General features: G+C 33.7%; 225 protein-coding genes and 2 riboswitches (2 of these 227 only partly in view). Of the genes, 81 read left to right on the forward strand and 144 right to left on the reverse strand.

The window, feature by feature from the left end:
- The 9 genes from JOC75_RS10135 to yjfP form a co-directional block, all read right to left on the reverse strand.
- Window positions 1-1,567, reverse strand: the 5' portion of a protein-coding gene (locus JOC75_RS10135) for a carbamoyl phosphate synthase large subunit (RefSeq protein ID WP_204953932.1). Its footprint begins 1,523 nt before the window's first position; 1,567 of the gene's 3,090 nt are visible here — the first part of the coding sequence; its start codon is at window positions 1,565-1,567; its stop codon lies off the left edge, out of view.
- Window positions 1,560-2,630 (reverse strand): carbamoyl phosphate synthase small subunit, encoded by a 1,071-nt coding sequence (locus JOC75_RS10140; RefSeq protein WP_204953933.1) that lies wholly within the window; start codon window positions 2,628-2,630, stop codon window positions 1,560-1,562. The genes JOC75_RS10135 and JOC75_RS10140 overlap by 8 nt, the downstream gene beginning before the upstream one ends.
- Window positions 2,631-2,753: 123 nt before the next feature.
- Window positions 2,754-3,914, reverse strand: coding sequence for an acetylornithine transaminase (locus JOC75_RS10145; protein WP_204953934.1), 1,161 nt, complete (start codon window positions 3,912-3,914; stop codon window positions 2,754-2,756).
- Window positions 3,911-4,693 carry an acetylglutamate kinase gene (gene argB, locus JOC75_RS10150; RefSeq protein WP_204953935.1) on the reverse strand — a complete coding sequence of 261 codons (783 nt, stop codon included), beginning with the start codon at window positions 4,691-4,693 and terminating at the stop codon, window positions 3,911-3,913. Before argB ends, JOC75_RS10145 begins: the two co-directional genes overlap by 4 nt.
- A 10-nt stretch (window positions 4,694-4,703) precedes the next feature.
- Window positions 4,704-5,936 carry a bifunctional ornithine acetyltransferase/N-acetylglutamate synthase gene (gene argJ / locus JOC75_RS10155; RefSeq protein WP_338036572.1) on the reverse strand — a complete coding sequence of 411 codons (1,233 nt, stop codon included), beginning with the start codon at window positions 5,934-5,936 and terminating at the stop codon, window positions 4,704-4,706.
- A gap of 107 nt (window positions 5,937-6,043) precedes the next feature.
- Complete coding sequence (gene argC / locus JOC75_RS10160) at window positions 6,044-7,081, reverse strand: N-acetyl-gamma-glutamyl-phosphate reductase (RefSeq protein WP_204954223.1); 1,038 nt, start codon at window positions 7,079-7,081, stop codon at window positions 6,044-6,046.
- Between the two features lie 501 nt (window positions 7,082-7,582).
- Entirely contained in the window at window positions 7,583-7,828 is a 246-nt protein-coding gene (locus JOC75_RS10165; protein WP_204953936.1) for a spore coat protein, read from the reverse strand.
- Window positions 7,829-8,317: 489 nt separating this feature from the next.
- Window positions 8,318-8,626, reverse strand: coding sequence for a metal-sulfur cluster assembly factor (locus tag JOC75_RS10170; RefSeq protein WP_204953937.1), 309 nt, complete (start codon window positions 8,624-8,626; stop codon window positions 8,318-8,320).
- A 132-nt stretch (window positions 8,627-8,758) separates the two neighbouring features.
- Window positions 8,759-9,526 carry an esterase gene (yjfP, locus tag JOC75_RS10175; protein ID WP_204953938.1) on the reverse strand — a complete coding sequence of 256 codons (768 nt, stop codon included), beginning with the start codon at window positions 9,524-9,526 and terminating at the stop codon, window positions 8,759-8,761.
- 181 nt (window positions 9,527-9,707) lie between these two features.
- Here yjfP and JOC75_RS10180 point away from each other — a divergent pair, with 181 nt between their 5' ends.
- From JOC75_RS10180 to JOC75_RS10190, 3 genes are all read left to right on the forward strand, one after another.
- Window positions 9,708-10,520 carry a Cof-type HAD-IIB family hydrolase gene (locus tag JOC75_RS10180; RefSeq protein WP_204953939.1) on the forward strand — a complete coding sequence of 271 codons (813 nt, stop codon included), beginning with the start codon at window positions 9,708-9,710 and terminating at the stop codon, window positions 10,518-10,520.
- Window positions 10,521-10,633: 113 nt separating this feature from the next.
- On the forward strand, window positions 10,634-10,780 hold the full coding sequence (locus JOC75_RS10185) for a hypothetical protein (RefSeq protein ID WP_204953940.1): 147 nt from the start codon (window positions 10,634-10,636) through the stop codon (window positions 10,778-10,780).
- On the forward strand, window positions 10,781-10,975 hold the full coding sequence (locus JOC75_RS10190) for a DUF3813 family protein (protein ID WP_204953941.1): 195 nt from the start codon (window positions 10,781-10,783) through the stop codon (window positions 10,973-10,975).
- A 168-nt stretch (window positions 10,976-11,143) separates the two neighbouring features.
- Here the strand turns inward: JOC75_RS10190 and JOC75_RS10195 are convergent, their stop codons facing one another.
- Window positions 11,144-11,983, reverse strand: coding sequence for a YitT family protein (locus JOC75_RS10195; protein WP_420828023.1), 840 nt, complete (start codon window positions 11,981-11,983; stop codon window positions 11,144-11,146).
- A gap of 150 nt (window positions 11,984-12,133) precedes the next feature.
- Here JOC75_RS10195 and JOC75_RS10200 point away from each other — a divergent pair, with 150 nt between their 5' ends.
- Window positions 12,134-12,991, forward strand: a complete 858-nt coding sequence (locus JOC75_RS10200; protein WP_204953943.1) for a DegV family protein — start codon at window positions 12,134-12,136, stop codon at window positions 12,989-12,991.
- 74 nt (window positions 12,992-13,065) lie between these two features.
- Window positions 13,066-13,197 (forward strand): DUF3941 domain-containing protein, encoded by a 132-nt coding sequence (locus JOC75_RS10205; protein WP_146948986.1) that lies wholly within the window; start codon window positions 13,066-13,068, stop codon window positions 13,195-13,197.
- Between the two features lie 76 nt (window positions 13,198-13,273).
- Here JOC75_RS10205 and JOC75_RS10210 read toward each other — a convergent pair whose 3' ends face one another.
- The 3 genes from JOC75_RS10210 to JOC75_RS10220 form a co-directional block, all read right to left on the reverse strand.
- Window positions 13,274-14,926 carry a methyl-accepting chemotaxis protein gene (locus JOC75_RS10210; protein WP_204953944.1) on the reverse strand — a complete coding sequence of 551 codons (1,653 nt, stop codon included), beginning with the start codon at window positions 14,924-14,926 and terminating at the stop codon, window positions 13,274-13,276.
- Window positions 14,927-14,935: 9 nt separating this feature from the next.
- The gene (locus tag JOC75_RS10215) at window positions 14,936-15,904 is read right to left on the reverse strand and encodes a BMP family lipoprotein (protein ID WP_239589397.1); all 969 of its coding nucleotides are present in this window, start codon (window positions 15,902-15,904) and stop codon (window positions 14,936-14,938) included.
- 171 nt (window positions 15,905-16,075) lie between these two features.
- Window positions 16,076-16,933, reverse strand: coding sequence for a CvfB family protein (locus JOC75_RS10220; protein ID WP_204953945.1), 858 nt, complete (start codon window positions 16,931-16,933; stop codon window positions 16,076-16,078).
- A gap of 455 nt (window positions 16,934-17,388) precedes the next feature.
- On the opposite strand from JOC75_RS10220, the gene JOC75_RS10225 reads away from it, so the two are divergent.
- The 4 genes from JOC75_RS10225 to JOC75_RS10240 all read left to right on the forward strand — a co-directional run bounded on the left by JOC75_RS10225 (window position 17,389) and on the right by JOC75_RS10240 (window position 24,786).
- On the forward strand, window positions 17,389-17,880 hold the full coding sequence (locus JOC75_RS10225) for a YajQ family cyclic di-GMP-binding protein (protein ID WP_204953946.1): 492 nt from the start codon (window positions 17,389-17,391) through the stop codon (window positions 17,878-17,880).
- A 186-nt stretch (window positions 17,881-18,066) separates the two neighbouring features.
- Window positions 18,067-18,277: riboswitch (SAM riboswitch) on the forward strand.
- 195 nt (window positions 18,278-18,472) lie between these two features.
- Entirely contained in the window at window positions 18,473-20,272 is a 1,800-nt protein-coding gene (locus JOC75_RS10230) for a bifunctional homocysteine S-methyltransferase/methylenetetrahydrofolate reductase (RefSeq protein WP_239589426.1), read from the forward strand.
- Window positions 20,265-23,690 carry a methionine synthase gene (gene metH / locus JOC75_RS10235; protein ID WP_204953948.1) on the forward strand — a complete coding sequence of 1,142 codons (3,426 nt, stop codon included), beginning with the start codon at window positions 20,265-20,267 and terminating at the stop codon, window positions 23,688-23,690. Before JOC75_RS10230 ends, metH begins: the two co-directional genes overlap by 8 nt.
- Before the next feature lie 226 nt (window positions 23,691-23,916).
- Window positions 23,917-24,786 (forward strand): SDR family oxidoreductase, encoded by an 870-nt coding sequence (locus JOC75_RS10240; RefSeq protein ID WP_204953949.1) that lies wholly within the window; start codon window positions 23,917-23,919, stop codon window positions 24,784-24,786.
- A gap of 75 nt (window positions 24,787-24,861) precedes the next feature.
- Here the strand turns inward: JOC75_RS10240 and JOC75_RS10245 are convergent, their stop codons facing one another.
- Window positions 24,862-26,220, reverse strand: coding sequence for an alpha-amylase family glycosyl hydrolase (locus tag JOC75_RS10245; RefSeq protein WP_204953950.1), 1,359 nt, complete (start codon window positions 26,218-26,220; stop codon window positions 24,862-24,864).
- Window positions 26,221-26,429: 209 nt separating this feature from the next.
- Between JOC75_RS10245 and JOC75_RS10250 the strand changes: the two genes are divergently transcribed.
- Window positions 26,430-28,196, forward strand: coding sequence for an alpha-glycosidase (locus JOC75_RS10250; protein ID WP_204953951.1), 1,767 nt, complete (start codon window positions 26,430-26,432; stop codon window positions 28,194-28,196).
- 339 nt (window positions 28,197-28,535) lie between these two features.
- Here JOC75_RS10250 and JOC75_RS10255 read toward each other — a convergent pair whose 3' ends face one another.
- Window positions 28,536-29,408 (reverse strand): AraC family transcriptional regulator, encoded by an 873-nt coding sequence (locus JOC75_RS10255; protein WP_204953952.1) that lies wholly within the window; start codon window positions 29,406-29,408, stop codon window positions 28,536-28,538.
- A gap of 122 nt (window positions 29,409-29,530) precedes the next feature.
- Here JOC75_RS10255 and JOC75_RS10260 point away from each other — a divergent pair, with 122 nt between their 5' ends.
- The 4 genes from JOC75_RS10260 to JOC75_RS10275 all read left to right on the forward strand — a co-directional run bounded on the left by JOC75_RS10260 (window position 29,531) and on the right by JOC75_RS10275 (window position 34,364).
- Entirely contained in the window at window positions 29,531-30,889 is a 1,359-nt protein-coding gene (locus tag JOC75_RS10260) for an MATE family efflux transporter (protein ID WP_204953953.1), read from the forward strand.
- A gap of 546 nt (window positions 30,890-31,435) precedes the next feature.
- Window positions 31,436-32,194: a carotenoid biosynthesis protein gene (locus JOC75_RS10265; RefSeq protein WP_204953954.1), complete on the forward strand. Its 759-nt coding sequence runs from the start codon at window positions 31,436-31,438 to the stop codon at window positions 32,192-32,194.
- A gap of 19 nt (window positions 32,195-32,213) precedes the next feature.
- Window positions 32,214-32,873: a lysophospholipid acyltransferase family protein gene (locus JOC75_RS10270; protein WP_204953955.1), complete on the forward strand. Its 660-nt coding sequence runs from the start codon at window positions 32,214-32,216 to the stop codon at window positions 32,871-32,873.
- An 18-nt stretch (window positions 32,874-32,891) separates the two neighbouring features.
- Window positions 32,892-34,364 carry a phytoene desaturase family protein gene (locus JOC75_RS10275; RefSeq protein WP_204953956.1) on the forward strand — a complete coding sequence of 491 codons (1,473 nt, stop codon included), beginning with the start codon at window positions 32,892-32,894 and terminating at the stop codon, window positions 34,362-34,364.
- Between the two features lie 74 nt (window positions 34,365-34,438).
- On the opposite strand, the gene JOC75_RS10280 is transcribed toward JOC75_RS10275, so the two are convergent.
- The 4 genes from JOC75_RS10280 to asnB all read right to left on the reverse strand — a co-directional run bounded on the left by JOC75_RS10280 (window position 34,439) and on the right by asnB (window position 40,356).
- The gene (locus JOC75_RS10280; RefSeq protein ID WP_204953957.1) at window positions 34,439-35,284 is read right to left on the reverse strand and encodes a phytoene/squalene synthase family protein; all 846 of its coding nucleotides are present in this window, start codon (window positions 35,282-35,284) and stop codon (window positions 34,439-34,441) included.
- Window positions 35,272-36,738: a phytoene desaturase family protein gene (locus tag JOC75_RS10285; protein ID WP_204953958.1), complete on the reverse strand. Its 1,467-nt coding sequence runs from the start codon at window positions 36,736-36,738 to the stop codon at window positions 35,272-35,274. The genes JOC75_RS10280 and JOC75_RS10285 overlap by 13 nt, the downstream gene beginning before the upstream one ends.
- The gene (locus tag JOC75_RS10290) at window positions 36,735-38,258 is read right to left on the reverse strand and encodes a phytoene desaturase family protein (protein ID WP_204953959.1); all 1,524 of its coding nucleotides are present in this window, start codon (window positions 38,256-38,258) and stop codon (window positions 36,735-36,737) included. Before JOC75_RS10290 ends, JOC75_RS10285 begins: the two co-directional genes overlap by 4 nt.
- Before the next feature lie 247 nt (window positions 38,259-38,505).
- Window positions 38,506-40,356 carry an asparagine synthase (glutamine-hydrolyzing) gene (gene asnB / locus JOC75_RS10295; RefSeq protein WP_204953960.1) on the reverse strand — a complete coding sequence of 617 codons (1,851 nt, stop codon included), beginning with the start codon at window positions 40,354-40,356 and terminating at the stop codon, window positions 38,506-38,508.
- Window positions 40,357-40,565: 209 nt separating this feature from the next.
- Between asnB and JOC75_RS10300 the strand changes: the two genes are divergently transcribed.
- Complete coding sequence (locus JOC75_RS10300; RefSeq protein WP_204953961.1) at window positions 40,566-41,126, forward strand: DUF2777 family protein; 561 nt, start codon at window positions 40,566-40,568, stop codon at window positions 41,124-41,126.
- A gap of 513 nt (window positions 41,127-41,639) precedes the next feature.
- On the opposite strand, the gene JOC75_RS10305 is transcribed toward JOC75_RS10300, so the two are convergent.
- From JOC75_RS10305 to JOC75_RS10325, 5 genes are all read right to left on the reverse strand, one after another.
- Complete coding sequence (locus tag JOC75_RS10305; RefSeq protein WP_204953962.1) at window positions 41,640-41,996, reverse strand: YisL family protein; 357 nt, start codon at window positions 41,994-41,996, stop codon at window positions 41,640-41,642.
- Between the two features lie 234 nt (window positions 41,997-42,230).
- Window positions 42,231-43,589, reverse strand: a complete 1,359-nt coding sequence (locus JOC75_RS10310) for an ABC transporter permease (RefSeq protein WP_204953963.1) — start codon at window positions 43,587-43,589, stop codon at window positions 42,231-42,233.
- Between the two features lie 39 nt (window positions 43,590-43,628).
- A complete protein-coding gene (locus JOC75_RS10315; RefSeq protein ID WP_204953964.1) occupies window positions 43,629-44,567 on the reverse strand; it encodes an ABC transporter ATP-binding protein in 939 nt (312 codons plus the stop codon).
- Window positions 44,568-44,982: 415 nt separating this feature from the next.
- Window positions 44,983-45,882: a fumarylacetoacetate hydrolase family protein gene (locus JOC75_RS10320; protein ID WP_204953965.1), complete on the reverse strand. Its 900-nt coding sequence runs from the start codon at window positions 45,880-45,882 to the stop codon at window positions 44,983-44,985.
- Window positions 45,883-45,990: 108 nt separating this feature from the next.
- A complete protein-coding gene (locus JOC75_RS10325; RefSeq protein WP_239589398.1) occupies window positions 45,991-46,767 on the reverse strand; it encodes a TatD family hydrolase in 777 nt (258 codons plus the stop codon).
- Between the two features lie 575 nt (window positions 46,768-47,342).
- On the opposite strand from JOC75_RS10325, the gene JOC75_RS10330 reads away from it, so the two are divergent.
- The 7 genes from JOC75_RS10330 (at window position 47,343) to JOC75_RS10360 (ending at window position 49,902) form a co-directional block, all read left to right on the forward strand.
- Window positions 47,343-47,492, forward strand: a complete 150-nt coding sequence (locus JOC75_RS10330) for an aspartyl-phosphate phosphatase Spo0E family protein (RefSeq protein WP_204953966.1) — start codon at window positions 47,343-47,345, stop codon at window positions 47,490-47,492.
- Window positions 47,493-47,696: 204 nt separating this feature from the next.
- Window positions 47,697-47,918 (forward strand): spore germination protein, encoded by a 222-nt coding sequence (locus JOC75_RS10335; RefSeq protein WP_121664681.1) that lies wholly within the window; start codon window positions 47,697-47,699, stop codon window positions 47,916-47,918.
- 172 nt (window positions 47,919-48,090) lie between these two features.
- Window positions 48,091-48,324, forward strand: coding sequence for a spore germination protein GerPB (locus JOC75_RS10340; RefSeq protein WP_204953967.1), 234 nt, complete (start codon window positions 48,091-48,093; stop codon window positions 48,322-48,324).
- 82 nt (window positions 48,325-48,406) lie between these two features.
- Window positions 48,407-49,012 carry a spore germination protein GerPC gene (gene gerPC / locus JOC75_RS10345; RefSeq protein ID WP_204953968.1) on the forward strand — a complete coding sequence of 202 codons (606 nt, stop codon included), beginning with the start codon at window positions 48,407-48,409 and terminating at the stop codon, window positions 49,010-49,012.
- A gap of 24 nt (window positions 49,013-49,036) precedes the next feature.
- On the forward strand, window positions 49,037-49,213 hold the full coding sequence (locus JOC75_RS10350; protein ID WP_204953969.1) for a spore gernimation protein GerPD: 177 nt from the start codon (window positions 49,037-49,039) through the stop codon (window positions 49,211-49,213).
- Window positions 49,210-49,575, forward strand: coding sequence for a spore germination protein GerPE (locus JOC75_RS10355; protein WP_204953970.1), 366 nt, complete (start codon window positions 49,210-49,212; stop codon window positions 49,573-49,575). Before JOC75_RS10350 ends, JOC75_RS10355 begins: the two co-directional genes overlap by 4 nt.
- Window positions 49,576-49,683: 108 nt before the next feature.
- Entirely contained in the window at window positions 49,684-49,902 is a 219-nt protein-coding gene (locus JOC75_RS10360) for a spore germination protein (protein WP_204953971.1), read from the forward strand.
- A 543-nt stretch (window positions 49,903-50,445) separates the two neighbouring features.
- Here JOC75_RS10360 and JOC75_RS10365 read toward each other — a convergent pair.
- From JOC75_RS10365 to addB, 5 genes are all read right to left on the reverse strand, one after another.
- Window positions 50,446-50,751 (reverse strand): HNH endonuclease, encoded by a 306-nt coding sequence (locus JOC75_RS10365; protein ID WP_204953972.1) that lies wholly within the window; start codon window positions 50,749-50,751, stop codon window positions 50,446-50,448.
- Window positions 50,752-50,837: 86 nt separating this feature from the next.
- Entirely contained in the window at window positions 50,838-54,245 is a 3,408-nt protein-coding gene (locus JOC75_RS10370) for an AAA family ATPase (protein ID WP_204953973.1), read from the reverse strand.
- A complete protein-coding gene (locus JOC75_RS10375) occupies window positions 54,242-55,423 on the reverse strand; it encodes an exonuclease SbcCD subunit D (protein ID WP_204953974.1) in 1,182 nt (393 codons plus the stop codon). The genes JOC75_RS10370 and JOC75_RS10375 overlap by 4 nt, the downstream gene beginning before the upstream one ends.
- 164 nt (window positions 55,424-55,587) lie before the next feature.
- On the reverse strand, window positions 55,588-59,310 hold the full coding sequence (gene addA / locus JOC75_RS10380) for a helicase-exonuclease AddAB subunit AddA (RefSeq protein ID WP_204953975.1): 3,723 nt from the start codon (window positions 59,308-59,310) through the stop codon (window positions 55,588-55,590).
- Entirely contained in the window at window positions 59,303-62,791 is a 3,489-nt protein-coding gene (gene addB / locus JOC75_RS10385) for a helicase-exonuclease AddAB subunit AddB (protein ID WP_204953976.1), read from the reverse strand. Before addB ends, addA begins: the two co-directional genes overlap by 8 nt.
- Before the next feature lie 364 nt (window positions 62,792-63,155).
- Here addB and JOC75_RS10390 point away from each other — a divergent pair, with 364 nt between their 5' ends.
- Together JOC75_RS10390 and JOC75_RS24490 are read left to right on the forward strand one after the other, a co-directional pair.
- Window positions 63,156-63,893, forward strand: coding sequence for an MFS transporter (locus JOC75_RS10390; RefSeq protein WP_204953977.1), 738 nt, complete (start codon window positions 63,156-63,158; stop codon window positions 63,891-63,893).
- Window positions 63,893-64,288 (forward strand): MFS transporter, encoded by a 396-nt coding sequence (locus tag JOC75_RS24490; RefSeq protein ID WP_420828024.1) that lies wholly within the window; start codon window positions 63,893-63,895, stop codon window positions 64,286-64,288. Before JOC75_RS10390 ends, JOC75_RS24490 begins: the two co-directional genes overlap by 1 nt.
- Before the next feature lie 335 nt (window positions 64,289-64,623).
- Here the strand turns inward: JOC75_RS24490 and JOC75_RS10400 are convergent, their stop codons facing one another.
- From JOC75_RS10400 to JOC75_RS10410, 3 genes are all read right to left on the reverse strand, one after another.
- Window positions 64,624-65,793 carry a thiolase family protein gene (locus tag JOC75_RS10400; RefSeq protein WP_204953978.1) on the reverse strand — a complete coding sequence of 390 codons (1,170 nt, stop codon included), beginning with the start codon at window positions 65,791-65,793 and terminating at the stop codon, window positions 64,624-64,626.
- A gap of 432 nt (window positions 65,794-66,225) precedes the next feature.
- Entirely contained in the window at window positions 66,226-66,729 is a 504-nt protein-coding gene (gene lepB, locus JOC75_RS10405) for a signal peptidase I (RefSeq protein WP_204953979.1), read from the reverse strand.
- A 14-nt stretch (window positions 66,730-66,743) separates the two neighbouring features.
- On the reverse strand, window positions 66,744-67,355 hold the full coding sequence (locus tag JOC75_RS10410) for a TVP38/TMEM64 family protein (protein ID WP_420828025.1): 612 nt from the start codon (window positions 67,353-67,355) through the stop codon (window positions 66,744-66,746).
- A 162-nt stretch (window positions 67,356-67,517) separates the two neighbouring features.
- Between JOC75_RS10410 and JOC75_RS10415 the strand changes: the two genes are divergently transcribed.
- Complete coding sequence (locus JOC75_RS10415; protein ID WP_204953980.1) at window positions 67,518-67,877, forward strand: YhjD family protein; 360 nt, start codon at window positions 67,518-67,520, stop codon at window positions 67,875-67,877.
- 77 nt (window positions 67,878-67,954) lie between these two features.
- On the opposite strand, the gene JOC75_RS10420 is transcribed toward JOC75_RS10415, so the two are convergent.
- The 3 genes from JOC75_RS10420 to JOC75_RS24250 all read right to left on the reverse strand — a co-directional run bounded on the left by JOC75_RS10420 (window position 67,955) and on the right by JOC75_RS24250 (window position 69,457).
- A complete protein-coding gene (locus JOC75_RS10420) occupies window positions 67,955-68,125 on the reverse strand; it encodes a hypothetical protein (RefSeq protein WP_204953981.1) in 171 nt (56 codons plus the stop codon).
- A gap of 507 nt (window positions 68,126-68,632) precedes the next feature.
- A complete protein-coding gene (locus JOC75_RS10425; RefSeq protein WP_338036573.1) occupies window positions 68,633-69,205 on the reverse strand; it encodes a competence protein ComK in 573 nt (190 codons plus the stop codon).
- Between the two features lie 129 nt (window positions 69,206-69,334).
- On the reverse strand, window positions 69,335-69,457 hold the full coding sequence (locus tag JOC75_RS24250; RefSeq protein WP_275580296.1) for a hypothetical protein: 123 nt from the start codon (window positions 69,455-69,457) through the stop codon (window positions 69,335-69,337).
- 155 nt (window positions 69,458-69,612) lie between these two features.
- On the opposite strand from JOC75_RS24250, the gene JOC75_RS10430 reads away from it, so the two are divergent.
- A complete protein-coding gene (locus JOC75_RS10430; protein ID WP_204953983.1) occupies window positions 69,613-69,849 on the forward strand; it encodes an IDEAL domain-containing protein in 237 nt (78 codons plus the stop codon).
- 404 nt (window positions 69,850-70,253) lie between these two features.
- Here JOC75_RS10430 and aceA read toward each other — a convergent pair whose 3' ends face one another.
- From aceA to JOC75_RS10460, 6 genes are all read right to left on the reverse strand, one after another.
- Window positions 70,254-71,534, reverse strand: a complete 1,281-nt coding sequence (gene aceA, locus JOC75_RS10435) for an isocitrate lyase (protein ID WP_204953984.1) — start codon at window positions 71,532-71,534, stop codon at window positions 70,254-70,256.
- A 102-nt stretch (window positions 71,535-71,636) separates the two neighbouring features.
- Window positions 71,637-73,226 carry a malate synthase A gene (gene aceB, locus JOC75_RS10440; RefSeq protein WP_204953985.1) on the reverse strand — a complete coding sequence of 530 codons (1,590 nt, stop codon included), beginning with the start codon at window positions 73,224-73,226 and terminating at the stop codon, window positions 71,637-71,639.
- A 255-nt stretch (window positions 73,227-73,481) separates the two neighbouring features.
- On the reverse strand, window positions 73,482-74,759 hold the full coding sequence (locus JOC75_RS10445) for a M48 family metallopeptidase (RefSeq protein WP_204953986.1): 1,278 nt from the start codon (window positions 74,757-74,759) through the stop codon (window positions 73,482-73,484).
- Window positions 74,760-74,851: 92 nt separating this feature from the next.
- Window positions 74,852-75,157, reverse strand: a complete 306-nt coding sequence (locus JOC75_RS10450; protein WP_204953987.1) for an AzlD domain-containing protein — start codon at window positions 75,155-75,157, stop codon at window positions 74,852-74,854.
- A complete protein-coding gene (locus JOC75_RS10455) occupies window positions 75,150-75,881 on the reverse strand; it encodes an AzlC family ABC transporter permease (protein WP_204953988.1) in 732 nt (243 codons plus the stop codon). Before JOC75_RS10455 ends, JOC75_RS10450 begins: the two co-directional genes overlap by 8 nt.
- Before the next feature lie 51 nt (window positions 75,882-75,932).
- Window positions 75,933-76,484, reverse strand: coding sequence for a helix-turn-helix domain-containing protein (locus JOC75_RS10460; RefSeq protein WP_204953989.1), 552 nt, complete (start codon window positions 76,482-76,484; stop codon window positions 75,933-75,935).
- 150 nt (window positions 76,485-76,634) lie between these two features.
- Between JOC75_RS10460 and JOC75_RS10465 the strand changes: the two genes are divergently transcribed.
- Window positions 76,635-77,387, forward strand: coding sequence for an SIS domain-containing protein (locus JOC75_RS10465; protein ID WP_204953990.1), 753 nt, complete (start codon window positions 76,635-76,637; stop codon window positions 77,385-77,387).
- Window positions 77,388-77,472: 85 nt separating this feature from the next.
- On the opposite strand, the gene JOC75_RS10470 is transcribed toward JOC75_RS10465, so the two are convergent.
- Window positions 77,473-78,198 (reverse strand): UTRA domain-containing protein, encoded by a 726-nt coding sequence (locus tag JOC75_RS10470; RefSeq protein WP_204953991.1) that lies wholly within the window; start codon window positions 78,196-78,198, stop codon window positions 77,473-77,475.
- A gap of 224 nt (window positions 78,199-78,422) precedes the next feature.
- Window positions 78,423-79,874, reverse strand: a complete 1,452-nt coding sequence (gene nagE / locus JOC75_RS10475; RefSeq protein WP_204953992.1) for an N-acetylglucosamine-specific PTS transporter subunit IIBC — start codon at window positions 79,872-79,874, stop codon at window positions 78,423-78,425.
- Window positions 79,875-80,168: 294 nt separating this feature from the next.
- Between nagE and nagA the strand changes: the two genes are divergently transcribed.
- Both nagA and nagB read left to right on the forward strand, forming a co-directional pair.
- Complete coding sequence (gene nagA, locus JOC75_RS10480) at window positions 80,169-81,368, forward strand: N-acetylglucosamine-6-phosphate deacetylase (protein ID WP_204953993.1); 1,200 nt, start codon at window positions 80,169-80,171, stop codon at window positions 81,366-81,368.
- A 62-nt stretch (window positions 81,369-81,430) separates the two neighbouring features.
- Entirely contained in the window at window positions 81,431-82,177 is a 747-nt protein-coding gene (nagB, locus tag JOC75_RS10485; protein WP_204953994.1) for a glucosamine-6-phosphate deaminase, read from the forward strand.
- A gap of 509 nt (window positions 82,178-82,686) precedes the next feature.
- Here the strand turns inward: nagB and JOC75_RS10490 are convergent.
- The 6 genes from JOC75_RS10490 to JOC75_RS10515 form a co-directional block, all read right to left on the reverse strand.
- Entirely contained in the window at window positions 82,687-83,481 is a 795-nt protein-coding gene (locus JOC75_RS10490; RefSeq protein WP_204953995.1) for an ABC transporter ATP-binding protein, read from the reverse strand.
- Window positions 83,456-84,451 carry an ABC transporter permease gene (locus JOC75_RS10495; RefSeq protein WP_204953996.1) on the reverse strand — a complete coding sequence of 332 codons (996 nt, stop codon included), beginning with the start codon at window positions 84,449-84,451 and terminating at the stop codon, window positions 83,456-83,458. The genes JOC75_RS10490 and JOC75_RS10495 overlap by 26 nt, the downstream gene beginning before the upstream one ends.
- 12 nt (window positions 84,452-84,463) lie before the next feature.
- A complete protein-coding gene (locus JOC75_RS10500; RefSeq protein WP_204953997.1) occupies window positions 84,464-85,474 on the reverse strand; it encodes an ABC transporter substrate-binding protein in 1,011 nt (336 codons plus the stop codon).
- Window positions 85,475-85,769: 295 nt separating this feature from the next.
- Window positions 85,770-87,326 carry a fatty acid--CoA ligase family protein gene (locus tag JOC75_RS10505; protein WP_204953998.1) on the reverse strand — a complete coding sequence of 519 codons (1,557 nt, stop codon included), beginning with the start codon at window positions 87,324-87,326 and terminating at the stop codon, window positions 85,770-85,772.
- A gap of 599 nt (window positions 87,327-87,925) precedes the next feature.
- Complete coding sequence (locus JOC75_RS10510) at window positions 87,926-88,918, reverse strand: lipoate--protein ligase (protein ID WP_204953999.1); 993 nt, start codon at window positions 88,916-88,918, stop codon at window positions 87,926-87,928.
- Between the two features lie 13 nt (window positions 88,919-88,931).
- Window positions 88,932-89,669, reverse strand: a complete 738-nt coding sequence (locus JOC75_RS10515) for an MBL fold metallo-hydrolase (protein ID WP_204954000.1) — start codon at window positions 89,667-89,669, stop codon at window positions 88,932-88,934.
- A 240-nt stretch (window positions 89,670-89,909) separates the two neighbouring features.
- Here JOC75_RS10515 and yhfH point away from each other — a divergent pair, with 240 nt between their 5' ends.
- A complete protein-coding gene (gene yhfH / locus JOC75_RS10520) occupies window positions 89,910-90,044 on the forward strand; it encodes a protein YhfH (protein ID WP_204954001.1) in 135 nt (44 codons plus the stop codon).
- Between the two features lie 247 nt (window positions 90,045-90,291).
- Here the strand turns inward: yhfH and JOC75_RS10525 are convergent, their stop codons facing one another.
- The 4 genes from JOC75_RS10525 to JOC75_RS10540 form a co-directional block, all read right to left on the reverse strand.
- Complete coding sequence (locus JOC75_RS10525) at window positions 90,292-91,311, reverse strand: LacI family DNA-binding transcriptional regulator (RefSeq protein ID WP_204954002.1); 1,020 nt, start codon at window positions 91,309-91,311, stop codon at window positions 90,292-90,294.
- A gap of 631 nt (window positions 91,312-91,942) precedes the next feature.
- Window positions 91,943-92,926, reverse strand: coding sequence for a GMP reductase (guaC, locus tag JOC75_RS10530; RefSeq protein WP_204954003.1), 984 nt, complete (start codon window positions 92,924-92,926; stop codon window positions 91,943-91,945).
- A gap of 365 nt (window positions 92,927-93,291) precedes the next feature.
- Window positions 93,292-94,041: a DeoR/GlpR family DNA-binding transcription regulator gene (locus tag JOC75_RS10535; RefSeq protein WP_204954004.1), complete on the reverse strand. Its 750-nt coding sequence runs from the start codon at window positions 94,039-94,041 to the stop codon at window positions 93,292-93,294.
- A gap of 291 nt (window positions 94,042-94,332) precedes the next feature.
- On the reverse strand, window positions 94,333-95,799 hold the full coding sequence (locus JOC75_RS10540) for an amidase (protein ID WP_204954005.1): 1,467 nt from the start codon (window positions 95,797-95,799) through the stop codon (window positions 94,333-94,335).
- Window positions 95,800-96,143: 344 nt separating this feature from the next.
- Between JOC75_RS10540 and JOC75_RS10545 the strand changes: the two genes are divergently transcribed.
- Both JOC75_RS10545 and JOC75_RS10550 read left to right on the forward strand, forming a co-directional pair.
- Window positions 96,144-96,932, forward strand: a complete 789-nt coding sequence (locus JOC75_RS10545; protein WP_204954006.1) for a hypothetical protein — start codon at window positions 96,144-96,146, stop codon at window positions 96,930-96,932.
- A gap of 7 nt (window positions 96,933-96,939) precedes the next feature.
- Complete coding sequence (locus tag JOC75_RS10550; protein ID WP_204954007.1) at window positions 96,940-97,398, forward strand: hypothetical protein; 459 nt, start codon at window positions 96,940-96,942, stop codon at window positions 97,396-97,398.
- A 101-nt stretch (window positions 97,399-97,499) separates the two neighbouring features.
- Here the strand turns inward: JOC75_RS10550 and hemH are convergent, their stop codons facing one another.
- From hemH to JOC75_RS10565, 3 genes are all read right to left on the reverse strand, one after another.
- Window positions 97,500-98,435, reverse strand: a complete 936-nt coding sequence (hemH, locus tag JOC75_RS10555) for a ferrochelatase (RefSeq protein WP_204954008.1) — start codon at window positions 98,433-98,435, stop codon at window positions 97,500-97,502.
- A gap of 86 nt (window positions 98,436-98,521) precedes the next feature.
- Window positions 98,522-99,571, reverse strand: a complete 1,050-nt coding sequence (gene hemE / locus JOC75_RS10560; protein ID WP_146949492.1) for a uroporphyrinogen decarboxylase — start codon at window positions 99,569-99,571, stop codon at window positions 98,522-98,524.
- 190 nt (window positions 99,572-99,761) lie between these two features.
- Window positions 99,762-101,906: a transglycosylase domain-containing protein gene (locus tag JOC75_RS10565; protein ID WP_204954009.1), complete on the reverse strand. Its 2,145-nt coding sequence runs from the start codon at window positions 101,904-101,906 to the stop codon at window positions 99,762-99,764.
- Between the two features lie 145 nt (window positions 101,907-102,051).
- On the opposite strand from JOC75_RS10565, the gene JOC75_RS10570 reads away from it, so the two are divergent.
- Window positions 102,052-102,561: an antibiotic biosynthesis monooxygenase family protein gene (locus JOC75_RS10570; RefSeq protein ID WP_204954010.1), complete on the forward strand. Its 510-nt coding sequence runs from the start codon at window positions 102,052-102,054 to the stop codon at window positions 102,559-102,561.
- Between the two features lie 828 nt (window positions 102,562-103,389).
- Here the strand turns inward: JOC75_RS10570 and JOC75_RS10575 are convergent.
- From JOC75_RS10575 to JOC75_RS10610, 8 genes are all read right to left on the reverse strand, one after another.
- Complete coding sequence (locus JOC75_RS10575; protein ID WP_204954011.1) at window positions 103,390-104,466, reverse strand: family 16 glycosylhydrolase; 1,077 nt, start codon at window positions 104,464-104,466, stop codon at window positions 103,390-103,392.
- Window positions 104,467-104,889: 423 nt separating this feature from the next.
- Entirely contained in the window at window positions 104,890-105,879 is a 990-nt protein-coding gene (mgrA, locus tag JOC75_RS10580; RefSeq protein ID WP_204954012.1) for an L-glyceraldehyde 3-phosphate reductase, read from the reverse strand.
- A 35-nt stretch (window positions 105,880-105,914) separates the two neighbouring features.
- On the reverse strand, window positions 105,915-107,432 hold the full coding sequence (locus JOC75_RS10585) for a response regulator transcription factor (protein WP_204954013.1): 1,518 nt from the start codon (window positions 107,430-107,432) through the stop codon (window positions 105,915-105,917).
- 2 nt (window positions 107,433-107,434) lie between these two features.
- Window positions 107,435-109,297, reverse strand: a complete 1,863-nt coding sequence (locus JOC75_RS10590; protein ID WP_204954014.1) for a sensor histidine kinase — start codon at window positions 109,295-109,297, stop codon at window positions 107,435-107,437.
- Between the two features lie 101 nt (window positions 109,298-109,398).
- Entirely contained in the window at window positions 109,399-111,060 is a 1,662-nt protein-coding gene (locus JOC75_RS10595; RefSeq protein ID WP_204954015.1) for a type 2 periplasmic-binding domain-containing protein, read from the reverse strand.
- A gap of 208 nt (window positions 111,061-111,268) precedes the next feature.
- Complete coding sequence (locus JOC75_RS10600; protein WP_204954016.1) at window positions 111,269-112,168, reverse strand: carbohydrate ABC transporter permease; 900 nt, start codon at window positions 112,166-112,168, stop codon at window positions 111,269-111,271.
- Window positions 112,169-112,182: 14 nt separating this feature from the next.
- Complete coding sequence (locus JOC75_RS10605) at window positions 112,183-113,154, reverse strand: ABC transporter permease (protein ID WP_204954017.1); 972 nt, start codon at window positions 113,152-113,154, stop codon at window positions 112,183-112,185.
- 173 nt (window positions 113,155-113,327) lie between these two features.
- Window positions 113,328-114,311, reverse strand: coding sequence for an aldo/keto reductase (locus JOC75_RS10610; RefSeq protein WP_204954018.1), 984 nt, complete (start codon window positions 114,309-114,311; stop codon window positions 113,328-113,330).
- Between the two features lie 168 nt (window positions 114,312-114,479).
- Here JOC75_RS10610 and JOC75_RS10615 point away from each other — a divergent pair, with 168 nt between their 5' ends.
- Window positions 114,480-115,043 carry a DUF3231 family protein gene (locus JOC75_RS10615; protein WP_204954019.1) on the forward strand — a complete coding sequence of 188 codons (564 nt, stop codon included), beginning with the start codon at window positions 114,480-114,482 and terminating at the stop codon, window positions 115,041-115,043.
- A 329-nt stretch (window positions 115,044-115,372) separates the two neighbouring features.
- Here the strand turns inward: JOC75_RS10615 and JOC75_RS10620 are convergent, their stop codons facing one another.
- The 6 genes from JOC75_RS10620 to JOC75_RS10645 form a co-directional block, all read right to left on the reverse strand.
- Window positions 115,373-116,098, reverse strand: coding sequence for a hypothetical protein (locus JOC75_RS10620; RefSeq protein ID WP_204954020.1), 726 nt, complete (start codon window positions 116,096-116,098; stop codon window positions 115,373-115,375).
- Window positions 116,095-116,841, reverse strand: a complete 747-nt coding sequence (locus JOC75_RS10625; protein ID WP_204954021.1) for a hypothetical protein — start codon at window positions 116,839-116,841, stop codon at window positions 116,095-116,097. The genes JOC75_RS10620 and JOC75_RS10625 overlap by 4 nt, the downstream gene beginning before the upstream one ends.
- Window positions 116,822-117,724, reverse strand: coding sequence for an ABC transporter ATP-binding protein (locus JOC75_RS10630; protein ID WP_204954022.1), 903 nt, complete (start codon window positions 117,722-117,724; stop codon window positions 116,822-116,824). The genes JOC75_RS10625 and JOC75_RS10630 overlap by 20 nt, the downstream gene beginning before the upstream one ends.
- Window positions 117,721-118,107 carry a GntR family transcriptional regulator gene (locus JOC75_RS10635; protein WP_204954023.1) on the reverse strand — a complete coding sequence of 129 codons (387 nt, stop codon included), beginning with the start codon at window positions 118,105-118,107 and terminating at the stop codon, window positions 117,721-117,723. Before JOC75_RS10635 ends, JOC75_RS10630 begins: the two co-directional genes overlap by 4 nt.
- Window positions 118,108-118,241: 134 nt before the next feature.
- A complete protein-coding gene (locus JOC75_RS10640; protein WP_204954024.1) occupies window positions 118,242-119,102 on the reverse strand; it encodes a hypothetical protein in 861 nt (286 codons plus the stop codon).
- Window positions 119,103-119,170: 68 nt separating this feature from the next.
- The gene (locus tag JOC75_RS10645; protein ID WP_239589431.1) at window positions 119,171-119,818 is read right to left on the reverse strand and encodes a phosphatase PAP2 family protein; all 648 of its coding nucleotides are present in this window, start codon (window positions 119,816-119,818) and stop codon (window positions 119,171-119,173) included.
- Window positions 119,819-120,025: 207 nt separating this feature from the next.
- On the opposite strand from JOC75_RS10645, the gene JOC75_RS10650 reads away from it, so the two are divergent.
- Window positions 120,026-121,234, forward strand: coding sequence for an amidohydrolase (locus JOC75_RS10650; protein WP_204954026.1), 1,209 nt, complete (start codon window positions 120,026-120,028; stop codon window positions 121,232-121,234).
- 44 nt (window positions 121,235-121,278) lie between these two features.
- On the opposite strand, the gene JOC75_RS10655 is transcribed toward JOC75_RS10650, so the two are convergent.
- Genes JOC75_RS10655 through JOC75_RS10665 form a run of 3 tightly spaced genes read right to left on the reverse strand, consistent with a single transcriptional unit; the run spans window position 121,279 to window position 123,951 of the window.
- Window positions 121,279-121,992, reverse strand: coding sequence for an EcsC family protein (locus JOC75_RS10655; protein ID WP_204954027.1), 714 nt, complete (start codon window positions 121,990-121,992; stop codon window positions 121,279-121,281).
- Window positions 121,989-123,218: an ABC transporter permease gene (locus JOC75_RS10660; RefSeq protein ID WP_204954028.1), complete on the reverse strand. Its 1,230-nt coding sequence runs from the start codon at window positions 123,216-123,218 to the stop codon at window positions 121,989-121,991. The genes JOC75_RS10655 and JOC75_RS10660 overlap by 4 nt, the downstream gene beginning before the upstream one ends.
- A complete protein-coding gene (locus JOC75_RS10665; protein WP_204954029.1) occupies window positions 123,205-123,951 on the reverse strand; it encodes an ABC transporter ATP-binding protein in 747 nt (248 codons plus the stop codon). Before JOC75_RS10665 ends, JOC75_RS10660 begins: the two co-directional genes overlap by 14 nt.
- Window positions 123,952-125,005: 1,054 nt before the next feature.
- Between JOC75_RS10665 and JOC75_RS10670 the strand changes: the two genes are divergently transcribed.
- The 3 genes from JOC75_RS10670 (at window position 125,006) to JOC75_RS10680 (ending at window position 127,849) form a co-directional block, all read left to right on the forward strand.
- Window positions 125,006-125,428 carry an HIT family protein gene (locus JOC75_RS10670; protein ID WP_204954030.1) on the forward strand — a complete coding sequence of 141 codons (423 nt, stop codon included), beginning with the start codon at window positions 125,006-125,008 and terminating at the stop codon, window positions 125,426-125,428.
- Between the two features lie 360 nt (window positions 125,429-125,788).
- Entirely contained in the window at window positions 125,789-126,868 is a 1,080-nt protein-coding gene (gene serC / locus JOC75_RS10675; protein ID WP_204954031.1) for a 3-phosphoserine/phosphohydroxythreonine transaminase, read from the forward strand.
- 459 nt (window positions 126,869-127,327) lie between these two features.
- Entirely contained in the window at window positions 127,328-127,849 is a 522-nt protein-coding gene (locus JOC75_RS10680; protein ID WP_204954032.1) for a tryptophan transporter, read from the forward strand.
- A 162-nt stretch (window positions 127,850-128,011) separates the two neighbouring features.
- Here JOC75_RS10680 and yhzF read toward each other — a convergent pair whose 3' ends face one another.
- The gene (gene yhzF / locus JOC75_RS10685) at window positions 128,012-128,203 is read right to left on the reverse strand and encodes a membrane protein YhzF (protein ID WP_204954033.1); all 192 of its coding nucleotides are present in this window, start codon (window positions 128,201-128,203) and stop codon (window positions 128,012-128,014) included.
- Between the two features lie 299 nt (window positions 128,204-128,502).
- Here yhzF and JOC75_RS10690 point away from each other — a divergent pair, with 299 nt between their 5' ends.
- On the forward strand, window positions 128,503-128,856 hold the full coding sequence (locus JOC75_RS10690; protein ID WP_204954034.1) for a YtxH domain-containing protein: 354 nt from the start codon (window positions 128,503-128,505) through the stop codon (window positions 128,854-128,856).
- 251 nt (window positions 128,857-129,107) lie between these two features.
- Window positions 129,108-129,695 carry an HTH-type transcriptional regulator Hpr gene (locus tag JOC75_RS10695; RefSeq protein ID WP_146949512.1) on the forward strand — a complete coding sequence of 196 codons (588 nt, stop codon included), beginning with the start codon at window positions 129,108-129,110 and terminating at the stop codon, window positions 129,693-129,695.
- 4 nt (window positions 129,696-129,699) lie between these two features.
- On the opposite strand, the gene JOC75_RS10700 is transcribed toward JOC75_RS10695, so the two are convergent.
- Entirely contained in the window at window positions 129,700-130,041 is a 342-nt protein-coding gene (locus JOC75_RS10700; RefSeq protein ID WP_204954035.1) for a DUF1878 family protein, read from the reverse strand.
- Window positions 130,042-130,310: 269 nt separating this feature from the next.
- Here JOC75_RS10700 and JOC75_RS10705 point away from each other — a divergent pair, with 269 nt between their 5' ends.
- Together JOC75_RS10705 and JOC75_RS23970 are read left to right on the forward strand one after the other, a co-directional pair.
- Complete coding sequence (locus tag JOC75_RS10705) at window positions 130,311-130,847, forward strand: DUF3267 domain-containing protein (protein WP_204954036.1); 537 nt, start codon at window positions 130,311-130,313, stop codon at window positions 130,845-130,847.
- A gap of 196 nt (window positions 130,848-131,043) precedes the next feature.
- On the forward strand, window positions 131,044-131,223 hold the full coding sequence (locus JOC75_RS23970) for a hypothetical protein (protein ID WP_146949515.1): 180 nt from the start codon (window positions 131,044-131,046) through the stop codon (window positions 131,221-131,223).
- Between the two features lie 189 nt (window positions 131,224-131,412).
- Here the strand turns inward: JOC75_RS23970 and JOC75_RS10710 are convergent, their stop codons facing one another.
- The 4 genes from JOC75_RS10710 to JOC75_RS10725 all read right to left on the reverse strand — a co-directional run bounded on the left by JOC75_RS10710 (window position 131,413) and on the right by JOC75_RS10725 (window position 132,120).
- Window positions 131,413-131,496, reverse strand: a complete 84-nt coding sequence (locus JOC75_RS10710) for a YjcZ family sporulation protein (RefSeq protein WP_146949682.1) — start codon at window positions 131,494-131,496, stop codon at window positions 131,413-131,415.
- A gap of 88 nt (window positions 131,497-131,584) precedes the next feature.
- Window positions 131,585-131,668 carry a YjcZ family sporulation protein gene (locus JOC75_RS10715; RefSeq protein WP_204954227.1) on the reverse strand — a complete coding sequence of 28 codons (84 nt, stop codon included), beginning with the start codon at window positions 131,666-131,668 and terminating at the stop codon, window positions 131,585-131,587.
- A gap of 175 nt (window positions 131,669-131,843) precedes the next feature.
- Complete coding sequence (locus JOC75_RS10720; protein ID WP_146949684.1) at window positions 131,844-131,927, reverse strand: YjcZ family sporulation protein; 84 nt, start codon at window positions 131,925-131,927, stop codon at window positions 131,844-131,846.
- 109 nt (window positions 131,928-132,036) lie between these two features.
- Window positions 132,037-132,120: a YjcZ family sporulation protein gene (locus tag JOC75_RS10725; protein WP_146949685.1), complete on the reverse strand. Its 84-nt coding sequence runs from the start codon at window positions 132,118-132,120 to the stop codon at window positions 132,037-132,039.
- Between the two features lie 533 nt (window positions 132,121-132,653).
- Between JOC75_RS10725 and JOC75_RS10730 the strand changes: the two genes are divergently transcribed.
- Window positions 132,654-133,505 (forward strand): peptidylprolyl isomerase, encoded by an 852-nt coding sequence (locus JOC75_RS10730; RefSeq protein WP_204954037.1) that lies wholly within the window; start codon window positions 132,654-132,656, stop codon window positions 133,503-133,505.
- A gap of 52 nt (window positions 133,506-133,557) precedes the next feature.
- Here JOC75_RS10730 and JOC75_RS10735 read toward each other — a convergent pair whose 3' ends face one another.
- The 6 genes from JOC75_RS10735 to JOC75_RS10760 all read right to left on the reverse strand — a co-directional run bounded on the left by JOC75_RS10735 (window position 133,558) and on the right by JOC75_RS10760 (window position 141,833).
- A complete protein-coding gene (locus JOC75_RS10735) occupies window positions 133,558-133,776 on the reverse strand; it encodes a sporulation YhaL family protein (protein ID WP_204954038.1) in 219 nt (72 codons plus the stop codon).
- 129 nt (window positions 133,777-133,905) lie between these two features.
- The gene (yhaM, locus tag JOC75_RS10740; RefSeq protein WP_204954039.1) at window positions 133,906-134,850 is read right to left on the reverse strand and encodes a 3'-5' exoribonuclease YhaM; all 945 of its coding nucleotides are present in this window, start codon (window positions 134,848-134,850) and stop codon (window positions 133,906-133,908) included.
- Window positions 134,851-134,965: 115 nt separating this feature from the next.
- Entirely contained in the window at window positions 134,966-137,944 is a 2,979-nt protein-coding gene (locus tag JOC75_RS10745) for an ATP-binding protein (RefSeq protein WP_204954040.1), read from the reverse strand.
- A gap of 11 nt (window positions 137,945-137,955) precedes the next feature.
- Window positions 137,956-139,194 carry a metallophosphoesterase family protein gene (locus JOC75_RS10750; protein WP_204954041.1) on the reverse strand — a complete coding sequence of 413 codons (1,239 nt, stop codon included), beginning with the start codon at window positions 139,192-139,194 and terminating at the stop codon, window positions 137,956-137,958.
- Window positions 139,195-139,687: 493 nt separating this feature from the next.
- A complete protein-coding gene (locus tag JOC75_RS10755; RefSeq protein WP_204954042.1) occupies window positions 139,688-140,941 on the reverse strand; it encodes an ABC transporter permease in 1,254 nt (417 codons plus the stop codon).
- Window positions 140,934-141,833, reverse strand: coding sequence for an ABC transporter ATP-binding protein (locus JOC75_RS10760; RefSeq protein WP_204954043.1), 900 nt, complete (start codon window positions 141,831-141,833; stop codon window positions 140,934-140,936). Before JOC75_RS10760 ends, JOC75_RS10755 begins: the two co-directional genes overlap by 8 nt.
- A 128-nt stretch (window positions 141,834-141,961) precedes the next feature.
- Between JOC75_RS10760 and JOC75_RS10765 the strand changes: the two genes are divergently transcribed.
- A complete protein-coding gene (locus JOC75_RS10765) occupies window positions 141,962-142,147 on the forward strand; it encodes a YhzD family protein (RefSeq protein WP_204954044.1) in 186 nt (61 codons plus the stop codon).
- Window positions 142,148-142,333: 186 nt separating this feature from the next.
- Here JOC75_RS10765 and JOC75_RS10770 read toward each other — a convergent pair whose 3' ends face one another.
- The 3 genes from JOC75_RS10770 to JOC75_RS10780 form a co-directional block, all read right to left on the reverse strand.
- Entirely contained in the window at window positions 142,334-143,116 is a 783-nt protein-coding gene (locus JOC75_RS10770) for an enoyl-CoA hydratase (RefSeq protein WP_204954045.1), read from the reverse strand.
- Between the two features lie 389 nt (window positions 143,117-143,505).
- Window positions 143,506-145,011, reverse strand: a complete 1,506-nt coding sequence (locus tag JOC75_RS10775) for a coproporphyrinogen III oxidase (protein ID WP_204954046.1) — start codon at window positions 145,009-145,011, stop codon at window positions 143,506-143,508.
- 98 nt (window positions 145,012-145,109) lie between these two features.
- Window positions 145,110-145,568: an STAS domain-containing protein gene (locus JOC75_RS10780; RefSeq protein ID WP_204954047.1), complete on the reverse strand. Its 459-nt coding sequence runs from the start codon at window positions 145,566-145,568 to the stop codon at window positions 145,110-145,112.
- A gap of 367 nt (window positions 145,569-145,935) precedes the next feature.
- On the opposite strand from JOC75_RS10780, the gene JOC75_RS10785 reads away from it, so the two are divergent.
- A complete protein-coding gene (locus tag JOC75_RS10785) occupies window positions 145,936-146,253 on the forward strand; it encodes a hypothetical protein (protein WP_204954048.1) in 318 nt (105 codons plus the stop codon).
- Between the two features lie 223 nt (window positions 146,254-146,476).
- Here JOC75_RS10785 and JOC75_RS10790 read toward each other — a convergent pair whose 3' ends face one another.
- Entirely contained in the window at window positions 146,477-147,319 is an 843-nt protein-coding gene (locus tag JOC75_RS10790) for a phosphatidate cytidylyltransferase (RefSeq protein WP_420828026.1), read from the reverse strand.
- A 317-nt stretch (window positions 147,320-147,636) separates the two neighbouring features.
- Between JOC75_RS10790 and JOC75_RS10795 the strand changes: the two genes are divergently transcribed.
- The gene (locus JOC75_RS10795) at window positions 147,637-148,185 is read left to right on the forward strand and encodes a C40 family peptidase (RefSeq protein WP_204954050.1); all 549 of its coding nucleotides are present in this window, start codon (window positions 147,637-147,639) and stop codon (window positions 148,183-148,185) included.
- An 86-nt stretch (window positions 148,186-148,271) separates the two neighbouring features.
- Here the strand turns inward: JOC75_RS10795 and JOC75_RS10800 are convergent, their stop codons facing one another.
- The 3 genes from JOC75_RS10800 to JOC75_RS10810 all read right to left on the reverse strand — a co-directional run bounded on the left by JOC75_RS10800 (window position 148,272) and on the right by JOC75_RS10810 (window position 151,220).
- Window positions 148,272-149,141: a Cof-type HAD-IIB family hydrolase gene (locus JOC75_RS10800; RefSeq protein ID WP_204954051.1), complete on the reverse strand. Its 870-nt coding sequence runs from the start codon at window positions 149,139-149,141 to the stop codon at window positions 148,272-148,274.
- A gap of 402 nt (window positions 149,142-149,543) precedes the next feature.
- Window positions 149,544-149,897, reverse strand: coding sequence for a YlbF/YmcA family competence regulator (locus tag JOC75_RS10805; RefSeq protein WP_204954052.1), 354 nt, complete (start codon window positions 149,895-149,897; stop codon window positions 149,544-149,546).
- Window positions 149,898-150,086: 189 nt separating this feature from the next.
- Window positions 150,087-151,220, reverse strand: coding sequence for a DUF445 domain-containing protein (locus JOC75_RS10810; RefSeq protein WP_420828027.1), 1,134 nt, complete (start codon window positions 151,218-151,220; stop codon window positions 150,087-150,089).
- A 119-nt stretch (window positions 151,221-151,339) separates the two neighbouring features.
- Here JOC75_RS10810 and JOC75_RS10815 point away from each other — a divergent pair, with 119 nt between their 5' ends.
- The 6 genes from JOC75_RS10815 to JOC75_RS10840 all read left to right on the forward strand — a co-directional run bounded on the left by JOC75_RS10815 (window position 151,340) and on the right by JOC75_RS10840 (window position 156,744).
- Complete coding sequence (locus JOC75_RS10815; RefSeq protein WP_204954054.1) at window positions 151,340-152,695, forward strand: YheC/YheD family endospore coat-associated protein; 1,356 nt, start codon at window positions 151,340-151,342, stop codon at window positions 152,693-152,695.
- A 50-nt stretch (window positions 152,696-152,745) separates the two neighbouring features.
- The gene (locus tag JOC75_RS10820; RefSeq protein WP_204954055.1) at window positions 152,746-153,843 is read left to right on the forward strand and encodes a YheC/YheD family endospore coat-associated protein; all 1,098 of its coding nucleotides are present in this window, start codon (window positions 152,746-152,748) and stop codon (window positions 153,841-153,843) included.
- Window positions 153,836-155,209: a YheC/YheD family endospore coat-associated protein gene (locus JOC75_RS10825; protein WP_204954056.1), complete on the forward strand. Its 1,374-nt coding sequence runs from the start codon at window positions 153,836-153,838 to the stop codon at window positions 155,207-155,209. The genes JOC75_RS10820 and JOC75_RS10825 overlap by 8 nt, the downstream gene beginning before the upstream one ends.
- Window positions 155,196-156,233: a YheC/YheD family endospore coat-associated protein gene (locus JOC75_RS10830; protein WP_204954057.1), complete on the forward strand. Its 1,038-nt coding sequence runs from the start codon at window positions 155,196-155,198 to the stop codon at window positions 156,231-156,233. Before JOC75_RS10825 ends, JOC75_RS10830 begins: the two co-directional genes overlap by 14 nt.
- 65 nt (window positions 156,234-156,298) lie before the next feature.
- Window positions 156,299-156,508, forward strand: a complete 210-nt coding sequence (locus JOC75_RS10835) for a YheE family protein (RefSeq protein ID WP_204954058.1) — start codon at window positions 156,299-156,301, stop codon at window positions 156,506-156,508.
- A 47-nt stretch (window positions 156,509-156,555) separates the two neighbouring features.
- On the forward strand, window positions 156,556-156,744 hold the full coding sequence (locus JOC75_RS10840) for a hypothetical protein (RefSeq protein WP_146949538.1): 189 nt from the start codon (window positions 156,556-156,558) through the stop codon (window positions 156,742-156,744).
- Between the two features lie 84 nt (window positions 156,745-156,828).
- Here JOC75_RS10840 and JOC75_RS10845 read toward each other — a convergent pair whose 3' ends face one another.
- The 3 genes from JOC75_RS10845 to JOC75_RS10855 form a co-directional block, all read right to left on the reverse strand.
- Window positions 156,829-157,815 carry a class I SAM-dependent methyltransferase gene (locus JOC75_RS10845; protein ID WP_204954059.1) on the reverse strand — a complete coding sequence of 329 codons (987 nt, stop codon included), beginning with the start codon at window positions 157,813-157,815 and terminating at the stop codon, window positions 156,829-156,831.
- Window positions 157,805-159,136: an FAD-dependent oxidoreductase gene (locus tag JOC75_RS10850; RefSeq protein ID WP_204954060.1), complete on the reverse strand. Its 1,332-nt coding sequence runs from the start codon at window positions 159,134-159,136 to the stop codon at window positions 157,805-157,807. The genes JOC75_RS10845 and JOC75_RS10850 overlap by 11 nt, the downstream gene beginning before the upstream one ends.
- A 114-nt stretch (window positions 159,137-159,250) precedes the next feature.
- On the reverse strand, window positions 159,251-159,391 hold the full coding sequence (locus tag JOC75_RS10855) for a hypothetical protein (protein WP_204954061.1): 141 nt from the start codon (window positions 159,389-159,391) through the stop codon (window positions 159,251-159,253).
- Window positions 159,392-159,584: 193 nt separating this feature from the next.
- On the opposite strand from JOC75_RS10855, the gene JOC75_RS10860 reads away from it, so the two are divergent.
- A complete protein-coding gene (locus JOC75_RS10860) occupies window positions 159,585-160,484 on the forward strand; it encodes a PucR family transcriptional regulator (protein WP_204954062.1) in 900 nt (299 codons plus the stop codon).
- A 140-nt stretch (window positions 160,485-160,624) separates the two neighbouring features.
- Complete coding sequence (locus JOC75_RS10865; protein WP_204954063.1) at window positions 160,625-161,737, forward strand: ABC transporter ATP-binding protein; 1,113 nt, start codon at window positions 160,625-160,627, stop codon at window positions 161,735-161,737.
- A gap of 49 nt (window positions 161,738-161,786) precedes the next feature.
- Here the strand turns inward: JOC75_RS10865 and JOC75_RS10870 are convergent, their stop codons facing one another.
- Window positions 161,787-162,029, reverse strand: a complete 243-nt coding sequence (locus JOC75_RS10870; RefSeq protein ID WP_204954064.1) for a hypothetical protein — start codon at window positions 162,027-162,029, stop codon at window positions 161,787-161,789.
- 509 nt (window positions 162,030-162,538) lie between these two features.
- Between JOC75_RS10870 and JOC75_RS10875 the strand changes: the two genes are divergently transcribed.
- From JOC75_RS10875 to JOC75_RS10880, 3 genes are all read left to right on the forward strand, one after another.
- Window positions 162,539-162,760 (forward strand): alpha/beta-type small acid-soluble spore protein, encoded by a 222-nt coding sequence (locus JOC75_RS10875; protein ID WP_146949545.1) that lies wholly within the window; start codon window positions 162,539-162,541, stop codon window positions 162,758-162,760.
- A 182-nt stretch (window positions 162,761-162,942) separates the two neighbouring features.
- A complete protein-coding gene (locus JOC75_RS24255) occupies window positions 162,943-163,065 on the forward strand; it encodes a hypothetical protein (protein WP_275580299.1) in 123 nt (40 codons plus the stop codon).
- A 170-nt stretch (window positions 163,066-163,235) separates the two neighbouring features.
- Window positions 163,236-163,856, forward strand: coding sequence for an NAD(P)-dependent oxidoreductase (locus tag JOC75_RS10880; protein ID WP_204954065.1), 621 nt, complete (start codon window positions 163,236-163,238; stop codon window positions 163,854-163,856).
- Window positions 163,857-164,455: 599 nt separating this feature from the next.
- Here JOC75_RS10880 and JOC75_RS10885 read toward each other — a convergent pair.
- A complete protein-coding gene (locus JOC75_RS10885; protein WP_146949547.1) occupies window positions 164,456-164,773 on the reverse strand; it encodes a YbjQ family protein in 318 nt (105 codons plus the stop codon).
- Window positions 164,754-164,957, reverse strand: coding sequence for a hypothetical protein (locus tag JOC75_RS10890; RefSeq protein ID WP_146949548.1), 204 nt, complete (start codon window positions 164,955-164,957; stop codon window positions 164,754-164,756). The genes JOC75_RS10885 and JOC75_RS10890 overlap by 20 nt, the downstream gene beginning before the upstream one ends.
- 206 nt (window positions 164,958-165,163) lie before the next feature.
- On the opposite strand from JOC75_RS10890, the gene JOC75_RS10895 reads away from it, so the two are divergent.
- From JOC75_RS10895 to JOC75_RS10920, 6 genes are all read left to right on the forward strand, one after another.
- A complete protein-coding gene (locus JOC75_RS10895; RefSeq protein ID WP_204954066.1) occupies window positions 165,164-165,481 on the forward strand; it encodes a hypothetical protein in 318 nt (105 codons plus the stop codon).
- A gap of 185 nt (window positions 165,482-165,666) precedes the next feature.
- Window positions 165,667-166,179 carry a universal stress protein gene (locus JOC75_RS10900; RefSeq protein ID WP_204954067.1) on the forward strand — a complete coding sequence of 171 codons (513 nt, stop codon included), beginning with the start codon at window positions 165,667-165,669 and terminating at the stop codon, window positions 166,177-166,179.
- 196 nt (window positions 166,180-166,375) lie between these two features.
- Window positions 166,376-167,686 (forward strand): globin-coupled sensor protein, encoded by a 1,311-nt coding sequence (locus JOC75_RS10905; protein WP_204954068.1) that lies wholly within the window; start codon window positions 166,376-166,378, stop codon window positions 167,684-167,686.
- 408 nt (window positions 167,687-168,094) lie between these two features.
- A complete protein-coding gene (gene nhaC / locus JOC75_RS10910) occupies window positions 168,095-169,465 on the forward strand; it encodes a Na+/H+ antiporter NhaC (protein WP_204954069.1) in 1,371 nt (456 codons plus the stop codon).
- A gap of 243 nt (window positions 169,466-169,708) precedes the next feature.
- Window positions 169,709-169,884, forward strand: a riboswitch (cobalamin riboswitch).
- 136 nt (window positions 169,885-170,020) lie between these two features.
- Entirely contained in the window at window positions 170,021-172,306 is a 2,286-nt protein-coding gene (locus JOC75_RS10915; RefSeq protein WP_204954070.1) for a ribonucleoside-diphosphate reductase subunit alpha, read from the forward strand.
- Between the two features lie 67 nt (window positions 172,307-172,373).
- A complete protein-coding gene (locus tag JOC75_RS10920) occupies window positions 172,374-173,420 on the forward strand; it encodes a ribonucleotide-diphosphate reductase subunit beta (protein WP_204954071.1) in 1,047 nt (348 codons plus the stop codon).
- A gap of 140 nt (window positions 173,421-173,560) precedes the next feature.
- Here the strand turns inward: JOC75_RS10920 and JOC75_RS10925 are convergent, their stop codons facing one another.
- Complete coding sequence (locus JOC75_RS10925; protein ID WP_204954072.1) at window positions 173,561-173,656, reverse strand: YhdX family protein; 96 nt, start codon at window positions 173,654-173,656, stop codon at window positions 173,561-173,563.
- 244 nt (window positions 173,657-173,900) lie between these two features.
- On the opposite strand from JOC75_RS10925, the gene sda reads away from it, so the two are divergent.
- A complete protein-coding gene (gene sda, locus JOC75_RS10930) occupies window positions 173,901-174,065 on the forward strand; it encodes a sporulation histidine kinase inhibitor Sda (protein WP_204954073.1) in 165 nt (54 codons plus the stop codon).
- 229 nt (window positions 174,066-174,294) lie between these two features.
- On the opposite strand, the gene JOC75_RS10935 is transcribed toward sda, so the two are convergent.
- From JOC75_RS10935 to JOC75_RS10960, 6 genes are all read right to left on the reverse strand, one after another.
- Window positions 174,295-174,714 carry a universal stress protein gene (locus tag JOC75_RS10935; protein WP_204954074.1) on the reverse strand — a complete coding sequence of 140 codons (420 nt, stop codon included), beginning with the start codon at window positions 174,712-174,714 and terminating at the stop codon, window positions 174,295-174,297.
- 228 nt (window positions 174,715-174,942) lie between these two features.
- On the reverse strand, window positions 174,943-175,617 hold the full coding sequence (locus JOC75_RS10940; RefSeq protein WP_204954075.1) for an HAD family hydrolase: 675 nt from the start codon (window positions 175,615-175,617) through the stop codon (window positions 174,943-174,945).
- 103 nt (window positions 175,618-175,720) lie between these two features.
- A complete protein-coding gene (locus tag JOC75_RS10945; RefSeq protein ID WP_204954076.1) occupies window positions 175,721-175,882 on the reverse strand; it encodes a transcriptional regulator SplA domain-containing protein in 162 nt (53 codons plus the stop codon).
- A 771-nt stretch (window positions 175,883-176,653) separates the two neighbouring features.
- Window positions 176,654-178,282, reverse strand: a complete 1,629-nt coding sequence (locus JOC75_RS10950) for an MDR family MFS transporter (protein WP_204954077.1) — start codon at window positions 178,280-178,282, stop codon at window positions 176,654-176,656.
- A gap of 283 nt (window positions 178,283-178,565) precedes the next feature.
- Complete coding sequence (gene uptA / locus JOC75_RS10955) at window positions 178,566-179,159, reverse strand: undecaprenyl phosphate transporter UptA (RefSeq protein ID WP_204954078.1); 594 nt, start codon at window positions 179,157-179,159, stop codon at window positions 178,566-178,568.
- A gap of 259 nt (window positions 179,160-179,418) precedes the next feature.
- Window positions 179,419-180,294 (reverse strand): YitT family protein, encoded by an 876-nt coding sequence (locus JOC75_RS10960; protein ID WP_420828028.1) that lies wholly within the window; start codon window positions 180,292-180,294, stop codon window positions 179,419-179,421.
- Between the two features lie 371 nt (window positions 180,295-180,665).
- Here JOC75_RS10960 and JOC75_RS10965 point away from each other — a divergent pair, with 371 nt between their 5' ends.
- From JOC75_RS10965 to JOC75_RS10975, 3 genes are read left to right on the forward strand one after another with little or no spacing between them, the layout of a single operon-like run.
- Window positions 180,666-181,319, forward strand: a complete 654-nt coding sequence (locus JOC75_RS10965) for a cobalamin B12-binding domain-containing protein (RefSeq protein WP_204954080.1) — start codon at window positions 180,666-180,668, stop codon at window positions 181,317-181,319.
- Window positions 181,320-181,324: 5 nt separating this feature from the next.
- Complete coding sequence (locus JOC75_RS10970; RefSeq protein ID WP_204954081.1) at window positions 181,325-181,597, forward strand: hypothetical protein; 273 nt, start codon at window positions 181,325-181,327, stop codon at window positions 181,595-181,597.
- Window positions 181,584-182,069 carry an STAS domain-containing protein gene (locus JOC75_RS10975; protein ID WP_239589433.1) on the forward strand — a complete coding sequence of 162 codons (486 nt, stop codon included), beginning with the start codon at window positions 181,584-181,586 and terminating at the stop codon, window positions 182,067-182,069. Before JOC75_RS10970 ends, JOC75_RS10975 begins: the two co-directional genes overlap by 14 nt.
- A gap of 124 nt (window positions 182,070-182,193) precedes the next feature.
- On the opposite strand, the gene JOC75_RS10980 is transcribed toward JOC75_RS10975, so the two are convergent.
- The 6 genes from JOC75_RS10980 to JOC75_RS11000 form a co-directional block, all read right to left on the reverse strand.
- Entirely contained in the window at window positions 182,194-183,273 is a 1,080-nt protein-coding gene (locus tag JOC75_RS10980; RefSeq protein WP_204954083.1) for a DUF3231 family protein, read from the reverse strand.
- 247 nt (window positions 183,274-183,520) lie between these two features.
- Complete coding sequence (locus JOC75_RS10985; protein ID WP_204954084.1) at window positions 183,521-184,171, reverse strand: class F sortase; 651 nt, start codon at window positions 184,169-184,171, stop codon at window positions 183,521-183,523.
- A 15-nt stretch (window positions 184,172-184,186) separates the two neighbouring features.
- The gene (locus tag JOC75_RS10990) at window positions 184,187-185,542 is read right to left on the reverse strand and encodes a copper amine oxidase (RefSeq protein WP_204954085.1); all 1,356 of its coding nucleotides are present in this window, start codon (window positions 185,540-185,542) and stop codon (window positions 184,187-184,189) included.
- A gap of 157 nt (window positions 185,543-185,699) precedes the next feature.
- Window positions 185,700-185,828 carry a hypothetical protein gene (locus JOC75_RS24260; protein WP_275580300.1) on the reverse strand — a complete coding sequence of 43 codons (129 nt, stop codon included), beginning with the start codon at window positions 185,826-185,828 and terminating at the stop codon, window positions 185,700-185,702.
- A gap of 86 nt (window positions 185,829-185,914) precedes the next feature.
- The gene (locus JOC75_RS10995) at window positions 185,915-186,667 is read right to left on the reverse strand and encodes an anti-sigma factor (protein ID WP_204954228.1); all 753 of its coding nucleotides are present in this window, start codon (window positions 186,665-186,667) and stop codon (window positions 185,915-185,917) included.
- Complete coding sequence (locus tag JOC75_RS11000; protein ID WP_204954086.1) at window positions 186,660-187,223, reverse strand: RNA polymerase sigma factor; 564 nt, start codon at window positions 187,221-187,223, stop codon at window positions 186,660-186,662. The genes JOC75_RS10995 and JOC75_RS11000 overlap by 8 nt, the downstream gene beginning before the upstream one ends.
- Window positions 187,224-187,468: 245 nt before the next feature.
- On the opposite strand from JOC75_RS11000, the gene JOC75_RS11005 reads away from it, so the two are divergent.
- A complete protein-coding gene (locus JOC75_RS11005) occupies window positions 187,469-189,049 on the forward strand; it encodes a catalase (RefSeq protein ID WP_420828029.1) in 1,581 nt (526 codons plus the stop codon).
- A gap of 52 nt (window positions 189,050-189,101) precedes the next feature.
- Here the strand turns inward: JOC75_RS11005 and JOC75_RS11010 are convergent, their stop codons facing one another.
- Window positions 189,102-190,085, reverse strand: a complete 984-nt coding sequence (locus JOC75_RS11010) for a Gfo/Idh/MocA family protein (protein ID WP_204954087.1) — start codon at window positions 190,083-190,085, stop codon at window positions 189,102-189,104.
- A gap of 377 nt (window positions 190,086-190,462) precedes the next feature.
- Between JOC75_RS11010 and JOC75_RS11015 the strand changes: the two genes are divergently transcribed.
- Entirely contained in the window at window positions 190,463-191,320 is an 858-nt protein-coding gene (locus tag JOC75_RS11015; RefSeq protein WP_204954088.1) for a Cof-type HAD-IIB family hydrolase, read from the forward strand.
- A 63-nt stretch (window positions 191,321-191,383) separates the two neighbouring features.
- Here the strand turns inward: JOC75_RS11015 and JOC75_RS11020 are convergent, their stop codons facing one another.
- The 4 genes from JOC75_RS11020 to wrbA form a co-directional block, all read right to left on the reverse strand.
- Window positions 191,384-192,475 (reverse strand): GGDEF domain-containing protein, encoded by a 1,092-nt coding sequence (locus JOC75_RS11020; RefSeq protein WP_204954089.1) that lies wholly within the window; start codon window positions 192,473-192,475, stop codon window positions 191,384-191,386.
- 230 nt (window positions 192,476-192,705) lie between these two features.
- A complete protein-coding gene (locus tag JOC75_RS11025) occupies window positions 192,706-193,221 on the reverse strand; it encodes a hypothetical protein (protein WP_239589400.1) in 516 nt (171 codons plus the stop codon).
- Window positions 193,222-193,401: 180 nt separating this feature from the next.
- Window positions 193,402-193,902, reverse strand: a complete 501-nt coding sequence (locus JOC75_RS11030) for a PCYCGC motif-containing (lipo)protein (RefSeq protein ID WP_204954090.1) — start codon at window positions 193,900-193,902, stop codon at window positions 193,402-193,404.
- Between the two features lie 183 nt (window positions 193,903-194,085).
- Complete coding sequence (gene wrbA / locus JOC75_RS11035; protein WP_204954091.1) at window positions 194,086-194,685, reverse strand: NAD(P)H:quinone oxidoreductase; 600 nt, start codon at window positions 194,683-194,685, stop codon at window positions 194,086-194,088.
- A gap of 247 nt (window positions 194,686-194,932) precedes the next feature.
- Here wrbA and JOC75_RS11040 point away from each other — a divergent pair, with 247 nt between their 5' ends.
- A complete protein-coding gene (locus JOC75_RS11040; protein ID WP_204954092.1) occupies window positions 194,933-195,358 on the forward strand; it encodes a MarR family winged helix-turn-helix transcriptional regulator in 426 nt (141 codons plus the stop codon).
- A gap of 133 nt (window positions 195,359-195,491) precedes the next feature.
- Window positions 195,492-196,118: an FMN-dependent NADH-azoreductase gene (locus JOC75_RS11045; protein WP_204954093.1), complete on the forward strand. Its 627-nt coding sequence runs from the start codon at window positions 195,492-195,494 to the stop codon at window positions 196,116-196,118.
- 530 nt (window positions 196,119-196,648) lie between these two features.
- On the opposite strand, the gene JOC75_RS11050 is transcribed toward JOC75_RS11045, so the two are convergent.
- The 3 genes from JOC75_RS11050 to JOC75_RS11060 all read right to left on the reverse strand — a co-directional run bounded on the left by JOC75_RS11050 (window position 196,649) and on the right by JOC75_RS11060 (window position 198,893).
- A complete protein-coding gene (locus JOC75_RS11050; RefSeq protein ID WP_204954094.1) occupies window positions 196,649-197,197 on the reverse strand; it encodes an NADPH-dependent FMN reductase in 549 nt (182 codons plus the stop codon).
- A 12-nt stretch (window positions 197,198-197,209) separates the two neighbouring features.
- Window positions 197,210-198,193 (reverse strand): NAD(P)/FAD-dependent oxidoreductase, encoded by a 984-nt coding sequence (locus JOC75_RS11055; RefSeq protein ID WP_204954095.1) that lies wholly within the window; start codon window positions 198,191-198,193, stop codon window positions 197,210-197,212.
- Between the two features lie 82 nt (window positions 198,194-198,275).
- The gene (locus JOC75_RS11060; RefSeq protein WP_204954096.1) at window positions 198,276-198,893 is read right to left on the reverse strand and encodes a superoxide dismutase; all 618 of its coding nucleotides are present in this window, start codon (window positions 198,891-198,893) and stop codon (window positions 198,276-198,278) included.
- A 222-nt stretch (window positions 198,894-199,115) separates the two neighbouring features.
- On the opposite strand from JOC75_RS11060, the gene JOC75_RS11065 reads away from it, so the two are divergent.
- Window positions 199,116-199,748: a helix-turn-helix transcriptional regulator gene (locus JOC75_RS11065; RefSeq protein WP_204954097.1), complete on the forward strand. Its 633-nt coding sequence runs from the start codon at window positions 199,116-199,118 to the stop codon at window positions 199,746-199,748.
- Window positions 199,749-199,984: 236 nt separating this feature from the next.
- Here the strand turns inward: JOC75_RS11065 and JOC75_RS11070 are convergent, their stop codons facing one another.
- The 11 genes from JOC75_RS11070 to JOC75_RS11120 all read right to left on the reverse strand — a co-directional run bounded on the left by JOC75_RS11070 (window position 199,985) and on the right by JOC75_RS11120 (window position 209,201).
- Window positions 199,985-200,572, reverse strand: a complete 588-nt coding sequence (locus JOC75_RS11070; protein WP_204954098.1) for a nitroreductase family protein — start codon at window positions 200,570-200,572, stop codon at window positions 199,985-199,987.
- Window positions 200,573-200,631: 59 nt separating this feature from the next.
- Window positions 200,632-201,507, reverse strand: a complete 876-nt coding sequence (locus tag JOC75_RS11075; RefSeq protein ID WP_204954099.1) for a pirin family protein — start codon at window positions 201,505-201,507, stop codon at window positions 200,632-200,634.
- A gap of 491 nt (window positions 201,508-201,998) precedes the next feature.
- A complete protein-coding gene (locus JOC75_RS11080; RefSeq protein WP_204954100.1) occupies window positions 201,999-202,274 on the reverse strand; it encodes an adhesin in 276 nt (91 codons plus the stop codon).
- A gap of 18 nt (window positions 202,275-202,292) precedes the next feature.
- Complete coding sequence (locus JOC75_RS11085) at window positions 202,293-202,721, reverse strand: protein-tyrosine phosphatase family protein (RefSeq protein WP_204954101.1); 429 nt, start codon at window positions 202,719-202,721, stop codon at window positions 202,293-202,295.
- A 39-nt stretch (window positions 202,722-202,760) separates the two neighbouring features.
- Complete coding sequence (gene arsA, locus JOC75_RS11090) at window positions 202,761-204,533, reverse strand: arsenical pump-driving ATPase (protein WP_204954102.1); 1,773 nt, start codon at window positions 204,531-204,533, stop codon at window positions 202,761-202,763.
- A gap of 48 nt (window positions 204,534-204,581) precedes the next feature.
- Window positions 204,582-204,941 (reverse strand): arsenite efflux transporter metallochaperone ArsD, encoded by a 360-nt coding sequence (arsD, locus tag JOC75_RS11095; protein WP_204954103.1) that lies wholly within the window; start codon window positions 204,939-204,941, stop codon window positions 204,582-204,584.
- A gap of 177 nt (window positions 204,942-205,118) precedes the next feature.
- On the reverse strand, window positions 205,119-205,538 hold the full coding sequence (gene arsC / locus JOC75_RS11100; protein WP_204954104.1) for an arsenate reductase (thioredoxin): 420 nt from the start codon (window positions 205,536-205,538) through the stop codon (window positions 205,119-205,121).
- Between the two features lie 24 nt (window positions 205,539-205,562).
- Window positions 205,563-206,861 (reverse strand): arsenic transporter, encoded by a 1,299-nt coding sequence (locus tag JOC75_RS11105; protein ID WP_204954105.1) that lies wholly within the window; start codon window positions 206,859-206,861, stop codon window positions 205,563-205,565.
- 14 nt (window positions 206,862-206,875) lie between these two features.
- Window positions 206,876-207,220 carry an ArsR/SmtB family transcription factor gene (locus JOC75_RS11110; RefSeq protein WP_204954106.1) on the reverse strand — a complete coding sequence of 115 codons (345 nt, stop codon included), beginning with the start codon at window positions 207,218-207,220 and terminating at the stop codon, window positions 206,876-206,878.
- 133 nt (window positions 207,221-207,353) lie between these two features.
- Window positions 207,354-207,611 (reverse strand): helix-turn-helix domain-containing protein, encoded by a 258-nt coding sequence (locus JOC75_RS11115; protein ID WP_204954107.1) that lies wholly within the window; start codon window positions 207,609-207,611, stop codon window positions 207,354-207,356.
- Window positions 207,612-207,794: 183 nt separating this feature from the next.
- On the reverse strand, window positions 207,795-209,201 hold the full coding sequence (locus JOC75_RS11120) for an FAD-dependent oxidoreductase (protein ID WP_204954108.1): 1,407 nt from the start codon (window positions 209,199-209,201) through the stop codon (window positions 207,795-207,797).
- Window positions 209,202-209,509: 308 nt separating this feature from the next.
- Between JOC75_RS11120 and sigZ the strand changes: the two genes are divergently transcribed.
- From sigZ to JOC75_RS11140, 4 genes are all read left to right on the forward strand, one after another.
- On the forward strand, window positions 209,510-210,082 hold the full coding sequence (gene sigZ / locus JOC75_RS11125; protein ID WP_204954109.1) for an RNA polymerase sigma factor SigZ: 573 nt from the start codon (window positions 209,510-209,512) through the stop codon (window positions 210,080-210,082).
- A gap of 114 nt (window positions 210,083-210,196) precedes the next feature.
- Complete coding sequence (locus JOC75_RS11130) at window positions 210,197-211,453, forward strand: voltage-gated chloride channel family protein (protein ID WP_204954110.1); 1,257 nt, start codon at window positions 210,197-210,199, stop codon at window positions 211,451-211,453.
- 159 nt (window positions 211,454-211,612) lie between these two features.
- Window positions 211,613-212,908, forward strand: a complete 1,296-nt coding sequence (locus tag JOC75_RS11135) for an APC family permease (RefSeq protein WP_204954111.1) — start codon at window positions 211,613-211,615, stop codon at window positions 212,906-212,908.
- A 163-nt stretch (window positions 212,909-213,071) separates the two neighbouring features.
- Window positions 213,072-213,236, forward strand: coding sequence for a YjcZ family sporulation protein (locus tag JOC75_RS11140; RefSeq protein WP_204954112.1), 165 nt, complete (start codon window positions 213,072-213,074; stop codon window positions 213,234-213,236).
- Window positions 213,237-213,360: 124 nt separating this feature from the next.
- On the opposite strand, the gene JOC75_RS11145 is transcribed toward JOC75_RS11140, so the two are convergent.
- Both JOC75_RS11145 and hmpA read right to left on the reverse strand, forming a co-directional pair.
- Window positions 213,361-214,776 (reverse strand): SpoVR family protein, encoded by a 1,416-nt coding sequence (locus tag JOC75_RS11145; RefSeq protein WP_204954113.1) that lies wholly within the window; start codon window positions 214,774-214,776, stop codon window positions 213,361-213,363.
- A gap of 97 nt (window positions 214,777-214,873) precedes the next feature.
- Window positions 214,874-216,091, reverse strand: a complete 1,218-nt coding sequence (gene hmpA / locus JOC75_RS11150) for an NO-inducible flavohemoprotein (RefSeq protein ID WP_204954114.1) — start codon at window positions 216,089-216,091, stop codon at window positions 214,874-214,876.
- 216 nt (window positions 216,092-216,307) lie between these two features.
- Here hmpA and JOC75_RS11155 point away from each other — a divergent pair, with 216 nt between their 5' ends.
- Complete coding sequence (locus JOC75_RS11155) at window positions 216,308-216,760, forward strand: RrF2 family transcriptional regulator (RefSeq protein WP_204954115.1); 453 nt, start codon at window positions 216,308-216,310, stop codon at window positions 216,758-216,760.
- Between the two features lie 173 nt (window positions 216,761-216,933).
- Here JOC75_RS11155 and JOC75_RS11160 read toward each other — a convergent pair whose 3' ends face one another.
- Together JOC75_RS11160 and JOC75_RS11165 are read right to left on the reverse strand one after the other, a co-directional pair.
- Window positions 216,934-217,284, reverse strand: coding sequence for a DUF3889 domain-containing protein (locus tag JOC75_RS11160; RefSeq protein WP_204954116.1), 351 nt, complete (start codon window positions 217,282-217,284; stop codon window positions 216,934-216,936).
- 137 nt (window positions 217,285-217,421) lie between these two features.
- Complete coding sequence (locus tag JOC75_RS11165) at window positions 217,422-218,402, reverse strand: M14 family zinc carboxypeptidase (RefSeq protein WP_204954117.1); 981 nt, start codon at window positions 218,400-218,402, stop codon at window positions 217,422-217,424.
- 160 nt (window positions 218,403-218,562) lie between these two features.
- Here JOC75_RS11165 and JOC75_RS11170 point away from each other — a divergent pair, with 160 nt between their 5' ends.
- Window positions 218,563-218,805 carry a YhdB family protein gene (locus JOC75_RS11170; RefSeq protein ID WP_146949609.1) on the forward strand — a complete coding sequence of 81 codons (243 nt, stop codon included), beginning with the start codon at window positions 218,563-218,565 and terminating at the stop codon, window positions 218,803-218,805.
- Window positions 218,806-218,856: 51 nt separating this feature from the next.
- Here the strand turns inward: JOC75_RS11170 and JOC75_RS11175 are convergent, their stop codons facing one another.
- The 8 genes from JOC75_RS11175 to JOC75_RS11210 form a co-directional block, all read right to left on the reverse strand.
- On the reverse strand, window positions 218,857-219,387 hold the full coding sequence (locus JOC75_RS11175) for an NADPH-dependent FMN reductase (protein WP_204954118.1): 531 nt from the start codon (window positions 219,385-219,387) through the stop codon (window positions 218,857-218,859).
- A 7-nt stretch (window positions 219,388-219,394) separates the two neighbouring features.
- On the reverse strand, window positions 219,395-220,054 hold the full coding sequence (locus JOC75_RS11180; protein ID WP_239589401.1) for a response regulator: 660 nt from the start codon (window positions 220,052-220,054) through the stop codon (window positions 219,395-219,397).
- A 5-nt stretch (window positions 220,055-220,059) separates the two neighbouring features.
- Window positions 220,060-221,193, reverse strand: coding sequence for a GAF domain-containing sensor histidine kinase (locus tag JOC75_RS11185; protein ID WP_420828030.1), 1,134 nt, complete (start codon window positions 221,191-221,193; stop codon window positions 220,060-220,062).
- Between the two features lie 230 nt (window positions 221,194-221,423).
- Window positions 221,424-221,864, reverse strand: a complete 441-nt coding sequence (locus JOC75_RS11190; RefSeq protein ID WP_239589402.1) for a hypothetical protein — start codon at window positions 221,862-221,864, stop codon at window positions 221,424-221,426.
- A gap of 279 nt (window positions 221,865-222,143) precedes the next feature.
- Entirely contained in the window at window positions 222,144-223,889 is a 1,746-nt protein-coding gene (locus JOC75_RS11195; protein ID WP_204954119.1) for a phospho-sugar mutase, read from the reverse strand.
- A gap of 523 nt (window positions 223,890-224,412) precedes the next feature.
- On the reverse strand, window positions 224,413-225,957 hold the full coding sequence (locus JOC75_RS11200) for a bifunctional GNAT family N-acetyltransferase/carbon-nitrogen hydrolase family protein (protein WP_204954120.1): 1,545 nt from the start codon (window positions 225,955-225,957) through the stop codon (window positions 224,413-224,415).
- A gap of 199 nt (window positions 225,958-226,156) precedes the next feature.
- Window positions 226,157-226,813, reverse strand: a complete 657-nt coding sequence (locus JOC75_RS11205; RefSeq protein WP_204954121.1) for an HAD family hydrolase — start codon at window positions 226,811-226,813, stop codon at window positions 226,157-226,159.
- Window positions 226,814-227,068: 255 nt separating this feature from the next.
- A complete protein-coding gene (locus JOC75_RS11210; protein ID WP_204954122.1) occupies window positions 227,069-227,494 on the reverse strand; it encodes a CBS domain-containing protein in 426 nt (141 codons plus the stop codon).
- Between the two features lie 232 nt (window positions 227,495-227,726).
- Here JOC75_RS11210 and JOC75_RS11215 point away from each other — a divergent pair, with 232 nt between their 5' ends.
- On the forward strand, window positions 227,727-228,158 hold the full coding sequence (locus JOC75_RS11215; protein WP_204954123.1) for a disulfide oxidoreductase: 432 nt from the start codon (window positions 227,727-227,729) through the stop codon (window positions 228,156-228,158).
- Between the two features lies 1 nt (window position 228,159).
- Complete coding sequence (locus tag JOC75_RS11220) at window positions 228,160-228,627, forward strand: thioredoxin family protein (protein WP_204954124.1); 468 nt, start codon at window positions 228,160-228,162, stop codon at window positions 228,625-228,627.
- Between the two features lie 56 nt (window positions 228,628-228,683).
- Here JOC75_RS11220 and JOC75_RS11225 read toward each other — a convergent pair whose 3' ends face one another.
- Entirely contained in the window at window positions 228,684-229,139 is a 456-nt protein-coding gene (locus JOC75_RS11225) for a DUF5365 family protein (protein WP_204954125.1), read from the reverse strand.
- A 123-nt stretch (window positions 229,140-229,262) separates the two neighbouring features.
- On the opposite strand from JOC75_RS11225, the gene JOC75_RS11230 reads away from it, so the two are divergent.
- On the forward strand, window positions 229,263-230,156 hold the full coding sequence (locus tag JOC75_RS11230) for an RluA family pseudouridine synthase (protein ID WP_239589403.1): 894 nt from the start codon (window positions 229,263-229,265) through the stop codon (window positions 230,154-230,156).
- 64 nt (window positions 230,157-230,220) lie between these two features.
- On the opposite strand, the gene JOC75_RS11235 is transcribed toward JOC75_RS11230, so the two are convergent.
- On the reverse strand, window positions 230,221-230,686 hold the 3' portion of the coding sequence (locus tag JOC75_RS11235; protein WP_204954126.1) for a class D sortase. The gene runs 113 nt beyond the window's last position; only the last 466 of its 579 coding nucleotides appear in the window; its start codon lies beyond the right edge, outside the window — the gene reads right to left on this strand; it ends in the stop codon at window positions 230,221-230,223.

The following is a 230,686-nucleotide window of genomic DNA, read 5'->3' on the forward strand; positions in this document are numbered from 1 at the left end:
TATAAGACGCTTTAACCCCAACTTCAAGTCGAGCTTTTCGTACATTTTCTTCTGCTGCTTGAAGTAGGAATGCTATAGTTCGATCTGAAAAGCCTTTTTCCTTTGCCGTTACAATTAATTCCTCATCTAATGATGCAACTGATTGTTGCTTTAACTGATTTTCGAGATCAATAATATGTTTAAAACAAGCTAAGAAGTAATAATCCATTTCAGTTATTGCATGAATTTCTTCTATTCCCATACCTCTTCTAATAAGCTCCATAACAGCAAAAAAGCGGCGGTCATCTGTTTTCTTCATTAACTCTATAAGCTCCGCAGAAGTAGAACTTGTTAGCTCTGGTAAGTGTGTTCCTATGTTATCTAACTCTAGTGATTCACAAGCTTTTTGAAGAGCGGCCTCTAAATTACGTTCGATAGCCATAACCTCACCAGTAGCTTTCATTTTTGTACCTAGTTTACGATCTGCTTTATTAAACTTGTCAAAAGGCCATCTAGGAAACTTTACTACAACATAGTCAAGGGCAGGCTCAAAGCTTGCATATGTGCTCATTGTTAATGGATTTTTCAACTCTTCTAATGTATAACCAACAGATAATTTTGCAGCAATTTTAGCAATTGGATAGCCAGTTGCTTTTGATGCTAATGCAGATGATCTACTGACCCGTGGATTTACTTCAATAATATAATATTGTTTGCTTTTTGGATCTAAAGCTAATTGAATGTTACATCCACCGACCACCCCAAGAGCCGAGACAATTTTAACAGCTGCTGTTCTGAGCATATGATACTCTTGATCAGAAAGTGTTTGTGAAGGGGCAACAACAATCGAATCACCTGTATGCACTCCAACTGGATCAATATTTTCCATATTACACACTGAAATACATGTACCTTTATGATCACGAATCATCTCATATTCTATTTCCTTAAAGCCTGCAATATTTTTTTCAATTAAACATTGAGTAATAGGACTTGCTTGTAAACCACTTTTTACAAACTTTTTAAATTCCTCTTCATTAGTAGCAATTCCTCCACCTTTACCACCAAGTGTGTAAGCTGGACGAATAATAATGGGAAAACCAATCTTATTCGAAAATTCGATTGCTTCTTCTAATGTTGTTACTATTGAGCTTTCTGGAATAGGCTCATTTAGGTCGTACATCAATTGACGAAATTCATTCCGATCCTCCCCCTTACGAATCGAATCGATTGATGTTCCTAATATTTGTACTCCATACTTTTCTAATATTCCTGCTTCATGAAGCTCCATCGCAAGGTTTAGTCCTGTTTGACCACCTAATGATGCGAGCAGACCATCAGGCTTTTCCTTTTCGATGATTTTAGCTAAGCTTTCAACTGTTAATGGTTCAAAATACAAAACATCTGAATATTCTTCATCAGTCATAATTGTTGCCGGATTATTGTTTACAAGAACAACTGTATAGCCTTCTTCCTTTAATGCTAAACATCCTTGTGTACCAGCATAATCGAACTCTGCTGCTTGACCTATAACAATAGGACCAGAACCAATCACAACGATTTTTTTTATAGATTCGTTTTTAGACATAAAGCATATCTCCTTTTGCAGCCTTGACTAATTCTAAAAATTCATCAAACATCCATTCACTATCAGATGGTCCTGGATGTGCTTCTGGATGAAATTGTGCTGTTATTAATGGTAATGTTGCATGTGATAATCCCTCGATCGATCCATCGTTGATATGGTAAAAGCGAACACTTAAGTCTGTATCCTTAAGACTATCTCCGATAACAACATAGCTATGATTTTGAGACGTCATAAAAACCTTCTTTGTTTTGTTATCAAAAACAGGCTGATTAGCACCTCTATGTCCGAATAATAGTTTTTTTGTTTTTGCACCAAATGCTAAAGAAATTAATTGGTGACCTAAGCAAATTCCAAATGTCGGATATTTTACAACCAATTGTTTAATTTGTGAGAAATAAGCTGATAATTGTTCAGGATCTCCTGGACCATTTGATAATAATATTCCATCTGGATTCAGTTCATTTACCTGATCCATCATTTTAAAAGGAACAGTTGTTACTTTACAGCCTAATCTTAATAATGCAGTTAAAATTGATTTTTTAAATCCGAAATCAATTAAAGCAATATGTTTATCTCCATCACCAAATGTTTCAACTGATGATGAAGCAACTTCAAATACACCATTCTCAAATATTTCACAAGGCTGTTCTTCTTTATGTTCAATAGGAGAAATCGTTGCAGCCATTGAACCATGATTACGAATTTTCTTAACAACAGCACGTGTATCAATATGATGAATAATAGGAATATTCCACTTCTCTAAATATTCCTTCATGCTGTACTTTGCTTCAAAATGAGAATAATTCGATGTACATTCATATAAAACAACAGCCTTAACCTGTGGCTTCTTGCTTTCATCATCAGTTATATTAATGCCATAGTTTCCAATTAAAGGATACGTAAATACAACAATTTGATTCTTATATGAAGGATCTGTTAACACCTCTTGATATCCTGTCATTCCTGTAAAAAACACAACTTCTCCGTTAACATCCTCAGTAGTTCCATTTTCAAGCTTTCCTTTAAATACCGAACCATCTTCTAAATGGAGATATCCTTTCATCTGTTTACACCTCGTTTGTAGTCATTCTTATATCATTTGAATCCATAGCCTGCAGTAGGTTGATTATGAATATTTATTATAATTATAGTATTTTTATTCATTTAATAGTAAAAAAAATTCACTTTAAAGGGTATTCACTGACTGCTTTTGCTGTGCAAAGGATCTATTTATTTTTTCGATAGCTAAGTCTAATTCATCGTATGAAACTGTTAGCGGTGGAATGATTCGTATTACGTTAGGACCTGCTGCGATAACTAATAAGTTATTTTCTCGTAGCTCAGTAATAATGCTTCCAGCTTGTTCGCCACAATCAATTCCAATTAATAAGCCTTTTCCACGAATTTCGTTAACAATCGAATGTTGCCCAACTGTTTCTTGCAATTTAGTAAACAGATATTCACTTTTCTTTTCTACTTCTATTAAAAAGTCCTGCGGTAATATTTTTGTAAGTGTTGCCTTAGCCGCAGCCATTGCAACCGGGTTTCCACCAAAGGTTGAACCATGACTTCCAGCTTGAAAGCTATCAATAAGGAATTCTTTCCCAATCATTGCTCCAACAGGAATGCCATTTCCTAACCCTTTAGCAGATGTAACAATATCAGGTGACAAACCAAAATGCTGATAAGCAAACGGCTTTCCTGTACGCCCAATTCCAGTTTGTACTTCATCTATAATTAGTAAAGCACCAATTCGTTGACAAGTTTCATTTACTTTATTTAAAAATTCTTGGTTAGCCGGAACAACCCCACCCTCACCTTGAATAACTTCTAACATAATTGCGCAAACATCACTACCTAATTCCTCTAATGCTTCTAAGTCATTGTATGGAAGATATTCAAATGTCTCAAGAAGAGGACCAAATCCTTGTTGAATCTTCTCCTGACCAGTTGCTGACATTGTCGCAAATGTTCTGCCATGAAATGATTGTAAGAACGTAACTATTTTTGTTTTTCCTGTATACTTACGTGCTAGTTTGATAGCAGCTTCATTTGCCTCTGCTCCACTATTACAGAAAAATACCGCATCTCCATCACTAGATTCAACAAGTAGCTTTGCAACATCCTCTTGAATTGGTTGATGAAACAAGTTACACATATGCCAATATTCTTTAAGCTGTTCTTGAATTGAAGCTAATACATCTTCATCTGCGTGTCCTAAGTTACATACAGCAATTCCAGATACAAAGTCTAAATATTTTTTTCCATTAATATCTGTAACCCATGATCCCTTTGCTTCTTTCACAGTGATATCCCATTTTGCGTAAGTTGGAAATTGATAGCTCATGTCGATAATACCTTCCTTTCTTTCACGATTTTAGTGCCTTTAAATTCGTTATCTTTAAGAAAAGCTTCCTGACCACTTACAATAATGACTTCCTGACAAATATCTGAAAGAGTTGCAACAGCAGATTGAACCTTAGGAATCATTCCACCTGTTATCACATCACAATCAATCAGTTGTTGAATTTCAGCTGGTGTAATGTCTGTAATCAAATTTTTATCTTGATCTAAAATACCAGGAACATCTGTTACAAATAAAAATTTTGTCGCTTCTACAGCATGTGCAATTGCTGCAGCTGCAAGGTCAGCATTTACATTTAACGTATCATGTGAAACTGTTCGTGCTAGCGGTGCTACAACAGGTATATATCCATTTCCCATTAATAATCCAACAGCCTCAGTATCAACAGCATTTACTTTCCCTACTAACCCGAGATGTTCTTTATCAAGATAATCTGCTTTTAATAAGCCTGCATCACTGCCTGATAAACCTATTGATTTTAACCCTTTTTGCTGTAACAAATTAGATAGCTGTTTATTAATTTTTCCTGCTAAAATCATTTCAGCAACCTCTAAAACAGCTTCTGTTGTTTTTCTTTGACCATTAAAGAATTCTGTTTCTATGTTTAATGCTTGAAGCATTTTCGTAATATCAGGTCCGCCACCATGTACAATCAGTAGCTGCCAATTTTGATCAATCAAAGCTTTTAAACTATGAAAAAATGACTCTGACAACTGATGAACTGTGCTTCCACCACATTTTAATACAACTGTTTTTGTCATACCATTCTCCTTATGTTCTATAGCTTGCATTGATTTTCACATAATCGTAAGTTAAATCACAACCCCATGCTTTACCTGCTTCTTCACCAACACCAAGATTCACCTTAATTTTTACTTGATCTTGTTTTAAGTATTCAGAAGCTATTTCCTCTGAAAAAGCTTGAGGGCTATTTGCTGTAAACAAGCATATATCTTCTAAATAAATATCTATTTTCTCAGGCTGCACTGAAGCCTCACTATAACCAACTGCACAAATAATTCTACCCCAGTTAGCATCTGCCCCATATACAGCCGTTTTCACTAAGCTTGATCCTACAATTTTTTTAGCAACAACATTTGCTTCTTGCTTTGTTTTAGCACCTGTTACTTCTACTTCAATCAGCTTTGTTGCACCTTCCCCATCTTTTGCAATTTGCTTTGCAAGCTCTTCACTTACTTCTTTAAATGCTGCCTTGAATTCATTCCATTGGGGGTGAGTTTCCTTGAGCTGCTCATTACCTGCTTGACCGTTTGCCATCACCAGTACCATATCATTTGTTGACGTATCGCCATCAACGGTAATTTGATTGTATGTTTTATCTGTTACATCACTTAATAATGATTGAAGTGATGCTGAATCTATATTTGCGTCAGTTGTTACAAATGATAGCATTGTTGCCATATTTGGATGAATCATGCCTGACCCTTTAGCTGCTCCACCAATTACTACTTTTTTTCCGTCAATTTCCACTTCATAACATGATGTTTTCATAACTAAGTCTGTTGTTAGAATCGCATTTTGAAAAGCATTAGCTGAGTCACTTGTTGCTTTTGGTTGTAGCTGTTCAATACCAGTACGAATTTTATCCATTTTTAAAAATTCACCGATTACTCCAGTTGAAGCAACTGCTACATAATGTTCCTGGATATTAAATAGGTTTGCACATTTTTCTCTCATTTCATATGCATCTTTAACCCCTTGCTCACCAGTACATGCGTTAGCATTTGCACTATTAACAATAATTGCTTGTAAAAGGCCTTCTTTTCCGATACTTTCTTGAGTTACTTTTAAAGGAGCTGCTTGAAAATGACTTTGAGTATAGACAGCTGCACAATTAGCAGGTACTTCACTGTATATTACACCTAAATCATTTTTGTTATATCTAAGACCTGCGTGAACACCATCAGCAGAAAATCCTTTTGGTGTAACGATCGATCCATCATTAATTTTTGTAATAGCAGATGTTTCTTTTATTTCTAACACTGCATTTCCCTCCCTAGTTGTCATGTGAATGGCTCTTTTTAATGACTATCATCACGCTTTAAATACATATAAGCTACCATTCTATGATGGCCGTTTCGAAAACAGCCTTATGGATAAATAGGGGCAAAGTACAATCCGGTTGTTTCTTCAAAGCCGTTCATAATGTTGAAGTTTTGTACCGCTTGACCTGCTGCACCTTTCATTAAGTTATCAATAACTGCAACAATTGTTATTCTTCCTGTACGCTCATCAACCTTTAATCCTATGTCACAAAAATTAGATCCATACACCTCTCTAGTTGAGGGAAACTCATTATCTTTACGAATTCGCACAAACGGAGAATCCGAATAAAAGTCATTATATAAATCTAGTAATTTTTCAGTTGTTGTGGACTCTGTTAGACTTGCATAAATTGTTGCCATAATACCTCTAGTCATTGGCATTAAGTGTGTATTAAATGAAATAACTGAGATTGACTGATTTAAATTATGTAGCGCTTGTTCAATCTCAGGAATATGTTGATGTTCATGAACTTTATAGATTTTCACATTTTCATTTACCTCAGAATAATGTGTTGCTTGAGATGCATTTCGCCCAGCACCTGATACACCGGTTTTAGCATCAACAATAATTGATTTCTCATCTATTAGTTTTTGTTTAACAACTGGTGCCAAACCTAATATTGTTGCTGTTGGAAAGCATCCTGGATTTGCAAGTAGTTGAGCATTTGCAATGTCTACTTTATTCAACTCAGAAAGTCCATATACTGCACCTTCAAGAATTTCTTCTTCAACACATTCACGTTTATACCATTGTTCATAAACACTTTTTTGCTTCAATCTGAGGTCACCAGATAAATCAATGATTTTTACATTTGATCCAATAAATTGTGGTGATAATTTACTTGATACACCTGGTGGCGTAGCAAGAAATAAAACATCCACATTCTTTTTTATTTCTTCAACTTCTATATTTTTCAATCTATGATCGCTTAAGTTATTTAAATGTGGAAAAGAATGTGTGTAAGGTACATCCATTTCTGAAGATGAATAAAGTATACATTCGTCGACATGTGGATGATTGGATAATATCCGATACAATTCGACTCCGCCATAACCAGTTGCCCCAACAATTCCGACTTTCACCAAATCACCTTCTCCTTAACAAGTTCATTTTCTGAATTTATTACTCAATTATAAATATGTATAAAAATAAAATCAAGTGTATAAATAATATTTTTTTACTAATTTTTCTGATAAAATTATTCTTATTTAATCATAGAATTATCTTTAAAGGATACAAATCAATATTATAGATATACATAAAGTTGCATATTAAAGCATCTTCTATTGCTATCGCCAGATCCTTTCTCTATAAATCAAGAGTTCTTCATTCAATCCTATCAACTTAAAGCTTTAACAAGTAACAGGCATTCGCTTTTAAGGAAGATTATTAATATAGCCAAATTGTCGACTTTTTTTAAAACATTTTCCTAAAGATGTCCTAGAGCTTATTAAGGATTTTGATTTACTTTAACCTATTTTAAAATTCCCAATTTGTTTATCACCTTTTACTTTTAATAATTAGTTTCATTGAAAAAAAGCTTTGTCCCCTAATAAAGACAAAGCTCTTTTATTCAACTAACTTCAATAATAAGGATATTGATACGGTGGATAGAACGGATACGGTGTGTAGTAAGGATACGGATATAGAGGTCTTGGAGTTAATAAGGCTCCCGCTGCTAATCCTGTTAAAAACGGAAATCCAAATCCGAATCCACCAAAACCAAAGCCTGGGCGACCAAAGCCTGGGCGACCAAAACCAAAGCCTGGGCGAATTCTTTCATCTGAACGGTACACATTATAAATATTATCATTATAGTAATAATTCATTTTCAAATACACTCCTTGTTATTTATTTACTATCATCCTATTCACTAGTCATATGTCTATAAACTTGTACCTAATAAATGTGTGTTTGCCTAGCAATTGTTATTGAATGAAAGGTTATTCTTCTGAAGGAATAATGAATAATAGAGACTATATATGGGATATCACCAAATATAAAGAATAAAGAGGAAAAACAATAAAAAACTGAAGAGTCACAATTGACTCTTCAGTTTCCAGTATTGAAATAAATTGAAGACTTTTTTTATTTAGGAATAGCAAGATGATAAAAATAGCTCACCCATATCTATGAGTGCTATTAAGGGAGATATTTACTACACTATTTTTAACCTATTTTCTTTAGAAATATTGTTATTCCAATGCTACGATTTACTGTACTAAAAATAATTGGATCCTTAAATAACTGTTATTTAGTTTATTCAACAGTAATTATCATTAGCTAACCTATTAGAACCATTACTAATTCTGTATATATCATTGAACTCCTAAAGCTATTTTAGCAAATCGGGACATTTTGTCTTTTGTCCATGGTGGACTCCAAACAATATTCACCTCAGTGCTTTTAACTTCTGGAATGTCGTAAAGTGCTTCCTTCACTTTTTCTACGATTGTTCCAGCAAGTGGACAGCCCATTGAAGTTAATGTCATCGTTACCTCTGTTTGACCATTTTCGTCCATGTCCACATCATATACAAGACCTAAATTAACAATATCTACCCCAAGTTCTGGATCTTCAACTGTTTCTAACGCACCGTAAATGTTTTCTTTAAGTGATTCATCCATATTAAAACTCCTTTCTGACTTTTATTGAATGGTAGTACTTATTCTAATCTCGCTTATATCAATTCCCACACAAGTATAGTAAAGAGAACTTAAGAATAAAAGAATTTTGCTTAACTTCATTTATTCTTTCTATTATAAATACTTCTCAAACCATTCAACTAATGCTAGCACACCTTCACGTGATACCTTATGATCCGCTAATGGGTCAGCAATAAATTTAAGCTTATTCGGTTCTTGCTCATACATCGGAATAATTTCTTTATAAAATTGATACGTAGGAGCAAATGGCACAACATCATCTCGTTCACCATGCCAGAATAACAATGGCCGATTATTTAGTTTCTCCCGTTGTAAGCTTAAATCATATTTTTCTAAAAATAAAATTTGCTTCTCTATTTCTTCATTAGAAAGGGGAATCTCCATACCATTTTGACGCAATGAATAAAGTTGTCCTTTTAATAAAGTTGTATAGCAAGGGCTCCCCATCAAGCTTACCGCTGCTTTAATCCATTCATACTTTGTTAGTGCTCCTAAGGTTGTGATTCCACCCATTGATGTACCAGCTACACCAATTCTATTTGAATCAATTAGTTCCTGCTCTTCAAAGTACTCTTTTAACGTGTTCAATTCTTCTATTTCATTTACAACAATTTCCCAAAAATGCATACTTAATTCTGTAGAATCAAATTGTTTGCTTCTCTCACCGTGAAAAAGTGCTTCAGGTAAAATGACTCTAATTCCTTTTTCCGCCAGATAATAAGCATAGTGCAAATTATTTTCTTTTGCACTTGTAAATCCATGGATAAACATAACCAATGGAGTTTTATTATTTTTATCAGTTTGGTTTACAATATGTAATAGTGGAATGTTTGCTACATTCATTTTTTCAACAATAACCAAAAATAACGCGCCTCCCTAACTATTCTTCCTCAAATTAATTGTAACATGTAGACATAAAACTTGGAAAAAAGATACACTAATAATGAGTCAAGTATATTTATGGGATGTTAATAGGCTATTTATGATTTGGAATAGGATTGCACTGTGAGTTTGAAACTAATGTTAATAAAAAGGAGATATTATGGAGAAAAAACCTTTCTTAATTGCTCTAGATCTAGATGGTACTCTTTTAAAAGATGATAAAACAATTTCAACATACTCAAAGGAGATTATAAAAAAAGCAAAGGATGATGGCCATATTGTCTGTATAGCAACAGGCAGACCATTTCGTTCTAGCTCTATCTATTATGAAGAATTACAGCTAAATACACCCATTGTTAATTTTAATGGAGCTTATATCCATCATCCACAGAATGATCAATGGGGTACATATCATACAACGTTAGACTTAAATGTTGTTAAACAGATTGTTGAAGTTGCGGAAAAACATGATATACATAATATGCTAGCTGAAATTATTGATGATGTTTATTTTCATTATCATGATGAGAAGCTCCTTGACGTGTTCAGTATGGGCAATCCTGAAATAACAATCGGGGATTTAAGAAATAATTTAGGTAATGATGTAACAAGTGTACTTATTCATGCGCCTGAAGATAATGTAGAAAAGATAAGAAGTTACCTATCAGATGTCCATGCAGAGGTTGTTGATCATAGAAGGTGGGCTGCTCCATGGCATGTCATAGAAATCATTAAAGCCGGAACGAATAAAGCACTTGGACTCCAAAAAATTTCTTCTTATTATAATATACCTTCTGAACGAATTATTGCTTTTGGTGATGAAGATAACGATTTAGAAATGCTTGAATATGCCGGACATGGTGTCGCGATGGGCAATGCAATTGATAAAGTTAAAGCTGTTGCAAATAAAGAAACACGATCAAATGAAGAGGATGGGATTGCTCATTATTTAAAGGATGTTTTAGGACTTTAAGTTTTTCAAATTCTAGAGAAAACCTTATATATTACCATTTATATAATTCCTTTGTTCGTACACAATAGTAGTGACGTTATTTAGCGTCACAATTTCAAAGGGGGGCTTTTTCAATGGGTAAACGTAACAAATCTAAACGTTTTGTTCAGCAAGGCAAAGATACAGTTGCTAAGCACGATGAGAGGTTCCCTTACCATTCAACATTATCACAAGTAGAAGAAGCTAACAAAGACGAAGATACCTCACGTGGAGGGATATAAGTGACAAACCCATTATTTCAACAAGCTCGTGAAGCAGTAGCATATGCTAATTCAATTGCAAATGGAATCGAACAAGGTGATAAACAGGAAGCAGTGATGAAAGCAAAAAATGCTTTATCTTCTGCTTATGCCAATTGCACTGATGCTGAAAGAGCACAACTAAGTGAATTTCAACAAACTCTTCAGTCAATTTAAAAAATATTAGGCGAACTCTCTATAAAGAGTTCGCCTATTTTTTCACAAAATGCATTTTTAGTATTTCATAGATTCAATCTCGTTCGACTTCTGCTAATTTCTTTGAATTCTAACAGTAACTTGTGACTGTAGCGAAAAGCAACGGTCTAGGTAGTGATGTGATGTAATTTAATCCTTTCTAAAAAAGCCGTATATTCCTGTTGTTTGAACAACATTTGTGAATGCATTAGGATCTACTTCTTTAATTACCTTTTCCAAATCATATAATTCGTATCTTGTAATAACGATGATCATCATATCCTTAGGTTCATTAGTGAAGCCACCCTTTGCAGGAATAGTTGTAATTCCTCTTACCAGTTTGGAATGAATCGCCTTTTTCAAATCATCAGCTTTCTTAGTAATAACCATAGCTGTAAGTTTTTCATGCCTTGTATGGATCGCATCAATTACCCTTGTTGATACATATAATGTGACTAGTGTATAAAGAGCCTTTTCCCAGCCGTATAGTAAACCTGCAGTTAAGATTATAATTGAATTGAGCATAAAGAAATAAGTTCCAACAGGTCTATCTTTCATTCGAGATAAAATCATGGCAATTATATCAAGTCCACCTGTTGAGGCACCATATTTTAATGTCATTCCAACACCGATCGCGGCAATAACTCCACCGAATACCGCATTTAACAAGATATCCTCTGAAAGAGAGTGTAGGGGAATAATACCTAAGAAAAAGGTTGTTGCTGCTACACTTAGAAAGCTATAAAGTGTAAATGATTTCCCTACTTTTTTCCAACCTAATATAGTAACCGGAATATTTAGTAATAACAATAAAATACCTGTGGAAACATAAAAAGGAGTGTATTCTTCAATGACACTAGAAAGAAGCTGGGAAACACCCGTAAACCCACTTGCATACACACTTGCAGGAATTAAAAATAAGTTTAATGAAATTGCATTAAGTAAGGCACCAATTATCACAACTAATGTCTTTTTTATCTCAGAACTAATATTCAACATAAAACCTCCCCTGTTATTTTATTATCGTATACTTGGTTTTCCCCTTTTATTAAGAAATGAATACAAAGATTGTATTTTAATTGAAGGATGGTAAACTTAAAGTATTAATATATCCATACATAACAAAAATGAGGTGTTACAATGAATGTTCACATTTTAGCCGACAGTGCCTGTGATTTACCTATAGAATATTTTGAAGATCACTCAATCTCCTTTCTACCTCTAAGCGTTGATTTAGATGGTAAACAACTAACAGATCAGCAAGAGGCAAGCCCTAAGAAAATATATGATGCAATGCGAAACGGTGCTATTGTAAAGACGTCTCAAGTTTCACCTTTGTTATTTAAAGAAGTTTTTACTGATTTAGCTAAAAAAGGTACACCTAGTATATATGTTGCTTTCTCATCTGAACTTTCAGGAACATATCAAACAGCAATGATGATTCGGAATGAAGTTTTAGAGGAATTTCCTAACTTTGAATTAGCCATCATTGACTCAAAATGTGCTTCACTAGGATACGGTCTAGCCGTAATGTATGCAGTTGGTCTTGCAGAAGATAATCAATCCTTTACACAAATAGAAGCGGCTGTAAAAAATTACTGTCCAAAAATCGAACATATATTCACTGTAGATAATCTTGAATATTTAGCCCGTGGCGGTAGAATTAGCAAAGCTTCTGCCTTTGTTGGAGGCTTGCTAAATATTAAACCTTTATTACATGTTGAAGAAGGTAAGTTAATACCGCTTGAAAAAATTAGAGGACGTAAAAAAGTTCTAAAACGAATTATTGAGGTCATGAAAGAACGTGGTGTTAATTTACAAAATCAGACAATTGCTATTAGTCATGGCGACGATATAGAAGTAGCAAATGAAATGAAAGCAATTATCCTAGAGGAGTTTTCACCTAAAGAGGTTTATATTAACTTTGTTGGAGCAGTTATTGGTGCCCATTCCGGTCCTGGAACGTTAGCGATTTTCTTTTTAAATGATGAAATCTAAGTGCTTTTAGTCATACATAGTCAGCTCGTGAAGTGGGAATGATAAGCTTATACTTCTTTGAAAGGAGCTTCTTCATGCCACATACTAGTGATAATGATAAAAAAGCCAAAGATAATAATGCAAAGCGCCATGAAAAAAACATGATGCGTGAAAAAAATCGTGAGCGTGGCGAGCGCCAATACTCTAAAAAAACGGATCATCTTTAAAAAGATCGTTTGATTATAAAGATACGACAAAAAGGACGTTCAAAATTATCATAATTTGAACGTCCTTTTCCTTATCCTACTTTAATTTAAATGTTCCAACTGTTGAATTTAAATCATCTGTTAATTCTCGTAATGTAACTACCTTGCCAACAATTTTCTCAAAGGCAATTAATTGTTCAGATGTTGATGCTGAGATTTCTTCATTTCCTGCAGCTGATTCTTCAACAACTGCACTAATACTCTCAATTGTATTTAATACTTGTTCACCAAATACCTTTGAATTTTGAGTACCTTCTAATAAGGATGTTAGGCGCTCTTTCATTTCCTCAACTCTTGTTTCTATATCGCCAAATGAATTTGTCGTTTGATCCATTGACAATTGTTGCTCCTGTGCAATTAACACACCCTTTTGAACTGAATCTGAAATTCCTGAAATTCCTTCTTTTATTTTTGAAACCATCTCAAAGATATGTTTAGTAGATTGTGTTGCTTCCTCTGCAAGCTTTCTTACTTCATCCGCAACAACAGCAAAGCCCTTACCAGCTTCACCTGCACGAGCAGCCTCAATTGCTGCATTAAGAGCTAATAAATTTGTTTGATCAGCAATACCTGAAACGGCTTGAGCCATATTTTCAATTTCCGATGCATAATTAGCAAACGTTTTTGTTGCATGATCTATTGTGTGACTTGTTTTTTGGTTTTCTACAATTAAATCGCGCTGTGTTTTAATTGCTTCTTGACCAGAGTGAATGGCTGAAACAGCTTCAATCGCAAACGATACTGATTCCTTTGAACTTGAAACATTTTGTTTCGTTTCAAGTTCCATTTTTTCTATTAATGTAACTGCGTCTTGTAGGTCATTTGAAATTGATTGTGAACCGATCGCCATCTCGTTTGTTGAAACGGCAACCTGATTTGTGATTTCAGTAAGTCCCTTGTTCTCTGTTTCAAGCTCCTTAGCAAAACCTTCAACATCTTTACTCACTGTATCAATTGAAAATATTAGTTTCTTGAGTTGATTCACCATACTAGTAAATGATGTATTTAATGCACCAAGCTCATCTTTTCCTTTATAGTTAATATCTTCAACAAGTAGATTTCCTGAAGCAATTTGTTCAGCATTGAGTGATAATTTCTTTAATGGACGTGTAATTGAGTTCGTCATTCTGATTGCAAATAACAACGATAGTACAACTAAAAGAATACTTCCAATAATTGCTGAAACAATAATAAATGAAATTTTCTTTTCTAAATTATTTTGTAAGATTGTATAGTTTTCATTGGCATACTCATTTAATAAATGCACATCATTCATAATACCTGATAAGCGAATAGATTGGCGTTTAGCTTCAGCATTATTCTTACTATCTAAAGCAGCTGTTGCCTCTCCTTTCCACTGATCATACTTTTCAACCGCACTTTTTAAAGCTCCTGAGCTATTTTCATCAGATATACTTTTGTTTAACGAACTGTATAACTCTTCAGTTTCCTTTATACTAGCTAGTACTTCTGCCTTTTGAGCATCAGTTGGCGTCACAGAAAAATTATTTAATCCTTGTTTCGTACTTGTTAACTCTCCTTGGAGCTGCTTAATATTAAGTAAGCTTCCCACTTTATCCTGGCTTGAGGACTGTATAGATAGCATATTATAAATAATAAATGCGATCATTAAGATTGCTAATGATAATACACTTATTGAGTTTATTAGTAGTTTATTTTTGATTGTCATGGTGTCCTCCTAGCTTCCGTTTGATAGCTTCTCTTTCCAATCTTCTATTTGCTTTCTCTCTTCATTTGTAAAATGATTCACTCTAAGAGGTGCTAGGTCAATTCCATCTTCCGCTATTCCAAGCTCAACATGACCAGTTTGTACATTGCCGTCATCAGTTAGCTGCTTAGCCATTTGATACATTGCTACATCAACATTTTTTAACATTGATGTTATAACAGCTTTTTCTGCATAAAAGTATTGATCACTATCTACACCAATTGCAAACACTTTCTTTGCTTGAGCTTCCTTTAACATACCTACACCTGTAAAACCGGCTGCTGCATATAATACATCAGCACCATTATCAATCATTTCACGTGCTAAACTTGCCCCAAGTTGGTCATTACCAAAATCACCTGCATATTTCACATCAACAGTGATAGCAGGGTCAATAGATTTTGCACCTTCTACAAAGCCTTGCTCAAATTTATTAATTAGTGGAACATCATCTCCACCTATAAAGCCTAATTTATTCGTTTTTGTTGTGAGAGCCGCAGTAACTCCTGCTAAAAAGCTTCCTTGATCTTCCTTGAAGGTAATAGATGTTACATTTTCAAGCTCTGAAACGGCATCTATTAATATAAAACGTTGTTCTGGAAACTTTTTTGCTACTTTTTCAAGATCTTCCTGAACCATGAATCCCAAGCCAACAACAACATCATGATTATCATTAACTAGCTCTGTTAATCCTTTTTCATATGTCTCTGATTCCTTAAGCTCTCGATAATCAAAAATTATTCCTAATTCATCTCTTGCTCTTTCAAGTCCTGCAAATGCTGAATCACTAAAAGATTGATCTCCTAGACCAACATCAGATAGCATGATCCCTATTTTCACTTTATTATCTACCATATTAGATGTTTCTTGCTGAGAACACCCAGAAAGTATAATCATGATCGTCATTAACAAAGCTGCAACATTCTTGGTAATAGTCATTTCTGTACCTCTCTTTTATTATCTTTTTTTAATACCTTCTTTTTATCGACAATTTCCTGCATATATTTATGTTTTTAGACATTTTTCTATCATTATCCAAATCTTTATTGCTTTACTCCATAAGAAAAGGCTTTCACTACTCATCAGTAGTGAAAGCCTCTAAAATTCAGCTTATTTTTTTAATTCTTTAAAGTAAGTCCAACCTTCTTCTTGGTAAACTCGATCATTTTTCATTAAATGCCCCATCGCTCGTTTAAATGCTGCTTTACTCAGATTAAAACGTTCCTTGATATCATCAGGATCACTTTTATCTGTAAAAGGCATTGCACCTCCGCGTTCTTGCATATATGCGTAAATTCTTTCAGCATCTCCACTTAATGCCTCATGCTTTCTAGGAAGTAAAGAAACATTAATTGTTCCATCTTCTTTAACATCGATGACACGTCCTGTCACAGTTTCACCTAGACGCGGCTCTACTTGTCTTTGTGAGGAATGAATAAAGCCTTTATATCCTTCTTCGGTTATGATAAATGAACCAGCTATTATCATTCGGTAGACTGTTCCAGTTACTTCTTTATTAAATACAGATCTGTCAGCATCTTTAAATAAAGGCTCAACTATTTCCTCTGTTGCTAATCGAACAAAGAACTTACCATTATGTGAAACCTTTAAGGTGCAATATAGCTTGTCCCCTACATTTGGCCATACTTCTCTTAAAAATGGAAGGTGATCTTCAGTTACTAATGCATCTTTGCTTAATCCTATGTAAACAAATGCCCCCATATCTTCGACTACGTCAACAACATCTACCCAACCGTATGTACCTTCAGTTATTATCGGTTTTTTCATAGTAGCATATAATCGATCCTGAGAATCTACACCAAAGAAGACCTCAATTTCTTCTCCTACTTCAATTTCTTCTGTTACTTCATTATTATGTAACAGTACACGATCATTTCCGTCTGTTAAAAAATAGCCAAAATCCACTTTCTCGTCTACTGTTAATGTTTCAAATGTACCTGGTATCATTCTTTTTTTCATATCCTTTCGTATTTGAACTATCAACTATACATTTAAGGTTGTTTTTTATTAGAAGTTACTCCTTATTTTATACTAGTAGCAAGAATACAATTCCTATCACAATCCATTACCCTCTTAAACACATTTGGTTTATTTATCAAGGCTGTTTTCGTAAATTGTGTTGTTTTTATAATCATGTTGGAAATAACTCTGTATAAATTCTAGTGACATCTATTCTTTACAAATCGCACCTTTATGCGATAACACACTGGTTACAACAGAGACTGACGTCTATTAGCATCAATCCTTCAGAAAGGAGCCTTTATCAAAGGAAAGAAGTAAAGATTCTTATCTAAAAGAAAAGGGATCTTCGCTTCAAAATAACTTTAAATTTCGTAATAGTTGTGATGCTTGTTTTATTTTACTATAATCAACCTATATTATATACGTTATGGAGGATTATTATGGCTAAAGATAATTCATTTGATATTGTATCAAAAATTGAATTCCCAGAAGTAACAAATGCAATTAATATTGCAATGAAAGAAATAGCTACTCGTTATGACTTTAAAGGTAGCAAAAGTACCATTTCATTAGAAAAAGAAGAATTGGTGTTAGTTTCCGATGATGAATATAAGCTTGAACAACTTAAGGATGTATTAATCTCAAAGCTAATTAAACGAGATGTTCCAATCAAAAATATTTCATATAAGAAATTAGAAAATGCCTCTGGTGGTACTGTTCGCCAAAAAGCTGAATTAGTTTCAGGAATTGATAAAGACAACGCAAAAAAAATTAACAGCATCATTAAGGATAAAGGTCTGAAAGTTAAAACACAAATTCAAGATGACCAAATCCGTGTAACAGGTAAAAGCAGAGATGACCTACAATCTGTTATATCTGCAATTCGAGAAGCAGACCTACCAATTGATGTTCAATTCATCAATTATCGCTAATAATTAGCTAAAATTAAATATGTTGGGGTCAGACCCCTTATCAAAGTCTGACCCTATCCACTATTCTCCTCAATAAAAAACCACATATATCTCATAAATTATCATTTTACTATTGATATTTTTCTGATTATTAGATAAATTAGTTGTAATGCTTTTTATTGCATTAAAGTAAATATGTAATTTCATATCTTATCAAGAGAAGCTGAGGGACTGGCCCATTGAAGCTTCAGCAACCGGTTCAAACGAGTGAAGATCTAGTTAGCTTAATTTAGAAAGATTAATAAAGTAAATAACTTTGTTAGTCACATCTTTTTAAATTCATCTCTACCTATGATTCCCATCTGAGTGCCAAGGTGCTAATTCCAGATAAGCATGTAAAATGCTTGTAAGATAAGGGGAAGCTTATGATCATTCAGTCTTCTTCTTAAGAAGGCTTTTTTTATTTATCAAGGCCTCTTCGATTATATAACATGTAAAAGCCATTTATTTTAATAATTTTATATATCTATTCATTAATAGATCGGAGGATATTTCAGTGGCAAATAAATTTTTGGAAGATTTAAAGAATAAGATTTTGATTGGTGATGGCGCTATGGGAACAATGCTTTATTCTCATGGTGTTGATCGATGTTTCGAAGAATTAAATATCTCAAAGCCTGATGATGTTCAACGTGTTCATGAAGCATATATTTCTGCTGGTGCCGACCTTATCCAAACAAATACGTACGGTGCAAATGATATTAAACTTTCACGTTATGGTCTTGAGGATGATATTAGACAGATTAATAAACAAGCTGTTTCAATTGCAAAAAAAGCAGCAGCTAACAGAGCTTACGTGTTCGGAACAATTGGTGGAGTTCGCTCTTTCAAAAAAAGTGCTCACTCAAATGATGAAATCAAACGTAACTTCAGAGAGCAGCTTTTTATCCTTCTAAATGAAGATGTTGATGGGATTTTACTAGAAACTTATTATGATTTGGAAGAAATGAAAGCAGTCCTTCAAATTGCTCGCAAGGAAACAACAAAACCAATTATTGCAAATGTTTCCCTTCATGAAGCCGGTGTATTACAGGATGGAACTTCCTTAAAGGATGGCTTTTTAACATTAGAAGATCTTGGTGCCAATGTAGTTGGCTTGAACTGTCGTTTAGGTCCTTATCACATGATTCAATCACTAGAAGAAGTGCCAATTCCAACAGAATCCTATCTTTCTGTATTCCCAAATAGCAGCTTACCTGCTATGAACGAAGGTCGTCTTGTTTATGAATCTGATGAAAGTTATTTTAGAGAAAGTGCACTCAAATTCAGAGAGCAAGGTGTTCGTTTAATTGGAGGTTGCTGTGGAACTACACCTAACCATATTAAAGCAATGTCAGAAGCTGTAGCCGATCTTGCTCCTATTACAGATAAACAAGTACGTGTACCAAATAATGTGATCACTGTATCCTCAGACCACTCTGATGATCTGCCGCCATTACAGGATGTTGTAAAGCAAAAACGCTCAGTAATTGTTGAATTAGATCCTCCAAAAAAATTAGGAATGACTAAATTTCTTGATGGTGCACAAGCATTACATGATGCTGGAATTGATGCTTTAACTCTTGCAGATAACTCTCTAGCATCACCACGAGTTAGCAATTTGGCAGCTGGAATTCTAGCAAAAGAAAAAACAGGTGCACGAACATTAATTCATATTACATGCCGAGATCGTAATCTAATTGGCTTACAATCCCACTTAATGGGCTTACATTCACTTGGAATGCAAGATGTATTAGCAATTACAGGTGATCCATCTAAAATAGGTGATTTTCCTGGTGCAACCTCTGTATATGATGTTTCATCGTTTGACTTAATAAGCTTAATCAAACAATTTAATGAAGGTGTCTCCTATTCTGGTAAACCATTAGGTGATAAAACGAATTTTTCTGTAGCTGCTGCATTTAATCCTAATGTGCGACACTTAGATAAAGCTGTAGTAAGACTTGAGAAGAAAATTGCTCATGGTGCGGATTATTTTATTTCACAGCCTCTTTATTCGAATCAACAAATTATTGATGTATATGAAGAAACGAGAAATTTAAAAGCACCAATTTATATCGGTATTATGCCTTTAACATCAAGTCGTAATGCTGAATTTATTCATAATGAAATACCTGGAATCAAATTATCTGAGTCTATTCGCGAAACAATGGCTGCTGCTGGAACAGACAAAGAGCAAGCTCGTCTAGAAGGTTTAGCTATTGCAAAAGATTTAATTGACACGGCTTTTGATTTATTTAATGGTATTTATTTAATAACACCATTTTTACAATATGACCTTACAGTGGAATTAACAAATTACATCCATGAAAAGGAAAAACAGCGTGCTGAGAGGAAGATTACACATGTGTAGCATCAAAAAAGAACTAGAAAAAAGAATCCTTGTACTCGATGGAGCAATGGGGACAATGATTCAAGCTGCAGACCTTACAGCAGAAGACTTTGATGGAGAAGATTATGAAGGGTGTAATGAATATTTAACACGTACAGCCCCTAATGTTATCGAATCTATCCATGAAGCATATTTAGAAGCTGGCTCTGACATTATATCCACTAATACATTTGGTGCAACTAGTATTGTTCTAGATGAATATGATCTCGGGCCAATGGCATTAGAGTTAAATATCGAATCTGCTCAAATTGCTAAAAGAGCAGCACTAAAATATTCAACACCAGAAAAGCCAAGATATGTAGCCGGAGCAATGGGTCCTACTACAAAAACACTTTCTGTTACTGGTGGAACAACATTTGATATTTTGATAGATAACTATGAAGAACAAGCAAGAGGCTTAATTATTGGTGGAGCAGATTTATTACTTCTTGAAACAAGTCAAGATATGTTGAATGTTAAAGCTGGGTTTCTAGGCATTAAAAAAGCCTTTGAAACGACAGGTAAGGAACTTCCATTAATGATCTCAGGTACGATTGAGCCAATGGGTACAACATTGGCTGGTCAGGATATTGAAGCATTTTATGTTTCACTTGAACATATGAAGCCTCTTTCTGTTGGTCTAAACTGTGCAACAGGTCCAGAATTTATGACTGACCATATTCGTACATTATCTGGCTTAGCAAATACAGCGGTAAGCTGCTACCCTAATGCAGGTTTACCTGATGAAGAAGGAAACTATCATGAATCACCCGATTCACTTGCGAAAAAATTAGTTGCCTTTGCAAAACAAGGCTGGCTTAATTTAATTGGCGGCTGCTGTGGTACAACACCAGAGCATATTAAAGCATTAACTGAAGCTGTTGCTACAATATCACCTCGAAAAATGGAGGAAGTATCAAGTGGACATACAGTTTCTGGAATCGATGCCCTGTTGTATGAAGAGGGAATGCGTCCATTATTTGTTGGTGAACGAACAAACGTTATTGGCTCACGTAAATTTAAGAGATTAATTGCTGAAGGTAAATTTGAAGAAGCATCTGAAATTGCCAGAGCACAAGTAAAAAACGGTGCACATGTTATTGATATTTGCTTAGCAGATCCAGACCGAGATGAGCTAGAGGATATGGAAGCATTTATTCCTGAGGTTGTGAAAAAAGTAAAAGCTCCTCTTGTTATTGATTCAACTGATGAGCTTGTAATTGAAAGAGCATTAAAATATTCACAAGGAAAGGCCATCATCAACTCGATCAACCTTGAAGATGGTGAAGAACGTTTTGATGCAATTGTCCCTCTTGTTAAGAAATATGGAGGATCATTAGTTGTTGGAACTATTGATGAAATTGGTATGGCATTAACAGCGGAAAAGAAGCTTGAGGTTGCCATTCGCTCACATGATCTACTAGTTAAGAAACATGGACTAAAAGCTAGTGACCTTATTTTTGATCCTCTTGTGTTCCCTGTAGGTACAGGGGATGAGCAATATATTGGATCTGCAAATGAAACAGTTCGTGGCATTCAATTAATAAAAGAACACTTACCAGAGTGTTTAACAATATTAGGTGTTAGTAATGTTTCTTTTGGCCTTCCACCTGTTGGTCGTGAGGTTTTAAATGCAGTTTACCTTTATCACTGTACGCAAGCAGGTCTTGATTATGCGATTGTTAACACTGAAAAATTAGAACGTTTTGCTTCGATCCCAAAAGAAGAAATTGAAATGGCAGAAAAACTGTTATTTAAAACAACAGACGAATCGCTTGCCACTTTTACAAACTTTTATCGTGGTAAGAAAAAAGAAGATAAAAAGCCTGTTAAAAATCTTCCGCTTGAAGAAAGACTTGCTCAATACATTATTGAAGGCACAAAAGAAGGTCTTCTTCCTGATCTAGAACTAGCTCTAAAAAAATTCGAAGCTCCATTAGATATTATAAACGGACCACTTATGACTGGAATGGCCGAGGTTGGTGTTTTATTTAACGAGAACCAGCTTATTGTAGCAGAAGTTCTTCAAAGTGCAGAGGTCATGAAAGCATCTGTGTCATATCTTGAGCAATTTATGGAAAAGAAAGATGATAGTGGTAAGGGCAAAATCCTTTTAGCAACAGTAAAGGGTGATGTACATGATATCGGGAAAAACCTTGTAGACATTATTCTAAGTAATAATGGCTTTAAAGTTATTGATCTTGGTATAAAAGTTACTCCACAAACATTGATTCAAGCTGTTAAAGACGAAAATCCAGACCTTATCGGGCTTTCCGGTTTATTAGTAAAATCGGCACAGCAAATGGTTATAACGGCTAAAGATTTACAGGATGCAAACTGCAACCTTCCAATTTTAGTTGGTGGAGCAGCTCTTTCGCGAAAATTCACAAGAATGAAAATTGCTCCACAATATAAAGGTCCTGTTGTTTATGCAAAAGACGCAATGGACGGCTTATCTCTAGCAAATCAGTTACGTACATCACCAGAGTCATTTGCTATTCATGATGAAGCTGCTGTGACAGAAGAAGCAAAGACCAAAGCACCACAATCAAAGGCAGTTACTGATTTATTAGAAAAACGAGGTCAACTAACAGATGCGCCAATTTTCCAGCCGAATGATACTAAGCGTCATATTCTGAGAAACATTGAATTAACGCAAATTATCCCTTACGTGAATATGCAAATGTTAATTGGTCATCATCTTGGGTTAAAAGGAAAAATTAAAGAACTCATTAAAAAGAAGGATCCTAAAACAATGGAGCTATATGAGCTTATTCAAGAGCTTTTAAAAGATGGAGCAAAAAATAAATGGTTCAAGCCAGCGGCTACGTATCAATTTTTCCCATCTTATAGTGAAGAAAATAAACTCCATATTTTAGATCCAAACAACACAGATGTTATTTTACAAACATTCGATTTTCCAAGACAGGATAAATTACCATATCGCTGTATTTCAGACTATGTTCGTCCTAAGCAGTCTGAAGGCTTTGATTATGTTGCTATGTTTGCTGTTACTGCTGGTAGTGAAATACGTGAGCTTGCACAAGGATTTAAAGAGCAAGGTGACTATTTAAAAAGTCATGCTGTTCAAGCCTTTGCATTAGAGTTAGCTGAAGGTTTGGCAGAACGAACACATCAGTTGATTCGTGATCGTTGGGGCTTCCCTGATGCACCTGATTTTACAATGGATCAACGTTTTTCTGCAAAATATCAAGGTCAAAGATACTCATTTGGATATCCGGCTTGTCCTGACCTAGAAGATCAAGAAAAATTATTTAATTTATTAAGACCAGAAGATATTGGTATTGAATTAACAGAAGGATTTATGATGTCTCCTGAAGCATCAGTAACAGCAATTGTTGTTGCCCATCCTGACGCAAAATACTTCAATGTTATGTAAGACTTCATAGAGAAGATGAACAGCCCTGAACAAGAAAGTTCAGGGCTGTTTTTTATTATCATCCCTCCTCTATTATTACTAAACCACGTGAAAATATCATTCTCTGGTACAAATCTGTTTATTAACAAACCAAAGTGGGAATATCAATACCAATCCTATAAACATACTTTCAGAGCTTTTCTCACATAATACTTTACAGTAATAAAAATTTGAGGAGGAATCAATAATGAGTAACCAACAAAATCAACCACAAACAATGCCAGCTCAACATCAAGATGTACAACCTGGTCATGAGGATTTAATGAATCCACAACCCACATTTGATGATACTTCATATACTGGTAGTGGCAAACTTAAGAATAAAGTAGCGATTATTACAGGTGGAGATAGTGGAATTGGACGAGCTGTAGCTGTCTTTTTTGCAAAAGAAGGAGCAAATGTTGTTATTTCTTATTTAGATGAAGAGAAAGATGCGGAAGAAACAAAAAAGCATGTTGAAAAACAAGGACAGAAGTGTTTATTAATTCCTGGTGATATCGGTGATGAAAAAGTGTGCCAAGACATTGTTTCTAAAACAGTTGATACCTTTGGAAGTCTTGATATTTTAGTAAACAATGCAGCTGAACAGCATCCTCAAAAAGGTATTGAAGATATTACAAGTGAGCAGCTAGAAAGAACATTTAGAACAAATATCTTTTCATTCTTTTATTTAACAAAAGCAGCACTACCTCACTTAAAGAAAGGTAGTACTATAGTTAACACATCATCTGTTACAGCTTATGCTGGAAATGAACAACTATTAGACTATTCAGCAACAAAAGGCGCAATCACAACCTTCACTAGATCTCTTGCTCTTTCACTTGCTGGAAAAGGAATTCGTGTAAACGGAGTTGCACCAGGTCCAATCTGGACACCACTTATTCCATCAACCTTCCCGCCTGACCAAGTAGCTACATTTGGAGCCAATACTCCAATGAAGCGCCCTGGACAACCTGAAGAGCTTGCACCTGCTTATGTATTTTTAGCAAGCGATGATTCTTCTTACATGTCAGGACAAATGATTCATGTGAACGGTGGTAAGATTGTAAATAGTTAAGTTTGAGAAACATGAAAAAATAAGCCGCTTTGGATTCTAAAATCCAAGCGGCTTATTTTTCACCATATCCCTATCTCACTTCTTTTGACCACGTCTTTTAGCTAAAATTAAAAAGCCAATAAATAAAGTCGGAACAATAAGAAATACACTAATAAAAGGTATATTTAACCCTGTCTTTTCTTGGATTTCGTATACTTCTGCTAGTTCACGATCAATAATAAATTCATAGTTACCATTTTCTTCTTGAAACACATCTCCAGTTAACAAGCCTTGTAGCTTCTTATCTTCAGCGATTTCATTTGCTGGGATGATCACTTTTTGTGTCTTAGAGGAATTATTAATAGCAACAATAACTGAATCTTCTTGATAACTACGTTTAAAAATGATCATTCCATCTTTTTCATATAAAAGCTGATAATCACCTTTTGTTAATGGTGGAAAATTATTTCTGACTTTCGCTAATTTGCCCATGTAGTCAATTAGTTCTTCATCTGATTGAAAGTTCATTAATGGACGATTTAAAGGAGGTTCTCCTCCATCTACAGCAATTTCAGAACCATAATACACAAATGGTGTTCCCGGTAAGGTGTACATGTAAGAGTATGCAATTTTAAATCGATTACCAGGATGCTGATTATTCTCGATTGAATATCGTGTAAATCGAACAGTATTATGGCTATCTAGAAAGTTTGTTAAATTTTCAGGAGCTTCTTCAACAACACTTGATGCTGGTTCAATGTTATTGTCAACATTAGCAAATGCAAGTGAAGCAGCTTCTTGGAAAGGTGCATTTAATATCGAATCAAATCCTGCTTCAATATAACGAGTTGCTTTGGAATCATCATACTCTTGTAAAGTACCAACTAAATAATTATCTACTAGACCTTCATTAAAATCCTTCCAAAAGTCCGCTGATATAACATCTGGATAATTAATAAAATACCCATCAATATCAACATCCGTTATCCAGCTTGCCCCTGAGTCAATTAACTGCGCTTGATCTTCAGCAGTGAACGGCGAACCAGTATTTAAATCTAGTTCTAGTAACACATTAATATCTAACTTATGTGACTGAGACACTAGGTTCTGCAGTTCCTCTTTTGTCCCATAATGCTCGTCTATATTTTGAGCAATGTTGTTACCTTCTTGAAGAAAAATCGATGACAACACAATTGTGGAAAATCCCATTTTTTTTATATATTCAAGCTTTCTTACAATCCCTTCAAAATCACCACCATGATATGCTAAAGGATCTTCAGGATTAAATTCAGCTCCATCATTTTGTGGATCTCCATTATTAAAACGATCTACCTCAATAAAATAAACAAGTTCATTTTGCCAGGCTTCTTCAAGTGTTCCCTCAGCATTTACATGTATAGATGAGTTGAAAAGCAAAAACGAAATAGCTAATAATTTTATTACGTTCTTATACATAGATGTGTATGTTCCTCCTATGATTTCCGATTTAAATATCTGCTTTTTTAGAGTATCTCTTTCTCCTATAAAACGTCAATTTTTTTATTGTTAATCAGCTATCTTTTTGTTAATTGATAATGAATTAGTTTTCACCAATAATATGAATATCATCATCTTCTTATGAAAAAGCTTAGTAGTACAAAATATTAGTTGGAAAAGGAGTAAATATGTTAAAGGAAGCTATTTATCATCGCCCTAAAAATCAATTTGCCTATTCTTGTCATGATGGAACAGTTCAAATTATGCTTCGGACAAAGCATTTGGATTTAAATTCTGTTACTCTTTTTTATGGTGATCCTTTTCAATTTGTTGATAATAGATGGGTAAAAACTTCTGTTAGTATGAAGATTAGTGGCCATGATGAGCTTTTGGATTATTGGCTTGTTCGTATCCAACCACCTCAAAAACGTCTAAGATACGCTTTTGAATTAATACATAATGAAGAAAAATTATTTTTTACGGAAAAAGGATTCTGTGATTTTGTACATGATGATTTTTCTGCATATTTTTGTTTTCCCTTTTATCATAAATCAGACAGCTTCACAGCACCAAATTGGGTGAAGGAAACAGTATGGTATCAAATTTTTCCTGATCGTTTTTCAAATGGCACAACAACAAATGATCCAGTCGCAACTTTACCTTGGAATAGTACTGAACCTACAGTAGCCACAATATTTGGTGGTGATTTAAAGGGTGTGCTCAAAAAGCTTGATTATTTAGTAGATCTTGGAATAACAGGGATTTACTTTACACCAATATTTAAGGCAAATTCAAATCATAAATACGACACAATTGATTATTTCGAAATCGATCCTCAGTTTGGAGATAAACAAACCTTTAAAAAACTCGTGGAAGAATGCCATAAAAAAGGAATCAGAATTATGCTTGATGCTGTATTTAATCATTGTGGAGAGAACTTCCCACCATTTCAAGATGCTATTTTGAATCGTAATGGATCACCTTATAAGGATTGGTTCCATTTTACTGAGAATCAAATGAGAGAGCTTCACTATGAAACATTTTCTTTTGAAAAGTCGATGCCAAAATTAAATACGACAAATCCTGAAGTGAAACAGTATTTAATAGATGTTGGACAATATTGGATAAAAGAATTTAATATTGATGGCTGGAGATTGGATGTTGCCAATGAAATTGATCATCAATTTTGGAGAGAATTTCGACAAGCTGTTAAATCTGTTAAGAAAGATGTTTTTCTTGTAGGAGAGGTGTGGCATGATGCGCTACCATGGCTTGAAGGGGAGCAATTTGATTCTGTGATGAATTATCCTCTAACAAATATGCTTCACCGCTTCTTTGCTTATGATGAGATCAATGCGAAACAATTCGGAGATGAGCTTCAGTCATACATGCATCAATATCCAAAGCCTCAATATGAAATGCTTTTTAATATAGTTGGTAGTCATGATACACCTAGAATTATCAACATAGCTCAAATGAATAAAAAAAGAGTAAAGTTAATAAAAGCCTTTCAATTTAGCTTTTTAGGATCTCCCTCAATCTATTATGGTGATGAAATTGGCTTAACTGGTGACCAAGATCCAGGCTGTAGAAAGTGTATGGTTTGGGAGAAAGAAGGCCAAGATCAAGAAATGCTCACATTTATGAAGAAATTAATTCATCTTAGAAAAAAATACCCTATCATGGCCAATGAAGGAGATTTCAAATTACTAGCTACAGATGCAAATACAAATTATCTTTGTTATAGCAGAAAAACAAAGAATCAACTTCTACTTGTTGTAATGAACAAAAGTGCCGAAAAGCAATCAATCTCACTTCCTATTGATATAAAAAATAAAACGATTCTTGATCTCTGGAAGTCAGAGGAGTTTGCTGCAAACTCAAGCAGTATCGATGTCACACTTGAACCATATGACTTTTCGTTTTTGTTAATAAGGCATCCCTGTGAAACTTAACATTTACTTAGATACAGGCATTAATGGTAAATATTAATCAAATTAACTTGATATCGTTTTTTTACCAACTTTATAATGGAAATGAAGCGTAAAACACTTAACTCCTGCGGGTGTAGAGGAAAGGTCGAGATCTTATAGGCGAAGCAGATGAGACTCGACTTCCTCCCCGGGAATTCTAGTGTTTGGAGCGAAATGGAACATTTTTTTTATTACTACTAGAGTAAAAATGGTATTTCATTTAGCATAAAAAAATAAATACTGTAAACCAAGGTCACCAACAAATTTTGAACTATTCATTTAAGTAAAGATCTCTTTGTAACAATTAATATGAAAAAATCTTCAATCTCTTCCTTGACGCCTGTTAATAACCTTTCGATATTCTATAGGACTCATTCCCTCCAACCTTTTAAAAAGCTTTGAAAAATAAGTAGAATCCTCTATTCCAACTTCCTTAGAGATATTCGCGATCTTGTTATTTGTTGTGGCTAACAATTTCTTCGCTTGATTCATTCTAAATTTATTTAAATATAAATTTGGAGTTATTCCAGTTATTTTTTGCATACAGCGCGTAATATAATCTGGGTGAAAATGAAGATTTTTTGAAATGTCCTCCATTTTCACTTCTGTTTTATAATGATTTTGAATATATGCTACTGTTAATTCAACTACTTTTTCTGCTGCTGTTGGTATCTTACATGCTTCTTTTTGTAAATGTAAAAGAAATTCCTGAAAATATAATTGCTGTCTTAGCTGATAATCAGGAGCTTGGTGATCTATACCTAAAATGTTTTCAAATATATTTTCTACAAAATGATTATGTTCAATTTCCCCGTAACATGGAATTCTTAATTTATATAAAGGAGGCTTCACATGATCACCTTGAACGATATGAATATCTCCCCAATTTTCAAGTCCCTTTTCAACAAGGTCATAATCAGTTGGAATAAGAAAATGAAACCAATAATACTCTGTTTTCACAGGACTGCCCTTATGTCCGTAATGTTCAAATCCTGGAACTAAAATAATATATTGCCCTTTCGTAACAGTGAAACTCTTTTCGTCTTCTGTCAGATATAGCTCCCCTGTTTTTACGTAAATTAAATCAAACACAGAAAACACACGACGAAAATGCTTTGTTCCCTTTTCAAAAACAGCATATCCTTCTGTAATTAAAGTTGGAAAAGGTGGTGTATTAAATTCAAGATATGACATAAAAGATCCATCCCTGTAGTCGTATTTTTCCAAAAGTTATCGATTTCCTCTCTTTCTATTATACAACAATCTCTGTAAACTAAATAAGGATTGTTGACGTTTAATAAAGGGAGTTGATCATCATGTCGTTAACAAAACAAGATCGGAAAATAACATTATTTGCGCTTACATGGCCAATATTTATTGAAGTACTACTCCATATGTTAATGGGTAATGCAGATACACTTATGCTTAGTCAATATTCAGATCAGTCTGTAGCTGCTGTTGGTGTTTCAAATCAAATATTATTTTTGCTGATTGTTATGTTCGGTTTTATTGCAACAGGAACTACCATTTTAGTGGCCCAATATTTAGGTGCAAAACAATATAAAGATGCAAAAGATATCTCTTCTGTCTCTATATCTGCAAATCTATTAATCGGATTATTAATCAGTGTGATTATTTATATCGCAAGTGAAGATATTCTGCACTTAATGAATATTCCAGAAGAGCTTTTAGCAGAAGCAACCTTCTATCTAAAGCTAGTAGGAGGGTTTTCATTTGTTCAGGCTTTAATTATGACAGCTGGTGCTATTCTTAAAAGTTATGGTTACACGAAAGACACCATGTATTTAACAATTGGCATGAACATTTTGAATATTATCGGAAACTACTTTTTCATTTTTGGTCCCTTTGGATTTCCGATATTAGGTGTTCAAGGTGTTGCCATCTCAACTGTCGTTTCAAGAATTATTGGATTAGTTGTTATTTTGTATATACTAAAACAACGAGTACATTTTACAATTAATATAAAAGAAATCTTTGCACTTCCTGTTCATCACCTAAAAAACTTACTACGCATCGGGGTTCCAACAGCTGGTGAGCAATTTTCCTATAATACTTCACAAATGATTATTACTGTTTTTATAACAATGATAGGAACAGAGGCATTAACAACAAAAATATATACACAAAATTTAATGATGTTGATTTTATTGTTTAGCCTTGCTGTTAGTCAGGGCACCCAAATCTTAATCGGATATTTAATTGGTGCTAAAGATTATGAAGGAGCATATAAGCGTTGCTTACAAAGCTTATATGCTGGTGTAGCCATTTCAACTATTATGGCGATTATCTTCTCAATTTTCTCGGATACATTACTTGGTATCTTCACAAATAATGAAGATATTCTCAAAACCGGTGGTATCCTCATTCTATTAACAATCATACTCGAGCCTGGTAGAGCGTTTAATATGATCATCATTAGCTCCTTACGAGCAGTTGGTGATATTCGCTTCCCTACCTATATGGCCATTGTTTCAATGTGGGGAGTAGCTGTTCCAATTGCCTACATCCTTGGCATTCATTTTGAGCTAGGTCTTGTTGGTGTGTGGATTGCCTTTATTACGGATGAGTGGTTAAGAGGTATCGTAATGCTTCATAGATGGAAATCACGAGCTTGGGAATCAAAACAATTCATTACAAGAGCTGCCGCAAATTAATTTATATAAGCTATAGAAGCTGGGACATAAGTATTTAAGTTAATGATAAACCCGAATTATTAGGTGATATTCCAATTAATCATTCGCCTAATAGTTCGGGTTTTATTTGCTGTCTTCATAGATTTTTGATTTTGTATACTATTTTTAAGAACTAGTGGAATGGAGCGGAAGGCACTCGACTCCTACGGGAATAGAGGAAAGGCTGAGACCCCACAAGCGTAGCTGAGGAGGCTTAGCTTCCTCCCCGTGGAAAGCGAGTGTCTGCAGCGCAATGGAACGAACTTGTTTCTTTCAGCTTAGCAGAAATTAGATTTATTCGTCTTTTTGTATGATTTCTATAATTATGTACCAGCCTTTTTTTACGATTTTCAAAAAATCAATGTTTTAATTAAGCCTCTTCTTTAAAAGGTTGTTAAAGTTAACCAAATTATCTTTAGAATCATATTATGCTAACTTCCTCTGCATCTTAAACTAGGACAAAGCATACTATTATTGTACAAACAATGTGCAATCTACTATAATCTTGGATAGAAATGAGGGTTTGATTTGAAGATTGATGAATTAACATTTAAGCTGTTTCTCATTTGGTATTTTGTTGGAATTATTCTTTTAACCTTTGATCTTATTCCACCTGCTCTTGAATGGGCTAACGTCGTATTTTTAATTCTCTCAGGCTTAATCGGTGGCATTTATTTTATTAAGTCATTTGGTCTTAATTTAGGTTTGAGCTTAAGTCTAATTATTGTTTTCTTTTCGATTTTTGCTGAACATATCGGTGTTGAGTATGGACTTCTTTTTGGAGATTACTATTATACAAGTGATTTTGGTCCAAAACTCATTGGAGTTCCAATTGCCATTGGATTTGCATGGCTAATGGTAATAGCTGGTTCACACGCCATTTCATCGGTGATAACAAAAAAACAACAGTTTATACCTTACACTATTATCGCTTCTCTACTTGCTGTTTTAATTGATCTTGTTATAGATCCTGTAGCATATGTAGTGAAAAACTATTGGGTATGGAACGCAGAAAGCTTTTACTACAACATCCCCATGTCTAATTTTATCGGCTGGTTTATTGTCGCTTTTATTCTGCATTCTGTGATTTACATACTATCTCTTAAAGCGAAACGAACTATCACTATTTGGCACTCCCGTATTGTGACTGTCTTTTTTCTCGTATTAGCAATGTTTTTATTACTTTCACTCTTCAATGGGCTATGGCTAGCTGTTTTTATAACAGGGTTTTTCTCTCTGATCACAATCTTTACTTATTTAAGAAATCGTCATCACTTATTTGACTGATATGAAATGAGGATTTTTAATGATTGAAGCAAATAAGAAGGCTTGGTTTGAAGCTGTATTTAGTATTTATAATCGCCAGCTTTTAAAAAGATACTTTAAGGATATTTATCTCCAGTTAGATCAACCATTACCTTCTCAAGCAATTTTCACAATAAATCATAGCTCTTGGTGGGACGCACTTGTTTTATTTCATTTAAATCGTCATGCTCTAAAGCATGATTTGTTTGTAATGATGCATGAAAAAGGATTAAAGGACTACCCTTTCTTCGGAAAATTAGGAGCATTCTCAGTAAATCGACTGAGTCTAAAGGGTATTGTGAAAGCACTAAACTATAGTGGTACTCTTTTAAAAGAAGGCAAATCAGTTGGTCTTTTTCCTCAAGGTGATGAGTTTCATTTAGAAAAAAGACCTTTGTCATTTTTACCAGGCACTATTGCCATAATGGAAAAAAATCAAGAAATCCCACTTATCCCAATAGCCTTCTATTATAGCTTTGGACACACAAAAAAACAGGAAATATACATTAAAGTTGGTGATCCAATTTATTATCACTCACTTAATGGCTCTTCTCGTAAAGAAAGAAATTCTTCACTTGAGCAGCTTTTCACTAAACAGCTAGATTCATTGAAACAAAATGTTGTAGATGAACATAGAGATTCATTTCGAGCAATTCTCTAAATAAGGACTGAGAATAATATGAAGAAAATCGCGATAATAGGTGCAGGTCTTGGTGGATTAACGGCTGCGATATCATTAGCTTCTCAAGGGTATCAAGTAGACATATTCGAGAAAAATAATCATTGTGGTGGTAAATTAATGCCGTATGAACTTGGTACACATAAATTTGATTTTGGACCTAACACCATCACAATGCCACATATTTTCAAACAGGTTTTTGAGATCGCTGGAGAAAAGGCTGAAGATTATATCCAATTTATAAAATTACCGATCCATACAAGAAATATCTTTTCTAATGGAACAGAATTTGATTTTACAAATGATTTCGTATATATGAAAAAACAGCTAGAACAATTAGATTCATATGGCAGAACTCAATTTGATTCTTTTATTAAGGAGATCACAAGACTTTACAACTTATCTGAGAAACACTTCTTTTTTAAAACCTTTGAAAACCTAAGTGATTACTTAGCTCCAAAGCTAGGGATGGCATTGCTGCAGGTTAGGCCTAATGAATCTTTACATCATTTCTTTTCACGGTATTTTCAAACGAAGGAAGTCATTGAAGCATTTTCTCGTTATGCAACATATATCGGCTCATCTCCATATGTGAGTCCTGCAACTTTTAGCTTGATTGCTTATTTGGAGCTTGTTCAAGGTGTTTACTATATCAAAGGTGGAAACGTTCAGCTTGCTCAAGCATATGAGCAGCTTGCTAAAAAACTAAATGTAAACATTCATCTGAATACAAAGGTGACCAATATTCATGTTGAAAATAAAAAAGTGAAACATATCGAATTTGAGAATCGTGAAAACTATTTACCAGATGAAGTAATTATGAATGCTGATTTGTTAAAAGCTTATCCTGAATTAGTAAATGAGGCGAATCGTCCACACTTTACAACAAAAAAACGTGATCGTTATCAACCATCCATTTCCGCATTTGTAATACTGGCTGGATTAAATGTACGCAATGACCAATTGCTTCATCATAACGTGTATTTTTCTAATGATTATCAACAAGAATTCAAGGATCTATTTACTCACCATAGATATAGTGATAATCCTACGATTTATATTAGTAATAGCTCTTATACGGATAAGACGCAATCTCCTGATGGAGACAATTTGTTTATTTTAGTAAACGCTCCTCCGTTACAAAAAGATGGTAAGCTCGGAATAGATTCTGAGGAATATAAAAAGAGAATATATCAGCTTTTAGAGGATAAAGGTTTATCAATACGAAAGCATTTAGTACATGAAAAAATCATCACTCCACAATATATCGCTGAGAAGTTTGGTGCATATAGAGGAGCGTTGTACGGGCTTTCTAGTAATAATAAGCTAGATGCATTCTTAAGGCCGAGCAATTTTTCAAGAGATATTAGTAATTTATCATTTGTAGGAGGCAGTACACATCCTGGTGGAGGCTCACCTATGGTCGTTATTAGTGGATTAAATGTTGCTACTGTTTTGTCTAAACGTAAATGAAAAATGCTAAACAACAATACAATAAACCTTACGCATAACTCGTCATAGTAAGAGCTTTTATGCGTAAGGGTTTTTCATCCAGATATCTTTGAGAGAATAATTGTTTTTTCTTCATTACTAACGTATTGCTTTTCATTAAATACTTTATATTGTTTCTTCCTAATCTTCGTTAATATTTCTCCATAAAATAAAGCTGAAGCCTTAACAGGAGTTCGTGATGATAATGGATATTCATTCATTGTTTTGAGAGCTTTTTGATAGTGTAGCTCAGCTTCATTCGCAAGATGTTCCCATATCTTAACAAATGATGAATTAACTAGGCCTCTTCGTAGATCTTCTTCACTATATTGATAATAATCCATTAATTCCTTCGGTAAATAAATTCGATTCCGTCCTAAATCATCACCTATATCGCGTAAAATATTTGTTAATTGCATTCCAAGTCCAAGTGAAATAGCACCTTCACGTAGAGCTTCGATTTTTTGTGGTGCCAGTATAGGTAAAAGCATTAATCCAACTGAGCTTGCTACATGATAGGAATAAGTAAGAACTTCATCAGTTGTATTATAGCGTGTTTTCACAAGATCCATTCGCTGCCCTGTAATCATATCTAAAAATGCATCTTTTTGAAGATTATAATGAATAGACACATCATGCAATGCGAGCCACATAAAATGATATTCTCCCTGTGGAATTGTACCGCTTAAAAACAAATGAAAATCTTCTTCAAAAAGTGCTAATTCCTTTTGAGGTGAAGAGCCTTCATCAACGATGTCATCAACAATTCGACAAAACGCATAAACAGCCCAAACCGCTTTCTTTTTCTTCTCTGGCAATAAGGAAAATGCCTTATAAAAAGTTTTAGAGTGATGTTTTATTACCCTTTCACATTGCATATATGCATTTTCTATATTAGCCATTTTTCCGCCTCCTGTTTATGATCATTTTGTACAGCATCAACCATTATTTTTGCTCCTTGCATGACAATTGGAATTCCACCACCGGGATGAACAGATGCACCTACTGCATATACATTTTTGTAAGAAGATGGTTTAGCCTGAGGACGAAAAACACCGGATTGAAATAAAATTGGTGCAATTCCAAAGCTTCCGCCTTGAAATAGTCCCTCTTTTTCAGCCATATTAGGTTTTTTAACCTTTTTCCAAACAATATGATTTCTTAAATTTGGAAAGCCTCTTTCCTCTAACTCATCAATAATTTTCTCAATAAAGTCTTCTTGATTTGACCAGTTAATATGAGTACCCGATGGTACTGGGACAAGAGTATATAAGACTCCTTTCCCATCTGGCGCAAGACTTGAATCAATAACAGATGGATGGAATGAGTAAAACGATGGATCTGATGGTACAACCTTTTTCTCAAAAACTTCCTTCATGTGGTTTGCAAAATCACCACTCATGAAAAATTGATGAACAGGAGTATTTTCATAGACTTTATCTAATCCAAAATAAAGCAATACACAGCTTGATGAAGGTGTATATTTATCTTCTGGCGGTTTCTTTGTATCTAGCAGTTTAGACATAACAGGAAAATCCCCATTTAAAATGATCTGGTCGGCACTTACATACTCGTCATTTACATAAAGACCTGTTGCTTTGTCACCTTCGGTAGAGAGTGATGTTACTTTTGAATTTAATTGTACCTTAATACCTCTTCTATCAAGCTCTTCTTTCAAAACATCTACTAAGTGAGCATAACCACCTTTAAGATAATAGATTCCATGTTTATGCTCACTATATGAAATCAGAGAATATAAAGCAGGGGATTCATAGGGATTACCACCTATATAAAGAGATTGAAGTGAGTATGCTAAGCGCATATTTTCTTCTTGAAAATATGTTTTTAATGATTGATAGACTGTCCGATATGCCTTAAGTTTTACTAATGTTTTAATATTTTTCTTTGTCCAAAAATCTCTTTTGCTAGAAAAGGACCTTTTAATAAATGATGACATTCCCTGCTCGAACCGAATATCCATATCACTCATAAATTTTATAAATCCTTGCTTTTCATTAGGATAAAGTCGCTCTAGCTCATTAAGCTGTTTTGAACGATCAGTGTATTTTTCATATGTTGATCCATCTTTAAAATGGATTGAATATAACGGATCAATTTGTATGAGCTCATACTTCTCAGGCGGTACACCTGCTTCTTGTAAAATACTTGTAAGCATGTGTGGTAAAAGCACAATTGTTGGACCTTCATCAATTTTAAAATCATCTTGTTCAACATAAGAAAGTCTGCCACCTAATCTATCTCGTTGTTCTAATATTGTAACATCATAACCCTTTTTATTTAAAAGGAGAGCTGACACTAATCCACCAATCCCTCCACCAACAACAACTGATCTCATTTCGCATCCCTCAAATCCACGTGCATATTCACATGCTTTATATTATGATTAGCTTGCTTTTCAATTGCATTTGTAGTGATTCGTGCTGATTCTAAAATCGTGGGAAGACCACTACCTGGATGTGTTCCACCACCAACTAACCAACAGCGTTTTAGTTCCTCAAATTCATTATGCGGCCTTAGCACCATCATTTGTGTTAGCTGATGACCTAGATTAAATGTAGCTCCTTCGTAAACAAAAATATCTTCTTCCCAATTTCTTGGTGTTATTATTTTTTCTACTTTAATATGACTCTCAATATCTTTAAACTCAGTTTTTTCTTGAATTGTTTTTAACACTAATTCTCTAAAACTATCCTTATGAGCTTCCCAATCTATCTGACTTAAATTGCTAGGAACAGGAGCTAAAATATATAAAGCTGAATGACCTTTTGGTGCTAAAGTTTGATCTGTTACACTGGCATTCTGAATATATACAGAAGGGTCTTTTGGCATCGTAAACGTTTTTGTTATTTCCTCAACATTCTTTTTATAGTCTTCTGCAAACACTATTGTGTGATGTGGAAGATCATATTGTTTATCTAAACCCAAATAAATCATAAATGTTGAACATGAATATTTTTTCTTTTTCAGCTTTTTCTTAGAGTATTTTCTTAAAACACCATCATCAACAAGATTTGTCATAACATGTGCAAAGTCACCATTAATAATAACTTCATCCGCTTTAATTTTTTCGCCATTTTCAAGCTCGATCCCAGTAACTGTTTTACCTTTAAGTAATAGCTTTTTCACACCTTTATTTAAATGTATTTTCCCTCCAAGCTCTTCAAAAGCTTTTGCCATTGCTTTAGATAGCTGATTCACTCCGCCTTTAGGATGATAAATTCCATATTCATGCTCCATATAAGAAAGGATTGAAAATGCTCCTGGACATTCCCATGGTGACATTCCTAAATATTTCGATTGAAATGTAAAAGCAAGCTTCATTCTTTCATCTTTAAAATATCTCGATAACACTTCATATAAACTTTTCGAAATTGTTAATTGAGGTAATGCTTTAATAACTTTCCATCTAAAATAATCATAAAAATGATCCATTTTACTTTGTAATATAGGAGTTAGGGCATTCATTTTCTTTCTTGTATCATCCATAAATCGTTTATAGCCATCACCTTCACCTGGAGCTATATGATTTAATCTTTGTATCATCTCTCGTTCATTTCTTGTCATATTAATGGTAGCATCATCAAATATCAGTTGGTACATCTCTTCAAGTTCAATAAGATCTACATAATCATGCAAGTTCTTACCCGTAGAGTGGAAAATTTCCTCAGCGATATGAACCATACTTAAAAAGGTAGGACCCATATCAAATGTATAGCCCTGTTCTTCAATAGAAGCGTTTCGGCCACCTATGTATGATTGTTTTTCAAATAGATCTACATCGTACCCTTTACTAGCTAACATCATCGCAGCTGCTAACCCTCCAGGTCCAGCTCCAATCACAACCATTTTTTTCATGATGAATGCCCTCCAATAAGTGTACATATATTATACAAACATTATACATAGTAACTATAGAAAACTCAAACATTAATAACCTGTTAATACGCTAGCTTCTACTATAAATAATTTTACTTATGTCCTTATATGTAAAAAGTACAAGTTTTATGAATTTTTTAGGCATATAGTTTAAGTAATTCCCTCAAGTTCTTATGAAAACAAAAAGAACCGCTCCTTTAAAGAGCAGTTCTTTTTGTGATCTATTTTATCTTTCATCTAAATTAATAGAATAACTATCAAACCAAACATGAATTTGTGCAAGATGAGCAAGTAGCTGTGGTCCTGACATTAATTGTCCAAACCATGGTACTTGAAAAGCTTTTCCTTCTGATTGGATAATATCGTTTAGCTTTTGTTCATTTAATAAGACATGCAGTATTGAATCCTTTTTACTCACAAGTGATTGTAACCATTCTTTTACTAGTCTTGTATACTCAGGATTATGTGTTTTAGGATACGGACTCTTCTTTCGGTATAATACTTCGTCCGGTAGGATACCTTCTAACGCTTTTCTTAAGATTCCTTTTTCACGGTTTCCATGCATCTTCATATCCCACGGGATATTCCATGCATATTCGACAAGTCGATGATCAGCAAATGGTACACGAACCTCAAGACTTGCTCCCATACTCATTCGATCTTTTCGATCAAGTAAATTAGTCATAAACCAATGCATATTTAAATAGAAAAGTTGACGTCTTTGCGTTTCTAATTTTGATTCACCTTCAAGAATAGGTGTTTCATTGACTGTATCTTGATAACGAGCTTGAACATACTCATTTAGCTTTAATTTTTCCTGCCATTCTGGTTTTAACAAGCTATTTCTTTCATCCGTTGATCGCATCCATGGAAATGCTTTGTTTGCAAGATCCTCTGGTCGATGAAACCAAGGATATCCTCCAAATATTTCATCAGCACACTCACCTGATAAACCAACAACGAATTCCTTTTTAATTTCTCTACAGAACCATAGAAGAGAAGAATCAACATCTGCCATACCCGGTAAATCACGAACAGACGTTGCCTCAATTAAGTGATCAACAAGTTCTTGTTGCTTTATTACGCTACTATGATGGACAGTATTAAATGTATCACTCATTTTTTTGATCCATGGACCATCAGAATTTGGTTGGAATTCGTTTGCCTTAAAGAATTGCTCATTATCCTCATAATCTATTGAATAGGTATGAAGTCTTCCCTTACCCTCATTTTTATAATGCTCAGCAGCAATTGCAGTTATTGCACTAGAATCAACACCACCGGAAAGGAATGTACATAAAGGTACATCTGATACTAGTTGTCGCTTTACTGCATCAGTAAATAAATAACGTACCTTTTCTGCTGTTTCATCAACATTTTCTTCATGTGGCTTACTCTCTACATCCCAATATCTCCACTTCTTCAGTCCATCCTTTGTATAAATTAAAGCATGTGCTGGACGTAGTTCATCAATTCCTTTAAACACTCCAACTCCAGGAGTTCTTGAAGGACCTACACCGAAGATTTCTGATAATCCATTTTTATCGATCACTGCTGAAACTGAAGGATGCGCTAATATTGCCTTCAACTCTGAACCAAATATTAAAGAACCATTTTCTTCTTTATAAAATAATGGTTTCACTCCTAAACGGTCTCTTCCAATAAACAATTTCTCTTTGGTTGAATCCCAAACAGCAAATGCAAAAATACCATTCAAGTGGTGAACACATTCCTCTTCCCATTCAATATAAGCTTGTAATAAAACCTCAGTATCAGAATGACCTTTAAATGTATATCCACGTGACAGCAGCTCTTTACGAATATCTTCTGTATTATAAAGCTCACCATTGTAGCAAATTGTATAAGTATGACCATCCTTTGAACGAGTCATAGGCTGAACTCCACCAGAAGGATCCACAACTACTAGGCGTTTATGTCCAAACAATACATGATTTTCTCCCCAAATGTTTGTATCGTCAGGACCTCTTTTTGCTAAAGTTTCTGCCATTTTTTTGATTGTACTTTGTTCTCCACTTATATTTCCTTTAAAATTAATCCAACCTGTAATTCCACACATGTAAGCATCATCTCCCTAGCATAAATTTTCCTTCTATACTTACCTATCCGCCTATGTCCTTTAACAGATGTAGGTATCTTATGCCCACTTTTACAGAATGTTGAATTGTCCAATATCATTTTTTATGCATATTTTTCTCTTGTTTTGTCTAAAACGGATGATAGCGCATTTTTTACACATATATTCACTTTCAACTGGAGGGTAATTGCATGAGTCCATATAAACGAACAGATCTATTATTAAATCAAGAACGTTCGTACTTAACTGGACTGATTGAAGTAACGAACAATCAGTACGTCATTTATGATGATATGAGTGATGAGCTTCATTTATTAGAAGAAATTAAAGAGCCACATCTAGAGATACTTAGTCCAATTGGCTGGAAATCCTGTAAATGGTTAGGTTTAGGTAAGGTAAAAACGGAGGCGGGGGTTTTCTCAATAAGCTGCGGAGATACTGTTCGTATAAAAAAAAGTCTTCCGTTTGCATTAGATGAAATGCTTAAGGAGCTTCAAGATGAAACATTTATAAAACTACTAAAACATCTTAATTCAAAAGGTTTTTCACCCTTCGACTGTATCTATTCTTACAACCAGTTATTATTTTTAGATAATCAAGTACATAAAAAAGGCGTATCTTTTTATCAATTTGATAATGAAGAAGAAATTTGTGCCGTTCAGCACCATTTTACAAGAGGTGTTCATTCTTCCGATCGCTTTGAAATCACCACAAGCTTAGGCAAAAGAAGTATAATTAGTGGATTATTTTGATTTAGCCATGAACGTTTCTGGCTAACATTTTAAACTTTCTGCTTCCTTAAATTTATGGCTATTTACCAAGTGTGCTACATCGTTGAATTCCGCTTCAGTTGCTCGCTTTCCGTGGGGCTTGAGGTGAGCCTTCTCGGCGCAAACGCCTGTGGGGTCTCACCTTCCCGCTGCTCCCACAGGAGTCTCACACTTCCGCTCCATTCAACCTAAAGTAGTTTTCTTTCAAGAAATCTTTATAACAACACGATATTCTAATGAAAAATTATATGATCTTTTAATCACCTTTCTTGGCCCTTAAAGTTGAATCTTATCTTAATGAATATTGTATTTAACATATTTATTTGGAAGAAACTCTATTTTTATCTAATAAAAAGTACTTTTTCAGAAGAAAATATCATAATGCTTAGCACCATGGTGATTCATTAAAGTTACTTATCAACAATTTACTGTCCAAATAAAAAAATGCCTTCTCTACATAGCTAGAGCAGGCATTTTTGTTAACTAGAAATACCTTTAGAAATGGAAAATCCCTAATGGAAGTCTCATTCCTAATAGTATTGTTAGTACAAGAACGACAACAAATTGAATCCAATAAATTCTTGTTGGCTTCCCTTTTTTCGATTTGACTAAGACCATTTCCATAGTAGCAATTGTCCATATTCCTAAAATAATTTTAGCAATATACTCACCATTCAATTGATAAACACCTGAAACGATAACAATTCCCGTAATAAGGATCAATACATAGAATAATCGTAAAACCATGTGAATAATTTTAAATGGCTTTTCTTTCCCAGACTTAAAGAATGAGAATGCTACAAAGAACAGTATAATTCCTAGTACCCATGTAGTAATATGTGCATGTATCAAATTTTCTTCCTCCTTCATTCTCTTAACCAACCCTATTTTAGCATGATTTTATAAGAAATTTAAAGAAAGTGTAATAAAATGCTTTGTTGTTGTGTCTATTTTGTTGAAAATTACAATAGGATTAGCTACTCTTCATTAGAAAAAAGAAAACTCAGCCTAAAAGCTCTAGTATTAACACTGGATCCAGCATTCCTAAAACACACTTTTTAAAGTGCTGTTTAAGTTGATTTCATTTCACTTCTCGTAATTCATTTTCCATAAAGATACGAAAAGAAAAACAAAACCAAATCCAAACAAAACGAGACCATCAAGGATGACATCCTTAAATCCTAACCCTCTTACTAAAATATCCTGATACCCCGTTAGTGCCCATGCGTGAGGCGTGATTAGAGCGATATTCTGCATCATATCAGGCATTATGAATAAAGGAACCATCGTCCCACCTAATGCTGCTAGGGTTAGAGCAAGTAAGACAGACCAACCAGATATTTGAGAATCTGTTTTAAATATCGCTGCAATTAACATTCCTAAGCAGGAGCTTGCCCATACAAGAGCTAATGTTATCAAAATTAACCCTGAAAATGATGAACCTAGTGACATACCAAATACAAAGTGTCCAAACGCAAAAAGCACGACAACTTGAAGTATTCCAATAAAATAGTTTGGAATCATTTTTCCAATAAATAGTTGCCAATGATCTACAGGCGCTGATAAAACTCTTCTAAAAGTTCCATCATTTCTTTCATTTAAAAATGATCGTCCTGCATACATAATAATGAAAAAAGCATACATAACTGTATAGCCTGGTACATTTTGTTGAAAAGCGTCTGGGCGTTCCACTACATCTCCTTCTGAAGCAGAATATGTTCCAATTGTCACTCTCGGATCATTTAAAGAAAGTTTAGCCGTGTTAACTAGCTCTTCTTTTAAAAGAGTTAGATCAGGTTCACCACCTTCCTGTGCATCTACTTCAATTGAAATAGGTTCAAATTGATTGTTTGTAAGAGCGTTTAGTTGATTGGTAAGGTTAGCTATATATTTCTTATATCCATCTTCTACTTTACTAATTTCATTTGTTACATTTTCTTTAATTTTTGTAACCTGATTTTCAACCATTCGAGTGACAATGTATTCAACTTCAAAGGCTTGAGCAACACCTTCAATTGCTCTTCCTATAATAGAAGTCATATTTGCTTGAGCAGGATCTTCATAAGATATCAACTCGATTTTTTCTCCAGCTTTAATTTTCTCTCCAAATTCGTTTGGAATAACTAAAGCAAAGGGATACTCTCCATCACTAACCAATTTTCTCACTTGTTTTTCTGTAAAATCTCCCTCATTATTTTCTGTTTCAAGCCTGATGCCTTCTGTATCTTCTAATAATTTGATAAACTTTATAGAATCCTCTGTTTGATCTTGATCAACAATTGGTAAAGCTATTGCTTCGTCACCACCACCACCTTGAAAAACTGGCATTAAAGCAAAGCTCATAATTGTAATTAGCATTAGGGGTAGCATAAACAACACAACAATTGCACCAGGATCCTTTAACATGATCCTTATATCTTTTTTAGCGATTGCCCACCATTGCATAGTAGAAAAATCTCCTTTTTCTATAATTTAACTAAGTTATTAATCTCTTAGCTTTTTACCTGTTTTATATAAAAACAATGTCTCTAAGGAAGGATGCATCATATTAATAATCTTTATACTGCTGTCATTCTTATTAAGAGCTTCAAGCATTTCCGCAACATTCTTATTTATGTCTTCCACAACCATTTCAATCTTACTACCTGATAATCTAATATCTTTTGTAAAGGACTCTTTTTGAAAAATATCAACAAATTTTCTAACTTCTTCTTGATTATCTCCTGATAATTCAACAACTCCACCATAAACATCTGAAACAAGCTCTTCGACTTTTCCTAAGGCAATAATACTTCCATCATCTATTATAGCTACTCGATCACATAGTGCTGTTGCTTCTTCCATGTAATGTGTTGTATAGACAATCGTAATTCCTTGGCTTTTAAGAAGTTTAATTAAGTCAAAAATCTGGTTTCTTGATTGTGGATCTATACCTACTGTTGGTTCATCCATAAACACAACTAATGGCTGATGTATTAATGCAGCTGCGATATTAATTCTTCTTTTCATACCACCAGAATAGTTTTTTATTGGTTCCTTTGCTCGCTCTGCCAGACCTACTAAAGAAAGTAATTCATTTACCCTATCCTTTAGTGTCTGCCCTTTTATACCATATAGCTCACCGAAAAATTTCAAATTATCAATCGCATTCAACATTGGGTAAAGAGCAATATCCTGCGGAACGATTCCAACAATCTTTTTGATTTCTTTTCTTTTTGTTATACCATCCAAATCATTTATTTTAATTGTTCCATTACTCGGTAATATTTGTGAGGTCATCATTGAGATTGATGTTGTTTTCCCAGCTCCGTTTGGACCTAATAATCCGAAAATTTCTCCTTTGTTTATCGTCAAATCCAAATCCTTTACTACATGTTTGTTTTCATAGTGTTTATTCACTTTGTCACATAAAATCATCGCCATATATTTTTACTTCCTCCGTTTTATTCTATTTTCATTCTTTATTTTAAGATTTTTGCAAACAGTCATTTTTATTACTAGCATATGAATTTATCTTGAGGAGCATATCATTATGATAGAGCTGTTTTTACTGTAAGCAGCCCTTATTATTAGATGATGTGTATATGAATTCTTTCTAGGAGCCCTTGTTCAAAAATGATAGTCTAAAGAGGTAGAGTGTTATGAAGAAAGAGAAAAGTTTTATAATAGATTTTTCCAAATACCACCATATTAAAAACTAACACAATAATTTTTCTTCGTAAAGAATATTTAGTGAATTTAGACATTAATTAGGTTTTAGTTTATTTTTTTCAAATACTTTAGTTTAATAGCTCCAAAAAAAAGGACCAAAAAAAAGGACCAAAAAATCAGTCCTTTCTTAAACCATTATTTTATTTTTTAAAATACCAATTTCCTCAATCTCAATTTCCACTATATCTCCAGGGGTTAGAAACTTCGGCGGATTAAAGCCTTTTCCAACTCCAGATGGTGTGCCTGTTGCAATAATATCACCAGGCTCTAAAGTTGTTCCCTGTGATATTGTCGAAATAATATGTTCAATAGAAAATATCATATCCTTCGTGTTACCATTTTGTCTTATTTCATCATTTACCTTCGTTTTAATTGAAAGCTGATATGGATTTTTGATCGTAGATTTATGAACAAGATATGGCCCCATCGGACAAGAAGTATCTAAGCTTTTCCCTAATAAAAATTGCTTGTGCTGTGCTTGTAAATTCCTTGCTGTCACGTCATTAACAATTGTATATCCAAAAACATAATCCATTGCATCTTCTTCCCTAATACGCTTCCCTTTCTTGCCTATTACAACAGCAAGCTCTCCTTCATAATCAAGTTCATTTGTTATATGTAGATGTGGGTCAATTTCCTCATCATGACCAATGATGGTTGTAGGTGCTTTTGAAAACAACATAACATGTTTAGGGATATCCTCTACACTCCCCATTTCAATGACATGTTCTTGATAGTTTTTTCCTACACAATATATATTTTTTGTGGGCTTTGTTATTGGGGCATTAATTTTTATATCCTGCAATGGATAAAGATAACCCTCTGATCCATCTTCTTTAATTTTATCAACTATTTGTTGAACATCCTGGATAAATTTATCGCCTAATGCAACACACTCAAAAAGTGTCTCAGGAAAAGATGTTATTTCAAATATATCTTTTTCGGCTTTGTGTAAATCAATGACCTTATTTTCATATAGCAAGCCAATAAATGACTCATTATGAATTGTTGCTGATACAAATTTCATATGAGACCCTCCTTATTTTTTGGTTCAGTAATAAAGCTCTAACATATTAGATTATTAAAAAGAGAAAGTAACACTTTTAATTATGAATAGTTAGATAGATAGCAGCTCTTATTTGATTACATATAGCTGTTCAGTATTTTTAAGGATATTTTCCCCTAATTCTTCTCTCGGGGTAGATAGTATATTCGATAAACAGGTTATGATATCCTCTAAAAACAATGGAGTTGTTTGCCTCCCCATGAACCTTTCATTAAACTGCCAAGGTCCATCTGTTTCTATTAGCAGTTGATCTAATGGAATTATTTGGACCAATTTTTGATCACGCTTCCGGTAGCAAACCTCAGGTGTAACAGAAACATAATATCCACAACAAATTATTTCATTAGCTGTCTTTTGTGATGATTTCAACCAATGAAAATGAGCTTTTCTTATATAATTCTTTTTTAGAAGAGTAAGCACCTTTTCAGACTCTTCATGTACAGCATGCAGTACAACTGGTAGTTCTTCTGTTTTGGCAAGCTGTAAAAACTGCTCTATTGTTTCTATAAATACCTCTTCATGATAAAGTTCATACAATTCTTTTTTACTATATGTAGGTAATCCAATCTCACCTATAGCTGATAATAGGTGCTTTTCCTTCTTTATTAGATGCAGTAATTCATGTAAATCTCCTTGCAATGGTGGAGCACCTTCTGGATGATGTCCAATAGCTGCCCGAATAAATGTTGGATACTTTTGCTTTAGCTTTAAAGTTTTATAGCTAGATTTCAGGCTTGTTGATACAGCTACAACACTTTGCACCCCACTCTCTATCCAAGAATGAATGTATCTTTCTACAAGTTCTTCTGAATATTGATCAAGATGAATATGAGCATCAATCATCATGTTTCTCTACCCCACAAATCGAATATATAAATACCATTTCCATTATTTATATTTATTATTTATTTTATAATCTTGCTCATCATATCTCAAAAGTGGATATTATTTATAAAGATAATATCACTTTTATCTCTATTGGATACTGTTTTTGATTGTCTATATAATTCCTTTCAAACATATCTCATTGTCTTCAGCTACATTACACTAGTGTTTTCAAATGCTAATATTCTCAAAAAATCTCTGATGAAAAACATTGAATTTTGTAGTATTTTGTTATTATTTTAGTTATTTTAGCGAATGTAAGATTTTGTTTAAATTCCATTGTATAATAGGCTTGTTTACTTTAATTTAGACAGATAAATTTATATAATTTAACTTTTTTATATTCTACCTCAAGTAAAGCATAGTTCTTGAAAAATTTCCTCGACGATGAATAAAATGGACAATAACAACCAACATGTTGAAGTAATTAACAATTTAAAAACTGAATATTAAAACTTTAGGTTATAGGCATTAGCAAATTGATTAGGTTCCATATTCCAAGATAGTTAACTTTAAAAATTGAGAGAAGGATTGCGATGATTGTCAATGAAATTGAACAAAAACGAAAAACATTATTAAGAATGGCAAAAAGATATGGACTTAACTCAAAGGAAACTGTTCGCTGTAGTCAGGAGCTAGATGTTTTACTACTCAAGCAAATTAAAAAAATAAATGCTAAAAAATGACTAGATTGATTGAACATTTAGCTTTTGCCCTACTATAAAGTAAAATAGCCCTTTCCTTACTCTCAGCATGTTTTTTTATTCACTTAATTTTCTCGATTAACTTCATAAACCACTCCAACTTTCAGCAATTATCACACATATTCACTTTAATTTCATAAAATACAATAAAAGTGCTTTAAATCCAAAAACAAAAGGATGTTTTACATGCCAGCTATCGTCGGTGCTTTTAAGGTTAATTCTGTCGGAACAAGTAGCATTGTTCATGTTGGAGATGTTATTACAATATCTCCTTACAGTGAGGTTAAAACATTCGCAGGTGCAGGTTCTTTTAACACTGGTGACGGTCTAAACATATATAATCAAAATTCTGTAACAAATACGTATGATAATGATGTTGTTGATCAACCTATGGCAGGCAATTTATAACCTATTTATTGCTGAATCTTTTACCCAGGGTACACTTTAATTTTTAAAAATGGCACATTGAGTTGATACAGTGCTATTTATCTAGCTTATAAACAAAATCTTTTTGAAATAGCTTATGCTAGTATTGTTTCGACCATTAAGCCCTTTTGATGGAATAAGGGAGTGTTATTTGATGAATTTCTATATTAATCAATCAATTTGTATTAACTATTTAAGAGTTGGATCAGTTAATAACTCTTCTGTTTTACAGATAGGCAGCGCAGGAATGATTAAACCTCTTTCAAATTTGTATAATACAGGAGGCTTTATTCAAGCAGCTCCTCAAATTGAATCAGAAACACCAACAGGCGTAGTCACTGAAGCCACCGAAGACCCTCTGGTGCCTCTTGCTGCTCCTACAGCTTAAGTCATGGGCATTCACCCATCTGTTTTTTCTGCATATTATGAAATAAAGTAAATTGAGCGAGGAATAAAGGTGGGTGAATAATATGTACTATAATGCTGATACATTGCAATATATTCAACAGCTTCATCAACATGTTCAGCATCAGGATAAAAAAATCCAACAATTAACGAACATCATACAAGAATTACGCACTGATGTAGAGCGGATCAAAAATAAACCCGTCACTAATATTGAACGAATTGAATATAAATTTGATCAATTAAAAGTCGAACAGCTGGACGGAACATTAAATATAGGTTTAAATCCAACCGATCCAGAACAAATCGATAATTTTGATGTTCAGCAAAAAGGAATAAATGTTAATGGAGTTCAACAACAACTAAGAGATCAACTATTCAAGCAATGTAGTCAAGATGTTAATCAATTCTTAAATCAAGATTGTGCTGGATTTATTCAACAAGCGGAAAAACATTATGGTTTAAGCTTAGACGATCCACATCGTAAACATATTATTGAGGATATTAGAAAACAGATAGATAGCCGTATCCAATATTACATTAACGGTCAACCACTTACAGAACAAGATTCATTACTAGAGAAAAAACAGGAAATCCTTTCTAAAGTAAAACAAGATGTTGAAAATTCCATTCAACACTTTTTACAACACTTTCCTAAGGATACAAAATAAAACTTTTCTACAAGGGTGATATACGTGAATTTCACAGTTGTAAATAAGGATATTCAAGTAGGTGCTATTCGAGTAACTGGGGTATCTAGTTCATCGGTTTTTTTAATTGGTGATACAAATACAATTTCGCTTTCCTCTGTATTTGATACACCACCTGAATCCCTAATCATTGGTCCTTTGGTACCGTTGGCACCGCAATGATCAGCCGATACTCACAAGTAGCATCTGCATATGTTAATTCGATCGGAATTAGTTCTGTTTTTAATATAGGGGATTCACAGCAGATTACTCCAACTGCAAAGGTTTTAGCCATACAACGTGAGGAAGAACGCTTTTTGGGAGACGAAGGAGATCTTTCTGAGTATCCAATCTTTGAGGAGGAAATTCCACAACCTCAATTCTATGAAGAAGTTGTGACGAACTTTTTTCATGAAAATCCACGAATAAGCGTGTCTAATGTAAAGGTAATCGCCATATCAAGTTCCGCTGTTTTTCAAATTGGGTCAACAAAGGATATTATTTGTGAAACACGGGTAAAAAATATACGTCAGCTAAAAAAGTGACCATATTTATGAAATTTATATGGATTGTCTATTTTCCTATAAATGACGAACAATCATAAATTACTTCGCATAAAGTAAAGTACTAGAGAAATAAAAAGGATGTTTTTTATGCCAGCTATTGTAGGTCCAATAAAAATTAACAGTGTAGGTGGAGGCGTCGTTAATTTTGGAGATACCTTTTATTTATCTCCGAAAAGTCAATCGAAAAGTGCCTCAGGCTCTGGTGGTGGAAGCACAGGAGACTTCCATATTATTAACAACGGTGTTAGTGCAACAAATTTGGTCGATCCTGATGTAACAGATCAAAATATGATCGCAAATAATTAAAACAGTAACAAGAGGATGGCACATAAGTATTTAAGCTAATGAAAAACCCGAATTATTATGTGATATGTCAATTAAACATTCGCCTAATAGTTTGGGTTTTTATTTGCAGTTTTTTGATTTTACATACTATTTTTAAGAACTAGTGTAATGGAGCGGAAGACACTCGGGCACCTACGGGAATTGAGGAAAGGCTGAGACCCCGCAGGCTCGCCGAGGAGGCTCAGCTTCCTCCCCGGCGAATGGAGTGTCTGCAGCGCAATGGAACGAACTTGTTTCTTTCAGCTTTACTCAATTTAGATTTATTCGTCTTTTTGAATGATTTCTTTAATTATGTCCCAGCCTCTTGTTTTTCTTTTTAGTTAGTTCAAAAACCAATCCATATTACTCTATTCACAAAATGCATCAAGCAATTTACCCTATGATCTGAGTTTTAGTCAATTCCTAATGCATCCATAGGCATTAAGTGTCTTGTTCTACACTTTAAACATAAACAGCACTCATAATGAATCACACTAAAGTTATTACACATATCAAAAAACCAATTTATCGACCTCTTTGTTTTCGCTCTTTAGATTTCCTGATTTGAACCAATTTACTTGAGGGCTGCTTGCGAATCCATTTCACAAAGCTTTTAAGTTTTTCATCTTGTTTTAACTCATCGATAGTGGACAGTCTTGCAGCTAATTCGTCATTCATATATAAGGCATGAATTTGTTTATGACAAGGAATACATAGCTTGGCAGTTGGTAAAAATGCCCCACCCATTTCTTTTGGTGTTAGGTGATGGATTGTTGTTTCAACTTCCTCTCTACCACAAAGCTCACATCTACCGATTTGTTTTTTTGACATTGTGACAATCCTCTAGTTTGTTATATAGTACCTTACAGGTTTCTTTTTAAGTGTTTCTGTTACTTAACTATTCAGAAATCATGCTATTACAAGGATTCTAAGTAAACAGATGATCCTTTTCCTGATGGCTCAGCTGGTTCAACAATTAATTTTCTTTGTAATCTTGCTCTTAATTCTTGAACATGACTGATGATTCCTACAGATAGATTTTGTGCCTGAAGCTTCTCAAGAGCAGTGATCACTGTGTCCAGCAATTCCACATCCAACGTTCCAAAACCTTCGTCTAAGAAGAAAAATTGAAGTGGATATTCGCCACGAAGTTGGATTTGTGTTGATAAAGACAATGCTAATGCAAGTGATGTTAAAAATGTCTCTCCACCTGACAATGAAGAAACAGGTCTTCTAACACCTCCGTTTGCATCATCTCTCATAATAAATCCGCCTTGTGAGTCAACTTCTATCGCATATCTTCCTCTTGTTAATAAGCTTAAACGTTCTGAAGCATCTCTGCTCACCTGCTGTAGCTGTTCTTCTGCTACATATTCAACAAAACTATTACCTTTAAAGACCGTTGTTAATTTTTCTAATTTTTGCAGCATATCATCTAATTCTTTTTGTGCTGTTTCAATCGCAGTGAAGCGTTCATGCTTATCTAACAGCTCTTGTAATGCGTTAGTAGCAGCACCTTTATTTGCAACAGCTTCCTCAACCATTGTTTTAGCTTCAGACTTAACTTGCTGGATTATATTCCAAGCTTCTAATGTGACCTCTTTATTAGACAGCTTTTCCATTATACGATTTAAGTCTGTGTTAAGCTGCTTCATTTTATCCAGATATGTTTCAATCTCAGCTTTCATTTGTTGCCTATTAGTTTCTGTTAAAAGAGAGGTTAATGTTTCTTCAATCGTATTAAAAGATGTTTTTTCACAGAATGTTGTCCACTTTTGTTCAGCTTCTAAAGTCTTACTAGTTGCTCGTTCATATGTTTTTTCATTTGTTGCAAGATCACTTTGAACATGATGTAGCATATTAGTGATCTTCTGCATTTCCTGATACAGATTATTTTCACGATCTGTTAAGTTTTTAATCTTTGTATTAATAAACTCAATCAGCGTAGATATTGAGGTGTTAGCATTATCTGTTATAAATTCTTTAAGCTTTTCATGTTTTTCGTTTATTAAAAGCTTCCGGTTATCAATCGTTGTTTTTAACCCGATTTGTTCTTCTGAAAGCTGTTGACCCGATTTTTCTTGAGCTTTAACCATTGCTTGTTGCTCTTCTATAAACGCAAAGCTTTTTTGAATTCGTTCATTTAATTGTTCATATTCTTCATCTTTCGTTATGATTTCCTTTTGGTACTGCTCAAGGTTATCAATTGGAATTGAAGAAAAATGTTCTTCATAGTACGTCTTGGATTGTTCATATTTTTGTTTATTTTGTTTTTGTTTATCAGTCCACTCGTTAACATCAACACTAGCTGTAGAAATGAAATTACTGATTTTTAACTCTTCCTGTTTTAATTCTCTTAACTGCTTAACATCTCTTTCAGTAGCTGCCTTAATTTCAAGAAAGTCTTGAGTCATTGCTTTAAATTCAGACTTAAAAATCTGATAGACCGCAATAATTGTGATATCATTGTCATTTGACACAAGCTCTTTAACATGAATTTCCTCTTGCTGTATGTTCTCTACAAAAGTAAAGTCAGATACAAGCTGCTGTGATAAGCTTTCTGCCTTCAATTGAATTGTTTGTGTTTCATTACTCATGCTTTGTAGTTGTTCTAATTGTTGCTTAAGTTGTGAAGCTGTTACTTCATTAGTATTCTGTTCTTGTGCGTCAAAATGAATAGGACTAGGATGATCGCATGATCCACAAACTGGACATGGTGCCCCATCCTCTAGCTGCTTCACAAGCTCAAAAGCAAGTTTTTTACTTTTTTCAATCTCCTCCTTTTCTACAGCTTCTTCAATTCGTTGTTTTGCAAAAGCAATATATTGCTTATACTGTTTTTCATATTCTGCAACTTGAAAGTAAAGATTATTTAACCTTTTATATTCAAGTTTAAGCTGATTTTGGCTTTTTATTAGTTCGGCTTCAATAAGCTGTTTTTTATGTTTTTCGTTATCCAATGTTTTTGATTTTGAGTGTAAAAATTCTGTTGTTTCATTATATTGTTGTTTACTTTGAAACACATTTTGCTTCGCTTCAATTGCAGCACGTAACTGTTCACGTTCTTTTGCTGTTACAAGCTTTGTTTTTTGTTCTTCTTGTAGTAGCTGCTGCTTGCTTACTGCTTTTTCAACAAACTGCTCTGCCTTCTTTAATAAAGATTGACTTTCTTCACGCTTTTTTTGTAAAAGGTAATGTTTATTTTGAAGCTCCTCTAGCAGCTTCTGATCATTTTGCAGATCTAACTCCACCTTTTTCAATGAAACAAGCTTCTCTCGCTTTGCTACTAAATTTGGCTCTTGCTCAGCTTTTTCTTTACGTACCTTTTCATAATCTTGGCTTATTTGATCATATTGCTGTTTTATTTCACTATATTTCTTCTTTACGACCTCAAGATTAACCTCAGCTTCTTGTTTTTCTTTTCTAAGCTCTTGTAATGCTTCAGCATAAGGTCGTAATGTTTCTGCTTCATCTGCCTTTTTTAGCTGCTTTTGTAAATCTTCAATTCTATCTTCTTCTTTTATTAAATTCACTTTTTCCTTTTCAAATTCTACCTTTTGCTGCTGGAGCTCCCATAACGCTTTCTTATCTTCGAATTCCTTTGTTACACTCTCAAATTCTTTATTACGTTTTTGTAATAACACTTCTGCATCATTTAATTGTTTCTTTGCCTCCTCTACCGCTGTAGAAGATGCATTTCCTAAACCTGTTTTTTCAGCTTCAAGCTCATTACGAGCAATTCTTGTTACTGTAACTCGCTTCTTTAACTTTTTCATAAGCTGATCACCATATTGCTCTAAATGAAATAATCTTTGAAGCATTTGTCTTCTTTCTGCACCTTTTAATGAAAGAAACTCTGCAAATTTACCTTGTGGAAGCACAACAGCACGTGTGAAATCATCAATTGTTAAGCCAAGGAGTCCGTATACCTTTTCATTAACGTCAACAGCTTTATCCGCTAATACGACATGTTCTTCTCCAGCTTCTATTAACCTACATATCGCAGTTTTCACACGTACATCATCTGTCCTTTTGAACACTCGTTCAACAACGTATCTTTTTTTAGCTGAAGCATTTTCAAGTTCAAATGAAAATGAAACGGTGAGCTGGTCTTCTGCATGGTTTAAAATGCCATGTGTATTATTCATCGCTCGCTCCACTTTTCCATATAAAGCAAGAGTCATAGCATCTAAAATTGATGACTTTCCACTTCCAGTAGGTCCAAAGATCCCAAAAATCCCACCATCACAAAGAGAGTCAAAATCGATTGTCTGCTTCTCTCTAAAGCTATGCAAACCAGATACAGTTAACTGGATTGGCTTCATCCCTCATCACCTTCCTCTGACTCTTCATCCTGTTGAACAAGCTCTAAAAATAATTTCACTAGCTCATCCTCAGGCTTTGCGCCACCTGTTTGCTTTTCATAAAATTGCGAGAATAATTGATCAATAGGTAAATTAGCTTGTCGTGTAGCAGCTACCTCTAACTCTTTTTGAAAAACAGGACGAATGTGAATAAAACCTGAATGCCACTTACGTAAGCGATGAATTTCCTCAATTGACAGTGTTGAGGTTAAATGAATTTCTAAGTCAATCCATGCAGATGCATCTCTTCCTTCATCAAGCCAGCTATGAACTTGACTTATCCCTTCTGTTGCCTTCCACTTCACAAGAGGTTTACCAGATGATAACGGTATTTCTTTCATTTCAACTGGCTTACTTGGCTCAGCATCGAGAATTGTGACAGACTTTGCGTAGCCAATCTCTGAAAAGCTATAAGCAAGAGGTGATCCAGAATATCGTGTTAGGGTTTTCGCACGGTTAATATTTTGTGGTCGATGTAAATGCCCTAATGCTACATACTGTGCTGCTTCTGGCATACTTGTTGCTGCAACTGTATATGCACCACCTACTTCAATAGGTCTCTCTGAATCTGTTGAACTCCCTCCTGCCACATGAATATGACTCATTGCAATATTCACAGTGTCAGACCTGAATTGCTTACTCATCATCGTAAAAAGCTCTCGAATTTTTTCATCATATTTATTTCTTAATAAGATCTCATCATGCTCTTCTGATAAAACTTGTTCAAGCCTCGCTTCTGAAGGATAAGCAAGTGCGGCTACCTTCATTTGTTGGCCAAGTCTTGGAATATCTACCTTTATCGTATCAATTATTGGGTAACCAATTAAATGGATAGAATGATTACCAGCTAGAGGAGATGCTGCTGAAAGGCGATCTGGATTATCATGATTTCCTGCAATCACGACAATCGGTCGTTTTCCATGATCAGATAACCGTGAAAGCCCTTCATAAAATAATTGTTCAGCTGCAGCAGGTGGATTCACCGTATCAAACGCATCACCAGCCATTAAGATTGCATCAACTTTTTCTTCTTCTACTATTTTAACAAGTTCATCTATAAATTGAGCTTGCTCTGCCAAACGACTACGTCCCTCTAGAGATCTACCAAGGTGCCAATCAGCTGTATGCAATATTCGCATGTTATCGACTTCCTTTCAAACTGAATCTTTGTTGCCCATTTAGTGACTTTTGGTTATTTATTAATCTTTTTTGTACAAATTTTATTTTATGGAACCTTAATAAAATAAGGGAAGCTCACAAACATAGTGGCTATGTCTTGCTCACTTCCCTTGAATCTTTCTTTCTACATTTCCACTAAATGACCACCATCAAAGAAAAATAAGTATTTCTCATGCAGTGGTTTTTGAATAATATCTTCTATCGCCTTACTGTATAAATCAATTTGGACTCTATAGCGATTTTTCAAAGTGATTTCTGCTTCTGTAAAGTTAGCAAATTTGCCTTTAATAGTATCTGTTTTATAATCTAGTAACACAATACCTAAGTCATCTTCAAACAAGAGGTCAATAACACCTTGTACTAATATTGGCTCACCATTGAATTTATCATTATTTTGCTCATCATAAGCATAACTAAATGGTACTTCACGATACACATTTTTAGCTTTTAACAATCTTTCTCCAAGAGGTGTAGCAAAAAAGTTAATAATTTGCTCAATATTTATTACGTCTGCTAGTTCTTTTGATAAAATTTCTCTTTTTACAAGCTCGTCTATTAAGCCTTTTACACTAGTTTCTGTTAGTGAATTTTCTAAATCAATATGCTGCATAACCGTATGCATGGCTGTTCCTCGCTCAGCAGCAGTAACAGACTTACTTTGCATAAAGCTCGGACGATTATATAAAAAGGATTGTGATAACTGCTGCTTTATCAGCTGTTGATCACTATATTCATCTTGAATCTCCCGCTGACGTTTAAGCTCTGTCACTGATTGTTTTGACCGTTTTATTGTTTCATCCATAAATGGATACATCCATGAAAGATACTCAATAACAGATTGCTTTTGTTCACTTTCAATTGAAACAGCTTCTCCACCACTAATGGATGCCAGAAGTTCAGCATTTAATTCTTGTTCTTCCTTAAATGGCTCTACAAGTTCTTCACCTTTTACCTTTTCGATGATCCACCTTGATGGATGCTGGGCAATTTCTTCTTGGTGAGAAATCTGACCTTCTGTTAAAATTGTGCAATCCTGATGACGAATTAATGCTGGTCCAACCCAATCTAAATAGCTTTTCGCCTTAGCACGTTCAAAGTCTGGTAAAAGCCAGTCAGTATGTGTAAGGTGATTTTGCCAATCTGTTATCGTTTTCTCCGCATCCTTTAATGTTCCGATGAGATATAGCTTTTCTTTTGCACGTGTTAGGGCTACATATAACACACGCATTTCTTCAGCAAGAAGCTCCATCCTCATTTTCTTCTTTAAAGCAATATAAGCTAATGTTGGATAGCTTACTCGTAAGTTAGGATTGATAAGTTTTGTACCAAATCCTAATTCCTTATCAAGTAAGTATTTTTTATTAAGATCCATCATATTAAACTGTTTAGAAAGTCCTGCTACAAAAACAACTGGAAATTCTAATCCTTTACTACTATGAATTGTCATTAATCTTACAACATCCTCTTGCTCTCCCAATGCACGTGCAGCACCTAAATCATCTCCACGATCCTGCATTCGTTCAATAAAGCGTAGAAAACGGAATAATCCCCTAAAAGATGTTGCTTCATATTGACGTGCTCTGTCATATAGAGCTCTTAGATTGGCTTGTCTTTGCTTTCCACCTGGCATACCTCCAACAAAGTCAAAAAACTTTGTATCACGATAAAGCTGCCAAATTAAATCTGAAACAGATCCTTGTCTGGCAAGATCACGCCATTGTTGTAACAGGAACACAAATGGCTCTAGTTTTTTATATAACTCCTGATGATTATCATTAGAAGACATCATAAATGCTTTTACTGCATCGTAAAATGTTCCTTTTCGATCGAACGTACGAATTATAGAAAGTTCATTTTCATTTAACCCAACTATCGGTGATCGAAGTACAGCCGCTAATGGTATATCCTGAAACGGATTATCAATAATCCTGAGCAACGACATCATAATCGCTACCTCTGTTGCTTCAAAATATCCATTTGATAAATTGGCATAGACAGGTATTCCTGCCTGTTTAAATTCCTCCATAATTTGTGGAGCCCATGGCATAGAACGGAGGAGGATAACAACATCACGGTACGTAATTGGCCGAGTATCATCAATACCTCTGTCATAAATTTGAAACTGCTGATCGATTAATTCTTTTATCTTTTTCGCCATTAATCTAGCTTCTAATTGAACAGTTTCTAGCTCCTGCTCATCAAAAACACCTTCTGGCTCTGCTTCACCATAATCAGATTCTTGACCCTTACCTCCGCGTTCAACTAATAAAAGCTCAGTTTTCATTAGTTCACTGTTGGGATAAGAAGCGCCAAGCTTTAATTCTGCATCATGATCATACTCAATTTCTCCAACCTTTTCCCCCATAATTTGCTTAAACAAATAGTTTGTTCCGTCTAATACCTCTGAACGGCTTCTGAAGTTTTTGGACAAATCAATTCGCATTCCAGTTTGATCTGCGGATTGGTTAAATCGCTTATATTTACTTAGGAAAAGAAAAGGCTCTGCTAATCTGAATCGATAAATCGATTGCTTTACATCACCAACCATAAATAGGTTACCAGTTGCTTCATTATCCTTTGTGACAAGTTTTAAGATCGATTCCTGAACAAGGTTTGTATCCTGATATTCGTCAACAAGTACTTCAACAAACTGTTGTTTATAATAAGAAGCTGCTTCACTAGGCTCTTGATTTTCTGTACTAAGAATTTGTAAGCAATAATGCTCTAAATCAGCAAAATCAACAATTCCCTTGTCCTTTTTCATTCCTTCATATCGTTCAGCAAATTGCTTCACTAAATCTACAAGCTTTGAAACGACTGGATTTAAATGGGTAAAATCCTGCAAATAATTGTCCAAGGAACGGGAAAATAACTCATCTCTAAGCTGCTCAACTTGTTTCTTAGCTGCATTACGTAATGCTGTAACTTGATCAGTTAAAGCTTTATCATACTGGTCACCTTTAACAATCTTCGCTCTAGTTAGTTTGAATTTTTTCAGTTGCTCTCCCAATAGATCCCATGAATGCTTACTTGCAATAATTTCTGACATTTGTTTTAAATCATCTTCCAAATTTTCAGCTCTGGGAGCAGGACCAGCTGGAAGCTTTGTAAGCTCCATAGCCTGTAAAAGCTGATCTCGAGCGCCCATTAGTTGCATCTCGATATCTTCAAGAAGAAAGGAAACAAATGGTAGGGAGTCGATATCTCTTCCTTCATGATTTTGATACATCGTTACTAACTCATCAAGCCAAACTGTCGGTGTCGGGTGTGATCTTGAAAAGAAATACAACTCACGAATTAATGTTTGAAGCTCCAAATCACTTCGATCAGATGTATAACGATCAACTAAATCAAAAAATTCTTCATTGTTTTCAAGACTATATTCTTCTTCAAACATGTCATCTAATACTTCATCAATTAATAGCTGTCCTTCTGTTTGATCCGCAATTCGAAATCTTGGATCAATATTGATTAAATAATAATATTTTCTTACAACCTGAAGACAAAAAGAATGTAAAGTTGAAATTGATGCTTTGTTGAGTAATGTAAGCTGCCTACGCAAATGCAAAGAAGAAGGATTTTCCTTTAACGCCTTTTCAAGCGCCTCTCCAACACGATTTCTCATCTCTGCAGCTGAAGCATTTGTAAACGTCACAACAAGCAATGAATCAACATCAACTGGATTTTCCCTTGAAAGGATTTTTCTAATGATTCGCTCAACAAGTACAGCAGTTTTTCCTGAACCAGCTGCAGCCGCTACTAAAATGTCTTGTCCACTTGCAACAATTGCTTTCCACTGATCATCAGTCCACTGACTATTCTCTGGCTTAGCGATTATTTCACTCATATCCTTTTCCCTCCTCTCTCATTCGCTTTAACACAGCATCATTTTTTTCGCTTTTTAATACGCGATAATTATTTTCTTCTAAAGAATCGTCAAATTGACAAACTGATTTATATTCACAATATGTGCAAGGCATCTTATCTTTAAGCTTATAAGGACTAATATCGATAACACCATCTGTAATATTCGTCCCGATTTTCTCAAAGGTAGTACGAACATGATTTCTTAACAGCTGAAATTCTTCTTCACTTGCAATTGAAGATGTAGAACGGAAGCCACCTTCTTTTTTCAATCCAGCTGCAATAATATTTGATGAGCTACCTTCTGTTAAGGAATTGTCCATTAAGCGAACAGCTTCTTCATCTCCAAGTAATAAGCCCTTCATTTTAAATTTCTTAAAAATTTCATCATCTAATTTATCCTCTGATAACATTGTTGAGGCTTGGATCATTGGGTCGTGTACATGGAAATATAAAACTCCAGCTGGAGTTGCTTGTACACCTAACCACTTAGTAGAATTTGAGATAATAACATCTAAATAAGTAAGCATTTGTAAAGCTAAACCATAATAAACCTCAGATAATTGCACATTTTTTTCACTAGATTTATAGTCAACAATTCTGAGCAACACACCATTTTTCCCAGTAGCTTTATCAACACGATCTATTCGACCTGCAACCTCCATCGTACAGCCATTAGGCAATGTAAAACGAATTGGTGGCAGCTCACCACCCTTACCAAATCCAAGCTCCAAACCGATTGGTGCAAATCCACTTGCTTTCGCATGCTCACTTAAGATGGAAGAAGCACGTGTAAGGATTTTCTGTAGCTTTCGCTTTATATAATGATAGCGATTTGAGCTTAGTAAGATCTCTTTTTGTAACCGTGGTGCTAGCTTTTCAACAGCATCATTTGATAATCGTTCACACTGATCTTTCGTTAGCTCCTGCCAATCCATGTTCAATTGCTGTAATCGATCTGAGATTAACTTAAGTGCTGAATGAAACATTTGTCCGATATCAGGTGCCTCAAGCTTAAAGAATTGTCGTTCTTTTAATTTCAATCCATGTGAAGCAAAATGTGAAAATGGACAGCTATTAAATTGCTCCATTCGGGACACACTTCCCTGAATATGATCACTATATAACTCGCGACTCACTGCCGTATCAAGCTTTTTCGGTTTATTTTCATAAGATAAGCTGCTCAAAACTCTTTGAGTAATGTTTTTCTCTGTTGCTATGAAATGATTATAGGCATCCCACCATATCGGCTGAATTGGGTAGCCTCTTTTCCAAGCTTGAAGCTGTGAGGTGATATAAGCTAATGTAACATTCTGATTAACCATAAAGCTTAGCTGTTCTTCAAGAGCTAACTGTTCTGGTTCATTCATCAAACGTCGTTTACTAACAAGCGGAAACATCTCCTCAATTCTCTTCAAAATAACGGAAGGAAGCAATGATTTTCCCTCTTCATCAGCCATTGGATATGATAAATACAGTTTATCTGATGGACTTGACAACGACATATAGATAATAAAGTTCTCATCCAATAACTGCTGTCTAGCTGTTGCCGCTAAATCAATTCCTTGATAATGAAGAGCCTCTCTTTCATCCTCTGTTAGTATTCCTTCTTCTTTAGGTCTTGCTGGGATAACTCCATCATTTACTCCTACGATAAAAGAACATTTCACATTAAAAAATCTCGACTTTTCAAGGTCTGCTATTAAAACCTGATCAATAGCTGGGGGTACAAGAGAAAATTTCATCGATTCTAACCCTGTTTCAAGCATCTCTGAAAATAGCTTTAAGGTAATATCTTCATCTGCCAGCATTTCTACAAATTCATCTAATAAATTGATAACTGCCTGCCAAACCTGAGCATGCTCTCTTGCTTCTAATAGTTGCCCTTTTTCTTCTGCTTCAATACGTAGCTTTTCTATTTTCTCTGGAATTTGCAACTCTTCTAAATACATATACAAAGCTTCAGCAAGTGCTCTTCCTGTTTTACTTCGCTTAAATCTCTTCTGCAGATTTAAAATCGGCTTTGTGACAATATCACGAAGGAAATTTAGCTTTTCCTCCATTTGCTTTTCCTCGTCTGTTACAACAAACTCATCATCCAATGAATAAAAGCGGCGGTATCTCCAGCGCTCATCCTTTGTCCAACGTGATCCCTGAATACCATATGAAAGGACATAGTTTTCTAATAAATCCATATCCTCGCGCATTACACGTTTATCCATATCTATAGGAAATAGCATTTCTGTTTTTATACCTCTAAAAACAGCTTCATATCTCCAGTAACCATTAATCATCTCTAATGTTGAACGAATTAATTCCACTAAAGGATGGTTTAACATCGAACGTTTTTGATCGATGAAAAATGGGATTTCATAATCTCTAAAAACTTGCTGAATCACATCTTGATAATCATTAGCATTTCTAATAAGTAAAGCCATATCACGATAACGATACTGTGAATTCCTGATAAGATCCTGAATTTCTCTTGCAATTCCTTCTATTTCAGAGCGGCGGTTTGATGCTTGAAATAAGGTTATATTTGTTTTCTTTCCATACACACTAGTTGGTCGTGCATCATAATTTGCTTCCAAGTGACTTAATGAGGGACTTCTGGCAAATCGATGCTGTTCATTGAGCAGGATTGGCTGCTCCAATTCTTTGCCCATCTCACCGGCAAGCTGAAGAATTTTATGATACGTTCTTCCTGTCATTTGATAGAGATGTAGCTCATGAGGAAGATATTCTTCATATGCCTTATCAGCAGTAAGAGCAATTTTCACATTTTTAGTATGCTTCATTAATGATGCTATCACTTCATACTCCTGTGGTGTGAAGCTATGAAAACCATCAATATAAATATCTGCTGATTGTAAAAAGCGCGACTCCTCAACCTTTTCAGCTAATAATTTTAAATAGTCCTCTGAATCTACATATTTATGACTTAAATGTATTTCAAGCTGTTTATAAAGTATTGCCATATCATGCAATTTATCTGTTAAAGTTTTTTCATCATGCTCTGTAGTAGCACTTGCTAAATAATCCTCAAGCTCTTGTGGAGACAAACAATAGCGTTTAAATTCAGTAAGCATTGCTTCCAGCTGTTCAATAAATCCGTTTTTATCACTTGCTTTAGCAAAAACCTTGAATTCTTGTTTATATTGCTCAACTAATTTTCTTAGCATCATCTGAATGCCCGTACTTGAAAGATGATGACGAGTCATACCACCTGTTTCCTGTAATACACGCCAAGCTAAGCGACTAAAGCTAAACGTTTGAGCTCGAATCATACCTCCTAAATTCGGAGTGCGAATAAGCTCATACTCTGCACCAAACGTCATTTGATCAGGAACTAGATAAATAATTGGTTTGCCAATAGGCTCTTGTTTAAGTCTATCTCTAATTTCATTTAATATCGTCTCAGTTTTACCACTACCTGAGCGACCTAGAATAAATTGAATGCTCATGTTTATTCCTCACTATCGTTAAGGTTTTTCATCCTTTAAATCAATGTTTCTCTTTATCTATAAAAAATTGAGGTTATTTGCTTGTAGAGGCTCCCGATCTTCTGTGGATTATAATGTCTATGCACGAAAAATCATTAAGCGAGCCAAAAATAAATACCACTCTAAAATAGCGTGGTAATAAAATCCTATCATGATATTTTAAAAAGAAAGTTGCATATTGTCGTTATTTGAATCTCTCTCTATTTTACTTTACTTTACAAGCAAATTCCATTTTTCATCACTACCAACTTTACCCTAGAATTTCTACTAGCTATACATCACAGATGGATTAGAAATTTCATAATTATAAATAAGGGGTGAAAAGATGAGGAAGCATATAATTGCCGTTTTTATGTGGATTACTGCCGTTTGTGTTGCGAGTAATATTTATTTACTAATTCCGATTTACTCTGCACTTGCTGATGGATTATCGATTACATATGATGATGCTGTATTTTCTAGTACATTATTTATTTTTTGCTATGCCTTAGGACTTTTAAGCTTTGGACCAATTTCAGAGAAATTCAACAAGAAGTATGTATTAGTTTTCGGTATGATCATTTCTTGCCTCGTTACACTATGTCTCTCCTTATCTTCATCGGTAATAAGCTTTTACACATTAAGAGGTTTACAAGGATTTGTTTTAGGTAGCTTTGCACCTGTAGCATATGCTTATTGCTTTGATTTGTTTCAGCCAAGAATGCGCACCTTTATAATTGCTGTAATTAATACAGGATTTCTAATGGCAGGAATTATTGGACAATTACTCAGCTCTTCACTTGTATCAATATATAATTGGAAAGCAGTTTTTTATTTCTTTGGTGCTATGTACTTTCTCCTATCACTTTTTTCTTTGTTTATTCTTCCTAATGTACCTAAAAATAGAATGAAGTCCTCACGTCAACTTTCAACACAAACTAAGAAGCTCCTACAGCCACAAATAATAATTGGTTTATTTCTTACCTTTTTCACATTAATGTCGTTTGTAGCATTTTACGAGGAGCTGGCTCAGCAATTCGTTAATCAAGAGACAGTGCTTTTTTTAGCCGATGTATTGGCTTAATTGGAACACCTCTCTCACTTTTCAGTGGAAGGTGGTTAAAAAAACATTCTCCTTTAAATATCATCCTATTATGTTTGTTCCTTATAATTTGCTCTTTCGCTTTGATGCTTTTTTCAAAACAACTTTTTTTCATTACAGGTTTATCTATTATACTTGTATCAGCCATTGCTGTTTTGATACCAAGCTTGATCACTTTTATCGGTGAAGCAGCTAGCGAAAAGCGGGCAACAGCTATTTCATTATATTCTTTCACCTTGTTAACTGGTGCAAGTGTGGGTCCTGTCTTTGCAAGCCTTTTATCCTTTCAAGGTATTCTATATCTATTCATCACAATCTTCTTGGTAAGCTTTTCTTTACTTATTTATCAAAAAAGAGGCTGGGACATAAGTATTTAAGCTAATGATAAACCCAAATTATTAGGTAATATATCAATTAATCATTCACCTAATAGTTCGGGTTTTTATTTGCTGTCATAAATTGATTTTTTGATTTTGTATACTAATTCTAAGAACTTGTGGAATGGAGCGGAAGACAATCGACTCCTACGGGAATGGAGGAAAGGCTGAGACCCCGCAGGCTTGCCGAGGAGGCTCAGCTTCCTCCCCGTGGAAAGCGAGTGTCTGCAGCGCAATGGAACGAACTTGTTTCTTCCAGCTTTACTGAATGTAGATTTATTCGTCTTTTTGTATGACTTCTTTAATTATGTCCCGGCCTCATATTTATAATATGATTACATTTCTAAAAATAAAGCTACACCAATACCTCCACCAACACACAATGTTGCTAAACCTTTACTAGCATTTTTCCGTTTCATTTCATGTAAAAGACTAACAACAATACGCGAACCTGTACAGCCTATTGGGTGACCTAAGCTTATGCCACTTCCATTAACATTCACCTTATCTCGATTTAACTCAAGTTGTTTTTCAACTGCTAAATATTGTGCTGCAAAAGCCTCGTTAATCTCCACAACATCTATATCGTTTATCGACCAATTCAAAGCAGCTAACCCCTTTTCCACTGCTGGAACTGGTCCTATCCCCATCACCAATGGATTTACACCGGCAACTGAATAATGAGAAATTTTTGCCAAAATAGGTAAGCCCCTCTGTTCCGCTTCTTCTCTTGACATCAATACTAGTGCAGCTGCTCCATCATTTAATGATGAGGCATTCCCCGCTGTTACTGATCCATCTTCTCTAAAAATAGGTGCTAATGAAGCTAACTTATCACTTGTAACCTGTCTTGGTCCTTCATCTTGAGATACCGTTGTTTCTCCCTTTCTTGTTACTACGTTTATTGGAATAATTTCTTCAGTAAACTTCCCACTCTCAATTGCAGCTAAAGCACGAGTATGACTTGATAACGCAAGCTCATCTTGTTCTTCACGTGAGATATTATATTGTTGTGCAACATTCTCCGCTGTTTCCCCCATCATAATATGATGAATTGGATCCTCTAATATCTCCCAAACACTATCTGTTACCTCACTGTGCTGAAGACGGCTCCCCCAGCGATGCTGCTTAAGTAAGTAAGGACTTGAACTCATTGTCTCAACTCCACCAGCAATAACGATGTTAGAGTGACCTGTTTGAATTTGCATAGCAGCAGATATGATTGCCTGCATTCCCGACGCACATTGTCTCTGTATTGTATAACCAGTTGTTATATCAGGAAATCCAGCTAATAACGCAGATGTTCTTGCTGTATTTGGTTCATCTGTTCTTTGAATACAGTGCCCTAGAATTATCTCTTCTACATCTTGTTTTTCTAACTTACTTCTTTTCACAACCTCATTCAACACAGGTACAGCTAGCTGTGTAGGCAAAAGATCCTTGAAAGCGCCTCCAAAAGATCCGATAGGTGTTCTTACAGCAGCTGTGATAACAACCTCACGCATTTCCCATCCCCCTTAGTTAGTAAACTCGTAAAATAGTTATTTATACTGGGTATATCCCCATGTTTTATTATAATATAGATTTTTATCATTTTATAAAACTTTCTTGATTTTGTTTGGCACCTTTTGACTGAGGCTTTGGCTCGATTATGGGCTTCATTCACCTGTTGACGACCTTTTGACTGGGGCTCCTGCTCGATTTTGTCCTTCATTCGTCTGATGACAACCTTTAGACTGGAATACGATACGACTCGATTTTGTCCTTCATTCGCCTATTGACGACCTTTAGATATGACCTCCCATTCTGATCATGACATTCAAATAACCTTTGATCATCATTTAAATGAAAACAAACCTTTCCTATGTCCTCGCCTTGTATATTAAAAATAAAAAATGCTAACTCTTCAAGGAATCTTTACACCTAGAAAGTTAGCATCAATCTTTGTTTTTTACCGTTCCAATAACATCTACAATTTTGACAAGTCCAAAATGACGACTATCACGACTTTGAATGCGATTGTCTCCAATGACAAAAATATGCCCTTTTGGAATTCTTGTTTTATTTGTAATTTCTTCTAATGTGAAATTACCCGTTTGCTTGTTCACCTTATCTTTTTCATCATCTAAAAATGGTTCATTAACCTTTTTACCATTTATAAATAGTTGATCATCTTGATAGTGAATTTCATCACCTGGTAATCCAATGACCCTTTTCACATAAATTTCTTCCGTACCTGCTAATTGAAAAAGTACAACATCAAATCTTTTGAGTGATTCAAAATACATTCCTAATTTATTAATTGAAAGCAGCCGTCCTTCTTCATAAGTAGGCTGCATAGAAACTCCTTCTACTTTGTATTCAACAAAAATATAAGATTTAACAAATATCGTAACAAAGCAAATACCAACTGCTGAAAAAGCAATTCCTCTTTTTTTCATACAACACACCTGCCTCAATGGTCTCTGTTTTTAACAGTTACCGTCCTATTTAAGCGATGTTCAACCTTTTTACCAATATACCATAACAAAAAGATAACTACCCCTGCTATGATTGAGCGGATAGGCTGAGTAATAAGTGCCTGAAGATCCTGTCCCACAAAGCTTACCATAAAAATCATCACAAACTTACCGGAAAGTACTGCTAAGATAAATTGCCAGTAACTTATTCGCGAAAGTCCTGCAACAACATTTATTGCCGCAGAAGGCGTAAATGGAAAACACAGTATAAGAAAAAGTGGACTAAATCCTCTACGTTCAATCCAGGTAAGTAATTTTCTAATTCCCTTTTTCTCCCGAAGTTTTTTAAAGATCGTAAATTGACCAAGTTTTCTCATAATAAAAAATACAAGAATACTTCCTAAAGAAGCTCCAATCCATGATAGGAAAAACCCCATCCATAACCCAAAGGAATTCACATTTGCAACAATAAGAACAACAAGAGGTAAAAAAGGTAAAAAAGCTTCTAATAATGGCAATAATATAGCAAAAAAAGGACCAAATGAACGATATGTTTCAAATAGCTCCATTAATTGATCGATTGTGAATAGTTCCTGTAATGTCTCCAAATTCATCTTATGCTCCTCAAAATAGTACCTTTACTATCTATTTTACACATTTGTATCAAAACTTTAAAGAAAACAATACGTAATAATTTTGCTTGCTTAGCTGAAGGCATTCATTTATAATAAAATAAGAACAAGTGTTCTGTTTCGAAAGGGGCATTTATCATGACTAGGATTCCAAGCGATATCCGTGACATCATTGAACAATCTATTTATATACCCATGGCTGTTGCCATCTTCAACCGTGACTTAACAGTTATTGAGAACAGTCCTTTTAAGCTTCATCGTCCATATCTTACAGTAGTAGAAGAAGCATTAAAGCTCGCACAAAAGGACTTAGCTGATGTAAAACGCCACTTGCAAAAACATAATATTAAAGTACATCAAGTTGAACGAGATGAAGCTTTTACTCTCTATTCTTTTATTTATAATGGATATGAAGAAAAACACAACTACTTTAACCCGAGAATTCGTAATAAAGTTGCAGAGCTTATGGAAATGTATCTTTTTAAATTAAGAAAATAAACAAATTTAAACTTTAATACTTATAAGATCGGTTAAAAAAGACATTTCTTTAGAGCATTTTTACGTACAAATAAAATTCATGTCCAATCAAAGATCCTCACTAAGAACCTTATTAAATACCACATTAATCTAAATGGTAAGAAGATCAATTCAGGGATGTAAACGGCAATATCAATAACACCGTCAATAAAATTATAACGCTCTTGATTGGTCTTTCTATACTTTTTTCTTCTTTTCCTTTTCATCATAGCTCATGCTCCTTATCTATTTCTAAAAGATGAAAACACTCTTTAATTAAGGCTCTTTTCTGAAAAGTTGTTGCTATTTGCCCTAATTTTGCAGCAGCACCATTGTTTTTACTGCATAATAAGGAACTAATCTTTGAAAAATAGATGCCTCTATGCTTGATACAGTGTTGTTTAATTGGAATTGCAAAAACAACAAAGTTTATGAAAACAGCCTTAATTAAATATACGATTGCATTTAAGTAAAGTTTCAAATCATCTTTTCTTAATCTAGGTAAGGATAAAATTTAAATTCTAGCTGATAAAGTCATATTCTAATTTAACCTTTGCTTTGGAGCATCAATGTATTCCAACTACATAGATGAACTATAAACCCGTTTTTAAAACGTAAGTCAATAAGAGAACTCCACAAACGTACCTGAAACAAAGGAGCACCCCTATTGACCACTTAAAGTAATCTATTCTGATTCAAAGTCATTTTGCAAGTTTACTAGTATGTGAATGTAAACATTAATTATATCGGTTTAATTCCCTAATTATCTGCTCATAAAATGTATTAACTTCTCCCTGACCTTTTGGAAATAATAGCATGTTCATCTTTTTTTGTTCTTGTTCAATTCTAGAAGACATAATTGTTCGAAGCTGTGCTGTTCGGAAAAGCTGATTTTCAAATGACCCTATCGAAATACAAAGAATAACTGCTTTATCGTTAGTAAATGTCACTTTTGTATTATCATGTTCTGCTTCTGAATAGCTCTTTACATAGCTATGTGATAGCCATGCACATTGCGGCCTTGTTGAGGATGTCGTGGGGAAAAAATATAAGGAGTTCGTTGGGTCAATAGCAATCGGTGGTTTATGTGTTACACCCATCACATCTCTTGTTCCGTCCTTCCTACCCATATAACTACTACCATAGTATGAGCAACTGCCACTGATTAGTTCCATTGGCCGTTTTTCTACTACAAGATTCTCCTCAATCTCGAGTACTTCTGAGAACATCTTATTTGAGCTATCTGGCAAAATCGCCATTGTAAAACGATTAATAGTATAATCCTCTACCCTGTTTATTTTTTTATTCACTCCACTACACCTCTCACTTTTTTTAGGTAATAACTCCCATAAACAATCTAGCATGTAAAAGCCGAAATTTCTATATATTTACAAAAAAACAACAAAAAAGTGACTTCTTTTACAATTAAGTAAAAGAAGTCACTCGTCATCAATTTCTTTTTCACCTTCTTCATTTACAAAATTTAGTTCCTCATTGATTTCCAACCCAACTAGAGGATTTAAAGCTGTCGGTGAAATTTCAATTTCCCTTTCCTTTTCCATTTTCATTCACATCCTTTGCACTAGCTTTTCCAACAACTCCTATTTCATACAGCTTAAAAATATTCCTGTTAATTTTTTTAAAAATTTTTAATATTTAGTTGATTTTAACACTCAAATTCCATACAATATAAAAAAGGCATCAGGGGTGATCTTTCATGAAAAATAAAAAGTCGTCTTACACTGAGATCATGAAGTCCCGTAACACAATGAAAAACGTTCCATCAGAACATCCTGTATTAGACATGTATATTCAAATGGTTGTCGATGAAGCTTTGTTTAAAAGAAAAAAAGCATTGCTAGAAGAACGTATTAATGATGCACTTGACACAAAAAACAAAACAGTATTTATGACATTATCTAAAGAATACAGCGTATTGCGTAAGTTAGGATAAGTAGATTTATCTAAAAAAGATCCAGCATCCTCGGATATAGAATGAAGGTCATTAGCATTTCGATCTTTCTCTTTAAAAGAGATTACTGGATCTTTTTTTGTATTCTAAGTTAAAGAATAAAGAGGCTGGGGGAATATTTAAAGAATCCGTTCCATTGGACTGCAGAAGATTCGCTGGGCGGAGGCTACGCCTGTTTATGTGTCAGTACTTCTCCTAGGAGTCGAATGCCTTCCGCTCTATTTCACTTTTTTAAAATAGTATGCAAAATCAAAAATCCATAGTAAAAAGACCCGAACTATCAGGCAAAAGATCAAATAAATGATCACCTAATAATTCGGGTTTATTAGCCTAAATACTTATGTTCGAGTCACTTTTCACCTTAATATAGAGCTTCTACCTCTTCTTTAAGCTTTTGTAAATTGCTCTGCTTCAGTTGAGCCCCTCAATGCTGTTGTTGATGATGTTCCACTAGAAATTGTTTGGGCAACTTCATCGAAGTACCCCGTTCCAACCTCGCGCTGGTGTCTAGTAGCTGTATAGCCATGTACCTCACTACCAAATTCTGCTTGTTGTAGCTCAGAATATGCTGCCATCCCACGATCACGGTAGCCTCGTGCAAGCTCAAACATACTATGATTAAGTGCGTGGAAGCCAGCTAAGGTAACAAATTGGAATTTGTAGCCCATTTTTGCAATTTCTTTTTGGAAATTAGCGATTGTCTCATCATCAAGTTTCTTTTTCCAATTAAATGAAGGTGAACAATTGTACGCTAATAATTTTCCTGGAAACTTCTCATGTATTGCATCAGCAAATTTTTGTGCTTGCTCTAAATTTGGCTCAGATGTTTCACACCAAATTAAATCAGCATATGGTGCATACGAAAGTCCTCTACTAATTGCTTGATCTATACCAGAACGAGTACGGAAAAATCCTTCAACTGTTCGTACTCCTGTAATAAATTCGTGATCAGCAGGATCAATATCACTTGTGATTAAATCTGCTGCATCTGCATCAGTTCGAGCAATGATAATTGTAGGCGTTCCCATTACATCTGCTGCTAAACGAGCAGAAATAAGATTTTTCACAGCAGTTTGTGTAGGTAATAATACTTTTCCTCCAAGATGACCACATTTTTTCTCTGAAGATAATTGATCCTCAAAATGAACACCTGATGCACCTGATTCGATCATTGATTTCATAAGCTCAAAAACATTTAATTGTCCTCCAAACCCTGCTTCTGCATCTGCCACAATTGGAGCAAACCAATCAATATTACCCTCATCCTCCAGATGCTGAATTTGATCTGCTCTTTGTAAGGCTTGATTAATTCGCTTTACAACATTTGGTACACTGTTTGCAGGATACAAGCTTTGATCAGGATACATGTTTCCTGAAAGATTAGCATCTGCCGCTACCTGCCAACCACTTAGGTAGATTGCCTTTAATCCAGCTTTAACTTGTTGAACAGCTTGATTGCCTGTTAGTGCGCCTAAAGCATGAATATACTCTTCTGTTTGAAGGTAATTCCACAGCTTTTCTGCTCCTCTTCTTGCAAGAGTGTGTTCAATATCAATTGAACCTCTTAAACGAATAACTTCTTCAGCACTGTAAGGACGAGTAATACCTTCCCAGCGTTTATCTAAGCTCCAGCTATTTTGTAGTGACTCAACTCTTTGATTATTCATTTCCCATTCCCCCATTTTGTTGTATGGTATATACCATTATTCACATACGAAAAATCAGATTTGTATTTACAGATCTCCTATTTGAAAATCTATAATTACTTTCTATAGTTTTTCATAGCTAGGAATTGTTAGAAACTCAGTAAAATCATCTTGCTTTACAAGTTCATCAAATACTAAAATTGCTTCTTCAAAATACCCCTTTTTAAATGCAATTTCACCAATTGTTTCTTTAATGTTACTAATCTCTTCATCTCTTAATTGGTCATAAAGGTTGAAAGTTAGCTTTCTTCCATCCTCTAAAATTCCACGTGGATGACGAATCCATTGCCATACTTGTGCTCTTGAGATTTCAGCTGTTGCAGCATCCTCCATTAAATTGTGTATTGGAGCAGCACCTCTTCCACTAAGCCAAGAAGCTAGGTACCTTATTCCTACATCAATATTTGTTCTTACACCCTCTTCTGTAATCGTTCCATCAGGGACCTCTAGAAGATCCTTAGCAGTTACGGCTACATCCACTCGTTTTCGGTGAATTTGGTTTGGAGTTTTCATATGCTGGTCAAAAACTTCTTTTGCCACCTGTACGAGTGCTGGATGTGCTACCCATGTTCCATCATGACCATCAGTTGCTTCTCTTTCTTTATCAGCGCGTACCTTATGAAATGCCTTCTCATTTTCTACATGGTTATTCTTTATCGGAATTTGTGCTGCCATTCCTCCCATTGCATGTGCATTTCGCTTATGACATGTTTTGATAGCAAGTAGTGAATATGATCTCATAAAGTGAACAGTCATTGTTACTTGTGCACGATCTGGAAGAATAACAGCTTCACAATTTCTAAGTTTCTTTAGATAGCTAAATATATAATCCCACCTTCCACAATTTAAGCCAGCAGAATGTTCTTTTAACTCATACAGAATTTCATCCATTTCAAATGCAGCCATTATTGTTTCAATAAGAACTGTTGCCTTTATTGTACCCCTAGCAATATTTAACTCTTCCTGAGCAAAAATAAATACATCATTCCAAAGTCTTGCCTCAAGATGATTTTCTATTTTTGGTAAGTAAAAATATGGACCACTTCCTCTTTTAACAAGCTCATGGGCATTGTGATAGAAAAATAGTCCGAAGTCTACCAAACTTGCAGACATCCGTTTACCATCTAGTTCGATATGCTTTTCCTCAAGATGCCAACCTCTTGGTCTTACCTTCAACGTCGCTATATTATCATTCAACTGATATACTTTACCGCTTTCATTTTGAAATGAAATAGATCTACGAACAGCATCCCGAAGATTAATTTGACCATTCATCGCATTTTCAAAGCTAGGAGATGTAGCATCTTCAAAGTCTGCCATAAATACTTTTGCACCTGAATTTAAAGCATTAATAACCATTTTTCGATCAACAGGACCTGTTATTTCAACACGGCGATCCATCAGATCTTCTGGAATTGGGGCTACAGTCCAATTTCCATTTCTAATTTCCTCTGTTTCTTTCAAAAAGTCTGGAAGCTTACCTGAATCAAGCTCTTGTTGCCTTTTCTTTCTTTGCTGTAACAGCTCTTGTCTTTGGTTACCAAACTTTCTTTCTAGCTTTTCAAGAAAATCTAATGCCTCTTGTGTTAGTACTTGATGAAATGATTCTTGCATCTCTCCAACAATTTTACATCCTGTCATTTGGGTTGCCATCGTAGAAAGAACACCTCACTTTTTATTGTTATAATACAGATTGTTATAACTAAAACTAATATATAACAGATTCATTAAAAATGGAACAATTTTCTTTTAAAAAAGTAAAAAAATAAAATTTGGCTATATAGGGACTGTATTTAGCTCATAAAAAATACCTAGTGCGAAATACACTAGGTCTAAAAAAATCTGTTATAACACAGGTTAAACATTCATGGAAAATGTAAGATACACTTTTGAACTAATAATCAGTATCTACTCTTTATGCTTATTTACATTTCCTTTTCCATGCTCCTCAAGGTAGATAATACGTTCAAGCATTGTTGGATGTGTATAACGGAAAATTTTTATTAATGTCGGTGGATTTACCTGACTTAAGCCAGCTTTTGATAGTTCCTGAAAAGAGCTTATTGCTGCTTCATGATTGTTTGTCATCTCAATTGCATACATATCAGCTGATTTTTCCTGATATCTGCCAACTGTGTTTGACAAAGGATTAGAAGCAAACGTTAATACGCCAAGCAAAAGTAAAAACAATGGAAAGGCTGTTAATTCCTTCATTGAACGAATTTTAAGCAATGAGCCAAAACGATTGATACAGAATTTCATGAGCAAATGTATAAAAAATAGACCGAATAAACTTAACAGTAAATACCCTGCAATTCCAACATAAATATGTTTTTTAACATAATGAGCCATTTCATGAGCCATGATGAATAAGACTTCATCATCATTTAGTCGATTTAATGTTGTATCCCATAACACGATCCTAGAATTTGACCCTATTCCAGTGACATAAGCATTTAGTGCATTTGTTTTTTCAGACATATTGACTTCATATACATGCTCAGCCGGAATGTCTGCTTTATCAGCAAGCTCTAAGATCTTCGTCTCTAATTCTTTGTTTTTTAAAGGTGTAAAATCATTGTATAGAGGATCAATTAAAACTGGTTGTACAAACATTAAAAACATTGAAAATGGAATAGATAAAAACCAAGCATAAAGCCACCACTTTTTCTCAAACCGTCTAATTAACCAAAATACTACAATAACAATCGTAGCCATTAGCAGATAATTAACCCAGAAATCAATAAGCTGATCCTTCATCCATGCAGGAAAGGTTTGGGTTGTAATATGATAGGTTGTAGAAATTTTATAACTTATTAAATTTACTGGTAATGACAAGAATGAGATAAATAACGATAACCAAAAGAAATAAACTGCTGATTGTAAGAATGAAAATCTTGAAGTAGCTTGTGACCACTCTTGTGTTTTTCTAGACAAACCTGTAATCAAAAACACAAACAATAAAAACCATTCAAATGGGACTGTCACTAAATAAAGAAAGCTTCTTATTGTTGAATATTCCTCTGATAACAGCTGTTCTCTTCCTGACATAAAGGTCCCTGGATCTGCTGGAGTTCCTATGTAAGGAGCTGGTATTCCAGTATCAGAAAACACAAACAGATACCAATAAACGAGTAACCCATAAATAAAATAAGCAAATATCGATCGTGTTAGCCATTTTCTCAAGTAGTCATTCCCCCTCGAACAAGCTCTTATTATAGTTTAGTAAGTACTGAATTACTTTAGAACTTGAAAAGGTCTATAATTGTTATCGTGCCCTAGAAGAACATGCTATATAAAACCAGTGTCCCGATTGACCCCATAACCACAACAATCACATTTGCACCTGTAAAAGCAATTAGTGTTGCAGCAAGTGCCCCAATAATTCCAAACACTATATCATCACTTATAAGAAATATACCAGGTACGATTAATGCACCTAATGTTGCATAAGGTACATTCTTTAATACATTTTGGACAAATAATGGTAGTTTTAACGAACTTAATGCAACAAGTGGAATCATTCTTGGAATATATGTGACAATTCCCATTCCGATAATCATCATTAGGATTGTATTATCCATTGTGATTCACCTCTTTACTTTCAACCTTCAGATAAAAAAGCTCAACAAGAACGGCAGACACGATCGTTGATAAAACAATTGCCCAGCCCGTTGAGATTGCTTGTGATGCATAGCATAACGAGTTTAAGATTGCCGCTAGAACTGCTAAGAATAGGACTTTACGATGCTTTTTTAAAGATGGAATGAGTAAGCCAATAAACATAGCGTAAAGAGCAATTCCCATACTCTCTTGAACAGTTGTCGGAAGACTGGCGCCTATTACATAACCAATTCCTGAATTTACAACCCAGCTAGCATAAGAAATAAGCATTAATCCAAATAAATAACTCGCGTTTACAGTTCCCTCCTTTGTAGAAGCAACTGTAAATGTTTCATCTGTTAATCCGAAAGAATATAGAGCTTTTTTCCACAATGGATCATCCTCCACTTTTTCACTTAAAGATGCTGACATTAAAAAATGACGGATGTTCACAATAAATGTTGTGAATATAATTTCAATTACTCCGGTTCCAACAGCTATTAAACTTAGAGATATGTATTGTGAAGCACCAGCAAAAACAATTAAACTCATCATGACTGTTTCAGAGAGAGATAAACCAGTCGATTTTGCTAGAAGTCCAAATGTTAATGCAACTGGTAAATACCCAATCGCAATACTTAAACCTCCTTGTGTACCTTGAAGGAAGCTAGATTGTTTCTTTCCTAAGGAAGTGATTGTTGCCATCTTCATTTACTCCTTTTCTAGAAAACTGATATAACTATTGATAGAAACAACTCAAGCATAATAAATTAATAAATAACAACTTGTTTTTCTATCTGTAAAATTTGCATATGTGTGGGTTTGAGTTGCCTCAAATTTCATTGAATCTCCCTTTTTCATAACATATTCCACTCCTTGTATGACCACAGTTGCTTCTCCATCACAAACTAGAACATACTCCTCAACACTTCCATGATGACGATCAGATGTATGAACACAGCCAGGCATAATCTCCATAAAATAGATTTCAAACTTTTTTGAGGAATCAAAAGGGAAATAAGGATATACTTGTAACAGTTCATTATTTTCTGTTACAGCTGTTTTTTCTGACAGTCTTACAACCGATACAGTCGGTTCTTTTTCTTCGACTAATGATGAAAAAGACACCTGCAATCCATTTGCTATTTTCCATAAAGTATTAACAGTTGGACTTGACTCTCCTTTTTCAATTTGCGAAAGCATCCCTTTGCTTACACCTGTTATCTGTGCGAGCTGATCATAGCTATAACCTCTAAGTTTCCGAATATTTTTTAAGTTCTCTGCAATTTGTGATTGAATTGATTTCATATAATCTCCCATAATTTGTTATCGTATAGTATATTATACGTTTGTATTTTATAATAAACAACATTTATTATTAAATTGGTTTCTAAATCTTACTTATTTCCTACAAATCTATATTTAAGCTATCTACTAACTATTTTGAAGGTGATGACAATGCTAACAGCTTACTTTGAAGAGATACAAAAAAAATTACAATTTGTTCTAAATAAAGAAAAAGAGAAAATGGAATTTGTTTCAAATAAAGTAGTTGAAACGATTCAAAATGATGGGATTATCCAGCTCTTCGGATGTGGTCACTCTCATATCCTCACTGAGGAGGTGTTTTATCGAGCAGGAGGGCTAGCCCCAATTAAACCTATTTTAATTGAGCCCTTAATGCTACATGAAGGTGCTATTAGATCCTCGCAATTAGAAAGACAAAACGACTATGCAGAAGAATTTATGAAAAAACAAGACATTCAAAAGCATGATCTAGTTATTGTAATTTCTACATCAGGGATTAATCCGGTGCCAATTGATGTTGCCATCCACGCCAAAAAGGCAGGTGCATATATAGTTGGATTGAGTTCGTTTGAGTATCATAAAAGTCAATCATCTCGACATAACAGTGGACAATATCTTGCTGATGTTGTTGACCTACCACTCAACAATCATTCAAAACTTGGTGATGGCACATTACATTATAAAGACTTTGAAGTAGCCTTTGGTCCTACATCTACTGTCATAGGTGCTGCCATATTAAACGGAATATTAGCTGAGGCAATAAAGCTTATGATTAATAAGGGAATGAAACCACCTGTTTTTATTAGTGGCAATGTTGCTGGAGCTGATGATCATAATAAAACACTACTAAACAAGTATAGCGATCGCATCGATTTACTAAGGTTTAACAACAATACTCTATAATATAAAATTAATCCCCTTTCAAGTAGATCTAAGCATGCCTACTTGAAAGGGGACTATTTTTATTATTCAAGGATAAAACACCATATCATTTCCGCTCAATCCCTATTTTAAACTTATATCGATCTGCACGATAAGAAGACTTTACTATTTCTAATGGCGTTCCATTTTCTAAGTAGGTTTCCCTCTGTATGAGTAAAATAGGGACTCCTTTATTGACCTTTAAATGCTTACTATCTTCTTCATTCACAATAGCTGCCTCAACAGTTTGTGTTGCGTGCCCAATACTTAAATTTAGGTTGTTTTCGATATATGTGTATAAAGATTTATCTAGGATATCAGGGGTTACACCAGGTACAAGCTTTACAGGGAGGTAACTAGTTTCAATAGCAATTGGTTCCTCATTAGCTAGTCGTAGTCTTTTGATTTTATAAATAAGTTCATCATCCTGTAGACTTAGATTCTCTTTAATGTCATTATCAGCAGGATATATTTCAAAATGCAGTAATTTACTTCCTGGCTTTAAGTTTCGTGCCAGCATGTCTTCTGTAAAGCTTGTAAGGCCTTGTAAACTTTGTTCAAATTTTTGACTAGATACAAAGGTTCCTTTTCCTTTTTCTCTGAAAAGGTAGCCTTTATTCACTAGGTTTGTTATCGCCTGCCTTACTGTCATACGGCTTATTTGATAATTCTCTGAAAGCTCACGTTCTGATGGCAAAGCATCTCCTGGAACTAACTCTTTAGATTCTATCGTTTTTTTTATTTGCTCTTCTAACTGAAAATACAAAGGAAGAGGAGAATGTTTGTCAATCACATAAAAATCTCCTTTCAACATCACTATTCATTATTATATTAATACTAGTAGCATTTTACAATTATAAAGAAAGGATATATTCACACATATGGTAACCTTTACAATACTATTCATTCAGATTCTTTACTGTTAAACGTAGAAGCTATGATACCATTCACAAAGCAGATCATTTCTTAAAAGAAAAAACTACCTGCATAAATTCACAGGTAGTCTAGCTAGTCTGTCTATTTTCTTAATTTTTCAATCTCATCAGCAACAAATTGTACCTGTGTTCCGACAATAACTTGGATACTTTGTTGACCAACAATATTTATTCCAGGTATTCCTGTTGATTTGATTTTGTTTTGATCAACAGCATCCATGTTTTTCACTTCAATTCTTAAGCGAGTTACACAATTATCAACAGATGAAACATTTTCATCTCCGCCTAATCCTTCATAAATTGTTTTCGCCATATTCTCAAACTTATTTTCAGAAGTCGATGTGTTATCATGAACTTCTTCAACAGATTCTTCAGTATCTGCTTCTCTACCTGGAGTAGCTAAATTGAATTTTGTAATCAAGAAACGGAATAGAATATAGTAGATTACTGCGAAAAATAAACCTTGTATTAATAACATATATGGTTGATTTGCCAGTGGTAATCTTGAACTTAAGACAAAGTCTACAAAGCCTGCACTAAAACCAAACCCTGCTGTCCAATTAAATAATGAAGCAATTGCCAATGACAATCCTGTTAATGCTGCATGAACAACATATAAAGCAGGAGCTAAGAACATAAATGAAAATTCAAGTGGCTCTGTTACGCCTGTGAAAAATGATGCAAATCCTGCAGCTATCATTAGTGAAGCAGCTTGTTTCTTCCTTTTTGTTTTGGCAGTATGATACATAGCTAGTGCAGCTGCTGGTAAGCCAAACATCATAATTGGGAAGAATCCAGCTTGATACATTCCTGTTACACCTTTTGTTCCAGTACCTGCCCAGAAGTTACCAATATCATTTATACCTGCAACATCAAACCAAAATACTGAATTTAGAGCATGATGTAAGCCTGTTGGAATCAGTAATCGATTAAAGAAACCGTATAAACCAGCTCCAATGAAATCCAACTTACTAATAGCTGTACCAAAAGATACTAAACCTGTGAAAATAACAGGCCATGCAAAGAACAATACTAATGATGCAATTAACATTGAAACAGCAGTCATTATTGGCACTAGACGCTTTCCACTAAAAAATGCTAGTGCAGCTGGTAATTGAACTTCACTAAAACGATTGTACATAATCGCAGCAACAATTCCTGATAAAATTCCTACGAATTGGTTTCCTATTTTAGCAAACGCTGGATTAACTGCTTCTGGATCAATTCCTTGAAGCATTGCGACTGAATTAGTTGATAGTAAAGTTGTTATAACTAGATAAGCAACTAACCCACTTAATGCAGCAGATCCATCTTTATTTTTCGACATCCCTAATGCAACACCGACTGCGAATAAAATCGACATATTATCAATAATTGAAGATCCTGCTTTAATCAAAAAGGCTGCAATCGGACTTCCAGCACCCCAGCCAGTAGGATCGATCCAGTAGCCTATCCCCATTAAGATCGCGGCTGCTGGTAAAACTGCTACTGGTAACATTAGAGACCGACCAATCTTTTGTAAATAATTCATCATAGAATTCTCCTCCTATCAGATAAAAAAAGTAAAAAGGTAAGAAATTAAATAACTTTAAATAGTTCTGTTATCCCTTAAAATATTCACCAACATCTAATCGTATAGATGAAAGCGTTTTACAAAACTATATTAACACCTATTTATCTAGATGTCTATACCAATTTTATATAATAAATAGAGTTATTTGTCATTATTTTTGTTATATAATCATACATACTTTTAACTGGTATAGACAACTAAAAATTGAAATGTTATTCTAAATACAAGAATATGTAAAACAAAGGAGTAATCTCTATGCATTCTTATTTACCAAAAATAATAGTTATAAATGGAACGATTTACTCTGAAGATAAAGTTATAGATAATGGATTTCTTAAGATAGATGATGACAAAATCAGTTCTATAGGCACTATTGATAGGCTTCCGAAATCAGAAGATTATCATGTGATTAATTTACCTAGTAATTATAGAATCATTCCGGGTATGATCGACATTCATATTCACGGAGCTAATGGTGCAGATACTATGGATGCTACAAAAGAGAGCCTTGATGTTATAGCTTCAACACTTCCGAAAGAAGGAACAACAAGTTTTTTGGCTACGACAATAACAGAACATTCAATTGCTATTGAGAAGGCTTTACACAATACGGGGACATATATCCAAAACTCTCAGACTCAAGGCTTTGCAGAGGTGTTAGGTATTCATTTAGAAGGTCCTTTTATTCATGAAAATAAAGCTGGTGCTCAGCCTGTTAAACATATATTGCCTCCTAATATCTCAACATTTAAACGATGGCAAGAAATATCTAACAATCAAATTAAACTTGTTTCACTTGCACCTGAGCTTACTGGTGGAATAGATTTAATAAAATATTTAAACCAACAGGATATTATATCTTCTATCGCACACTCACAAGCAACATATGATGAAGTCGTTCATGCAATACAACATGGTACTTCACATGTTACTCACTTATTTAATCAAATGACCGGTCTTCATCATCGAGAGCCTGGAATTGTTGGAGCTGCATTTTTAAGAGATGAATTAATGGTTGAGATAATTTCAGATGGAATTCATATTCGTCCAGAAATTGTTAAGCTTGCTTACAAACAATTATCAGATGAAAGAATGATCTTAATAACAGATTCTATGAGAGCTAAATGGCTTGAGAATGGAAAATATGATTTAGGTGGACAATTAGTAACAGTAACAGATGGAAAAGCGTTATTAGAAGAAGATACATTAGCAGGTAGTGTTTTAAAAATGATTGATGCGTTTAAAAATATACAACTCTACACCGGATGTTCAATTATAAGTGCGATTAAAATGACTTCAGAAAATCCAGCAAAACAATTAAATATGTTTGATCGTAAAGGAAGTATTTCAACAGGTAAAGATGCAGATCTTGTTATCCTTGATGAGAAGATGGATGTTTTTATGACAATTTGTAAAGGAAAGATTGCTTATACAAAACAAGAGGAAAATGAATAAAATCTATAAGTAAATCAATACTGCTATTACTAATTATGAGATAGCTTGAGGAGATGAATCTATTGAAAATCATTGAAGTGAAAAACTATCATGAAATGAGCCGAAGAGCCGCTGAGTATATCATAAATAAAGTAAAAATAAAGCCTAAACTATATCTTGGTTTAGCTACAGGTGGTACCCCAAAAGGTGTGTATCAAAACATAATAGAAGATCACAAACAGAATCATACTTCCTACGAACATGTGACAACATTTAATTTGGACGAATATATTGGTCTTAAGCAAGAAAATCCAAATAGCTATTATCAGTATATGTATGAAAATTTATTTAAGCATATAAATATCTCTTTAAATCATACTAATATTCCTTCAGGTTTAAATGAAAACAATCAAGCCGAATGCACTCAATACGAAAGGAAAATTGTTGACGCAGGTGGAATTGATTTACAGCTTCTAGGTATAGGAAGCAATGGTCATATTGGTTTCAACGAACCAGGAACCTCCTTTAAAACGGGAACACATGTCGTTGATCTAGCTTCTTCAACTAAGAAAGCAAATGCACGATTTTTTAATAATCTGAATGAAGTTCCTTCACAAGCAATCACAATGGGAATTCAAACAATTATGGAAAGCAAAGAAATTCTTCTTATCGTTTCAGGAAAAGCCAAACAAGAAGCAATGGTTAAATTACTAAGTGGTGTTGTGACAGAAGACTTTCCAGCGTCCATTTTAAATCATCACCATAACACAACAGTCATTGCTGACGAAGAAGCAATGGAACTTGTTAAAAATATGAGTTATGTACGCTAATTGAAAGAACTGCAAACTGAAATTTCACAGTTAACTTAGAATTTAGGCTGTTTTCGTAAATTAATGTTGCTGTTAATAACTTGAAGGAAACAGCAATGATATAAAGGTTATTAGCTACCTTTCTTTATAGACTAGTATCTATTATACCTGAAAACACATTAGGTACTAGGTGCTAGATACTAATGTTATATCAATAATCTTTCTTAAGAAAGCCTTTCTTTAAGATCAGAGTTTTAAAACTACATTTATAACATTATAGTGAAATGTAGCGGAAGACACTTGACTCCTGCGGGTGCAGAGGAAAGGTCGAGACCCCACAGGCGAAGCCGAGGAGGCTTGACTTCCTCCCCGCGGAAAGCAAGTGTCTGCAGCGAAATGAAACGAACTAGTTACTACCCATCAACTTATTTAAAACCACAAAATACACTCATCTGTAAAATAGCCTGTAGCCCCACAGCCTACAATAAAAAAGGTACATGTCCCTCAACCAATGTGGGACATGCACCTTTTTAAATTAGTAATGCTTTATCAGATAATGAACTATCCGATTTAATTTTTGAGAACTCCTCAAGTAATGAACTTACTGTTAAGCCCTCTTTCTGTTTTCCTTCAGCTTGGAAAACAATATTACCACTATCCATCATAATCAATCGGTTTCCTAAATCAACAGCTTGTTGCATATTATGTGTAATCATCAAAGTCGTTAGATTACCTTTTTCAACAAGTTTTTTAGTTAAATTAGTTATCAGCTCTGCTCGAGATGGATCAAGTGCTGCAGTATGCTCATCTAATAGCAAAATATCAGGCTTAGTGAATGTTGCCATCAATAGCGACAACGCTTGACGTTCTCCTCCAGAAAGTAAGCCTACTTTAGCAGATAATCTGTTTTCTAAGCCTAATCCTAGCATTTCTAGCTGTTCTTTAAAAAACAATCTGCGTTTTGAAGTCACACCAGGCTTTAACGTCCGTTTATGAACACGAGAATATGCAATAGCAAGATTTTCTTCAATTGTTAACGTTGGAGATGTACCAGCCATTGGATCTTGAAACACTCGGCCAATATAGCGGGAACGTTTATACTCTTGAACATCAATCATTGATTTCTCTTTAATAAGCACATCACCGTCATCAGGAGTGATTCGTCCAGCTATGACATTTAATAATGTCGATTTTCCAGCACCATTACTACCAATGACAGTGACAAAATCTCCTTCATTTAAAGACAAATTCAATGAGTTTAACGCTATTTTTTCATCAACAGATCCTTCATTAAACACTTTATATATTTGGTCTAATTGTAGCATCGCCTACACCTCGCTTTCTGCGTAAGCCTTTTTTTCGCTTATCCTTTTGTTTATCAATAATTTGTGGAATAACAAGAGCCCCAATGACAATACATGCAGTAATCAGCTTCATATCACCAGTTTCAAAGAAGTTCACTCTGAGTGCCATCGCAACGATAATACGATACAAAATCGCACCGATAATAACGGCAATTGTTGCTTTTACAATCGTTTTTGTACCAACTATTGCTTCTCCAATAATAACTGATGCTAGGCCAATAATGATCATTCCGATCCCCATACCAACATCACTAAATCCATTGTATTGAGCAATAAATGCACCAGAGAATGCTACAAGAGCATTTGATAATCCTAAGCCGACAATTTTAAGCATATCTGTGTTAGCAGAAAAGCTTGTAATCATATTTTGATTATCACCAACAGCTCTAATTGCAAGTCCCATCTCAGTTTTCAAGAAATAATCTAAAATATATTTAATAACAAAGATTAAAATTAGCATGATAATAACAACAGACCATGTTTTAGGAACAAATCCTTCGAGTCCAATTGAAATGAAAAGCTGTTGGATGGCAGCGTCAATACCAAGCTTATTCCATCCCTCCAAAAGCTGAGTAAAAACCGTTTCTTCTTGTAATAATGGTACGTTTGATTTCCCCATAATTCTAAGGTTAATAGAATATAGTGCAATCATCATCAAAATTCCTGATAGAAGTGGATTAATGTTTCCTTTTGTATGCAGTACCCCTGTGATACAGCCAGCCAAGAAGCCCACGATTAATGCGACTAAAGTGGCAAGGAAAGGATTAACACCATTAACAATTAAAACAGCACTTACTGCTGCACCAGTAACAAAGCTACCGTCAACTGTTAAATCTGGGAAGTCTAATATTCGAAATGATAGGTATACTCCAAGAGCCATTATCGCATAAATTAATCCTGACTCTACTGATCCAAATAGGGCTGTAAACATCTTTCATCACCTTTATTCTAAAATTTCTGCTTCTTCTTTCCATTCTTCTTTTACTTCAATTCCCATATCCTCTGCAGCTTTTGCATTAATTTGTAGCTTAAGCTTTTGTGGATATTGAACAGGAATTTCGCTTGCTTTTTTCTCACCATTTAAAATACTAACAGCCATTTCACCAGCTTCAAAGCCGATATCATAGTAATCAAAACCATAAGCAGCAAATCCACCGCGTTCAACTGAATCTAATTCTCCAACAAATAATGGGATATCAGAATCACTAGCTACTCCAATAACACTTTCAAGAGCTGAAACAACTGTGTTGTCTGTAATTACATATAAAGAATCAACTTTTCCTATTAATGATTCTGTCGCTTGCTTTACTTCTGCAGATGTTGATACTGATGCTTCAACAACCTCTAAGTCTGTTCCTTCCATTGCTTTTTTCACTAATTCAATTTGAGCAACAGAGTTTTGTTCACCAGAATTATAAATCATTCCGACTTTATTTCCATCTATATTTTCATCAATGAATTTCACAGTATTAGGTATCGCATCTGGATGTGTGTCAGTTGTACCTGTAATATTTGCTCCTGGCTCTTCAAAGCTAGTTACCAGTCCGCCACCAATAGGATCTGTTACAGATGTAAAAATGATTGGTATATCAGTTGTTGCATTTAAAGCACTTTGTGCACTAGGTGTTGAGTTAGCAAATATTAAATCTACTTTATCACCAACGAAATTATTAGCAATCGTTTGGCTATTATTTTGATCTCCTTGAGCAATTTGCACATCATACTCTACTTCTAAGCCCTTTTCTTTTAAAGCAGCTTTAAATCCTTCTAATGCCGCATCAAGTGATGGATGCTCAACAATTTGGTTAACACCAATTGTGTATGTTTTTGCTCCTTCTGCAGAGCCACTTCCTTCATTTTTACCTTCAGATGATGATTCACTTGAACCACAGCCTGCTAATGCTAAAAAACTAGCTAACATTAGACCTGAACCAATTTTCCAACCTTTATTCATGTTAAACTCCCCTTTTTTACGTTTCTATTTTTTAAATAATCCCTTTTATGCTTTTATGCTTTCATTGATTAAATTATACAGAAAAAGAGAAATAGTTCAATATTTTTTGAATATTTTCATAAATTTTCTTTCATTTTCAAAGATTATTGGTAGAAACTATCAAAAAAGCAGTCTATAAAATGTTATCCGGAGAAAGCTTTAGGATTTTACTCATAGTCATTCATATACAAAAAAACACAAATATCTGCACGATATTTGTGTCTAGCATCTTACTTTATTGTATTCTTCTAAAGTATCATTTTTGGAGAACTTGATCTTTTAATGCTCTTCTTAAAATCTTTCCTGTTGTATTCTTAGGTAATTCTTCTAAGAATTCAATAGAATTTGGAATTTTATATTTAGCGATACGCTCTTTACAATAATCAAGAAGTATCTCTTCAGTTATTTGGTTATTTTTTACGACAACAAAGCATTTCACTGCTTCACCAAAATTTGGATCTGGAATTCCAAGAACAGCCACTTCGACCACATCTTCATGATTATATAGAACTTCCTCAACTTCACGTGGATAAACATTATAGCCACCTACAATAATCATATCTTTTTTTCGATCTACAATATAAAAATAACCATCTTCATCTTTTTTTGCTAAATCACCAGTATAAAGCCAACCATCTCGGATCGTAGCTGCCGTTTCTTCTGGCATCTTATAATATCCTTTCATTACATTAGGTCCTTTAACAATTAATTCACCTACTTGATTTGGTGGTAACTCTTCACCTAATTCGTTTACGACTTTATTCTCTACATTTACAATGCTTGTTCCGATTGAACCCGCCTTTCTTGGGCGATCAAGAGGATTAAAGCACGTAACCGGTGAAGCCTCTGAAAGACCGTATCCTTCTGAAACCATCACATCAAATTTTTGCTCAAATCCATTTAAAAGCGCAACAGGCATTGATGCTCCACCAGAAATGCAAATTCTTAAAGACTTTAAGTCAGCCTTGTTCGCTTGATCAAATTGAAGTAAAAAATTATACATAGTCGGTACTCCAGCAAAAACAGTTGCTTCATATTTTTTTACTAAATTGAATATAATCTCAGGACTAAATCGAGGTACAACAAGTAATGTCGCTCCATTCATTAATGGTGCATTTAATGAAACTGTTAAACAGAATACATGAAACATAGGTAATGTTGTCACAACAATATCATTGTTAGTTATTTCTAAATAATTTGCTGTGTCAATTGCATTACTATAAAGATTTTTATGTGTGAGCATGGCACCCTTAGGCTTACCAGTTGTACCAGATGTATATAAAATAACAGCGACATCATAATCATTCAGCACAGGACCATCAAATTGTGCTCTGCCAACAGAAAGCATTTTTGTAAACGATTTCAATTTTGTGTAGATATTTAGCTTAGTAATATCAAGTTCTGCTTTGTTTTCATTTGGTGGAGTTTCACAGGTTATTATATGACCTACTGTAGGTAATATCGCCTCCATTTTTTCAAATAGTGGAAGTAGTAGATCCAATGTAACAACAGCCTTAACGTCTCCATTGTTAATAATATAAGCAATCTCATCTGGAGTATAAATAGGATTTATCGGAATAACCGTTGCTCCTGCACGAATAGCCCCGTAAAGAGAGATAATGAAGTATGGTGAATTTCCTAATACAACTGCAACATGATCTCCCTTGGAAATTCCTAATTCATTTAAGCTACTTGCAAACTTATTAATTGCCCCTTCAAGCTGTAAATAGGTTGTTTCAGTGCCTTCAAAAATAATTGCTGGCTTATTACCATATTCCTTTACTGTTTGTGATAACTGTAAAGATAAATTCATTCTCCCACCCCTTAGTAGTAAAAATGAATGAATAACCATTCATTTTTTAGTCATAAAAAATATGCAATTGCATAACAGTTTTCTCAGATGCACTTCTACTTCTAATAGAATATTGATTTTATAAAAACACAACTTAACGTAGCTTCTTACCCCTTAGCTATTCTTCCATTATTCATTGCTTTACATTTATACTGCGTTAAGCATAAAAAATATTCTACCTATATTATATTGAAAGAATTCATAATATTCAATGACCTGGAATTGATTCCACATGTAAAAGTTTGAAAATATAATGTTATTTATCAAGTGTTTAGTATGTTATATATAAATCTCAATTGATATATATTTGACATTAATAAAATAAGCACACCAAACCATTGCAAGATTTAGTATGCTTATCCTTATTTCATATAGGCTCTTTTTTGAGAAACTGTTGCTATTTTCCTTAATTTTGCAATAGAAGCATTGTTTTATTGCATAATAAGGGACTAACCTATGAAGAATAGATGCCACTATGCTTGATACAGTATTGTTTACTTAGGATTGCAAAACAACTACGAAAACATCCTTCACATAGTAAAAACTCTTAAGTGAATTAATTAATAAATTAAATTGATAAATTCTTCTTTATCAATTTTTCCAAAATATTTTTTTACATCAATATCACTCAAAGCTGTTTCAATGGCTGCTCGTTCATATTTTATGTCAGTTAGAGAATGTTCAACTTCTTCCACATCTCCTACTCCAAAAAAGTCACCGTAGATCTTACAATTCTTGATGATCCCCTTTTGAACCTCAAAACGAACATCAATTGATCCAACAGGAAAACGGTGTGAATGCTGATAGTTGAATTTTGGCGATTTTCCATAATTCCAATTCCAATTTTGATAACGATTTTGAGAAATTTCGTTTATTTTCTTCCAATCATCTTCTGTTAGTACATATTGTGGGATCGTATCATAATCACCAAAAATTTGGTGAAGCAACAGCTCTCTAAACTGCTTTATTGACACTTTCTCATCCAAATATTCACTTATATTTGCAACCCTGCTTCTAATAGATTTTATCCCTTTAGATTCAATTTTATCTTTTTTAACCTTCAGTGCTGATACGACATTTTCAATTTCAGAATCAAATAATAATGTACCATGTGAAAACATTCTTCCCTTTGTTGAAAACTGAGCATTTCCAGAGATCTTTCGTCCATCATTAGCGATAATATCATTTCTACCGCTTAGCTCTGCTTTAACACCCATTTTTCCTAAAGCTTGAACCACAGGCTCTGTAAACTTTTTAAAATTATGAAAGCTTTCACCATCATCTTTAGTAATAAAACTAAAGTTTAAATTTCCTTCATCATGGTAAACAGCACCACCACCAGAAAGTCTTCTAACAACATGGATAGAATGATCTTCGACATACGTGGTATTAATTTCTTCAATTGTGTTCTGATTTTTACCAATTATGATTGATGGTTCATTTATGTAAAATAATAAATAGGATTCTTTAGGATTTAAATGTTTAACCGCGTATTCTTCTATTGCTAAATTAATTTTTGGATCTGTAATTCCTTGATTATCAATAAATAACATTCATTTTCCTCCTTTAATTGCTACTCCATGTAAAGCCAGTTTTTGCAAGAGAAATTTCACCTTTATATTCATTTCTAGCTTCTTTAATAAGATCTTGATGATCACCAAAATGAGGTAAATGTGTTAATAAGAGTTTCTTAACATTTGCTAAATGGGCTATTCTACCAACCTCTGTACTGTTCATATGACCAGCTGCTGTTCCATCCTGATTTCCATATAAGCTACACTCTGCGATAAGCAAATCTGCCGAAGATGAAAATGATATAAATTCGTCTTGATAGCTTGAATCTGCAGTATATACTAGGCTTGAGTTTCCATCAGATATTTTCATAGCAAAGCAAGGTGCAGGATGAATCGTTGGTAAAAAAGATATTGTAAAAGGACCAACTACTATTTGTTGTGTATGATCATATTCGATTCCTTTAGTTGCTTGCTTATAAGTTAATTTTTTATAAGCCTCCTGATCTAAAGCATGTGCATAAATTGGTAATGTTTTATCTTTATTATGAATGAGAGATGTGACATAACATGCATATTGCAATGGTCCTATATCTGCTATGTGATCATGATGGTAATGAGATAATACAACAGCATCTAATTGATCAATTGAAATACTTTCTTGTAGCTTTGATAATACAGCACTGCCACAATCGATTAATAAGTTAAAACCATTTGATTCAATTAAATATCCAGAGGTTGCTTCATTTGCTTCTGGATATCCACCCCAATAGCCAATAACCTTTAATTTCATGAAACATCATCCTCCTATTTCTCCCTATCATTATACAAGCTTGTTAGCTATTCTTCACGTATTCCCCATTATGAGTCAATAATCAAGAAAATATCTGGTTAATAGCCCTTTTTTCAATGAATTAACATTGATATATCAATATTTAGCACAATTCGCAATAAGTTGTTACAAAACAGTTGTTGACACTTTATTAACTGTTATAATACAATGACAGTAACAAATGACATGGAGGGATTACAAATGATGATGAAATTAACTGAATTTTTCAGAAACTTACCGAGAAAACAATGCAAGGAATGTGGAAATGAAATTGAAGAACAGCATGAATGTTATGGTAATACATGTAATGAGTGTCTTCATGTAAGCGATTTATAATTCTACAGTTAATGTACTAAAGATCTCATATTAATAGTGCATCGATTTTATTACTTCAATTAAAATCTGTTAATATAGTTATTTGCCCCTAGTCTCACTAAATAAGCCAATTGAATTCTCAAAGTCTTCACTGCTAGAAACATTGCAATCTAGAAGAGAAGTATTCTCTTAAAATTTGCATGGGTATCAAAAAATTGCTTTAAAAAAAGAAAAGGATGCGATTGTATTTAATCGGCATCCTTTTCTTTTATGATGTCGCAACTAGATTTCTACGAAACATTGTGGAATCTCGTAAAGCTAGCTTTGAGGCAAACTCATGTTTTTCAAAAGAACGAAATTGTTTTTTATGTATTTTTTCATAAATTACATCCATAGCTTTCGATGCCATTTCTTCAACTGGCAATATAACTGTTGTAACCATAGGCTCGATAATTTCGGTTAATTCCATATTGTCATAACCTACAATTGCTAAATCATCTGGTAATCTCCATCCAGCCTTCTTCGCCTCAGAAATGATTCCAGCTGCAACAGCATCACTTCCAGTGAAAATAGCAGTTGGACATATGTTCAAATTCTCCATTTCTCGGAATATGTGTCTTCCATCATTAACTGTGGAAACCCTTTCAAAATGAAGTTTACTTTGAAAATGAATACCTGCCTCAGCTAGCGCTTTTATAAAGCCTTCTTTTCTAGCAGTCATTCCCTCGCTTATATATCCATTTGAACAATAAGCTATATGTTTATGTCCTCTTTCAAGTAGATGTTTCGCTATCATATATCCACTTTTTGTTTGATTAATAAACACCATCGGAATCTCAGCTTGCTCTACAACCTCATTACAAAGAACAATTGGACCATAATTCAAATAAGAATCAATGATTGCCCAATCGTTTTCAATAGATGTCATGATAACCCCATCAACCTGTTTCGTTTTGAGTAGGTTTAAATAACTTCTCTCTTTCTGTTTTGAGAATTGAGTTTGACAAATAATCAGCTGGTAGCCCTTTGCAGAAGCTGCCATTTCTAATATTTCTATGAGCTGACTAAAAAAGGGTGTTGATATCTTTGGAATCAATACAGCAATAATCTGAGACTTTTGATTTCTTAAGCTTCTAGCAGCCGAATTCGGAACATACCCCAAATGTTCCATTGCCTGCTGAACAAGCTTTTTCTTTTCATCAGAAACATATGGATGGTCATTTAATACTCTTGATACTGTTGTTCTCGATAAACCGGCTAACCTTGCGACATCTTCAATGGTAGACAAAATTTCTCCCTCCCCATAGGCTCTATGTTGCCCACCTTGCTTGACACTTGGAAACGTTTTCATACTTCATTATATGAAAATATCATTTTAATTTCAATGTTTTTTTACATCAAATGTTAATTTATTGTAAAGCCCATTTTAAAAATAACTATTTTCACTCCAATTTACATCCTAAAGAAACACCTTTTGATAATCAAAACAAATAAAAAGAGGCTGGGACATATTTAAAGAAATAATCCAAAAAGACGAATAAATCTAAATTCAGTTAGGTTGAAAAAACAAGTTCGTTCCATTACGCTGCAGACACTCGCGTTCCACGGGGAGGAAGCTATGCCTCCTCAGCTTCACCTGCTTAGGTCTCAGCTCTTCCTCTATTTCCGTAGGTGCCCTAGTGTCTTCCGCTCCATTTCACTAAGTTTTTAAAATAGAATCCAAAATCAAGAAATCTATTGAAGACGGCAGATAAAAACCCGTATTATTAGGCGAATGATAATTGAAATATCACCTAATAATTCGGGTTTAACATTAGCTTAACTACTTATGTCCCTGCCTCCATACTATCAGTACATACACGATAAAACCACTGTTACTAAGCATGAATGAATTTGATCAATTAACACAATAAGAGTGTTTAATAAACCTTATCTCCATTGAAAATTGAGTTTTTAACAACTACATAATCAACATGGCGAATGGCTTCTAAATGTGTTCCACCTGCATATGAAATAGATGATTGTAAGTCCTGTTCCATTTCAGTTAATGTGTCCTGCAAGGATCCCTTATGCTCAACAAACATTTTTTTACCTTCTACATTTTTCTTTTCACCTTTTTGGAACTCTGAAGCAGAGCCGAAATATTCTTTATATAGCTTGCCATCTTTTTCAGTTGTTTGACCTGGAGATTCCTCATGTCCAGCAAATAAAGAACCAATCATAACCATAGAGGCACCAAAACGAATGGATTTAGCAATATCTCCATGTGTACGAATACCACCATCTGCAATAATAGGTTTGCTTGCTGCTTTTGCACACCAGCGAAGTGCTGCAAGCTGCCAGCCACCAGTACCAAAACCCGTTTTTATTTTTGTAATGCAAACCTTTCCTGGTCCAATTCCAACCTTTGTTGCATCAGCACCAGCATGCTCTAGCTCTCTTACCGCTTCAGGCGTTCCTACATTTCCAGCTATTACAAAGCTCTGTGGTAAGTGCTTTTTGATATGCTGAATCATTTCGATAACTGCTTTGGAATGTCCATGTGCAATATCTATTGTAATAAATTCAGGTGTAAGTTGTTTCTCTGATAATTGCTCGACAAATCCATATTCTTCTTCTTTAACACCAACACTTATTGAAGCGATTAAACCACGAGCATTCATATCTTTAATAAATTCTTCTCTCTTTTCAGGTTCAAAACGATGCATTACATAGAAATAACCATTTTCCGCTAAGTAAATGGCGATCTTCTCATCTATTATAGTCTGCATATTAGCAGGCACTACTGGTAGTTTAAATTTATGTCCACCAAGGGTAATACTTGTATCACATTCCGATCGACTGTTCACAACACATTTTGCCGGAATTAATTGAATATCTTCATAATCAAATACATTTTCCATATTTAGCACTCCTAAAAACGAATATTTAAAAGGTTGTTATTATATATTGTTCGTACATTAGGTAATTTACATTATTTCTTACCTTATGTCAAAGGTTTTACATTGGCTATTTTGTTAAAGCTTATGAAATTCTTATTTAATACCAATTAGACTTTAAACAATCTGATCTTGATATTATTTCTTTCTTTTATAGTTATAAATCATTCTTTTTCTGCAAAACTAAAAAATACTTTCGATTTTGATCTTACTAATAATATTGGTTTTACTTTTTACAGATCTTAGAAAATGAACTTAATAATGAACCTTATCTTTAAATCAAAAAAACTGTTCCTCATGTCAACTCAAGGAACAGCTAAGCGAAAGATTTAATTTACAAGAATAATCTCAGTGTTTTCTTCATATTTGTTTAATTGAGTCGCAGGTTCACTATTTGTAATAATTTTCACCTCATCCAATTCTGCAAATTTAGAAAATGACACTTCCCCAAATTTACTACTATCAGCAAGAATAAAGGCTTCTCGTGATAATGATATAGCCCTCTCTTTTATTTGAGCTTCTTCAGGATCTGGGGTTGTTAAACCAAGATCATGATGAACTGCGTTTGTTCCCATGAAGCACTTATCAAAACGGTAATTCTTAATACTTGTGTATGCATCACGACCAATTGTTGCTTTCGTTACTTTTTTCACATAACCACCGATAAAATAAGTAACAATATCCTTTTCAAGCAATGCTTCTAGATGGTCAACACCGTTGGTTACAACAACAATATCTTTTTGGTTCAAATAGGTGATTACCTGATAAGTAGTTGTTCCTGCATCCAAATAAATACAATCTCCATCTTGAATTAAATTTGCCGCATATTTAGCAATGATTCCTTTCTCATCAAAGTTTTTAGTCGTTTTTTCGTTAACACTTGGTTCTTCTCGTTTACTTTGAATTAATGAAGCTCCTCCATGAACTCTTTTTAAATAGTTTTGTTTCTCTAATTGATCAAGATCACGTCTTAACGTTGATTCAGATGTATTCGTTAAATCCACTAATTCCTGGAGCTTTACATTTTTTTTCTCTTTTAATAGGTTTAATATAATTTGATGCCTTTCAGTTATAAGCATAATCTAACCTCCAAAACACAATGTATGGCTTATTTAGTTCTAATCTTCATTCTAATAGTTTATATGAGAAAATACACAGTAAGTTTTTTAATTAATGGCTCTTTCTCAGGTTTAGGTCGTTATCTCCTTGATATCGACCTTTAGCTCTGCTTTTCCTCTGCCTTTTGGTTTTCATTCCCTTTATGACGACCTATTTCTCAAACTACCATCCGTCTTAAATCTTCATCTAATCATCCATACAAAAAACTGATCACCCTAATTAAAAGATGACCAGCTTTTAAAATCTTTATCCTATAATTTTGGTGCTACTCTATGTTTTGTTCCTTGCTCATAGGAATAAGCTATCTCAATCAATGCTGGCTCACTAAAAGCTAAACCTGAAAACGTTATTCCGACTGGCTCTCCCTCATTCGTGTAGCCAGCAGGTACAGTTATTGACGGATATCCCGCTACTGCAGGTAGAAGTGCACCTATATTATTTGGAAAGACAATAGCATCTAATTGATGTTGTTCCATAACAGCATCAATACCTTGCTTTCTAGCCAAGTAATAATCCTTCTCTAGACTATTAAGATAGTTTGGATCCGTTAAAGTTCCACTTGTTTTGTTTGAATCAAGAAAGAGCTTTTGACCATATTTCAATGCACTCTCACCAATTTGTTCATTCCGTTGTATTACATCTGAAAGTGTACGAACTCCTAAGGTAGAATCTACATTTTTTAAATATGCCTCTAAATCTGCCTTAAACTCATATAAAAGAACATTTATATCCCAATCTTCATTTGTTGAAGGAATAACAATTGAATCAATCACCTCTGCTCCAAGCTCAGTTAGCTTTTCAATTGCTGTATTCATAACAGTAAGCTGTGATTCGTTTAACTCATCAAAATACGTATCACGAGCTATACCAATCTTTTTACCTTTTAATCCTTCTGATTTAAGGAACTCTGTGAAATCTACAGAAAGAAGCTCATTACTAAGAGTAATCGGATCTTTATCGTCTGTTCCTTGTAAAGCATTAAGAAGAATCGCTGCATCTTCTACTGTTCTAGCCATTGGACCTGCTGTATCCTGAGTATGAGAAATTGGTATAATACCTGTTCTGCTAATTAAACCAACAGTAGGCTTAATTCCCACAATAGAGTTTTGACTTGCAGGACTTAAAATTGAACCACAGGTTTCCGTTCCTACTGAAACAGTCGCTAAATTTGCTGCAATTGCTGCTCCTGAACCTGCACTTGATCCACCAACAATAAACTTTTGCCCATAAGGATTTAATGTTTGTCCACCTCTTGAGCTATAACCTGTAGGCATATCTTCAGCAATGAAATTAGCCCACTCTGTTAAGTTTGTTTTCCCTAAAATAATTGCACCTGCTTCACGCAACTTTTTTACAACAGCCCCATCTTCTTGCGCGTATGAGTCTGCTAAAACAAGAGAACCTGCACTTGTATGCATTTTATCTCCTGTATCAATATTATCCTTGATTACTACAGGAATTCCATGTAAAGACCCACGGCTACCCTTCGTTTTTCTTTCATAATCAAGTGCTGCTGCAATTTGTAGTGCTTCTGGGTTAACTTCTATAATTGAGTTAATAGAAGGACCTGATTGGTCGATTTCTGATATTCTGGATAAATAGATAAGCACTAACTCTTTTGATGTAATTTCTTTATTTTCTAGTTTTTCTTGAATTTCACTAATCGTAGCCTCAACTATCCATTCATTCTTAAGTTGCTCCAACTGTTCATCCTTCATCGGTAGTACCCCCTATTTTAACTAACATTGACTTTCATTTAGAATACATTATTTCGGTAGCCGAATAAAGTATATTAGTACCATATTTTATAATTAAAAGTTTCATGTATGATCATTTGTTACTAATTGACCTTATTAGTAACAAAAAAGCTCTCCATCAATTAGATGTTGTTATAGTACCTTTAAATCTAGCTCTATTACAATAATATAGCCTGGTAGCATGTTTATATTAGTTAAGGTAAATAATATATATATCCAAAAGGTAAATGAGCTATCTAGAATAAAAAACTTCATTAGAGGAATTATAGTTGTAAAATAAAGGAACGATAATAAGGTGACGATAAATGAATAATTATACAAATAGCAACACCGCTAGACGCTACAAAGCTCACGTTAGCATTCTCGGAACTACTCAAATTCATTTAAGAAACCCTTTTATTATAGCTTGGTGGAGTGCAGCTTTTCCTGGGTTTGGTCACTTACTACTGTCCAAGTATATTCGCGGGTTTGTACTATTTATATGGGAAGTTGTTGTGAATGTTAAAGCAAATATTAATTTAGCAATGGTTTATTCATTTCAAGGGGAAATTGATAGAGCTAAAGAAATATTGGACACAAGATGGCTGTTAATATATATTCCAGTTTATTTGTTTGGAATATGGGATAGTTACCGTACAACCGTAGACTTGAATAATGTCTATATATTATCTGAGAGGGAAGAACATCCTTTTAATACTTTTAGTATAGGTGCACTTGAAATTAACTATCTTGACAAAAGAAACCCAATACTGGCTTTAATTTGGTCATTGTTTGTTCCTGGTCTTGGTCAACTATACATACACAGAATTGTGACAGCGTTCTTTGTTATTATTTGGGTTGTTCTTTTTAGTTATTATTCTCACAGCCTTGAAGCAATATCACTTTTATTTTTAGGTCATGTACAAGAAGCAACATCTGTTTTAAAACCAGAATGGTTCTTATTTTTCCCTTCTATTTATGGTTTTTCAGTTTTTGACTCTTACATGAATACAGTTGAAAATAACAATCTTTATGATAAAGAACAACGTAAGTATTTAAAAGAAAACTACCAAACACCTGCTTTTAAATTAATAAAAGCACAAAAAGTGAAGTGAAAAGAAAATGCAACTGTTCTCAACATTTGAATGTAACACTTTTCTAGAAATGGCGATTTCAATGTTAGAAAAAAAGGGTATCGCAAAAGATAGAATCTATGCTATTCCCCTTGATAATCGTATGGAAGAACGAAAAATTTTTGATACGATTCACCGATCTGACGGCACCTCTCTTATCGATATTGGAATGGTACTTGCAACAGCTTTTTCGGTTATTTGTGCTAGTATAGGTTTCAAGTTAACATGGGGGCCAATATACTGGGGATTAATTGGTGCATTTCTTGGATTTATGGTGGGATTTGCTATACGTTTATATACTGAGAAGATTCTAAAAAAGAAAAGAAGATTATTAAAGGGTAAGCAGTCAGAAGTCATTTTAATTATTGATTGTGAGGAAACACAAGCAGAAATGGTAGAAAATATTTTATGGAGACATTATGCATTAGGTGTAGCAAAGGTTAAGTGATTATAATAAAAAATAACCCTATATTTTATCTTATACTTTTAATCAAAAAAGGCATGGATTTCAACATAATCCATGCCTTTTTTATTCTATAGTATAAGATTTTATTTATGTTCCTTTAAATGCTTCAACACAACGGTTGAAAGACAATCGATAAATTCGGGCTTAGCGTTTGGCATTTCTGGGCGATAATAGCTAGCACTTAGTTCATCTGTGATCACTTTACACTCATAATCATTATCGAAAAGTACTTCTAAGTGATCAGCTACAAAGCCTACAGGAATGTAAACAAACGTTCTATATCCTTCTTCAAACAGGTCTCGTGTTAAATCTTGTACATCAGGACCTAACCAAGGCTCAGGTGTATTTCCTGCACTTTGCCATCCTGTTACATATTTTTTTACACCTGCCGCTTCAGCAATTAAATCAGCTGTTTCTTGAAGCTGCTGTGGATAAGGATCTCCATTTGCAATGATCTTCTCAGGTAAACTGTGCGCTGATACAACAAGAATGGCTGAATCTTTTTCTTGCTGAGTCATTTTTCCAAATGTCTCTTTTAAGCGGTCTGCCCAATAGGCAATGAACTTTGGCTCAGTATACCAGCTTTCAACTGAAGTGATTGTTAAGCCTCCAAGTTTTTCAGCCTCTTCCTTTGCTCGTCCATTATAAGATTTCACACTAAAGGTTGAAAAATGTGGAGCTAGTACTATACTAACTGCCTCTGTGATCCCATCTTCATGCATCTGTTTAACAGCATCTTCCACAAATGGTTCAATATGCTTTAAACCTAAATACATTTTAAATTCAATATCATCTTGAATGTCATTTAGATGCTTTTCAAGGTTTTCTGCTTGATCTAATGTGATTTTTGCTAATGGAGAAATCCCCCCAATAGCTTCATAACGGTCTTTTAAATCTTGTAGTGCTTCTGGTGCTGGCTTACGACCGTGGCGGATATGTGTATAATAACGCTCAATATCTTCTTCTTTATATGGTGTACCATAAGCCATAACTAATAGACCCATTTTTTTCTTACTCACGTCATTCACCTCTAATTCAATTCGTCAGCTTATTTTCTCATTATTTATCGATACCATCCATTTTGGATGTGTTTAAGAATTATTTGTTACTTACTTTTAACCTGCTTAGAATAATCATGAACAAAAGCTGTTAATTTCTTTAAAGATTCTGGATTTACCTGTGGGAATACACCATGACCTAAATTAAAAATATAACCATCCTGCTGCATACCTTGATCTAATATAGCTTTAGCTCTTTCTTCAATTACTTCCCAAGGAGAAAGTAAAATAGCTGGGTCAAGATTTCCTTGAAGAGTTTTCGTTAATCCCATACCTCGAGCTTCTTGAACTTGAAGTCTCCAATCAAGACCTACAACATCTAATGGGAGATCATGCCATTCACGTGCTAAATGACTTGCACCAACACCAAACATAATTAAAGGTACATTTTCTTCTCTTAATTCACTGAAAATGCGTTCCATTGTCGGCTTTATATAATAACGATAGTCTGCCACATTAAGTGCTCCTACCCAAGAATCAAAAACTTGAATTGCTTTAGCTCCAGCCTTGATTTGTGCTTTTACATACACAATACTCATCTCTGCTAATTTATCCATTAATGCAAACCAAGCTTTCGGCTCAGAGTACATAAATGCTTTTGTTTTGTTATAACTCTTCGATGGTCCTCCTTCAATCATATAACTTGCTAATGTAAAAGGAGCACCTGTAAAGCCAATAAGCGGAACATCTAACTGTTCTTGTGTAAGTAATTTAATTGTATCTAATACATAAGGAACATCACTCTCAGGATCAATTTCTCCCAATTTTTCTACATCACTTAGTGAACGAATTGGATCATCAATCACTGGACCTATTCCTGATTTAATTTCTACGTCTACTCCAATAGCAGGAAGTGGCGTCATAATGTCTTTATAAAGAATGGCAGCATCTACACCATATTGTTCAACAGGCAGCCTTGTTACATAAGCACATAGCTCCGGCTGATGTGTTATTTCAAAAAGACTATATTTTTCTTTAATTGCACGGTATTCAGGCTGTGAGCGACCCGCCTGCCTCATATACCAAACCGGCACATGATCTGTTTTTTCTCCTCGACACGCCTTTAAAAACGTATCATTGAATCTCTTTTCTGCCATTCTAAAAAGGCCACCTTTCTATGTAAAAGGGGAAAACCCCTTTATTAAATAATACTTATTATAATCTAATACTTATTCTATATTATTCTCTCTGCCCTTTCAACTATAACGGTTTCATTTCATGTTGTATAGCTTTGATATACAAATGTCAAAAAATAGACGAATAAATCAATGAAACTGTTTTTATTACTTATTCATTTGAACTGAAAAGACTAGGTTTGATCGATTTTGTGAGCATGCCTTCTTTATTTGTTTGTACATTATAAGGGGCTACAGAATAAGTACTTTCTGAAAACACATTAATATAAGGAATCTCATAATGCCCTTTACCTTTAACTGTACCAACAAGCTTTGTAGTACCAGTTTTTGTTTTCTCATAAACTCGGTACTCAACACGATCATCCTGCTGAGCATCCCATTCAAGTGTTAATGTAATTAATCCCAGTGGTTTAAATGTATATCTAGCATCAACCCGGTTGATTTCCTGTATTCGAATAGGGCTATCTAGATCATCCACACCATCCGGAACTGAAAAAGCAACGTTTTGATCCCAGCTAGCATCTGTTAGGATATCTTTAAACAGCTTAGTAGGATATGAGCTACCATGCTTTAAGTAATGGTTTTCATCTGTTTTATCATATCCCATCCAAAGTGCACCAACAACATTCTCTGTATACCCAACAAACCAAGCATCTTTTGAAGCACCATCAACATTCGGATAAGAAGTTGTACCAGTTTTCCCGGCAAGTTCGCCTTTGAATTCTCCACTTTTCGCTGTTCCTTCACTAACAACATGCTGTAGCATTCTAGTCATATCCCAGGAAGTTTGTGGAGAAAAAACCTGTTGTAATTCACTATAATGTTCAGCTATTACCTTCCCATCATCACTTTTTATTTCATTAATAAGATGGTGGTCACTATAACTTCCACCTTTTGCAAAAGTTCGATATGCATTGGCCATTTGAATAGGAGTAACTCCTTCAGATAATCCACCTAGAGCAATAGCTAATCCATCATCTTTAATTCCTATACCAAGGCTTTGTAAATATTTTTTGCTTTCTTTAATTCCTAATTCAGATAATGTCCAGACTGCCGCAGCATTTTTTGATGATATAATAGCATCAAACATTGATACTTCTCCTGAATATTGTTTATCATAATTCTCAGGAGAATAATCACCATATGTTTCCTTTTCATCCTTTAATAACGAATAAGGATTAAATAAACCTTTCTCAAGAACAGGTCCGTATACCGCAACAGGTTTAAACGTGGAGCCTGGTTGTCTTTGAATCTTGATTCTATTTAATCCTTTTGGAACATAATCACGGCCACCAACAGCTGCTAATACCCCTCCTGTATCGTTATCTAACAATATAAATGCCCCTTGTGCTTGATCATCGGTACCAGGAAAATACTCATTTTTTTGAAACAGATCATAAGCTGATTTTTGTAATGTTGATTGAAGTGGAACAGTTATTGTATAACCACCTCTTAACAACTCTTCATTAGAAATTGCATATTTTTCCTCCGCTTCATCAAATACCATATCAATATATGTGGTTAGCCAAGGACTTTCATGTTTTTCACTAACTTGGAGCTTCACAGTTTTCCCTTGTGTTCTAACAACCTCATCATAAGAAATATACTCTTGATCTCCCATTAAACTTAAAATAATATCTCTACGCTCTTTGCTTTTAGCAAGATTATTAATCGGAGAATAATTAGTAGGTGCCTTAGGTATACCAGCTAGAACTGCACCTTCTTCTAATGTTAGCTCTGAAACATCTTTACTAAAATAAAATTCAGCTGCAGATTTTATTCCATAAGCACCATGTCCAAAATAAACTTGGTTTAAATACATTTCTAATAATTTTTTCTTGCTATAACGTCTTTCAAGATTGATTGCAATTATCGCTTCCTTCGTTTTTCGAAGAAGTGTTTTATCATTTGTTAAAAAAATGTTTTTCGCTAGTTGTTGGGTAATTGTACTACCACCTTCAACCTTCCCACCAGCTAATATATCTTTATAAAGTGCGCGACCAATAGATCTCATATCAATTCCATGATGCTCATAAAACCTTTGATCTTCTACAGCAACAAAGGATTGCTGTACATACTCAGGCACCTCAGATATATCGACCAATTCTCTATTCTCTAAAAAAAGCTTTGTTATTTCATTACCTTCCATATCGACTAATTTCGATGCTGTATTCATAACTAGCTTTTCTTCATCTATTACATAATTCCCCATAAATATAATGAATAAATAGCCTAACAAAGCAATAATGAACGTCATTGCGATTGAGAGACCAGTTAGAAGAAGTTTCTTTTTCATTCAAAATCACCCCTTATATTTCTTAGTATTGTTAAAAATAGGTAGGTATATGTGTAAAACACTAAAATTGGAAAAAATCAATATATAGTTGTTATAATGATACTAGTACTATTGATCATAAACTAATTAATGAGGTGAAGAAATAATGAATCTATACATAACTTACGGAACAAATGACTATTTGGCAAAAATAAAAAAAGATCATCCTGACAAGAACCTGCTTCATATGGAAAACGCTGATACAACTGTACTTTTTCATGAAACAACCGAACAATCCATTTTTAATGAGCCTAAAAAGTATGAAGTGTTAGATTCATCAGGAGAGCTAAGCAATGGCTTATATGCTGTCCTAAACAATATCCCTGTTACAGAAGAGGGAAAACCACTTTTTGAAAAACGTTTTAGCGAAAGAGCTCGATTAATTGAAAATGAACCAGGCTTCTCTGCAATTCGAGTATTACGACCTAAAAATGGTGATACATATATTATTTTAACATTATGGGAAAACGAACAATACTTCAAAGCTTGGCAGGAGTCAAAAGCATATGAAAATGCCCATAAAAAAAGAGGAACAAGTGAGGGAGTCGATAAACATTCCATATTCCCGCGCCCTTCTTATGTAACCACATACTCACTTATAAATAACGAAGAATAAAAACATACTAACATAATTTTAAAAATTATCCATAAAGACAATAAATCTAAATATATTTATAATACTGTTTTCTATTAATCAGTAACTGTAAAACAATTGTGTACCATTGCACCACAGACACAAAGAGTAGCCGTGGAGGTAGCTGAGCCTCCACGGCTACTCTTGCTCAATCAATAATTAAATAAAAGGCTAGGACATAAGTATTTAAGCTAAAATTAAACCCAATATTAGGTGATCGCTCAATTGATATTTCGCCTAATCTTTCGGATCTTTATTTGTTGATAGGAATCAGAACCTATTTTTATTTTCTAACATTTTCTGCACTTATGACAATATTTCCTTGGAAATGACAATATCTTTCTACATAAGATTACCCTATTTTTCTACAATAGATCTTTCATTCTCTCTGGGTATCATTATTGAATCATCAAACTATCATATTCTCATGACATCTATTTGAGTTAAAATTGGAATTATTAAGAGTAGTTTGGACTGTTTCACAATAATACCCCACATATTGGATTTGGGTACACTTACTGAAGAGGCAAATTAAATATAGTTAATTCTTAGAGAAACTTACGAAATTATATATAAAATATCCTAAACTAACCACGTTAACTACTTACAAATTAGACTTAGTCTATTGATCGAAATTTATCTCCTTATGTATAAAAATAAGCATTGCTCAAATAAAAAGCCAATGCTTATTAGTATTTTTGTATGAGCATGATATAAACAAGATTGTTATTGAATGTTCTGGTAGTGCACACCTTTCACCAGTATGCCAGGTTATTCAATTCCTAAAGGATCTATAATTCCCTTTCATCTCTAACTCTTTCTATAAACTTTTACAAAATCAACAATCATCTTCTGTGGGAATACAGTCGTCTTGTCAGGATTTCCTGGCCAGTCACCACCTACAGCTAAGTTTAACTGAAGATAAAATTCACGATTAAATGGCGCATGACGATCATCTCCTTCTCCATCTTCACTCTTTGTAAACCATTCTGACTGTTTTGCAAAGAGAACGTCATTAACATACCACCTAATTTCTTCAGGTTCCCATTCAAGTGTATATACATGAAAGTCATCAGAAAAATTTTCACCATTAGGTAGCTTATATGATTCTCCTGTGTATGTATGAGGATTTCCATAATGAATTGTTCCATGTACAGTGTCAGGCTCATGACCAACAATTTCCATGATGTCAATTTCTCCACAAGATGGCCAGCCTGAATATATACTCATATCAGCTGGCATCATCCAAATCGCTGGCCAAATTCCTTTTCCTTGTGGTAGTTTTGCTTTTATAGAAAAACGACCATATGTCCAATTAGCCTTGTCTTTAGTAGTTAGCTTAGCTGAAGTATAGGAATTATCCTGGTAGTTCTCTTCATGAGCTTCAAGTATTAACTGATTTCCTTCAATTCTTGCATTCTTTTCTCTATTTGTGTAGCATTGTAATTCGTTGTTCCCATATCCCCCACCACCAATAATATAATTCCATTTTGTATCATCTATATGAGAATTAGAAAAAGTATCTTCCCAAACCTTAATCCAGCTAATAGACTCCAACTCACCTTCTGTAAGCGTAATCATCTTAATGCTCACAATATAATTCTTCTCATCTACAACAAATAAAGCTATGTATTTATTTATAACTAAATCTACACCAGAAATATCACTTCCAGAAGCGTAAGGATTCGTGACGGTTCGATCTGTAGGGACTAAATCTCCAATCTGTATGTCTAAAGGTATAGAGGAAACCTTAACAGCAAGGTGATGATTATCATTAACAGTTGCATAAATTTTTACTGTTCCTGCTCTTTCACCTTTCATTACCTTACATTCAAGGAGAGATATAGATTCATTTCCCAATTTATTTTCTTTTTCCAAAATTTCCACTTCCCTTTCTCCATTTTCATTATTCCTTGTTATTTAATTGTAACTTCATCACCTTCGTTGCATAAGATTGTAATTTTTGTATTCGGTTACAAAATTTTAGAAAGGTTCAAAAGTGCATCCTTCTATAGAATGTTGATATGGCTTTGAAAATAACAGAAATTTCACCTCAAACATTTAGAAACTACAGATCTCTTAAAGCTAAAAGAGTATGTATATTTCAAAAAATAGCTAAGAAAAAACACTTATCACATTTGATAGGTGTTTCCTTAGACTATTTTCACATACTATATTGGTTTTAACAGAATAACACTCGTCTTAGCTTCATGTTTGAACTTACCCTTACTATACAACCCAGAGGAGTCGAGTTTTGTTCCTCATGCACAACAATGAAACCAAACTATAATCTTCAATCTAAAATATTTACTACTTTAATATAGTATCTATCATTTCTAACTCTTCTTGACTAAATGAAAGATTGTTTAGTGCAGCAATATTTTCTTCAATTTGACTAACTTTACTTGCTCCAATTAAAGCCGAGGTTACTTTACCTTCTCTTAATACCCATGCTAATGCCATTTGAGCTAGTGACTGCTCTCTTTCTTGAGCAACAGCATTTAATTTCTGAACCTTTTGAATGACATTTTCTGTTACATCATCTTTATTTAAAAAGCTTTTGGATTTCATTGCTCTTGAATCACTTGGAATTCCATCTAAATACCGATTAGTCAATAACCCCTGTGCAAGTGGAACAAATGCCATGCAACCTACTCCATTATCATGTAACAAATCTGTTAATCCATCTTCTATGGAACGATTAAACATTGAATAAGCAACCTGATTAATAACAAGTGGCGTTCCAAGGGCTTTTAAAATGGAAATAGCTCTATTAGATTCTTCTGTTCCGTAATTGGATACTCCAACATAAAGAGCTTTTCCTTGCCTTACAATAGAATCTAACGCCATCATAGTCTCCTCAAGAGGAGTTTCTGGATCTGGACGATGGTGATAAAAAATATCTACATAATCAAGTCCCATCCTTTTTAAGCTTTGATCCAAACTAGAAATTAAATATTTCCTAGAACCCCAGTCCCCATATGGTCCTGGCCACATATTATAGCCGGCCTTTGTAGAAATAATCATTTCGTCACGATAACCTATAAAATCCTTTTGAAGAATTTTACCAAATGTTTCTTCAGCAGAACCAGGAGGTGGACCATAATTATTTGCAAGATCAAAATGTGTGATTCCAACATCAAAAGCTTTTTGGATTAATAATCTGCCATTTTCTAATGTATCTTCACCACCAAAATTATGCCAAAGTCCTAAAGATAAAGCAGGTAATTTCAGACCGGATTTTCCACAACGGTTATATTGCATTCCTTCATAACGTTGTTGATAGGGTTGATAAGTCATGTTTTTTCCTCCATTTTAATACTAAGTATTTTTTCTTAGCTACGAAACTCCTTTGGAGATACACCTTCTATCTCTCTAAATACCCTTGTAAATTGTTTAGGGTTTTTATAGCCTACCATCTCACTTATTTCCAAAACTTTGAGCTCAGTTTCAACAAGTAGTTTTTTTGCTTCGTTTATACGAATTTTCTTTAAATAATCAACAAAATTAAGTCCTGTGTATTCCTTAAATGTATGACTAAAATACGAATAATTCAAAGATATATAATTTGATACAACGGCAAGGTTTAAATCTTTATTGTAATTTTCATTTATATAACCCAATGCTTTCTCCATATACTTTTGTTCAGAGTAGACAGACTTAATTTGCTTTACATATTCATGAAGTTTCATAACAAGTTCCTCAACTACATTGAAATACTCAAAAAAATTTTCATAGTTATAAATGTTGCCTACATCTTTATAAAATTTAAAAATTTCAAATGACTCTTTTCCCAACTTATTGAAGTAATAGTCAAATACATTCGAGTTAAAATCTTCACTTAAAGACTCCATATAGCTTATTGATAATTGAGATATTTTTTCAAAGTCAAAAATCGTTAACAAACTAACTTTTAACTCTTTTTCTCGATCTGTTCCAATCATATTTGAAATTTTATGAATTGTATTAATGGGAATCTCTTCATCTGCAGGTTTACTACTTATATTCTCAAAAAATATTAGACTAGATCTTGGAAAAAGAAAATGATACTTACAGGCAATAAGTGCTTGGTTATAAGCAACTTTTATATTCTTTAGTTCATTTTGTTTCTCACTAACCGATAACAAGTACTTTATATATTTCTCTTCAGCGAATGTGTCCTTTAAACAATCAAACACTTCAGTGGTTGGAGAAATTAAGACAACATTTTCATCTTTATCGCAAAAAATAATAAATCTCTTAATATCATCACAATATTGTTTCTCTATAATATGTTTTATGGAATTATGACATTCTTTCCCTCCCACTGCAGTTTTACTCTTAATTAACCCGATATAATATCCATTTGGAAACTCAGTAATATTTACCTTTCGACAGTTACTCTCAATTTCCTCCTCACCTATTTTAGGATTCAATAATATATTATTTAATTGAGTAGCCCTGTAGTCATCATGATGACCATATTCAATTTTAGTATCTGACTCTATTTCTTCTACTACCTTTGTTAATGTTTGAAAAAGTTCTTTACGATTAATGGGTTTTAATAAGTAATCTTTAACCTTCCATTTTATCGCTTCCCTGGCATATTCAAAATCATCATAGCCACTTAATATAATAAGAGCAGGGTTTTTCCCATCCTCTTTAATATGTTGGATTAGAGCAATTCCGTTCATACCTGGCATCTTTATATCCGTTATTAAAATATCAATCTCGTTGTCTTTCATCATATTTAAAGCATCTTGACCATCTGATGCTACTAGGGTAGAGAATAAATCCGTAAACTCTCTGTTAATCATCGCTTGGATACCTAGACGAATATTTTTCTCATCATCAACTATTAATAATTTATACAAATTTACTCCCTCCCCTTTATGATTAAATAAGGCATTAATACAACAACTTTTGTATAATGATCAGGTTTACTTTCTACAGTTAACCCGTAATCATTACCATAATGCAACTGTATACGATCATTAACATTCCGTAATCCGATTCCACCACTTTGCTTTTGCATGTAGTCTTGCTCTGGCTCGACTCCAACACGAATGTTTTTATTTAACCTCATTAACAACTCATTACTCATACCAATTCCATTATCAATTATTTCCAGTACAACAAACCCATGATCTATAGAGACATTTATTTCAATCACTCCATTGCCAATTGATACTCTAGGAGTTATACCATGTTTAACGGCATTCTCCACAATTGGTTGAAGCGACATCTTTAATATTTTCTGGGACATTAACTTTTCTGGAACATTAATAACTAAACTAAGACAATTATCTAATCGAAGGTTCATAATGTCGATATAATTCTGTATATGTGTTAATTCTTCGCGTAACTCAACGAAATCCTTTTTCCACCTCAAGTTATATCTCATCATTTCACCTAATGATGTTAATGAATCTGATATATCATACTTACCTTCTATTTCAGCCATCATCTTAATATTTTCTAATGTATTGTAGAGAAAATGTGAATCTATTTGTGTTTTTAATGCTTTAAGTTCAGCTTCTTTAGTAGCAGCTTGTTTATTTACCGTTTCTGCAATCAGACCATTAATTTTGCTGAGCATTTCTTGAAAATGATAAGCAAGCACTGCAAATTCTCCTTGTCCATTAATTTCCACTGTTAGGGAAAGATCTCCGTCTTTAACCCGTTTCATTGAATGAATTAATTTATACATTCTTTTTAACAATAAGGAAATAAGGAAATAAGTAATTACAGACAGAATAATAACTAAGATAAAAGTTCCTGTCACAATAAGATTTCTAGTTTGTTTCATATCTGCATATATATTCTCGAGGGAAATTACATTTAACATATGAGCATCTATCTCTTCTATATAAGTAGAAACAATTAAATAAGGAATATTTTTGTATTTAAATTGAAAAGTACCAGATTCCTTTCTAAATTTTGATAACTGATCCTTTATCACGGAAGCGTTGATTTGTTGACTTTTCAAAAAATTATTTTGTGTGTTTTGAAATACATTCATTTCAGAATCAAACAATATCATTTCGGATTGTTCATCTTGAATTCCACTATACATTTTAGGAAAAAAGTTACTTAATAGCATGCTTATTTCAACAATACCTAAATGAATGTCTTTAGGATATTCTACTTCTCTTAATAATGAAATTCTTGGGCTATTACTTGTATATAAATTTCTTTCTAGTAAATCCTCGCCTTTTTCATTAAATGCCCAGAATTCTATTCCATTTCGATTGTTCACATCGTTGTACCATGGCATATGAGAAATACGTTTCTCTTTTAAAACAAGTGGCCACATTTCAGTTACATAAGGATTATTCGTAAATAGATGGATATCTTCAATTGTAGGATTGTTTTGTTGAAGCTTCGCGACATTTGAAAACGCATTCATTTTAAAATCTATTAATTCGTTAATATTTGTTTCGTTTCTTGTTTTAATATACTCGATAAATTCATGATCTGAAGCTACTAGTTGGGCTGTTCTCCTCATTGATTCTATATTATTTTTAATATGTATTTCCTCTATCTTAAGGAGATACTCATTTTTATTCTTAATATCCTTAATCGAGCTTTCATATAATTGATCCGAATAGTATAAGGTAAAAGATATGGCTGGTATCATAAAGATGAAAATATACAAAGAGATTAACTTATTTTGTAAAGATAGTTGTTCAAACCTCTGTTTCAATATTAAGAAAATTTTCTTTATCTTTCGCAACATAACCCACATCCAGTTTTATTTGCTCATGTCTCTAGTGTATACTATTATGATACGTAGTTGAAAAACCCAGAATATTTTTCTGGGTTTTTCTGTGACTTTATTTAATTTGAGGCTGCCTCAAGTTTAGCTTTGTTCGTCTCATAAACATTTTGCTGGTGTTCTTCAACTTTTTCAAATCCTAACTTATCACGCTTTTCTATGAAGTCTTTAAATGCTTTATCAAATTCTTTCTCAGATTTAGCTAACAAGAGTTGAGGTAAAGTTTTCCCCCATTCTTGAGCAATTTTACTTGCTGCAACACCTTCTTCTGATGTACCTGTTGGATTAATACCATCAAATTCTGCAAAACTCTTTGTTTTACCTTTTGTCCAATCTTCCATTTGTTTAAATGCATCTGCTGTTGGTGGTACCCATTCTAGATTCATATTTGTATCCATTAACATCCAATATTTATAAGAAGCACCGTATTTTTGATCAAATGCTGCACGGTCTTCATTTAACAAATCTAATACTTCTGGCTTAAATGTAGGTTTTCCATCAACAATATCATATGTTAAACCTTCTTTACCTAGGTATAAATCCTTTTGTCCTTCCTCACTAATTAAGTAGCTTAGGAATCTGATCGCTCTTTCTTTATCTTTTACATCTTTTGATATTAACGTAACTGTCCAACCTGAAATACTATCCCCAGCAAGTGTCGGTTCATCTTGATTTGAATTTGCTGGACCATCTACAGCAATATACACTTTATTAGGGTCTTTAGCATATAAAGCTTGTTGTTGAGCTGCAAAATCACTTCGTTGATATAGCATTGCAAAATAACGACCTTGTGCTATTTTTTCCTCCATCTGTGGACGTTTATCAATAAAGATATCTTTTGCTAACAAGCCTTTTTCGTTTGCATCTCTAAAAGTTTTTAACCATGTTAAATACTCTGGATCTGTTGTTCTATCATATACCTTACCTTCCTTCTCCATTGGAAGTGCTAAGAAATTTTGTAGATAACCTTCTAACGAAGCATTACCAACATCAGTGAATTCATTTAACCCAAAAGGAATTAGTGGTGCACCATTTACTTCCGGAAACTTTTCTTTTGCAGCCTCTAATGCATTTAAGAATCCTTCTGGTGTAGACATATCAGGGCTACCGATAGCTTCATATATATCTTTTCTTACTAAAAACGTTTGGTTAGAGGGCTTTAAATCTTTGTATTTATCAAAATCTTTTGGTGACGATGATGCGTTTGGATAGCCATAAACATTACCATTTTCCTGCTTATACCATTCTAATTTAACAGGGTCAGTCACCTTAAAAAAGTATGGATCATAATTTTCAGCAAGCTCATTCAAAGGTAATACTAATTCTCCTTCAACCATTTTCTTTACTGCGTCTTCCCACCAACCTATTGTAATAAAATCAGGTAGTTTACCTGATGCAATCATTGTGTTCATTTTTTCAGCTTCATTTCCAGCAGGAGATATAAAGTTAATTGAAACACCTGTTTTATCAGTAACATATTTTGAAACCTCATCTTCTCCCCACTTACTAGCAAACCATGAGAAGTTTACATACCAATCAAATGTAATTGGAGAAGTATCTACCTTCCATCCTGGTTCATCAGCAGATAGCTTAGTTTTCGGTTTTTCCTCCTCCGAGGAAGCGGTTTCATTTTTTGCCGTATTTGTACATCCTGCAAATATCACTAAAAACATTGAAGCAATTAAAACTAAAGCAAAGCTTTTTGTAACTAATTTCTTACCCATAAATTTTACCCCTTTCTTTTCCCCTAGTAACTCTGTTAAATTTTAGGATAAAATTTTTCTCATGTAGTTTATCATTCATTTAAGAAGATTAAAAGACAAAGTCCAATAAAATTCACTATCTAGTAAACCTACAATCGTCCCTTTGTATTTAACAGAGTTTTTATTTGAAAATTCCTCTAAGAAGAATTTTTCAATAAATTGATTTTTATTATCCTTTTACAGATCCAATGAGCATTCCTTTAACAAAATACTTTTGCAGGAATGGATATACAAGCACAATTGGTAATGTTGTAACAACCATTGTAGCTAGTTTAATAGATTGAGAAGTTACTGTTTTTGTTGTAATACCACCTGGTGCATTTAACATCATTTGATTAGAACTTGATTCAGCCACAACTTTATAGAGATAAGTTTGGATTGGTTGTAACTCAGGGTTATTGATAAAAATCACTCCAGCGAAATAATCATTCCATTGATAAACCCCTTGAAATAGAGCAATCGTTGCAATCACTGGCATTGACAAAGGAATAATAACTTTCACAAAAATCATCAGATCATTTGCTCCATCCATCTTCGCAGCTTCTTCAAGTGATTTAGGTAATTCTCTAAAGAAAGAAACAAAGATGATCAAATGGAAGAAGTTAAATAATGTCGGAATAACATAAACTAGAAAGTTATCAAAAAGCCCAAGATCTCGTATTAGAAGAAAATATGGAATAAGTCCCCCACTGAAAAACATTGTAATAATCCCAAAGACCATATAGATATTTCTTCCATATAGCTCTTTCCTAGATAAGGCATAAGCCACCATCGCTGTAAAGAAAACATGAGTTAACGTACCTATTATCGTCTTTGCTATGGTGACTCCAAATGAGGTAACAATCCCTGGATTGGCAAATACTGCTTTGTAGTTCTCCAAAGTAAACTCCCTTGGCCACCAATATATTCCACCCTTCATTGCATCAATTCCGTCATTTAGTGAATTCACCAACACATACCAAATTGGGTAAAGAGTAATAAAACAAATAATTAACATAAATAACATATTGAGATTATCAAATATATACTCGCCTTTTGTCCTTCTATTTAATTTGAAAAGCTTGAACATTAATTCTCCACCTCCTAGAACAATGAGTTTCCATTTAATTTTTTTACGATTTTGTTTGCAGAAAGTAATAATATGAATGCAATCACTGCTTTTAGTAAGCCGACAGCTGTTGCATACGAGTATCTAGCATTTTGAATTCCAACTTGATAAACATAGATATCAATTACATTGCTAGCGCTTTCATTTAATGCATTTCGAAGGATTAATATTTGATCAAAGTTTGAATTTAACACACCACTTACTGCTAATATAAAAAGAATTGCAATGGTTGGACGAATGGAAGGAAGTGTTACATTCCACATTTTTTGGAATCGGTTTGCTCCATCAATGGTCGCTGCTTCGTACAACTCAGTTGATACCCCTGCTATAGCAGCTAAGTAAATAATTGCTGACCACCCTAGCTCCTTCCAAATATCAGAGAGAATAACAATCCCCCAGAAGTATTGTGGATCTGCTAAGAAATTTGTTTTCTCACTAATAACACCAAGTCCTAATAAAATTTCATTAATAATTCCAATGTCAGCAAGCCAAGTTGTTAATATTCCTCCCAAAACTACCCAGGATAAAAAGTGAGGTAAATAAGAGATTGTTTGTACCATTTTTTTGAACTTTAAAGAAGTAAGCTCGTTAAGTAATAAAGCAAAAATAATTGGTAACGGAAATCCAATAAATAATTTAATTAATGAAATACCTAACGTATTCTTTAAAACTAGCCAGAAGTTTTCATCTTCAAAAAATTCTCTAAACTGCATGAATCCAACCCATGGTGCTTCAGCAATAGTTTTAATAATGCTGTATTCTTTAAATGCTATGATCAACCCATACATAGGGATGTAATTAAAAATAAACATCCATATAACACCAAGTAAAGCCATGACCTGTAAGTATTTCTGCTGAGATAGCTTTCTTAAATTACGTTTGAACTTCTCCTTTTTACTAACGTTAACTATCTGTAATTCTTTGTCTGTTGATACCTTTGTGTCCATGCTTTACCACCTCCACAATGTGTATTTCGTTAACTTAATAGTAAAAAAATAGCAGCAAAAATGTAAGGGCTTTAATTTCACATTTGGTAGCAATTTTTTAGGTTTAAGGTGAATTAAATTAAAAAAATCCAACATGTCTGTTGGATTTCACTAAACTAATATAGTTAACACTTTTACCGACTAAACTTCTCCAAAAATCGAGTTGGATACTCACTAGGTAGCTGACTGATTTCATCTAGCTTATTCCAGTGATCCTCACTTAACTTCCAACCTACACTTCCCATATTTTCTTCGAATTGTTGCATATTGCTTGCACCAAAAATTGGTGACGTAATTTCTTCTTTATTATGTAACCAATTTAAAGCAACTTGTGCAGGAGTTTTATCAATAGCATGAGCAATCTCTTGGACTGTATGTAGGATTTCAAAGTTCTTAGCATTTGCTCTATTTTCCCAGCTAGATTCCCCAATACCTTTGGATAGTCTACCACTTGAAGGTGTCTCACTTTGCTTGTACTTTCCAGTTAAGAATCCCCCACCTATTGGTGCCCATGGTATAACACCGACATTTTCCGCTTTACACAATGGTAGAATTTCTCGATCCATTTCACGATTTATTAAGCTATATTGTGGTTGAATAGATATGAAACGAGCCATATTATTGAAATCACTGTAAGATAGTGCCTTCATCATTTGCCATGCTAAAAAGTTTGAGCATCCTATATATCTTACTTTACCTGAACTTATCAAATCATCTAAAGTCCTAATTGTTTCTTCTATTGGTGTGATATTATCCCACACATGAAGCTGATATAGATCTATATAATCTGTATTTAACCGTTTTAAGCTTTGATCTACTCCTTCTAAAATTCTTCTTCTAGAGTAACCAAAATCATTTGGATGTGGACCTACTCGCATTCTAACCTTTGTTGCTAACACAACCTCAGATCTGCGTTCTTTAATTGCTTTCCCAACAATTTTTTCTGATTCTCCACCAACATACACATCAGCTGTATCTATGAAATTTCCACCTTGATCAAGAAATCTGTGAATCATATCTATTGATTGAGCTTCATTAACTTCATTACCGAACGTCATCGCCCCTAAACAAACCTCTGAAACTAATAAACCACTTCTACCTAATGTTTTATATTCCATATTCTCTCTCCCATCGTTCATCTTAAAATTTACATCTAATTAAGCTATTCGTTAATAATTTATTTATTCCTTTAAATAAAGGTAATCATTACATAGAATCCTAGTAATTAGAAATATTTTACATCTGTTAGCTCAAATAGGAAATAGTATAAAGAAGGAGGTGAAAAAATGCCAAATCCTTTTGAGGCTGTATGGAATACATTAAAAATTGCGTTAGATAATGGTGATGAACCTAAATCTCCAATCCATGTTATTGAAGTAGGTGATTTGTGGAAATATCTCACAATGATTGAGGAATTTACTCGATATGATGAAATAGCTTTAAACACTTCCTCAGATGATGAAGTGTTAGAAATGCTAAATGATGCTATAAAACTATGTGAAGCACAGGTGAAAAAACTGAGTCAATTTATGAAGAAGGAAGGAATTCCCTTGCCGGATGTAACTTCTTCCAAACCAAATTCAGATTCAAAAGAAATCCCACTAGGTGTAAAGCTAACAGATGATGAAATTACCAATGGAATAGCATTCAAGTTAGTTGTTTGTATGCAAGCATGTGTCAAAGGACAAGCTGATGCAATCCGAAATGATGTAGGCTTAATCTGGCTTCAATTTTACACAGATTGGGTTGTTTTTGGAACTACTTTAAAAACATTAATGAGAAAACGTGGATGGATTAAAGTTCCACCATATTATTACCCACCTGGCTTTCCAAACCAAAAATTAAAATAGTCTTTTTTAAGGTTCTTTTCTGAAAGATTGTTGCTTTTAGACATCTTTATCTGTTGCAACCAGTGTGTTATCGAATAATTGGTGCAATTTGTAGAAGAAAAGATGCCACTAGACAGAGTTGTTTTCATCATGATTTTAAAAACAACAATGTTTACGAAAACAGCCTTTTTAAAAAAATACTGTTTTAAACGTAACAATTATAGTCAAGTTTTGAACTGATATCAGAGATTAACGCTTTGGAAGTAAAAAAAGCTGGTTCAAAAAACCAACTCTTAGCGCTGGAGTTGGTTTTTCCTATTACTTTTATGAATTAGTCGTTTTCCATTTCTCTAATTAACATAAATTAAAGATTCACTCGGATCGTGAATTTTAACGTTTTTAGGTACCTTCACATAGATAACACTTTCTCCTCTTGCATCAAAATCATCGTTCATAGTATCAAATAGGCCACCTTCACCTGTAAACTGCGTTATCGTAAATTCTTTGGCAAACTTTCCGACTTGAATATCTAATGGTTCAGGATACATAATCGATAATGTATTTTCATTAAGTTCAATTATATATGGTTTTATTACTTCTGTTACTTCAATATTACCTAAAATTGCTCTTGTATAATATTGAGTAACATTTATTTTCTGATCATTCGTAGATTTCCTTTCAACTAAAACAATATTACTACCATGTTGCTCTTCAGCATATATTTCAAGCTCATTTTGTTCAAAGGGGATATTCAGTTCTTCTCTCGTTAAAACTCCCTTTAGATTTTCTTCCCTTATTTTCTTTCCTTCAAGAGCAGCAGTCAATAATGCATCACTCTCGTTTTGCGCATTAAGAATTTCTTGTTTATTATCCACAACATTTTTTGAACCTATATCAAAAGGAAATAGGTAAAATAGACAAACTGATAAAATCAAAACGACAGCATATAAACCCAGCAACCATTTCAGGTTCAACTTTTCATAAATACCTGTGTTACTTATTACTTTATTTAATTGGAACGCTACAAATATAAAGAATAAGATGATAACGATCGGTAGAAATGATATAAACATCATTTTCTCACCTCCATTTTATTCGAAAGAATGACTGAAAAGAAAAACAAAATACTTGATGTAAAAATAACTTTTGCAAAAAATAAGAGTAAAGATGATTCTTGGGCAAAAAATCTAAACACTTCCGCAACTAAAAACTCTTCTTTACCTTGATTGGCACTTACAATGGAATTACCAATGAGTAGTGTGGGAATTAAAATGCTGAACCACTTACTTATTTGAATAACCATTCCGACAAAATAACCAATTGCAGCAAATAGAATAATATATAAAAAACTAACAAACATACCTAAAAGCAATTCTTGAAAACTAATTAATGTACCTAACGTGTAATCATTCTTTAAAACAAATAACAAAATCACCTTTAGTAATATTCCAGATAATATAGAGGTAACACCCCCAACAATGCTTGCTAAAATAAGAAAAAGTATATTAGAGAGATTGCTACTTAAACGATTTGATATAAAGATAAAATCATCATTTCTATAGGCTTTTGTTGTTATAATAATCGCGCTTATAAAAGCCCATATGATCGTAAATATGATAATAAGATCACCTGTTAGAAAACTGATATTTATTGAATCGCCATTAAAGCCCATACTAGTATTTCCACTTCCATTTGTTGAAAGCAGGATTCCTACAACTTGAATGAGTAATAGTGAGCTAAAAACACTTAAATTGGCATTTAACTTATAATGTGTTTGCTTTTTTACAATATCCCACAGCTTAACCTCTGTTAAAAACATCATCAATCCCTCCGATCGATTTATTTGTTAAGTAAGAACAAACATCATCAGAAGGCACAGCACTTAATTCGATATTGCTTAAAACAGTCTGTTCTTTTTCTCTTAGCGACAAATCATTTTTCACTACAACGTAAAGTTGATTTATTCCGATCTTTTTTTCATAAAGAATCTCTCTATTTGATGTGATTTCTCTTACTTTCTCTTCATCACCATTAAGAGCAATAGCATATTCCTTCAATTCCTCAAGAGATACATGAAGGCATTTTTCTCCGTTTTTAATAAGTAGAATATCTTCTAGCAGGTCTTCAATTTCATTTAATAAATGACTAGATAAAATGATTGTTCTAGGAAAATTTAGATACTCTTTTAATAATGATCGATAAAAATCCTTTCTAACAGATGAATCCATCCCTGTTGTTGGTTCATCAAATATCGTTAAGGGGCATCTTGCAGCCAAGCCAATTATGCTGTTAAATGTACTTTTCATTCCTTTTGATAAATGATGATGTCTCTGCTTTAGGTTGAAAGAATAATAGGAAACAAGACGCTCTGCTAAGTCATTATCCCAATTGTGATAAAAGCTAGCCGCCGTTCTAAGAATATCCTTTAATGTTAATGAATGAGGAAAAATCATTTGATCATCTATAAATATTCTGTTAGCTGATACGTTTAAATTATTAAATGGTCTTTCACCAAAAACAAAAGTCTCGCCCTCTGTTTCATGAATAAAACCAGCAATTATTTTTAAAAGGGTTGTTTTTCCAGCTCCGTTTCTACCAATTAAACCTGTAATCTTATTTTCTTCAATTGAAAATGATAGGTTACTAAGTGCCTGTTTCTGTTGATAAATCTTTGAAACATCTCTACATTCAATTACTTTCATTCAACATCCCCCTCATCATTTTTTATTGCGAGTTTAATCATTTTTAGTAGCTCTGCCTCACTAACATGTAAACGCTCTGCTTCAATTACAAGATCATTGACTAGTTTCTTTAATATTTGGTTTTTTCTTTTCGTCAAAATAATTTGTTCAGCTTCTTTAGCTACAAACATCCCTAGCCCTCGTTTTTTATATAAAATTTCCTCATCAGCAAGAATATTTAGTCCCTTAGCAGCCGTAGCGGGATTAATATTAAACATATCTGCCAGCTGATATTGAGAATAAATCTTTTCATCCTGCTTATGATTTCCTCTTAAAATTTCAGTTTCTAACCATTCGGCTATTTGAATGTATATTGGTATTGATTGATTTCCATCAAATTTCAAGCACAGACCTCCTTACACACTAAAAACATAGTGCATTACTGTTGTAATGTACTATATATTATTTTCCATAATTTATCAAGTCAGAAATATTTAAAAAGGGTCAGTCTCCTCATCGGAAACTGACCCTAAAACTGTTATTGCATCATATTTTCAATTTGTCCATCTGATTTATATACATAGTACCATCCTAATGTTGCTGTATGAGAATGATTGTCTTGTTTGACAACTTCGTAAACATGTACAACATATTTATCCTGATCCTGATGATCTACTTTCACGTTCATTGTATTATTTCCATTTAGATTAAGATGATCACGAACTAGTGCTATTGCATCTTTTTTACTGATAGATTCTAGATTGTTTTTACTATCAATTTGGGGCTTCGTATTGCTTTCCACTTTTTTTGTTTGAATATCATCGACTATCCATCTAGTATTACTGAATATTATTTTATATGTTACATTCACATGTCCTAATAATTCATTATTTCGTTCTTGAATCACTTTATATTCTTTTTCATTTAATTTCTCGACTTCGAAGGTTTGACTTGGATCTAACCAAGTTGGGGAATCCATCGCTTTCATATAAACTCCATCACTTTCTACGCGAAAATACGTGTTAGCATATGATGAAGCAAGGTCTTTTGACATGTTTTGTTGTAGATAAGACATTAACTGCTCTTGTGTTTGAATAGATGTTAGCTTACCATCATTCTCAGTTTCTTGTACTAAGCTCAAGAAGGCTGTTTTATACTCGTTCATGATTTCTTCTGCATTAAATTCCGACTTTTCACTATTTTCATTATCATCTTGTAGTTGTTCATCATCAGGTTCTACTGTTTGGTTTGGGTTTTCTTCTTTCAAAGGTTCATCATTTTCTTGTTGTGCTTCAGATTGTTCACTTTCTTGTCTATTATCATCACTAGCAGTATTTGAACAAGCAACAACTAAGAAGCTAAGAAAAAGTATTAGCATGATTCCATGAAGGTTTTTCAATTTTTCATTCACTCCTTTCTTATTGTTTTCACTACTAATGACTTTACTAAACATAAGTATCGGATTGTTTAAGCTTTATATTGAATGGTTTTCTCTTTTCCAATTATAAACCTACTATGGATAAAATGATCGATTGAAATCAACACTACTAATAGTGTTCCACCTGCTAAATAGCCTCCAATCACATCTGTGAAATAATGCTCACCTTCTAATAATCGACTAAATCCAATTAAGAAAAGCAAGATACAAGTAAATAGTATTGTCCATTTCTTCTTTAAGACTGTTATATTACTTTGAATTAGATAGTAGGCTATCAAGCCATATAAGATTACCCCAACCATTACGTGACCACTTGGAAAGCTATAACCTTCCTCCAAATGACCAGTGAAGCTAGGACGATCTCTTGCAATAATTGCTTTTACAAGTTTATTTAGGATGTTCCCTACTAAAACTGAAGTAAATAGCATAACAGCCGCAATAAACTTTTTTCCTCTAATAATAAAAAAGATCATACTTATAAACAAGATTGCCACAATTCCACCTGTAGAAGCTAACATACCAACCCAGTGAATAACGTTAAACAATGTCATCTCAGAGAAAGCGTAAATGCTCTCACCTATTTTTCTCTCCAAGCGAATCATTGACTCCAGTTTCGTTAGGATCACTAATGTAGAAAATAAAATCACTAATATCAAGACTACAGCTATTCTTTTCATCAAACTCTTTCCTCCAAAAATAATTCTTGTAATTTTCAAAATTTTTAACTACAATCGATCTAACCTACTAGGTTCTTACGGACAACTACTTAGATTAAACTTCTATCTATTTTAATACATTTGATATATCAAACATATGCTTTTACACAGACTTTCTTGAAAGTAGCTTTTTAAAATAATTTATAACTAATCTTAAGGAGGAAAAATATGCTTGATCAGCTATGGTCAAATTTAGACCAATATTTTAACGAAATGATCGATATTCGTCGATATCTACATATGCATCCAGAGATATCCTTTCAAGAAGTGAAAACAGCAGCTTTTATAAAAAAATATTATCAAGATCTTGGAATTGAAATTCGAGAGAATGTTGGTGGAAATGGGCTTGTAGCAAAAATCATAGGTGAACTTCCTGGTCCTACCGTTGCGTTACGTGCTGATTTTGATGCTCTACCTATTCAAGATGAAAAAGATGTAGCGTATAAATCAACTGTACCTGGGGTTATGCATGCTTGTGGCCATGACGGTCATACAGCAACATTACTAGTTTTAGCAAAGGTTCTTAATCAACACAGGCACTTATTAAATGGAAATGTTGTGCTTATTCATCAGCATGCAGAAGAGTATGCTCCAGGTGGTGCTTTGTCTATGATTAATGACGGCTGCCTAGAAGGTGTTGATGTGATATTTGGAACTCATCTTTGGGCAAGTGAGCCAGTTGGCAAAATTCAATATCGTTCAGGTCCAATCATGGCTGCTGCAGATCGATTTGAAATTAGAGTCCATGGTGAAGGTGGACATGGGGCACAGCCACATAAAACAAAAGATGCTATATTAATTGGTTCGCAAATTGTCACAAATCTACAGCAAATTATTAGCCGTAAAGTAGATCCTGTTTCTTCTGCAGTTGTATCCGTAGGTTCGTTTGTTGCCGAAAATGCTTTTAATATTATCGCTAATTCAGCAAAACTAATTGGCACTGTTCGCACCTTTGATGAAGACATTCGGACTCAAATAGAAAAAGAAATTGACAATGTTATTAAAGGGACTTGTTTAATGAACAATGCTGAATACGAATATGATTTCTTTAGAGGCTATCCAGCAGTTGTAAATCATCATGATGAAACAGAATTTCTTAGAGAAAATGCATCACAGGTACCTGGTGTGTACGAAGTAGAAGAAACTCCACTTCAAATGGGTGGTGAGGATTTTGCTTATTATTTGCAGCATGTAAAAGGTACCTTCTTTTTTACAGGAGCTAAACCAGCTCATTCAGAAGATGTTTACCCTCATCATCATCCTAAATTTGATATTGATGAAAAAGGAATGTTAATAGCTGCAAAAACATTATGCAAAGCAACAATTCAGTATCAGCTTGATTATCGTGAATCACATGAACTTAATCTAAATAAATAAAAGCAGGTGCTCCTTATATATAGGAGCACCCGTTTTTTTCACTATTACTGTTTAGAAAATAACCTTAAACGATAACAATTCATTGCACATTCCCCTAATTGGTTTAACAGCTGGTAGTTAGCCACCCCACCAACAACTGCTCCAATACCAGGTAGTACCTGCATTAGCTTAACTAAATCAATATAGTCTCGATACTCTTGTTGAAATACACGCCAATCTAAATCCTTTATTTCATGTTTTTTCATTTCCCAGTTTTCTATTATTTCTAGTACATTTTCTTTATGTGTATCACTAGAGAAGGCTAGTTGAAAAACATATAAAAGAAATAACCGTTCTTCATATTCCTTTGTACTGTAGCCATAAATACTTGCTACTTCAAATAAAAATTTCATTTTGATTCCGAGCAATAACGGAAAATCTGCAAGCCCTAGAAAGATCCCTCCAGCACCTGTAGAAGCACCTTCTATTGCAGCTGTTTTCTTGAAAGTCCCAATAGATTTTTCAACTAATTTTTCTCGCTCTTCAAAGGTTAAATTTTCAATCTTTTTCGGAAAAGTAGTCATATTTGATCCAACAAGAGTTGCTTCTACCATTTTTTTAATACTTTCTGTTATCGTCAGATGAACTTTTTCAGGAATAAATGTATTCATCTTACTTTGTGCTTTTTTTGAAGTTCGTTCAAAAAGTGAAGGTCTTTTTAAAAGCTTATGTTTCCATAGTCTAGCTTCTTCAGCCATTTGAGTTTCATATCCCATCATAATCCAACCTTTTCTTTCTGTTTTATACGGTTACTCATATAAACAAAAACAAAAATTGCCACAAATGCTAAACCAAACAGAAGTGTTATAGCAAATGTCACTAAGTTCGCAGTGAATAATGTTACTAGTGAATACACACATATTTGAATAAGTAACATTCTAAACATTATTTTTAAAAAGCTCGCAAGTTTCCGCTTTTCTGCTTTAGGATATAGATTAGGTAGCTCTAGAAGCTCATAATGCTTGTAAAGACTCATAATTTGAATACCTGTTAAAAAGATAAAGAAAATCGCTATCATCGCAATTCCATATAGCTGATTCTCTATAAACGTTATAATGATACTCCCGATTAACGTTAACCTTACAAAGATTCCTAAATAATCTCCAGATCGCAAAAATGCTCGAAGAAATAAATATTCATAAACATTTTCCTGACGATATGCTATCTGCTTAACAAACCAATCTAAATACTTCCTTCTTTTTGCCTGTTTTTTGAGCTTTGGTACATCAGTAAACAAGTTTGCTATCTTATAAAAGGATTGCTTTTTGCTATCTTCTTTTTGGATTAACTGCTCCCACTTTATTGCTTTCTTAGAAATAATTTTAGAAAAGTAAAAATCGTATGCAAACATTATAATAAGAACAATGCCTACAAAAATATACTGCTGCGAAATTAGGAAAAAGATTGCAAGTACATTAATGGCAAACCTTACAATAAGATCATTCCATTTGGCTGAAGACTCGGTAAAGTACCCCATTTTCCAGCTTATTCGCAAATTCCAAAACTTTATAACTAAAAGAAGCACAATGCTAAGCAAGAGTACTCTTCCATTAGCGTTTGTTGCTTTTAAATATAATGGCGCAAATAAAATCATAGATACAATCACTATAAAAGATTGCGATATCATACTATAAGAAAATGCCTTTTTAAAATAGGAGTCAAGCTTATGCTCCATCGGCAGTAAAAAGACAATATCTGCTTCTTTTAACAATGTTCGAACACTTGATGTTAATAGAATAAACGCAAACGTTAGCGTCATAATTAATACAGCTGGAAAATCAGGTGGTAATACTTCAAGCCACTTAGAATACGTTAAAGCGCCACCTGCTCCTAAAAAGATAAATACAAATAACAGATGATCATTTAACATGTATTTCAAATAAGCTCTCGTCTCATTTATATGATGATTTATTCTTGTACTCCAAATTTCCTCAATGCTCTTCATCTTGATCTTCCTTTGTTAACTGAATATAAAGATCATCTAAAGTAGCATCATTCATACCAAACTGTTTTCTTAATTGAAGTAGCGTTCCTTTTGCGCGAATTTCTCCATTATGTAAAATAACAAATGAATCACAATATCGTTCAGCAGTTGCTAATATATGTGTAGACATCAATATTCCTGATCCTTGATTTTTTGCTTTCTCCATCATTTCTAGCAATGAGTTTATCGCAAGTGGATCTAACCCAACGAATGGTTCATCTATAATATAGAGCGATGGTTCAATTAAAAAGGCACACATAATCATGACCTTTTGCTTCATACCTTTAGAAAAATGTGCTGGGAACCATTTTAAGCGTTTTTCCATGCGAAATTCTTTTAATAATGGCCCAAGTCGCTTATTAAAGGTGTCTTTATCAAGTCCATATGCCATTGCTGTTAATTCAAGGTGTTCATGTAAAGTAAGTTCTTCATATAAAATAGGTGTTTCAGGTATAAAACTAAATTGCGAACGATAGCTTGCTGCATCTTCGGCAAAGGAATTTCCATTGATCAAGATTTCCCCTTTATGTGCCTCCATTATTCCGATAATATGTTTAATCGTAGTACTTTTACCCGCCCCGTTTAAACCAATTAACCCAACAATTTGTCCTTTGTTCACTTCAAAGGATATTTCTTTTAAAACGGGATTACGTGTATAGCCACCCGTTAATTTTTCTACTTTAAGCAATGTCATTTAGCGGATCTCCTTTTTCTTTAGAATTCATGTATTTTATCAATTAACTTAGAAGATATAATATTTATTTAATCCAGATGATCTCCTAGCCTTTTCCCTGAAAAAATCACTTCTTATTTTATTTGAGATCATGTATTAAAAGTCCTTCTTTCATAGTATCAAAATCCCGATAACATGTCCTAATTAAGAAATAGATTTTCTCGTATAATCTTTTGATCTTCGGACATCATAATTAGTGAGGAAGGGTTACTTGTCAAAACGAAAACTTCTAAATGAGGTGTTTGTTCCAGACATTCTTTTTTAACTCAAGGGATTTAGTTCTTTTCCATTGAATTAACACTTTTCGAAATGAGGTGTCTACGGGCCGTAATTCTGCTGAATTAGAAGCTCGCATATAACATCATTTTGTAATTGAGGTGTTTGTCAAAGACAGTTCTCTCGTTTGTTATTGATTGTATAAACAACTAACAAGGGGATGGTTGTATTGAACAATGGTGATTTCACATTCAGATAGCATTTAAATAAATGTTAAATGAGGTGTTTATCAAAGATAATGAGCTTTCATTATAAACCATTGATAGTAAACACAAAATTTCGAAATGAGGTGTCTACGGGCCATAATTCTTTTGAATTTGAAGCTCGCATTAACATCATTTTGTAAATGAGGTGTTTGTCAAAATACAGTTCAAACTCCGTTAGCTTTTGTTTTATCAATTAACAAGGGGATGGTTGCATTGAACAATGGTGAATATCACATCAACTAACATTTAAATAAAATGTTAAATGAGGTGTTTGTCAAAGATAACTTCCCATTTATTGAGTAAAAAATACCCTTTCTCGAGGAACAGGATGATCATTCGATTCATCCTGTTCTTTTTGATTTGATTTTCATACCAGACGTCTTGTACTTTTCTATATTAGGTAAAATAATGTTCCAAAGCTTGTAGCTAAACATTTTATCCCTTAGAATAAGATTTAAAGTAACATACATACATGAAGAATGCTGTTGAAACTTGTTGACTTAGAATATTTTTTTAAAGGAAGTGTACGTACAATGAGTGAGTGTATTTTTTGTAAAATCGTTAATGGAGAAATTCCTTGTGCAAAAGTTTTTGAAAATGACCATGTTGTTGCATTTCTTGATATTAGCCAAGTAACGAAGGGGCACACCCTTGTTATTCCAAAAGTACATAAAGAAAACATCTATGAATTAACTCCTGAGATAGCAAGCAAAGTTTTTGAAGTTGTCCCTCAGATCTCTAACGCCATTAAAAAGCAATTTAAACCTGTTGGATTGAACTTATTGAACAACAATGGAGAACAAGCAGGACAATCTGTTTTCCATTATCATATGCATATTGTGCCTAGATATGGCAAAGGTGATGGTTTTGGTGCCGTATGGAAATCACATGCTGATCAATATTCACCAGAGCAACTACAAGAAATCGCTTCATCTATTAAAAGTGAACTTTCATAATTAATAACAACAAAGCAATCGAAAATAGTTTATTATTAATACCAAAATTGCGACGATTAGATAACGCAATTTTGGTATTTTTGATTATTAGATTTTTATTAATAAATCAAGTAAAAACAACATCATTTATAGTTAATATAAAATGACAAAATACATGAACTAGCCTTTGACTGGTTATCTCATCAATACGAAAAAATAAATTTTACTCACACATACACTAGTTAAAATTCTATAAACCACAAATAAAAACGCTTACTTGATAAAATTTCATAAAGATACAAATATTCAGTCTACATTTCCTGCTCTTTTCATGATAGGATATGAGTATTATTTTACGTACTATCTTAGGAGGGCAAAAGATTGAGAGCTTATAATTTTAATGCAGGACCAGCAGCTATACCTTTACCAGTATTAGAACGTGCACAAAAAGAATTGGTTAATTTCAGCAACACAGGTATGTCAGTTATGGAGCTTAGTCATCGTAGTAAAGATTATGAAGAAGTCCATAACAAAGCAAACTCTTTGTTAAGAGAATTACTAGGAATTCCTGATACTTATGAAGTTTTATTTTTACAAGGTGGAGCTAGTTTACAATTTTCAATGATTCCTATGAATTTTTTACAAGAAAATAAGACAGCACACTTTATTATGTCAGGTGCTTGGTCTGAAAAAGCACTAAAAGAAGCAAAAATGTTTGGAGAAACTCGAATACTTGCTTCTAGTAAAGAAGAAAATTATACACATATCCCGAAAGACTATTCTTTAGCTGATACTGAAGACGGTGCTTATCTTCATATTACATCTAATAACACTATTTATGGTACACAGTGGAATGAGTACCCAACAAGCTCTATTCCATTAATTGCTGATATGTCTAGTGATATTTTATGTAAAGAAATTGATGTTGAGAAGTTTTCACTTATTTATGCTGGAGCACAGAAAAACCTTGGACCTTCAGGTGTAACCGTTGTGATTGCTAAAAAGGATTTCCTTGAAACAGCAAATGAAAATGTTCCAACCATTTTAAACTATTCTACACATGTAAAAAACAATTCTTTATACAATACACCACCTACATTTGCTATTTATATGCTTTCTTTAGTGTTGGAATGGGTAAAAGAACAAGGTGGAGTTAAAAAGGTACAACAGATTAATGAAGAAAAAGCTGGTGCTATTTATTCTGCTATTGATCATAGTGACGGATTCTATAAAGCACATGCAACAGATGATAGTCGTTCTTTAATGAACATTACATTCACACTTCCAAATGAAGAGCTAACAAAAAAATTCCTTCAAGAAGCTAAGGAACGTAACTTTATTGGTCTCGCAGGCCATCGCTCTGTTGGTGGCTGCCGAGCTTCTACTTACAATGCTGTACCAAAAGAAGCATGTGAGGCACTAGCTTCTTTCATGAATGAGTTTAGAGATAATAATAAGTAAACATTCATTCTAAGGTGCTGAGACATATTTATTTAAGCTAATGATAAACCCGAATTATTTGGCGATCGTTCGATTGATCTTCGCCCAATAGTTCGGGTTTTTATTTTTTGTCTTGGCTCTGTTAAACTTTGTTGTTGATTTCCATTACAGACATTCATTTTCACGGGAAAAAACAGGTCCCTTTTTTCCTAGGTCCGGGAGCCTCCTCATAAGCTGCGCGCCTGTGAGGTCTCCTTTGACACGCTTCTCTAAGCAGTAGTCTCATATATTCACCTCCAATCAACAATGTGCTATAAATCAACATTAAGCTTTAACCATAGCCATTTATTAAAGAAATAAAATAACTGTACGTAAAAAACATTTCTTGCTATAATAATTCATAACTTCTCTCGCAATAGGAAATGAGTTCACTATTGGGGAGAAACATCTAATAAGAGATTAGAAGAGGAGAGATGAGAAATGAATACTAGAGTATTAGTTACACTATCTTTATTTTCTGCAATTGGGGCTGTACTAAATATGGTAATGCCTCCGTTTTACCAAGGAATGAAACCAGATATGATGTTAATCATGATGTTTATCGGAATTATCTTTTTTCCAAGTGTGAAAAATGTTACTTTGCTAGGAATTGTTACAGGAATTCTATCTGCTTTGACAACAACTTTCCCAGGTGGACAAATTCCAAATATTCTTGATAAATTCATCACAGCATTCGTGTTTTACGGTTTGTTCTTACTCGTAAAGAAATTTGCACAAAAGGTAGCAGTAGCAACAGTACTGACTGTTATTGGTACAATTGTGTCAGGAACAATCTTTTTAGCATCTGCTTTAGTTATTGTAGGTTTACCAGGAGGAGCAGCATTTTCAGTTTTATTCGTAGGTGTAGTTCTGCCAGCTACTATATTTAATGCAGTATCAATGATTGTTGTTTTACCAATTATCCAAGCGATTTTCAAACGCTCAAATTTAGCAATTGTATAAGTTTTTCATTTTAAACATGTTTAAGAGGTTGACCGTCATTGGTCAACCTCTTTTTAGGTCAATGTAGCTTTGTTGGTTTTCCATGAATAGAAACTCAACGAATGATGAAAAAGAGAAGAACAAAGCCTAATTAATGACAATCAAACCCTAACTACATTATTCCTATTGAAAATAAATTAACATAATTCCTATTAAAAGCGTGATAACTCCAGCTGAAGCTAATACATTCACCTTTTGCTTAACTATTTTTTTAGGTGGATAAGATGCTGATTGCTGCAATAATTTGAAATAATGAAAAGCTCCGATAAAAAGTAATAAACTAATAACAAAAAATAAGAAAATAACACCTGACATGCTCATCCCCCCTTCTCTAAAAGTCAAAGAACTCAAGTCTTATATACAAGTAAATAAAAGTACTCATATATTCACCTAGTAAGAACAAAAATGAGCAAAGCATTTATAGCTCTTTTCCATCTTCCAGCCTAAATGAGCCTACATATAAAAAATAATTCAAAAAGTACTTATAAATATTTATGCTAACAAGCCTCTAACTATGTATAATGTTTAATAAAGACACACCTTTGGGTAAATTGTTAAAGAATGGATTAACTAGATAAATTAATACATATCCATCATTTTTGGAGGGATGATTTATGTCAAAAAATAATGCATTATTTTATGGTCTTGTTGTAGGTGGAATAATTGGTGGAATCACAACATTACTTTCTACTCCTTCTTCCGGAAAAGAACTACGTGGGAAGATTAACCTAAGCCGTGAACAAATAGAGGACATTTTACAGCAATTAGAAATTGAGAGCAAAGCTCTTAAAGAACAAATCGTTAAAACAACTCAAGAAGGTACGGAAATTGTCAAAGAAGTATCTGCTGATTTAAAAAAATCAATCCATCAATTCCAACATGATATAGAGCCACATAAAAAAGACTTACAAAAGGAAATAGAAGAAATCGAAAAGAAAATTAAACAGCTTGAAAATACACTTCAATAATATTGTTTTTTAGCTCATATTTAAAAAAGTTACTTTACGTAAGAAACTTTTCTTTTACAAGTAAATTATTTTTCTCTTATTTTAAAAAGTGTGTAGGACAAGTATTGTCTACACACTTTTTTTCGGCTAAAATCATTGATATATAAGGGTTTATTAAAATTTTTAAAAATTTCGTAAATTTATATCTTTATTAATCTTTATTTTATTGGCATAATAGAGAATAATACATTGAGAGTCAGGGGTGACCGGTGATGAATCATAATGAAAAGGAATATACAATAAAAGAAGCCTTGTTATTTAGTCAACGAGTTGCGCAACTTAGTAAAGCATTATGGAAATCAATTGAAAAGGATTGGCAGCAGTGGATCAAGCCATACGATTTGAATATCAATGAACACCATATTCTGTGGATTGCTGATCATTTAAATGGAGCCTCTATTTCAGAGATTGCTAAATTCGGAGTTATGCATGTATCTACTGCCTTCAATTTCTCCAAAAAACTTGAGGAGAGAGGTTACTTAGAATTTTCTAAGAAAGCTGATGATAAGCGTAACACATATATTAAGCTTACTGCTCAAGGAGAAGAAGTTCTGTCTAAACTGTTAGAAGATTTTAGTCCTGAAAGAAACTCTGTTTTAAAGGGAGCACTTCCTCTACAAAATTTATACGGAAAGTTCCCTGAAATGATGGAGATGATGTGTATTATCCGCAATATTTATGGAGACGATTTTATGGAGATCTTTGAACAATCATTTCATAATATTGAGGATACCTACAATGATGAAGATGGAACTTTAACAAAAAAGAATTCTCAAGATGGGCAACTTATATCTAGCTAAAAAATTAATATGAGGATTTTATTAACTCAACCAAATCACTCATTAAAATAGGATATAAATTTTGTCTATATAGTGCTTGAATTGTTTCATTTACATCCAGCTTAGAATTTAACTGTCCAGCAAATTGCGTAAGGAGATCTGTAAAGATTACTAATCCTTGCGTTTTTTGTTCTTCATGAATTGCTTCTAACCCATTAAGAAGCTGATATATTTCTTCGATTTCAGATTTACTCAATCCCTTTTCCATAACCAACTGATAAAAAGGAAATCGATTTGTATCCACCATTTGTAATAATAGCGCTTGATAATACTCCAGTCTTTCCAAACGCTCCTCAATAAAATCCATCCTGTACCCTCTTTCTATTCATACATTATTGTCCTTTATTGTATAGTATTCCCGTTATTTTAGGAAGTTTAAATCCTTTATTGTTCATGTAATTAAGAAAAGCACAAGCAGCTTATTGAACACGTAATTACTATAAACACTATTCCCTTAATATCTGCCAAAAAACTATTTTTTGCAAATTCTTATCCAAATACTTATTTCGTATTGATTTTTTCCTCTCACCGTCGTACAGTATGGTAGTACTTAACATAAGTTTGGACGGTGAGACGATGAACTGTTGGAAAACCATAAACCTTTCTAAGGATGTTGGTCTGCACAAAATATCATTTATTTCGATGTTAACGATGGTATGTGTTTTTATTTTAACCTATTTGCCTATTAATTTATTTTTTTCAAAAGTTCATCTAAAAGACGGACATTTTTTAATGTTTATATTGTTGATGGTTAGCATGATTCCAGTTCATAAGATACTGCATGCACTTCCACTTCTATTATGTGGGTGTCGTGTGGAGATGAAAATAAAATTTTATTATATGTTCCCTTCTTTTCAACTAAAAGCATGTAATGGAATTAAAAAACATAATATGCTTATATCTCTTTTGACACCATTTATTGTTTTCACAACAGTTTTTCTATATGGGAGTATCCTCTTTCCAGCGTATATGCATTATTTTAGTATTGCAATGGCTTTTCATATAGGTCTTTGTGTACCAGATTTTATTTTTATTAAACATCTGTTACTAGCTCCAAGATCCTGCTTTGTTGAAGAGTTCGATGATGGATTTGAAGTACTTGTCCAAAAATAGTGAATAAGAAAATGAGTAAATTAATATAGATATAGTAGTAATGCCGTTTGAACGAGGAATTTACGCATATGTAAATAGTCTAAAGTGATGTCATATTTTACATCACTTTTTTAACTTGTTATTAGTAGTCAATGCTATCTTTTTCATAAATAGTTTGGTAATCTAATATGTATATGAAAGAGAAGGGGGATCTCATATGGTCATTTTCTTCATCTTGTTTGCAGTCTTTATCTTGTTTTATATAAACAAGCTTACAAACACTCTATGTTTAGTACGCGAGATTCCTGAAGACCGTCAAACAAAAGTTTTTAGAACAATAAATGTTCTTATTACGATTTTGTTAATCTCATCATACATTGAAAATTTGTATACGTAGAGCTTCGTTTATACGATCGTAAATCAAAAGAAATACTTCCATGTTTACCTTCATTCTATAGGCAGGTAAGTGCTCTTATATTGAATAAATTATCCGCCTATAGAAAAGCAAGGATACATAGTTTGTAAGAAGCACAGATAAAGGACACATTAATGAGGCTGACTCAATTGAGTCAGCCTCTCTTTTATCTTATAGCCACGCTGCACCAACGATGATTAACAAGATGAATAATACAACGATTAACGCAAATCCACCTGAATATGCTCCGCTCATTATTACACCTCCCATTCTTAATAAAGATCATTATTCAAAGCAAAATCTAATCAGTTTTAGACATTTGCCCATTAAAATAGAGAGTTTATTAAAGGTAAGAAGCACCAATGATAATTAACAAAATGAACAATACAACGATTAACGCAAAGTTATTTGTGTAACCATGACTCATAACTTATTACCTCCTTTATCTTTTCACTTTATCTTATGGTCATTTGCTCTATTGTGATTGGACGTTTGCCCAATTTAGGTCTTTTTCTTTATTAAAGTTTTTTCTGCTTTACTGTTTCAATGTTGTAAACACCCTTATAAATAACACAATATAATCTTCTATCTATAGAAATAACTTATAGATATGAAGCACCAATGATGATTAACAAAATGAACAATACAACAAGTAACGCGAAGTTGCTTGATAAACCATGACTCATAACTTATTACCTCCTTTATCTTTTCACTTTATTCTATGGTCATTTGCTCTAATGTGATTGGGTGTTTGCCCAAGAAATCTAAGTTAAAGATTGTTTTGCTGGGTAATCATTAAAGATAAGAAGCTCCGATGATAATTAACAAAATGAACAATACGACAAGTAATGCAAAATTGTTGGATGAACCAAAGCTCATATTGAAATACCTCCTTTATCTTTCTCTATATCCTATTAATTTTCTTTAGCTTCGTTTGGACGTTTGCCTAATTTTTATGAATTTGTTATATTCAACTATTGCAAAGCTGTAATAATAGCTTCTAGACTATACCAGACATATTTTATTACCTATTTTGGATGATTTGAATGTTTAAGTATGAAGGGTTTTTCTCTCAAAAGACTGTTAAGCGGATATCAACAGAGAATTTCACTTTAACAGCCTCATAGAAAATAATTACCTGTATAGCGATCTAAGAACACTGTTTAGCAAAGTAAAAATCATAAAAAACTTTTTGAACTTGTCACATTATGGTATAGTATTTCTTGTACTGTCAGATTTGGACTTCTAACAAGGATTATTTTTAAAAAATGATTATTACTTACAATCTATAAGCAACTTTAAATTTTCCAAGTAAAAGAAACCAATCAATATTCGCCGTTAAAACATGGCACTTAGCCACGTTTTTTCTAATAAAGAATTTCTAAATATTATACTAGGAGTTGTATTAGAAGATGAAAAAGGTAGCAATAGCAATAGCAGCCGCAACAAGCTTATTTGCACTTAGTGCTTGTAACAATGCTGATTCTGAATCAGAAGTTGTTGTGGAAACAAAGGCTGGTAACATTACAAAAGATGAATTTTACGAAGCAATGAAGAATCGTTTCGGAGGAGACGTTTTAACAGAGCTTGTTCATGAAAAAGTATTAAGTGAAAAATACGAGGTTTCTGAGAAAGATATAGAAGCTGAATTTGAAAACTTAAAAACACAATTTGGTGCTCAATTTGAAAGTGTTATCCAAATGCAAGGCGAAGATGTTGTAAAACAAATGGTTAAAGTTGATTTATTAAGAAAGAAAGCTGCTGCAGAAGAAGTTGAAGTAACTGATGAAGAAATAAAAGCTTATTATGATACATTAGAAGGACAAGTAAAAGCTAGCCATATATTAGTTGCTGATGAAGCTAAGGCTAAAGAAGTTAAAGAAAAGCTTGAAGCAGGAGAAAAATTTGAAGATCTTGCAAAAGAATATTCAACTGACCCTGGTTCTGCTCAAAATGGTGGAGATTTAGGTTGGTTTGGTGAAGGTGCAATGGTTAAGGAATTCCAAGATGCAGCTTTCAAACTAAAAGAGGGCGAAGTTAGTGAGCCAGTTAAATCTGAGTTTGGTTATCATATTATTAAAGTAACTGAAACTGTTAAACCTTTCGAAGAAATGAAAGAGGATTTAAAAGAGGAAGTTCGTAAACAAAAGATTCAACAGCCTGATACAATTCAACAAGCACTTGATAATGCAATTAAGGATTCTAATGTAGAAGTTAAAGAAGAAGACTTAAAAGATCTATTTAAAGCACCAGCAAAAGAATAAGAGCATCATTAACAAAAAAATCGGTGAAATTCACCGATTTTTTTAATAATCATTAACTTACAGACTGTTCCTCTTGAATCTCCTGTTGCTGACTAACAAGTGCTTGCTTTTTCTGCCGTTCTTGCTCAATTCTTTCTATATAAACCTGCCCCTCTTTTTCAATAAACTCATCATCAATTTCCTTATCCTGCTGATGTGTCTTAAAGGCCATATATCCGCTTATGAGAATTCCAATAATACATACATATATCCACCATGGCAATACTAACATCCATGCTCCCCCTTTTAAAACCTTGTCCATTTGAACAAGCTATTTACTTAAGCATATGTTAGGGAGCTAAAAGTTAGAACACTTTGTTTATATTAACCAACCATGAGCTTACTTCGCCTTAAAAAATTATTATTTATGAAATGTTGGTTTGTAAAAGGATCTGTTATCTAATGCAAATATTCTTTCTGTATACTCACCAGGTTTAACACGCTCAAGGCCACGATCTAGCATATTCATTTTAGCATCAAGGTTATCAATATAATGCAGAATTTCCGCTTCTTTGATCATAGGAGGTTTTGGACTACCCCACTCAGCTTTACCGTGATGGCTAAGAACTAAATGCTGAAGGATAACAACTTCCTCACCCTCAATCTGTAAATGCTCTGCAGCCTTTGCAATTTCATTTACCATGATAGAAATATGACCTAATAAATTTCCTTCAACAGTGTAAGTTGTACTAATTGGACCTGACAGTTCAATTACCTTACCTAAGTCATGTAAAATCACCCCAGAATATAGAAGATCTGTATCAAGACTTGGATATAAATTTGAGATCGCCTTTGCTAAATCCAACATTGATACAACATGGTAAGCTAAGCCTGAAACAAATTCATGATGATTTTTTGTTGCTGCTGGATATTCAATAAAAGCTGCTCCATGCTTTTTTAGTAAATGGCGTGTAATACGCTGGATATTTGGATTTTTCATTTCGAATATATATTGAGTAATTTTATCATTCATTACATCCTTAGAAATAGGGGCTGTTTCTAATAAATCTGAGATGTTAATTTTTTCATCATCATGTTTAGGTCGAATTTTACGAATCTTTAATTGATTTCGTCCACGGTAATGATGGATGTCTCCTAATATTTTTACAATGCTTTGAGGAGAATATATCCCTTCATCCTCTTGAGATGCATCCCAAAGCTTTGCCTCAATTTCCCCAGACGTATCTTGTAAAATTAACGTTAAAAATGCTTTACCATTACTTGCAATTCCTTTTACAGATGATTTTATAAGTAAATGGACCTCTACTTGATCCCCAACATCGTAGTGTAGAATGCCTTTAGCCATAAATATGCTCCTCCATTTTATGTGATCTCTTTAAGAGTAATAAATAGTAAAAAATCTTTATATTTTGTATCGTAAGTATAGCATAGTTAGATCAAAATCGGCTTTAGAAAAGTCTTTAAATCACCTGAACTGCAGACAAATCAATGATATTTTCAGAAGGATAAGTTACCGAAATATGTTTGTGACATGTAAAATAAATCACTTGATTATCTTGTTTAAGCTCCTCCATCAATCGTAAAATATTTGATGTTCTTTGTTTATCAAAATGAACAAAGCTATCATCAATCATAATTGGCAGATGAAGCTGATTATTGATATTCTTCACTAATGCTAAGCGAATAGACAAATATAATTGTTCTGCTGTTGCCTGACTTAATTCTTCAGCTAAAAACTTCAATCCGTCATAACGCTCTACGATAAATGATTGCTTCCCTACTGGCAAGATTACCTTTTTATATGAATTTGACGTTAGCTTTGCAAAAAAGTAACTAATGGAACCAATTAGTGCAGGAAGCTTTTCCTCACGATGTCTTTCAATCGTTTTATTTAATAAATCATTCGCAATGGCTTTTACTACCCATTGAGCTGCTGTTTCTCTAATTGCAGCCTTTTCATTTTCAAAGGAATGTCTAAGTGCTGAATAAGTACCGTTTTGCTCAATTTCTTGAATTTTAACAACAACTTCTGAATATCTTTGTCTTGTTTCTTTTTCAGATTGTTCTAATACATCTAATTGCTTTGCTACAAGAGTTAATTCCTCTGTTAAATCAATTTTAGACTTTAGCTGACTATGATCTATTATTGTATCCTTTTCACTTGCTAGCTGTTTTTCAATCCATAAATTTTGTTTCAATAACTCTTCTCTTTCTTGATGTATTTTCGCTAACTTTCGAAAATCATCTTCATCTGCACATCTGCTCTTACTTATTAGCTCTTCCTTTTGTTCAGATAAATACTTGATTTTTTCTTGAAGTTCACCAATTGCATCTTCTGCTTCAGATTTTTTTTCAATAAGTTTAAGAAGTAATTCTTTTTTCTCAACTTCACTTTGACATCTTCTTGAAAGCTCATATAAGCTATATTCACTTGATCCCTCGACTTGGAACCTGTCTATTACTTCTGAAATATTATTATTAAAGTGTGTGACTTGATTTTGCAGATCAACATATTCTTTCTCATTCTGTTTTTTCTCCAAAATTAACTGTTGAAGCTTCTGTATGATCTCAAAGGCTTCTAATAATGTTTCTGATGTGAAATTATGGTCTAATTGTAACTTTGCTATTAAATTAGATAATGTGACTGCACTTTGAAATTGTTCTTCTTCCCATTCCTCATATTGTTTAACTATTTTCTCATAGTACTTTTCATACTGTTTATATAAAAGTTGTTCATGATGAAGTGCAAGTCTCATTTGATTATCTTGCTCTACTAACAACATCGCTTCTGGTAATGATGATGAACCTAACTGTAATGAATTAGCTTCATTTAAGGTTTCCTCTATATTACTTAATTTTGTTGATAGATGGTGAAGAAAAGGATCTTGATAATCTGCAGACTTTTTTAAATAAATTAGTGCCAAAAACAAAACAACTATTAACACTACAGCGATTATCCAACTTTTTTCTATCAAGAAGAAAAGTGAGCCTGTGAATAGCAAGAAAGATAATAACGATAGAATAATTGTCCGTTGTTTTTTATCCTGCTTAAATTGCATTTTTCTGTTAGATATCTCGGATATTAGTTGTTGTTTTTCGCCTTGTAATTGTTTGATATTTAAATTCCCTTGAGTTTTCACCTGTTCTTCTAACTTCACTCTCTCGTCATCAGGCAGAATTTTTTCTTTGAGATTACTTAACTTCCATTCTGCTTCTTCAAGATCATGTTTTGTTCGATCGAATTGCTCATCAAGCATTTGCTTTCGATGCTTAAGCTTTTGATCTAATGTGATAGACTTTTTTATTGATTCTTTAATTTGGATGGTGGTACTGATTTTCAATAATTCATCGTCATTCATTGTTGGAAGAACTCTTTGTTTATATAAAGTAATCTCATGTTCCAGCTTACTAGTGCTTTGCTGAATTTGTATCATTCTTTTTTGCTTTTCTTCAAAAACTGGAAGCTGCTCTCGTAGATGTTGAACTGTAGGTACTATGTTGATAAGATCTTCATCTAGCACAAGTGCTTCTTCTTCAAGCTGTATTTCTTCTTTTTTTCGATTCAATGAATAAAGCTGTGCCTCCATTGGCTGCAGAGTACTAACCAATTGATCAAGCTGTTTAAGACCTTCTTCTGGAAAATCCTCAGTATTTTGTAAAGAAGCTAATTGATTTCTACACCATTGTCTATCATTAAGAAGTGGCAATATGGATAATACCTTTTCAAGCTCTTTATGCTTGTTGATATTTTCCTTCTTATTCAGCGTTAAAGTTGTTAACTCTTCATTAAGCTCTTCCTTCAATTCTAGAAGCTGTTGATATTCATTGTTTTGTCTCTTTGCATCCATCAACTGATTATGACTGTTTTTTAGCTGGACTAGCCCTTCATTAAGTTCAGGCTTTTTACCACTAGGTTTATACAGTAAGTCTTGTTGTTTAATTAGCTTATCTTCTATTGAAAAAAAGGTGTCAGCTCCGTAGATGCTTGAAAGAAATAAATATTTTCCGATTTGATCAGAGTTGATTTTCTGTATTTGCTGAAGACCATGAACATCAAAAGAAAAAATAGATCGATATGTTTCCTTATCGATTCCACTCATCAATGTTTGCAGGTATTCTTCTCCTTTACTTGTGCCATCATCTAACTCTATCGTGACATTTCCTCCATTTTTACCTGGTAGACGCTCAATTCTGACCAGCTGGTGATTATCTTCTACAACAAGGTAGCCTCCATATGCTGCTCCTTGTTTAGGCTCATACCTATTCTCAGCTTGTTGTTTTGTGGGAAACCCAAATAAAATACTATGTATAAAAGACATGATCGTTGATTTACCAGCTTCGTTTTCTCCATATATAACTTGCAAAGTATCTTCATGAAATTCAAAGAACTTGTTTTCAAATTTTCCATATCCATATATCATTAGCTGTTTAATTTTCAATTCTTATCACCTCACTTCAATTCATTATTTTGTAAAAGCTCTCTATGTAATAGCTGTTCGGCGTCTTTTAATAATTGTTTTCTTTCATCAAGTGTATATCCTTCTATATATTGCCTGAACACTGGGTGTTTTGATAGTGGTTCTATTATTTCATCAAATGATTGATAATTTTCAACTGTTTTGTGTAAATCAGTCAAAAAAGCTTCAAGCTTAGGATTGTTTTCTCTTGGCTGGCTTGTTTGATTAATTAGCTTTACCACCCAAACAAAATACTCATTTTCTTTTGCTTGGTCATTTAAAATATCGACTAAATCTTCTTGAACATCTTGTCCATAAATTGTGGTTGAAAAAGAGTCAATCCCTGTTAAAACGAATGTTAAACAAGTTGATTTATTTGTCTGTTTCATGGCAAAAATTACTTGCTCACATTTCTGTATTAACTCTGAGATCGTAGTTATTCCCTCGATTGAAACTTCTACCTCTTTCCAAATAATTTCTTCTGTTGAAATAAACTCAGTTCTCACTTCATGGTCTTCCAGTTCTACAACATAAAAGCCCTTCTCCCCTGTTTCCTTTCGATGCCTTCCTTGAATATTACCCGGATAAGCAATCATTGGGTTAGCGTGATGTAAGACATGTCGTTTATGGATATGACCTAAAGCCCAATAATCAAAATCTTTAGAAATAAGCTCACTTACTTTAAAAGGTGAATAAACATCGTGTTCTTTATTTCCTTCAACTGATCCATGAAGCATACCAATGTGATAAACAGAAGGATTGTCTTTGCGAACATAATGTTTTGTCATATTTTCCATAACAGCTCTAGTAGGATAGCTATATCCATAAAGATAAGCTAATAAAGAGCCATTCTTCATAAATTCCTTGCATTCGACCTTCTCGCTAGAAAAGACATGAACATTATCAGGCCATTCAATGTTAATCCACTTTCCGGACATATGATCATGATTACCATGAATAATATAAACTTCTATCCCAACTTTAGCTAACCTTGCAAACTCCGTTTTTAATTTCAATTGTGCCTTTAAGCTTCGATCTTCTCCATCATACAAATCACCAGCTATTAAAACAAAATCAATTTTTTCCTTAATCGCAAATGTAACAAGTTTTGTAAAAGCCTGAAATGTGCTTTCTCTAATTTTCTCAAACAGATGTGATGGCATATGCTTTAAGCCAACAAATGGACTATCCAAATGGAGATCTGCTGTATGTATAAATTTAATATGTTTCATCAATTATTCATTCCTTTTAAATACCATTATTATTGTTTATTTTTCTCCTTTCATTTTACCACCACTAAAATACGAATGCACGTTCTTATCTAAACAGTTGTTTTAAATTGTTATTTATTAATCTTAACTAAAAAAGAAAATCCAACTATAACAGAGCTGGGCATATTAAAGAAAGCATCACCTAAAGAAGAAAAATCTAAATTATTCTAAAATATTCAATATATAATACTGTTGCTATCAATCAGTTAAGCTGCAAAAACAATTTCGTTCCATTATGCTGCAGACATTCGCTTTCCACTAGTTCTTAAAAAAAGTTTATAAAATCAAAAAATCTAATAGAAGACAGTAAAAAGACCCGATCTATTAGGTGATAGATTAATTGAAATATCACCTAATAGATCGGGTTTATCATTAACTTAAAAACTTATGTCCCAGCCCCCAGCTTTTAGGGCACAATATACCTTTATCTTTAATGCCCTTCAGACTGATTATGTTACTTATCCTTTGACATCATAAGTGCTCGTTTTAAATCTTTAAAAGATGATGATTTTCCGTATATTAAAACTCCACCTTTATATACTCTCGCTCCAAATATTGCTAATGCTGTAATAGAAAAAAGTAAAATCGCTATGGATAATGCAATTTCCCAAAATGGAATATTTAACATCCCTACACGTAGAAACATAATCATCGGTGTAAAGAATGGAATATACGAGCTGATTGTTATAAATGGTGTTTCTGGATTTCCAAGGCCAAACATCGCAATCATAAATGCTCCGACAATGATAAAAATCATTGGTGAAATTAATTGCTGTACATCTTCAATTCTACTAACAAGTGAACCAAGAAATGCTGCAAGGGTAGCAAATAAGAAATACCCTAAAATAAAGTAAATTCCTGCATAAACGAAAGTTGATGTTGGAATATCTGAAAAACCTAATAATCCACCAGTCATCGTATTCAATTCATCAATTTTCGATTGAATGGAAGCATAACCAACCACAAGGATTATAAACATTTGCGTTAAGCTTAGAAGTCCGATTCCAATTAATTTTGCAAACATTTGCTTCACCGGAGATACACTTGAAATAAGAATCTCCATTACGCGGGATGACTTTTCTGTAGCTACCTCTGTTGCAATCATACTTGCATAAAAGATAACAGAAAAATAGATAACGAATAATAATACATATACAAGACCTCTTGCCTGATTTAACTCTTCCTCCGTTTTTGCATTATCCTCAAGTGCCACCTTATTTATTTCAACAGGTGTAAATAATACATTTAAATCACTTGAATCAAGACCAAGCTGCACTCGACCTATTTCTTGTTTCGTTTGTTGTAAAACCTGTTCAATTTGGGCAAATATTTGACTATCTGTCATCGACAACGTTTTTACAGTTGCTGAAGGTAAGTCATTTTGATCTTTCGTAATTATGATCATGCCGTCATATTCTTCTTCTAGTACTTTTTTATCTAATTCAGTTTCAGATAATGTAGATTTTTCTATTTCAAATGGATTTCCTAATGTCTCTACATTGTCTTCAAATAGAGCAAAATATGTATTCGTTTGATCTAGAACAACAAATGTTTTTGCTTCTTCATCTTTTTCAAACGCTTGAATGATGGTTGATATATTTGATAAACCAAACAAAATCAATATAGTGAGTAAAGTAGTAATAATAAATGATTTCGTTTTTACCTTGTTGAAATAAGTATGACCTACTATGATCCAAAATTTATTCATAAGAAGCACCTACCTTTTCAATGAAAATATCATTTAGTGAAGGCTCTTCAAGTGCAAATTTTCGAACAAACCCTTTATTTTGTAGCTCGTTAAAAATCACCTTTGCTACTTCTTCATTTTCGATTTGAAGCTCTACACCTTCAGACAGTTTCTTGCATTTTACTACACCAGGTATCGAAGTTAAAAAGTCCATATCAAAATCGCCTTGTATAAAAACATTCTTTTTGCCGAAAGATCTTTTTATATCTCTTAATGATCCATGAACAACAGGCTTTCCTTTATGCATGATACATAGGTGCTGACACAATTCCTCAACATGCTCCATTCTATGACTCGCAAAGACGATCGAGGTTCCAGCTTCTTTAAGGTCAACAACTGCTTTTTTTAGTAATTCAACATTTACCGGATCTAACCCACTAAATGGCTCGTCTAAAATAAGCAGTTTAGGTTTATGTAAAACAGCTGCGATAAATTGTATTTTTTGTTGATTCCCTTTTGAGAGCTCTTCAATTTTCTTATTCTCGTATTCTGTAACATTAAATCTTTTAAGCCAGCTCTGTAGCTCGTTTACCACTTCTTGCTTGGTCATGCCTTTTAATCTACCTAAATAAATCAATTGTTCTTTTACCTTTAATTTTGGATATAACCCTCTTTCTTCTGGTAAATACCCAATAGAATCACTAACATTATATGAAATCCTTTTACCATCCCATGAGATCTCCCCATCAGATGGGTTTAATAACCCTAAAATCATTCGGAATGTAGTTGTTTTACCAGCACCATTCGCACCTAGAAATCCAAATATCTCCCTCTCAGGTATTGTAATCGATAACTGATCAACTGCTGTATGAGTTCCAAAGCGCTTTGTTACATTATCAATAGTAAGACTCATTATATCCCTCCTCTTTACTATTCTACGAAATTGGTAAAAGAAGGTTTCACTTTTTTGCAGGATTATCATTATAAAAGTAAGAATTATATAATGAAAGGTATTTACAGTACAACAAGGGGGTAAAAAGGTTGGAGACATATTATTTAACTGTATTCGAAAAAAATGGAGAAAAGCTTTTAGATGAAAGCTTTCAAGCACCAACAGAAAAAGAAGCAAAAGATATAGCAGAGAAAAAACTAGCTGAAAAAGATTTAACAAATAAAACACATCGCTGTACATCTTCATCAGGAAAACTTGTTGTTTTTGGTAGATAAGGAAAATTGCTCTTTGAAATAGCTGGCTCTTGAGCTATTTCTTTATAGCTTCACCCTGCATATGACATTTTTGCAAAAGAATCATAATGCTGGTGCTAGACATGTAAACAAAGTGTAAGTTTTACTTTATAAAAAAAGATGACTTTTGGGAAATCTAAACTGTGATCCAAAGTCATCTTTTTACCTTTATTGTCCTGTAAATTGTGCAACTCTTTTTTCTAGAAACGCTGCAACTCCCTCACTATGATCACTTGTTCTTCTCATGTTAAGCTGATTTTCTGTTTCTGCATTAAGTGTTTCTATTAATAAAGATTTCTCTTGGCTGCTAAAAATTGTTTTCGTTGCGATCATCGCTTGTAATGGTCGCGCTTCCATTTTTGTTTTCCATAACAGCATTTGTTCTTCAGTATCACCCTCATATACTGAATCAATCATCCCTGTTTTTAATGCATCCTCTGCATTTAACGTTTTGCCTTCCCAAATTACTTGCTTTGCGGCATGCTCTCCTAATCTTTTCTTTAAAAAGAAATGTCCGCCACCATCTGGAACCAAACCGATATTAATAAAGTTCATTGCGACTTTTGCCTGCTTTTCGGCTAATACAATATCACTTGCTAATGCAAAGCTTAACCCTAAGCCTGCTGCTGCTCCATTTATAAAGCTAACTGTTACAGCAGGTAATGTATATAGTGTAATAATCATTTCTTTGATTGTTTCCATAACAGGTTGAAATTGTGACTCATCATTACTAGATAACATTGTCTTCACATCACCACCAGCCGAAAAGGCACGTCCTCTTCCTGTTATAAACAATAACAAAATATTTGAACCTGCAATTTCTTTTAAGCAACTTGTTAGTTCTTCAAGCATTTTTACATCCATTGCATTCATTGATTGTACTCTATTCAAGTATAATGTTGCTGTCTTCCCCGCTTGTATTAGCTCTACCGTTTGATATTTCATTTTCATCCCCCTTAATGTATATATCAATATATCATTTCGGATTAATATAGTAGAATTCCTTCTTTTTAAGAACTCTTTTTTAAAGGGTGTTTTTATTACACATTGTTGATGTGTCTTTTATTATTTTTTTTGTTAACTTTGTTGCTTTAAGTAGCATGGAGATACGACCTTATAATTTATTTAGACTCTGTTAAACTTTGTTGTTGATTTCCGTTACAGGCATTCGCTTTCCCAGGAAAAAAGCACCTTTTTTCAATAAGCGAGAGGAAAGCCCTATCAAAAGTCCGTCATAAAGCTGATGAAGGAAATGAGTACCTATTTTATTAAATGTTAATTCAAATAGAAAAAAGCAGGAGGTTACCATACATTCCTCACTGCTTAAACATTTTGCAAACTTATTTCGTTGTTTGAAAAAACAATTGTTCTAAGATCTTAATTTTTTCCTCTGTATAATGCTTGAAGCCATCATTATAAGATTTAGGATCTTTTGGATTTGCAAATTGAGTAATCCTTCTCGTTATGGGATCAACAAATTTACTAGCAGCACCACAACCAATTCCTATGATTGTTTGCTGCTCCTCCATGATCATAATATTATAAATACTGTCCTGACCTTTTAAGGCATAACCAACGTTTTCTAGATTACCTAATATGTTTTTTTGTCGATATAAGTAATACGGTGCATAGCCATTTTCATTTGTCCATGAAACAGCATGATCCATCATCGTACCTATTTCTTCACGACTTGCAACCTTATACTTATGTTTATTTTTTGTCATTTCAGATGCTCTTTTAAAAGAAAGAGTATGAACTGTTATAGATTCTGGCATTAGTTTTGCAGATTCTGATAATGTATAATCAAATTCTTTAACACCTTCACCAGGTAATCCTATAATCAAATCCATGTTGATATTATTCATTCCCATACTTCGTGCTAAATGGAATTTATCGATTGTTTCTTCTACAGTATGATGTCGACCAATTGCCTTTAATGTATCTTGAATATATGATTGAGGATTAATACTAATCCGATCTATATTATACTTATTTAAAACATCTAGCTTTTCCTTTGTAATTGTATCAGGTCTTCCTGCTTCAACAGTTATCTCTCTTATGTTTTTAACATCTGGGAAAGAAGTGATCATTTCCTCATAAAGCATATCCATCTCTTCAGCAGTAATACTAGTTGGAGTTCCTCCACCATAATATACTGTAGTGATTTTTATGCCTTTCTCTGTTAACCAACGTCCTATTTCCTTCATCTCAAAATGAAGACCACCTAAGAAGGAGGTAACAGAGCCTTGTCGATTGTTTATTGCATATGCCGGAAATGTGCAGTACGCACATTTTGTTGGACAAAAAGGAATACCAATATAGATACTTACTTCATTAGCTAGTGTATCTAAGTCTGGGATCACCTCTAGCTGACGTTGCACAATTTGCTTCATCAATTCAATTTTCTCTTCCGAAAGCAAATACTCATCTTTAAACATACGATGAATCTCAGCTTCAGTTAAACCCTCTTGACGTTTTTTATGATAAAGCTTTGTTGGTCGAATTCCAGTTAAAATCCCCCATTTTTGAATGATGCCTGTATATTCCTGTAGCATTGTTAAATAGACATACGACAGGGTGTTCTTCATCTGTCTTAATCGATCTTTTCCCTCTAAATGTTCAGGTATTTCTTTTTCTTTCTTCGCTTCGTATTGTTTACCATCCTCTGATCTAAGAGAACCTCTTATTGAAACACTGCTTGATTCTTCGTCAATGAAAAACTCTGCTTCAAGGGTTGAATCACCTTTAGTAAAGCAGAGTTCCGTTTCTTCAAAAAACAAATTCCCAATCAATGTTAAAGGACGGTGAAATCGCTCATCATCTATGCCTTTAATATATATCTTCATATTATCACCTTATCTTTTCAAGAACTTCTTTAAGCTTTAACATAGCCTTAAGTTTACAAAAATACTGCTTGATGAGTCAATGTTAGATACTAGAAGTGTTAGACAGTGGTTAAGACGAACCCCTTCTTTTTCATTAAGTATCTAAGTGCAGCTGGAAAACTTGCAAATGACTCTGCTTTTATTTGCACTCCAGAGGTTACAATCTTTTTTATAAGCTGTGGTGAAAGACCAACATAATAGGGCTCAACACCCATGAGAATAATTGCTTCTGTTAGTTGATGGATTTCTCTCCCTAGCTCTTCAATTTCCATTTGTTCGATTTTTTCAAGTGTAATGTCTGTTAAATCGATAATAGCTGATTCAATTGGATTACTTTGTATGTACATTAAAATCTTAATTCTAATTTTCTCGAATCGTTCTTCAATTAATATACCCGTAATAGGTACTAATATTGTATTAGGAATAATAGACGGAATAATTGGTGCAGACATATCTAATATAACTTCCTCATATTCATTGATCTTTTTTTCTAGCTTTTCAATATATTCCTGGTTCATATACTGTTCCTCGTTTCTATCTAAATTCTAGGCTTTCTTCTCATGCAAGCTGCTTACGCAATCATTGTTTCTCAAAAAAATAATAGTAACCAATTTATATATAAAATTTAGTAATATCTTTTTTTCATCCAATATTACACTTTATACAACTTACATCCCATATGAGGAGCGTTAGCAACAATCTTTTTAGAAAAAGCTGATTATCAACTCTATTACAATAGTAACAATTTACTATTACCTCTAACAAGTAAAGTTTATTCTAGATATACTCTAGGATACGCCTTTCATTCTAATTATAAATAATGTTAATATTTTTACCTATTAAAATCATACAATGTTTATAACTATATCATTAGGAGGCTTTATTGTGAAAATTTTTCTCCCTTTCTTCCTTGTTGCAGTTGTTTTAGTAATTGGATATTTAGAATCCCCTCTTTTCAGTGAAAAAGAAGATGTTGTTACAAGCCTTCCTTTACCGGTAGAAGAAACAACTTCAGCAAGCTCGCAGGAAGATGAACAAGTAGAATTAACAGCAGAGTTAGAAAATAAGTTTGTTGAAGTAACAGAAGAAGATGGATATACCGTTGAGGTTTATCAAGAGTATGAGATTTATAAAGATGCAGAAGGTAATGTCCTTGAAAGTGTACCAACGTCTAATTATCACTATTTGCGTTATAAGCAATAAGAAGCTACTTTTAAAATTTGAAAGGATAATCCCGAATTAGAAGGTGATCGTTCAATTAATCTTTCTCCTAATAATTCGGTTCTTTATTTACTGTCATCAGTAGATTTTTTCTTTAATTATGTCCCAGTTAGACTTTCTTCTAGAAAAAGTACCTATTATCGGATAAAATATTGTTTCCACCAGAAAATGAGATCAATAATAGCAACACTGTCAAAAAAGGGCTTTACATAAAATCATAGAAATATCTAATAACATGGAAAAATACCGGTGATGTATATGTTAAGCTATCAACACGATTAATATAGCTTTCTTTAAGCGTCTCTATTTTCTCCTGATCACCAATTAACAAATCACGCTTTAATACTGAGATTGTTAAACTTCCAAAAAATCCACTTAAACTAATGAGAATACCAGATAAAATCCCAAACTTCATATCAAGTGGTGTTAAATATGGATAGATAAAGTAGGAAACTATAGTTGTAACAATGGCTGCACATATAAATCCTTCCCATGTAATCGTTGGGTTTGCTGAGGGTACTACTTTTCTCTTACCAATGTATAGTGAAATCAAGTAATGAACAATATCGTTTACTTGTGTTAGCAAAACAAGAAATAACACAAGATTTGCTCCATATTCAGGTGTAGCAAATTGATAATACGCAAGATGACTTAATCCAAACACCATTAACATTAAGCCCCACTGTGTTGAACTTACTGATCTAAGAAAACCACTTGTACCTTTTCCTAGCAATCTTGGTAATGGAAGAAATAAAAAAACATAAACAGGAATAAAAACGATAAACATTCCATACCATCCGATCATTATCCAATAAAACTGAACCGGAATAGCCAAATATGCCCAAAGGAACAAACGTCTGTCGGCTTTTCTAGTTTTCATCATCGAGAAGTACTCTTTTAATGCAAAAAAACAAAGCACCATTAAAGACAATAAAGACACAATAGGATTGAATAATGTTGCCATACAAAAAACAACAAACATTCCCCACCATGTTTTCACTCTAACAAACACCTGTGAAAAATCCTTGTCAGTTTGCTGTTTACTCATAAAAATAAATACTAGATTTACAGTAATTAAGCCAATAAAAATGATCGTCAAAGTCCACAAAGTTGTACTCAATTTTCCACCTACTCAAATTTAAAATTCCACTACAACTCAACTGTTTCCGGCAAACATGTTTCTTTAAATAAGGAGAAAGTAGCTCCTTATGAAATCTGGTCGCATCTTTCCTTCATAAAATGGTACCCTTATAAGACAAAACACTTTCAACAAACTATTTTAGTCATTTAGCATCCATAATTTTAAAAAAGATCTTATAATAAAGTATAGAATAAATTAGAAATTTCCAAAAGAGGGAAAAATATATGAAATCTACCACATATGTATATATTTTGCTAACTGATACAGGTACCTTATTTACAAAATCAATAAAAAAATACACCAGGGCTCCTTATAATCATGCCTCTATCGCATTTAACCATGAATTGACTGAAATGTATAGTTTCGGAAGGAAAAATCCAAGTAACCCAATTAATGGTGGCTTTGTCAAAGAAGATCTGTTCACTGGAACTTATAGTAAATACCCTAAAACAACATGTGTTATTTACAGACTAGAAGTTTCAGAACGTGAAGTAGAAAAGATGCGTCGAGTTCTTAATGTTTTTATAAAAAACAAAAAGAAATTTCTCTATAATCTCGCCGGTGTCTTGGGAGTTTCATTAAATGAACCTATTGAATTTAGCAATTCTTATTTTTGTTCACAATTTGTTGCTGAGGTGCTACACAGAGCAGGAATAAAACTCTGGGATAAGCTACCAGCCCTTGTTACTCCTGATGATTTTAGACAACAAAAACAACTTGAGCTTATATACGAAGGAAAGCTGTTTGATTATCCTGCAATTAAGAAAAAATGATTGAAGCTGAGGCACAACACGACAGAAAACAGGGACTATTTTGAGTCCCTGTTCAGATCGTTTATCTATCAAATAGTTTAATTATATTATCTATCTATCTTAATTTTACGCAAAAATTCTTGTCTTTGCTGTTTACGAAAATGCTCTTTAACCATATATCCTACACCCTCGTGGTTATTTGACCTAGTTACCCAGTCAGCAGCATGCTTTACTTCAAAGGGTGCATTCCACATAGCTACTCCTAGCCCAGCTGATGTGATCATTCCCTTATCATCTTCCGCATCACCAATTGCCACAGTTTCTTCTAACGAAATCTTTAAATGCTTTGCTAACATTCTTAATCCATATTCCTTTGATAAACCCTTTTGAATGATTTCCAGCTTCTTTGGTTGAGTCGCTTTCACTTCTACTCCATTAAACGCTTCGATGATTAATTGCTCTGCCTCTTCTTTTTCATCTTCCTTTGAAAAATGGACATCAATCTTTGTTGCAGACACAGGCTCGTCACGAAGAGTATCACCTAATGAATCAACAAACTGCACAGGATAAAACATCGAATCTGATGTATTGAGAATAGATTTACTAAGTAAGTTTGAAGCAATTCTTTTTCTATTTCCAATTGAATATCTTTCATGAGTTAGACGAATATTACACTTGAAATTTTCAAGTACTTGAACAAGATTAAACGTCATTTCCTCTGAGATTCTCTTCTCAAATAACGGTTCATCAAGATTATCAGCTATAAATGCTCCACCATGTGTAATAATGTATGAATCTAGCTTTAATGCTTTTGCAAGCTTTTTCGCAGATTGAAAATGCCTGTTCGTCACAAGTGTTACATAAACACCTTTATCTTTCACATACTCGATCGCTTCTTTCGTGGACGGCTGGAGGCGACCATTTGAACGAAGCAAAGTACCATCTACATTAAGTGCCAGTAATTTATAATTAGTCATTGCGGGTCCCCCTTCTACAGATGTCAAAAACCTATTATGAGGTTATGTCCCTTTTAGTAAAAATAGAACAATCAGTATTTACGAAAGGCTGTTTTCGTAAAGTTTGTTGTTTTTAGAATCATGATGGAAACAATTCTGTATAAAGACTAGTGGCATCTTTTCTACTACAAATCGCACCTTCTATGCAATATCACACTGGTTACAACAGATAATGACGTCTTTTTGCAACAAATCTTTCAGAAAAGAGCCTTAAGAAAAGTGGAAACGCCTTGTTGAATAAGACAACCTTGTAAAAGACTTCCCAGAAAAATGAATGCGTGTAACAGAAATCAGCCTCAATGTTTATAAATCCTAATAAAAAAACAGAATGGAAAAATCCATTCTGTCATTTTTATGTACTTATTATTGCTCCATGCTTCCGTACAATTCTTCTAGCGGCTTCATGATAATTTTATTTAGCTCTGTAACTACCATGCTTAAACGTTGTTCAGCTGCCATTAATTGTGAGATCGTTTCATGCTGCTGAACAAGTTGAACTGATTTTTGTGCTTGTTCAATTTCTTCTTCAGAAATTTCTTGTCCAGACATTTGTTTTTGTTGAAGACCCAATTGAATGTTACGGAAGTTCTCAAACATCTTACTAGCTGATTCATCCGCGTTTACTTGATCATAAAGCTTACGTAAAGCTTTGAATTCATCACTTTCTCGTAAAGCTTTTTCTAAATTGTATGCAACATCATATAAGTTTTCAGGCATATGATGAGCCTCCTTTCTAGTTTTGACCCATGTAGGCTCTCCCCTACACTATAACAAACTATTTGAAAAATATCATATTATGCATGTGAAAAGAGGAATATTTCAAAAAAAGTTCTCTATTGAAATTTCAATAAACACTATAAAAGAGGAATACACGTTCATGTACAGTGCCTCTTCTTTCTTTTAAAATTAAAACAACATAACAATAATTGCTTGAAAACCACCGATAATTCCACCAAGTAGAGCACCTAAATACGTAATCATTTTAAATTCTTTGCGAGATATTGAGAGGATCATATCTTCTAAGCGATCAACAGCAAATGTTTCTACTTGTTCTTTGACAACATCCTCTAGTTTCAGCCTTTTCATCATCTCTTCCAAATGAGATACAAGATAATTTGTTGTTAATTCAATAGCTTTAGGCAGCCATTTGTTAATTAATATTTCCTCATTTGGCTTTAAATACGTTGAAAGGGGCTTTGTTAATAAATCATTAGCATTTACTATCTCAACAATACGATCAATAAGGCCTGATCCCTTTTCAATAACTCCCCATTTTGCATCAATCTCTTCAAGTGTCATTTCTTTAATAGTCGTCCACTCACGCGCTATTAGTGTTGTTAAAAGATTTTTCGTTTCTTGATTTTTTAGGAACTTGACGACTTCAGGTTGAACTTTATCAACTAGACTATCATTTCCAAGAAACATCCCAATCATATTACCCAGCATTCCTCTTGTTGATAAAAAGTCTTCAATCATCTTTTTAAGCTTCTGTTTTCCTTCAGTACTTTCAAAGTATGTTATTCCTTTTTCAGTAATGAACGAAGCAACCTTTGGAATTGCTATATATAGTTCATCTTCCACATGATCTGGCACAATTTCTTGCAGGGATTTCTTCTTATTTTCACTTATCAATTCATTATATTTACTTTGGGCAAACTCCTTTACCTTACTATTAATAAGATCGTTGGAATTTTCAATAGATAAAGCTGTCATTATTTGCTCTGGTGTTTTGTCTGACTGTGTAAGCTTTTTAACTTGAATTTCTCCCCAAGATTTTATTTGCTCTTGAAATTGTGATTGAAGAAATTTCCGTTTAATACCTTCTGCTGTCAATAGGTGCTCAACGACCATTTTTCCAAGCTGATTAGCAAGCTCCTGTCTTCTTTTTGGAATAAGTCCTGGTGTAAACGGTACTCGTTTTCCAAAAACAAAAATAGGTTTATAAGGTCGAAAAAGCATCTTAATTGCTAATGAGTTTGTTACTCCTCCAATTGCTGCACCAATACTAATCATGATTAATACTAAAAATAAATCTTTCATCACCATCTACCTTCCACCACTTCACCGATTTTGATTCCTTTTCATACGATGTCTTATAAACTTCAGCCTATACACATTATAGAGCTTGTCTTAACACCGAGCAAATGAGGGATTTGCACATGAAACAAGAATTGATTGAACTATCACCATTATTAACAACTTCCAGACCTTATATTTGTGAAATCACTGAGGGACTTCGCAAGCATCTAGGTTTGTCTAAATACCTTCAATCCTTGAAAATTAACTGTGGAATGCATACTGTTACATGTCCAGTCGTATTAATAAATGAGGATCATTTAAGTTTGTCTCTCACTGATAATATTCTAGATGAACTACATTTGCCGAAACAATCTCTTAAGCTACAAGCAAAACAGATTGACTCTGCTCAAATTAGACTTGGACCAATTATTGGTGTGTTAACAGAGATTTCAACAAAGCAAGGATTGAATTTTGGGTCTATTCATGATTTTTGTCATGAACTTGCCCGTTATTGTCATGCTAATGGATGCTTACTATATATTTTTTCTCTAAAAATGTACAACAAAGATCATATGGCAGGCTACTGCCTTACTGACAACAAATGGGTCAAAACATCTGTACCATATCCAGATGTCGTCCACAACCGAATTCATTCTAGAAAACTAGAAAAATCTAAAACATTTTTATCCGTTACATCTGATTTTATTGAAAATAAGACTCCTTATTTTAATGATCGTTTTTTAAATAAATGGGAGGTACATCAAATTTTATCAGCAAGTGAGCATCTCGTTCCTTATTTACCCGATAGTAAGTTACTCGAATCTAAAGCTATATTAGAACAAATGCTTCACGACAAGAAGGATGTTTTTATAAAGCCTATTAACGGAAGTCAAGGTAAGCGAATTTTCCGAGTGATTGAACAAGAAGATACCTCTTACTTATTAGATTTCACTACCTTTTCTGGAGAAATAAACAAAAAATATGATAGTTTTTATCAACTTTTCACTTCTCTTTATCCTAGATTAAAAAGAGAGGGTTTCTTAGTACAGGAAACAATCAATCTAAAAAAATATAATAATCACACATTAGATTTCAGATTTTTATGTCATAAAAAAGATCAGCAAAATTGGAAAGTTTCCTCAAGCGTTGCGCGAATTTCCGGTGATAACCAATTTGTTGCAAATCTTGCAAGAGGTGGGAGTATTCATCAAATCAAAAGTTTATTAGATGAGCTTTATGGTGAGAGAGAGAGCTTGCATTTACGAAAATTATTAGCGGAATTATCACTTGAGATTGTTGAAGTAATCTGCATCCAAGCTGGTGGTGAGTTTGGTGAATTTGGGATTGACCTTGCATTAGATGAAGAAGGAAAACCATGGATTATTGAGGTGAATACTAAGCCTTCTAAGTCAGAGGATGATCCTAAAAAGGGCAAGGTTCGTCCTTCCGCACGAGCGATCATAAACTACTGCCTTTTTTTGTATAACAAAAATTAGTTTTCTTTCTTATTTAGATGGAAAAAGAAGGAACGAAGGGAATGACGTAAATGCAAAAGCAAACATTAGGATTTTTGGTTATTAATAAAAAGCATGAAAACACGTATATCACTGAGATTGCAAAAAGAAGTGAGTATTTTAATATAGAATGTGTACGATTTGAACCTATGTCAATTGATCCTGCTTCTTTACTTATTAACGGAGAGAAATTCGATCCACCATCACAGCAGTGGATAAGTTCATCCTTTCCAATTCCCTCTTTTATTTATGACAGATGCTTTTATAATAGTCATCAAGCATCAAAAAAAGGCAAACCAATTGTTGAATGGCTTAAGAAGAATCCTACTACCACTTTTTTAGGATTTGGTTTACCCGATAAATGGCAGGTTTATACTTCGTTAAGAGGTCAACAAATAATAGATTCCTATCTTCCACAAACAGAGCTCTTAAATGATCCAATTCAAGTGATCAAGCATTTAAAAGTAGCAGGACCTTGTATTCTTAAACCTATAAATGGCTCAAGAGGTGTAGGAATTATTGCTATTAAGCAAACCTCAGAAAACATTACGATTACTTATCATAAAGGTCATGATAAAAAAATGAAGAATTTTTCAACACTAAAGGATTTATCAAAATGGTGTGAAAAGCTTATCTCTCAGCAAGCTTATTTGCTACAACCCTTACTTCCATTAACAGATGCTAACAATTACCCTTTTGATATCAGGTTATTTCTGCAAAAAAATCAAACTGGAGAATGGAATTTAATTGAAAAAGGAATTCGCAAAGGATATCACGGATCATTTTTATCAAATTTAAATAGTGGAGGAGATCCTTTAAGCTTTGCTGATTGGTCTCAATCATTAACATATAAGCAAAAATATCTACTTGAAGATGAACTAGCAACAATTATCGATTACTTACCTCTATTACTGGAAAAGCAATTTAAACAGCTGTTTGAAATCGGTGTTGACATTGGCTATGCACAAGATGGTTCTATTTGGATACTTGATATCAATTCAAAGCCTGGTAGAAAAACATTTACCAAAACAAACCCTAAATTAAAAGAGAAGCTTTATAATGCCCCATTAAAGTATTGTCAGTTTCTTAGTAACGATCCAACCGCTAAAGGAGTCGAGATAAATGACTGATATTTATTCTATCAATACATCAAACTCCGAAGATTTTATTGTATATCTCCCATTAATATCAAAAAAACATGGTGAGATTAACACAATATCGTTTGGCACAATAAATATTTCGTGTGAAGTTCAATATCTGCCTGAGCTTCAAGATTCAATTGTTATCTCAGAGCAGCTCTGCAAAGAACTTCAGCTTCCGAAAGATGGAAAAACTCACTTGATTTTTCATGAACAAAATCTCCACCTTGGACCATTAATTGGGATTTTCACAGCCGGTTTTACTGATTCACCTCTAAGACCTATTGGAGAACGTTCATTATTTTTTGCTAAGTTTTTATCTCTTGATCAGTCAATTGGGTTATTCACTTTTGTCTTTGGAGCTCATCATATTGATTGGGAAAATGGAACTGTTGAAGGGTTCACACATGGTAAAGACGGCTGGAAAAAATGTAGCTTTCCCTTTCCAAATGTAGTCTATGATCGATTACCCAATAGAAGAATTGAAAACCATCAAGCTCTTAAATTAGTAAAAAAACGGTTAACCGAAGAATACTGTATTCCATGGTATAATCCAGGATTTTTCAATAAATGGTCTGTGCACCAGCTACTTATTAAAGATATGAAAGTCGCAAAATATCTTCCTGAAACTATTCAACAACCTACAATTAGCCAAATGGAAGAATTGCTTTCTATTTATCAAAATATCTATTTAAAGCCTGAGAACGGAAGCTTAGGTCTTGGTGTTTTTCAATTAATGTATTCCCGTGAAGAGAATACATATTATTCACGATATCGAGATGACAACGAAATAAATCGTTTAAGAAAGTACCCATCAATTGAACATTTTTTAAAAGTAGCTTTTAAAGACCGACTTTTATCAAATTATTTAGCACAACAAGGAATTAAGCTCATTCGCTTAGATGGAAAATCCATCGATTTTAGAATTCATACAAATAAAAATGAGCATGGAGATTGGAAGATCACTGCTCTTGCTGCAAAGGTAGCAGGAAAAGGCAGTGTAACAACTCACTTAAACAATGGTGGTGTTGTTAAAACATTAGAAGAAATCTACGATGACCCCACAGAACGCTTAAAAGCATTTCATGACTTAACTGAAGCTGCTATCCTTTTAAGTGAAAGTATCGATCATTCAATTCCTGGTTTTATAGGAGAAATTGGATTTGATTTCGGAATAGATCAAGAAGGAAGAGTATGGATGTTTGAAGCAAACTCAAAGCCTGGAAGATCCATTTTTACACATCCAGAACTAAAAGATGCAGACCTCTTATCAAGAAAGAGCTCTCTGCAATACGGATATTATCTGACAAAAAAAGCGATTTTTTCCCCAGAGGATATTATAAATGAAGAAGTCTAATCTTTTTCCGCTAGTTGGAATTCTAGCTAGTAAAGGTAGAAAAAGTAATAGCTTCTGTGGTGATGCTGTCATGTTTAAAGCGATACAAAAGGAGCTTATGAATAAAGGTGGTCTTTCCTTTGTCTTTACAACAGATGATCTACATGATAACAGGATAACAGGTTATGTATTTTCAGAAAAAAATCAAAAATGGGGAAAGACATCTTTCCCTTTTCCACCTATCATCTACAATAAAATTTCATCTAGAATGGACGAAAAAACAACTGACTTTATAAAATTAAAACAAGCCTATCAACAAAAAAATAAGACCTTTTTTAATCCTTGCTTTTTTAACAAATGGCAATGTTATCAGGCTTTAACAAAAGAACAAAAACTTCAAACATATCTTCCAAAAACATGGCTTCATTCAAACAGCTCATTTATCCTGGACTTACTTAAGTTTGGTGCAATTTATGTAAAGCCTATAAAAGGACGTAAAGGTAAAGGGATTTATAAGCTAAGCGAACAAGATAATACGTACTATATCTTTACTAAAGATACCTTCAAAACTTATCATAAAAGGTCCTTCTTGGATGAACTTGAAGACATTATCCATAAAGATTATATTTTGCAACAGGAAATTAAAACAGATACTGTAGAAGGCTGTAAATATGATTTGAGAATTCATTGTCTATATTCTTCTGGTTCCTATCAGATAACAGGTATTGGTGTAAGAAAGGCAGCAAAAAATTCAATTATCACTCATGTTCCAAATGGAGGAGAAATCATTTCATTGGCTAATGTAGAGGATAAAGTTTCCATTAACGAGCTGAATCACCTTACAGACCTTGTGGGTAATTCCCTTAGTAAAAGGTTTGGATTTGTTGGTGAATTTTCAATGGATATCGGAATCTCGCCACATGGTAAACCTTACATATTTGAAGTGAATTCAAAACCTATGTTATTTGATGAAAAAAACATCCAGAAAAAAAGAATAACTTACCTTACTGAGCTTTTTATTGAACTTGCAAATAAAAAACAATAATTACCAAAAGGGATTTCTCCTTTTCATGCCGTATATTTTATATAGCTAGGAAAGGAGCGAGAAAATTGATTACACATTTTCAATATAAACCTTTATTTAAACAAGCAAATTTACCAGGCTGGAGAATCTCCTTTTATTTTCGAGGTACTCAATACGATGGAATTTATCATAAAAATGGGCAAATTGAATGGGGAACTATTCAACCTCCAAAGGAAGAAGAATTAGCGATTCATACACAAATTCATGAATTAATGCTTTTTCATGTATATGAATGATACAAACTCCTAACGTACAAAATACTTTGTATGAGGAGGCATAAAAAATGACTGACAAACATGATGATGTAAAACAAGATGTGAATTATGAAGGAAAGAACAAAGCCTATCTAGATATTGATCGAATGATTAACGAAGGCCTTTCTGGTGGCTCTGTTCATATGAGAGAGGAAACAACTAATATTGAAGAAGCTAGAGATCTAAAAAAAGAGGATCCACCTTTTGAAGCGGAATGATTAAAAGCAAGTAAAAATCCCCCTTATTATATATGACTAACTTGTCCTTAAACCAATAAGGGGGATGGCTTTTTATTGAAACTCTCACTTCTTCAATGTAATAAGATACCAGCCTGCTTCTTTCACAAGAGGTGAAAATGATGTTACCCCTAGGTCTGCATTTCCAGCAATTTTCTTAATCTCTTTTTTTGTAGGCAAAGGATAAAGGTTTTCATAAGCAGAGAAAAAACTATTAAAAATACTCGAAAATTGCTTTCCATGCTTCCCATTTTTGATCGGAGTTATGATCGATATTATACCTCCTTCAGATAGCCACTCCCCTATATGTGTAAAAAGCTTCTGTCGTTCTTCTTTTGATAAATAATGTAGTAAATTATGAACCAAAACCAAGTCAGCTTCATTGTCAGGAATCCAGTCAAAAACATTTTTACATTCAATGTTTACTTTATCTAATGAATCAGACCTAGCTTGGGCTTCCAACGCAACTTCTTCGTTCACTTCTAACCCATGCATATTTATTTGTGGATATTTATCTGCTAGTCTTTGTAAATACCCACCATGTCCACAGCCTACATCAACAATTTCTTGTATCTTATTTTTCCTCACTAATTTTGATATTTTCCTTAAAGCTATTTGCTCCAACATTGAGGAGGTTTGCGCCACTACCGTTCCATGTAATTCCTCGTTAAAGACATGTTTCTTATTCGTTTTCATCATTGAAGGGTAACTTAAAAGGGTAGGAATATGTAATTCCATCATTTCTTTTAAAATGGCCCCAGTTGAGCGTGAATTTTTCTTTGGTGCTGGTAACATCATTTTCTTTATCGTTTGGAATCTTCCTTTTGATCCTTTTTTTATATAAGAAATAGCTACACCAACATCAATCCATCTTTGTAGGAGATCTTCTTGTAAGCTATATTGTTCTGCTACTTGAGAAACTGTTTTCGGCTTTTTAAATGCTGTATATAAATTTAATTCATACCCTATGTACGCATGCCAGCTGTATAAAAATGGTATGTTTCGTTTCATCCAACCTCTAGCTTTGATTATTCGAATATACTCAGTAATCATTTGCAACTCCTCCTTTATATCTCCATGGATAATCCTCTTTCATTGTGAACAAATGATCAGATTGAAGCATTTGTTCCTTCTGATAAGAACGCGCTGGTAATAAACCAAGTTGAATAAATCTTTCATATAAAGACTCTTTCCACATTCCTAATCCTGAAATATTTAGCATTTGCTTGTAATGAAGCATATGATCTTTTTCCATCTGTTTAAACCCTCGACCACGTATTTTTGTAAAATAACGAAAGGGCTTTGAGTAAGCAAGTGCTGCTAAATGACTAAGGTTTAATAAATGATCAACTCTAGGTTTTCTTACTTTTTCGAACAAGCTAAGATGCTTTTCGGAATAATCATTTTGTTCATCCATCCAGCAAATTAAATCACCTAAAGCATCACCATCTTGAATTGCTAAATTCATCCCTTCACCAGCCATTGGATGTACAGTATGTGCTGCATCACCGATGATCACCTTGTTGTGTTTAGAATAATCTTTTGCATGATATTGAAAGGGAATCATTAATTGAATTTGCTTCCAGGAAGGAATTTGATTAACATAAGTATCTAGCTCAGGACAAAGAGAAATAACTCTATCAAAAAAGTCTTCAATCCCCTTCTCCTTAATTTCCTTATATTGTCCTGAAGGTATCAAATAAACGGACCTTACCTTATTATCAGGTAAAGGAAATAAGCCTAAAAATGTATCTTTGGTGGAAATCATTTTTCCTTCTGTTAAATCACTCGGTCTAGGAAAAGTTACAGTTAAGAAATGATGATCGTACATTTGCTCTTTGATATCATTTCCAATGTACTGTCTTACTTTTGATCTCCTTCCCTCTGCCCCGACAAACATCTTTGCATTTATTTGTAGAGTTGACCCATTATAATTAATTAAGGCTTTACCTTCATCAACAAATTCTGTAAACCTTGCAGGTTGATAATAATGAAACGTAGTATATTTCATCGCATTATCCAATATAATTTTCTTTAACTCTTCATGAGGAATCATTAATCCATAGTTATACGGCGTACTGATCACGCGATAATCCATCTTTGATTTTCCTCTTTGCTGATAATAGCCTGATTTATTTTTCTTTTCTACAACTGAAATGGTGTGAAGTGGATGTCCATTCTTTCTAATTTCTTCTACTATATTTAATCTTCGAAATATTTCTAAGCTCTTCGGCTGTAACAGTTCCCCCTTATAAGTATGGGAGCTTCCCTTTTGCTGCTCAACTACAGTCACATCGATTCCACACATCGCTAGCCTTAAAGCAACAGTTAGACCACCAACTCCTCCACCAATAATCAAAACATCTGTATTCACCTACTCACCTCTTTAATCGTTTGTTTTATATTGATTACCCCTGCTAAAAACTCAACGAAACATCCAAACTCTCTACTAATGATTTCTCTTAAGACATAAAAAGACTGACATTTGTCAGTCTTCATCACATGATTGTTTTCCTAATTTAAATTGATCTAAAAACTCGTTATATCCTTCTATCTTTCCTTCTATCTTCGCAATTGTAATCTCGTCTAAATTTTCCTCATCTAGCTTTTGACAATTTTCCTTTATCATTGTTTTACATAAGATGCTATTGCCGTCTCATTAAATGTTTCTAGCATATTAAAGCCTCCCTATTATTCGCTTTATTCTTCTTTACCCTTTTTAAAAAAAGAATAACTTGTGACAATCATTCAATTTCCTTTTAAGCGATCCATTTCTTTTCTATAATGTTTATAAGACTTATTGCGCGAAATGAGGAGATTTTATGCTAGAAAAATTAATGCAACATTATAAACATGCTTTGACAACAAGTTATTCTCCTAATGATTCAACATATGAATGGTTTCAAACTGAACTTGGACAAACCTTTGGAATTCTAAAGTCTTCTCTATCAGTAACTGAAAAAAAATTACTAGTCACTCTTTTTCACCAAATCCAAACAACTAATGAAGACAACTTTTCAGTTAGTCAGCAAAAATGGTACGACTTTTTGTTTTCAGAAAAACCAATGGATAATCCTCCATTAGCTGCTGAACAAAGTAATGTTCGTTTTTACTATTTTTATTTAACAAAACCAATTGATGATAAGCAAAGCTTTGAGGAGGCAGTTCAAGGTATATTAAATTCAGATCTTATTATTTGGTTGAACACCTCTCAAGGTATCATAATTGAAGAAAAACCCACTGCTATTTTAGAAATGGATTCCTTAAAGAATTTAAGTGATACATTAACAAGTGACTTTTATGTGGAGCCATTCTTATACATTGGACAACTTCAAAAAAATGACTCTTATCTTAGAGAGAAGTTCAAGCAAGAGCAAAACTGCTTTCAAACTGTACATCATACTTCAAACCGTGAAAGAGTGATAAGCTTTTATGAAGCGCTTCCCTTACTTGTGCTCAAGTCACCTTCAAAAATTAGTGAAAAATTACTATCAAATCATTTAGTAGAGGCTCTTGAGGATAATGAACTTATTCATACAATAGAAGCATTTCTTCAATCAAACTTAAACGCATCGTCAACAGCAAAAAGATTATTTATTCATCGAAATAGTCTACAATATCGTTTAGAAAAACTATTGGAAAAAACAGGTATAGATATTAGGATTTTTTCAAATGCAGCGTTTATATTTTTAGCAATAATGGTTGCTCGCTTAGAAGATTAATCATTACTATTTTCATTAAATTACAAGTTGCACAAAAAGGCTGATATTTTTTCGTGCAACTTGTACGTTTACTTTATTCTTTGAAATCCCTTACAATGAAGTCAAGTTAAAACGCTTTCAGAAATAAGGAGGAATAGAAAATGGCAGAGATTCAATTAAACAATATTTATAAAATTTATGATAATAAAGTAACAGCAGTAGAGGATTTCAACCTTCACATTCAAGATAAAGAATTTATCGTATTCGTTGGTCCATCTGGTTGTGGTAAATCAACTACACTTCGTATGGTTGCAGGATTAGAAGAAATTTCTAAAGGAGATTTCTTCATCGATGGAAAACGTATGAATGATGTTGCACCAAAAGATCGTGATATCGCAATGGTATTCCAAAACTACGCTTTATATCCACATATGAATGTTTATGACAATATGGCATTTGGATTAAAGCTTCGTAAATTACCTAAAGACGAGATTGAGCGTCGTGTAACAGAAGCAGCAAAAATCCTTGGTCTTGAGCAATATTTACAACGTAAACCAAAAGCTCTATCTGGTGGACAACGTCAACGTGTTGCACTTGGTCGTGCAATCGTTCGTGATGCAAAAGTATTCTTAATGGATGAGCCTTTATCTAACCTTGATGCTAAGCTTCGTGTAGCGATGCGTGCTGAAATCACGAAACTACACCAACGTTTACAAACAACTACAATTTATGTAACACATGACCAAACAGAAGCAATGACAATGGCTACACGCCTTGTTGTATTAAAAGATGGTGTAATTCAACAAGTTGGTTCACCTAAAGAAGTTTATGACAAGCCTGAAAACTCATTCGTTGGTGGATTCATCGGATCACCTGCAATGAACTTCTTCAAAGGTACACTTGGAGATGGTAAATTCACAATGGGATCTACAATTGTAGATGTTCCAGAAGGTAAAATGAAATATCTTCGTGAGCAAGGATATGTAAACAAAGAAATCCTTATGGGAGTTCGTCCAGAAGAAATTCATGATGAGCCAGTATTCATTGACTCTTCTCAAGGATCAAAAATCACAGCGAAAATTGAAGTAGCTGAATTAATGGGTGCTGAAACAATGCTTTACTCTGAAATCGATGGGCAAACTTTCGTAGCACGTGTTGACTCTCGTACAGATGTTAAACCTGGTCAAGAGCTAGAACTAGCTTTAGATATGAATAAAGCTCACTTCTTCGATATTGAATCAGATTTAAGAATTCGTCCAGCTGGAGAAAAATAATTAGATAAACAAAAGCCATGCTCTACTTGAACATGGCTTTTTTCTTGGTTTATTCACCTATAGATTTAGTTTCTTGATGCTGACAACCAAGACAATAAAAGTAATGGATACACTCGTGATTTTCTAAAGACTTTTCATAACCATCAAATAATTTCATTATATCTATATCCATATATGCACTATAATCATCAAAATAATCTATAACCTTTCCTTGATCTTCCATTAAACTTTGACAATTAGGACATTGAAATGACTTCGTCTCAAATCCATTACATAAAGGACATAACCCCATCCTTTCATCTCCTTTAACTCTAACTCTTCATACAATTAGATTCTCTCAATATTGGCTCAATTATGTAATGTTCAAAAGCTGATGCATTAGTAACCTCTGTTAATACTTTTATTTAGAATAAAAATATTAATGTCACTCTACTGCTCCATTCCACTATACTGAATTCACATCAATAAATTATCTTTAATAAATCTACGTTACTCAAGCTTTTTTATTTAGTTCAAATTGATAAGAATTAAAGCCTTTCATTACTGTGGTTACAACATCGGAGATATAATGAGATTCTTTATTTTTTTATATGAGAAAAATTTACCAAAAGAAATGTGTATATAAATTAAAAAATCATCCATAATACTTAGTAACAACAAAGCAACACACATTATTAACTAAAAGCAAATTAACTCGATGGGTTACGCTGAGTTAGGCGGTGAAGGACAACACTTCATAAGTTTGGTGCAAATCCAACTAACCCAACCATTAAAAAACTATTATGAGGAGATGAATGACAGATGGCACAAAACAGTTCAAACAACAGCAATTCGTCTAACCAACTAGTAGTACCAGGAGCTTCTCAAGCAATTGATCAAATGAAATATGAGATCGCTTCTGAATTCGGCGTTAACCTTGGTGGAGAAACTACTTCTAGAGCTAACGGTTCTGTAGGTGGAGAAATCACTAAGCGTTTAGTATCAATGGCTCAACAATCTATGAGCGGTTATACTCAACAATAACAATTAAATATATTTGGCTAAGAGGCTGGCACTTTGTGTCAGCCTCTTCTTTTTGTGGATTTTTTCACGGTAATAAGTATCAAACAAGTTGTGAAAACCATATAGTATAAAAACATCCATTCTTCCTTTTTAACTATCGATATTCGATCAACTAGGAAATCATAAAAAAGGAGCGGATAATTATGCTCGACTCTGTAGATTGGAAGCAAGTTGCTTTTGTTGGATATACTTTATTTCATGAATATGTTGTTTATATACGATTTCCCCAGGTTTATTACTGGGAAGAAGCTAAAAAGAAGCTATAATTTAATTTTAAGGGCTGACAGTTTTTATGTCGGTCTCTTTTTTATTAACCCCATATTAAGATGCCTATAATTTTTATGACCATACAAATATTTTTTATTTTTCTCTAAATAAAGTATGATCTTAATAAGAAGTTTTTTCTGACACATAAATTGGTTTAGAGGTGAAATAAATGAAAGTTGCATTATTAGGGGCTACAGGTCGGGTAGGTAATGAAATTTTATCTTTTCTTTTAAATGATAAATATGAGGTTTCAACTTTAACTCGTTCACCAGAAAAAATACATACTTCTTCTCCATTTCTATCTGTAATAAAAGGAGATGCAAAAAATTACGAAGATATCCAAAATGTTATCGATGGTAGCGATCTTGTAATTAGTGCTTTAAACACTGACGGCAGTGATACTCTTTCAATCGCTACCCCACATCTTATAAAAGCGATGGAGAAAAAAGGTCACAATCGCATCATTACGATTGGAACAGCTGGGATTTTACAGTCACGAATAGAACCAGAAGTCTTTCGATTTCAATCAAGTGAATCCCGCAGAAAAACAACTAGAGCAGCCGAACAGCATTTAACAGCATTTCAGCAGCTCAATGCCAGCTCACTAAATTGGACAATCGTCTGCCCAACATATCTACCAGATGGTAAATTAACAAAAAGATATCGCTATGAAGCTGATTTCCTACCTGAAGCTGGAAGCGAAATCTCAGTACAAGATACTGCGCATTTTGCATTTAAACAAATAGAAAATCAGGAGTTTGTAAAAAAGCGAGTAGGTATTTGTTATTGATTTTTGAGCAATCTTTCGCATGATTGAAGTCCTTTTCTCTCGTTTATTTATTTACTAGAGCTCATTATTTGCTCGATGTTGCCCTTTACATACATTCATCCACTGGCTTATGTCATAGAGCTCATAAAGGACATAAGCGAGAGGTAAGCCTGAGTATATGGTTGTCATAAAGCTGATGAAGGACATGAGCGAGAGGTAAGCCTGAGTATATGGTTGTCATAAAGCCGATGAAGGACATGAGCGAGAGGTAAGCTCGAGGAAATGGTCGTCATAGAGCTGATGAAGGACTTGACTGGTAAGCCCGATGAAATGGTCGTCATAGAGCTGATGAAGGACATGAGTACCAATTTTATTAAAAGTTATTTTTGTACATTCATAAATAATCAAAATTGGACATCGTTAGCTTGGCATTTACACTTAGGTCTTCATCCACTCAATGATGACCTTTCACTCACCTATTCGCCTTACTTATAGCGACTCAAAAAAGATAACTTCACATTTTAAATATGATTTCCCACCATTAATAGCTTAAAAAAAGAGGTGAAATCCTAGTTGGATTTCACCTCTTTCTTCAACATACATCTCAACAATCACATCGATCATTCTTCTATTGTAACAGCTGTACCATAAGCAATTATTTCTGATGCATTTTGCATAACAGCAGACGATTCTAATCTCATACAAACAATTGCATTTGCACCTTTTGCCTTTGCATCATCAACCATTCGACCAATTGCTTTTTGTCTAGCTTCTTCCATCATTTCTGTGTATTCCTTTAATTCTCCACCGACAATGGTTTTTAACCCAGCCATTATATCTTTACCTATATGTTTTGATTGAACTGTGCTTCCTCTAACAAACCCCTTATATTCTTTTGTTACTTTACCTGGTACTGTTTCAGTAGTTACGATAATCACTTTCATCATCCTCCTTTTTTTCATCCAGCCTAAGCTTAATAAATGCAACAAGTAAGACAGCCAATGATAGGAAATAAACAAGAAACAATCCAATTGCAATAGTTATATTAATAAACAAAAATATAATGCCAATAATCTGGGTGAAGACTGCAGTAATCATACTTATGTATTTTACTTTTTCCATCTTCATCTTCCTTTCTTAACACTACTTTAACTATACCTTTATTTAGCAAATTATTGAATTTTTTTTATTATTTTATTAACTACTTTTTTATACAATCAACTAGGACTTTTTTATCATTTTATTTTGTAAGTGTTTTTATTTTATGAAGTAGAGGTATTTAACGACTAACAACAAATTACAGAAACTTTAAAATGGAGGTTTTTGAAATGAACAAGCAATTATCTTTTAACTTGCAAATAGAAAATCAATTACGTATAGATCAAGTTATTAAAATCAATCAGCTCGCCAAATCATATAACGGTAAAATTTATTTACTAACTAAAAATAAAAGTGAAATAAACGCTGGTAGTCTCCCAACTTTAATTACATACCTTTTAACAGTAAAAAGTGGACAGGTCCTTAATGTAGTAATTGATGGTCCCTATCCTCAGCTTAAATTAAATGACTTAAGACAGATTTGTTCTTCAACAGTTATAAAGAAAAGTCAGAAGGTGTTACAGCCAGCATTGAAAATGAAAATTTAAATTAGTTTGTCTAATACCTATTTACAAGGTGGTGAGATTTAATGTTACGAACGATTTTTATGATTGTCGGTGCCATTGTCGTAATTAGCTTTTTAATTGGTTTAATCTTTTAACATCAAATTCAATGATTAGATTTATGGATATAGGGAAATTAACTAGTATCCCATAAGAAAGGATGATAGAACTTGAAAAAATTTCAACATTTAGTTGTTGCATATGATGGAACTGACGATAGTAGAGAAGCACTAGACCTTGGAATTGATATGAGCAAACAATTACAATCATCTCTTTCGGTTGTTAACATTCAAAAAGAAACAACTTTTACTGAAGTGACAAACAGTGACAGATCTGGCGTGCTCCCACCTTCTAGTACACCTCCAGTTGGTGGCTTGAATCATTATCCAGTTGTACCAGTTCCAATAGAAGAACCAGATACGAGAGAACGTGAGTATTCAGAAAAAGAAGCAGCTTTAAAAAGTGAAGCACAGCGAATATTAGATGATCATAATGTTGATGGAGAAGTTAAGGTGGCATATGGTGAACCTTCAGATGAAATCGTCAATTATGCTAAAAACAATGATGGCGATTTGATTATCATCGGCAGTAGAGACATAAGTGGATTGAAGCGACTTATATTCGGTAGTGTAAGTGAAAAAGTATCCCACAGTTCAACAATTCCCGTGTTAATTGCTAAATGAAGTAGAGACTAAAATCTCTGCTTCTTTTTTATTGTAGGCATTAAAATAATCTTTTTCTTAAATAATAGAATCAAATTCTATAGCAACAATATTTAGAAAAAAACATCTATTTACAGAATCCCCTAAAAATATCTAAAAATCAACCGATATACCTAGTAAAGACAATAAAGAATACTTGGGTAAAGGGGATTAATATATGGGGATTCTTCCATTTAAAAAGGATAAAAAGATCGCAGCTTCTACTTTAGAGAATAATAATAGTGAGCTAATGTCACAGGTTTCATTAAGAATTAGTGAACAAGAACTACGTAAACAATTAGATATGACAGGATTAACAAAGGATGATCTTTATCTAGCACTTACGTTAAAGCCTTATATCCAAGAAAATATTGATCATATTGTAACTGCTTTTTATTCTTCATTTGAAGCTAATGAAGGTCTAATAGAAATAATAAATAATTATAGCTCCGTCGATAAATTAAAAGGCACTCTTAAAGAGCATATTTTAAAGATATTTAATGGTCGTTTAGATGATGAAGACGTGATTCGTATGAGAAGGATTGCTCACATACATGTAAAAATAGGTCTTGAAGCAAAATGGTATATGGCCGCATTTCAACAGCTTTTCGCTTCAGTTATTAATACAGTTGAATCTAAGCTTGCAACGAAGGAAGATGTGATTTCTACTGTTCACAGCTTAAGTAAATTATTTAACTTTGAGCAACAAATTGTATTAGAAGCCTATGATAATGAGTATGCGAAACTTCAAGCTGAAATTGATTCACAAAAGGAACAAATTCGTACAAATGTTAATGCACTAGCTGAACAGCTTGCTGATTCTAGTGAAGAAACTAATGCATTTATTCAAGAAATTCTTGCTCAATCAAAGGAAATTGCATCCTATTCAATTGATCGTTTTGAAGTTGCAGCAACAGCTGAGGGGCAAGCACATAATGGTAAAAAAGATTTAGAAAAACAAAATGAATTAATGACATTCATTGAAAAAAGTACAGAAGACATCATTCAGCAAATGAAATCCTTAGAGCAAACATCTGAAAAAATAAATAATGTAGTTGGAATCGTTACATCAATTGCCGAACAAACAAACTTATTAGCATTAAATGCTGCAATTGAATCTGCACGTGCTGGTGAATATGGTAAAGGATTTGCTGTTGTTGCAAGTGAGGTTAGGAAGCTTGCTGAAGAAACAAAGAATTCAGTACAGGGTGTATCAAGCTTAATTACAAATATTCATACTCAAATAGATAGCATGTCAAGCTCTATAAACAATGTTGCTGACCTTACAACGAAAGGCACAACACAAATGAATGAAATGAATTCATTCTTTGATTCAATTGTTGAAATTATGAACAATAATAAACAACAAAGTGAGCAAGCAAAAACAGATTTAACAAACTTCACTAATATCATTAATGATGTATCAAACTCTATCTCTCAAATAGCTAATACTTCTGATAGCTTAAAGCAAATGGCTAAAACAATGTAATTTTTTAGGCTATTTAGGATTTGAAAAGGTAAATTCCAATAAGCTTTTGCGTGAATTCACATATGAATTCACGCTTTTTATTTTTGGTGAATAAGTAGTATTCTTAAGATTTTTTATTACATATCTAAGAAAAAGGAGCGATTAAATGTTCGTGAAGAATACTTACACTGTCAAAAATAACCTTGTTTTAAATTGTTACATACTTAAAGGAACACTTTCAATTATATTAGTTCTTCGTTTTTATTTTATAATTTTCAAAATAATTGGTATATTAAAAAACCAATATACTTCTAAAATTCATGAAATTGCCATACATTAAATAATGTAATTGACTTAATTTATTAGATTGATATAATACTTTTATACAAGAAAGCAAAAAAGCGTTGAAGCTATAAAGGAGTATCCATCATGAATCAACACAAGAGATTATTTAACTTTAAAGAGGCTATTTTTATTTTATTTTTAATTTTAGGTATTATTTATACAAGCTTATTTATCTGGAAAACAGAGCCACATATTTCATTACTTATTTGTTTAGTTGTTGTTGGTTTTTTAGCTTTACTAAAAGGTTATAAGTGGAAAGAACTAGAAGTAGGGCTTGTAAAAGGAATTCAAAATGGTGTCCAGCCTATACTTGTTCTCTCTTTAATTGGTATTTTAATTGGGGCATGGATGAGCAGTGGAACCATACCAACTGTAATGGCATATGCCTTAACTATTATTAATCCTAATTATCTTTTAATTACTTCATTATTTTCTTGCATGATCATCTCAAGTCTTGTTGGTAGTTCCTTTACCACTGTAAGTACTGTTGGAGTTGCCTTAATGGGAGCAGGAATGGCACTCGGCTTGCCAATAGAATGGGTTGCAGGTGCAGTAATTTCTGGTGCTTGCTTTGGTGATAAAATGTCGCCAATGTCAGACACAACGAATTTTGCGTCAGGTGTTTCGTCTGTAAAATTATTTACCCATATTCGTCATATGACCCACACAACAATTCCAAGTATTATCATTACAACCTTGATTTTTTTCATTCTCGGACGATTAGCAGTAATTGACACTGCTTCAATGGATGAGACTACAAATATGGTAAATTTAATAAAAGAACATGTATCCATTAGTAGTATTACATTATTATCCCCTATCTTAGTAATTATTCTAGCTATTAAAAAGGTGCCGGTTATTCCTGCATTAGTTGTTGGTGTTTTAACTGGCGGGATGACAGCCATTGGTTTCCAAGGGGTTGATTTCGGTGAATTCCTTCAAGTTCTCCAAAATGGTACTGCATTTCCTATCGATCATCAAGTTGTTAGCAATATGTTAAATCGCGGTGGTTTACAATCGATGATGTGGTCTATTTCCCTTATCTTGATTGCATTTGCATTTGGAGGTCTTTTAGATTCGTTAAAAATCATTTCTACCTTATTAAATGGAATCATAGATAAAATTAAAACCAAAGGACAGCTTATCTCCTCTACTGCTGCTTCTTCTGTTGGTGTAAATCTACTAACTGGTGAACAATATTTATCCATTCTAATTCCTGGTCAATCGTTTAAAGACTTATATGACAAATTAGAAATTGATCGGAAATATATGTCTCGTACATTAGAGGATGCTGGAACTTTAATTAACCCTTTAATTCCATGGGGTGTTAGTGGTGCTTTCTTTGCTCAAACTCTTGGCGTACCAGTTGTAGAGTTTCTACCTTTTGCCTTTTTCTTATATCTATCTTTTTTCTTTACACTTGGATTTGGATTTAAAACAAAAAACCGGGCTTAAAGCTTGGTTTTTTTTCATTGAAAACTTTTTACTTAGTCAGGTTTTCCTAAAGACTCTATTACTTTCTTTCATTGTTCCATCAAAAAAATCCTTATGATGCACTTCTCCATTATTCTATCAATCACGATAATTTTCGACATTTAGAAAGTATTTGTTGATAAATTTACCAAGGTGCTTTATTATGTAATATAGAAGAATAATTCACTATATATTGACGGATATACCAAAAAAATAACTATATATTGTATAAACTGAGTTTTAGGCGCCTATGAGGCTGAAATGGGAATCTGGTGAAAATCCAGAGCTGTCCCCGCAACTGTAAATGTGACGAACTGAGAAAACCACTGTACATATGTATGGGAAGGACTCAAAGTAGGATGAGCATAAGTCAGGAGACCTACCTACTACTTATGAATGTTTCAATTTCTTCGGGGACTGAGAGGATGGGACGATAGTAAGTAACTATGGGTATGTCTACCCTTCTCTTCCTTATCTGTCGTTTTATCTTGTCTGTCCTTAAAAGAAAGATTAATACGAACTGATGGAGGAATACTAATGACTACTGTAACAACCCCAACAATCATCGATCAACTAAATGGTGATGAAGCTTTTGATATGGACAAGCTTGCATCATTTATACACAATATACAGCAACAATTCCCCTCTCTTGAAATAGAGCATTATTTAAATCGAATTCAAAATACAATTTCCCAAAGAGATTCTTATACTTCTGATCAGCTAACAAACCTACTTATCTTAGAAGGTTTATCTCAAATCAATGAACAAGATCCCGATTGGACGTATTTCTGTGCTCAAATTTATTTATCAAAGCTATATAAAGACGCTGCATCCAATAGAGGCTATAACAAAGAAGACAAATATGGTAGCTTATATCATTTAATTTCTACACTAGTTGAAAAAGGTCTTTATCATCCAAAATTACTTAAGGAATATAGTAAAGAAGAAATTGAACAAATTGGATCTTACATTAAACCAGAACGAGATCAATTATTTACATATATCGGAATTCGAACATTGGCAGATCGTTACTTAACACGTGACTTTTCTAAGAGTTTATACGAACTACCACAAGAGCGCTTTATCATTATTGCCATGACTCTTATGGCCAATGAAAGTAAAGAAAGACGCTTAGAGCTTATTAATCAAGCTTATTGGGCAATGAGTAATCTTTATATGACTGTTGCTACCCCTACTCTATCAAACGCTGGTAAACCTATTGGACAGCTTTCTAGTTGTTTTATAGATACGATTGATGATAGTTTACAAGGGATTTTTGATAGCAATACAGACATTGCAAACTTATCAAAATCAGGTGGAGGAATTGGCGCTTATTTCGGTAAAATACGTTCACGTGGCAGTGATATTAAAGGCTTTAAAGGTGTTTCATCAGGTGTTATTCCTTGGATGAAGCAACTGAATAACACAGCTGTAAGTGTTGATCAACTAGGCCAAAGAAAAGGTGCAATCGCTGTTTATTTAGATGTATGGCATAAAGATATCTTCTCATTCCTAGATTCAAAGCTTAATAATGGTGATGAGCGCATGAGAACACATGACTTATTTACAGGTGTTTGTATTCCAGATTTATTTATGGAACAAGTTGAAGCTCGTGCTGATTGGTACTTATTTGATCCACATGAAGTCCGTCAAGTAATGGGATTTAGTATAGAAGATTACTATGATGAAGAAAAAGGAAACGGTAGCTTCCGCGATAAATACTGGGAATGTGTAGAAAATGAGCAGCTTTCTAAAGAGAAATTACCAGCTATTGATATTATGAAACGAATTATGATTAGTCAATTAGAAGCTGGAACTCCATATATGTTTTACCGTGATGAAGTTAATAGAAAGAACGCCAACTCACATGTAGGAATGATTTATTGCAGCAATCTTTGTACAGAAATTACACAAAATCAAAGTGCAACAACAGTTGAAGAGCAGTTCACTGAGGATGGAAAAATTATCACTGTAAAAACACCAGGTGATTTTGTTGTATGTAACCTATCCTCTATTAACCTTGCAAAAGCAGTGACTAATGATGCTTTAGAGAAGCTAATACCAATACAGGTCAGAATGCTAGACAACGTTATTGATTTAAATACAATTCCTGTTCTTCAAGCAAAGCTAACAAATGCAAAATACCGAGCTATTGGGCTAGGAACTTTTGGATGGCATCATTTATTGGCTCTAAAAGAATTGAGATGGGAAAATGATGAAGCTGTTAACTACGCTGATGAATTATATGAAAAGATCTCTTATCTAACAATTCGAGCAAGTATGGAGCTTTCTAAGGAAAAGGGTTCTTATTCAGTATTCAAAGGCTCTGACTGGGAAACTGGTCGTTATTTTGATAAAAGAGAATATACATCAAATACTAGTAAATTAGATTGGGATGGTTTACGTCAAGAAGTGATGGAGCACGGTGTACGAAATGGCTATCTAATGGCTGTAGCACCTAATGCATCAACATCTATTATCGCAGGAAGTACAGCTAGTATCGATCCTATCTTCCAAAAGGTCTATTCGGAAGAAAAGAAAGACTATAAAATTCCAGTGACTGTTCCTGACTTAAATTCAACAACAACATGGTACTACAAATCTGCTTATTTTATTGATCAGCAATGGAGCATCAAACAAAATGCAGCTAGACAACGCCATATTGATCAAGCGATCTCTTTTAATCTTTATGTACAAAATACAATTAAAGCAAAAGAATTATTGGATTTACATTTAGCAGCCTGGAATAATGGCTTAAAAACAACGTATTATTTACGTTCAACATCAAGTGAAATTGAAGAATGTGACTCATGTGCTAGTTAAAAACTCAGCACATGAGTTTTTACCAATGTAGTAATACAAAAATCAACAACATAAAAGGTGTGATATAGTGAAACATACTATCTTAGAAAAGCGTAAAATTGTTGATGCGGATGCTCCAAACCGTTCAACAGGAATTATCAATGGCTCAAGCTCAAATATTTTAAACTGGGATGATGTTGCGTTTCCATGGGCATACCCGAGATATAAGAAAATGCTAGGGAATTTTTGGACTCCTTTCGAAATAAATATGGCACAAGATATCAAGCAATACCCAAGCTTAACAGATGGGGAAAAAGAAGCATTTCTAAAAATCATTGGTTTATTAGCACTTCTTGATAGCATTCAAACTGATTATGCTGGTAAAGTTGCTGACTATGTTACAGATTCAAGTATAAATGCGTTAATGATCATTCTTGCTCAGCAAGAGGTTATTCACAACCACTCTTATTCTTATGTTTTATCAAGCATTGTTCCAAAACAAAAGCAAGATGAAGTTTTTGAATATTGGAGAAACGAACCCATTTTGCGAAAACGTAATGAATTTGTTACGAACGGATATCAAGCATTTGCAGAAGAACCTACTGTTGAAAACTTACTAAAGTCAATTGTTTATGATGTTATTTTAGAAGGTCTATTCTTCTATTCAGGATTTGCATTCTTTTACAACCTTGCACGTAATCAAAAAATGGTTGGTACAAGCACAATGATTAACTACATAAATCGAGATGAACAAATTCATGTAGATTTATTTGTACAAATTTTCAAAGAAGTTTTAAAACAATATCCTGAATATGATACAAAAGAACTCGCTACATTTGTTCAAGAAACCTTCATTCAAGCAGCAGAACTTGAGATTGAATGGGGAAGATTTATTATTGGCAACAAAATGGATGGTCTGAACATGCAGGATGTTGAAGATTATATTAAATTTTATACAAATGTTCGTTGCAATCAGCTTGGTTATGAGCGTCCTTTTGAAGGCTACCGAACAAACCCTCTCAAATGGATTAAAGCCTATGAAGAAGTAGACTTAGGGAAATCAGATTTCTTTGAACAAAAATCAAGACAATATACAAAGGTTAACCATGCTGATAATGGTTTTGACGACCTATAATAAAGTGTTTTCCTAAAAAATAACCTATTTAGAAAAGTTAAACAAACGTTTAATTAACTATTTAGGAGTTATTTCTGTCTAACATCAACCATTATAAAAAGGAGAACGATCACCATCGTTCTCCTTTGTTTGTTTTCTATTTAATTTTCATCTTCTTCTAAACGTGTAGCCTCAAAAATCTCTTCATCTGTTTCTACCTTAATACGTTCTTCCACTCGGATTCTACCTTTTCCCATTAAGATATCCCTCCTTTTGAAAGCTTACTTATATTTTAATAGATTTGTGCTGACAATGAAACATATCAAAAGTACCAATCTGTTTATAAGTAAAATTTCTCGCATAATTTCTACAATTTCTACAATTTCTTACACAGTTTTTGTTTAGAGTTCTATGATTCGTGGTATAAGATTAATAGATTATGCTTAGCTAGGTGATCGTTAATTGCTAAATTAATATCAAGGAGAAAAAGGTGGTCTTAAATTGAGATTTTTCAAATTATCAGACAAGACACTGTTACATAGTTTTGAAGAAGCTAGTAGATTACAGATGAATCCTGAATTTATCAAGATGCTTGAAAAAGAGATAACTGAAAGAGGTTTACATTTACCAAACACTCTTATGAAGCAATTAAAAAGAGTTAATTGAATGTTTAATACGGCTGCCCTAAAGTGATTACTTCTTTTGATTAGGTCAGCCTTTTTGTTGTTACTTTAGGCTCTTTTCTGAAAGATTGTTGCTATGTAACTAAATATGCAGTAGAAACAGTGTATATTCGCATATAAGGCTACCTTTTATGAAGAAAAGATGCCACTAGACTTCATACTCTGCTGATTTCTTAGGGCATTTAAATGCAACAAAGTTTGCGAGAACAACCTTATTTTACAATCATAACCGGACATTCTACACGTTTAGCCACCTTATGACTAACACTTCCTAGCACCATTTCTTGTAAAGCATTTAAACCTCTACTTCCTACAATCACTAGATCAAACTCTTCTTTGTTCGCATATTTAACAATTTCTGGACCTGGTTCACCTTTTAGCATCTTTATTTTAAATGCAATGTTTTCTTTTTCAAGTAATTGTTCTGTCGGTCTAAGCTTACGTGTTCGCTTTTCATTAATTGCTACTTTATCTCCAGCTGATAAAACATCTGATTTTGATGTTGTACCATCCACAACATATACTACTGTAATCATGGTATCTGATGTTAATTTAGCCATATCAGCTGCTTTGATTGCCGCCCGTAAAGCATGATCTGATCCATCAGTTGCTAATAATATCTTTTTAAACATCTATATCCCCTCCATCATCTTTTCTATTATTTTACATGATAAGACACTTTAATATTTATAGTCTAGCAATTATTAATAGAAGATCATTTTTATAAATCTACTATTAATGAGAATTATTGATAAATAGGAGCGCGAAGCCTTGTGAAGATTGAAACTCCCTTTGTTGGTATTAAGGATAGCAAAGATTGGAACCGAAAACTTGTCAACAGTATGAACACAAGCTAATTATTACTGATTAGATTGTGTATTATCACTCACTATATCAAGAATCTCTATCAAATCATCGATCATATAATCAGCAGCAACATACTCATATTGATTGGACTTTTTCCAAATTGTTTTTAGTCCAAGCTTACTTGGTGCATAAATATCATTTTCAGGATGATCACCAACAAAAATACTTTCATGTGGAGATACATTTAAAAGTGACAATCCTTGTAAAAAGATGTTTGGATTTGGTTTCTTAATTCCCACATTCTCAGAAATTATAATACTATCAAAATAAGTCTCTATCTTTAAAGCTTTAATATTGTCCATTTGAAAAGTTCCAAATCCATTTGAAATGATTCCTAGTTTATAATTCTCATTCCTAAGATTTTCTAACAACTCATGTAAATGCTCAAAACCTATACAATGAAATTGAAAATATGTAAGATAATCGTCTAAAAGTTCTTCTGCAGTTATTCCTTCAATACTAAACTCTTCGACAATTTGTTTATATACTTTATCCTTCCACACATATCCATGATCATCTAACTGAATAAATCGTTTAACATAATCATCTATATGTATATCACTTAAATATGTAGACAAGCGCATGTGTTGATCATATATAAATTGTTTTACTGATTCATCACGATTCAATAATGTTCCATCCAAATCAAAGAAAATTGCTTTTATCATTTATCCAGCCTCCTTTTATATTTAGTCAATTTTACCATAAAGTTCCTTTATTATATCTAAAATCAAAAAAACGTTCAGTTTCTTCTGAACGTCTCCACGCTATTTATTCTGATGTTTCTTCAGTAGTTGTCATATCTTCATTTGATAGCAAATGAAATGATTGATTAAGAATTAGTGCCGAACTATTTTCTTCTTTTGGATGCTGAACAACCTCCGCTTGTGCAAAGACTTCATTATTGTAAAATTCTTGATCTTTATCGCCCATTATTGTCATCCTTTCATATTCGAAATATATTCAATGCTATTTTCCCCGTCTTATTCTCGCTTTATGTAGAGCTTCTTTCAGAATACAACTTATCTATGCCTCATTGCATGCCATGTTTTCCTTTTTATCGACCATCATCATTATCTTTCACGCTATTCGCAGCAATGCATGTCATTCTCTCTACTTTATCGACCATATTCTCTTGTTTATCGACCATCATTATTACCTTTCACGCCATTCGCAAAAATACATGTCATTCTCTCTACTTTGCCGATCATATTCTCTTATTTATCGACCATCATCATTACCTTTCACGCCATTCCTGATAATGCATGTCATTCCCTCTACTTTGTCGATCATATTCTCTTATTTATCGACCATTATCATTAACTTTCACGCCATTCGCGATAATGCATGTCATTTCCTTTACTTTGTCTACCATATACTCATTTTTATCGACCATCATCACTACCTTTCACGCCAATTGCAAAATTGCATGTCATTCTCTCTACTTTGTCGACCATATACTCTTGTTTATCGCATCATCACTAATATTCACGCCATTCGCAGTAATTCATGTCATTCTCTCTACTTTGCCGACCACATCCTCATTTTATCGACCATCATCATTATCTTTCACGTTATTCGCAGCAATGCATGTCATTCTCTCTACTTTAGCGACCATCACCATCACCTTTCACACCAACCGCAAATACACTAGTCCACCCAACACTTTAATAACACAAAAAAAAGAGAGCATCTGCCCTCTTTCTAAACTGGTTGCTTCGTCAATTTTACTTGCTTCGTTTCTGTTTTATCTGGTTCATTAACTGGGTCGCTAGAGCTTCTTAACGGGATTTCTTTTAAGAAGAATGTTAATAAAACGGCAACAACCATGATTAATGTTGCTGTCATAAATACTCCTGATAAAGCAAAGCTTAGAGAATCTTGAAGCAGGTTAATAATTTCCCCAAAGAATGTGGTCATACTTTCAGGTAGACTTTCCTGAATTTCAGTCAATTTTTCATGATCTAATAGTAATTGTGGATTTTGTAAGGCTGTTAATTTTTCTTGCATTTCTGCTGGTGCAGCAGCTGCCTGTTCACTTACAGTCTTAAATGATTCAGTCATTTTGGTTTCCATTCTTTGATTTAACACGGTTCCCATTATTGCGACACCAACAGTACCTCCAATTGAACGGAACAGCTGTGATGTAGCTGTTGCTACTCCCAAGTAACTTTGTTCAACTGCATTTTGAACAGTTAATGTAAATACTGTCATACCAACACCAAGACCAAGTCCAACTAGCACTAAATATAAAACTAAAAGCCATTGAGATGTTTGAGCATTCATTGTTGTAAATAAGAACATTCCGACAGTTGTGATTAATAACCCAATAATAGCTTGAGTTTTATATTTACCTGTTTTTGTAATAATCTGTCCACCAATTGCACTTGCGATAACTAACCCTAGTGTCATTGTCATTGTGATAAAACTTGAATGTGTTGCAGAAAATCCTAATACACCTTGAACAAAATAAGGAATGTACATAACACCGCCAAACATTGCTACACCGATTGCAAATGCAATGATATTTGAGATTGTAAAAATGCTATTTTTAAACAAATTCAATGGCATAATTGGACTTTTTGCCTTCTTTTCAGCTGCTATGAACAAAATCAGTGAAACAATCGCTCCTGAAAATAATGCAATAATTTGTGCAGAGTTCCAATCATATTTTGTTCCTGCCCATGAAAACGCTAATAATGCAGGTACAATTGTGGTTGTTAAGAAAATAGAACCAAGATAGTCTACAGTTTCGCCAGCCTTTTTCTCTGCTTTCGGGAAAAGCTTCCAAATTAAGCCTGCAGCAACAATTCCTAAAGGTAGAAAAACCCAGAAAACCCATTTCCACTCTAGATTATCAACAATATATCCCCCTAGTGTTGGACCAAATACACTGGAAATACCAAATACTGAAGCCATTGCCCCTTGCCAACGTCCTCTTTCACGTGGAGCAAATAGATCTCCTACAGCTGTAAATGCTGTTGACATGATCATACCAGCACCTAACCCTTGAATACCTCGATATGTGATCAATTGTATAATGTCTTGTGATAAACCTGATAAAAATGCACCAACCATAAAAATGAAGATACCAATTAATATAAATGGTCTTCTTCCATAAATATCAGAAAGCTTACCTACAAGTATCGTTGTAATTGCAGATGTTAACATATAGATGGTAAATACCCAGCTATAATAATCCAGTCCACCTAAATCAGCGATTATTTTTGGTAAGGCATTTCCAACAATTGTTTGATTTACAGCTGCAAAAAACATAGCACCAATAACTGCAATCATAATGGCTACTTTTTCTTTTTGACTTAAATGTTCCATCTATCTCACCTCAAATTAATATATATAATTAATAGTTAACTTAGTTAACTATATAACCATTTAAAAAGTGGCTTTTAATTTACCACTGATTTTATTCCTGATATATAGTTAACTTTCTTAATATTTTTCTTTGTTAACATTATGTTATTATATTCTCTTCTTTTTATAAATGCAATGAGAAATATTTCATATCACAATACTACTTTCAAAGTCTTTTATTCATTATTATTATCATCCACTAATTGTTAAAACTAAAAAAACTAACCAAACTGGCTAGCTTTTCTTATGTATTCTTCATTTGAAATCTCTTCGTTAAAAAGTAAGCAACAAACATTAAGCAGGAAATACTGATTAAAGGAATTAAAAATGGTTTAGCTGCTTCTTTTATATACATCCAGTTGCTTCCTAACTCCATCCCTAAAAATATAAAGAAAATAGTCCAAGGGATCATGGCCGCAACAGTGTAAATCGTGAATTTCCATATAGACATCTTAGCTATTCCTGCTGGAATACTTATTGCATGCCTTACGACAGGAATAAACCTTGCTCCGAAAATCACACCTGACCCATATTTTTCAAACCATTTTTCAGATAAATCAATATGATGATTCTTAATTAATAAAAACTTACCATACTTCTTAAGAAAAGGACGCCCACCTATACTCCCGATCCAATACAGTATTAATTGGGCAACAGTTCCACCGATAACCCCTGCAACAATTGCACCGATAAATCCAATTTTACCAAGAACTATCATATATCCACCATAGCCTAATACAATTTCGCTAGGAATAACCTCAAGCATTAAACCAATTGCTATCCCTAGATAACCAAGGTTTGTTAACCATTCCAATACATCTACAATTATTGCTTCCATTAAACTTCACACCCTTAAGAAAAATGTACAATCTTGTCCATCTTCTATATGAATATGAGAAAGGTAGCAATAATATTAACCAATTTCTTAGAACCTTTCTATAAAACTTAACGAGATTCATTATAAGTGAAAAATCTCTATTCTCTCAGCTGCTGTAAATTCTAAAGAAAAGAAAGTGTCTGAACCTACGTAGGAAAGTTATGCGAACACGACCTATTATAGAAAAAAACTCTGTGTTCATTTCCACAGAGTTTGTAAATTAATGAATATCTTTTTTCTTGAATCTCCCGCCCCTTACTTCTGCAATATTTGCTACTGCCAAGAAAGCTGATGTGTCGAGATCCTCTACGATTGATTTTAGCTTAGCTTCTTCTAAACGAGTGATCACACAGAAGATGACTTTTTTGTTATCACCGGTATAAGCACCTTCTCCGTTTAAATAGGTTACACCTCTTCCAAGTCGCGCGATAATCGCATCACCGATTTCTTGATATTGCTCACTGATGATCCATGCTGATTTTGATTCATCAAGACCTTCTATAACAATATCTATCGTTTTAAAAGCAACAAAATAAGCAATTAGTGAATACATCGCTCTATTCCATCCAAAAACAAAGCCAGCACTACCCAAAATAAAAATATTGAAAAACATAATAATTTCACCAACTGAAAAAGGCAGCTTTTTATTGGCAAGTATAGCTAGTATCTCAGTACCATCTAAGGAACCACCGTATCTAATAACAATTCCAACACCAATACCTAAAGTAATTCCACCAAAAACAGTAGCTAACAAAACATCCTCAGTAAATGCTGGTACAGGATGCAATAAAACTGTTGCTATTGATAAAATTGAAATGCCAAATAAAGTTGATAAAGCAAATGTTTTACCTATTTGCTTGTACCCTATAAAGAAAAATGGAATGTTAAGTAGAAAAATAAACAAACCAAGCTTCCAACCAAGCAAGTGAGAAAGGATGATCGATATACCAACAATTCCTCCATCGATAACTTGATTAGGTACCAAAAAGATTTCAAGACCAACTGCCATTAATACAGCGCCTATAAAAATGAATAGAACTCTTTTTAGAATTTTAGATTTAGGCATACCTTGATGTTTTTTAATTTGCTTTTTCATTTCCTGTTGAACCTCTAACGGAACCTCAGTCATAAAACTCCCCCTTTTTTTATGAAGCTCTCTATAGTTATCTTTGTTCTAGCGTACATGAAGTCTAATACATATGTAAAAATTCAATTCTCACCTTGATTACCCTATATCCCTTTAAATTTGTAAATTCATCTCTATTTATTATAACTCACTTTTTTTCAATAGTTGATTAATACGAATTTCCCTTTTCAGGACATGCTTTTTTGTAGTATGATTAACACTTCATTTTGAATATGCAGCTTTTTTAGGACCAACAAGTAATAGAGAAATTATGATAAAATATAATTATTCTGACTCAATTAATGAAGCCTTTGTGAAATTGTATAACTAGAGGTGATAACATGGCTTGGGAAGTTGAAGAATTTGCTCGTTTTCTTCTTAATGGTGATGAAGATTCTGCCTGGGATATCGCAATCTCAAATGTGAACCGTGATGAAGGTAGGACCGAATTATTCGAAGAATTAATAACGAAGTCCTTGCAACTTATAGGATATTTATGGGAAACCGATCAAATTACTGTTGCAGATGAACATCTTGCAACTTCAACCTGTGAATATATTTTAGCGAGATTTCATAATTATATGAAAAGAGAACAAAAAATACGACAATTCTCAGAAAAGAAAGCCTTGTTTTTATGCTTAGAAAATGAGCAACATGATATTGGTCTTAAAATGGCTTCACAGCTTTTTGAAGAATATGGTTGGAAAACACGACTCTTAGGTGCAAATTTACCTCTAGAATACGCTCTAAAGTCAGCTCGACATTGGAAACCACATGTGATTGGTCTTTCCTTTTCGATCTGGTACCATGCAGAGATTCTAGCAAACTATATACAAGAACTTGAAGAGCTTCCTCATAAACCAATAGTAATAGTAGGTGGAAGGTTATTATCAAACTATGATTTTTCCACATACTGTTCTGACAAAACCCGCTTGTTTCCATCTCTTATTGAACTTAAAGCTTGGCTAATGGAACATTCAGTACAAGGAGTGTAATTCAAATGTCAGCAGTTAAATATATCCCTATGAATTATTTTCTACTTAATACAGAGCTTACTATTATTGAGTATTCAGATCTTGCAATTGAGACCTTTGGGGTTGGTACATGTTTCTTAGATTTAATTGATCGGGAAAGTAAGGATAAAGCAGAACGCATCCTTACTTCAAACGAAACGAAAACAACAGAATTAGTGATGAAAACATTCAGTTCACCTTATTCCCTTTTTAAAGTGAAAATTAATTGGGCAAACTCAGTTGGACATGTTTTGTATTGAACAGGATCAGCGTATTCAAGAGCTAATCGATGCTGTAGACAAGCATCGATTACGTCTAGCAGAGACAAATTTTGAATTGCTTGAGAAAAAAGAGCAGCTTGAGCTCTCACTTACACTAATTAGTGAATTATCTGCCCCTTATATTTCGATTACAAATCGAATTGTCCTAGTCCCACTTTTCGGTCATTTAACTAAGGAATTAATTGATCATAATAGTCTTCGAATTTTACAGCAAATTAATAATAGTGAAATTGAGCGAATTTTATTTGATTTTCATGGAATTGGAAATGTAGCAACTGAAGGAATATTAGCATTACGAAATTTACTAACTGAAATATCACTTATGGGAGTTCTCCCCTATATCATCGGCTTACATCCAGATCATGCGAAACTCATACATAAGAGTGGAATAAAAACAGATTCCTATTTTATGAAGAATCTTAATGATGCAATACGTAATTTTATTAGCTGATTTTTTTCTTTAACCTAAAAACAAACTGGATTTTCAAAAAGAGGAACTTTGAAAGCAATTTACCACATTCCTCTTTTTTCTAAGGTTGTAGAAATTCTTTTGCGTAAAATACTTTATGTATTCGTTATTCCTCTGTATTCGAATTAGGTGCTTCTTTCGAGAGCTTTTTCCGATCGGCAGCCCTGGGCGGTTCTTCAAGCCAGCCATTTCCAATGATTAGATTTACTCCATCATTTGCATACTTTGCAATATCTGCTGTAAGAATAGCCATATTTGCATGTAAATCATGTCTCATCATTTTAGAAACCGCTAATCCATAATTTGAAATCCCGATAGTGTTTGCAAGTGAAGCATGATACAGCATTAGCTTATCTGAAAAAGGTGCTGATGTAGAATCACTAACATGAGCGTCCATAGAAGAAGGAACAGGTAAATTATCACTCATCAAAAACTTAGCCAATTGTTTAATTTGTGTATCAGCAACCTTTGCTCCTTGCTGAAAGTACTTACGTAATTTCTCAGATGATGCTACCTGACTAAACCCAAGCATCAATGCTTTACCTAATATATTTGAATTAATATTGATTTGTAAATGTTTGATTTCTAATGCTGTAAGAGGTCTAAATTTACCAGCAATCAACGAAATAAATGAATCTTTTTCAATAAAATTCACTTTTTTTGGATAAGGAATTGTAGGTGGAGTCAAATTTATCCCCTTAAGAAGCATTAAATGTAATCCTTTTTCAAATATAATTACCGTGTCATCTAAACACATCTTAAAGTAGCCCAGAATGTCTTGTCTATATGAACTAGAAAGTGCATTACCATATGTAACTAGAGCTGCTCGTGACATCTCTACAACATAAAAAATCATAAAAATATCACTAAACAATCTTGGAGCACCTTTTCTCACATCTTGTTCTCCAAAACCAACAGGAACAACGATATGTTCTTTCTCAAAAAGCTCTTCCATCTCACTTAAATGTTTTTTGGAGGTTTCCAATGCAAATTCAAGATATTCTTTTGCTTCATCATCTTTAACTACTTGAAGATGGTGCTCGAAAACACAACAAGATAAAGAATCTCCCATATAGTTAGCAAATAAATCGCCTAGTTCTGATGAAAGTAACTTTTGATTTTGTTGATATTCTCTTACTCTTTCCATAACTTCTTTATCTCTATTTGATGATGTGTTTGATTCCATTAATTAATATCCTCCCAGTGAAGCTTTGGAAGTAGTATTGGGTTAATTTCTAAAAAATATGTTAAATATGGATATTTTTTAGAAATTAACCTAATTTAATGAAATTCGCACCAAACATGTACCATTCATTAAGAAAAAGTAATACTGACCACTAGCGCTGTTACTATACTTGCTATATAGGTAATAAAACAGCCTTATAAAATGTTAAAGGACGAAATCAACAAGATTTCGTCCTTTACTAAAGCAACTATACATTATCTTTTAGAACTGTATAAACAACTAATCGTTCTTCATGTGTTCCTTTTTCTCTATTAAATGATCCTGTGCACGTAATAAGGTTTAGCTGACTTCGATAAGAAAATCCAAAAACCTTATCTACCGGAGCAGATTCTGTTACATAGCTTTTCTTATCATATACAACAAAGGTGAGAGACTTCCCATCTCTATCTGCTACAATAATTTCATCACCTTTAGCAAGCTTTTCTAAGTAATAAAAAATAGCAGGACCTGTTTTGCTGTCAACATGGCCAGCTAGAACTGCATTACCTTGCTCTCCAGGCATTACACCTTCTTTAAACCAACCAACTTGATTAATGTCCTCTGGTACGCCCATTTGACCATTATCAAGTAATCCTACTTCTTCAATTTGAGCTTTTACATTAATTGCAGGAATCGTAATCTCAGCTGGTTTTATCTTTTCCCTTATATCCTTAATAATTGGTTCATCATTTTTCACTTGAGTATTTTCAGTCTTCACTACCGAAGAGGTTGGATCCTCTGTCGTTTCAGCTTCATGCAAAACAGTCGAATCTTCCATCTTGGATTCTTTGATAGAATCATTTTGCTGACACTCAGTAAAAACTACCAAGAAAACCAATGCATAGATTACACGCCACATTTGCATTTCACCTCATTAGTTTTGTTGAAGTTTTTTACGTATGACTAAGCCCATACTAGCGAAAATAGCCATAATTAACCCAAAGACAATATAATTCCCCATCATACTATCAGCTGTGCCACCCATACCAGTTTTCGGCATTTCGTCAGGCATCATTGATGTGAACTTTTCTGGGAATTGATCAACAAATGCTCCTGATAATCCTTTTGCAGGATTTAACATATGTCCGTATGCTTCTCTAATAGAATCATATGCTTTTTCATAATCACCTGCAACATAGAAGTCAAAAGCCGCAATTAGCTGCTCAACATGCATTTGTAAACCATCTGCAAGAGCATCAGATTTTAAGCGCCCATCTGTTGCCGTTTCAAGGAATGTTGAGAATTCTGCACGATAGCCATCTAGATTCTCTAATGCCTCTTTCTTTGCATTTTCATCATTTGCTCCTGTTGCTTTTACATAATCAACGAAGAAGCCGATGTGATTTGACCACATTGTTTTAAATTGTTCGCCAGCTTCATCTCCATACACAGAAGCAATTGCTGCAGTTAAATCCTCTGTATTAGCATTTAATGCACCTGCTGCAGCTTCAAAATCCTCTGCACCATCAGCACCTTGTTGCATAGCTACGACAGCTAGCCCTGCATGCTCTGTTAATAGATGATTTAATGTAGCTCTCAAATCTACAGCTGGTGTTACTGCTTTTGTTGACTCAAATTTCTCTGGAAACTGATCAGTAATTGCGTTAGATAGTCCTTTTGCTACCATATGCATATGGTGGATTGCTTCTCTTTCATATTCATAAGCTTTTTCAAAGTCCTTTGCCAAATAGCTATCAAATGCACCTACTAATTGATTTACATGCATTTGTAATCCTTCAGCAAGACCACTTGCTTCTAACCGCTTACCTGTTGCCGTTTCTAAGAATTGTGAAAATTTCTCACGATAAGTATCTAAATTATTCAGTGCTTCTTCCTTTTTCGTTTCATCATTTTCTGCTGTTGCTGTTACATAATCAACGAAAAATCCGATATGTTCCTCCCACATTTGTTTAAATTGTTGTCCGGCTTCATCACCATAAACAGATGTAATTGCGTTTGATAAGTCGACTGTATTTTCATTTAATGCCCCAACAGATGCTTCAAAGTCCTTTGCACCTAATGCTCCGTTTCTCATTACCTCTACAGCTAAGTATGCATGCTCACTAAGTAAATGACCTAATGTTGAGCGAAGTTCTGCAGCAGGAGTAGCTACTGCCTCACTACCACTCATTTTAGTATGGTTTACATGATCATGTGCAAAAGCTCCTTGAACTGGTACTAGTAACGATAAGCTTAATGGAATTGCTAATAAAGATTTGTTAAGTTTCATTTTAATTTCCCCTTTCACGTTTTCTATTAAGCTAACGAACTAGTTTTTCGTTTGGATCACTTTTTTCTAAAAAGTTTTAAAAAATTTATTTTTCGAGATAAAAAAGCTTGAGTTTGCCTCATTACAGAGACCACCTCAAGCTTCTTTCACTTACTATTTATTTACCCTTTTTTTCATTATGCTTTCTTTCTGCTAAATCATTTCCGAAATCTTTATCGGTATTAATTGCGTCACTTGCTTTTTTCATTTTTAATTGTTGATTTTTATGACTATCTCTTTGAGCCATTTAAAAAACCTCTTTTCTTTTGATTATTCTTCTTCAAGAACTTATTTTGTACAATAAGAAGAATATCATTCTCGAGAAAGGTATTTTTATATTCCACCCGCTAGAACAACTTTTCCTTCTGGTAACGGTAAATTTTCTTCTTTTTCAACAGTGATCGCTACTGTATCCCAATTACCTTCTAACTCTTTTAATGAATAAGATAACGTTCCCTGACCAGATTCATTCGGTTCAAAAGCACCAGCAGGATAAGGCTGTTCTCCTTCAATCACCCAAACCTGATATACCTCTTCATCACTTAGCATAGGTAAATTGGATGCTTGTAGTAAAAGAGATTCTTCATTGTTAGTAGTTAAAAGTGAGACAATTGCAACAGCTTCGTTACTTTCATCAACAGGTAATAAAGTTACTTGTGAAGAAGGCTTTATTTCAGTTATCCCAGATTGAGTTTGTTGATTTTCTTTATTCTCATTATATAAATAGGCATTTGTTATAAGAGAAAGTATTAATGCTGCAGCAAGTGAAGGTAATACAAATCTTGGTATTTTTCGTTTATTTGGTTGAGTCATCCCTATTTGTTGAGTAATTCCACTTTCATTATGCTGAGGTACATCTTCTTTCTCTTCTTGGAAAATCTCATCAAATATTCGTGCTTTCATATCCTTTGGTACATCAACGGCTTCAGAAAGGTAAGGTAAATCTTCCGTTAAACTAGTTAGCTCTTCTAATTCAAGTTGACACTCTGCACAAGTCTGTAAATGGAGTTCAAAAAGTGCCATTTCCTCATCTGTAAGTGTTGAATTAAAATAGTCAATTAGCTCATAACACTTTTCGTTACTCATGTGATGTCCCCCCTTCCTGATCTAACATTTTCCGTAAATGCTTTAATGCAATTCGAATTCTGCCCTTTACTGTTCCTAAAGGTAATTCACATTGATTTGCGATCTTTTGTTGGCTCAAGCCCTTGAAATAAAAGAGATTAATTATTTGTTGTTGATCTTCCTTAAGGTTGCTCATTGCACGTTGTATGTTAATTTTTTGTTCATTCCATTCTATTTTTTCTTCAACTGAAGCTTCATCCTGAACAAGTGAATCTTTATCAATTATTTCTTCGTGAGTATGTCGTTTCCTTTTTCGTATCTCATCTATTGCTTTATTTCTTGTAATCGTTAATAGCCATGAAGAAAATTTACCTTTACTTTCCTCATAGACATTTGTACCATTCCAAAGCTTCAGAAAAACATCCTGTATAACTTCCTCTGTTAAAGAAGCATCATTTGTTAGACGATAAGCAAAGGAATAAAGTAGCTTTTCATAACGATCATACAAAGTTTCAAAAGCAATGCGATCTTTATTTATAGCTTTCCTATATAATGACGCATCATCATTTTGGATCATATGAATCTCCTTTATCTTAATATTTTCTCTAAGAATATCACATTACCAAAAGATGATAATAGATTTAACTGTTTTCTGGTTAATAAGTATACGAATTAAACGTTCATTTAGATCATCCTAGAAAAAGAAACCATCTGTATAATCTTTCCTATTTTAGTGAATAAATGTATCTGTTGATTTATTTTGAATAAGGAGGCAATACATTGGACAAGGATCGATCTAATAATGAAGAATTTGGAACATCTATTGAAGGTGTTGGTGACTCATTGGATAACCGGATGGGTAGTAATGAAAGTGATGACACATTAACTAATAGACAGGGACATCCAGTAACAGACAATCAAAATGTGCGTACTGTTGGTAATCGTGGTCCTACAACATTAGAGAATTATGATTTTTTAGAAAAAATTAGTCATTTTGATCGTGAACGAATTCCTGAACGCGTTGTACATGCTCGTGGTGCTGGTGCACATGGTTATTTCGAAGCTTATGGATCTTTTGGTGAAGAAGCTATCTCAAAATATACTCGTGCTAAGCTTTTCCAGGAAAAAGGTAAGCAGACTCCTGTATTTGTCCGTTTTTCTTCTGTGATCCATGGTGGTCACTCACCTGAAACTTTACGTGATCCACGTGGTTTTGCTGTTAAATTTTACACAGAAGACGGTAATTGGGACTTAGTTGGTAACAATCTGAAAATTTTCTTTATTCGTGATCCACTAAAATTTCCTGATCTTGTTCATGCATTTAAGCCTGATCCTGTAACAAATATACAAGATAGCGAAAGAATCTTTGACTTTATAAGTCAAACTCCTGAAGCAATGCATATGATAACATTTCTATTCTCACCTTGGGGTATTCCAGCCAATTATCGTGAGATGCAGGGATCTGGTGTTAATACATACAAATGGGTTAATAAAGATGGAGAAGCTGTTCTTGTTAAGTATCACTTTGAACCAAAGCAAGGTATTAAAAACTTATTACAAAAAGAAGCTGATGAAATTCAAGGAAAGAATTTTAATCATGGTACACAGGATTTGTATGAAGCAATTGAGCGCGGAGATTATCCTGAGTGGGAGATGTTTGTCCAAATTTTAAGTGATGATGATCATCCTGAACTTGATTTTGATCCATTAGATCCTACTAAAATCTGGCCAAAGGATCAGATACCTTGGGTACCTGTGGGTAAGATGGTATTAGATAAAAATCCAACGAATTATTTTGCTGAAGTAGAGCAAGCTGCTTTTGGTACTGGTGTATTAGTTGATGGCTTAGACTTCTCAGATGATAAGCTATTACAAGGAAGAACCTATTCTTATTCAGATACTCAGAGATATCGTGTAGGTTCAAATTATCTGCAACTACCTATTAATTCACCGAAAAAACATGTGGCTACAAATCAACGTGATGGTCAAATGGAATATAAAGTAGATATGGGTAAACAACAAAATCCCCATGTAAATTATGAGCCATCAATTCTTGGTGGGCTAAAAGAAGCTAAACAAGATGGAAAAGATCATCAACCACATGTTGAAGGCAAACTAGTTCGTCAAAAAATCGATCGTGAAAATAACTTTAAACAAGCTGGTGAAACATACCGTGAATTCTCTGATTTAGAGCGTGACGAGCTGATTATGAACATAGTTGAAAATTTAAAAAATTGCCAACAGGAAATCAAAGAAACAATGGTAGACATGTTCTACAAATGTGATGAAGATTACGGCAAAAGAGTAGAACAAGGCCTTAAAAACGCAAAAATGACTGACACAAAAGCTGAATCAGCAGTACAACAAGCTGAAAATGAAGGTCACTCAACAGATTCTTATTAAACAAAGGGTCAGTCCCTCACCACTTTAAAGTGGTGAGGGACTGACCCCAATTTTATTTATCTGCTGGATAATGCAACCCAATTTGCTTTCGAGTTGTTTCTAGTATATTTGCTGTTATAAGTGTGTTTTTATGTGAATTTTGTTTTGATTGCAGTTTTTTAGCTTTGATGAGCTCTATAAATTCTTGTGCTTCATAATACATGCTTTCAGAATCCTGGTCTCTTGAAATATCTTCAATTGTTCCATCTTTATAATGAATTTTGACACTTTCAGGAGTATGTATTTTATCAATTATGATACTTCCGTCTTCTCCTTGAATTTCAGAAGGAACATACGAATTTGTAATTTTTGAATACATAATGATTGCGTCCATTTCTTCATATGTAAGCAATATACTACCTTCACCATCAACACCTGATTCAAGCATATAGCTTGATGCCTGAATTTCTTTAGGCTCGCCAAACAATGTAACAGCTGGGTAGACACAGTATATACCAATATCCATTAATGAGCCGTTTGAAAACTCCGGTTTAAAAGCATTCAATACAGTTCCTTGCTTATATTTATCATAGCGAGAAGAATATTGACAATAGCTTGCAAAGTAGCGTCTTATCTTCCCTATTTTATGAAGATTTTCTTGAATTGCTAGGAAATTAGGCAACAACGTAGACTTAATAGCTTCCATTAACACAACTGAATTTTCTTCAGCAATCTTAATCATTTCTTTTACTTCTTTTGTATTAGAAGCAATCGGTTTTTCGCAAATCACATGCTTTCCATTTTTCATGCATAAAATTGCCTGTGAAGCATGAAGTGAATTTGGACTTGCAAGATAAACCGCATCAAATTCATTACTTTTAACAAACTCATCTAAATCTGTATATGTAAGTTGTACATCATATTTATTTGCAAACTCTTCTGCTTTATCACTCGTTCTTGAATAAACAGCAGTAAGTTCAAAATCTTCAAGCTTACCTGCTGCACTTAAGAAACTTTCTGTAATCCAGTTCGTCCCAATCACACCAAAACGGATCATATATTAAACCTCCTACTTAGTACTTGTTTCTTAGCAAGTATATCTTTTTTTCATTGAAATCAAAAGTCATCAATAAAAATCACTAAAACATTTCAGGCTGTTTTCGTAAACTTTGATGCTATTAGTAACGTAAAGGAAACAGCATTGTATAAAGATTAGTGGCATCTTTTCTTATTTAATTAGAAAGTTATATTTATTTAAATAACTTTTTTTAAAAACATGAAATTAGTTTCATTAGCAATAATCTTTCAGAAAAGAGCCTTAATTAATTCATTTTTCTCAATAAATTTTTAAAAATATGTCATAATAGATAATTAAGTTCTTCATTTCTTACATACATAAAAACAATTCAAATGAAATATAAAGGAGAAACTAAAATGAAAAAATTAATCGCCATTGATCTTGACGGGACCCTTTTATCTTCAAACATTGATATTTCAAAGGAAAATATTGAAGCAATACAAGCAGCACAAGAAGCTGGACATATTGTCATGATTTGCTCAGGACGTGCTCCTGAAGATATTAAAACAGTGATTGGTCAAACTCCACTTCAATGCCCAGTTGGTGGAAGCAACGGGACAATGGTCATTGCAGATGGAAAGTTATTAAGTGAAGTTTCAATCAACAAAGAAACTGCAAAACATGTTGCAACGACGTTAAATGAAAATAAATTCCCTTTTAAAGTATATACAAATAAAGGGATATATGTGGCTTCAACATGGTCTGAACGTATGTTAGTCTTCTTAGAAAAAAATCCTGATATTGCCTCAGGACTAACAGAAAAAGAATATAAATTTATGACAGAGCAACCAAAAGAAACCGACACTATTAAGATATTTACCACAATAGATGATGTACTTAACAACCAGGATTTATCTATCCAGAAATTCTTTGTTCCTACACTTTCAGGAAAAGATGAATTAATCGCAAAACTTAAGGATACTGAAAATATCTCAATCACAACTTCTGGTCCATTCAACATTGAAATTATGGATACAAACGGTCATAAAGGAAACGGTGTTAAAGTAATGGCCGAATACTTCAATATCCCAATTGAAGATACAGTGGCAATTGGTGATAACTTTAATGATGTTCCAATGCTTGAGGTTGCAGGCCTTTCAGTTGCTATGGGAAATGCAGATCCAACAGTAAAGAAAATGGCAGATGTTGTAACATTAACAAATAATGAAAATGGTGTTGCTCACGCTATTAACAAATATGTTCTAACTCAGTAATTATTAAGCTAAAAAAAACGACCTTAAAGTAATTAGAATCCCATTAATAGGATTCTGTCTACTCTACGCAGGTCGTTTTTTTGTTGCTATAGACACTTTATTTCTTCCACTTTTCTTTGATAGATATAAAGCTTCATCCGCAAGCTCCACTAATTCATTACCATTATTTGAAATCGAAGGGAAATGTGAAATACCAATCGAGATTGTTACAAATATCACTTTCCCATTAGTAAGCTTAAAAGGATGTAATTCAACTGTTCTACGAATTCGTTCAGCAATTTCTTGTGCTTTCGTTAATGAACTACTAGGCAGGATAATACTGAACTCCTCACCGCCTTTACGATAACAGCTGTCTATCGGTCTTACATGACTTACCATAATATTGCTAATTTGCTTTAATACTTCATCCCCTTCGTTATGACCATATGTATCATTTACCTTCTTAAAGTGGTCAATATCTAAGTATAAAAGTGAATGTTCCTTTACATGTTCATCTTCATATATTGACATTAGCTTCTCATTAAAATAGCGAACATTCCTTAAACCAGTTAAAAAGTCTTTTGTCGATTGTGCCTTATAATGTTGAAATAACTTGTGCGTTTTCCGTAAATGTTCAGAAAAATAATATCCTATCAATCCACCAACAATAGAAAGTATCCAGAAAATCGGTACCAAAGTTTTTAACACATTCCACTCAGGTACTAAATAACTGATAACAAACGAAAAGATAATATTTGCATAAATTAACATCCAAAAAACCTTAGACACTCTTTTCATCTTAAGATTTCGTATAAAATAGAAGCCAACTGTTACAGCTACTACATATAAAAGTGCAACAATAGAAGATAAATTAAAGCCAATAAAAAAACGAGCAATAATAATAACAATTGCACTAACAATAGCAGGAATGGTACCACTGTATATCATTGAAAGTAAAATAGGAACATGTCGCAAATCGACAATTGTATCTGGTGTTACTTGAATAGAAAATAGCATTAAAATAACACCTAATATACCACTTGCCACTCCCCCTGCTATCCTCCTAGTAATGGGTGTTAAGCTCCGAAAGATTTTCCTATCAATTAACTGACTATAAACAAAAACTAGTGCTACTAGGATATTAATATTAATAAATAAATCTCGAACAATATGCATTTTACTTCATCCTAATTTACGATATTTTATAGTACTATTTTATCATGATATATATACCATTTTATAGATGGTTATGTAGAAAACAGGACAATTTTATTTACATTACTATGTGATTGTAATAAATAAACGATATTTTTAAAATGCTACTTTATATACACTAACTGAAATGGGTATTTAAACAAAAAACAAAGAGACACGAGCTAATAATAGACGCGTGCCTCTTTGTGCCTTTATTCATTTAGAATATGAAGGTAATGCTGTAGTGTCTTTAATTGTTCCTTTTCTGTTGCTTTTGGTGTATAGTCACTGTTAGTTTTCTGAACGATGTTATTATATAATCCTTGAAGCTTAACTTGCTGATCAGCCATTTTAAAATGCACATACTTTGTATTGGCATCCTTCATCCTAAGAGCAGAGGTAAAGTTATTACTAGCCATTGACATGGAGGTTGATCTTGCTTCTAAGGCTATATGTTTCTCTTGTTCTGATAAATTATGATAAACAAACTTTTCTTGATTAATAGGAATTTGTGCCAAATGAACAGGACTATGCTGTTGTGGATCAATAAGAGCTAACATTACTCGTACATGATCTCTCATAATAGTAATTGAAGTATAAAGAACCTGTTTTAATGCTGGATTCTGTATCACTAAATAATCTCTTTTCAATTTATTAATTATTCCTTCATGTGCAGCAAGATGCTCTGCCATCAAACCTAAATCTGAAGCTGGTAACCTCAAAACCATATCCCCCTCCTCATAATCGCATTTTCTAGATTATATGAGAAACAAGTTTGATTTAAGAACAAGGTTAGTTACTAATTAAGATTTTCAATAGGATCATTTTAAATAAAAAAACTAAGTTACAATTAACCTGATAATTTATAGGTTCATTAACTTAGTCGTTTATTCCTCATTTAATTTTTTCTAGACTTCTGGAGTAGGAGTAGGCGTTGAATATCCTTCTTTATACATTTCATCAATTTTCGAACGAATATCTTTTACTGATTTTCCTTCTTGAAAATCAACTATAGATTGAGCTGCAATTTCTAAACACACTCCACATTTTGTTCCATGATCATCCCAAATAATATTTCCGTCCTCTTTATTTTCAAACACAAAGCAATCATAACTACTTTTATGATTTGCACTCTCACCACAGCCACAATAACAAGGGATTTTTTCTAAAAGATCTTTATGCTGAGAAGCTGCTTGATAAATAACTTGCATGTTTTCAGGTTTGTCATTTAAAAAAGTTGGTAAAATATCTATTCCAGTCGTTTCTTCTCTAATATCATTTATCACATGATCCTGATGTTCAGCATGATCAGTATGCTCATTAGTATCATTAGAACCACTAGTGTTTGAACAGCCACTAACAATAGCAACAGCTGTAAACACGACAATTACTTTTTTCTTGTAATTCACATCATTCACCTCACTACAATTATTCTAAGCCCTACACTTCATAACCACAATACATGTAACATAATTGCCATAATAAAACAGGGATATCTCAACAATCTCAATTGGGGTCTGACCCCCAATTGAGATATGTGTGAGATATCCCTATTATAAGTATTAAATTGGTAATCTTTTAAAGTAAGTAATTTATTTTAGTTTTTCTGCAATTGATATTGTTCGTTTGGCTTGATGTTTTACTGCAGCTTGAACATCTTCAACCATTTCGCCGTCTTGATTAACTGACACACTTGTTCCGTAAGGATTTCCACCTGCAGCAAATGTAACTGGATCTGTGTATCCAGGTGCTGCAACAATAGCTCCCCAATGATACATTGTTGTATAAAGTGCTAATAAAGTCGATTCTTGACCACCATGTGGGTTTTGTGCTGAAGTCATAGCACTTACTGTCTTATTAACAAGTTTTCCATTAAACCATAACCCACCGGTAGTATCTAAGAATGCTTTCATTTGTGATGGCATATTACCAAACCTAGTTGGTACACTAAAAATAATTGCATCTGCCCATTCCAAATCATCTAAAGTAACTTCTGGGACATCTTTTGTAGCTTCATAATGTGCTTTCCATGCAGGATTAGATTCAATAGCTTCTTGAGGTGCTGTTTCTGGTACCTTTAACAGCTTCACATCTGCACCAGCTTCTTTTCCACCAGCCTCTGCCCATTGAGCTAGCTGATAATTAGTACCTGTGGAGCTGTAATAAATAACGGCTAATTTAACTTTCGTCATGAATTTATATCTCCTTTTTTAAAAGTTTTCATTCCTTCCCTACTACTTAAACTTTACCCATTTTAAGTATTGTTAAATCATATATCTCAGTTTTAAATTATAGTAATTCAAATCTTATTGTTAATCTTTTTGGAAAATAGATATAATAAGGAATAATTGAATGTAATAAATCTTTACCATAAACCTACAATTATTTATATTAAGCTGATGTTTAAATAAAATTCCTTATAATAAACGGAGGGCTATAATGAAACTCTCTATGGACGATTATATAAGTATATTCATTCATAAAACAGATCTTACTTTAACAAGTTATGTAAAAAATAAATTAGCTCCTTTTAATCTTGCTCCAGAACAAAATCTGATTATGATGCTTCTCTGGGAAAAGGATGGAATGACACAAAACGAGGTAGCTGAGATGCTTGTTAAGGATAAAACAAACATTGCTCGAATGGTCTCTAATTTAGAAAGTAAGGGATTTATAAAAAGAATTATTAGCCAAAGTGATCGTCGCTCTTTACAGTTGCACCTAACTGATAAAGGAAAAGAGCTCGGAGCTACTATAACACCCATTACTGAGGATTTTAATAAATTGGTATGCCAGGGTGTTTCAAAAGAAGAAATATGTGAATTAAAAAGGATTCTAACTAAAATGCGTGATAATGTATTATAAATTTTACATTATCAATACTTATTAGTTGCTACAACAACTAATTGATGCTACGATAAACATTGTTCAAATTCAACTACGGTTAAATGTTGCTATAGCAACATTTAAAACACATGATATATGGAGGTATTTTTAAATGACAAATGTTTTATTCATTAAAGCAAACTCTAGACCAATAGAACAGGCTGTTAGTGTTCAACTTTATCAGGCATTTTTAGATAGTTACAAGGAATCTAATCCAAATGATCAAATAACTGAACTAGATTTATTTGAAGAAAACTTACCTTATTTTAGCACTGATATGATTAACGGTATGTTTAAACTAGGTAAAGGTCTTGAATTAACATCTGACGAAAAGAAAGCAACAGACCTAGTAAACAAATACCTTGAGCAGTTCCTTGCAGTAGATAAAGTAGTATTTGCATTCCCATTATGGAATTTCTCTGTTCCAGCTGTATTACACACTTACTTAGATTATCTAGGTCAAGCAGGAAAAACATTCCGTTACACTGCTGAAGGCCCAATTGGTCTTCAAGGTGACAAAAAAGTTGCTTTGTTAAATGCTAGAGGTGGAGTTTATTCTGAAGGTCCTGCACAAGCAGCAGAGATGTCAGTAAACTACGTGAAAACAGTTTTAAATTTCTGGGGTGTAACTGATACAACTGAAGTTATTATTGAAGGTCATAATCAATATCCTGATCGTGCAAAAGAAATCATTGAAGAAGGCTTAAGCAAAGCTGCTACAGCGGCAAGCACTTTTTAATTTAGCATTTATTTCATAAAGGAATTTGCATAAATAAATAATAAAAACGCTGTTGATTTTGAAATCAACAGCGTTTTAAATATATATTTTTTTAAAACCTGTTGCCTTATAATAAGTATTGCGATGGTTGATTTCCGCTACAGGGATCTTGAAACGCAGATTTCAAGACTGTTGCTCGCTTTCCGCCGGGAAAAATATATCAAAATCCCAACTACCGGCTTTTGGTATAAACAATTTTTCCTAGGGCGGGCGGTGAGCTTCCTCGACGCACAGCGCTTGCGGGATCTCACCTGTCCCGCTGCTCCCGCAGGAGTCTCTCACCTTCCGCTCCAATCAACCTTAAATAGTTTGTCTTTAAAAACTTTTTAAAAAAAACCACAAACTCTGAAATGCCAAGAAAAATCAAAACTTTAACATATTTTATGAATTCGTGCTAATATATCATTGTGTTTTACTATTTAACACCTCTAAGCCTACATACTCACTATTTTATCGTAGTTCTCACTACTTATAAAATATAACTTTAGTTACTATTTTCCCGCTCTATTATTAATCCCATTTTGAAGATAAATCATTTCCTCAACCAATCTATCTATCCGGTTTTTAATATCCATGTTGTTAATTTCGTTATCTTTACTAAAATCACTGTTATGGATGAAAATATTTCCTACTGGAACAACACCCTTTAAGTAATTTATAATTGGTCTCAATTGATATTCTGTTACAAGAAAATGTTTTTCAGTTCCTCCTGTTGTGACAATTCCTGTTACTTTAGACTTTAAAGCATCAATCGGAAGATGATCAAACAGATTTTTTAACACCCCTGGAATTGAGGCCTGATATATTGGTGTTCCAATCAAAAGAATATCTGCTGAGAGAATGGTAGTTACAACCTTAATCGTATCATCGTTATAATCATTCAATGGTTGACCATTAACAAACTCAACCTCATAATCTTTTAGATTAATCAATTCTGTTATCAAACTTGCATCCTTTGCTTTTGCTGTTTGTAACACCTCGTGAACAGCTTTTGTTGTTTTAGAACCTATTATTGAACCAGAAATACCAACGAGCTTCATGTTTTATCCCCCCTATTTAAATACACTTGTACTATGAAGTGGTTGAACTCTTGAAGTTGGATCAATATATTTCTTTATATTATTAATGGCAATAGGTGCTTCTCCTAAACCAACTGCAATGAGTTTTACTTTGCCATCATAAGTTGCAATATCTCCAGCAGCATAAATGCCCTCAATATTTGTTTCCATTTTTGTATTCACAACAATTGAATTTTTCTCCATATCTAAGCCCCAGCTTTTTATTGGGCCAAGTGAAGAGATATTCCCATAATTAACAATCACTGAATCCACTTCTATTGTTTCTTCATTATTTTCTTTATCAACAATAACGACTTTGCTAATTTTCTCTTGATCTCCAATTAGCTCCTTAATTACATAGGGAATCTTAATCTTGATATCAGATTGATATAATTGCTCTACACTGCTTTCATGTGCTTTGAATTCTCCTCGTCGATGGCATAAAGTAACTGTTTCCGCAATTTTGTTTAACATCAACGACCAATCAAGAGCCGAATCTCCACCACCACAAACTAGAACTTTAGTATCCTTAAATTCTTGCAAATCTTTTACAGAATAGTGAAGATTTTTCCCTTCATAATAAGAAGCAGATTCAAGAGGTAATTTTCTTGGTTCAAAAGCTCCTAATCCACCAGTGATCAAAATTGCCTTTGTATAATGTTTCCCCTTATTTGTTTTTAATGTAAAAACATCATCATGCTTTTGAAGATCAAGTACTGTTTCATTCAAGCAAATCTCAGGTGAGGCATAATTAGCTTGGTTGATTAAATTTTCGACAAAGTCTTTTCCTAATACTTTTGGAAAACCACCTATATCATATATATATTTGTCAGGATAAAGCTCTGCCACCTGTCCTCCTAATTGACCTAAGCTATCAATAATTTTCACTGACATCTTTCTCATTCCAGCATAAAAGGCTGAAAATAAACCTGTGGGACCGCCACCTATTATCGTAATATCAACTATTTGCTCATTCATATATATTACCCCTTTTTAATCTCTACATTTAACGAAGGAATAAGGTGCCTAAATGGCACCTTATTCCTTCGTAGGATAGATATTAGATATTTTGCTCGTATTTCTCAGATACAACATTCCAATTGATTATATTAAAAAAGCTTGAGATATATTCTGGTCTTCTATTTTGATAATTTAGGTAATAAGCATGCTCCCAAACATCTAAGCCTAAAATAGCTTGGTTTCCTTCCATTATTGGATGATCTTGATTAGCTGTACTTGTTACCTTTAGCTTTCCATCTTCATTAATAATCAACCAAGCCCACCCAGAACCAAAACGTGTTGTTGCTGCTGCAGTAAATTCTTTTTGAAAACTTTCAAAGCTCCCAAAAGACTCATGAATCGCTTTTTCTAAGTTTGCTGATATTGTGTTTTGACCTGAAGCTGGAGCGATTACCTCCCAAAATAAAGAGTGGTTAAGATGACCTCCACCATTGTTTCTTACAGCTGTTCTTATTTCCTCTGGTACATCATCTAAATTTTTCACTAATTCTTCTAATGACTTTGCTTGTAATTCTTCTTTCCCTTCTAGAGCAGCATTCAAATTATTCACATATGTTTGATGATGTTTACCGTAGTGAATCTCCATTGTTTGTTGATCGATATGAGGTTCTAATGCGTTAAAATCATAGTTTAATGCTGGTAAAGTGTATTTTGTCATTTTATATTCCTCCAAATTTTGTTTTTATACTTTATAGTATAATAAGTATAAATATATGGTAAATCAAATTTTCAATATGATCAATTTATTTGCTTATGAAAATATAAAGCATTCAATTTGTTTCAACATTTTATACCATATGGTATAATAAAGTTTAACTATTTTTAAAGCTTTATTCTAAATTTCTACCTACTCCTAACTGTAACTAAAGGAGGTTTTATAATGACAGTTGCACAAAAAAGTACAAAAGATAAAATTCTTAATTTGATAAAAAAAGAAGGCTCTTTAACTGTAAATGAATTAACATCACATCTAAATATTACGCATATGGCTGTAAGAAAGCATTTGGGAAGCCTCGAAAAAGATGGCTTTATATTGTCATCTGAACTGAAGCAGCCGATGGGTAGGCCACTCCAAATTTACTCTTTATCACAAAAAGCAGCAGAGTATTTTCCAAAAAACTATGAGGGAATAAGTGTTGATTTTCTTAACGATATTAAAGAGCTACATGGAGAAGAAACGATTGATCTTCTATTTAAAAATAGAGAAGAAAGACTAAGCACAGAATATAGGACTCGAATGCAACATAAACATCATTCAGTCGAAAAGCTTAATGAAATGGTCAACATCCAAAATGAAAAAGGCTATATGGCAGAGCTTTTGAAAATAGATAATAACACATACGAACTAACAGAATATAATTGTCCAATTCTATCTGTAGCTAAAGAGTACAAGGTAGCATGTCGTTGTGAAACAGCTATGTTTAAAGAAGTCATTGGCACAGAAAATATTAATAGAACACTTTGCCAAACTGAAGGAGATCGTCATTGTAAGTTTTTAATAAAGATTTCCTAATAATCAAACACATTCTTAAGAAAGAGCAAAACGTATTACGTTTTGCTCCTTTTATTTTAGTTGCTATAGCAACATTTTATCCTGTAGCTTTAACAATGATGTTTTACATTTTTAATTATCAACAAGTCTACTCCATTCAAAAATCAACTCTAATATATAGTAATTGGCATAATGACCGCTTTATTATGAATGCTAGTATTGTTGTTTACTATATAATTAGAGTTAATTTCTTTTTACTAATCCTCCTCTGGATCTTCTCCTATCCATGTGGTCACTTCAGAAAATGGCTTTCTCTTTCCTTCTGGTAAAGATCTTTTTGGATACCCAAAATAAAGAAAGCCTAATACATCTCCTTTATCTGATAAACCAAAAAACCTTTTCATTAAGGGATCATACGTAGGTTCGCCTGTTCTCCAGAAACCCGCTAACCCTAAACTATGTGCAGCCAATAACATATTTTGAATACTTGAGTATACTGCGCCATACTCTTCCTTGGAAATTGCTTTTGGATTATCACTTGGTTCAACAGCAACTGTTATAATAACAGGAGCCCTAAATGGTTTTTCAGCAACCTTCACAAGCTTTTTTTGATTCGCTTCACTCAACGGATCATCCAGCTTCTGTTGGGCAATATTCACAAGAACTTCGCCTAACTTCTTTCTGCCTTCACCTCTTAATACAAAAAATCGCCAAGGCTCAGTTCTGAAATGGCTAGGAGCCCAAGTCCCCGCTTCTAAAATTTGTTCAATAATGTCCTTGGGGATTGCCTCATCAGTCACAAGTCCATTACTTCTGCGTGATTTAATCACTTCAAAAATATCCAATACAAACACCTCAACTTATTTTAAAATTTGAGTCTAAAATATTGATGAAAAGTTTAATTTCAGACTGCAGGAGGACCAAACTTTCCATTATGAAAGTCACGATATGCATCTTTAATTTCGTCCATTGTATTCATTACAAAAGGACCATAAGGAACGATCTCTTCTTTGATTGGAGTACCTGAATAAATCAAAACCTTCGAGCGCCTGCTGTTTGCTTTGATTACAAACTCACTCATCATTTCTTTATTACCACTCTCATTAAAACTTAATGTAGCAACTCCATGTTTTGTCAGGTTCACTTCATTTTCTCCAAAATCCATATCACCTGATAATACATATAAAAATGCATTATGCGTTTCTGGTAGCTTGTGTGTGTATGTTGCTCCTTCATTTAATGAGATTTCTGATAATGTAAAAGGAACAGCAGATTCCATCGGACCTTTAACTCCTGCTATATCGCCAGAAAATACTTTGACAGTACCACCTGTAAAATCAACTGTTGGTGCATCTTCACTATAAATATTTTGGTAGCTAGTATCTGTTTTCTTTAAATGTTTTGGAAGGTTCAACCAAAGCTGTAGGGTGTGAGCAATATCATCTCCTACACCTTCCTCTCCATGTCTTGCAGCCCAACCAGCATTCATATACTGAACATCACCTGGCTCAAGAATATCGCGTCCACCTGCATTATCTATATGCTCTAGTCTCCCATCAATAACATATGTTACTGTTTGAAAGCCTCTATGAGGATGGTCCGAAAAAGTGCCTCTTTTAAACCAATCCTCTGCCATTAATATAAACGGATCAAAATCAGCCCAGCGTTCAACAGGTAAAACCCACCCCTTTTGAATAGATGGAAAGCCGACTTCCTCATATTTTACATACCAATGATCTTTTACTGATCTTTTTACGTTATCTTTGTGTTCGTTAGACAAATGAACCACTCCTTAAATATATTATGAGATAAGTAAATTTATTAGCATGTTGGTGAACTACCATTTTTAGTTGCTATATCAACTATTTTGCACCAATCACTTTTTATACTAATTAATATAAAAAGTTTCTTCTTTAATTAGAACATATTGATTTTTTGTTTTCAAGAAATACGTCTGTAATAAAATGAGGTATATAAAAAAACTACAAAAATGGAGTTACTATCAGGGAGAATTTTAAATGTGGTAAAAGTATTTGTTTTAATTAGGTGTAATCCACTTTTAAAGAAGCTTACACCTAATTAAATTGTGTGAACTATAAGATCAGATACAGATATTTGCTATTTTACGGCGTTTATTTGCTCTTTTCTCGTTATATTTGCTGTTTTATTAAATTTATTTGCTATTTAGAACAATATATTTGCTAAAACTCAAGATATATTAATTTTTCGACAAAAAACAACACCGCTAATAGCCAACCACTCAACCTTTTCTTAACAGCAGTTACTCGCACCTAATAAAACCAAGCCCGCTCCATTTGAGTCTTCTTCTATATCTAATGTTAAATCATCCATATCTGTAATTTGTATATCAATAGCTACAGTGATTCCATTAATTATGTCAACTTTATCTGATTTCATCGGTGCCTCTAAAGTAATTGTGAATTGTGGTCCACAGCAACCAGCTACAGATGTTAATCGAATACCTTCAGCACCTTTTTCAGTTAGGAATTGCATCAGTACCTCTTTTGCATCATTGGTAATTTTCATTTCTAATTCCTCCAAGTTTTACGCATTTGGATAGATTCTTTTTAATGTTTCTTTCATTTCAGGTTTCACTTTGATTTTTGGACGTGCACTTTTAGCAATTTCTTCAGCTTCTTCAATTGTCTCAGCTTGTCCTAGTGCTAAAAGAGTGCCAATTGCTACAGTGCCTGTACGATTACTGCCACCCTGACAATGAAAATAAACATTTTCTCCCTCGTTATATGCGGTAACAACAGAGTCGATTGAATTTTTCACTGATTCATCTTGTTTGTCAGCATCATCAACAATTGGGCTATGAACACGATTATATTCTGAGTCTTCATGTGATGCCTCAGCTCTTAAATCAAAAGCAACATCGATCTTTTCATTTTTCATCACTTCATCGATATCATCAGCACCACCGATATAGATACGGTTCTTCACTAGTTCGTTGTAATTTTTCGTTGTCATATATTTATCCTCCAAGTCTTTTTTAGGACCGTAATGATCCTAAAGCTCTACATACTCTTTTATTTTTTCATAACCAATTTTCTCTTCAGCTATCCAAGGAATGATTGCAGATTGTGCAGCTAATTCATTTTTCACTTTATCTATCCAGGCTTTTTCTGCATTAGCTCGTCCTAGTAGAATCTGATCTTTTGTTTTAGTTGCATATAGACTTTGATTAATAACCCACCATTTTGGCTCTATGTTAGCTCGTTTTAAATCTTCTTGAAGTCTTGCAGCTTCTAAGACAGGTGTTGCTTCTGCTAAAGTAACAATCACAACACTTGTTTCATTTTGATTTCTCAATCTAGGAAGTAATGATTTCACACTGTGAGGCACATCACCAGTAGATCGAGCAAGCTCCTTATGATAGTTTTGTGCAGAATCTAATAGTAATAATGTGTGTCCTGTAGGTGCAGTATCAATCACAACAATTTCATCTTCTGACTTTGCAACAACTTCAGCGAATGCTCTGAAAACAGCAATTTCATCAGTACAAGGAGAATTTAGATCTTCTTGTAAATAAGCTATCTCTTCATCATCAAGCTCATCACTTACCTTTGATAGAACTTCCCTTTTATACTGTTCAACAACCTCTACTGGATTAATCTCACTTATTGTTAAATTATTATTATAATTTTCTTCTGTAAACATATTCTGAATATGTGATGCAGGATCTGTTGTTGTTAAATGAACTTTATGACCTTTCTCTACAAGTCCAACAGCAAGTACTGATGCAACCGTAGTTTTTCCTACACCACCTTTGCCCATCGTGAATATGATCCTTTTGTTTGTCGTCGATAGATCATTAATTACGTCATTTAATTTTTGCATTGAAATTTCTTTATGAATATCATTTACTTCGTCTTCCACAATGAATTCATTAGAAAATAAATAACGAAGATTTTCAATACCTGTTAATGAGTAAGAAACAAAAGGTACTTCGAATATCGGCAGCTGTTTTAGCTCCTTAGGAATATGTTTTAATGCTGCTTGTTGACGCTGAAAAAATGAGGAAGATACAGCATCATCTGAAACTGATGTTTGCAATACACCGTTCATAATCAGAATTTGATTATTTATCCCAATTCCCCGTAACTCTGTAGATGCACGATTTGCTTCATTTATTGAGGAAATCTCTGGCCTTGATACTAAACATAATGTTGTTTGTTTTGTATCTGATAGCACTTTAACTGTTCTTAAATATAAATCCTTTTTCTCTCCTAAACCTGATAAAGGTCCTAAGCACGAAGCTCCGTGTGTACTTTCTTCCAAAAATCCAGTCCATGCAGTTGGGAGTTGTAGTAACCTTAAAGTGTGCCCTGTTGGCGCCGTATCAAAAATGATTGTGTCATAATCACTTATAGTTGAGGAGTCAGCTAAAAGATTTGTAAATTCATTGAAAGCGGCTATTTCAACTGTACATGCTCCAGAAAGTTGTTCTTCCATTGTAGCGACAACTGCATCAGGTAGTTTCCCACGATATGGTCCAACAACATTTTCTCGATATTTTCTCGCAGCTTCTTCCGGATCTAAATTACATGCATAAAGATTCTCTACTGATTTCACTTGTTTAGGTGTATTTGTTAAAGTCATCTCTAACACATCTTGTAAATTAGAGGCGGGATCTGTACTTACTAATAACACCTTTTTGCCTTCATCAGCTAAAGCAACAGCAGAAGCACATGCAGTAGAGGTTTTTCCTACTCCACCTTTTCCTGTAAAAAATAAAAATGGTGTTTTAATATAATTGGTTGGATTATAGGATGTAAACATTGTTATCCCTTCTTCCTAATTCAGAAAATATCGTGCACTCTTCTTTATCTACAATTGCTTTAAATCAATTGTTAATCGTACCGTTGGCTTTTGCTGTAATTCTTCTGATTTTACCCCAAACCATTCTGATAGCTCTTTGTTAGTTGGATATGTACCGCTTTTTTTTATTTCATCATTAACCAAAACAACCGGTAGGGCATCTGGACCTTTTTCAGTAAGAATTTTTGTTATTTCACTATTATTGGTAAAAGCATCTGGTTCACTTGTAAGATTATATCTTTTAATATTAAAGCCCTTTTTTCCAAGTGAATATACCGCAGAAGCTACACGTGTTAATTCTGGATCAACGCTTGGTCCGCAAACACCAGTTGAACAACACATTGCAGGATCAAATATCTCTACTTTCATATGTTACAGCTCCTTACGAAATAAATTTGTTTGTTATAAAGTAGTTGCTTAAACATTGTTGTTTTTTAAGATTCTACTGAAGCTTTTAGAAAAAAACACTATATAAAGAGAAAGCCGAGAGAATTTCTCACGGCATGATTGTGACTTATTTATTATCTATTGCTTAAACTATGATACTCACTCGCCAGTTTTAGCAAAACGTTCAATTCTCTCTCCAATTTCATCACGTACTCTTTGGAAGAATGCCCACTTTTCTTCTTCTGAACCTTCAGCTTTTGCTGGGTCATCAAAGCCCCAGTGTACTCTTTTAATGTGAGCAGGTGTTACTGGGCAATTGTCTGCTGCGTGGCCACATAAAGTCACAATTAAATCTGCATTGTTAAGAATTTCTTGATCAATCACATCTGAAGTTTGGTTTGAAATATCAATTCCTGTTTCGTTCATTGCTTTTACTGCATTAGGATTTAACCCATGTGCTTCAAGTCCTGCACTTTTCACTTCCCATTCGTTACCTAAATGCTTTTTAGCCCAACCCTCTGCCATTTGGCTTCTGCAAGAATTTCCAGTACAAAGAAAATAAATTGTTTTTTTAGACATGATAATTGCTCCTTTTAAATTAAATTAATGAATTATAAGTAACCAAATATATAAACCAACAAGTGTAATAAACAAAGTCGGAATGGTTAAAACAAGACCTGTTTTAAAATAAGTACCCCATGAGATTTTAACACCTTTCAATGAGAGTACATGCAGCCATAATAATGTTGCAAGTGATCCAATTGGAGTGATTTTCGGTCCCAAATCAGAACCAATTACATTAGCATAAATCAGTGCTTCTCTTATGACTCCTGATGTATTTGTATCAGAGATGGCAAGTGCATCAATCATAACTGTTGGCATATTGTTCATCACTGATGAAAGAATGGCCGCAATAAATCCCATACCAATTGTTGCTGCAAATAGACCTTGATCTGCTGTAGCTTGGATAACATCTGCTAAAACATCTGTTAATCCTACATTTCGCAAGCTATAAACAACTACATACATACCTATTGAGAAAAAGACAATTGCCCAAGGTGCACCCTTTATGACAGTTTTCGTGTTAACTGCAGAACTTCTCTTCGCCATAAATAAGAAGAAAATTGCAACTATACCTGCAATAATTGAAACAGGAATTCCAATAAATTCACTAGCAAAATAACCGATAAGCAATATCCCTAAAACAAACCAAGATAATTTAAACATCTTTTCATCACGAATTGCTTCTACTGGTTTCTTTAGCTGTGATAAATCATAATTTTTTGGAATACTTTTACGGAAAAAGAGCAGTAGAACTAAAATACTTGCTCCTAATGAGAAAAAGTTAGGAATAATCATTCTTGATGCAAATTCAACAAAACCTATACCAAAAAAGTCAGCAGAAACGATGTTAACAAGGTTACTAACAACTAATGGTAGTGATGTTGTATCGGCAATAAATCCACTTGCAATAATGAATGGGAATACCATTTTTTCACTAAAGTTAAGATTTCTTACCATTGCCAATACAATCGGTGTAAGAATTAAAGCTGCACCATCATTTGCAAAAAATGCTGCCACAACCGCTCCTAAAAGACTTACATAAATAAACATCTTAACTCCATTACCTTTTGCCGCTCGTGCCATGTGTAAAGCAGACCATTCAAAAAAACCAATTTCATCTAGTATTAGTGAAATAATAATAATGGCAATAAAAGCTAGTGTTGCGTTCCAAACGATTGATGTTACATCAATCACATCATTAAAATCTACTACACCTACAAGAAGAGCTACTATTGCTCCTCCACATGCAGACCAACCGATCGACAACCCTTTAGGCTGCCAAATCACTAGTGTAAGTGTGAGTAAGAAGATAACAGATGCTAGTATTACTGATGTCATGTTATACCCTCCATTTATTCACACGAAATACGTAAACCTTGAGCTTCCAATTCCTTAATTCGATAATCTTGATTAGGAAGATGCTGTAATAAATTTTGTACAAGTGGATAATAGTCACTATTTTTATTCAGCGAGTAGATAATCCATTGTCCTCTTCTTGTTTCTTTTACAATTCCTGCATCTTTTAATTTTCTAATATGCTGACTAATGGCGGGCTGACTTGCTTTAAAAACCTCAACAAATTCACACACACAACAATCATTAGAATCTAGCATCTTCACCATGGTTAATCTTGTTTTATCTCCTAAGAGCTTTAAAATTGTTGCAGCTTTTTCTATCTCTATTAGTGCTCCAGACATTTGTTCCCCCCCTTTTATTTATCTGTAAATCACTATATAACAATATACTTATATATTCAATGCTATTATATTCATTTATCTTTTATTTATTTTCCCCCACTAATTTGAATTCTATCCGAGACTCTATCAAACTCTAACTTAATTCTGTTATACATTCGTTTTGGTCTTCTTCACACCATATATACTTTTTCACCTCAAAAGGATTCATTTGAAAAACATTGGCTAAACGTTCAATAAAATCATCACTAGGATGAAGCTGACCATTTTCAAGCTTCTCTATCATACGAAGCTCTGTTTCTGTTAGTAGAGATAATTCTTCTAGTGTAATACTCATCTTTTCTCTATACTCTTTCATTTTATTTTCATATCCTACACAAGGTTTTTTTGACATTAGAATCTCCCTCACTTAAGTAAACTTATATATAACCATTTGCTTATATATTAATTTACTTATATGCAGTTTACAAGAACATTTATGTAAAGATTATGTAAAAATTCTTTTGAATTTCCCCTCATGCGAAAAATAAATAAAAGATCGATGAACATCAATCACCAATCCCTTATTTACAATAGTTCAACTACAGCATGAATTATTATTAATTTCTTTCGGGTTAATTTGTACACAGCTAATTGATTCAGATGATTCAACACTTTTAGTTGTTGTACAACTTTCATTTCGGTTATTTACTGTCTCTTCGCCACAGCAATCGACTAACCCAACACTACACACACCTGTTTTCGGAAGCTCTAATTTCACATCTACTGCACCTTGAAAATCTCCAGTGAGATACGCAACAACTGAACGAACCTGCTCATATCCTGTTGCCAGTAGAAAAGTTGGTGCACGTCCATAGCTTTTCATTCCAACAATGTAAAAGTTTTTTTCAAAATGTCTTAGTTCTTTTTCGCCATGAGGTCGCACTGTTCCACAGCTGTGGATATTTGGATCAATTAATGGTGCAAGCTCATAAGAACTTTCAATAGCAGAGTCTATGTTCAAACGTACTTCTCTCAAAAAAGAGAAATCTGGTCTTGATCCCGTAGCAGAAATCACTTTATCAATACCTTCAATCACTACTATCTTATCTTTTACTACTCCCTTAACATTGACTTTTTCATTATGTTTGTGTAAATCAATAATTTGATAATCAGTAAAAGTAGAAATAGTATTCGTGTTAATTAATTTTTCAACCCTACTCCCTAACTTCCCTCTTGCAGCTAATTGATCATTCTCTTTACCTCCATATACCTCTTCCACATTTGCTTTTCGAATAGCCCAAAGAATTTCTGTTTGTGGATGTTCTTCTTTTAGTTTCGCTAACTCAAGAAGAATATTTATAGAAGAATGACCACTTCCAACAACTAAAACTTTCTTACCTGCATACCTTTCTTTTTCTCTTTTCAATTCAGGTATACCATAATAAATATGCTCCCTTGCATTTATTTCATTTTTTGTAAAAATTCCATTTGAAGCAACTGGATTAGGATTGGACCACGTTCCAGTAGCATCAATCACTGCTTTAACTTCATAGTTTGATATATATTCTTCACTTTCCACATAAATAATAAATGGTACATTTTCTCTGTTTGAAGATTTTACTTTATCCAATCCTTTTTTACCTACACCAATTACCTTTGCATTTAAAATCAAGCTCTTGTTTATTTCGGGGATATCACTTAAAGGTGTTAAATAGTTTTCCACCAATTCTCTTCCTGTTGGTAATTGAGTTAAATCAGGTGCTATCCAACCACTCTTCTTCAACAGCTTTTCCGCTTCTTTATCTATATTGTATTGCCAAGGAGAAAACATTTTAACGCTTCCCCACTTTAGTACACTGTGACCAACAGAATTGCCTGCTTCAAAAAGGAGTACCTTTTCACCTTTTCTAATAAGATGCGCCGCTGCAGCTAAACCTACTGGCCCTGCGCCAATAATAGCAACAGGCAGTTTATTTTGATCTTTTTCAAATGTAATTTCCATCATAAATCCCTCCAATTGTTTATCTATCTAGGCTCTTTTCTGAAAGATTGTTGCTAACTTGTCTAATTACATGTTAAAAACAGTGTTTTTACCGAATAAAATTCTCTAGCACAATAGAAAAGATGCCACTAGACTGTATACATTGCTGTCTCTTAAAGTTACTAAAAGCAAGCAACAAAGTTTACAAAAACAGCTCTTATCTATTAAGACTTCTTTTTTTCTAAAAGGACGCAAAAAATTCTAAAATAAAAACAGATTCGATATAATGAAATAAAATACACGATTTGTCATATAGGGAGAAAATTATGATGGAGCAAAATTTGATTTGGTCTCAATTCAATGACTCATTATTTCGATTTATTTCAGGAAAAGTCGCTACCACACAAGATGCGGAAGACATACTCCAAAACGTCTTCATCAAAATCCATACACAGCTATCGAGTGTGAAAGATGAAGAAAAAATTCAAGCATGGATCTTTAAAGTTGCTCGAAATGAAATTGTAGATTTTTATAAAAAAAGAGAAAAAGACATTCGTGAAAACCCGAATGCCCTTTTAGAATTTTCGCGAAACACAGATAATTCTACTCTCGATTACGATGAAAACCTAAATCAGCTTGTATCGTCATGGCTGTTGGAAATGACAGAGTCCCTCCCAAATCATTATAAAGAAGCATTACTTTATACCGATTTTTACAATCATACTCAAAAAGAGCTCGCAGAAAAACTAGGCATCTCATTATCAGGAGCTAAATCACGAGTTCAACGAGGACGAGCAAAATTAAAAGATATTTTATTAGAATGCTGTACGATTGAATTAGATAAAACAGGAAATGTGATAAACTATACAAAAAACCTAAGAGATTGTTCATGTGAATCCTAGAAAAAGCGCAAGACACCTTGAGCTATACACCAAAACTAAGTGCAGTTTTTTTGCTTTAGTGGCCACTTTAGTTATCGTTTCTCTTTTGTTTTGTATATATTGAAAGGATACAACATGCACACGATCAAAAACGTTCTTAAAAATCAGATACACGTACATTTATTGTTATACATGATCAAATGGACTATATTAGCTGGATTTGTAGGTATTCTAGCTGGATCTGCTTCAGCTCTTTTCCTAGTTAGTTTAGAATGGGCAGCCCAAACAAGAGAAGCTTATTCATGGTTGTTATTTTTACTTCCAATTGGTGGGATGCTTGTTAGCTTTCTTTATTGGAAATATGGATTAAACTCCGCAAAAGGAAATAACTTAATCATTGAACAAGCAACTGGTGCAAAGGAAAGCATTCCATTTCGTATGGCACCATTAGTATTATTTGGCACAATTGTCACACACTTATTTGGTGGATCTGCTGGGCGAGAAGGTACAGCAGTTCAAATGGGTGGAGCATTTTCTGAATTAGTTGGGAAGCTATTTAAATTAGATGCAGTTGACCGGAAAATAATCATTATCTGTGGAATCAGCAGTGGCTTTGGCTCTGTCTTCGGTACACCTTTAGCAGGCACTGTATTCGGATTAGAAGTATTAGCTTTAGGGTTGATTAAGCATGAAGCTATTTTCCCTGCCTTTGTCGCAGCTTTTGTTGGAGATTTTGTCACAACAGCATGGGGAGTTGGTCATCACCATTATGACATCGGGGCTATTCCTACACTATCCATTCTTTTGCTATTAAAAATAATCCTTGCCAGCATTCTTTTCGGCTTAACAAGTACATTATTTTCACAGCTAACACATTGGTTAAAAAAGCAATACACTAAAATTTTCCCAAACCCTATGATTAAAAGCTTTGTTGGTGGACTTGTTATTATAGCCCTCGTCTACCTAATTGGCACTCGTAAATATCTTGGCTTAGGGCTTCCACTTATTGATGATGCATTCGAAGGGAATGTTTCGCCTTTAACTTTTATCACAAAGCTACTTTTCACCTCGCTAACTCTTGGTGCGGGATATCAGGGTGGTGAAGTAACCCCTTTATTTGCTATAGGTTCCACACTTGGAAGTGTCCTTGGTGAGTACCTGCATGTATCAATTCCCTTTTTAGCGGCCTTAGGCTTTATCGGTGTTTTTTGTGGAGCCACAAACACGCCAATAGCATGCTTTATTATGGGAATCGAGCTTTTTGGTTCTGAAGCAAGTCTCTATTTATTTCTTGTTTGTATTATTAGCTATTTATTTTCAGGACACACAGGAATTTATACTTCTCAACAAATAGGTGTTTCAAAAGGAAAGCTACCGCACAACTCACCCTGAGAAAATCACAAGGTTAACTAATATTAAATGAGTACTACCTTCAAAATTTTGTTGAAGGTAGTTTTTTTTCTTTAATCTTTTTTCGTAACCATCTAGTATGTTATAAATTTCACGGATCGGGTAAATTAGCTAGTAAATGAAATAAAGGAGTTTTAAACAATGCCAGATTACAAGAAAAACAGTATATCACTTATTGGAGCTGTAGGGCTTGGGACTGGTGTAATGATAAGTGCGGGTATTTTTGCGCTTCTTGGACAAGTCGCAGAGCTGGCAGGCTCTTGGTTTCCCCTCATTTTCATTATAGGAAGTATTGTGACAGCTTTTAGCGCTTATTCTTATGTGAAGATGAGTCAGGAATATCCTTCAGCAGGTGGAATTGGAATGTTTCTAGTTAAAGCATATGGAAAAGGTACAATCACTGCATCTGCAGCTTTAATGATGGCTATATCTATGATCATTAATCAAAGTCTTGTCGCAAGGACATTTGGTACATACACACTACAATTATTTGATGGTACACAGACGCAGTGGCTAGTCCCTTTACTTGGTGTAGGGTTAATCGTTATTTCATTTCTCATCAATATATCTGGAAACACTTTTATTCAAACATTCACCTCAATTGCCTCATTGATTAAAATTATTGGATTATCTAGTATGGCAATTGCGGGAATTATGGTTGCCGATTTTGCATTCACAATTCCTAATAAAGGTAGTAACCCTCCTGATATAGGAATTGCCAGCTCAATTGCAGCCATTGCATTAACCATCCTTGCCTTTAAGGGATTTACTACAATTACTAATAGTGGGGAAGAGATTACGAAGCCGAAGAAAAATGTTGGACGTGCTATTACAATCTCTATTTTAATCAGTCTTTCTGTTTATCTATTACTTGCATGGGCCGTATCAAGTAATTTAACATTATCTGAAATTATTAATGCTAAAGATTATGCACTCGCTGAAGCTGCAAGACCAGCCTTTGGAGATTTTGGAGTGTGGTTTACTGTGATTCTTGCTATTATCGCAACGATCACAGGAATAATTGCAAGTGTATTTGCTGTTTCACGAATGCTTGCGATGCTAACTGAAATGAAGCTAATACCACACAAGCATTTTCATATGCCAGGCTCTATTCAAAAGCATACTCTTGTTTATACAGTTGTATTAGCTATAGTCTTAACTGTATCCTTTAACTTAACTCGAATTGCTTCAATAGGTGCAATTCTCTATCTTGTTATGGATATCATGATTCACTGGGGAGTTTTTAAACACCTAAGAAACAAGGTCAATGCAAATCCCTTTATAGTCGTCTCAGCGATGGTCTTAGATCTTATCGTTCTCAGTGCTTTTCTTTGGGTGAAAGTTCAATCAGATATTGTTGTTGTAGTTGTAGCAATCCTTATGATTACTTTCATTTTTATTGGAGAATATGCTTTTTTGAAAAAAACCTCTGACTAACTTGGGTCTTAAGTAAAATCCAAAGACAACAATAATTCTCAGCATTTACTAAGATTATAGCTGGGCAGAAAACCAATTTCAGTTTAACTAGGCATTTGTACTGTCAATTTTCCATTTCCTTAATACTCTATTATTAATCCTACAAAAGAAAGGAGAATTATTTATGGGTTTAGGATATGGTAACTTTGGTGGTTATGGTGCAGGATTCGGTGGCTATGGTGCAGGTGGCTATGGCGCTGGTGTAGGCGGTTATGGCGCTGGTGGATCATTCGCGTTGATCGTCGTTTTATTCATTTTACTAATTATTGTCGGAGCAGCATTTGTTTAATGTCTAGCTTCTAACAATTTATTATTACTTTTAGCTGACTTGGTAGTGGGCTTCGATAGACCACTATCAAATCAGCTTTTTGTTTAATTTTAAAAAGCCACTGATATTCAGTGACCTCTCCGCACTATAAATATTTTCTAGAAACACTTTTTCCATCATATGAAAATAAAACAGCTTTATCCTCCAATACACTTTCCATGTGTACAGGTCTCCCCCAAAGCTGATACAAATAAGGAAGAACCTTTTCTAAATATTTAAGATCAAGCTCAATGTCCTCGAACCAATGCTTTAAATAAAGTTCATTGTTCTTTAAGTAATCTCCATCATTTACAGTAATATAAGGAAAACCACCGTTTACCCTCATACTAACAAGCTGATCTCGAACATTTTCCCATTCTTTATCTACTACTTTATAATCTCTTCCTTGTTTTTGGAATAAATACATATCTTCTCTCATTACAAGGTCTTTTGTTAAATAATTTCGAATGAAGGAGATATCAGATTCAACCTCACGAACCTCAAACATTTTCTCTCGACCAGATCCTGGTGTTGCTCCAAACATTTTCATTTCTTCAGTTGGGTTATTATATCGTTCTTCAATGTCCTCGAAGATTTTTAAACCTAAATAATAAGGATTAATACTTGTTTTCGAAGGCTGTACAACACCAGCATTAAGCTTAGCAAATTCAATGGATTCATCTGATGTTAAGTCAAGCTCACGAAGAATTCGTTGATGCCAGTACGAAGCCCAGCCTTCGTTCATGATTTTCGTTTCTAGCTGTGGCCAGAAATATAACATCTCTTCACGCATCATTGTTAAAATATCACGTTGCCAATCTTCTAGTTCACGACTATATTCTTCAATAAACAAAAGAATATCCTTTTCTGGTGTTGGTGGAAAATTACGTTTCTTCTTTTTAACTGTGTGCTGTGGTTTTTGTTTATCATCCAGCTTCCAAAGATCATCATAAGGAGTACTTGTTTTTTCTTCCATTTCCTCAAATTCAATATCATCAATTGTCCAAGAAAGCTTTGGGCGAACCAAGGACGGATCAATATGTTCTTGTATGGCAAGTACGGCATCTAAAAATGTCTCAACTTCCTGTCTGCCATATTGGATTTCATATTGTTTTATTCGTTCAGCAGTAGCTGACATGCTTTCAACCATTTCACGCTTTGTATTTCCAAATCGCGCATTATTCTTAAAGAAGTCACAGTGAGCTAAAACGTGGGCGACAATCAATTTATTTTGAATAAGAGAATTCGTATCAAGAAGAAATGCGTAGCAGGGATCTGAATTAATAACAAGTTCATATATTTTACTTAAACCTAAATCATATTGCAGCTTCATCTTATGAAATTGCTTCCCAAAACTCCAGTGTGAAAATCTTGTTGGCATCCCATAAGCACCAAATGTATAGATAATATCTGCAGGACAAATTTCATATCTCATAGGATAAAAATCAAGTCCAAAGCCAGTAGCAACCTCTGTTATTTCAGCAATTGCATATTCAAGAGCCTTTTGTTCAGATTCTTTCATGCTCTCCCCCCTAAGCTATTGTTATCCTAAATGTATGTGCTTAGGAGAGAAAAGATGAAAGGGTTTGTTTATATTTATTAAATTGCTAAATAAATTGTTAACTATTTTGTGTTTCTTTTAAATTTATTGAAGGTCCAAAAAATTCATAACGAATCGCTTCTTCGCTTACACCTAATGATTCTAATTGATCAATCATATTTTTCATAAATGGTGCTGGTCCGCAAATATAAAATGAATTTTCTTTATGGGCTATTTCGTTCTTAAACTTATTAAGATCTATTCTACCTTCAAAAATAGTTTCTTCTAGATCAGTATCAACTTGATCGTAATAGAAATACTGCCTACCATTTAACAATTTATTCAGTGTTTCTCCAACTTCTTGTTTAAAAGCATGAACGTTTGCACTTTTTGCTGCATGGATAAACGTTACAGGTCGCTTTGGCTGTTTCTCAGCAATATCGTTTAACATACTTACCATAGGAGTAATACCAACACCACCACTAATAAGATAAACTGGATTTTCATTGTTACTGTCTAAAACAAAGTCACCCGCTGGAGCTGTCAATTCAATTGTATCTCCTATATTCAATTGATCATGAAGAAAATTCGAGACAATACCTTCCTCGACAAGATCTTCACCACTTTCACGTTTAACAGAAATTCTTAGATAATCTTTACCTGGTGCATCTGATAAACTGTATTGGCGGTTTAATAAGTACGTTTCCCCTGTCATATTTAGACGAACTGTCACATACTGTCCTGGTTGATAGTATGGGATACTTGTTCCATCTTGAGCTTCTAGATAAAATGAAGTTATAATTGCACTTTCTTTTTCTTTTTTTACAATTTTAAAGTTTTTAAAACCTTCCCATGCAACCTCCTTAGTTGTTTCATACATCTCCTCTTCAACATCTATAAATACCTGTGCGATCACTCCATATGCCTCTCCCCATGCCTCTATAATCTCTGGAGTCGCAGCATCTCCCAATACATCTTTAATTGCTTTAAGTAGAAATTCCCCCACAATAGGATAATGTTCTTTTTTCACGTTTAAACTTCTATGCTTATGTGCAATTTGTTTGACAGCAGGAAGCAAGACCTCTAATTGATCTATGTGGGTTGCTGCTGCATAAACAGTATTGGCTAATGCAGTTTGTTGTCGACCTTTTTTCTGATTTACAGAATTAAAAATATTTAATAATTCAGGATGTGCTTCGAACATCGCTTTGTAAAAATACGTTGTGATTTCTGTTCCTCGTTCTGCTAAAACAGGTGCAGTTGATTTAACGATATCAATTGTTTTTTGAGAAAGCATTGGATCATCTCCTAAAGATGTATTTTAAATATATCTTTATAATAGAGTATGTGACAAATTAAAAGCAATATATAAAATACATCTTTAAAAAGTTGTCACATTTGATAACAGAAATTAAGATTTTAAAATAATATATGTTAAAATTAAGTGAAATTATCGTAAACTATGTTGCTAACCAGTTTTTATTAGAAGTCATTACTATGTGAGGTCCTATATATGCGTCTAACTTTATATACAGATTACTCTCTACGAGTTTTAGTTTTTTTGGCTACAAAACCAACAGAAGAGCTATCAAATATTAAAGAAATTGCCGAAACTTATAATATATCCAAAAACCATTTGATGAAAGTTACATATGAATTGGGAAAGATGAATATTATTGAAACTGTCAGAGGTCGAAATGGTGGCATTCGCTTAGCAATAACACCAGATAATATTAATATCGGTGAAGTTGTTCGACAAACTGAAGAAGATTTTCATATTGTGGAGTGTTTTGATGAAGAGCAAAACCAATGTATCATTTCTCCCGCTTGCGGACTAAAGCATGTTCTAAATAAAGCTCTACAAGCTTATTTAGCTGTATTAGATGAATATACATTAGCTGATTTAGTGAAAAACCAGTCTGCTTTATTATCCTACTTTTCAATCAATCAAGTGACTGAAAAGTAAAGAAAGCGAAACGCATAGGTCATCAACTGCCAAACTGGAGTAGATCGACTTGGTAAGCCAAGCCTTAACGAAAGTATATGTTCTGAAGTTTGATGTAGGGTAGATCTCAAGCTAAACAACTTTCAAAAAAAAGCAATAAGCTATGCCCTTTTACTAGCAGCTAGCTTATTGCTCTAAAAATCTCGCTCATTTCCCTCAGTCATTTTCACAGTAATGAGTTTTCCTGTTTTTGGATTAAATACCACACCAACACTTACTACAAAGATTTCTCCCTGTTTACTGGCTTTAATATGAAAAATATCCTTTGCCTCTTGCTCATTAACTTCCTCGCGTTTCACATATTTATAATCAACAAGCTCTGATTCTGGGTACTTTTCTTGTACTGATGAGATAGCAATTTTACTCCATTTTTTGTAATCTATATCATCACCATTATGTTCTCCATATGCTTTTATCCCCACTGATAAAATAAGAACAAAAGCAATACATGTGAAAATCAACTTAGATAGTGAGTTCAGCTTCATATAATCCTCCATTACCTTTTGCTATGGGTTTTTCATCTGATAATGACGTTTGTATAATCGGTCCTCAAAAATAGGATAAACGTATATGTCTACTTTTTGTTATTGATTATAACTTGCCCAACATTACGAGGCTTATCCTAATTATCCACATGTTTTTTTGCATACTCTGCTAAAATAAGACCTATTGTTTTATTTCTGTTCCATTCTTCATTAAAGATAGATAAGGGTGGATTTGTCTCCTTAACCAAGTAACTTAACTCAATTGTCATGGCAGGTTTCTGGTAGCATTGAATAAACCAATCTGTATATCCTCCTCCTACAGCATCGCTAGGAGGATAAGATATTTTATAGCCTGTCACGTCTGATACCATTTCAGCTAGTTGATAATCACGGTGTAGGTTTTCTACCTGATTATAGTAGTACCAGAAAATCTCACGGCCTGATGTATGATAAGCAATAGATGCTAAAGGCATTATTTCCTCTGTAAAAGTTAATAGTGATTTGGTCTCTTTTGCACTAAATGGATTTTCACCTTTATAGTGGGAATAAGAAGCATAATTTGAATCTCCTTTGATTGCTTCCCAGCCTGCTGGATATTGTCGATTAAGATCAACACCTACTCCATTAGCTTTCCATCTTTTAAAGTTGCTTTCACCATTATTCATAACCACATAAACTTCCTGTAATCCTAATGGCAAATGTTTTACACCTTTTTGCTGTATTGTCACTCCATCTGGATTCACCATAGGAACAAACCAAATGGAAACATGATCTAATATATTCAAGCTATGTCCATATAATGAATACTTCTTGTTATAAGCAGAGGCATACTCTTTTATCATTTCCATGATGATATGTGTTGTTAGCCATTCTCTTCCATGATGACTACCTGTGATTAGGACATTCTTTTTTCCCTTCCCTATTTTCACTGCAAAAATTTCACGACCTAGCTCAGATTGACCTATTGACTTCATTTCTAAATCATGTTTGTCTGAAAGCATGACCAAGTGATCCTTCATTTTTTCATATGTAAACATATCTGTTGTAGCTTTACTACATGTTGGATGATTTAAAAAAACCATGTACAAAACAATAAGAATTACCGGAATTTTTTTCATATTAGAAAATCCTTTTTTGTTTTTAGGTTTCCATTAAGACTAATTTTTATAAGGGTAAACACTTCCAAGCCTTTTATATCAACAAAACCAAGTTTTTCACAGTAAGATCAGGAACATTTCACACACACTAAGCATATCTCCTTAAGAAGGAGGGATTTTAATGGATAGCAGTGTGGATTATGACAAAGCTTTATATTACACTCATCGATCTCAGTGGGATAACCTACTCATATTAATGGTTCGCACAAAAGACGATTTCCTTTCAAAAAAAATTGAACAATTTCTTCATGCATATAACTTTGAGCATGACTATCAAGAGGTAGAAAAACAACTTTACTCCTTGTTACGATATATTGATCATGCTGTTGAACACCCAGAAATGGAGTATGTCCAACAAATATAAAAGTCTCAATAAAAAAGACTGACAATGGCTTAAAACCTTGTCAGTCTTTTCTTAGTTATGATTAATCTTCTGAAGTGCTTCTGAATAAATTGCTAGCTCTTCAACTAATTGATCGATAAGTAAGGCTGGATCCTCTAATACTTCTTTCTTATCATAGTCAAAACAATGTGGATCAAGAATTAATTGCTTTGCAATAGTATTTGCGTAAACACCACGCATAACCGTTCTCATATTGTTAAGAGCATTTATACCACCTTTACCTCCACCAGCAATAGCAATTAATCCTACTGGTTTATGTGCAAATTGATCACTACTTAAAAAATCTAATGCATTTTTTAAGGCACCGCTCATAGCATTATGATATTCAGGTGATAATAAGATGACAGAATCTGACTCACTAACCAACCTTTTTAATTCTTTAACATCCTTTAACTCACTTTGGCCTTCTTCACCATTGAACAGAGGAACTTCTCTTGTACTCAAATCAAACATTTCTGCATGATGCTTTTTGGCAATAAATGAAGCTGCCATTCTTGTTCTTCCTGTTTTTCGTGGACTTCCATTAATAACTAAAGTTTTCATAAAATATCTACTCCTTAGGTTCATTCTCGGTATATCCATTTTTCACTGCAAACAATGCTGCTTGTGTTCGATCTGAAAGCTGCAGCTTAGAAAGGATATTAGAAACATGGGTTTTCACTGTCTTTTCTGTAATAAATAGCGCAGCTGCTATCTCTTTATTGCTTTTCCCTTTGGCAAGCTCGTTTAAAACTTCTTTTTCACGCTTTGTCAAATCACTTAGCTTTGTGGTTTCTTGTTTTGAACCTAAAGAAAGATGTGTCATAACATGTGCAGTTACCTTCGGATGTAGTTTACTTTCTCCCTTTAAAACGTCTCGAATAGTTTGAACTAATTCATCTGGTTCAATATCTTTTAGTTGGTATCCAGAAGCACCGGCTCTAATAGCTGGGATAACATGATCTTGATCAGCATAACTCGTTAGAATAATGATTTTCACCTTATTATCTAGTTCTCGTATTGCCTTAGTAGCTTCAACACCATCCATTTTCGGCATAGATAAATCCATTAGTACTACATCAGGGTTTAATTCTGTTACCAAAGTTACTGCTTCCTGGCCATTTGTTGCTTCACCAACAATTTCGATATCTTTCTGCGTGTTTAAAAAGAATAGTAAGCCTCTTCGAACAACATGATGATCATCTGCAATTAGCACCTTTATCTTTGTCATGCTATCTACACTTCTTTCTGTAATGGAATGGTGATTGAAATAATTGTACCTGATCCAAGGCTGCTGCTAAGATTAAAGCTTCCATTAATCTTCTTTACACGCTCTTTCATACCTCTTAGACCCATTGAAGGCAGGTGTTTTTTTTCATCATAATGAAAGCCAATCCCCCCATCCTCAATAACCATTATGACGGTATAATTTTTACGAGAAATAGAAAGAAAAACCTCAGTCGTTTCAGCATGCTTTTTGCAGTTATTTAATGCTTCCTGGCCGATTCTCCACAGCTCTTCTTCAATATGACAGGGAAGTGTACATACTCCTTTTATATTTAACTCAGCTTTCAATCCAAGTACATTTGCATAATTTAATAACGCCGTGCCAATGCCATTTTCCAAGCCCTGTGGTCTAAGCTGCCAGATGAGTCCTTTCATTTCTGTTAGTGCCTCTTGTGAAAGCTCCTGAATATAAGAAAGCATATCTTTCACTTCATTTTCTATTGTCAATTCCTTAGTACCTCTTGCGGTTAACATGATTGAAAACAACAATTGATTAACAGAATCATGCAAATCTTGAGCAAGTCTATTTCTTTCTTCTATTAATGCATGTTTACGAGCTTTTTCTACAAGTTGAATTCTGTTAATAGCTGTTCCAATTTGAAATGCGACAGATTCTAATAAAGCAAGCTCTTCATCAGAGAAATGCTTTTTATTTGGGGAGGCAATATTTAGCAAACCAAACTTCTCATTGCCAGCTTGTAAAGGAACAGTAGCATGATGTGTAATTCCATTTGTTTCTCCCCAATTATTCTTAATGGCAGCTTCTATTCTTTTGCAATTTATAATATTTGCTGCTCTATTTAATCGATCATCATGATAACGATCAATACACCAGCATCCACCTTTACACATAACTATTTTTTTATTCCAAGAGAGACCAGCTGGCAAATTATATGCAGCAGCTAATTCATACTCACCTTGTTTATCGATTAAGAATACCCAGCCTGTGTGAAGCTCAGTAAGCTTCAATAATTCACACAAAACATCCTTAAGCATTTCTTTTACATCTGTTGCTTCATTTAATTTCTCTGCAATCACTTTAAGTGTAGTTAATTCATGAATCCGGTTATCTTTCATCATTATTCCATTCCCCTACAATAGCTTTATCCATATTATAACAAGTATATGCTTGATAAAGCCTTCTCTATCTGAATGAAATTTCCTACGACTTATGGAGTAGATTTTCTTTTTAGAGACAATTGAGGTCTTTAAAATCAATCGTATGACAAAATAAAAAACACTTCTAAGAAATAAGTGTTTTTTCTAACAAGCTATAACTTAAGTAGATCTACCATTACTTAACAACTTTATTATTAATGTAACCTGTAACTAATAAATACAATGACAATATCAATTAAAAATAGATAAAATTGATTCATTCCTTTATCAAAGCTTAATAAACCTAGATAATCTTCTATAGAGGCAAAGCCAAATGCAAAGATTGCACTAAGTACCAATGTATACAAATAAAAATTTTTGTTACGATTTGTACAATATTGATACATAAGTAGAAATCCAACAGGTAAAGCAGATGCCGTCATACTAAGTGCATAGGGAAATATCGGGGTCAGAAAATATGTATGTACAAATAAGCCAAGCCTTTCTAGTGCAATTTCAAAATACGTCCATAGTATATGAACTGTGTACCCAAAGAAAAAAAGTTCAAATATTCTTTTTCTATCCACTAAAAAATAAAGAATAATTAACGGAAAAAGCAATAATGCAACAACCGTCCAAAACTGCCAGGTTCCCATATGTGAATAACTATCCCAGTAAGAAGAAATTAATGAATTTAGTTCTTCCTTTTTAGAATCTATCTTATCCCAATATTCACTGTATTCAATAAAGACGTCCTCCTAAAATGTTCGACATCGTTACAGTTAGTATTTCCAGTAACAGCATTACAATACAAATTCCACAAGAGCTTAACGTTGCTGTCTAGAGCCTTTGATCCATTGAAAGGCTCTTACTAAATACAAAAAAGCCGAACAAATTGATTTGTTCGACCTCGACATAGCTTTGTTTTTTTACATTTACTTGCTTAAAGCTGCAATTAGTTCATTTACTTTATCCATTACACCAGCTTCTAATGCTGCTAATTGTTCTTCACTTTGCTGTAACGTATCGCTGTTAACTCCAAAGTAGAATTTTGCTTTAGGTTCTGTACCAGATGGACGTACACAGAACCATGAATGATCTTCAAGAATATATTTTAAAACATTTGATCCTGGTAAATCGATTGTTTCTTTCGTTCCAGCAACAATATCTTGACGTTCACTAGTGTGATAATCTTCAATGGCTACGATTTTTTTACCGGCTATATCTGTCGGCGGATTACTTCTAAAAGATTGAAGAATGCTTTGTATCTGTTCTGCACCTTCTTTTCCTTTTAAAGTTAAAGATTGTAAGCCTTCTTTGTAATAGCCATATTCTTTAAAAATTTCTAGCAAGCCCTGATACAAAGTAAGTCCCTTACTTTTATAATAAGCTGCAACCTCAACTGATAATAAAGCTGCTTGTACAGCATCCTTATCACGAGCAAAATCACCAATCAAGTAACCATAGCTTTCTTCATAACCAAATTGGAATTCGTATTGACCAGTTCTTTCGTACTCATTGATTTTTTCTCCAATGAACTTAAATCCTGTTAAAGTATCGATCGTATCTAGGTCAAATGAGCTTGCAATATCTCTACCAATTTCCGATGTAACAATTGTTTTGAGTACTACACCATTATTAGGTAGTGTTCCTTTTGCTTTCTTCTCAGAAAGAATGTAATGAAGAAGTAATGCACCTGTTTGATTACCTGTTAACACTACATATTCTCCATCATTATTCTTCACAGCCACACCAAGACGATCTGCATCAGGATCTGTTCCAATTAGCACATCGGCATCGATTTCTTTGCCATCGCGTATCGCTAAAGTAAAGGCATCATGCTCCTCAGGGTTAGGTGATTTGACTGTAGAAAAATTTGGATCTGGAAGCTCCTGTTCTTTAACAACTGTTATATTTTTATAACCAAGTGCATCTAAGCCTAAACGTACAGGCTTGTTAGCTGTTCCATGTAAAGGTGTGAAAACAACCTTAATGTCTACCTCATTTGATAGATTAGGGTTCACTGAAATTGTTTTTAGCTTTTCAGTATATGCCTTGTCAATTTCTTCACCAATGATTTTAATTAAACCTTTTTCTTTTAATGAAGCTTCGTCTTCAACTTCTATTAGCAGCTCGTCTTCAACCTTGCCTACGTATGAAATAACAGTATCAGCTGCTGCAGGAGGCAATTGCCCTCCATCTTCTCCATATACTTTATAACCGTTATATTCCGGTGGATTATGACTTGCTGTTATGACAATCCCTGAAAAACCATTTAAGTGACGGACAGCAAATGAAAGCTCTGGTGTTGGACGAAGCTCTTCAAATACATATGTCTGAATTCCATGGGAAGCAATTGTTTTTGCTGCTTCCATCGCAAATTCCGGTGATTTATGACGTGAATCATAAGCAATAACAACTCCACGTTTTTTCGCTTCTTCACCGAAAGAATCTATGTATGAAGCCAATCCTTCTGAAGCTTTACGAACAGTGTATGTATTCATTCGGTTTGTACCTGGTCCTATTTCTCCACGCATACCACCTGTACCGAATTCTAATTCTTTATAAAAGCAATCTTCGAGTAATTTTTCATTACCTTCCATTTCATCTAGCAAACCTTTTAATTCTTGATCTAATTCCTTTTCATTAATCCAACGTTGATAGCTTTTTTTCCAGCTCATATTTACCTCCAAGGAGTGATTTTTCAGCAAATTTCTATAATAAATACCACCCTTATTTTAGCATATATTAGGTTCTACCACAGTAATGATTTTCTACAAAATAAGCTAAGGCTGATGCAAGGTAATACATAATTCTCATGCAATGTTATTTTACAACAATATTTATTAAACATACTCATATGATGTATTGAATTGATAGTAAAGGACTATTTTTTTAATATATTTCATGATTCGACTTTGGATGTGAAGGTGTTATGACTTTTTTTAAAAAAGCTCTGTTAATTTTGTTGTTAATTTTCCGTTACAGGCATTCGCTTTCCCGGGAAAAAAGTACCTTTTTTCCTAGGTCCGGGAGCCTCCTCGTAAGCTGCGCGCCTGCGGGGTCTCCCTTTGACACGCTTCTCTAAGCAGGAGTCTCATGCCTTTCACTTCAATCACAAAGTACAAAAAATTAACATTAAGCTTTAACATAGCCATAAAAACAAAAAAGCTGACTCTTAACTCCAAGTCAGCTTTTGATCTATTACTGTTCCTTTTTATATCTAATAGAGTAGATATCTCTTCTACGATCCTTCAATTGATTCACTGTACCAGATTGACGTTGACGTCTTAGTATTTCTAAATCAACATCTCCAATAATCACCATTTCAATGTTAGGATTACACTCTCCTACGATTCCATCTCTTGCAAACTCAAAATCAGATGGAGCAAAGATAGCAGATTGAGCATATTGAATATCCATATTTTCTGTTTGCGGTAAATTACCAACTGTTCCAGCTATAACTGTATAAATTTGATTTTCAACTGCACGGGCTTGAGCACAGTAACGAACACGTAAGTAGCCTTGACGATCTTCTGTACAAAATGGTGTAAAGATAATTTTAGCACCTTTGTCTGTAGCTATACGTGCAAGCTCAGGAAATTCAATATCATAACAAATTTGGATGGCTATCTTTCCACAATCTGTATTAAATACCTTTACTTGATCACCACGGCTAATTCCCCACCATTTTCTTTCATTTGGTGTGATATGAAGCTTATATTGCTTTTCAATTGTTCCATCTCTTCGGAATAAGTAAGCAATATTATAAATTTGCCCCTCTTCCTCAACAACATGTGATCCACCAATAATGTTAACATTGTAACGTACTGCTAGCTCTGTAAATAATTCGATATAATCCTCAGTGAACTCTGTTAAGCGCTGAATAGCTTTACTTGGGACCTTTTCATCGAGAAATGACATAAGCTGAGTTGTGAAAATTTCGGGAAATACAGCAAAGTCAGAGCCCGCATCAGAAGCAACATCAGTATAGTACTCCACCTGTTTAGCGAATTCTTCAAACGAAGAAATCTGCTTCATCATATACTGAACAACACAAATACGAACAGGGTAAGATGTTTTGTAAAAACGTTTTGTATTAGGTTGGTAATCTACATTATTCCATTCCATAAGTGTTGCATATTGATATGATGCCATATCATCAGATAAATAATTTGGGTTAATTCTCATTAAAGTGAACTCATTAAGTAGCTGGAAGGAAAGAACCGGATCATATACTTTATGTAATGAAACCTGTTGTACATATTCTCTAGGAGATAATTCATCTGCATATTTATAATAGTTAGGAATACGACCTCCAATGATAATACTTTTCAAATTCATTCTTCTAGCAAAATCTTTCCTCGCTTCATATAAACGGTGGCCAATTTTCATTCGACGATAATTTGGATGTACCATAACCTCAATACCGTACATATTATAACCATCTGGATCATGGTTAGTGATGTAACCATTGTCGGTAATATCATCCCAAGTATGACGATCATCATATTCATCGAAATTAACTAAAAGACTAGAACATGAACCAATAATCTTTCCTTCAAACTCTGCACAAAATTGCCCTTCTGGAAAATGCTCTAAGTGACTTTCCAAGTGGTCACGCTTCCACGGTGTCATTCCCGGAAAGCATTTTAATTGTAGCTTCAAAATCTCGTCAATATCTTTTTCTTGGATATTACGGATAATCATTTTCTTCTCAAATTTCGATAAGTCCAGTTTTTCAGACATTTTTACTAACTCCTTTAATCTAGATAGTTAAAGCTTCTTTTCTGAAAGATGTTGTCAAATCATTTAATTAGTTCTCTTGAGCAGTTTTTTCACTAAAAGATAACCTTTTAGTGAATAAGTGACTATAGATATATAGCACCTTATTTCAAGGTAGTTTATGCAAAGACAGCTATTAGTTAAAAAGGTATAATACCCTTTATTATTTATTTAAAACCATAACTAACTCCTTTAAATCCATATGAGCCATTGTTTCTAGTCGGTGCTCAACTTCACAAAAATCTAAATTCTTAGTTACTGAGTTAGGTACAATCACACATTTCATTCCTGCTCGTTTTGCCGCCAATGCCCCATTTGCTGAATCTTCGAATGCAATACATTCCTCAGGCTCAACATTCAAGCATTTTGCTGCTTCTACATAAAGTGCAGGATCCGGTTTTACTTGCTCCACATGATCTGAAGTACGAATGCATTCAAACTCATCTAACAAATTTAATCGTTTTAAATGTGTGGAAACCCATTTATAGCTAGAGCTGGATGCCAAACCTACTTTTAATCCTAGCTCTTTAGCCGTCATAATATAATCTATTACTCCCGGTCTTGCTTCTTCAAGATGAATTCGTTTTGTAAACCTTTCTTCTAGTTGTTTCTTAATACTGCTATGGTCAATTACTTTATTTGCTTGTTCTTCTAAATATGTATAAGGACTAAAATCAGACTTTGTTCCAATTACTTTTCCCCAAACACTTAATGGCAACTCACAATCATGCTCTTTAAAAATTTCTGATAACACTTCATATTCATGTGTTTCGGTATCTAAAATTAACCCATCAAAATCAAAGATAATAGCCTTGATCATTGTATACCATCTCCTCTTCCTACATTATACAAAACACGATCTTCTTTTTCACGTTTCCACCTTTGAAATCAAAAAGAGGTATGACATAATGTCACACCTCAAATGAGATATTTGCTCTTTGTTATCGTTTATTTGCTGTTTCTCATCATATATTTGCTGCTAAAGTTAATATATTTACTGTTTTCATTACTTTATTTGCTAATACCAGCAATATATTAGTTTTTCGACATTAAATGACAAAATCCAAAAACCTGCTTAAGAAGTTTTATTCGGTTCAGAAATGTTTGTTAATGCTACTCCTGCAGCATGATCGCTCATTTCATTAGTTGCTAAGTCTCCTAACGCAACAATACCTACTAATTGATTATTTTCAACAATTGGTAGACGACGAATTTGATGCTGTGCCATTATTTTCGCAGCTTCTTCAACTGACATAGACGTATGACCTGATACAAGATTTGTTGACATAACCTGTGATACAGGAGTTGAATTTTCTAACCCCTTTGCAGTTGTACGAAGAGTAATGTCTCTGTCTGTAATAATTCCTCTTAGCTGACCATTATCAACAACAGGAATTGAACCCACATTTGATTGCTCCATCAATGTCGCAGCTTCTTTAATTGTTTGTTGTGAAGATACTGTTGCAACATTAGTTGTCATACATTCTTGAATTGAATTCAATATAATCCTCTCCTTTCATAGTTAGTATGAACAGTTAAGGAAACTTTATAGATGTAATATTTCAAGCATTTGGTTTAAAAATTACCAAACACTTTATCAGTATTTCAGCCAAGTTTTAACTAAAAATAATTATAATGAAAAATCATCACAAGCTTGTCACAATCTATCTATTTTACAGGAGATTCAGGAAGGCTTATAATTTAAGGAAAATAATATGAGTGAGAGGTATACTATGTCGGTCTCTTTTAATAAAAGGGTAGAAAATTTACTATCCATTGGTTGGGTTGCTTCATTTATCGCAACATTAGGAAGCCTATATTTTTCTGAGGTAATGAAATTTACTCCATGTGATTTATGCTGGTACCAAAGAATTTTTATGTATCCTCTTGTGATTATCTTAGGGATAGGAGTTTTCAAAAAAGATGCTTCTATTGCGCTGTATACATTAATTCTTTCAGGAATTGGTGGGTGTATTTCACTTTACCACTATGGAGTTCAAAAGATAGATTTCGTAGAAGAAAACTCTATTTCTTGTGGGATTGTGCCATGTTCAGGTGAATATATCAATTGGCTTGGGTTTATTACAATACCTTTCTTAGCATTAACAGGATTCATTATTGTATTTGTAACAAGTTTATTAATTCTTAAGAAAGCAGGTAAATAATTTGAAAAAAATCTTACTATTTGGTGCAGTTATTTTAATTTTATTCGGAGGTCTTGCGTTCGTTACTACGTATCAAAATAAACAAAAAGCTGAAGGAAATGTTTATGGAAAAGCTAATCTGGATTCTGCTACAATTGCTCAATTAGATGATCCAAATTATCAAAACATCATTCTTCCAGATCAGCTTGAAACAAAGCTTGAAAATAAAGAAGACACGATCGTTTATTTCTTTAGCCCACGTTGTGAGCATTGTGTTGCAACAACACCTGTTTTAATGCCAATCGCTGAAGACGTTGGTGTTGAGATTAACCAATTAAACTTATTAGAATTTGAAGATGCATGGAATGAGTATAAAATTACTGGTACCCCTACTCTTGTTCATTATCAAGATGGAAAAGAAGTTGATCGTGTTGAAGGATCTAGTACAGAGGAAGCGTATCGTACATTATTAGAGGAATGGAAACAATAATAGTAAAGCAAATCAAAAAAACGCGAAAATCCGCGTTTTTTTTGATTTCGTTTAAATTATACTAACCATGTGTTAGCCGGTTTTATAAATTGACTAAATTCTCCGACTTGACTTTCCGCTTCTCTAAATTGTGTAAAAGAAAACGGAAAGAAATATCCATATTCATTTAATGTTTGACAATTACGTTCGAACATTTCTTGATACTCTTTTTCATGTCTGCAATCCTCAATTAAATCTAACACAGCAATAACTGCCTGTAAGCTTGATATGATATGGAAGGCATCCTTCAAAGTACCATTATAAAATTGATCAGTTTCTTGTGGCTGAAGTACTTTTTGTTCTTTTAGCTCCATGATTTTATCATCTGGAAAGAATTTCGGGAAAATTTCAGTAAAAATCTGATCTACTAACTCTGCAATATGGTTTTCTTGCTCTTCTGTAGAGGCAACAACAACCTTCAAATAAATCACCCTTTTTTCACCTATTAAAACTACTAATATATTTAACTTCATTAAGCATACCATTCGATTATTAAACTTGGTAGAGGTAAGTCTTACCGGAACTAGATTGTACATCCATTCAGAGTTAGGTATACTTTCTATACGATAAAATTAGTGTGTAAAGGATTGATATTCTTGAAACGAAATGGTGAATGGCTCGAAATAATGATACCTACTGATTGGGCGAACCAAACTGTTTTTCATACATTAACAACTCAATTAGGAGTTTCAAAAGCAACAATACAGAAATGGAATTCAGCTACAGCCATTAAAAGAAACAATGAAAAAGCTGATGTGAATCATAGAGTTCAACCTGGTGACTGCCTCTCTCTACACTTATTTAAAAAAGAGGGATACGGAGTATTACCAGAGAAAAAAACTCTTTCGATTCTTTATGAAGATGATCATTTGTTAATTGTAAACAAGCCTGCTGGAATTGATACACACCCAAATCAGGAAAATCAGCTAGGTACACTAGCAAATATTGTCGCTTATCATTATCAGCAACATAATATACATATACGAGTAAGACATATTCATCGTCTTGATAAAGATACATCAGGAGCGATCATTTTTGCTAAACATGATCTTTCTCATTCTCTTTTAGATCAAGCTCTTCAAGCAAAAAAAATCAAACGAACTTATTTAGCACTTGCTGAAGGAAATGTGAGCCCATCAAAAGGGACAATTAATAAAGCCATTGGAAAAGATCGACATCATGCTACACGACGAAGGGTTTCGCCTAATGGACAACAAGCTATAACTCATTACCAGGTTGAAGAATACAAACCAAATACCAACTTATCAACGATTTCACTTCAATTAGAAACAGGTCGAACACACCAGATAAGAGTTCATTTAAGCTTCATTGGTCATCCTCTTGCTGGTGATTTATTATATGGAGGAAAGACGAATAAAATTAAAAGACAAGCTTTACATTCCTCCAAGGTTTCACTTGATCATCCGCTCTCAAATGAGAAATTGACTGTTGAAGCACCATTGCCTAAGGATATGCTAATACTTATGTAATTTCCGATATAAGAGAAAGTAAAGAGGTGATCGTCTAATTGATCACCTCTTCTAGTTTTAAATATTAAACTTCCTTTTTCTTCGCATAAATTATATATCGCTGTGGTGCATTTCCAACATAGCTAAAAGGATAACATGTTGTTAATAGTAACTCTTCTTTTTCATTTTGAAGAGTAATGATGCTGAGATCATCAGCTTCTACAATTTTCGTATCAATTATTTCATATTCAAAGCTACCATATGGTAAAACCATTTCAAGGGAATCACCTATTTCAAGTTCACCAGCATTTCTAAAAACTGTATCTCTATGTCCAGATAAAACGATTTGTCCGTTTTCCTCAGGATAATAGCTACCTTTATAATGGCCAACACCTTTTTCAAGATCATCAGGATCTGTGCCTTCAACAATTGGCAGATCTGCCTTCAGCCGTGGGATTTGTAAAATACCTATAGCTTCTCCCATAGGAGGCTTAAATGTACCATCCTCTTCCTTGTATACATCCTTACTTGGTGGTGCCTCTACAATAGCT

It is taken from the genome of Metabacillus crassostreae (assembly GCF_016908395.1).
Lineage (GTDB): Bacteria > Bacillota > Bacilli > Bacillales > Bacillaceae > Metabacillus > Metabacillus crassostreae.

What these genes read in the sequence shown, in the direction of transcription:
- JOC75_RS10140 (WP_204953933.1), bottom strand. Translation starts at nt 2,630, where the DNA reads ATGAAAGGATATCTCCATTTAGAAGATGGTTCGGTATTTAAAGGAAAG.
- JOC75_RS10145 (WP_204953934.1), bottom strand. Translation starts at nt 3,914, where the DNA reads ATGAGCTATCAATTTCCAACTTACGCAAAATGGGATATCACTGTGAAA.
- argB (WP_204953935.1), bottom strand. Translation starts at nt 4,693, where the DNA reads ATGACAAAAACAGTTGTATTAAAATGTGGTGGAAGCACAGTTCATCAG.
- JOC75_RS10165 (WP_204953936.1), bottom strand. Translation starts at nt 7,828, where the DNA reads ATGAATTATTACTATAATGATAATATTTATAATGTGTACCGTTCAGAT.
- JOC75_RS10170 (WP_204953937.1), bottom strand. Translation starts at nt 8,626, where the DNA reads ATGGATGAATCACTTAAAGAAAACATTTACGGTGCGTTAGAAACAGTT.
- JOC75_RS10180 (WP_204953939.1), top strand. Translation starts at nt 9,708, where the DNA reads ATGGAGAAAAAACCTTTCTTAATTGCTCTAGATCTAGATGGTACTCTT.
- JOC75_RS10185 (WP_204953940.1), top strand. Translation starts at nt 10,634, where the DNA reads ATGGGTAAACGTAACAAATCTAAACGTTTTGTTCAGCAAGGCAAAGAT.
- JOC75_RS10200 (WP_204953943.1), top strand. Translation starts at nt 12,134, where the DNA reads ATGAATGTTCACATTTTAGCCGACAGTGCCTGTGATTTACCTATAGAA.
- JOC75_RS10205 (WP_146948986.1), top strand. Translation starts at nt 13,066, where the DNA reads ATGCCACATACTAGTGATAATGATAAAAAAGCCAAAGATAATAATGCA.
- JOC75_RS10210 (WP_204953944.1), bottom strand. Translation starts at nt 14,926, where the DNA reads ATGACAATCAAAAATAAACTACTAATAAACTCAATAAGTGTATTATCA.
- JOC75_RS10215 (WP_239589397.1), bottom strand. Translation starts at nt 15,904, where the DNA reads ATGACTATTACCAAGAATGTTGCAGCTTTGTTAATGACGATCATGATT.
- JOC75_RS10220 (WP_204953945.1), bottom strand. Translation starts at nt 16,933, where the DNA reads ATGATACCAGGTACATTTGAAACATTAACAGTAGACGAGAAAGTGGAT.
- JOC75_RS10225 (WP_204953946.1), top strand. Translation starts at nt 17,389, where the DNA reads ATGGCTAAAGATAATTCATTTGATATTGTATCAAAAATTGAATTCCCA.
- JOC75_RS10230 (WP_239589426.1), top strand. Translation starts at nt 18,473, where the DNA reads ATGGGAACAATGCTTTATTCTCATGGTGTTGATCGATGTTTCGAAGAA.
- metH (WP_204953948.1), top strand. Translation starts at nt 20,265, where the DNA reads ATGTGTAGCATCAAAAAAGAACTAGAAAAAAGAATCCTTGTACTCGAT.
- JOC75_RS10240 (WP_204953949.1), top strand. Translation starts at nt 23,917, where the DNA reads ATGAGTAACCAACAAAATCAACCACAAACAATGCCAGCTCAACATCAA.
- JOC75_RS10245 (WP_204953950.1), bottom strand. Translation starts at nt 26,220, where the DNA reads ATGTATAAGAACGTAATAAAATTATTAGCTATTTCGTTTTTGCTTTTC.
- JOC75_RS10250 (WP_204953951.1), top strand. Translation starts at nt 26,430, where the DNA reads ATGTTAAAGGAAGCTATTTATCATCGCCCTAAAAATCAATTTGCCTAT.
- JOC75_RS10255 (WP_204953952.1), bottom strand. Translation starts at nt 29,408, where the DNA reads ATGTCATATCTTGAATTTAATACACCACCTTTTCCAACTTTAATTACA.
- JOC75_RS10260 (WP_204953953.1), top strand. Translation starts at nt 29,531, where the DNA reads ATGTCGTTAACAAAACAAGATCGGAAAATAACATTATTTGCGCTTACA.
- JOC75_RS10270 (WP_204953955.1), top strand. Translation starts at nt 32,214, where the DNA reads ATGATTGAAGCAAATAAGAAGGCTTGGTTTGAAGCTGTATTTAGTATT.
- JOC75_RS10275 (WP_204953956.1), top strand. Translation starts at nt 32,892, where the DNA reads ATGAAGAAAATCGCGATAATAGGTGCAGGTCTTGGTGGATTAACGGCT.
- JOC75_RS10280 (WP_204953957.1), bottom strand. Translation starts at nt 35,284, where the DNA reads ATGGCTAATATAGAAAATGCATATATGCAATGTGAAAGGGTAATAAAA.
- JOC75_RS10285 (WP_204953958.1), bottom strand. Translation starts at nt 36,738, where the DNA reads ATGAGATCAGTTGTTGTTGGTGGAGGGATTGGTGGATTAGTGTCAGCT.
- JOC75_RS10290 (WP_204953959.1), bottom strand. Translation starts at nt 38,258, where the DNA reads ATGAAAAAAATGGTTGTGATTGGAGCTGGACCTGGAGGGTTAGCAGCT.
- asnB (WP_204953960.1), bottom strand. Translation starts at nt 40,356, where the DNA reads ATGTGTGGAATTACAGGTTGGATTAATTTTAAAGGAAATATAAGTGGA.
- JOC75_RS10300 (WP_204953961.1), top strand. Translation starts at nt 40,566, where the DNA reads ATGAGTCCATATAAACGAACAGATCTATTATTAAATCAAGAACGTTCG.
- JOC75_RS10310 (WP_204953963.1), bottom strand. Translation starts at nt 43,589, where the DNA reads ATGCAATGGTGGGCAATCGCTAAAAAAGATATAAGGATCATGTTAAAG.
- JOC75_RS10315 (WP_204953964.1), bottom strand. Translation starts at nt 44,567, where the DNA reads ATGGCGATGATTTTATGTGACAAAGTGAATAAACACTATGAAAACAAA.
- JOC75_RS10320 (WP_204953965.1), bottom strand. Translation starts at nt 45,882, where the DNA reads ATGAAATTTGTATCAGCAACAATTCATAATGAGTCATTTATTGGCTTG.
- JOC75_RS10325 (WP_239589398.1), bottom strand. Translation starts at nt 46,767, where the DNA reads ATGATGATTGATGCTCATATTCATCTTGATCAATATTCAGAAGAACTT.
- JOC75_RS10330 (WP_204953966.1), top strand. Translation starts at nt 47,343, where the DNA reads ATGATTGTCAATGAAATTGAACAAAAACGAAAAACATTATTAAGAATG.
- JOC75_RS10335 (WP_121664681.1), top strand. Translation starts at nt 47,697, where the DNA reads ATGCCAGCTATCGTCGGTGCTTTTAAGGTTAATTCTGTCGGAACAAGT.
- JOC75_RS10340 (WP_204953967.1), top strand. Translation starts at nt 48,091, where the DNA reads ATGAATTTCTATATTAATCAATCAATTTGTATTAACTATTTAAGAGTT.
- gerPC (WP_204953968.1), top strand. Translation starts at nt 48,407, where the DNA reads ATGTACTATAATGCTGATACATTGCAATATATTCAACAGCTTCATCAA.
- JOC75_RS10355 (WP_204953970.1), top strand. Translation starts at nt 49,210, where the DNA reads ATGATCAGCCGATACTCACAAGTAGCATCTGCATATGTTAATTCGATC.
- JOC75_RS10360 (WP_204953971.1), top strand. Translation starts at nt 49,684, where the DNA reads ATGCCAGCTATTGTAGGTCCAATAAAAATTAACAGTGTAGGTGGAGGC.
- JOC75_RS10365 (WP_204953972.1), bottom strand. Translation starts at nt 50,751, where the DNA reads ATGTCAAAAAAACAAATCGGTAGATGTGAGCTTTGTGGTAGAGAGGAA.
- JOC75_RS10370 (WP_204953973.1), bottom strand. Translation starts at nt 54,245, where the DNA reads ATGAAGCCAATCCAGTTAACTGTATCTGGTTTGCATAGCTTTAGAGAG.
- JOC75_RS10375 (WP_204953974.1), bottom strand. Translation starts at nt 55,423, where the DNA reads ATGCGAATATTGCATACAGCTGATTGGCACCTTGGTAGATCTCTAGAG.
- addA (WP_204953975.1), bottom strand. Translation starts at nt 59,310, where the DNA reads ATGAGTGAAATAATCGCTAAGCCAGAGAATAGTCAGTGGACTGATGAT.
- addB (WP_204953976.1), bottom strand. Translation starts at nt 62,791, where the DNA reads ATGAGCATTCAATTTATTCTAGGTCGCTCAGGTAGTGGTAAAACTGAG.
- JOC75_RS10390 (WP_204953977.1), top strand. Translation starts at nt 63,156, where the DNA reads ATGAGGAAGCATATAATTGCCGTTTTTATGTGGATTACTGCCGTTTGT.
- JOC75_RS10400 (WP_204953978.1), bottom strand. Translation starts at nt 65,793, where the DNA reads ATGCGTGAGGTTGTTATCACAGCTGCTGTAAGAACACCTATCGGATCT.
- lepB (WP_204953979.1), bottom strand. Translation starts at nt 66,729, where the DNA reads ATGAAAAAAAGAGGAATTGCTTTTTCAGCAGTTGGTATTTGCTTTGTT.
- JOC75_RS10415 (WP_204953980.1), top strand. Translation starts at nt 67,518, where the DNA reads ATGACTAGGATTCCAAGCGATATCCGTGACATCATTGAACAATCTATT.
- JOC75_RS10420 (WP_204953981.1), bottom strand. Translation starts at nt 68,125, where the DNA reads ATGATGAAAAGGAAAAGAAGAAAAAAGTATAGAAAGACCAATCAAGAG.
- JOC75_RS24250 (WP_275580296.1), bottom strand. Translation starts at nt 69,457, where the DNA reads ATGGAAAAGGAAAGGGAAATTGAAATTTCACCGACAGCTTTAAATCCT.
- JOC75_RS10430 (WP_204953983.1), top strand. Translation starts at nt 69,613, where the DNA reads ATGAAAAATAAAAAGTCGTCTTACACTGAGATCATGAAGTCCCGTAAC.
- aceA (WP_204953984.1), bottom strand. Translation starts at nt 71,534, where the DNA reads ATGAATAATCAAAGAGTTGAGTCACTACAAAATAGCTGGAGCTTAGAT.
- aceB (WP_204953985.1), bottom strand. Translation starts at nt 73,226, where the DNA reads ATGGCAACCCAAATGACAGGATGTAAAATTGTTGGAGAGATGCAAGAA.
- JOC75_RS10450 (WP_204953987.1), bottom strand. Translation starts at nt 75,157, where the DNA reads ATGGATAATACAATCCTAATGATGATTATCGGAATGGGAATTGTCACA.
- JOC75_RS10455 (WP_204953988.1), bottom strand. Translation starts at nt 75,881, where the DNA reads ATGGCAACAATCACTTCCTTAGGAAAGAAACAATCTAGCTTCCTTCAA.
- JOC75_RS10460 (WP_204953989.1), bottom strand. Translation starts at nt 76,484, where the DNA reads ATGAAATCAATTCAATCACAAATTGCAGAGAACTTAAAAAATATTCGG.
- JOC75_RS10465 (WP_204953990.1), top strand. Translation starts at nt 76,635, where the DNA reads ATGCTAACAGCTTACTTTGAAGAGATACAAAAAAAATTACAATTTGTT.
- nagE (WP_204953992.1), bottom strand. Translation starts at nt 79,874, where the DNA reads ATGATGAATTATTTACAAAAGATTGGTCGGTCTCTAATGTTACCAGTA.
- nagA (WP_204953993.1), top strand. Translation starts at nt 80,169, where the DNA reads ATGCATTCTTATTTACCAAAAATAATAGTTATAAATGGAACGATTTAC.
- JOC75_RS10490 (WP_204953995.1), bottom strand. Translation starts at nt 83,481, where the DNA reads ATGCTACAATTAGACCAAATATATAAAGTGTTTAATGAAGGATCTGTT.
- JOC75_RS10495 (WP_204953996.1), bottom strand. Translation starts at nt 84,451, where the DNA reads ATGTTTACAGCCCTATTTGGATCAGTAGAGTCAGGATTAATTTATGCG.
- JOC75_RS10500 (WP_204953997.1), bottom strand. Translation starts at nt 85,474, where the DNA reads ATGAATAAAGGTTGGAAAATTGGTTCAGGTCTAATGTTAGCTAGTTTT.
- JOC75_RS10505 (WP_204953998.1), bottom strand. Translation starts at nt 87,326, where the DNA reads ATGAATTTATCTTTACAGTTATCACAAACAGTAAAGGAATATGGTAAT.
- JOC75_RS10510 (WP_204953999.1), bottom strand. Translation starts at nt 88,918, where the DNA reads ATGTTATTTATTGATAATCAAGGAATTACAGATCCAAAAATTAATTTA.
- JOC75_RS10515 (WP_204954000.1), bottom strand. Translation starts at nt 89,669, where the DNA reads ATGAAATTAAAGGTTATTGGCTATTGGGGTGGATATCCAGAAGCAAAT.
- yhfH (WP_204954001.1), top strand. Translation starts at nt 89,910, where the DNA reads ATGATGATGAAATTAACTGAATTTTTCAGAAACTTACCGAGAAAACAA.
- guaC (WP_204954003.1), bottom strand. Translation starts at nt 92,926, where the DNA reads ATGGAAAATGTATTTGATTATGAAGATATTCAATTAATTCCGGCAAAA.
- JOC75_RS10535 (WP_204954004.1), bottom strand. Translation starts at nt 94,041, where the DNA reads ATGCTTATAACTGAAAGGCATCAAATTATATTAAACCTATTAAAAGAG.
- JOC75_RS10540 (WP_204954005.1), bottom strand. Translation starts at nt 95,799, where the DNA reads ATGAAGGATGAACAGTTGGAGCAACTTAAGAATGAATGGATAGTTGAG.
- JOC75_RS10545 (WP_204954006.1), top strand. Translation starts at nt 96,144, where the DNA reads ATGAATAATTATACAAATAGCAACACCGCTAGACGCTACAAAGCTCAC.
- JOC75_RS10550 (WP_204954007.1), top strand. Translation starts at nt 96,940, where the DNA reads ATGCAACTGTTCTCAACATTTGAATGTAACACTTTTCTAGAAATGGCG.
- hemE (WP_146949492.1), bottom strand. Translation starts at nt 99,571, where the DNA reads ATGGCAGAAAAGAGATTCAATGATACGTTTTTAAAGGCGTGTCGAGGA.
- JOC75_RS10565 (WP_204954009.1), bottom strand. Translation starts at nt 101,906, where the DNA reads ATGAAAAAGAAACTTCTTCTAACTGGTCTCTCAATCGCAATGACGTTC.
- JOC75_RS10570 (WP_204954010.1), top strand. Translation starts at nt 102,052, where the DNA reads ATGAATCTATACATAACTTACGGAACAAATGACTATTTGGCAAAAATA.
- mgrA (WP_204954012.1), bottom strand. Translation starts at nt 105,879, where the DNA reads ATGACTTATCAACCCTATCAACAACGTTATGAAGGAATGCAATATAAC.
- JOC75_RS10590 (WP_204954014.1), bottom strand. Translation starts at nt 109,297, where the DNA reads ATGTTGCGAAAGATAAAGAAAATTTTCTTAATATTGAAACAGAGGTTT.
- JOC75_RS10595 (WP_204954015.1), bottom strand. Translation starts at nt 111,060, where the DNA reads ATGGGTAAGAAATTAGTTACAAAAAGCTTTGCTTTAGTTTTAATTGCT.
- JOC75_RS10600 (WP_204954016.1), bottom strand. Translation starts at nt 112,168, where the DNA reads ATGTTCAAGCTTTTCAAATTAAATAGAAGGACAAAAGGCGAGTATATA.
- JOC75_RS10605 (WP_204954017.1), bottom strand. Translation starts at nt 113,154, where the DNA reads ATGGACACAAAGGTATCAACAGACAAAGAATTACAGATAGTTAACGTT.
- JOC75_RS10610 (WP_204954018.1), bottom strand. Translation starts at nt 114,311, where the DNA reads ATGGAATATAAAACATTAGGTAGAAGTGGTTTATTAGTTTCAGAGGTT.
- JOC75_RS10615 (WP_204954019.1), top strand. Translation starts at nt 114,480, where the DNA reads ATGCCAAATCCTTTTGAGGCTGTATGGAATACATTAAAAATTGCGTTA.
- JOC75_RS10620 (WP_204954020.1), bottom strand. Translation starts at nt 116,098, where the DNA reads ATGATGTTTATATCATTTCTACCGATCGTTATCATCTTATTCTTTATA.
- JOC75_RS10625 (WP_204954021.1), bottom strand. Translation starts at nt 116,841, where the DNA reads ATGTTTTTAACAGAGGTTAAGCTGTGGGATATTGTAAAAAAGCAAACA.
- JOC75_RS10630 (WP_204954022.1), bottom strand. Translation starts at nt 117,724, where the DNA reads ATGAAAGTAATTGAATGTAGAGATGTTTCAAAGATTTATCAACAGAAA.
- JOC75_RS10645 (WP_239589431.1), bottom strand. Translation starts at nt 119,818, where the DNA reads ATGAAAAGAATAGCTGTAGTCTTGATATTAGTGATTTTATTTTCTACA.
- JOC75_RS10650 (WP_204954026.1), top strand. Translation starts at nt 120,026, where the DNA reads ATGCTTGATCAGCTATGGTCAAATTTAGACCAATATTTTAACGAAATG.
- JOC75_RS10655 (WP_204954027.1), bottom strand. Translation starts at nt 121,992, where the DNA reads ATGATGGGATATGAAACTCAAATGGCTGAAGAAGCTAGACTATGGAAA.
- JOC75_RS10660 (WP_204954028.1), bottom strand. Translation starts at nt 123,218, where the DNA reads ATGAAGAGCATTGAGGAAATTTGGAGTACAAGAATAAATCATCATATA.
- JOC75_RS10665 (WP_204954029.1), bottom strand. Translation starts at nt 123,951, where the DNA reads ATGACATTGCTTAAAGTAGAAAAATTAACGGGTGGCTATACACGTAAT.
- JOC75_RS10670 (WP_204954030.1), top strand. Translation starts at nt 125,006, where the DNA reads ATGAGTGAGTGTATTTTTTGTAAAATCGTTAATGGAGAAATTCCTTGT.
- JOC75_RS10680 (WP_204954032.1), top strand. Translation starts at nt 127,328, where the DNA reads ATGAATACTAGAGTATTAGTTACACTATCTTTATTTTCTGCAATTGGG.
- yhzF (WP_204954033.1), bottom strand. Translation starts at nt 128,203, where the DNA reads ATGTCAGGTGTTATTTTCTTATTTTTTGTTATTAGTTTATTACTTTTT.
- JOC75_RS10690 (WP_204954034.1), top strand. Translation starts at nt 128,503, where the DNA reads ATGTCAAAAAATAATGCATTATTTTATGGTCTTGTTGTAGGTGGAATA.
- JOC75_RS10695 (WP_146949512.1), top strand. Translation starts at nt 129,108, where the DNA reads ATGAATCATAATGAAAAGGAATATACAATAAAAGAAGCCTTGTTATTT.
- JOC75_RS10700 (WP_204954035.1), bottom strand. Translation starts at nt 130,041, where the DNA reads ATGGATTTTATTGAGGAGCGTTTGGAAAGACTGGAGTATTATCAAGCG.
- JOC75_RS10705 (WP_204954036.1), top strand. Translation starts at nt 130,311, where the DNA reads ATGAACTGTTGGAAAACCATAAACCTTTCTAAGGATGTTGGTCTGCAC.
- JOC75_RS23970 (WP_146949515.1), top strand. Translation starts at nt 131,044, where the DNA reads ATGGTCATTTTCTTCATCTTGTTTGCAGTCTTTATCTTGTTTTATATA.
- JOC75_RS10710 (WP_146949682.1), bottom strand. Translation starts at nt 131,496, where the DNA reads ATGAGCGGAGCATATTCAGGTGGATTTGCGTTAATCGTTGTATTATTC.
- JOC75_RS10715 (WP_204954227.1), bottom strand. Translation starts at nt 131,668, where the DNA reads ATGAGTCATGGTTACACAAATAACTTTGCGTTAATCGTTGTATTGTTC.
- JOC75_RS10720 (WP_146949684.1), bottom strand. Translation starts at nt 131,927, where the DNA reads ATGAGTCATGGTTTATCAAGCAACTTCGCGTTACTTGTTGTATTGTTC.
- JOC75_RS10725 (WP_146949685.1), bottom strand. Translation starts at nt 132,120, where the DNA reads ATGAGCTTTGGTTCATCCAACAATTTTGCATTACTTGTCGTATTGTTC.
- JOC75_RS10730 (WP_204954037.1), top strand. Translation starts at nt 132,654, where the DNA reads ATGAAAAAGGTAGCAATAGCAATAGCAGCCGCAACAAGCTTATTTGCA.
- JOC75_RS10735 (WP_204954038.1), bottom strand. Translation starts at nt 133,776, where the DNA reads ATGTTAGTATTGCCATGGTGGATATATGTATGTATTATTGGAATTCTC.
- yhaM (WP_204954039.1), bottom strand. Translation starts at nt 134,850, where the DNA reads ATGGCTAAAGGCATTCTACACTACGATGTTGGGGATCAAGTAGAGGTC.
- JOC75_RS10750 (WP_204954041.1), bottom strand. Translation starts at nt 139,194, where the DNA reads ATGAAACATATTAAATTTATACATACAGCAGATCTCCATTTGGATAGT.
- JOC75_RS10755 (WP_204954042.1), bottom strand. Translation starts at nt 140,941, where the DNA reads ATGAATAAATTTTGGATCATAGTAGGTCATACTTATTTCAACAAGGTA.
- JOC75_RS10760 (WP_204954043.1), bottom strand. Translation starts at nt 141,833, where the DNA reads ATGAGTCTTACTATTGATAATGTAACAAAGCGCTTTGGAACTCATACA.
- JOC75_RS10770 (WP_204954045.1), bottom strand. Translation starts at nt 143,116, where the DNA reads ATGAAAATGAAATATCAAACGGTAGAGCTAATACAAGCGGGGAAGACA.
- JOC75_RS10775 (WP_204954046.1), bottom strand. Translation starts at nt 145,011, where the DNA reads ATGAAGATATATATTAAAGGCATAGATGATGAGCGATTTCACCGTCCT.
- JOC75_RS10780 (WP_204954047.1), bottom strand. Translation starts at nt 145,568, where the DNA reads ATGAACCAGGAATATATTGAAAAGCTAGAAAAAAAGATCAATGAATAT.
- JOC75_RS10790 (WP_420828026.1), bottom strand. Translation starts at nt 147,319, where the DNA reads ATGAGTAAACAGCAAACTGACAAGGATTTTTCACAGGTGTTTGTTAGA.
- JOC75_RS10795 (WP_204954050.1), top strand. Translation starts at nt 147,637, where the DNA reads ATGAAATCTACCACATATGTATATATTTTGCTAACTGATACAGGTACC.
- JOC75_RS10800 (WP_204954051.1), bottom strand. Translation starts at nt 149,141, where the DNA reads ATGACTAATTATAAATTACTGGCACTTAATGTAGATGGTACTTTGCTT.
- JOC75_RS10805 (WP_204954052.1), bottom strand. Translation starts at nt 149,897, where the DNA reads ATGCCTGAAAACTTATATGATGTTGCATACAATTTAGAAAAAGCTTTA.
- JOC75_RS10810 (WP_420828027.1), bottom strand. Translation starts at nt 151,220, where the DNA reads ATGAAAGATTTATTTTTAGTATTAATCATGATTAGTATTGGTGCAGCA.
- JOC75_RS10815 (WP_204954054.1), top strand. Translation starts at nt 151,340, where the DNA reads ATGAAACAAGAATTGATTGAACTATCACCATTATTAACAACTTCCAGA.
- JOC75_RS10820 (WP_204954055.1), top strand. Translation starts at nt 152,746, where the DNA reads ATGCAAAAGCAAACATTAGGATTTTTGGTTATTAATAAAAAGCATGAA.
- JOC75_RS10825 (WP_204954056.1), top strand. Translation starts at nt 153,836, where the DNA reads ATGACTGATATTTATTCTATCAATACATCAAACTCCGAAGATTTTATT.
- JOC75_RS10830 (WP_204954057.1), top strand. Translation starts at nt 155,196, where the DNA reads ATGAAGAAGTCTAATCTTTTTCCGCTAGTTGGAATTCTAGCTAGTAAA.
- JOC75_RS10840 (WP_146949538.1), top strand. Translation starts at nt 156,556, where the DNA reads ATGACTGACAAACATGATGATGTAAAACAAGATGTGAATTATGAAGGA.
- JOC75_RS10845 (WP_204954059.1), bottom strand. Translation starts at nt 157,815, where the DNA reads ATGATTACTGAGTATATTCGAATAATCAAAGCTAGAGGTTGGATGAAA.
- JOC75_RS10855 (WP_204954061.1), bottom strand. Translation starts at nt 159,391, where the DNA reads ATGATAAAGGAAAATTGTCAAAAGCTAGATGAGGAAAATTTAGACGAG.
- JOC75_RS10860 (WP_204954062.1), top strand. Translation starts at nt 159,585, where the DNA reads ATGCTAGAAAAATTAATGCAACATTATAAACATGCTTTGACAACAAGT.
- JOC75_RS10865 (WP_204954063.1), top strand. Translation starts at nt 160,625, where the DNA reads ATGGCAGAGATTCAATTAAACAATATTTATAAAATTTATGATAATAAA.
- JOC75_RS10870 (WP_204954064.1), bottom strand. Translation starts at nt 162,029, where the DNA reads ATGGGGTTATGTCCTTTATGTAATGGATTTGAGACGAAGTCATTTCAA.
- JOC75_RS10875 (WP_146949545.1), top strand. Translation starts at nt 162,539, where the DNA reads ATGGCACAAAACAGTTCAAACAACAGCAATTCGTCTAACCAACTAGTA.
- JOC75_RS24255 (WP_275580299.1), top strand. Translation starts at nt 162,943, where the DNA reads ATGCTCGACTCTGTAGATTGGAAGCAAGTTGCTTTTGTTGGATATACT.
- JOC75_RS10880 (WP_204954065.1), top strand. Translation starts at nt 163,236, where the DNA reads ATGAAAGTTGCATTATTAGGGGCTACAGGTCGGGTAGGTAATGAAATT.
- JOC75_RS10890 (WP_146949548.1), bottom strand. Translation starts at nt 164,957, where the DNA reads ATGGAAAAAGTAAAATACATAAGTATGATTACTGCAGTCTTCACCCAG.
- JOC75_RS10895 (WP_204954066.1), top strand. Translation starts at nt 165,164, where the DNA reads ATGAACAAGCAATTATCTTTTAACTTGCAAATAGAAAATCAATTACGT.
- JOC75_RS10905 (WP_204954068.1), top strand. Translation starts at nt 166,376, where the DNA reads ATGGGGATTCTTCCATTTAAAAAGGATAAAAAGATCGCAGCTTCTACT.
- nhaC (WP_204954069.1), top strand. Translation starts at nt 168,095, where the DNA reads ATGAATCAACACAAGAGATTATTTAACTTTAAAGAGGCTATTTTTATT.
- JOC75_RS10915 (WP_204954070.1), top strand. Translation starts at nt 170,021, where the DNA reads ATGACTACTGTAACAACCCCAACAATCATCGATCAACTAAATGGTGAT.
- JOC75_RS10925 (WP_204954072.1), bottom strand. Translation starts at nt 173,656, where the DNA reads ATGGGAAAAGGTAGAATCCGAGTGGAAGAACGTATTAAGGTAGAAACA.
- JOC75_RS10935 (WP_204954074.1), bottom strand. Translation starts at nt 174,714, where the DNA reads ATGTTTAAAAAGATATTATTAGCAACTGATGGATCAGATCATGCTTTA.
- JOC75_RS10940 (WP_204954075.1), bottom strand. Translation starts at nt 175,617, where the DNA reads ATGATAAAAGCAATTTTCTTTGATTTGGATGGAACATTATTGAATCGT.
- JOC75_RS10945 (WP_204954076.1), bottom strand. Translation starts at nt 175,882, where the DNA reads ATGGGCGATAAAGATCAAGAATTTTACAATAATGAAGTCTTTGCACAA.
- JOC75_RS10950 (WP_204954077.1), bottom strand. Translation starts at nt 178,282, where the DNA reads ATGGAACATTTAAGTCAAAAAGAAAAAGTAGCCATTATGATTGCAGTT.
- uptA (WP_204954078.1), bottom strand. Translation starts at nt 179,159, where the DNA reads ATGGAAGCAATAATTGTAGATGTATTGGAATGGTTAACAAACCTTGGT.
- JOC75_RS10960 (WP_420828028.1), bottom strand. Translation starts at nt 180,294, where the DNA reads ATGAAAAAGCAAATTAAAAAACATCAAGGTATGCCTAAATCTAAAATT.
- JOC75_RS10965 (WP_204954080.1), top strand. Translation starts at nt 180,666, where the DNA reads ATGGCTTGGGAAGTTGAAGAATTTGCTCGTTTTCTTCTTAATGGTGAT.
- JOC75_RS10970 (WP_204954081.1), top strand. Translation starts at nt 181,325, where the DNA reads ATGTCAGCAGTTAAATATATCCCTATGAATTATTTTCTACTTAATACA.
- JOC75_RS10975 (WP_239589433.1), top strand. Translation starts at nt 181,584, where the DNA reads ATGTTTTGTATTGAACAGGATCAGCGTATTCAAGAGCTAATCGATGCT.
- JOC75_RS10980 (WP_204954083.1), bottom strand. Translation starts at nt 183,273, where the DNA reads ATGGAATCAAACACATCATCAAATAGAGATAAAGAAGTTATGGAAAGA.
- JOC75_RS10985 (WP_204954084.1), bottom strand. Translation starts at nt 184,171, where the DNA reads ATGTGGCGTGTAATCTATGCATTGGTTTTCTTGGTAGTTTTTACTGAG.
- JOC75_RS10990 (WP_204954085.1), bottom strand. Translation starts at nt 185,542, where the DNA reads ATGAAACTTAACAAATCTTTATTAGCAATTCCATTAAGCTTATCGTTA.
- JOC75_RS24260 (WP_275580300.1), bottom strand. Translation starts at nt 185,828, where the DNA reads ATGGCTCAAAGAGATAGTCATAAAAATCAACAATTAAAAATGAAAAAA.
- JOC75_RS10995 (WP_204954228.1), bottom strand. Translation starts at nt 186,667, where the DNA reads ATGAGTAACGAAAAGTGTTATGAGCTAATTGACTATTTTAATTCAACA.
- JOC75_RS11000 (WP_204954086.1), bottom strand. Translation starts at nt 187,223, where the DNA reads ATGATCCAAAATGATGATGCGTCATTATATAGGAAAGCTATAAATAAA.
- JOC75_RS11010 (WP_204954087.1), bottom strand. Translation starts at nt 190,085, where the DNA reads ATGATCCGTTTTGGTGTGATTGGGACGAACTGGATTACAGAAAGTTTC.
- JOC75_RS11015 (WP_204954088.1), top strand. Translation starts at nt 190,463, where the DNA reads ATGAAAAAATTAATCGCCATTGATCTTGACGGGACCCTTTTATCTTCA.
- JOC75_RS11020 (WP_204954089.1), bottom strand. Translation starts at nt 192,475, where the DNA reads ATGCATATTGTTCGAGATTTATTTATTAATATTAATATCCTAGTAGCA.
- JOC75_RS11025 (WP_239589400.1), bottom strand. Translation starts at nt 193,221, where the DNA reads ATGGTTTTGAGGTTACCAGCTTCAGATTTAGGTTTGATGGCAGAGCAT.
- wrbA (WP_204954091.1), bottom strand. Translation starts at nt 194,685, where the DNA reads ATGACGAAAGTTAAATTAGCCGTTATTTATTACAGCTCCACAGGTACT.
- JOC75_RS11040 (WP_204954092.1), top strand. Translation starts at nt 194,933, where the DNA reads ATGAAACTCTCTATGGACGATTATATAAGTATATTCATTCATAAAACA.
- JOC75_RS11045 (WP_204954093.1), top strand. Translation starts at nt 195,492, where the DNA reads ATGACAAATGTTTTATTCATTAAAGCAAACTCTAGACCAATAGAACAG.
- JOC75_RS11050 (WP_204954094.1), bottom strand. Translation starts at nt 197,197, where the DNA reads ATGAAGCTCGTTGGTATTTCTGGTTCAATAATAGGTTCTAAAACAACA.
- JOC75_RS11055 (WP_204954095.1), bottom strand. Translation starts at nt 198,193, where the DNA reads ATGAATGAGCAAATAGTTGATATTACGATAATAGGTGGCGGTCCCACA.
- JOC75_RS11060 (WP_204954096.1), bottom strand. Translation starts at nt 198,893, where the DNA reads ATGACAAAATACACTTTACCAGCATTAAACTATGATTTTAACGCATTA.
- JOC75_RS11065 (WP_204954097.1), top strand. Translation starts at nt 199,116, where the DNA reads ATGACAGTTGCACAAAAAAGTACAAAAGATAAAATTCTTAATTTGATA.
- JOC75_RS11080 (WP_204954100.1), bottom strand. Translation starts at nt 202,274, where the DNA reads ATGAAAATTACCAATGATGCAAAAGAGGTACTGATGCAATTCCTAACT.
- JOC75_RS11085 (WP_204954101.1), bottom strand. Translation starts at nt 202,721, where the DNA reads ATGACAACGAAAAATTACAACGAACTAGTGAAGAACCGTATCTATATC.
- arsA (WP_204954102.1), bottom strand. Translation starts at nt 204,533, where the DNA reads ATGTTTACATCCTATAATCCAACCAATTATATTAAAACACCATTTTTA.
- arsD (WP_204954103.1), bottom strand. Translation starts at nt 204,941, where the DNA reads ATGAAAGTAGAGATATTTGATCCTGCAATGTGTTGTTCAACTGGTGTT.
- arsC (WP_204954104.1), bottom strand. Translation starts at nt 205,538, where the DNA reads ATGTCTAAAAAAACAATTTATTTTCTTTGTACTGGAAATTCTTGCAGA.
- JOC75_RS11105 (WP_204954105.1), bottom strand. Translation starts at nt 206,861, where the DNA reads ATGACATCAGTAATACTAGCATCTGTTATCTTCTTACTCACACTTACA.
- JOC75_RS11110 (WP_204954106.1), bottom strand. Translation starts at nt 207,220, where the DNA reads ATGTCTGGAGCACTAATAGAGATAGAAAAAGCTGCAACAATTTTAAAG.
- JOC75_RS11115 (WP_204954107.1), bottom strand. Translation starts at nt 207,611, where the DNA reads ATGTCAAAAAAACCTTGTGTAGGATATGAAAATAAAATGAAAGAGTAT.
- JOC75_RS11120 (WP_204954108.1), bottom strand. Translation starts at nt 209,201, where the DNA reads ATGGAAATTACATTTGAAAAAGATCAAAATAAACTGCCTGTTGCTATT.
- sigZ (WP_204954109.1), top strand. Translation starts at nt 209,510, where the DNA reads ATGGAGCAAAATTTGATTTGGTCTCAATTCAATGACTCATTATTTCGA.
- JOC75_RS11130 (WP_204954110.1), top strand. Translation starts at nt 210,197, where the DNA reads ATGCACACGATCAAAAACGTTCTTAAAAATCAGATACACGTACATTTA.
- JOC75_RS11135 (WP_204954111.1), top strand. Translation starts at nt 211,613, where the DNA reads ATGCCAGATTACAAGAAAAACAGTATATCACTTATTGGAGCTGTAGGG.
- JOC75_RS11140 (WP_204954112.1), top strand. Translation starts at nt 213,072, where the DNA reads ATGGGTTTAGGATATGGTAACTTTGGTGGTTATGGTGCAGGATTCGGT.
- JOC75_RS11145 (WP_204954113.1), bottom strand. Translation starts at nt 214,776, where the DNA reads ATGAAAGAATCTGAACAAAAGGCTCTTGAATATGCAATTGCTGAAATA.
- hmpA (WP_204954114.1), bottom strand. Translation starts at nt 216,091, where the DNA reads ATGCTTTCTCAAAAAACAATTGATATCGTTAAATCAACTGCACCTGTT.
- JOC75_RS11155 (WP_204954115.1), top strand. Translation starts at nt 216,308, where the DNA reads ATGCGTCTAACTTTATATACAGATTACTCTCTACGAGTTTTAGTTTTT.
- JOC75_RS11160 (WP_204954116.1), bottom strand. Translation starts at nt 217,284, where the DNA reads ATGAAGCTGAACTCACTATCTAAGTTGATTTTCACATGTATTGCTTTT.
- JOC75_RS11165 (WP_204954117.1), bottom strand. Translation starts at nt 218,402, where the DNA reads ATGAAAAAAATTCCGGTAATTCTTATTGTTTTGTACATGGTTTTTTTA.
- JOC75_RS11170 (WP_146949609.1), top strand. Translation starts at nt 218,563, where the DNA reads ATGGATAGCAGTGTGGATTATGACAAAGCTTTATATTACACTCATCGA.
- JOC75_RS11175 (WP_204954118.1), bottom strand. Translation starts at nt 219,387, where the DNA reads ATGAAAACTTTAGTTATTAATGGAAGTCCACGAAAAACAGGAAGAACA.
- JOC75_RS11180 (WP_239589401.1), bottom strand. Translation starts at nt 220,054, where the DNA reads ATGACAAAGATAAAGGTGCTAATTGCAGATGATCATCATGTTGTTCGA.
- JOC75_RS11190 (WP_239589402.1), bottom strand. Translation starts at nt 221,864, where the DNA reads ATGGGAACCTGGCAGTTTTGGACGGTTGTTGCATTATTGCTTTTTCCG.
- JOC75_RS11195 (WP_204954119.1), bottom strand. Translation starts at nt 223,889, where the DNA reads ATGAGCTGGAAAAAAAGCTATCAACGTTGGATTAATGAAAAGGAATTA.
- JOC75_RS11200 (WP_204954120.1), bottom strand. Translation starts at nt 225,957, where the DNA reads ATGTCTGAAAAACTGGACTTATCGAAATTTGAGAAGAAAATGATTATC.
- JOC75_RS11205 (WP_204954121.1), bottom strand. Translation starts at nt 226,813, where the DNA reads ATGATCAAGGCTATTATCTTTGATTTTGATGGGTTAATTTTAGATACC.
- JOC75_RS11215 (WP_204954123.1), top strand. Translation starts at nt 227,727, where the DNA reads ATGTCGGTCTCTTTTAATAAAAGGGTAGAAAATTTACTATCCATTGGT.
- JOC75_RS11225 (WP_204954125.1), bottom strand. Translation starts at nt 229,139, where the DNA reads ATGAAGTTAAATATATTAGTAGTTTTAATAGGTGAAAAAAGGGTGATT.